The organism is Stenotrophomonas maltophilia (assembly GCF_002799155.1).
In the GTDB taxonomy this organism is placed as follows: Bacteria; Pseudomonadota; Gammaproteobacteria; order Xanthomonadales; family Xanthomonadaceae; genus Stenotrophomonas; species Stenotrophomonas maltophilia_R.
The window spans coordinates 2093123-2319570 of record NZ_NERD01000002.1 but is presented as its reverse complement, the minus strand read 5'-3'; the positions used below and the strand labels follow the sequence as shown (position 1 = coordinate 2319570).

The window sequence follows — 226448 nt, the reverse complement described above, 5'->3', positions numbered from 1 at the left end:
GGGCAGGCGGGGTAGCCGGGTGCGGGGCGGATGCCGCGGTACTGCTCGTCGATCAGGGCCTCGTTGTCCAGCGTCTCGGTGCGCTCATGGCCCCAGAATTCGGTACGCACGCGCTGGTGCAGGCGCTCGGCCAGCGCCTCGGCGAAGCGGTCGGCGAGGGCCTTCAGCAGGATCGCGTTGTAGTCGTCATGCTCGGCTTCGAAGCGCGCGACGTGCGCGTCGATGCCGATACCGGCAGTGACCGCGAACGCGCCGATCCAGTCCTGCTTGCCGCTGTCGGCGGGCGCGATGAAGTCAGCCAGGCAGAAGTCCGGGCGCTCGGCCGGCTTGTCCACCTGCTGGCGCAGGAAGTGCAGGGTGGTCTCGCCCTGCGGGTGCTTCACTCGCACGTCGTCGCCGATGCTGTTGGCCGGCCACAGGCCGAACACGGCCTTGGCCGTCAGCCACTTCTCGCCGACGATGCGGTCAAGCATCGCGCGGGCATCGCGGTACAGCTCGCTGGCCTGGGTGCCGACGATCTCATCGGTGAGGATGGCCGGGAACTTGCCGGCCAGCTCCCAGGCCTGGAAGAACGGCGTCCAGTCGATATAGTCGACCAGTTCGGCCAGCGGGTAGTCGTCGAATACGTGCAGGCCGGGTTGGTCCGGTGCCGGTGGCGTGTAGCTGTCCCAACCGCCCTGGAACTTCTGCCCGCGGGCATGTTCCAGCGTGACCAGGCGCTTGGCGTCGCCGCGGTTGCGGTGGCGTGCGCGGATCTCCGCGTAGTCCGCTTCATTGGCGGCGACGAAGGCTTCGCGCAGGTCGCGCGAGATCAGCGACTGGGCAACGCCCACCGCGCGCGAGGCATCCTTCACCCACACCGTGGGTGCCTTGTAATGGGGGTCGATCTTCAACGCGGTATGCGCGCGCGAGGTGGTTGCGCCCCCGATCAGCAGCGGCAGGTCGAAGCCCTGGCGCTCCATCTCGCGGGCGACGTGGCTCATCTCCTCCAGCGACGGGGTGATCAGTCCGGACAGGCCGATCAGGTCGGCGTTGTGCTCACGGGCGGCATCGAGGATCTTCTGCGCAGGCACCATCACGCCGAGGTCGACCACCTCGAAGTTGTTGCAGGCCAGGACGACGCCAACAATGTTCTTGCCGATGTCATGTACGTCGCCCTTCACCGTGGCCATGATGATCTTGCCGTTGCTCTTGGCGGTATCACCGCTGCGTGCCTTCTCCGCTTCGATGTACGGCAGCAGGTAGGCCACGGCCTTCTTCATCACGCGCGCGGACTTCACCACCTGCGGCAGGAACATCTTGCCCGCGCCGAACAGGTCGCCGACGATGTTCATCCCGTCCATCAGCGGGCCCTCGATCACGTCCAGCGGGCGGCTGGAGGCCTGCCTGGCCAGTTCCGTGTCTTCCTCCACCCAGGCGTCCAGGCCGTGCACCAGCGCGTGCGCCAGGCGCTGTGCCACCGGCTTGCCGCGCCAGGCCAGGTCTTCAGTCTTCGCTGCGCCCTTCCTGCCCTTGTAGCGCTCGGCGATCTCCAGCAGGCGCTCGGTGGCATCGCGGCGGCGGTTGAGGATCACGTCCTCGACGCGCTCGCGCAGCTCGGGGTCCAGTTCGTCGTAGATCGGCATGGCGCCGGCGTTGACGATGCCCATGTCCATGCCGGCGGCGATGGCGTGGTAGAGGAACACCGAGTGGATGGCCTGACGCACCGTTTCGTTGCCGCGGAACGAGAACGAAACGTTGGAGACTCCGCCGGAGACATGGCAGTGCGGCAGGGTCTGCTTGATGATGCGGGTGGCTTCGATGAAGTCCACCGCATAGTTGTCGTGCTCTTCGATGCCGGTGGCGACGGCGAAGATGTTCGGGTCGAAGATGATGTCCTGGGGCGGGAAGCCGATCTCGTCGACCAGGATGCGGTAGGCGCGGGTGCAGATCTCGACCTTGCGCGCGCAGGTGTCGGCCTGTCCGTTCTCATCGAAGGCCATCACCACCGCAGCGGCACCGTAGCGCAGCACCTTGCGCGCGTGCTCGCGGAACAGCGCCTCGCCTTCCTTCAGCGAGATCGAATTGACCACGCTCTTGCCCTGCAGGCACTTCAGGCCGGCTTCGATCACGCTCCACTTGGAGGAGTCGACCATCACCGGGATGCGGGCGATGTCCGGCTCGGACATGATCAGGTTGAGGTAGCGGGTCATCGCCGCTTCCGAATCGATCAGGCCCTCGTCCATGTTGACGTCGAGGATCTGCGCGCCGCTGGCGACCTGCTGGCGGGCCACGTCCACCGCTTCTTCGTAGCGTCCTTCCTTGATGAGCTTGCGGAACTGTGCGCTGCCGGTGACGTTGGTGCGTTCGCCAACGTTGATGAACAGCAGGTCCGGCGTGATGACCAGGGGTTCCAGGCCGGACAGGCGGGTAGGGCGGACGGGCGTCATGGCAGGCGGCGGCTCAGCGGCAATAGGGCGGAAAGTGCGGGACGGTGGCGGCGATGTTCATGCGGCCTGCTCCTGGACACCGGGCAGGGCGCGCGGCGGGAGCCCGGCCACGGCCTGGGCGATCGCACGGATGTGATCGGGGGTGGAACCGCAGCAGCCACCGACCAGGTTCAACAGGCCATCCTCGGCGAAACCACGCAGGGTGCTGGCCATGTCCTCGGGCGTCTCGTCGTACTCGCCGAAGGCATTGGGCAGGCCTGCGTTGGGATGTGCGCTGACGTAACAGTCGGCGACCTGCGAGAGGGTTTCCACGTGCGGGCGCATCGCATCGGCGCCCAACGCGCAGTTCAGGCCGATCGATAACGGACGCGCATGCGCCAGTGACGCATGGAAGGCCTCGGCGGTCTGCCCGGACAGCGTGCGTCCGGAGGCATCGGTGATGGTGCCGGAGATCATCACCGGCAGGCGTGCGCCACGCGCGTCGAAGGCTTCCTCCAGCGCATACAGCGCCGCCTTGGCATTGAGCGTGTCGAAGATGGTTTCGACCATGAGGGTGTCGGCGCCACCGTCGATCAGGCCCTCGATGGCTTCGCGATAGGTGTCGCGAAGCTCGTCGAAGCTGGTGTTGCGGAAGCCGGGATCATTGACGTCGGGGCTGATCGAGGCGGTGCGGCTGGTCGGGCCGATCACCCCGATGACGAAGCGCGGCTTGCCCGGCGTGGTTGCAGCCACGGCGTCGCAGCAGGTGCGGGCGACCGCAGCACCGGCCTTGTTCAACTCGTACACCAGGTGCTCGAGGTGGTAGTCGGCCTGGCTGACCGAGGTGGCGTTGAAGGTGTTGGTCTCGACCAGGTCCGCGCCGGCGTCCAGATAGGCAGTGTGGATGTCGGCGATGACCTGCGGCCGGGTCAGCAGCAGCAGATCGTTGTTTCCCTTCAGGTCATGGCTTTCCGGCACGGCGTGGTCGCATGCGGGGCCATGCACATGATCGTAGCCACCGGCAAAACGCTCGCCGCGATAATCGTCTTCCTGCAGACCATGGCGCTGGATCATGGTACCCATCGCACCGTCGATGATCAGGATCCGCTCGCGCAGGGCATCGAGCAGGGCGTTGGCACGATCAGGATGCAACCAGGGCAGGGCGGGCATGGCGGTCTCGGGCTCAGGGCTTGTTGGCGATCAGCGAAATCACTTCGAAGTGCGGCGGACGCTTCTCGCGGGTGACCGTCTCCAGGCTGGATACCTGCAGGCCGGCCTTGTCGACGAACTTGCGCAGTTCCTTGTCGCTGAAGCCGAGGTTGACGTGGCCGTAAGCCTCCACCGCCGCCTTGTGCTCGTGGCGGGCCAGGCTGCACAGCAGCAGGCGGCCGCCCGGGCGCAGCACGCGCGCGGCTTCGGTCACCGCCTGCGCTGGTTTGCTGGCGTAGGTCAGCGCGTGCATCAGCACCACCAGGTCGAAGCTGCCGTCCTTGAACGGCAGGGCATGCATGTCACCCTCGCGGACTTCCACATTGGGCAGCCGGCGCAGGCGCTCGCTGGCAGCGGCGACCACGCGCGCGCTGGTATCGATGCAGATGTAGCGCTTGGCGTGGGGCGCGACCAGTTCGGCCAGCACGCCGTCACCGGAGGCGATATCGAGCACGTCGCCGGTTTCCAGCAACGGCAGGGCGGTGCGCGCCAGCGCCTCCCAGGTACGGCCCGGAGAGTAGTGGCGCTCCATGTCGCCGGCCACGCTGTCGGCCCAGTTCTGGTCCGAGGCGCGGTGGGCCAGCACTGCAGCCACCCGCTCGGCATCCTGTCGCAGCAACGGGTCGTCGCTTCCGTTGCTCAAGGCATGCCACAATGCACGCTGCGCCGGGTCCAGCTGGGCCTCGTCGAAGCGGTAGTAGGCCGACACGCCGGCGCGGCGGTCGCGGACCAGGCCGGCTTCCTTCAGGCGCGCCAGGTGGGTGGACACGCGCGGCTGCGCCAGCCGGGTGATCGCCGACAGTTCGGCCACGGTCAGCTCTTCCTGCTCCAGCAGCGCCAGCAGGCGCACGCGGGTGGCATCGGCGAACACCTTCAGGCGGGTCGACCAGTCTTCCAGATCCATAAATATCTACCTATCGCGATATAGAGATATATTCGCCGAGAAGGCCTACCGCGGTCAAGTCGCCAGCGTACGGAAACAGCCGGGCCCCGGTACAATCGGGGCACCTGGGCGCGCCGTATGCAGCCCATAACTTCATGTACCCGGGAGGGTGTTGTGGATTTCAGCTTTACCGAAGAGCAGTTGATGCTGCAGGACGTGGCGCGGCGCATCGCGCAGGAAAAGATCGCCCCCAGCGCGGAGCACCATGACCGCACGGGCGAGTTCCCGCTGGACAACATCCGCCTGCTGGGCGAGAACGGCCTGATGGGCATCGAAGTGCCGACCGAATACGGCGGTGCAGGCATGGACCCGGTGGCGTACGTGCTGGCGATGGTGGAGGTCGCCGCCGCCGACGCAGCCCACTCGACCATCATGTCGGTCAACAACTCGCTGTTCTGCAACGGCATCCTCACCCATGGCAGCGAGCAGCAGAAGCAGACCTACGTGCGTGCCATCGCCGAAGGCGAGGCCATCGGCGCGTTCGCGCTGACCGAGCCGCAGTCCGGTTCGGACGCCACCGCCATGCGCTGCCGTGCGGTGAAGCAGGCCGATGGCACCTTCGTCATCAACGGCAAGAAGAGCTGGATCACCTCCGGCCCGGTGGCCAAGTACATCGTGCTGTTCGCGATGAGCGAGCCGGACAAGGGCGCGCGCGGCATCACCTCCTTCCTGATCGATACCGACAAGGCCGGCTTCGGCCGTGGCAAGACCGAGCCCAAGCTCGGCATCCGCGCTTCGGCCACCTGCGAGATCGAGTTCAACGATTACGTGGCGCAGGCCGAAGACGTGCTGGGCCAGGAAGGCGAGGGCTTCAAGATTGCCATGAGCGTTCTCGATGCCGGCCGCATCGGCATCGCCTCGCAGGCCATCGGCATCGCCCGTGCCGCCTATGAAGCGACCCTGGCGTACGTGAAGGAACGCAAGGCGTTCGGCGCGGCCATCGGCACCTTCCAGATGACCCAGGCCAAGATTGCCGACATGAAGTGCAAGCTGGATGCGGCGCTGCTGCTGACCCTGCGCGCGGCGTGGGTGAAGGGCCAGGGCAAGCGCTTCAGCAATGAAGCGGCCATTGCCAAGCTGACCGCTTCGGAAGCAGCGATGTGGATCACCCACCAGGCCGTGCAGATCCACGGTGGCATGGGCTATTCCAAGGAAATGCCGCTGGAGCGCTATTTCCGTGATGCCAAGATCACCGAGATCTACGAAGGCACCTCGGAAATCCAGCGCCTGGTGATCGCCCGCAACGAGACCGGGCTGCGCTGAGTTGCATGGCCGCGCCGCTGCAACGGCGGCGCGGCCAGTAGATCCACGGCATGCGTGGATACACGGTCCACTTGGCCGAGCGATACCCGATCTGTTCCAATGCAGGCCGTTTTTACGCGGTCTGCAAATATGATCTATCGTGGTTGGGGATTCATGACGCTGGTGACGCCGATTGCAGCCATCCTGCTGCTGGCGTACTTCTTCCCGCATGAAGGCTCCAAGGGCAACACGCCGCTGGCGCAGGTTCTGTTGGGTGCAGGCATCGGCGCAGCGGTGAACGTACTGCTGGGTCTGTTGCTCAATCGTGCGCCCCGGCAGAAGGGCGAGGTCGCACCCCATCATTTCTTCTTTGTGCCGATGCAATGGGCTGCACTGGTGATCGTGGCGGTGTGCGCAGTAGTTGCGCTGCTGCGCTGAGACGTAGCGCCTACAGCCCTGTAGGTGCCAACCTTGGTTGGCACGAATCGAAGAGCGCCAACCAAGGTTGGCATCTACCAGATGGCAAAGAAAAAAGGCCCCGGATCGCTCCGGGGCCTTTCTCGTTTCAGCTTACCACCGGATCAACGATCCGGGCGGTGGGCGGATTCCGCATCGCGCTGGCGCTCCATGAACTCCTTGGACGGCTCATCCAGCTTGTCACCCAGCATGCGGCGCACGACCACGAAGAACACCGGGATCATCAGCAGGCCCAGCAGGGTGGCGAACAGCATGCCGCCGATCACGCCGGTACCGATGGCGTGGCGGGAGTTGGCGCCGGCGCCGGTGGAGATCGCCATCGGGATCACGCCCATGATGAACGCGAACGAGGTCATCAGGATCGGGCGGAAGCGCAGGCGGGCCGCCTCGATGGTGGCATCGCGCAGGTTCTTGCCTGCTGCGCGCTGCTCCACCGCGAACTCCACGATCAGGATCGCGTTCTTCGCCGCCAGGCCGATCACGGTGATCAGGCCGATCTTGAAGAACAGATCGTTGGGCAGGCCGCGCAGCATCGACAGGCCGAGGGCACCGAGCACGCCCAGCGGCACGACCAGCAGCACCGCCACCGGGATCGACCAGCTTTCGTACAGGGCCGCCAGGCACAGGAACACCACCACGATCGACAGCACCAGCAGCAGCGTTGCGGCGTTGCCGGCCAGGATTTCCTGGTAGGACATGCCGGACCAGTCGTAGCCGAAGCCGGCCGGCAGGTCGTCGTTGACGATGCTCTCCATGGTCTGCATCGCTTCACCCGAGCTGGTGCCCGGGGCCTGCGAGCCGACGATGTTGATCGCCGAGTAGCCGTTGTAGCGGCTCAGCGACGGCGGTGCCGACACCCATTCGGACTTGACCACCGTGTTCAGCGGGATCATCGCGTTGGTGCCGTCAGCATTGGTGGTCAGGCTGGACGGGCTGTAGAAGCTCTTCAGCGACTCCTGGCCGGTGCGGTACGGGCCATCGGCCTGCATGGTCACGCGCTTGATGCGGCCTTCGTAGAAGAAGTCGTTGACGTACACCGGGGCGAGCATCAGCTGGATGGTGCTGTAAACGTCCGACACCGACATGCCCATCGACTGCGCCTGCACGCGGTCCACGTGCAGCTGCAGCTGCGGGGCGTTTTCCAGCCCGTTCGGACGCACGCCGACCAGTGCCTCGGGCTTCTGCGCTGCGTTGCCGAGCAGGATGTTGCGCGCCTGGGTCAGCTGCTCGTAGCCGGCACCGCTGCGGTCCTGCAGCCACATGTCGAAGCCGCCGAACTGGCCGAGACCCTGTACGGTGGGCAGGTTGACCACGAAGATCTGCGCTTCCTTGATGCCATAGAACGCGCCGTTCATGTTCTGGATGAACTCGGGTGCGGTGAACTTGCGTTCCTCCCACGGCTTCAGGCGGATGAAGCCCATGCCCACGTTCTCGCCGGAACCGACGAAGCTGAAACCGGCCACCTGCAGCATGCCTTCATAGCCATCCTGCTTTTCCAGGATGCCACGCATCTGCGCGAACACTTCGTTGGTCTGGCCCTTGGTCGAGCCCGGCGGCAGCTGCACGATCGCCAGCGCATAGCCCTGGTCTTCTTCCGGCAGGAAGCTGCCCGGCATGCGGGTGAACAGGAAGCCGCACAGCGCGGTCAGCACCACGAACAGGATCATCCAGCGCGGCGCATGGCGCACCGCCGAGGTGATGTGGCCCACATAGGTGTGGCTGATCTTGTCGTAGTACTTGTTGAAGGTACGGTAGACGATGTTCGGGTTGTCGTTGTGCGTCGGCTTGAGGAAGGTCGCGCACAGCGCCGGGGTGAAGCCCAGTGCCAGGAACGCCGAGAACGCCATCGAGATGGCGATGGTCAGCGCGAACTGCTTGTAGATCTCACCGGCGGCACCACCCTGCAGGGCGGACGGGATGAACACCGCGGCCAGCACGACGGTGATCGCCACCACCGCGCCGGTGATCTGGGTCATCGCCTTCTGCGTGGCCGGCTTCGGCGCCAGCCCTTCCTCGGTCATGATGCGTTCGACGTTCTCGATCACCACGATCGCGTCATCGACCACGATGCCGATCGCCAGCACCATCGCGAACAGGGTCAGCTGGTTGATCGTGAAGCCGATCATCCACATGCCCAGGAAGGTACCGAGCAGGGCCACCGGGATGACCAGGGTCGGGATCAGGGTAGCGCGGAAGTTCTGCAGGAAGATCAGCATCACCAGGAACACCAGCAACACGGCCTCGAACAGGGTCTTGACCACTTCCTGGATGGAGATCTTGACGAAGGTCGTGCTGTCGTACGGCGAGAACCAGGTCACGCCGGCCGGGAAGCTGGGCTGCAGCTCGTCCATCTTGGCGCGCACCGCATCAGCCACGTTCAGGGCGTTGGCGCCCGGCAGCAGCTGGATGGCGAAGGCGCCGGTCGGCTTGCCGTTGTACTGCGTGTCGAAGCCGTAATTGTTGGCGCCGAACGCAACGCGTGCGATGTCCTTCAGCAGCACGCGCGAGCCGTCAGCGTTGGCGCGCAGGATGATGTTCTCGAATTCCTGCGGCGAGCTGAAGCGGCCTTCGGCCGAGACCGTGGCGGTGAAGTGCTGGCCTTCCGGCGACGGGTCCGAACCCAGCGCACCGGCGGCGAACTGCACGTTCTGCGCGCGTACCGCGGCCAGTACCTGGCTGGCCGACAGGCCGTAGCCCTGCATCTTTTCCGGGTTCAGCCAGATGTTCATGGCGTACTCGGAACCGAACTGCTGGGTGCTGCCGACGCCGGGGATACGCGAGACCTGGTCGAGCACCCGCGAGCCGACGATGTCGTTCAGGGCGTCACGGTTGATGGCCGGCGTATCGGACTGCAGCGCGATCACCATCAGGAAGCCGGCGTTGGCCTTGGCCACCACCACGCCCTGCTGGGTCACTTCCGAAGGCAGTCGTGGCGTGGCCAGCGAGACCTTGTTCTGCACCTGCACCTGGGCGATGTCCGGATCGGTACCGGTCTCGAAGGTCAGGGTGATCTGCGCGCGGCCGTTGGAGGCGGACGAGGAGCTGAAGTACAGCAGGTGATCGATGCCGGTCAGCTGCTGCTCGATCACCTGGGTGACCGATTTCTCAGTGGTGTCCGCACTGGCGCCCGGGTAGGTCGCCGAGACGGTGACCTGCGGCGGGGCGATGTTGGGATAGGACTCCACGCCCAGGTTGAGGATCGCGATCACGCCGCTGAGCGAGATCAGGATCGCAACCACCCAGGCGAAGACTGGATGTTCGATGAAAAATTTAGGCATGACGGAAGGTTCCCGTTACTGCTTGTTCGAATCGGTGGCGGCCGGCTTGGCCGCATCGGCCTGCTCGGGCTTGGCCGCGTCGGCCGGTGCCTTGCCTGCGGCCGGTGCTGCGCCCGCCGGAGCGGCGCCGCCTGCGGCAGGCTTGCCGTTGGCGTCCTGCCCCGGGGTCCACGGCTTGGCCACCGCCGGTGCACCTTCCTTGACCTTCTGTACGCCGGCCACGATCACCTTGTCGCCGGCGGCCAGGCCGTCGCTGACCAGCCAGTTGCCGTTCTGCGCGCCATCGGTCTTCACGTTCTTGCGCGCGACCTTGCCGTCGGCGCCGACCACCATCACGTAGCCGCCGGTGGTGTCGCGCAGCAGGGCCTGCTGCGGTACCAGGAAGGCATTGTTGCGTTCGCCCAGGTTGGCCTGGAAGCTGACGAAGGCGCCCGGCAGCAGGATCTGCTGCGGGTTCGGCAGCAACGCACGCAACGACACCGCACCGGTGGCCGGGTCGACCGTGGTCGAGGAGAAGTCCAGGGTGCCCGGCTCGCTGTAGGTGCTGCCATCGGCCAGCTTGACGTTGACCGTGGCCTTGCCGTCGCCCGACAGCGCCAGCGCGCCCTTGGCCTGCTGCGCGCGCAGCTGGGTCAGTTCATCCACGCTCAGCGAGAAGTTCACGTACAGCGGGTCGAGCTGGTCGACGGTGGTCAGCAGGGTCACATCGCCCTGGCCGACCAGCGCACCTTCGGTGACCTGCTGCTTGTTGGCCACGCCGCTGATCGGTGCGGTCACTTCGGTGTAGCCCAGGCTGATGCGCGAAGAGGTCACCGCCGCTTCGGCCTGCTTGACCGCGGCCAGCGCGGTGCGCTCGGCCGATTCGGCGTTGTCCAGGTCGGCCTTGGAGACGAACTGCTGCGGCGCCAGCGAACGTGCGCGGTCGGCGGCGACCTTGGCGTTGGCGTAGCTCGCGCGGGCCGAGGCCAGCTGCGCTTCGGAGGCATTGAGCGAGGCACGCAACGGCGCCGGGTCGATCAGGAACAGGGTCTGGCCCTGCTTGACCTGCGAGCCTTCCTGGTAGACGCGCTTGAGCAGCACGCCGGGCACGCGTGCGCGGACGTCGGCGCTGCGGAACGGCGACAGGCGGCCGACCAGCTCGCGCTGCAGCGGCAAGGTCTGCGGCTTGGCGTCGATCACGCCTACCTCCGGCGGCGGGGGCGTCTGCTGTTCCGGCTTCTTGCAGGCAGCCAGAGCGACAGCAACGGCGCACGTCAAGGCAAGGGTGCGGAGTGGGGCGGTCATCAGGAGGAACTCCGGGGTTGGTTTGTAGACGGGGCCGGCGACGGCCGTGGCGCGAACGCGCGCAGGAAGCTGTCGACGGAGAACTCTGCCCAGCGCCGACGCAAGAGCGCGTCATCACGATGGGGGGTATGGAAGCGCTGTTTGTCGAAATCCTGACCGGCGATCATGCTCAGCAGCAGTTCGGCCATGAAGTGCGGGTCGTCATGCCGGAGCTGGCCTCGCATGCAAACGGTTTCAATCCATTCAGCAAGATGAAGCGTCAGCGCGCCGGCACCGTGCCGGTACAGCGTACGCGCCTCTTCGGGAAACTGGGCCGCCTCGGCCGCAATCAGCCGGCAGGCCTGTCCTACGTGCGCTTGGTTGAAATGCTCCAGGAAGTCGGTGGCGAACTGGAGCAGGCTGGCACGCAGGTCGTCACCGCGGAGTGCACGCAGCATGGCCCCGGTGGCGTGGCCGACGTGGCGCTGCATCACCCGGCGCAGCAGTTCCTGCTTGCTGCCGTAGCGCGAGTACAGGGTCTGCTTGGAGCAGCCGGCATGCTGGGCCACCGCGTCCATGCTCATCTGCATGCCCTGCTGGGCCAGCAGTTCGCGCACGGCATCGAACACGCGCTCATCGCGCGCGTCGAGGGCAACGGGGAGGTAGGCCGGGTTCACGCGGTGGACTATACCGTCCAGTTCAGGATTGTGGAATCGCATCTGCGTCGCCGCGTGTGTCTTCCGGTAACACGTTTTGCCGATCCTGTCGGCAGTGCTGAAACAGGCGCCAGCTCCATACCGGAGCGAACTGAATAGGCGTCTAAACCGCAGCAAACCCGAATCTGGTTATTCCGTCCTGCAGCAAGGCCTTTTCGTGCGGTAGGGCTACAATTTCATTTTCCCAACTGAGCAAGCGCATCGCTCTGCCATGAAACCGCAAAAAACCGCCGCCAAGACCGTGAAAAACAAGACCAAACCAGCAGAGTCGGAGGTCGCAGTGACCGCTGGTTTCTCCCTGGAGCCGGTGTACACGGCATTGCGCAAGCGTTACCCCGCGGCCGCACAGGCCGAAGCAGTGGCCTTCGCCACTGACTTCTACAAGCGCATGGAGTCGGACGAGTTCCCGCACCACAGCGCTGAAGAGTGGGCCGCTCTCGCGGCTGAGACGCTGGAATTCGCCCGCGCCCGCAAGGCCGGCAAGGCCAACGTCCGCGTGTTCAATCCGACCGCGAAGGCCAACGGTTGGGAATCGCCGCACACCGTGCTGCAGGTCGTCAACGACGACATGCCGTTCCTGGTTGACACTGTCACCATGTCGCTGGCCGAGCAGGGCGTGGGTGTCCACGTGCTGGGCCACCCGGTGCTGCGCTTCACCCGCGACAAGGCCGGCAAGCTGGTCAAGGTCGGCGAAGGTGATGCCGAGTCGGTGATGCTGCTGGAAATCGACCGCCAGCCGGCTGAAGCCATGGCCGCCATCGAGCAGGCCATCAACAAGGCGCTGGATGAAGTGCGCGCGATCGTGCGCGACTGGCAGCCGATGAAGGACAAGGCGCTGGCGCTGGCCGACGACCTGGGCAGCCGCCAGCTGCCGGTCGACGACGCGTCGCGCAAGGAAGCACAGGAATTCCTGCGCTGGGCCGCCGACAACCACTTCACCTTCTTCGGCTACCGCGAGTACCGCGTCGAGAAGCAGGGCAAGGAAGAAGTGCTCGCGCCGCTGAACGACACCGGCCTGGGCCTGATGCGCGGCAAGGACAAGTCCGCCGCCCGCCCGGTCAAGACCCTGGCCGCGCAGGGCCTGAACACCACGTCCGGTCTGAAGGACGCGCTGATCCTGACCAAGACCAATGCCCGCTCGCGCGTGCACCGCGCCGGCTACATGGACTACATCGGCGTGCTGGAATTCGACGCCAAGGGCAAGATCATCGGCGAGCAGCGCTTCCTCGGCCTGTTCACGTCCAGTGCCTACAACCGTCGCCCGTGGGAAATCCCGCTGGTGCGCCAGCGCCACGAGCACGTGATGAAGCAGTCGGGACTGGCCCCGGCCAGCCACAGCGGCAAGGCCCTGCGCCACATCCTGGAAACCCTGCCGCGCGAAGAACTGTTCCAGTCCAGCGAGGACGAACTGTTCCGCACCGCGATGGGCGTGCTGGGCCTGCAGGAGCGCGTGCGCAGCCGCCTGTTCCTGCGCCGTGACAAGTACAGCCGTTTCATCTCCGCGCTGGTCTACCTGCCGCGCGAACGCTTCAACACCGACGTGCGCCTGCGCATCGAAGCGATGTTGAAGGACGCGCTGCATGGGGAGTACGTCGACAGCTCGGTGGTGCTGGGCGAATCGCCGCTGGCCCAGGTGCACCTGATCGTGCGTCCGAAGCCGGGTGAAATGCTCGACGTCGATACCGCCGAACTGGAGCAGAAGCTGGCCCAGGTGCTGCGCAACTGGCAGGACGACCTGCGCGAAGCGCTGGTGACCCGCCATGGCGAGACCGAAGGCCTGCGCATCGCCGCCCGTATCGGCAAGGCACTGCCGGCCGGTTACATCGAAGACAACAGCACCGCGGTTGCCGCCAACGATGTCAGCCAGCTCGACGCCCTGACCGGCCCGGACGACCTGCGCCTGAGCCTGCAGGCCGTGCCGCGCGAAAGCGGCGATGGCCTGCGCCTGAAGCTGTATCGCCAGCTGGACGACATTCCGCTGTCGGACGCGCTGCCGATGATGGAAAACATGGGCCTGCGCGTGATCGCCGAGCGTCCGTACCGCCTGTCGGTCGATAACGCCCCGGTGTACGTGCAGGACTTCGAGGTCGAGTCGACCGCCGGCGCGATCGATGCCGCCAGCGTCGATGAAGCCTTCGGCGAGACCTTTGCACGCGTCTGGCACGGCGATGCCGAAAACGATGGTTTCAACCGCCTGGTGCTGGCTGCCGGCCTGCACTGGCGCCAGGTCGCCATGCTGCGTGGCTACTGCAAGTACCTGCTGCAGACCGGCGTGCCGTTCTCGCAGGCTTACGTGGAAGGCACCTTCGCGCGCTACCCGTTGCTGGCCCGCCTGCTGGTCGAGCTGTTCGAAGCCCGCTTCGATCCGGCCACCGGCCACGAAAGCAAGGACGACATCGCGGCCGGCCAGGCCCAGCTGAAGGCCCACTTCGATGTGCTGGCTGCTGGCGACGATGCCACCCTGAAGGTGCTCAAGACCGTGGTCGATGCCCGCAAGGGTGACCGCAACGCACAGATGCAGGCCGCGCGCGATGCGCTGCTGAAGCTGATGGACCGCGTGTCGAGCCTGGACGAGGACCGCATCCTGCGTTCGTTCATGGGCGTGATCGACGCGACCCTGCGTACCAGCTACTACCAGACCGATGCCAACGGCCAGCACGGCCATGTCATCAGCTTCAAGTTCGATTCGGCGCTGGTGCCGGACCTGCCGAAGCCGCGTCCGTACCGCGAAATCTTCGTCTACGGCCCGCGCGTGGAAGGTACCCACCTGCGCTTCGGCGCGGTCGCCCGTGGCGGCCTGCGCTGGTCGGACCGTCGCGAAGACTTCCGTACCGAAGTGCTGGGCCTGGTCAAGGCACAGATGGTCAAGAACACCGTGATCGTGCCGGTCGGCGCGAAGGGCGGCTTCTTCGCCAAGACCCCGCCGGTGAACGGCGACCGCGACGCGATCTTCGCCAACGGCGTGGCCTGCTACAAGCTGTTCATCCAGGGCCTGCTGGACATCACCGACAACATCGTCAACAACAAGATCGTGCCGCCGGTGGATGTCGTGCGCCACGACATGGACGATCCGTACCTGGTGGTGGCCGCCGACAAGGGCACCGCGACCTTCTCCGACATCGCCAACGGCCTGGCCATCGCCCACGGCTTCTGGATGGGCGATGCGTTCGCCTCCGGTGGTTCGGTCGGTTACGACCACAAGGGCATGGGCATCACCGCACGCGGTGCGTGGGAGTCGGTCAAGCGCCACTTCCGTGCGCTCGGCCGCGACAGCCAGAGCCAGGACTTCACCGCGGTCGGCGTCGGCGACATGTCCGGCGACGTGTTCGGCAACGGCATGCTGCTGTCGCGCCACATCCGCCTGGTCGCTGCGTTCGACCACCGGCACATCTTCCTGGACCCGAACCCGGATGCGGCCACCACGTTCGTTGAACGTGAGCGCCTGTTCACCGTGCCGCGTTCGAGCTGGGCGGACTACGATGCCAAGCTGATCAGCAAGGGCGGCGGCGTGTACCCGCGCAGCCTGAAGTCGATCGAGATCACCCCGCAGGTGCGCGAAGCGCTGGGCCTGGACGAAAACGTCAAGGCGCTGTCGCCGAACGATCTGATGAGCGCGATCCTGAAGGCGCCGGTCGACCTGCTGTGGAACGGCGGCATCGGTACCTACGTGAAGGCCGCCAGCGAGCAGCACAGCGATGTCGGCGACCGCGCCAACAACGCGCTGCGCGTGAACGGTGGCGAGCTGCGCTGCAAGGTGGTGGGCGAGGGCGGCAACCTGGGCATGACCCAGCTGGGCCGTATCGAAGCCGCGCAGGCTGGCGTGCTGCTCAATACCGACTTCATCGACAACTCGGCCGGTGTTGATACTTCCGACCATGAAGTCAACATCAAGATCCTGCTCAACGATGTGGTGCGGGCCAAGAAGCTGACCGTCGAGCAGCGCAACAAGCTGCTGGCCTCGATGACCGATGAAGTCGCCGAGCTGGTGCTCAACGACAACTACCGCCAGAACCAGGCGCTGAGCCTGATGGAGCGGATGGCGGTCAAGCGCCTGGGCTCCAAGCAGCACTTCATCCGTACCCTGGAACAGCAGGGCCTGCTCGATCGCCAGATCGAGTTCCTGCCGTCCGATGCCGAGCTGTCGCAGCGCAAGGCACGCGGCCAGGGCCTGACCCGTCCGGAACTGTCGGTGCTGCTGTCGTACTCCAAGCTGGTGGCGTTCGCCCAGCTGCTGGATTCGGACATCCCCGAAGATCCGTACCTGTCCAAGGAACTGCAGCGTTACTTCCCGACCCCGCTGCAGAAGAAGTACGCCGACGCAATGGAGCGTCACCGCCTGAAGCGCGAAATCATCGCCACGGCCGTGACCAACCAGACCATCAACCGCATGGGCGCCACCTTCCTGATGCGCATGCAGGAAGACACCGGTCGTTCCATCGCCGAGGTCGCCAAGGCCTACACCATCAGCCGTGAAACGCTGGATGCACGCGCGCTGTGGGCGCAGATCGATGCGCTCGACGGCAAGGTGCCGGAGTCGGTGCAGATCGACGCACTGGAAGTGATCTGGAAGCTGCAGCGTTCGTTCGTGCGCTGGCTGCTGTCGCGCCCGGGTGCGATGCCGGGCATCACCGAAGCGGTCAACCGCTACCAGGGTCCGTTCAACGACATCCGCGTTGCTTCGGGCGTGCTGCCGGATTCGCAGCGTCCGACCTACGAAGCCCTGGTGGCCGAGTGGAAGGAAAAGGGCCTGCCGTCCGCGCTGGCGCAGCAGCTTGCCGAACTGCACTTCCTGGAGCCGGCGTTCGACATCATCGAACTGGCCCGTACCCGCAAGCTGAAGCCGGTGGACGTGTCCAAGGTCCACTTCCGCCTGGGCGATGCCCTGCAGCTGCCGTGGCTGTTCGAGCAGGTCGACGCGCTGGAGGTCAACGGCCGCTGGCACGCCGTGGCACGGGGCGTGCTGCGTGACGAGCTGGCCGCCAACCACCGCAACCTGGCCGGCCAGGTGCTGGGCACCAAGGGCAGCAGTGCTGAAGCGAAGGTGGCGGCCTGGATGGGTCGCGACGACAACAGCCTGCGCTTCACCCTGGCGATGCTGGCCGAACTGGCCGAGCAGAAGACCCTGGACTACCCGACCGTTTCGGTCGCGGTCCAGCGCCTGGGCCAGCTGGCCGCGCATGGTGCGTAAGCGCATTCGCGCTGACGCCCCACGGTTTGCTCTGCAAACCGTGGGCCCCATGCCAACCATGCTCCCAGACCCCCGCGCCGTTGGCGCGCCCCCCTGACTCAGGGGGGCTCTTGATCTGCAGCAGTTGGAGGAACGGCCCCGCGAAAGCGGGGCCGTTCTGTTTCTGCCTGTTTTTCTGCGATCACTGACCCGACGCCGGTCATCCGCCCTGCGGGGTCCAATGCCCGGCGCTCGGTTATGCTCTCCCTCATGCCTTCCCCCCGGATCCACCGATGAGCGACACCCCCCGCATCGCCTTCCTGGCCAGCGCCACCGAACCTGCACAGATGGCCCGCGCCGCGATGGTCTCGCGTTATGGCGATCACGCGCCGGAGCAGGCGGACGTGCTGTGTCCGCTGGGCGGCGACGGCTTCATGCTGCAGACCCTGCATCGGCACGGGCACCTGGGAAAGCCGGTGTTCGGCATGAAGCTGGGCACCGTCGGCTTCCTGATGAACCAGTACCGTGGCGACGACGACGTGCAGGCCCGCATTGCCCGTGCCGAACCGGCCAACCTGCGCCCGTTGGAGATGGTCGCGTTGACCGAGTCGGGCACCAGTACCGGTTCGCTGGCCTACAACGATGTGTCGCTGCTGCGCCAGACCCGGCAGGCAGCGCATATCGGCATCGACCTCAACGGCCAGGAACGCGTGGCCGAGCTGATCGGTGACGGCGTGCTGGTGGCCACCCCGGCCGGCAGCACCGCCTACAACTATTCCGCGCACGGTCCGGTACTGCCGCTGGGCTCGCACACCATCGCGCTGACGCCGTTGGCTCCGTACCGGCCGCGTCGTTGGCGCGGGGCGATCCTCAAGGCCGACACCGAGGTGCGCTTCCGCGTGCTTGACCCCTACAAGCGCCCGGTCAGCGTCACTGCGGATTCGCACGAGACCCGTGACGTGGTCGAGGTGACCATCCGCGAGTCGAAGGACCGCCGCGTGACCCTGCTGTTCGACCCGGAGCACAACCTGGAAGACCGGATCCTGAGCGAACAGTTCGTTTTTTGAGGACAATGGGCGGCCGGCCCCGCCGACCGCTTGAAGGACCCCCACCGATGGGCGACAACTCCCCCCGTTTGCTGACCGTCGCGGTGACCTCGCGCGCCCTGTTCGACCTCGAGGAAAGCCATGCGCTGTTCGAGAGTGATGGCGTGGCGGCCTATGCCGAATTCCAGCGCCAGCACGAGGACGACATCCTCGGCCCCGGCGTGGCCTTCCCGGTGGTGCGCAAGCTGCTGGCGCTGAACCAGGGCGCCAGCCCGGAGAACCCACGGGTCGAGGTGATCCTGCTGTCGCGCAACTCGGCCGATACCGGCCTGCGCATCTTCAACTCCATCCAGCACTACGGCCTGGGCATCATCCGTGCGACGTTCACCGCCGGCGAGCCGACCTGGCCGTACGTGAAGCCGTTCGGTACCGACCTGTTCCTGTCGGCCAACCCCGAATCGGTGCGCAGCGCGCTGCGCCATGGGATCGCGGCGGCGACCATCCTGCCCAAGCCGCCCGGCGAGACCGCTGCGGCAGCGGCCGACCAGATCGATATCGGTCGCCCGGCCGGCCAGTTGCGCATCGCCTTCGATGGTGACGCGGTGATCTTCGGTGACGAGAGTGAGCGCATTTCGCGCGAGCAGGGCGTGGAGGCGTTTGGCCGCCACGAGCGCGAGCGCGCCCGCGAGCCGCTCAGCGGCGGGCCATTCCGGGGTTTCCTGTCGGCCCTGCACACGCTGCAGGAAGTGTTTCCGGCCGGCGAGAGTGCGCCGATCCGCACCGCACTGGTCACCGCGCGCTCGGCACCGGCGCATGAACGGGTGATCCGCACCCTGCGCGAGTGGGGCGTGCGCCTGGACGAGGCGCTGTTCCTCGGTGGCCGCCACAAGGGGCCGTTCCTGCAGGCGTTCGGCGCCGACATCTTCTTCGATGATTCGCAGCACAACATCGACAGTGCCCGCGAGCATGTGGCCGCTGGCCACGTACCGCATGGTGTCGCCAACGAGAGCTGAGGCCATGACGGGCAGGTGCCAACCGTCGGTTGGCCCTGCCATGCATCGGTGCCCACCGAGGTGGGCCTCTACGGGTCACTGCGCGACCGACATCCCCAGCTGCAGGTCCACCACCTTCCAGCGCAGGCCCTGCGGTTCAAGCACCACCTTCAGCGGCGGCTGGCCAGGGCCGCGATCGACATCGATCACGAAGCGGTCCAGTGCCTCGAAATGGTGCTCGGCATGCTTCAGCGGCCGCGCCGGTTCGGTCGCGCCGAAGGCATCGCCGCCCTGCAGTTCATTGCGGCCACGCTTCCACAGCACGTGGCCCTGCAGCATCGCGCCGATCCCGGTCGGGGTCACCATGGTCTCCACTGCGGCACCGCCAAGCTGGTCGCCCAGCCCATAGAGCAGGGCACCGAATGGACTGGCCGCCACCTCGGGGCCGGCCTGGCGCACCAGGTAGTCATTGAGCTGCGCGCGCAGGCTGCTGCGCACGCGCGGGAAGTCGACATAACGCTCCAGGCGGGCGGTGTCGCGCTGCTCGATGGCCTTGGACAGGCCATTGACGGTCATGTAGGGGCCGCCGAACCACCAGGCCGCCACGGCCAGGACCAGCAGCACAATGAGTGCGGTGAGTTTCTTCATGCCGACCAGACTGCCGCAATGGCGGCAGTTCCGGGTGAAGACTCAATGACTGGGCGAACCACGGCCGTCACCGAAGGCATCGACCAGCTGTTGCCGTTCGGCCGGGGTCAGTGCTTCCAGCCGCGTCGCCAGCACCTCGTCGAGGCTGCGGGTGCGGGTGGTACCGAGGATGCCGCTGGCCACGCCGGGATGGCCCAGCGCATAGGCGAAGGCGGTCTGGACCGGGCGTTGGCTGTGGATCGCGCCCATGGCGCGCCGCATCTGGCGGGCACTGCGCATCAGCTGGCGGCTGCTGGGTTTCAGCCAGGCGCGCGCCAGGTACCAGCCATCGGCCAGCCGTGGCAGGCGCGGACGGGCGGGCAGCAGGTGGCCCTGCGCCAGCACGGTGCCGGCCAGCACGCCAATGCCCACCGCCTGCAGCTGGTCGATCAGCGGTTCGCGGTCCTGCTGCAGGGCGTTGTAGTCCAGAAGCACCACATCGAACGCGTCGGGATGGGCGATCATCCAGCGCAGGGTCGATGCCGAGTGGGTGTTGATGCCGGTGTGGCAGACCAGGCCGCGTTCGCGCAGGCGTTGCAGCGCGGCCAGCAGGTCATCGTTGATGTCGTGTTCGCTGGCGCCATGCAGCTGGTAGAGGTCCAGATGATCCAGGCCGAGGTTGCGCAGCGACGCCTCGCAGCTGGCGGTGATGGCCGCGGGCGAGAAGTTGCGTTGCTCGGCACCGCTGATGCCGGCCTGGCCGGTGAGCGTGCCGCCTTTGCTGGAGACCACCAGCGCGTCGCGCGGGTACTGCTTCAGCAACGGACGCAGGATGCGGCCCAGGCGCGGTTCGGCATGGAAGCCGGAGTAGTTGTGGCCGGTATCGAGCAGGTTCACGCCATGGGCGAGCGCATGCTCGACCACGGCAGCCGCCTCAGGCTCCGGGAAGCGGCGATGACCCCAGAAGCCGGAGCAGCCCAGGCCGATCGGTGAAACGGCCAGGCCGGTGCGGCCGAGCACGCGCCGCTGGCGGGCCAGCGGAAGATCCGGCGACATCAGAACTCCAGATCCAGCGCAGCGCACAGGTAGTCGACGAACGGACCGAGCGCGGCCAGGTCCTTGCCCAGCGTGGACAGCAGGCGCGGGCCGGTCATGGTGGCGTCGTCCAGCGAGCGCCACATCACCCAGTTGCGGTGCTTGAGGTCGTCGATGAACTCGAAGTCGGCCGGGAAGCCGCGGGGTGGCCGCACCAGCTTTTCGCTCTCCTCGAAATCGAAGCGCTTGCGCAGGGCCGGCGCATGCGCGGCGGCCTTCCAGCTGCCCGGGTTGTCGAGGATGAAGTGGCGCACGCGACGCTGGGTTTCCGGCTCCGGATGCCACAGGCCGGCACCGACGAAGCTCTCGCCGGGCTGCAGGTGCACGTAGAACGAAGGCGCGGCCACTTCGCGGCGGCGCTCATGGAACAGGCGCGCGCCCTGCCAGGTCTTGTACGGTGACTTGTCGTTGGAGAAGCGCGCGTCGCGATGGATGCGGAACAGCGAGCCGCCGACGCCGCGCGTATCGGCGCGGAAATGGTCGCTGACCTCGGCCAGTGCCGGTTGCAGGTCGCCCAGCAGGCGCAGGAACGGCTGCCGCACGTGGTCTTCATACTGCTGGCGGTGGTCGTTGAACCAGGCCTTGTCGTTGTGCCGCGCCAGGCTGCGCAGGAACTTGAAACTGGCGTCCGAGAAGTAGGTGCTCACAGCGTCTCCTGCAGGTGCTGGCCCCAGTCGCGCAGCGATTGCAGCAGGGCCTGGCGCCGGGCGTCGTCGGGCGCTTCGGCGGCCAGTGCATCGAGCTGCTGCTGGTACTGGGGCAGGTTGAGTTCGCCCAGCCCGCCGTCTCCCAGCAGGCGCTGGCGGCGGTACTCCTGCCAGCGCTGGCGTTCGGACGGTGCGAGGCTGTCGGGGTGGTTGCGCGCGCGGTAGCGGAACAGCAGTTCCGGCAGGCGCGGGTCGCGGAAGCGGCCTTCCAGCGCGGCCAGCTGCTCCGGCGCGGTGGTGCGTGCCAGCGCAAGCAGCGGCTTGTCGCCATTGCCGAGGAAGCCGTCGTACAGCGAGGCATCGACGTCGGCCACGGTGGCGGCGCGGGGCTGGTTGTAGACCTGTCGCGCCTTCTCGGCCAGCTGTGGGGCGAACGCGCGCAGGCGTTCCACCTTGGCCTCGATCGCGGCCACGTCCAGGCCGAGGCGCGCGTGGTCATCGGCGCGCAGGTGGTTCCAGGCGATCAGCGCCGGCACCTTGTTCAGGTGCACTTCCTTCAGCGGCACCCGCGCCACGCCTTCGGGCAGCTCGCTGGCGCGCATGTACAGGCGCTGTGCGATCACCTCGGCCGGCAGTTCCAGCAGGTCGTCGATCCCGCCTTCCAGGTCGAACACGATCACCCGGTTGTTGATGGTCGGGTGCACGGCCAGCGGCAGTACCGGTGCCGCGCACAGGCGGCTGGCCGGGTAGCGCATGGAAATGTGCAGCACCGGCTTCATCGCGGCCACGTCCAGCAGGCCGCCGACGAAGCGTTTGTCACGCAGCTTCAGCGCGTAGTCCCACAGGCGTGGCTGCGACTGCTTGAACAGGCGTGCCATGCCGATGGTGGCGCGTACGTCGGACAGCGCTTCGTGCGCATCGCCTTCGCGCACGTTGTTGGCCTCGGCCAGGTGCTCGAGCTTGAACGAGGTGGCGCCATCCTCGCGCAGCGGCCACTGGATGCCGTCCGGGCGCATCGCGCGCATCAGCCGCAGCATGTCCAGCAGGTCCCAGCGCGAATTGCCGTTGCGCCACTCGCGTTCGTACGGGTCGTGGAAGTTGCGGAACAGCCCATAGCGGACGAATTCATCGTCGAAGCGCAGCGTGTTGTAACCCAGCGCGCAGGTACCGGGGCGCGACAGCTGCTCGTTGATGCGATCGAAGGCCTCGGCCTCGCTGATGCCCTCGGCCAGGGCCTGCTGCGGGGTGATGCCGGTGACCAGGGTGGCCATCGGCGAGGGCAGCAGGTCATCGGCCGGGCGCACGAAGAAGCTGACCGGGGTGTCGATCTCGTTCAGGTCGGCGTCGGTACGGATCGCGGCGTATTGCGAGATGCGCGTGCGTCGTGGGTCCTGGCCGAACGTTTCCAGGTCGTAGAACAGGAAGCTGTCGGCCATCAGTGCGCGCCCTCCAGGACCGGCAGCTGCGCGTGGATCTGCGCTTCCAGGGCGGTCCAGTCGATGTTGTCCAGTGAATCGTGGCCGGCGGTGGCGGCCACCAGCATGTCGCGCTGCAGCTCGGTGCGGCACAGCGCCTCGGCGTAGGGCGTGTGCAGGAAGGTGACCATCGTGTAATGCGGTACGAAACGGGTCGGCCAGCGTCGCTGCAGTTCCTGCTCCAGCTCGCGCTGCAGCAGGAACGCGGGATCGGCGACGCGGTCGCGCATCTCCAGGTAGTTCTCCAGCGCCATCTGCTGGATGGCACGTGCATTCGGCTTGCGCTCGGCTTCGAACGCGGCGAACGCGCCTTCCAGATCATCTGCTTCCGTCAGGTGGCGTGCCAGCGCAACGCAGTCCTCGAACGCGCAGTTCATGCCCTGGCCGTGGAACGGCACCATGGCGTGCGCGGCATCGCCGATCAGCACGGCGCGGCCGTGCTGATGCCAGCGCTCCAGGGTGAGCGTGCCGAGCAGGCCCGGCGGATGCTGTTCCCAGTCCGCGCGCAGGTTCGGGATCAACGGCAGGGTGTCGGCGAACTCGCGTGCGAACAGCGCTTCGGCCTGCGCGCCGGTGTTGACCGTGGCGAAGCTGGGATCGCCCTGGTTGGGCAGGAACAGGGTGACGGTGAAGGTGCCTTCGTGGTTGGGCAGGGCGATGCACATGTAGTGGCCGCGCGGCCAGATGTGCAGCGCGTTGCGCTCGATGCGGAAGCTGCCGTCGGCGGCCGGCGGGATCTCCAGCTCCTTGTAGGAGTGGTCGAGGAAGGCGATGTCCTCCCCCAGCGGCGCACGGCGGTTCATCGCCGCGCGCAGTGCCGAGCCGGCACCGTCTGCCCCGATCAGGGTGTCGAAGCGGATGTCGTGCGGGCTGTCGTCGCGGTCATCGATGAAACGTGCGTAGCCGGCATCGAAATCAACGGTGTGCAGGCGGCGATGGAAGTGCACGGTGGCGCCGGCCTGTTCGGCCAGCTCCAGCAGCGTGGTGTTCAGGTCGCTGCGGTGGATCGACCAGATCACTTCGCTGTCGTCGCGGCCATAGCGCTGCAGCTGCGGTTCACCGTCGCGCGGGTGCACCATGCGGCCGCGCATCATCACCGCCCGCGCCATCACTTCGTCCTCCACGCCCGCCTGGCGCAGCGCATTGCGCCCGCGCTCGGCCAACGCCAGGTTGATCGAGCGGCCGCTCTCGTAGTCGGCCACGCGCGGATCGCCGCGGCGTTCGTACAGGGTGATGCGCCAGCCTTGCCGTGACAGCAGGATGGCCAGCAGGGACCCGGCCAGGCCGGCGCCGATAATGCTCAACGAGCGGGAAGCATGTGCGATCAACGAACTGTCCAGCAGTAGGGGAGGGGCCGGCCTAAAGGCCGGCCCAGGCTTCCACTTCCTCGACGAAGTGGTGCACGTCCAGGTAGCGGTTGTAGAGCGGCGTGGGCGAGATGCGGATCACGTCGGGCTCGCGCCAGTCGCCCAGCACGCCGATGCCGCGCAGGTGCTCGAACAGTGCGCGGCCACGCTCGCGGCCATCGATCACGCGCAGCGACAACTGGCAGCCGCGGCGCTGCGGGTCGGCCGGGGTGATGATGTCCAGCACCTGCGGAAGGCGCGCGCGCACCAGCGCTTCGAGCATGCCGGTCAACGCCAGCGATTTGCCGCGCAGCGCTTCCATGCCGGCACGCTCGAACAGGTCCAGCGAGGCACGCAGCGGTGCCAGGCCGAGAATCGGCGGATTGCTCAGCTGCCAACCTTCGGCGCCGATGGCCGGCGTGAACTGCGGCGCCATCTGGAAGCGGGTGGCTTCCTCATGGCCCCACCAGCCGGCGAAGCGCGGCAGGCTGGTGTCGCGGTGGTGGCGCTCGTGCACGAAGGCGCCAGCGACTGCACCCGGGCCGCTGTTGAGGTACTTGTAATGGCACCACACGGCGAAATCCGGGGCCACGTCATGCAGGCGCAACGGCAGGTTGCCGACCGAGTGCGCCAGGTCGAAGCCGATGCGTGCGCCCTGCAGGCGTGCGGCGCGGGTGATCGCATCCAGATCGAAGGCCTGGCCGGTGCGGTACTGCACGCCGGGCCACAGCACCAGCGCCAGGCGCGGGCCGTGTTCGGTGATGGCGCGTTCGATGGCGTTCAGCGAGATCGTGCCGTTGGCTTCGTCCGGCTGCACTTCCACCAGGCACTCGGCCGGGTCGAAGCCATGGAAGCGGATCTGGGCTTCCACCGCGTGGCGATCGGTCGGGAACGCGCCGGCTTCCATCAGGATCACCGGGCGCTGCGTGGTCGGCCGGTAGAAGCTGACCATCATCAGGTGCAGGTTCACGCTCAGCGTGTTCATCGCCACCACTTCGCTGGGCAGCGCGCCGACCACGCGTGCCAGCTGCGCGCTTACCAGGCGGTGGTAGGACAGCCACTGCGTCGGGCCGGTGAAGTGGCCTTCCACGGCCAGTTCGCCCCACTGCTTCATCACTTCCTGCACGGCGGCCTGCGCGCCGCGCGGCTGCAGGCCCAGCGAGTTGCCGACGAAGTAGGTCTGCTCGCCGCCACCGTGGCGCGGAATCAGGAATTCATTGCGCAGCGGGCGCAGCGGATCGGCGGCGTCCAGGGCGATGGCGTGGGTGCGGCTGAGCAGGTCGGACATGGTCGGGCAACAGGCTGCAACGGGACCGCCAGTGTAGCGCCTGGGGCATGGCCCGGTAGCCGCCACCAGCCCAACACCAGCACTGCATGATCCGGTGGTCACCAACCTTGGTTGGCGCACGTGCGAGCAGGCGCCCACCCAGGTGGGCGACGACCGTTCGATGGTTCAGCCCACCGCGGGCGCCGGCAGCGGGTCCACGTGCCCGCACTGGCTGCAGGTACGCAGTTCCAGGCTGGCGTGGTAGCGCGCGAATACCTTGGGCAGGTCGGTTTCGATGTTCTGCAGCGGGAAGAACTCTTCGTGCAGCTTGTGGTTGCAGCGCTCGCAGTGCCAGATCACGCCGTCCATCTCATGCGGCAGGCGCTTGCGCTCGACCACCAGGCCGATACCACCGGGCGGGCGCCGCGGCGAGTGCGGCACCTTCGCCGGCAACAGGAAGATCTCACCGGCGCGGATCGGAATGTCGCGCACCGCGCCGTCTTCCTGCACCTTCAGCACCATCTCGCCTTCGAGCTGGTAGAACCACTCCGGGCCTTCGTCGTAGTGGTAGTCGGTACGCGAGTTTGGCCCGCCGACCACCATCACGATGAAATCGCCGTTGTCGATCATCTTGTTGCCCACCGGCGGCTTCAGCAGGTGGCGGTTCTCTTCGATCCAGGCGTGCAGGTTGATCGGCGAAGCGAGCATGGTGGTCATCCGTGGGGGATCAGTCGCGCTTGCCCTTGCGCGGGACGTAGGACAGGGCCTTTTCATAGGCCGGCTGCAGCTCTTCCTGCGAACCGACGTCGATGCCCATCTCGCGCACGCGTCCGTCCTTCAGGCTGTAGACCCAGCCGTGCACCATCAGCTTCTGGCCGCGGGCCCAGGCGTCCTGCACGATGGTCGAGCGGCACAGGTTGGCCACCTGCTCGATCACGTTCAGTTCGCACAGGCGCGCGTGCTTGAGCTCATTGGTCTCGATCGCATCGAGGATGCCGGTGTGCTTCTGCATCACGTCACCGACGTGGCGCAACCAGTTGTCGGCCAGGCCAACGCGGGTGTTGTGCAGGCAGGCATGCACGCCGCCGCAGCCATAGTGGCCAACGATCAGAATGTGCTTGACCTTCAGCTGGTCCACCGCGTACTGCACCACGCTCAGGCAGTTCAGGTCGGTGTGGGCGACCACGTTGGCAACGTTGCGGTGCACGAACACTTCGCCCGGGGCCATGCCGATGATCTGGTTGGCCGGCACGCGCGAATCGGAACAGCCGATCCACAGGTACTCGGGGTGCTGCTGCTTGGCGAGCTGGTGGAAGAACTCGGGGTCTTCCTTCTCGATCCGGTCGGCCCAGTCGCGGTTGTTCTGCAGCAGCTTGTGGATGTCTTTCATGTTCGGGTCCCTGGCGTCGGGTGGGGGCTCGCCGCAGCCGTCCGGCTGCGTCGTCGCGGGAATCTGTGGTGTTCAGTCGCCCTGCAGGGCGGCCGGGTCGCGGTGCCAGCGCATCCACTGCGCCAGTTCCTGGGAGGAGGGCGTGGCCAGCGCTTCCAGTGCGGCGATCACCGCCTGCTGGTTGGCTTCCGGGTGGTTCTGGCTGAGTTTCAGCTTCAGCTGCACCTGTTCGACCTGGAAGCGGAAACCGACGATGGCGCGCAGCTCCGGACCATGTTCGGCGCGCGAAGCATCGAACTTCCAGGCCTGGCCTACGCTGGCTTCGAATCGGTCGCTGATCGCGCCGACCAGTTCGGCCAGTGCATCGGTATCGTCGAAGGTCTGCAGCTGGCCACGCAGCTCGGCAGTGGCGTAGTTCCAGGTCGGCACCCGCGCGGCGGGCTCCTTGTCCGGATACCAGCTGGCCGAGACGTAACCGTGGGGGCCGTCGACCAGCACCTTGGCCGCGCCGCTGTGGCGCGACTGCGGATTGGCGCGGGCCCAGTGCCCGCGCAGCTCGATACGCTCGCCATCACGCCGGTACAGCACCGGCATCCGGGTCAGCTCCGGCAGGCCATCGTCGCCGGCGGTGAGCACGGTGACGAATGGATCGCGCGCCAGCAGGCGGTCCAGCCAGCGCAGGTCGGTCTCGGCGAAGGCGCGTGGGGTGAACATGCGAGGGTCAGGCGCGCCCGCCCAGCGACTGGATCATGCGGCCGCGCAGGCCCTCGTCACTGTCGGCCTGCGGCGGCTGTACTTCGTGCAGGCTGAAACCGCGCACCAGCGCGTCTTCCTCGTCCAGGCCGTCGTACTCGACGAACTCGGCGTCGAACAGCTGCGAACGGGCGGTGTCTTCGCTGTCATAGCTCAGCGTGTTGCCGTCGCTGTCGAGCACCTCGGCGGTGCCGGCCGGGCGCACGCGCAGGCGCGCCCAGATCAGGGTGTTGCCGAGGCTGGCCAGCCACCAGCTGTCGCGCGAGGCGGAGATGTCATTCATGGAGGTATTACCAGAGCGAGGCCAGCCAGAGCAGGGCGGCCATGCCCAGTCCGGCCAGCAGGGTCAGCAGCGATACCCAGGCCGGCGTCGCCAGCCCGGACAGTGAGCGGTCCGGCTGCTGGCGATAGTCACGGCGCAGCAGCCAGGCCAGGGCATCGGGCTTTAGGAAGGCGCCGCTGCCGAAGCGCTCGGCGAGCGCCGGATGGCGGTCGCGCACGTGCACCAGGGTCAGCGGCCAGAAGATCACGAAGGCACTGAACCCGGCCACTGCAACGCCGACGAAACAGAGGGCGAAGAACAGGGTCATGGGAGCGGTACCTCCGTGGTCGTGTGGGGCTTAGAAGTCCGCGCTGCCCGGGGCGCGCGGGTAGGGGATCGCATCGCGGATGTTGGAGAGCCCGCAGACGTACACCACCAGGCGTTCGAAGCCGAGGCCGAAGCCGGCGTGCGGCACCGAACCATAGCGGCGGAAGTCGCGATACCAGCTGTAGTGCTCACGGTCCAGGCCGAACTGGGCCATGCGCGCGTCCAGCACGTCCAGGCGCTCTTCGCGCTGGCTGCCACCGATGATCTCGCCGATGCCCGGGGCCAGCACGTCCATCGCGGCGACGGTCCTGCCGTCGTCGTTCAGGCGCATATAGAACGCCTTGATGTGCTCCGGATAGTTGGTCACCACCACCGGGCGGCCGACGTGTTCCTCGGTCAGCCAGCGCTCGTGCTCGGTCTGCAGGTCCAGGCCCCATTCGACCGGGAAGTCGAACTTCTTGCCGGACTTCTGCAGCAGGCTGACTGCATCGGTGTAGTCGATGCGCTCGAACGGCGCGTTGATGAAGTCTTCCAGCTTGGTGATCGCGTTCTTGTCCACGCGCTCGGCGATGAAGGCCAGGTCGTCGCCGCGCTCGTTCAGCACCGCGCGGAACAGGTACTTCAGGAACTCTTCGGCCAGGCGCGCATCTTCGGCCAGGTCGGCGAAGGCGATTTCCGGCTCGATCATCCAGAACTCCGCCAGGTGGCGGGTGGTGTGGCTGTTCTCGGCGCGGAAGGTCGGGCCGAAGGTGTAGACCTTGCTCAGCGCCAGGCAGTAGGCCTCGACGTTCAGCTGGCCGGACACGGTCAGGAAGGTTTCCTTGCCGAAGAAGTCGCGGCTGAAATCGATCGCGCCCTTCTCGTCACGCGGCAGGTTCACCATGTCCAGGGTGGACACACGGAACATCTGGCCGGCGCCTTCGGCGTCGGAGGTGGTGATGATCGGGGTGCTGATCCAGTTGAAGCCGTTCTCGTGGAAGAAGCGGTGCACCGCCTGGGCCAGGCAGTTGCGGATGCGGGTGACCGCGCCGAACAGGTTGGTGCGCGGGCGCAGGTGCGCCACTTCGCGCAGGAACTCCGGCGACATCGGCTTGGGCTGGATCGGGTAGGTCAGCGGGTCTTCGACCCAGCCGACCACGTCCAGTGCGCTGGCCTGGATCTCGAACGACTGGCCCTTGCCCTGCGACTTCACCAGCGTGCCGGTGGCGATGACCGAGCAGCCGCTGGTCAGGCGCTTGATCTCGTCGAAGTTGGCCAGGTTGTCATTGGCCACTACCTGGATCGGGGCGAAGCAGGAGCCGTCGCTCACATTCACGAAGGCCAGATTCGCTGAACCGCGCACCGTGCGCACCCATCCGCGTACCGTGACTTCGCCGCCTTCCGGGATCTTCCCGGCAAGCGCATGTTCAACGCTGACCACCGTCATGACTTGAATCCTCTGCTGATCGACTCGATCTGTGAACACGGGAGTTTACCGGTTGCAGCGTTCTGCTTGCGAGGCATTTTTCGTGGCAACGGCTCCTTATAATGTCCCCGTACCTCTGGAGTAGCCCCATGGCCGTCAGCCTGACCCCCATTGCCTTTGAGCGCGTGCAGCGCTTCGTCGCCCAGACCCCCGGCGCGCTGGGCCTGCGTTTCGGCGTGACCAAGACCGGCTGCTCCGGTTGGGGCCACGTCACCGACCTGGCCCGCGACGAGCGCGAGGGCGATACCGTGTTCGACCAGGACGGCGTGAAGATCTACGTCGACGCCAAGAGCCTGGCGCTGGTGGACGGCACCGTGATCGACTTCGGCAAGCACGGCCTGAGCGAGACGTTCACGTTCAGCAACCCGAACGCCACTGCCGAATGTGGCTGCGGCGAAAGCTTCACCACCGACGCCGACAAGGCCTGAGGGCCGGCTGCCGGGCATGGCCCGTGCTGGCGGAGTCTGATGTGGTAGGTGCCGTCCTTGGCCGGCACGCGGGGCATGATCCGGCGCTATCGCCGCTCGCGCCAAGCGTTCCGTCCCAGCAGTACCAGTCCCAGAATCACGCTCGCTGTCGTCCATAGGCCCGACAGGCCGATCGTCTCCCGCAGCAGGTGCAGCAGCATTGCTACCAGCAGGCTCATGCAGCCCAGGATTTCAAGGATGCCGAGCGGGCCGTTGCCCACGTGGATCAGGCGTCCATCGTCGCGGTTGCTCCAGCGCCGGAGGCGCGAAAGGCGGTTCATGGGCGGAATGTAGCCCGGAAGGGAAGTGCGGATGCAACGACCGCTCTTGCCGACGAGGGTTGGCTGCCCGTTCCAGTGCGCGGAATGCGGCCGGCAACGCCATCACGTCGACCTGGGGTGACGCCGGGCGGAGCCGTGAGTTCTGCCGGGGGCTCCGGTGGTGACCGTTCCTGGTCGGCCCAGGGGGAGGGCATGGGAGCGGCGCCCCCGGTTCAGGTTGCCCCATGGGGCCGGCCGGTTGCCCGGCCACCCCATCTGCGCCATAATGCGCGGCTTCCTGCCTCCCTGGCGGGAATCCTTGCCCCACCGCGGTCTCAACGGCGGGGGGCTGTCCGGCCGCAAGGCCACATCCGAAAGGTAGAAAAAACATGAGTCGTCATTACGAAATCGTGTTCATGGTCCACCCGGACCAGAGCGAGCAGGTCCCGGCCATGATCGAGCGCTACAAGTCGCTGGTCGAGAACGGCAACGGCACCATCCACCGCCTGGAAGACTGGGGCCGCCGCCAGCTGGCGTACCCGATCCAGAACCTGGTGAAGGCGCACTACGTGCTGCTGAACATCGAAGCCGACCAGGCCGTGCTGAACGAACTGACCGAAAGCTTCCGCTTCAACGACGCCGTGCTGCGCAACCTGGTCATCAAGCGTGACGAGGCTGACACCGAGCAGTCGCTGATCATGAAGAGCAAGGACGAGAAGGGTGACAAGCCGGAGCGCGGTGAGCGCCGTCGTCGTGACGACGAAGAAGGCGAGTCCACCACCACCGCTGACAACGAAGCCGGCGACGACGCCGCTTCCGCCGCCTAAGGAGCCTTCCCATGTCCAAGTTCTTCCGTCGCCGCAAGTTCTGCAAGTTCACGGCTGAAGGTGTGAAGGAGATCGACTACAAGGATCTCAACACCCTGCGCCAGTACCTGACCGAGAACGGCAAGATCGTGCCGAGCCGCGTCACCGGTACCAAGTCGAAGTACCAGCGTCAGCTGGCGACCGCCGTCAAGCGCGCTCGCTTCCTGGCCCTGATCCCGTACACCGACAACCACGACGTCTGATGCCCGGCGGGGCGGCCCGGTGCCGCCCCTGCCGTGCCAGCTATTCGGACAGCCTTTGTTGCGGGGCATCGCCTCGCTAACGAATAACTCATCTGGAGCAATACCATGCAGCTGATCCTCCTGCAGAAAGTCACCAACCTCGGCAACCTGGGCGACCTGGTCGACGTGAAGCCGGGCTACGGCCGTAACTTCCTCGTGCCGCAGGGCAAGGCCGTGCCGGCCACCGAGAGCAACAAGGCCGAGTTCGAAGCCAAGCGCGCTGAATACGAAGCCAAGGCCCAGGCCATCCACGCCGATGCAGACGCCCGCAAGGCCAAGCTGGACGGCGCGAGCGTGACCATCCCGGCCAACGCTTCGACCGAAGGCAAGCTGTACGGCTCGGTCGGCGCCCGCGAAATCGCCGATGCCTTCACCGCCGCCGGCCTGCCGGTCAGCAAGAGCGAAGTCATCCTGGGCGAAGGCGCCTTCCGCAACATCGGCGAGTACGACGTGCTGATCCACCTGCACGCCGACGTCGAGACCACCGTCAAGGTCGTCGTCGTCGCCGAAGCCTGATCCCTCGCCGCAAGGCCTGGAATCACCGCAGAACGGGCGCCCGCAAGGGTGCCCGTTTTGTTTTGCGGCCCGGGTTTCGTGGCGTTGAGCCATGCCCGACCGAGGGGCACGGCCGGGCAATGTTCCACGCCCATTCGTAGAACACGGCCACATCGGTATACTCAGGGCGTCACACCCGTTCCACGGCCAGCGATCCCAGCAGGATCAATGACTTGGAGGGTAAACGCAGGCCGCTCGACGGCCCCAGTCCGGAACCCCTATGCGTCTTTCCACGATCAAGCTGTCCGGCTTCAAGTCGTTCGTCGATCCGACCACCCTGCACCTGCCGACCAACATGACCGGCGTGGTGGGGCCCAATGGCTGCGGCAAGTCGAACATCATCGACGCCGTGCGCTGGGTCATGGGCGAGAGTTCGGCCAGCCGCCTGCGCGGCGACTCGCTGACCGACGTGATCTTCTCCGGTTCCAACGCCCGCAAGCCGGTCTCGCAGGCCACCGTCGAGCTGATCTTCGACAACTCCGACCATACGATCTCCGGCGAGTACGCCTCGTTCAACGAAATCTCGGTCAAGCGCACGGTCAGCCGCGACGGCACCAGCAACTATTACCTCAACGGCACCAAGTGCCGCCGCCGCGACATCACCGACCTGTTCCTCGGCACCGGCCTGGGTCCGCGCAGCTACTCGATCATCGAGCAGGGCATGATCAGCCAGATCATCGAGGCGCGCCCGGAAGACCTGCGCGTGTACCTGGAAGAGGCGGCCGGCATCTCCAAGTACAAGGAGCGCCGCAAGGAGACCGAGACCCGCATCCGCCACACCCGCGAGAACCTGGACCGGCTGGGCGACCTGCGCGACGAGATCAGCAAGCAGCTCGAACACCTCAAGCGCCAGGCCAAGCAGGCCGAGCAGTACCAGGCGTTGCAGGAAGAACGCCGGGTCAAGGATGCCGAATGGAAGGCCCTGGAGTTCCGCGGGTTGGACGGGCGCCTGTCCAAGCTGCGCGAAGGGCTGTCGCAGGAAGAGACCAAGCTGCAGCAGCTGATTGCCGATCAGCGCGACGCCGAGGCCCGCATCGAGACCTCGCGCGCGCGTCGCGAGGAGGCTGCCGATGCGCTCAATACCGCGCAGGCCGCGGTCTACCAGGTCGGCAGCACGCTGGCGCGCCTGGAACAGCAGATCCAGCACCAGCGCGAGCTGTCGCAGCGCCTGCACAAGGCGCGCGATGAAACCCGCCAGGCGCTGGCTGACCTGGGCCAGCACATCAGCGGCGACGAGGCCAGGCTGAGGGTGCTGCGGGAAGCGGTCGAGGCGGCCACCCCGCAGCTGGAAGCGCTGCAGGAAGAGAACGAGATCAAGCAGGAAAGCCTGCGCGAGGCCGAGGACCGGCTGGCCAGCTGGCAGCAGCGCTGGGAACAGCACACCTCGCAGAGTTCGGAGGCCTCGCGCGCCGGCGACGTCGAGCGCACGCGCGTGGACTACCTGGACAAGCAGATCCTCGATGCCGACCGCCGTCGCGAGGCTCTGGCTGCCGAGCGCGCCGGGCTGGACGTGGACGCGCTGGAAGAAGCCTTCGAGCAGCTGCACCTGCAGCACGACACGCAGAAGGCAGCGCTGGATGAATTGAGCGAAGACGTGGAGCTGCGCAAGCAGGGCGTGGCGGCGGTGCAGGAGCAGCAGCGCAATGGCCAGAACGAGCTGGCCGAACTGCGCAAGCAGGCCAATGGCCTGCGCGGTCGCCTGGCCTCGCTGGAAACCCTGCAGCAGGCTGCACTCGGCCAGGAGCAGGGCGCGGCCGTGGCGTGGCTGAAGGCACGCGGGCTGGATTCGGCGGCGCGTGTCGGCGAACGCCTGGACGTTGATGCCGGTTGGGAAAACGCGGTGGAAAGCGCGCTCGGCCAATTGATCGAAGGCGTGCTGGTCGATGACCCGGCCAGCCTGGTCGATGCCCTTGGCGAACTCGGCGACGGCCACATTGCGCTGGTCGCCAACGCCGGGGCTGAGTTCAAGGTTGCACCCACCTCGCTGGCCGCGCGCGTGCGTGGCCCGGCGGCGATCCGTCGCCTGCTGGCCCACCTGCATGGCGCCAAGGATCTGTCCGAGGCGAAGGCCCTCCAGGCCAGCCTCCCGGAGGGGGATTCGATCATCACCCAGGGCGGCGAGCGCCTGGGCCAGGGCTGGCTGCGCGTGTCGCGCTCCGGTGCGGCCCAGCAGGGCGCGCTGCTGCGCGAACGTGAGATCAATGAGCTGCGCGAGCAGATCGAGCAACTGCAGGATCGCGAGGCCGAGCTGGAAGAGCAGCTGTCCGGGTTCCGCGAACAGCTGCAGGCGGCCGAACAGCAGCGCGAAGACGCGCAGCGTGCGCTGTACCAGGCCCACCGTGCGGTGTCCGAACTCGCTGGCCAGTTGCAGGGCCAGCAGGGCAAGGTGGAGGCCGCACGCACGCGCATCGACCGCATCGAGGGCGAACTGAAGCAGCTGCAGGAAACGCTCGAGGCCAACAACGAGCAGGCGCGTGAGGCGCGCTCGCGGTTGGAGAATGCGGTCAGCAGCATGGGCGACCTGGAATCGACCCGGCAGCGGCTGGAGGGCGAGCGCCGCCAGCTGACCGAGGCACGCGACCTGGCCCGCGACGCCGCACGCGCGGTGCGTGAGCGCTCGCATTCGCTGGCGCTGACCCTGGAATCGCAGCGTGCGCAGCTGGCCTCGCTGAGCCAGGCACTGGAGCGCATGGATACCCAGCGCGGGCAGTTGGATTCGCGGCTGGAGGAGCTGCATTCACAGCTGGACGAAGGGGATTCGCCGGTCGAATCGCTGCAGGCCGAGCACCAGAATGCGCTGGAGGAGCGCGTGCGGGCTGATCGCGTGCTGACCGAAGCGCGCACGTTGCTGGACGGCATCGACGCCGAGCTGCGCAATTACGAACAGACCCGCCACCAGCGCGACGAACAGGCGCTGGCCCAACGCGAACGCATTTCGCAGCGCAAGCTGGACCAGCAGGCGCTGGTGCTCAGCGCGGACACCCTGCAGGGCGCGGTGGAGAAGGCCGGGTTCGTGCTGCAGGACGTGCTCAACGCACTGCCCGAGGACGCCCGCCTGGGTGACTGGGAGCAGGCCGTGCACCAGATCGATGGCCGCATGCGCCGGCTGGAGCCGGTCAACCTGGCCGCCATCCACGAGTACGGCGAGGCCTCGCAGCGTTCGGACTACCTGGATTCGCAGCACGTGGACCTGACCACCGCGCTGGAGACCCTGGAAGACGCCATCCGCAAGATCGACCGTGAGACCCGCGGCCGCTTCAAGGACACCTTCGACCGCGTCAACGCCGGCGTGCAGGCGCTGTACCCGCGCTTGTTCGGCGGCGGCCACGCCTATCTGGAACTGACCGGCGAAGACCTGCTCGACACCGGCGTGACCATCATGGCGCGCCCGCCGGGCAAGCGCGTGTCCAGCATCTCGCTGCTGTCCGGCGGCGAGAAGGCGATGACCGCAGTGGCACTGGTGTTCGCGATTTTCCAGCTGAACCCCGCGCCGTTCTGCCTGCTGGACGAGGTGGACGCGCCGCTGGACGAAGCCAACGTCGGCCGCCTGGCCAACATGGTCAAGGAAATGAGCGAGAAGGTGCAGTTCCTGTTCGTCAGCCACAACAAGGCGACGATGGAGGCCGCGCACCAGCTGTCGGGCGTCACCATGCGCGAGCCGGGTGTCAGCCGCCTGGTCAGCGTGGACCTGGAAGAAGCCGCGCGATTGGCGGGCGCGGCCTGACGTGCCATCCTAGTTACCTGAATGAACTAGCCGGAGAACCTATCGAATGTCCGACACGGCACTGTTGCGCATCGGCATCCTGGCCGCCGGCCTGCTGTTGATCGCCGCGATCTTCCTGTTTGGCCGTCCGAAAAAGAAGCCCCAGGGGCGCCGCGTGGAAGGCGCGGAACCGACCAGCGGCGAGCGCCGCGAACCGGTACTGGGCGAAGACGGCGTCGCCGTGGCCGATGGCCGCGTCGAACCGGGCATGGGCACGGAAGGCGAGCAGGCCGAACTCGGTCTGGGCGAAACCGACCCGGGCGCCAGCGATCTCGGCAAGCGCGCCACCCAGGATTTCGACAAGATTGTCTCGCTGTTCGTGGCCGCCCGGGCCGGCGAACAGCTGCGTGGCGAAGACATCGTGGTGGCGGCCGAGAAGACCGGCCTGGTGTTCGGCCACATGAACGTGTTCCACCGCCTGGTGGAAGGTCACCCCGAGCGCGGCCCGATCTTCTCGATGGCCAGCATCATGAAGCCGGGCAGCTTCGACATGGCCAACATCCGCGCCATGGAGACCCCGGCCATCGCCTTCTTCCTGACCCTGCCGGCACCGCTGACCGCGCTGGACGCCTGGGAGAAGATGCTGCCGACCGTGCAGCGCATGGCCGAACTGCTCGACGGCGTGGTGCTGGATGACAGCCGCAATGCCCTGGGCCGCCAGCGCATCGCGCACATCCGTGACGAGCTGCGCGCCTATGACCGCCAGCACCAGGCGCCGCCGCTGACCAAGACCCCGCGCTGGTAAGCGCCATGGTGTGCCGACCAACGGTCGGCACCCACCCCGACCAACGGTTGGCACCCACCCCGACCAACGGTTGGCACCCACAACAGTAGGTCCACGCCATGCGTGGATGGGGCGAACCAAGGTTCGCCCCCACCAACAGGGTCAGGCCGGTACGCCGGCCACCTTGGCGAACGCGCGGCGGAACGCGGCCATCTCGTCCTCGGTGCCGACGGTTACGCGCACGCGCTGTGGCCAGATCGGCCAGCTGCGTCCGATCACTACACCGTTCTCCGCCATCGCCTTGGCGAACGCGCTGCCGTCGCGTTGCACGTCGACCACGAAGCAGTTCGCTTCCGACGGCACGCAGCTGAAACCACGCTTGCCGAGCCATGCGATGGTTGCCTGCCGCACCTTGGCATTCTGCAGGCGGCGCTGCGGAATCAACTGCGGATCGCGCAGGCTGGCCAGTGCAGCGGCCAGTGCCGGCACCGGCAGCGGGTTGTCGCCCAGGCTCGCCAGTTCGCGCAGACGGTCGGGATGGGCGGCCGCCACGCCCAGGCGCAGGCCGGCCATGCCGTAGAGCTTGGAGAACGTACGCAGCACGATCAGATCGTCGCGCTGCGTCACCTGCGTGATCAGGCTGGGCTGTTCGCTGTACTGCAGGTAGGCCTCGTCGACCAGCACGCGGGTGGAGGCGGGCTTGTGGGCCAGCAGCCAGGCAAGCTCATCCGGTGGGCTGATCGAGCCGGTCGGGTTGTTCGGGTTGCACACATACAGCAACCCGGTCGGGCGCCGGTGCGCGGCAGCGACCATCGCGCGCAGGTCATGCGCGCCGTCGCCGCGCAGTGGCACTTTCTGCACGTGCGCAGCGTGCGCGGCGGCGACCTCGCCGAGCGTCTCGAAGGTCGGGTCGGCCACCACCAGCCCCGCCTGCGGGCCGGTCCACAGCGTGGCGGCACGGTTCAGCGGTTCACTGGAACCAGGGTAGAGGCGTACATGGTCGGCCGGAATGCCGGCCTGCTCGATGAAGGCGTCGCGCACCCTGCCCGCCAGCTCGAAGCGGTAACGGCCACAGCTTGCGATGCTGTCGCGCGCTGCCTGTTGGGCTGCGGGCGAGGGGCCATATGGGCATTCGTTGAAGTTCAGCAGTACTGCGCCTTCGGCAGGGGCGGGGGCCGCGGCTGTCGCGGGCTGGGCATGGCCGAGCCGCGGCAGCCCGCTGCCGGCGACGGCGAGGCCGGCACCGGCCAGTTGCAGGAAGCGTCGACGGGAGGCAGGCAGGGTCACGGGCAGTATTCCGAAGGGCGAACGTCGCACGCTAGCGCCGGTGGAGGTGGGCGGCAAGCCCGCCTTCTGTGGAGTCGAGCATGGCTCGACGCTATGAACGCAGCGGCGTTACAGGGCCTGACGGCCGGGCGCGGTAGAATCCCCGGCCATCCCAGAACCACCGGATCCCGATGAGCCCCAGCCCCGCCGAACGCGCCGACGAACTCCGCCGGCAGATCGCCCAGGCCAACCGCGCCTACCACGAGCTGGATGCGCCGGAGATCCCCGACGTCGACTACGACCGGATGGTGCGCGAGCTGGAAACGCTGGAGCGCGAGCACCCGGAACTGGCCCGTGCCGACAGCCCGACTCAGCAGGTCGGTGCACGTCCGTCCGGCCGCTTCCCCGAGGTGCGCCACGCGGTGCCGATGCTGTCGCTGTCCAATGCCTTCAGCGATGAGGAAGTGGCCGATTTCGTGCGCCGCATCGATGAGCGCCTGGGTCGTCGCAGCCTGCGGTTCTCGGCCGAACCGAAAATGGATGGCCTGGCGATCAGCCTGCGCTACGAGGACGGTCATTTCGTACTCGGCGCGACCCGTGGTGATGGCAGCACCGGCGAGGACGTGACCGCCAACCTGCGTGAGATCAACGATGTTCCCAAGCGCCTGCACGGCAAGGACTGGCCGGACGTGCTGGAGGTGCGTGGCGAGGTCTACATGGCCCGCGCCGACTTCGAGGCCTACAACGAACGCGCGCGCCGGCAGGGGGGCAAGGTGCTGGCCAACCCGCGCAACGCGGCCGCCGGTTCGCTGCGCCAGCTTGATCCAAAGATCAGTGCGCAGCGCAGGCTGAGTTTCTTCGCCTACGGCACCGGCGAAGTGCAGGGCGGCGAGCTGCCGGACACCCATTCGGGCACGCTGGCCCAGCTCGGTGCCTGGGGCTTCCCGGTCAGTGAGCTGTGCAAGGTGGTGGAAGGCACCGGCGGCCTGCTCGGCTACTACCGTGACATCGGCGAGCGCCGCGATGGCCTGCCGTTCGACATCGATGGCGTGGTCTACAAGCTGGATGACCGCGCCGGCCAGCAGGCCATGGGCTTTGTTTCGCGTGCGCCGCGCTGGGCCATCGCGCACAAGTTCCCGGCACAGGAACAGAGCACCACGGTGGAAGCGATCGAGATCCAGATCGGCCGCACCGGTGCCGCCACGCCGGTCGCCCGCCTGGCGCCGGTGGCCGTGGCTGGCGTGATCGTGTCCAACGCCACCCTGCACAACGCTGACCAGATCGCGCGTCTGGATGTGCGCGTCGGTGACAGCGTGATCGTGCGGCGTGCTGGTGACGTGATTCCGGAAGTGGTCAGCGTCATCCTCGACCGCCGTCCGCAAGGCACGGCGCCCTGGCAGATGCCGATGCAGTGCCCGGTGTGCGGCTCGGAAATCGTGCGCGAGGAAGGTGCCGCCGCGTGGCGCTGTTCGGGCGAACTGTCCTGCCCGGCGCAGCGCAAGGAGGCCATTGCCCATTTCGCTTCGCGTCGTGCGATGGATATCGACGGCCTCGGCGACAGGTACATCGAAACGCTGGTCGACGCCGGCATCGTCAGGAGCGTGGCCGACCTGTACCGGCTCAACCGCGACCAGCTGCTGCACCTGAAACTGGTGCTGGATGCCGAGGACCCTTCCGCACTGGCCGCCGCGTTGAAGCTGCACCTGCCGGCAGAGGGGAGCGGCGCGGTGCTCAATGCGGTGCTCAAGCTGGATGGCAACGATCCGGCGTGGCGCGCGCAGGCGCTGGCGCAGCCGGCCGGCTTCGAATGGAACACGAAGAAGATCGCCACCAAGTGGGCTGACAACCTGATCGCGGCCATCGACGCCAGTCGCGCTGCCACGCTGGAGCGCCTGCTGTTCGCGCTTGGCATCGAGCACGTGGGCGAGAGCACGGCCAAGGCGCTGGCGCAGTGGTTCGGTGACCTGGAGCTGATCCGCCACCTGCCGTGGCCGCTGTTCAAGCGCGTGCCGGACATCGGTGGCGAAGTGGCGCGCTCGCTCGGCCACTTCTTCGAACAGCAGGGCAACCAGCAGGCCATCGATGATCTGCTGCAGGTCGGCCAGGTGCGCATCAGCGACGTGCATGCGCCCAGTGCCAAGCTGCGCGAGGGGCTGGATCTGGCACAGCTGCTGGTTGAATCGGAGATCCCTGGCATCACCCGCCTGCGTGCGGAGAAGCTGGTGGCGGCGTTGCCGGGCGCTCAGGCGGTGCTGGATGCCGAACATGGCCAGTTCGTCAACGCGGGCCTGCCGGACGACACCGCGCGCGGTCTGGCCGAGTGGCTGGATGCCGAAGGTCATGGCGCGATGCTGCTGGCGGCCGAGAAGGCGATGCAGCAGATCCTGGCCAAGGCGCCGGCGATGGCCGAGATCGTGGCTGGCCCGCTGGATGGGCAGACCGTGGTGCTGACCGGCACCCTGGCCCAGCTGACCCGCGATGCAGCCAAGGAGCGCCTGGAAGCACTGGGTGCCAAGGTCTCCGGCAGCGTGTCGAAGAAGACCAGCTTCGTGGTGGCCGGTACCGAGGCCGGTTCCAAGCTGGACAAGGCGCAATCGCTGGGCGTGCCGGTATGGGACGAAGACCGCCTGCTGGCCTATCTCGCCCAGCACGAATGATGACCCCGCCGGGTGCCTCGCGCCCGGCATGAAGCACAAAGGAATACCGATGCAGACCGCCCCGCTGGATTTCCGCCTGGCCACCCGTGCCGACGAAGAACTGTTGATCGAGCTGATGCGTGAGTTCTACGCCGAAGACAGGATCGACTTCGATGACGCGCGCGTGCGTCGCGGCGTGGACGCGCTGCTGGCCGATCCGCGCAACGGCGAAGTGCTGCTGTGGCTGGACGAGGCGGGCGAGGTGGTTGGCTACGCAGTGATCGCGATGGGCTTCAGCCTGGAGCAGGGCGGCCACTTCATGCTGCTGGACGAGCTGTACCTGAGCCATCGCGCGCGCGGCCGCGGCCGCGGCAAGCAGGCGCTGGCCATCTGCGAACAGCGCGCTCGTGGGCGTGGCGTCAGCCGCCTGCGCCTGGAAGTGAACCACCACAACGAACTGGCCCGGCGCCTGTACCTGGCCAGCGGCTACATCGACGATACCCGCGATCTGCTGACCCTGCCGCTGGACCATCCGCGCCCGGAGGGCATCCTGTGAGCGAGGCCCTGCTGCACGCGCTGCGGCAGCGAGCCGCGCTCAATGCGCTGGTGCGCCGCTTCTTCGCCGAGCGCAATGTGCTGGAGGTGGAAACGCCGATCCTGTCGGTGGCGGGCAACACCGAGCCGAACATCGACAGCTTCCATACCGATTTCACTGGCCACGTCGACGCGGGCGGGCGCCGCCGCTGGTTGCGCACCTCGCCGGAGTATCCGCTCAAGCGACTGCTTGCTGCCGGTGTTGGCGATTGCTACGAACTGGGCCGCGTGTTCCGCAACGGCGAGGCTGGTGGTCGCCACAACCCGGAATTCACCATGCTGGAGTGGTACCGGGTCGGCTGGGACCATCATCGGTTGGTAGGGGAAACCGCCGAGCTGGTCGGACAGGCACTGGCCCTGGTCGGGCGCAGTGCGACGCTGCGTGTGCTCGGTTACCGCGAGCTGTTCCAGCAGTACGTGGGCGTGGATCCGTTCGAGGCCGACCAGGCCGCGCTGCGTGCCGCGCTCGGTGACGTGCATGTCGATCCCGTCGGGCTGACCCGCGACGATTGGCTGGATCTGCTGATGACCCATCATATCCAGCCGCATTTCGATGACGCGGTCATGACCGTGGTCCACGATTGGCCCGCCAGCCAAGCCGCGTTGGCACGCATCCGTGCCGGCACGCCGCCGCTGGCGGAGCGTTTCGAGTTGTATCTGGGCGCGGTGGAACTGGCCAACGGCTATCACGAACTGAACGACGCGCACGAACAGCGCATGCGATTCCAGCGTGATCTGCAGCGCCGCCACGAGCGCGGCCAGGTGCAGCCGGCCGTGGACGAGGCATTGTTGTCGGCGTTGCCATCGATGCCTGCCTGTGCCGGCGTGGCGGTGGGTATTGATCGGCTGTTGATGGCGATGAACCGCACGCCGCGGATCGCCGACGTGCTGGCCTACGACTTTGCCCGCGCGTGAGCGTGGCGCGCACGTTCCTGAACATTGAAGACTGAACGGATTGCCGCATTTCCGTGCTTGCTTCGGCAAGCAGGATGATGCTCTTATCACGGCAGATGCGGGACACTGGCATCGGAATTCGTCCACTCCTGTTGGGGAAGGCATTGGTCAAGTGGTTTGCGGTCGTGGCGGCACCGGTCTACTCCATCGCGCTGTGGGGGGCTTGGCTGCCGTCGCCGGCGTCGGCCCAGCAGGTGGGCTACGACGACGAAGTGGTGACCTGCGAATCACGCGACATGGGCTGGGTGCACTGCGATATCGAGGTCGCCAACGGCGTCGATCTGGTGCGCCAGCTGTCCAGCAACAGCTGCATCCGTGGCAGTGAGTGGGGAACCGACCGCAGCGGCGTGTGGGTCACCCTGGGCTGTCGTGCCGAGTTCCGTGCCCGGCGCGCAGCGGGCACGGCGCTGCCGGCAGACACCTCTGGAAAGCGCCTGGTGCGCCGCGTGGTGCGCTGTGAATCCAATGGCCGTCCGCAGAGTTGCCCGGTACGGCTCGATGGCGCGCCGGTGCGCCTGCTGCGCCAGTTGTCCGTGCTGCCGTGCCGCGAAGGGCAGGGCTGGGGCTACAAGCGCAATGAAGTCTGGACCAGCCGTGGCTGCCAGGGCGATTTCGAAGTGGCCGATGATGACGGCCGCTTCGTTGACGTGCCACGCCGCCTCACCTGCGAATCGAAGTCGAAGAAGCGGCGTTTCTGCGGTGCCAGCATCTCGGTTGGCGCCGTGGTCTCCGAGCAGCTGTCCAGCACGCCCTGCGAGGAAGGCAGCACCTGGGGCTGGAGTCGCAACGGGATCTGGGTGGACGGCGGCTGCCGCGCCGAATTCTCGGTGAATTGAGCCCGGGCAGGCTCCAACCCTGCGGGGCCTGGCCCTACAATGGGCCCATGAACACTGCCTCTGACATCGACTACGCCCGTTACGACCACATCCGCCCGATCCTGTGGACCGGCGATGCCCTGCAACTGCTGGACCAGCGCAAGCTGCCGTTCGTGGTCGAGCACGTGGTCTGCCATGACAGCGACGAAGTTGCCGGCGCGATCCACGCGTTGACCGTGCGTGGCGCGCCGGCGATCGGCATTGCCGCCGCCTGGGGCGTCGTGCTGGCCGCGCGCGAGGTGCAGGCCGCCGATGGTGCGCACGCGCTACAGCAGCTGGAACCGGCCCTGCAGCGCCTCAACGCATCGCGCCCGACTGCGGTCAACCTGGCCTGGGCGCTGGCACGCATGCGCCGTTGCCTGAGCGCCGCCGGTGCCGACTGGAAGGCTCTGCTGGAGTCGGAAGCGCAGGCCATCGCCGAGGAAGACCTGGCCGCCAACCGCCACATGGGCGCGCTGGGCGCGGGCCTGATCGAGGCCGGCAGCGGCGTGCTGACCCACTGCAATACCGGCTCGCTGGCCACTGCGGGCTTCGGTACCGCGCTGGGCGTGATCCGCGCCGGCATGGCCCAGCACCGCGTCGCCCGCGTGTTCGCCGGCGAGACCCGGCCGTGGCTGCAGGGTGCACGCCTGACCGTGTGGGAGCTGCAGCAGGATGGCATCGATGCCACCCTCATCGCCGATTCGGCCGCCTCGCACCTGATGAAGACCGGCGCCGTGCAGTGGGTGATCGTGGGCGCGGACCGCATCTGCGCCAATGGCGATACCGCCAACAAGATCGGCACCTACCAGCTGGCCATCGCCGCGCGCCACCACGGTGTCAGGTTCATGGTGGTGGCGCCGTCCTCGACCGTGGATATGGAAACCGTCGATGGCAGCCAGATCGAGATCGAGCAGCGTGACCCGGGTGAGCTGTACGGTGTGGGCGGTACCCGTACCGTCGCCGAGGGCATTGCTGCCTGGAACCCGGTGTTCGACGTCACCCCGGGCGAGCTGATCGACGCGATCGTGACCGAGCGGGGGGTCATCCTGAACCCGACCGCCGAGAACATGCGCGCCGCCTTCGGCGGTTGAGGCAGGCTGGGTCGCGGATGCCTGCGGAGCCGAGCCCATGCTCGGCCCAGCCGGGAATCCGCCGCAACCCAGCCTGGGCCTGGCCCGACTGGCGCGGTATAGCCCCCTAAGTTCCTGATTTGTGCCGGTAAAATCCCCGTAAAGGGAGGCGGGAAACAGCCTGTTGTGGTAGTATTCGCAGGTTGAATCGAGGTTCCGGCACGACCCCCTCCCGCAGAGGGCTGCGCCGGACTGGACCGCTACCAGACAACGGAACCCGAATGGCAGAAACCGCCAAGGAAATCATCCAGGTCAACCTGGAAGACGAGATGCGCAAGAGCTACCTCGATTACGCCATGAGCGTGATCGTGGGCCGTGCGCTGCCGGATGCGCGCGATGGCCTCAAGCCGGTGCATCGCCGCGTGCTGTACGCGATGAACGAGCTCAACGCGCACAGCAACAAGCCCTATTTCAAGTCGGCGCGTATCGTCGGTGACGTCATCGGTAAGTACCACCCGCATGGCGATCAGTCGGTGTACGACACGCTGGTGCGCCTGGCACAGCCGTTCTCGCTGCGCTACATGCTGGTCGACGGCCAGGGCAACTTCGGTTCGATCGACGGCGACTCCGCCGCAGCGATGCGATACACCGAGGCGCGCATGTCGCGCCTGGCGCATGAGCTGATGGCCGACATCGACAAGGAAACCGTCGATTTCCAGCCCAACTACGATGAAAAGGAACTGGAGCCGACGGTCATGCCGACCCGGTTCCCGAACCTGCTGGTCAATGGTTCGGCCGGTATCGCGGTGGGCATGGCGACCAACATCCCGCCGCACAACCTGAGTGAATCGATCAATGCCTGCATCGCGCTGATCGACAACCCGGACATCGATGTCGACGGCCTGATGGAATACATCCCCGGCCCGGACTTCCCGACTGCCGGCATCATCAATGGCACCGCCGGCATCGTCGCCGGCTACCGCACCGGCCGTGGCCGCGTGCGCATCCGTGCCAAGGCCGATATCGAAGTGGCCGACAACGGCCGCGAATCGATCATCGTCACTGAAATTCCTTACCAGGTGAACAAGGCGCGTCTGATCGAGAAGATCGCCGAGCTGGTCAAGGAAAAGAAGATCGAGGGCATCAGCGAGCTGCGCGATGAGTCCGACAAGGACGGCATGCGCATCTACATCGAGATCAAGCGCGGTGAATCTGCCGAGGTTGTGCTGAACAACCTGTACCAGCAGACGCAGATGGAATCGGTGTTCGGCATCAACATGGTGGCGCTGGTCGATGGCCGCCCGCAGTTGATGAACCTCAAGCAGATGCTCGAGGCCTTCGTCCGCCACCGTCGCGAAGTGGTCACCCGCCGCACCGTGTTCGAGCTGCGCAAGGCGCGCGCCCGTGCACACGTGCTGGAAGGCCTGACCGTTGCGCTGGCCAACATCGACGAGATGATCGAACTGATCAAGACCTCGCCGAACCCGAACGAAGCCCGCGAGCGCATGCTGGCGCGCGTGTGGGAGCCGGGCCTGGTGGGGGCGATGCTGGGTGCCGCCGGTGCCGAAGCCTCGCGTCCGGAAGACCTGCCCAAGGGCGTGGGCCTGATCGAGGGCGGCTACCAGCTGACCGAGATCCAGGCCACCCAGATCCTGGAGATGCGCCTGCACCGCCTGACCGGGCTGGAGCAGGACCGCCTGACCGACGAGTACAAGCAGCTGCTGGAAGTGATCGCCGGGCTGATCCACATCCTGGAAGATCCCGACCGCCTGCTGCAGGTGATCCGCGAGGAGCTGGTCAACGTCAAGGCCGAGTTCGGCGACGAGCGTCGTACCGAAATCCGCCACAGCGAAGAAGACCTGGACATCCTCGACCTGATCGCCCCGGAAGACGTGGTGGTCACCGTGTCGCATGCCGGTTACGTGAAGCGGCAGCCGGTAAGCGTGTACCGCGCACAGCGCCGCGGTGGCCGTGGCCGCAGTGCGGCGGCGACCAAGGAAGAGGATTTCATCGAACAGCTGTGGCTGGTCAACACGCACGACACGCTGCTGACCTTCACCAGCTCGGGCAAGGTGTTCTGGCTGCCGGTCTACCAGCTGCCCGAAGCCGGTTCCAACGCCCGCGGCCGTCCGATCATCAACTGGATCCCGCTGGAACCCGGCGAACGCGTGCAGGCCGTGCTGCCGGTGCGTGAGTACGCCGATGGCCAGTTCGTGTTCTTCGCCACGAAGAACGGTACGGTCAAGAAGACTCCGCTGAGCGAGTTCGCCTTCCGTCTGGCGCGCGGCAAGATCGCGATCAATCTGGACGAGGGCGATGCCCTGGTCGGCGTCGGCCTGACCGATGGCGAGCGTGACATCCTGCTGTTCGCCTCCAACGGCAAGACCGTGCGCTTCGGTGAAGACAAGGTCCGCTCGATGGGCCGTACCGCCACCGGCGTGCGCGGCATCAAGATGCCGGCCGGCGAGGAAGTGGTCAGCCTGATCGTGGCCGAGAGTGCCGGTGGCATCGAGGATGAGAACGAGGACGACAACGGTGTCGATGAAGCCGTCGCCACTGGCGATGCGGTGATCGACGGTGCTGATGACGCCAGCGTGCAGTACATCCTCACCGCCACCGAGAACGGCTACGGCAAGCGCACCCCGCTGCCGGACTACCCGCGCAAGGGCCGTGGTACACAGGGCGTGATCGGCATCCAGACCACCGAGCGCAACGGCAAGCTGGTTGCTGCGGTGCTGATGGGTTCCAGCGACGAAGTCCTGCTGATCTCCGATGGTGGCACCCTGGTGCGTACGCGCGGCTCGGAAATCAGCCGCGTCGGCCGCAACACCCAGGGCGTGACCCTGATCCGCCTGTCCAAGGACGAGAAGCTGCAGGCGGTGGAGCGCATGGACGCCTCGATCGACGAGGACGAGGACGAGGTGGCAGCCGCCGCCCCGGCCGAAACCCCCGCACCAAGCGAGGACGCGCCGCAGGCGTAAGCCCGCGTCGTCTCGCCACCTCAACAACGCCGGCTTCGTGCCGGCGTTGTTGTATCCGGCGCTCACCGCACGCGCACTTCACAGCGACGGTGGGATAACAGGCATGCTGCCCCGGAGATCGACGATGTCCGCCACGCCGCAGTCCGCCGCCCCCGTTGTGTACCGCCATCCCCTGGTGACCGTGCTGTCGCTGCTGCTGGCCGTGCTTGGCCTGGTCATCGGCGGGCTCGGCGCGTGGCTGCTCAGCCTGGGTGGTTCGGCGTACTACGCCATTGCCGGCCTTGGAATGCTGGCCAGCGGCATCCTGTTGTTCGGCAACCGCCGCAGTGGCGCGCTGCTGTACGCGCTGGTGTTCATCGGAACGCTGCTGTGGACCTGGTGGGAGTCGGGCAGTGACTACTGGCGGTGGGTGCCGCGGCTGGGCCTGCTGACCGCACTGGGCATCGTGCTGGCGCTGTTGGCGCCGACCCTGCGTGATCCCGTTCCCAAACGGCTGTCGCGTGCGGTGGCCGCTATGCTGATGCTGGTATTCGTGGCCGCGTTCGGCCTGGCGTTTGCGCCGCATGGCGAGGTGGATGGGCACCAGCCGTTCCCGGAAGGCGCGGTCAGCGCCGGCCTGGAACCCACCCGTGATACCACCGGCCTGCAGCCGGCCGACCAACCTGCCAACAGTGATTGGCCGGCCTGGGGCCGCAGCAACGCCGCCACCCGTTACTCGCCGCTGCAGCAGATCACCCCGGCCAACGTCGGCACGCTGCAGCTGGCCTGGCAGTTCCGCACCGGTGACCTGCCGAAGAAGCGCTGGGGCGCGGAAACCACGCCGCTGAAGATCGGCGACCGCCTGTACCTGTGCACCGCGCGCAACCGCCTGATCGCGCTGGATGCAGCCAGCGGCAAGGAACTGTGGCGGTTCGATCCGAAGGTGAAGGACGCCTCGATCCCGTACACCGCCGCCTGCCGTGGGGTGAGCTACTACGAGCAGCCCCGCACACCGGTCCTTGCCGATGCAACGCTGGCCGATGCCGCAGCCGATCTGGCCTTGCCCGAACCGTCGCCCAGCGTCACCCGCGGTGCCGCGCCGGGTAGCCGTCCGGCGTGCTGGGCGCGCATCATCGAAGGCACGCTGGACGGGCGCATCATCGCGGTGGATGCGGACAGCGGCCGCCCGTGCGCCAACTTCGGCAACAACGGCCAGGTCGATATCACCCTGGGCATGGGCGAGGTGCCGCCGGGCTATGTGTCGATCACCTCGCCGCCGGCCATCGTGCGCGGGGTGATCGTCACCGGCCACCAGGTGCTGGATGGGCAGCGCCGCGATGCGCCGTCGGGCGTGATCCAGGCCTACGACGCGATCACTGGAAAGCTGCGCTGGGCGTGGGACATGGACCAGCCCGAGCGCAGCGGCCTGCCGCCCCGCGAGCAGACGTATACGCGCGGCACGCCCAACATGTGGACCACGGCCACCGGTGATGAGGCGTTGGGCCTGGTCTACCTGCCGCTGGGTAATTCCGCGGGTGACTACTGGAGTGGCTCACGCACGGAAAACCAGAACCGCTACTCGACCTCGCTGGTGGCGATCGACGTAGCCACTGGCAAGCCGGCCTGGCACTTCCAGGCCGTGCGCAAGGATGTGTGGGATTACGACCTGGGTTCGCAGGCCAGCCTGATCGACTACCCGACGGCGGCGGGCAGGGTACCGGCGATCCTGCTGCCGACCAAGCAGGGCGACCTCTACATCCTCGACCGCCGCAATGGCCAGCTGCTGACAGCTGCCGAAGAGCGCAAGGTACCGGTGGGTGGCGTCGAACCCGAGCAGCGTTCACCCACCCAGCTGTTCTCGCTGTACCACACGCTGCGTCGCGAGCATGACCTGACCGAGCGTGACATGTGGGGCATCACCCCGATCGACCAGCTGGTCTGCCGCATCCAGTTCCGCAAGGCCTATTACGAAGGCTTCTACACGCCGCCGAGCAGTGACCGCCATTCCATCGAGTACCCCGGTTACAACGGTGGCTCGGACTGGGGCAGCGTGTCGATCGATACACGCCGCGGCGTGATCGTGGCCAACTACAACGACATGCCGAACTACAACCGGCTGGTCCCACGCGCGGAGGCCGACCGGCTGGGCTGGCTGCCGCGCGAGAAGATCCGGTTCGACAAGGGCGGTGCCGAGGGCGCGGGCGACCCGCAGGTGGGCACGCCGTATGCCATCGATGTCAATGCCGGCTGGCGGTTGCCGTTCACCGGCCTGCTGTGCAAGCAGCCGCCCTATGGCGGCATCCGTGCCATCGACCTGCGCACCGGCAAGCTGCTATGGGATCGCCCATTCGGCAGTGCGCGCGGCAATGGGCCGTTCGGCATCCGTTCCGGCCTGCCGATCGAGATCGGCACACCGAACAATGGCGGCTCGGTGATCACTGCCAGTGGCCTGGTGTTCATCGCCGCGGCCACCGATGACCTGCTGCGCGCCATCGATCTGAAGACCGGCAAGGAGCTGTGGCACACCCGGCTGCCGGCCGGTGGCCAGGCCACTCCGATGATCTACGAACAGGGCGGGCGCCAGTACGTGGTGATCATGGCCGGCGGCCACCATTTCATGGAAACCCCGAACGGCGATTACGTGATGGCCTTCGCCCTGCCGAAATAGCGGCTGCTCGCCTGAACACGGCCATGGGGCTGGGACCGCTGTCGCTGATCGCGGGCGATGCGCGCTATCTGAGCCCCGCCCATGCGCCCTGCATGGCGGCCGCGGGCAACGCGCTGGACGCCCAGCGTGGTTGTGCCGACGCTGAATTCAAGGTGCACGACGATGCGCTCAACGCCGCCTATAGTGCGGCGCGCTCCACGCTGACGGCCAGCGACCAGCGGGTGCTGCGCGATCTGCAGCGGCAATGGCTGCGCCAGCGCGACAACCGATGTCCGGAAGGTGGCACGGCCGTTGCCCAGCTGGATGCCCAGCAGTGCCGCACGCTGGTCTCGCCTGCATTGCTGCAGCAGGCCACCACGGCGCAGAACCACAAGGGCTGGTATGGATTCGGCTTCCTGGTGCAGGGCGAGGGCAGGGAACACCAGTATGGCCACGAAGGCGGTGCGCCCGGCTCCAACAGCGCCATCGTGGTGCTGCCCGCACAGGGCTATGTGATCGTTGGGCTGGCCAATGTCGATCCGGATGCGATCGGCAACGTGGTCAACTACATCGCGCGTAGAGTGCCACTGTGACCGCGGCAGGTGACGGTCATTCCGGTACCCGCACCATCTTCGTCATCAAGTGTTCCACCACACCCGCCGGATCGGCCGTGCGGCCCACATGCGTGCTCGACATCTGCACGATCGAACTGCGCTTGGCGGTGAGGAAGTGGAACCGTGCGCGTGCGGGCAGCTGCGCGATCGGCCCAGCGCCAGCGTCGCCGCGGCAGATCGCCACGATCGCATCCAGCCACGGCTGCAATGCCCCCTGATCAAGCGCCGGGGCAAACGCGTGCAGGCGCGCAGGATCGATCTCGATGGCCGCCTCCAGATGACGCGCTCCAGGACAGGAGACGATCACCCCGACGTTGATGAATTCCTCCCGTTCCACCCGCGGTACCACGCGGATGACCGCGTAGTCATACGTGTGCAGCGTGGGCACGGAGGGCCTCCTGCACGAACACCGCACGCACTTCCAGGCGATGCTTGAGATAGTCGATGTAGCCTTGGCGGTAGGCCTGCGGGCTGTCGAATGCCGGCTCGTTGACCAGCCAGCTGTCCGGCACCAGGCCGACGATGCGCTCGATCTCGGCATCGGTGAGGCGCGCGGCCAGCTCGGCATCCACTTCGGCGATGCGGTTGGCGAACGACAGAAGCACGTGGTCGCGGATCAGTACAAAGGGTTTTTCGCAGGCGTCGCCGGCATTGGCCCAGTCGTGATGGAAGTACATGGCCGCACCGTGGTCGATCAGGTACAGCTTGCGGTGCCACACCATCAGGTTGGGGTTGCGGGTGGTGCGGTCGACATTGCTGGTGAACGCATCGAACCAGACGATGCGCGAGGCCAGCTCGGCATCCACCGGCATCGCCGCCGGGTCGTAATTGATCGCGCCGGGCAGGTAGTCCAGGCCCAGGTTCAGGCCCTCGCTGGCGCGGATCAGCTCCTGGATCTCCGGGTCGGGCTCGGTGCGGGCGAACTCGCGGTCCAGTTCCACGAACAGGATTTCCGGAATCGGCAGGCCCAGCGTGCGCGCCATCTCACCGGCGACCAGCTCGGCGATCAGCGCCTTCGGGCCTTGCCCGGCGCCACGGAACTTCAGCACGGCCATGCCGTCGTCGTCGGTCTCGACCACAGCCGGCAGGGAGCCCCCCTCCCGTAAGGGGGTGATGTAGCGGAGGGCGTGTACGGTGCGCATGGCGCATTCTAGCGTGGTGCTGGGGGGCGCGCCCGGCAACGCCGCGGCGGTGCACTGGTTGAGCCCGGCGATTGTCTGGACGTCCTGCACGGGCCGCTGCGGTGGGCGAGGGCGCGCGCAGCGAGGACGGATCCTCCTGCGCGCTCTTCACCACGAAGATGTCCTGCGCCGCGCCCGCACCCTCTGTCTGGTGGCTGAGCCGGATGAAGCGAAGGTCAAGTGCACCTGATCCATGCGAAAGCGACAGGAAAGACGAATTGGGGCTTGGTCTTCACTTCGCCCTTCCGTTGCCGGTGGCAGCATCGCCTTCAATGGAGCATTCCACCCGCGTGTAACTTTCAACGGGAGGCTGTCATGCCGCTAGAGCGCAGCTGTCACGCATCATCCTGCACGCCATGCACCGCGTGGAGTTGAGCCTGGCCTGATACGGTCATAATGCCGGCAGGGATGGCCGCCCAACGCACGACATGCCTCACCCATCATGGCGGAGCCGGCCTGGATTGCCGGCGCTGCGATTCCGCTGGATACCTGCTTTCAATGCGCCCCTTGCGATGCCGCCGATGACTGCCGCGCGGAAGGTGCCTTGTCCACGATGATCCTGCAGGCTTTGGAGGTGTACCGATGAGCGACGAACTCACTCCCATGCTGCCGCCCCTGGACGATGCCAAGGTCGAGGAAATGATCGGCAAGGTGGTACTGGTCGGCGTAACGCGCTATGGCGGTGACGGCCAGGTGCAGGGACTCGAGCAGTACGCCGGCACGGTGCTGCGCATCAGTGCCGTTGAGGGCGTGGTGCTGGCCGACGAGAATGATGGCCACGAACGCTACCTGCCGCCGATGCTCGATCAGTACCTGCCGGCCGAGCCCGGTGAGTACCGCATGCGCAACAGCGGCATGATCGTGGTCGACCCGGACTATCTGGCCACCTGGGACCTGCACGCCCGGCAGTAGTGCCAGGCCATGCCTGGCGATGGCCGCCCGCACTCCACTTTGCCCCATCCGGCCACTGGCCCTTCCGGCCCATTCTCCTCACCCCCTGCGGTGCTAGATTCGGGGCCATGCCCGAGTCCGGGCATCCATTCACACCCAGGGGATAAGGATGCTGATCCGTCGAACCTCTCTGGCGGCGGCTGTTGCCGTTGCCACCGTCGGCCTGCTGGCCGCCGGCCCGGCCTTCGCTGATTACGCGAAGCCGCCGGAACACCTGCTCAAGGTGCTGAAGGCACCGCCGCCGCCGGTACCGAACGTGGCGCCGGGTGGCCAACGCCTGCTGCTGACTACCGCGCAGACCTATCCGTCGATCAGCCGCGTCGCCCAGCCGTACCTGAAGCTGGCCGGTGTGCGCCTGGAGCCGAAGAACCGCAGTCGCCATGACACTCCCGGAGGCTACGGCATTCCGGCCTGCGTGGCCGACTTCACCCTGGTCGACATCGGCAGTGGCAAGGAAACCAAGGTGGACCTGCCGCAGGGCTGCGCGACCGGGGCGCTGTGGTCGGCCGATGGCAGTCACTTCGCCTTCCAGAACGCGGTCGATACCAGCGTGCAGCTGTGGGTGGGCAATGCTGCCACCGGCCAGGTGCAGCAGGTGCCGAATGTGCAGCTGAACCCGATCTTCGGCAACACCGTGCAGTGGCTGGGTGGAAGCCAGAATCTGCTGGTGAAGCTGGTTCCGGCCAATCAGGGCCCGGCACCGTCCAATGGTGGCGTGCCGACCGGTCCGGATGCGCAGGAGTCGCTGGGCAGCAGCGGGGAAAGCAGCACCTATGAAGCCCGCGACACGCTGACCAGCGTGCATGACGAAAAGCTGTTCGCCTACTATGGTGCCTCGCAGCTGGCTGTGGTCGACACTGCCGCGGGCAGCGTGCGCCCGGTGGGGCAGCCGGCGCTGTTCAACGAGGTCAGCGCAGCGCCCGATGGCGTGCATGTGCTGACCGAGTCGATCAAGGCACCGTACTCGCATGCGGTGACCTACCAGCGCTTCGCCAATGATGTGGCGGTGCTGGACATCAGCAATGGCCGCAGCACGCCGATCGCCAGCCTGCCGCTGGCCGACCGCGTGCCGGTGCACGGCGTACCGGAAGGCCCGCGCGGTTTCGACTGGCGTGCCACCGATCCGGCCACCCTGGTCTATGCCGAAGCGCTGGACAAGGGCGACTGGAAGGTCAACGTGCCGCATCGCGATCGCGTGCTGATGCTGAAGGCACCGTTCAACGGCAAGCCGACCGAAATCACCCGCACCGCACAGCGCTTCGAAGGCTTTGCGTGGACCGCCGATCCGGCCGTGGCCTTCCAGTACGAGAACGACGAGAACCGCCACTGGATGCAGACCCGCATCGTTGATGTGGAGCATCCGAAGAAGGAAGGCCGCCTGCTGTGGGACATGTCCAGCGATGAGCTGTACGGCAACCCCGGCAACCTGGTCTTTACCCGCCTGGCGAATGGCGCGCAGGTCGTGCGCCAGGACGGCAACCACGTGTTCCTCAGCGGCCGTGGTGCCTCGCCGCAGGGCGACCGTCCGTTCCTTGATCGCCTGGACCTGGGCACGCTGAAGAGCGAGCGCCTGTTCCGCAGCAGTGCTGATGCCTACGAACAGTTCCTCGGTTTCAGCAGCACGCCGGGCCGCTACCTGACCTGGCACCAGTCGGTGATCGATCCGCCGAACGCCTTCATCCGCCAGCAGGGTGAGGCGGTGGCCGATGCGAAGGCCGGCGAGGCGGAGTTCGCTTCCATCGCGACCGCGCTGACCAGGTTGGCCGACCCGACCCCGGAGGTACGCCAGATCAAGAAGCAGCTGGTGACCTACAAGCGTGCCGACGGCGTGGACCTGTCGTTCACCCTGTACACGCCGCCGGGCTACAAGGAAGGGCAGCGCGTGCCGGCGATCCTGTACGCGTACCCGGCCGACTTCGCCAACGCCGCGCAGGCCGGCCAGGTGTCCGGCTCGCAGCAGACCTTCACCCGCCTGCAGCCGTACCGTCTGATGCTGCTGGCCGGCTACGCGATCATCGACAACGCTTCGTTCCCGATCGTGGGCGACCCGAAGAACGCCTACGACACCTACCTGGAGCAGCTGGAAGCCGACGCCAAGGCGGCGGTGGACAAGGCCGTGGACATGGGCGTGGTCGACCGCAACCGCATCGGCGTGACCGGCCACAGCCACGGCGGCCTGATGACCGCCAACCTGATCGCGCACACCAACCTGTTCAAGGCTGGCGTAGCTACCAGCGGTTCCTACAACAAGACCTTCACTCCGTTCGGCTTCCAGAACGAGCGTCGCTCGGTGTGGCAGGCGCAGGATGTGTACCTGAAGGCCTCGCCGTTCTTCTATGCCGACAAGATCAAGCTGCCGCTGCTGCTGGTCCACGGCGAGGATGACGCCAACCCGGGCACCGAGCCGTTCCAGTCGCGAAAGTTGTACCAGGCGATCCGCGGCAATGGCGGTACCACCCGCCTGGTGATGCTGCCGAACGAACCGCACTGGTACACCGCGCTGGAATCGAACGAGCAGCTGGTGTCGGAAATGCTGAACTGGTTCGACACCTACGTGAAGAACGCCAGGTGACGAACGGCAAGGCCGCCTCTGGGCGGCCTTGCTGCATCGGAAGAGGGGAACCGTGCGCGACGAATTCGTCGCGCATTGACAGAGAGGCAGCATCCAGGAACGGCATGCGGAATGGGCAGCGATGGATCGTCATGAACGGCCGCGCGCAGAGGGCGCTGGTGATGCTCCTGTCGCTGGCAGGTTGCCTGTTCCGCCCGGCCTGCATTGCGTGGCGGTCCATGATGCGGCAGCGGCGGGGCCGGGGCTGCTAAGCTGCGCACGGGAACAGTCCAGGAGACATCGATGCATCGCAACGGGATGCGCGCCATCACTTTCATCATCGCGACGCTGCTGGCCGGGATGACACACGGAGTGGAAGCGCAGGCCCTGCGGGCGGATGACCGCAGCTACTTTGGCAGCGCCACTGCTGAACGTGCGGCATGGCAGAACCTCGAGCGCAGGACCGATGCCCTCAAGGCCCTGCATGCGCCAGCAGAAGCGCGTTTCCAGCAGGCCGAGCATCTGTATGGCGAGTGTCTCCGGCACCATGGTTACCTGCATCTGCAGGCAGCACGCAATGCCGATGATGCGCGGCTGGCCAATACCCAAGGCGAAGTGGCCAGCCTGTGTGGACGTATCGCGGCGATTGCCAAGCAGGCATTGCGTGATGCCCCTGCGCACGCTGCCTGGATCGAGCCGCATGCCGACCTGCGTGAGCGGGCGTTGCGGGAGGACATGCAACCGGCCAATGCAGCGCTGGTTGATGCGGTCGACGCGCTAGCCGACCCGGCGCTGGACAGCTTCGGGCGCCTGCACCGGCAGCTGCTGCAATCGGCGTCCTTTGCGCGCTTCGAGCATGAAGGCCGGACGCTCGACAGCCGGACCGACGCGCGTACCCTTTCCCGCCTGCCGGACCGTCCGCTGCGCGAGGCGGCATGGCGTGCCTACTGGCAGGGGATGGCGTCGCGGCGCGGCGAAATGGCAACGGTGCTGCTGGGTCTGGTGCGCCTCAATGAGCGTGCGTCGGAACTGCAAGGTGATGGAACTGCACCTGGCCGCAGTTACCGGCACATGGGCCTGGACCAGGCCGCCATCGACGCGACACTGGCGGCGGTAGCGCGCCACGCGCCGCTGCGGCGGAACTATCAGCAGATGCAGTTGGCCCATCTTGAGCGCATGGGCCTGGCCTCTCCACAGATATGGGACATGGACCTGCCTGATGCCGGCTATATCCCTCCGCCGCTTGACCTGACGCAGTTGCGGGATGCTGCGGCTGCATCAATGCAGGTGCTGGGGCCGGATTACGTGACAGGACTGCGAGCGTTGCTTGATCCTTCAGGCGGGCGCATGGATCTGGGCGGATCGGCAGGGCGGCGCGCGATGGATGCGTTTTCGATCAGTGCCCCGGGGATGCCTTCGCTGCTGTTCGTTGGCCATCGCCAGGGAGACCTCGAAGGGGACGTCCAGATCGCCCACGAAGCCGGTCATGCCATGCACGGCCAGTGGATGCAGCGCGGCGGCGCATCATCATTCCAGCGCAACGGCAACAAGTGGTTGACCGAGTCGTTTGCCATCTACAACGAACTGAAGTTCCGCGATCAGCTCTATCGGCAGGCGAGTGATCCACGGGCCAGGGCGTATTACCTGAAATCGTTGCTCGATGACATCATCCTGCAGCTGTTCATTTCCTCGGAAGAGGCCGATCTGGAACAGTCCATCTACCGGGAAGTGGTGGCCGATGGGGTCGGCAATGCGGATGCGCTTGACGCCCTGACGATGAAGGTTCTGGGCCGGTATGGGGGGGCATGGGAGCAACGTCCCGAGCTGCGCAATACCTGGATATCGAAACGGCTCATGTACGAAGATCCGCTCTATCTGGCCAATTATCTGTATGCCGGACTGATCGCGGTGCAGCTCTTTGTACAGGACCAGCAGGATCCGGAGGGCTTCAGGCAGCGCTACCTGGCGGTCCTGGGTGAGGGGTTCGACCGCGCACCGCAACAGCAGGTCGAGCAGTTGCTGAATGCGAAGCCCGACTGGCCACGCCTGGTCGAGGCGGACCTGGGTGTTTTCCAGCAGTACCTTGCGCAACTGCAGGAACTCCACGCGGAAATCGAGCGCCAGCGCAGTCGCTGAACAGGCGGCGCACGGATGGATTCACGGGAGGCGACGCAACTGCGTTGACTCGCTCCAGATCATGTCTGACACTCGGCGTTCCTGCCCGTCCCTGGACTACATGGGCAGATCAGGGAGCTTGGCCAGCCGATGGATGTCAGCACGATCTCTTCACGAATCAAGTTGGCCCGTACCAACTGCGGTTTGTCGCAGACCGACATGGCACGCCTCTTGGGCGTGAACCGCGCCACCGTCGCGCATTGGGAGCGCGAGGAGGGATTCACGCCGACGCTCGATCACCTGCATAAGATGAGCGATGCCCTTGGCGTCACGCTGGCCTGGCTGGCCCAGGGCGAAACCCCTTCCGCCGAGCCCGTGGTGCGCGGCTCCAGGGCAAGGCTGGAAGAGAAGATGATCGAGCTCTCCAAGCACCTGCCGGTATCGTTTCTTGCCAGCGTTGTCGCGCTGATGGAAAACGCAGAAACCTATCTTTGATCCTGCACCGGCAGCCTCGTGCTGCCAGGCGGTCACGCCCATCGGTGAGCCCGCAATTTCCTCGGTGCTGTGCAGCGCACAGCAGAGTGTTTGCTCCCCTTCTCCGACACTGGCATTAATCGATCGCGGTCCGACGTTCGTGCACGACGGACGGAGCGCGACTCGTAGTTGCCTGAAAGTCCATCATTCTGGAGAAAGGTTAGTTATGAGCAATCGCATCAAAACCACCGCACTGTCCTCGCTCACCCTGATCATTGCCGGCGCTGCCGGCACCGCAGGTGCTGCGGCACTCCCGGCACCGGCGGAGCAGGGACTGGAGTCGGCCACCTCGATCAATGCCGACCTGGACGCGCTGCGCATGTCCGAGTTCGTCGAACTGCAGGCCATCGCGCTCGCCGGGGGCCATCACTCCGATTCCATCGGTTCCCACCACCATCACGATGCCGTGCCCGAGGAGCAGGCCCAGGGCCTTTCCAACGCACGTTTCGACGTCTGAGTCAGTCAAAGGGAGCAACATCATGAAGGACAACCGCAACATGCCCAAGGCGTTGTCGGCCCTGACGCTGCTGGTGATCGGAAGCGCTTCAGCCGGTGCCGTGATGGCAAGCGAGGCTCCGGTGGCATCCAGTGTCCTGGACCAGGCCACGGCCATCGTGAGCCTGGATGACTTGGCCATGGCCGAGTTCCAGGCCAACGCGCGTGCCAACAACCTGGAAGCGCTGGCCACCGGCCACCACGACGATTCGATTGGTTCGCACCATCATCACGATATCGCCAAGGAACCGGAGTTGAACGTGGAAGCCACGCGCTTCAACGTCTGACCCGGCGGCCTGCGGGGGGCCGTGTCCCCCGCAACTCTTTGATGCGGGATGCAGGGAGAGCAACGATGAATGCGCAGCTGAAACCGTTGGAAGCCGATGTGGCACGCCCGGCGTGCTTGATGGAGATCACCCGCACAAGTGCCCAGATGGATGCCGTGATGGAAGGCATCATGTGGGCCCGCCTGCGACGCATGCGGACGCGCCTGCAGGAAGCACTGGGGAATGCCGAGCATGGCGTCATCGCTCGCTCGATCCATGCAATCTATGAAATGCTGCCGGCCGACCGCCAGGCGCGTGTGCTGCTGAGCTCCGAGTTCTGCGAGAACTACATGGCGCTTGACGCCGCTCGCAAGCAACGGCCGGAAGCCGGCGCCGACGCAATGGCATGGGATGCCGAAACCGCACGCAATCTGTCTGCCATCCACGATCTGGTACAGAGGGAAAAGGCGTTGCTGGACCTGGCCACAGGCACCCCCTCGCGCTACCTGCTTGAGAGCCGCGACTGGGTGGTCGACAGCCCGGTGGGTGACCAGTTCGCCCGCAAGGACGAGCAGGGGCGCTGGATCCTGGACGCGCCTCCGATGCTGGGTGATTGCGTTGCCGTCGACCTGCACAGCAAGGTCGCCAGGCACCATGAACCGCGTTCCGGCGTGCTCAGCCAGCCGTGCCTTGCGTTGGATGAGGCGGAACAGACGGCCGTCCTCGACAAGCTGTCGCGCGCGCTGGCAGGCATTGATCGCGCCGAACCGCTGTATGGCCTGGTGATCCGCAACTTCGTCCGCCGCATCGTTGTCCGGAAATCCGAGGAATCAACGCCCGATGTCGCACGCCGTTTCGGGTCGGAGCATGTACCGCGCCAGCCTGGTTCCCTGCGCCTGCTCAATATCCACCACCCCGAGCTGAGCGTGGAGGCCTGCATGGAGAGCATCATGCACGAGAGCACCCATAATTTCCTTGCAGCGTGGGAGTTGGCCAATGGCTTCTTTGTCGCCAATGACTATCAGCACCGGGTGGTGTCGCCGTGGTCGGGCAATCCGATCCCCAACTCCTCGTACATCCACGCGGTCTTCGTGTACTACATCTGCCATCGGTTGCTGAAGAGCCATCTTGCGGTGGCCGACAACATCGATGCCGCTGCCCGTGCGCACGTGCACCGTCGCCTTGCGGTGTGTGCTGCCGGATTCCTCATCGAGCAGGATCTCAGCAGCCGGCTGATGAGTACCCAGCCACTGAATGCCGACATCGGGACGATGATGGACGAGATGCAGGCGGACATGAAGCGGGAATATGGCTATGGGAGGCAGCAATGAACGCCAGGACCATCGTGTTGTACACCGATCACGCTGATCCGGTCGCGCGCCGGGCGGCGCGGTCCGGGGCCGATTTGCTGCACCTTGATGACCTGTTGCCACGGGTGCGTGCCGGCAGCTGGCCTGCAGTTCTGGATTTCGAGCCCAGCGCGGAAATGCGCGAGCGGTTCATCGGTGCGAGGGTGGTCAACCGGGTGTTCTCGCTGGCCAACACCCGCATGGACGGATTCCTGAGGGACAACGGAATCGACGCTCGCTGGCTGCACATCCGGCTGCATTCCTTGCTCGATTCCGCGGCCAGCGTCTGCCACGACACCGGCGTGCGTGGCGTCTCGCGCACACTGATGCCGCTGAATGTACAGTGGTTCGAGCTCAAGCGGGTACTTGCCGATATCCAGACGCCCGACTTCGTCTATTCGATCGGTTATGAGGCGCCGGACCTGCGCGGTCTGGTTGATCCTCTGCAGAAGTCGGTATGGTCGCTGTTCGACTGGAAGCAGGAGCGCAACCTGCTGCCGGAAGAGAAACGGCGTCACCAGTTCTTCGTTTCGCGGCCACAAGGTGTACCGCTGGTGGCGTACTTCTGCGGTGAATCGGCGCATGGCGTCCACTTCCCCAGGGGCGAAACGGTGCCGTTCGATCTCGAGCGGGTGCGCGCCATCAACCAGGCCGCGCGTCGTGCCTTCCGTTCTGAAACCGGAGAGCTGCTGCTCTTCGCCGAGGGCGGGCAGCTGCGCTTCCACGCATTCTCGCCCTATCTGCTTTCAGTGGCGGAGGAACCCGCAATGGTGGACATGCTGGACAAATGGTTGGCCGCTGATGATTCCAGCTGTGGGAGCAACGATGCCCGACATGCACTCGTGCATTGAGCGCCTGGCCGAGATCCGCGAGCGCATGGGCTGGCTGTACGGCAGCGAGGATCTCTGCGTGCTGCTGTACAGCCTGGTCAAGCGTGCGCGTCCACAGAGAGTGGTCGAACTTGGTACGGGGTTCGGCGTATCCACTGCCTGGATCGCCGCAGCACTGAAAGAGAACGAGACCGGTGCCCTGCACAGCTATGACAATGGATCACACTATGCCAGCGATCCCGCACGGCGTTTCCTGGCCGAGCTGCAGGGGCCGTTGCGCACGATCGTCGAACCGGGGCAGGACTATCCTTCGTTCCTGCACGCGCTGCTGACCTGGGCGGGCGTGGCCGACTTCGCCCACGTGCACGTCGAGGACATCGACTTCGCCGCCATCGCGGCTACTCCCGCTCTGCACGGCGGCATCGACATGCTGTTCTCGGACTTCAATCATTCGCCGGACAGCATCCAGGCCCTTCTGGGCCACTTCCTGCCCCGCCTGTCACCCACCGCATCGGTATTCATCGACAGCGCCTCGACGCAGCGCCTGAGTTACCTGACGCTGGAGCGGATCGTCGACGATCTCAACGGCAACAAGATCCCGTTGGGGCTGGCGCGCTGCTGGGCGCCGCAGGAGACCGCTGCGGCGATTGATCGGGTGCAGCGCTCGCGGTTCCGCCTGATGCACCTCATCGAGGCGCGGGCACGTGCGCAGAACAGCACTGCGTGGTTGAGCATCGAGCCGGTGGATGTCGTTCCGACCGCCGCCGAGTTCTTCCATTGAGGCGCCGAGGATGATGATGCTGACGTATTACCTGGGGCTGGCGCGAACCCGCTTGCTGGAGACCAAAGGCATGACGCTGGCTCTGGTGCTGGCGTTGGGGCTGGGCATCGGTGCCAGCGTGACCATGCTCACTGTCGTCCGCGCCATGTCCTGGGACCCGCTGCCCGGGCGCAGCGGTCAGCTGTTCCACCCCTTCCTGGATCCGCTGCCGGCGGGGTACCAGCTCAAGGGGGGGCTGGATCCGCGGGTGGCCATGACCTGGCCCGATGCCCGCGAACTGCTGCGCAATGCACCTGCGCATCGGCAGGCCGTACTGGCTGCGGGCCGGCTGCTGGTGGATCCGCAGCCGGGCGCACCGACGGCCTTCTTCGTTGATGGCCAGTACACCAATGCGGACGCAGCGGCGATGTTCGGCATGGAGCTGCTGCAGGGCAGCTGGTGGTCTGCGGACGATGATCTGCAGCGCTCCCGGGTCGTGGTGGTCAGTCACACGCTGGCGCAGCGGCTCGGTCATGGACGTTCCCTGGTCGGGCGGACCCTGCAGCTGGATGGCCAGCCGTTCAGAGTGGTCGGAGTGATCGCTGACTGGATGCCGCTGCCGCGCTTCCATACCGACCTGCAGCAAGAACCCTTCAAGGGACGCGACGATGTCTTCATTCCGCTGCAGACCGCGGTAGAACTACAGCTTCGGGTTGCCAACAGCATGTACGGCTGGTCAGGCAGCACGCCGGCGAACCGCATGGTCGACGCGAGCACGGCGTGGGTCCAGCTCTGGGCCGAGATCCCGGATCAGGCCGGCCAGCAGGCGTACCTGCACTTCCTGCAACGCTACGTACAGGACCAGCACGCACGTGGGCGCTTCGACCGGCAGACGCCCCCGCACCTGGACGGCCTGCGCAGCTATCTGGTCCAGCGCCGGATCATTCCGGACGAAGTACGGCTGCAGCTGGCGTTGTGCCTGGCCTTCCTGGTCGTCTGCCTGGTCAACATGGGAGCGCTGATCTTCGCCCGTTTTGTCCGCCGGACGCACGAGATCGCTGTCCGCCGTGCGCTGGGGGCCCGCCGCAGGGACATCATCCTGCAGTTGTGCACCGAAGCGCTGATGATCGGGTTGCTGGGAGGAGGGGTGGGCCTGCTGGTCGCGCAGGCCGGGCTGTTCCTGGTGCGGATGCAGCCGGAAGACTATGCCAGCCTCGCTGTCATCGACCCGGCGATGGTGATCGCCACGCCCGTGCTGGCATGCATCGCCAGCCTGTTCGCCGCCGTCCTGCCCGCGCTGCGCGCGGCCTCCACCCGTGTCGCCATGCAGATCAAGGCCGCTGAATGAGCGTTTCACAGATTCCGTTGATTGCCCGTGCGATGAAGAAGAACCGGCTGGTGGCCGGCATCCTGCTGCTGCAGGTGATCATCGCCACCGCCTGCGTCACCAATATCGCCTTCCTGCTTGCGCAGCGCGTGGAGACGCTCGCCTACGACACCGGCCTGCAGGAGCAGGGGCTTGGCATCATCGAAACCGAGTTCGTCGGCAGCGCGGCGGCCAATCCAGCCGCCGCGGTCAAGGCAGACATGCAGGCATTGCGCAACGTGGCCGGGGTGAAGGCCGTGGTGGCGGCCGAGTCACTGCCGTTGAGCCAGCACAACTGGACCGTCGGCTTCACCAATGCCCCGGTGCAGGGCCAGGACACGTCCGGCATCGTAGAGGCCGAGCCCGCAGTCTATGGCATGTCTGCCGGTGCGGTGGAAGCGCTGGGCATGCGCCTTGTCGCAGGCCGTGATTTCTCCGCCGCATCATTCGTGCAGACCGAGTCCGCGCAGGACTACGCCGGCCTCTACAAAGCCAGTGAAGCCATCGTCTCCGCCGCGCTCGCACGTCACCTGTTCGGCTCGGCCAGTGCGGTCGGGCGGGATCTGTATACGGACGGCATCCATCCACTGCGCATCGTCGGGGTCGTCGAGACCCTGTCCAGGCCGGTGCTGCGGACCGATGGAGACAACGACATGAGCCTGCTGCTGCCGTTGATTCCTGATGGCACCCGGGTGATGTATGCGCTGCGTAGCGAGCCGGGCGTACTTCCCACCGTGCTCGACTCTGCCAGCAACGCGTTGGCCGGGCGCGAAGCCAATCGCATGCTGTCTCGCGTCCAGCGCTTCAGCGAGCTGCGGGCCGAGTACTTCCGGCGTGACCGCACCATGGCGATCATTTTCCTGTGCGCTGGCGTCTCGCTGCTGATCGTGACCGGTACTGGCGTTTACGGGTTGGCCAGCTTCTGGGTCCGCAAGCGCTATCCCCAGATCGGGATACGACGGGCATTGGGTGCGCGCAGGCGTGATGTGGTCAGCTTCTTCATGATCGAGAACCTGATGCTGACACTCGTCGGTGCACTGGCTGGGAGCGCGCTGGCATTGGCATTGAATATCTGGGTTGCGCGCTACTACGAGATACCCCGCATCGATCCTGGCTTTCTCGCGCTGGGGGTCGGGCTGGTGTTCGCGCTGGGACAGCTTGCCGCCTGGGTGCCGGCACGTCGGGCGGCGCGCGAGGCGCCGGTCGCGGTTCTCAACAGCACCTGATTGATCCGCAGGGTGACCCCGTGTCATGTGCTGTTGCGATTACGTAACCGTGTGTGATGCCGCAGCCATGGCGCGCGGAAGCTGCGATACGCTGCAGGTCTGTTGCTGTCCGCCATGGGTTTCACCAATGAAGTCCAAACTTGTTGCCGCAGTGTTGGCGCTGGGGATGACGCCGAGCCTGCATGCCCAGTCACTCCCGTCGGAACTGGCGCAGCTTGGCATCGTTGCCGGCATGCCCTATGCCAAGGCCAAGCGCCTGCTGGATGCGGCAGGGTGGCAGGCGCGCCCGGTACAGGGCACGCCTGAGTCGCTCGAGGGCTTTCCGGAAGTCGGATGCCAGAAGGGGGGAACCCGCTGCACGACAACCTTCGAAAAGGGCGGGCAGCAGGTCGCGGTGCGGCTGGGCACTACCCTGGCAGGGCAGCCGTTCGTGCAGGGTGCTGACTGAGCCTCCACCTTCACGCCAGCGGCAGGCGGTCCTGCGCGTGCGACAGCCGGTCGTGCAGCTCGCGCACATGCTCGGCCTTGGCATGCACACGGGTGGTGTCGCCAAAGCTGCGCAGGTAGGTACAGGCGGCAAAGCCAGCGCTCTTCTTTTCGTAGTCGGCAATCCAGGCCAGGCGATCCGGATTGCTGGCCTGCTCGGCCGACCATGCCGCCGCTGGCGGGCGGATGCGATATCGCAGGCCAACACGCCAGGGTTTGGGGGTCAGCCGGGCACGGAAGCAATGTTGCAGCCGGCACATGCGCGCATACAACGGATCGGTGCCCAGCGCCTTGAAGAAGTCCTGCGGCAGCTCGTCCTCGGGTGAGAACGTGGCATGCATCACCAGCACGCGCAGCCCCGCCGGGGTGCGGTAGGCGCGAAGATGCCAATCAGGATGCTGTTCACTGAACGTGTCCACGCGCTTCAACGCAAGCCCTTCAGCACCGCCGGCCGCGGCCAGGCGCTGCTTCCGCCGCATCAGCAGGGCCGTGTTGACCAGCAGCACTGCCGCCACGCCCAGTACCAGGCCCACCAGCCAATGCCAGAGCAGGGTGCCGATGATGGCACCGGCAAGCAGTACGACCGCAGCGACGATGGCCGGTATCACGCACCCGGCTGGTGGCTGTGCATGGTCGATATCGGCGAACAGCACGTCGGGGCTGTTGAGGCACAGCGCGCCATAGCTGTTGCGGGTGATGATGACATCGCCGTCGCGCTGCACGATCTGCTCGCGGATCGGCACGCCCTCCACGCCGTAGTTGCTGCGCACTTCGCGGCGCGGCAGTACCTGCCCGGCGATGATGGCGTTGAGGGCTTCATGGGCACGTGCGTCGGCGTGGGCCTGGGCTTGGGCAGGGCCTTCGTCGGACCAGCCGAAGCGGCGCACCACCACCGGCCGGCCACGAAAGCGGGACTGCAGGCGGGCTTCAGCCCAGTACGCGGGAACGATCATCATCGTACGGTGCTCCATCATCCATGGCCGGTGCCAGAGTGAGTCTGGCACAGCCCCGAAGGGGCCGCATGTACCCGCTGCGGTGGCCGGGGCGGAGTGGTAGATTGCGCGCTTCGCATGCACTCCACCAAGGACGGAGCGATGTCCAGTTTCCTGCGTTGCCTGCTTGCCCTGGCCTGTGCCGGGGTGGTCGGCGTGGCGTCGGCGGGTACCCCGCCCGGGCCGCAGATCCTTACCACCGATGCCAGCCGTTTCTACGCGCTCTACGACAGCACCGGCGGCAAGCCCAGTGTCGCCCAGCTGGCCGGTTACCTGGCCGAAGGCAGTACGGGCCTGGGTGAACTGGCGAAGGCACGCCGGGTCACGCCCGAGCGTATTGCCGAGGCCATTGCCAGCCAGCCCGAGGTGTATGCAAAGGGCCGCAGTTGCCTTGCGGAGCTGCCGGCGGTGAAGCAGCGCCTGGTGCAGGTGTTTAGTAACCTGCAGGCTATTTATCCGCAGGCCACGTTTCCGCCGGTGACCATCGCGGTCGGCCGTGGCCGTCCGGTCGGGTTGACCTCGAAAAGTGGGGTGATCATCGGCCTGGAAGCGCTGTGCGCAGCGGATTTCATGAATCCCAATGTGCAGGACCGCTTCGTGCACGTGATCGCGCACGAGTACGTGCACATCCAGCAGACCGGCCTGACCGACTTCGAGCCGGGCGACCCGCATGCAACGGTGCTGCGTGTTTCACTGGGCGAAGGCATCGCTGAGTTCATTGCCGAGCTGATTTCCGGCAACGTCGGCAACGGTCGCCACGCCACCTGGACGCGCGGCCGGGAGGTCCATATTGAAAGCGCCTTTGCGCTGGACGTGGACAGCACCGACCTGTCGCCGTGGCTGTACAACTACAAGCCCGGTTCACAGGAACCCTATGACCTCGGCTACTGGGTCGGCTACCGCATCGCCAAGGCCTATTACCTGCAGGCCAAGGACAAGCGCGATGCGGTGCGTGCGCTGATCCAGCAGGACAATCCGAAGGCGATCCTCGCCGCCAGTGGTTGGACGCCAGGCATGTGGATGCCTGCGAAAGTCACGGGTGTGGCGGCGCGTACGGCTGTGCGCTGAGCACAGGGCATGGCGTTAGACTGCGGAAGATGATTTCAGGAGTATCCGCATGCGTGGACCTGTTGAGCTTGCCACTGCCACCGTCGTGACGCTGGGCCTCGCGATGGCTTCTCCGCTGGGCGCCGCCGAAGCCGTCGCAGTCAATCCGCTGCTGCAGACGCCCATCGACCAGCTGCGCCCCGACGAGGTTCGTTTCATGCAGCAGCGCCTGGCCGATTGGCCGGAGCTGCAACGCTATCGTGACGCCAACGCGCGACTGCCTGCGGCGGTGCCGGGTCAGCCACGCGTGGTCTTCTTCGGCGACTCGATCACCGAAGGCTGGGGCAGGGAAGGCAGTGCCGGTTTCTTCCCGGGCAAGGGCTGGCTCAACCGCGGTATCAGTGGCCAGACCACGGCGCAGATGCTGGTGCGTTTCCCGCAGGACGTGCTGGCACTGAAGCCACAGGTGGCGGTGATCCTGGCCGGCACCAACGACATCGCCGGCAACACCGGCCCGTCCACGCAGGCGATGATCGAAGACAACCTGCACGCAATGGTGGACCTGGCCCGCGCACACGGCATCCGTGTGGTGCTGGCATCGGTGCTGCCGGTCAGCGATTACCCGTGGCTGCCGGGCACGGCACCTGCGCCCAAGGTGCGTGCATTGAACACGGCGTTGAAGCGCTATGCCGATGTGCAGCAACTGGTCTATCTGGACTACTACACGCCCATGGCCAATGCCGCCGGTGGGCTGGATCCGCAGTTGGCCGTCGACGGCGTGCATCCCACGGCGAAGGGCTATGCGGTGATGGCGCCGTTGGCTGAAGCGGCGGTCAAGCGCGCGCTGCAGCAGAAGTAGCACCGGCGGGCAGGCTCGCCAACAGCCACTCGCAGAAGCTGATCACCAACGGGTCTTCCGCGCTGTCCTCATGCACCAGCCAGCTCCAGCGCGGGCCGCGCACGCGTGCATCATCCAGGGCTTGCAGCAGGCCTTGATCGCACGCACGCGCGCTCAGCAGTTCGCTGACCAGCGCGATGCCCAGCCCTTGGCATGCGGCATCCAGCAGTTGCCCGGGCTCGGAGAAATTCATGCCCTCGCGGCGCTGGCCGACATCGGCACCGCCCTGTACCTGCCACTGGCTCCAGTCCATTTCGCGTTCCCCATGCAGGGTCAGGCGCTCGTGCACGGGCGTGGCCAGCAGCCTGGGGTGGCAAGCGGGATAGAGACGGTCCTGCAGCAGCACGCGATGCTGGCACTGCGCCTGCGAGTCGAGGTCATCACGTACCGCCACGTCAAGCGTCTGCGTGGTCATGTCCGGGGCTTCCTCACTGGTCAGCAGCCAAAGGTCGGCATCGGGATGCAGCCGGCGGAAGCTGGCCAGGCGTGGCACCAGCCAGTGGCGGGCAAAGGCCGGGCTGGTGTTGACGATCAGTTGATTCGGCTTGCGGTACTGGTCGAGCCGACGGATGCCGCTGGCCAGCTGCCGCAGCAGGGACTGGGTGGTTTCCAGCAGGTCGATGCCGGCATCGGTGAGGGTGACGCTGCGGCCCTGCCGGAAGAACAACGGCTGCTGCAGCGACGCTTCCAGGCCCCGGATCTGCTGGCTGATGGCCGACTGGGTCAGGTGCAGTTCCTCCGCCGCACGGTGGAAACTGCCGAGCCGGGCGGCGGCCTCGAAACCCCGCAGGGCGTTCAGCGGTGGCCAGTGCTTGAGCATTTCAGATAAGTAAAACTGTTCAATTGGTGGCTGAATCTATCGTTTGTTCTTATGTATCGGCAAGCGCAGCATAGCGCCCATCCCACACCGGCCCTGGAGCCTGTCATGACCAACCGACGTCACTTCCTCACCCAGCTGGCGGGCGCCGCCGGTCTTGGCGGCCTTGCTGCTCTTGGCCTGGCCGGCCTGCCGGGGCGCGTGACTGCCGCGGAACCGGGTGCAGGCATCTGGCGCATGCCCGATGAACATGGGCCGCAGGAACGCGTCTTCCTGGCCTTCGCCGCGCAGCCGCGGGTGTGGGGTGCGCGGGCCGATGCGGTGAACACCGCCGTGGCACGGCTGGCCCGCACCATCGCCCGCCACCAGCCGGTCAGCGTGCTGTGCCGCCCGGCGCAGTTGAAGCAGGCGCAGGACGGCTGCGGCCGCGACAACATCGAGTTCCTGGAAGTGCCCTTGGACGACATCTGGGTGCGCGACTACGGTGGCTGCTTCGTCACCAATGGCAAAGGTGGCCTCGGCCTGGTCGACTTCAACTTCAACGGTTGGGGCGTCAAGCAGAGCGCGCGCAACGATGGCGCGGTGGCACCGTGGCTGGCACAGGTGACCGGTGCCACGCTGCTGGAAAGCGATCTGGTGGGCGAGGGTGGCGGCATCGAAGTCGATGGCCACGGCACGGCCATCCTTACCGAAAGCTGCTGGGTCAATCGCAATCGCAATCCGGACTGGTCGCGCGCGGATATCGAGGCCGAGCTGAAACACCACCTCGGCCTGCGCAAGGTGATCTGGCTGCCCGGTATCGCCGGCAAGGACATCACCGATGCGCACGTGGACTTCTATGCGCGTTTCGTGCGGCCGGGCGTGGTGATCGCCAACCTGGACAACGACCCGGCGTCCTACGATTACGATCTGACCCGCGAGCATCTGGACATTCTGCGCGGGGCCACCGATGCCGATGGCCGTCGCCTGCAGGTGCACACGCTGCCGCCGCCCTTGGACGGGCGCGACAACGTGCATACCCGCGACAACGATGATCTGGCGATGGGCTACATCAACTACCTGCCGATCAACGGCGCCGTGGTCGCGCCGCAGTTCGGAGACGATGCAGCCGATGGCTATTGCCGCGAGCTGCTGGAGGATCTGTATCCGGGCCGGGCGATCGAGCAGGTGGACATCGATGCGATTGCCGGCGGTGGTGGCGGCATCCATTGCGTGACCAAGAACATGCCCAAGGTCTAGCCCGTCACGGTACAGTGGCGCGTAAGCCGGCCACGCAGCGTGGCCGCCAGGGACGATGGAGCGAGTGATGCGGAAGGGAATCCAGGGCTGGCTGCGCCGAGGCGGCGCAACGATGGCATTGCTGCTGGCCGCCGCGCCGGCGTTCAGTGCAGGCACGGCGGCGCCTTCGCCGCTGACGCGTGAACCGGTGGGCGGCGTTTCGTTGGCCGAATGGACCGCACGGTGGTGGCGGTGGGCCGACGGCCAGGGCGGCGCGCCCTATCTCGACCCGGATGGCCGTGTGTGCGATCTGGGCCAGGAGGGTCCGGTCTGGAACCTGGCCGGCACCAACGGCCGTTTCCGGCCACATCGCGAATGCGTGGTGCCGGCCGGCAAGTACCTGTTGCTGCCGATCATCAACATGGCGCACTACCAGATGGATGAGCGTGTGTCCTGCAAGGAGCTGCAGGCAGGGGCCGCGGTCAACAACGATTACCTGATCAGCGCGGTAGTGCTGCTGGACGGCCAGCCATTGGGCGACATGCGCAGGCATCGGGTCCGCAGCGAAGGCTGCTTCCGCATGGATGCCGAGGACGAACGCTCGCGGCTGGCTGCTGCGGATGGTTATTGGGTGATGATCAAGCCGTTGCCGCCAGGCCGGCATACCCTCAGCGTGGGCGCCAACTACGGTGTACCGGATGGGGGCGCGTACAGCCGCATGCGGCAGTCCTTCGAATACGTGCTGCACGTGGGTGGGCGCACCCAGGTCGTATCGCGCGGACAGCCCATGATGCCGGTGGCGGCTCCCTGAGGCTCAGGCATCGTCCTGCTTCAACGCCGCATCGGCCGCCAGCAGCGCCTCGGCGGCTGCACTGAGCGGCGGCGACGGCGGGGCGACCACGCCGATCGCTTCCATCATCGTGGGCATGCCGAGGAACTGGCGCGCGCGGCGATCGTAGATGCCGGTGACCAGCAGCGCGCGCGTGGCAATCTTCTGCTCGGCACCGATCAGCACGCGCTGCTCCATGATGCCGCGCGAACCGACCCAGCCGACCAGCCGCGTTTCCAGGGTGAAGCGCTGGAACGGCTTGAGTTCGCGGCGGAACTGGATGGTGCCGGCGCCGACGATCGGTGCCCATTTCTCGCGCAGCGCCACCCGGCCCAGGCCCATGCGCAGGATCAGGTCCAGCCGGCCCAGGTCGAAAATGTTCCAGTAGCGGCCGTTGGTCATGTGCAGGTTGCTGTCCAGGTCATTGGGCAGTACCCGGAACTGCAGCCGCGAGACCCCGAACGGGGCCTCCAGCCTGGGCCGGAACAGACTGCACAGCAGCAGGTGGAGCAGGCGGAACCAGAGATTCATGGCTATGACGACTGTTATAGAACGGTCGGTACGCTAATCTATGACGACTGTCCTGGCAAGGAACCTGCCGTGAGCCCGCGCCCCTCTGATGCGCCTCAACGCGTGATTGATGCTGCGGCACAGATGCTGGCGCGCGTGGGTCTCAATGCCACCAGCATCCGTGAAGTGACCAAGCTGGCCGAGGCGCCGCTAGGGTCCACCTACCACCACTTTCCCGGCGGCAAGCAGGAGCTGCTGGCGCGTGCCACCCACATGGCCGGCGACAAGGTCGAGGCGCTGCTGGTGGAGCTGCTGAAGGATGGGGCGGTGAAGGGCCTGCAGCAGTTCCTGGCGATGTGGCGCGAGCGCCTGCTGCGCTCCGGTTTTCGCGCCGGCTGCCCGGTGCTGGCCGCTGCCGTGGAGGAGCCGGTTGAGGCGACGCCCAGCCAGGCCCGCGCGGCGGCTGCGGAAGTGTTCGCGCGCTGGCAGGGCCACCTGGCGGCGGCGTTCGTCGCCGATGGCCACGAGCCGGCCGCTGCGGGCGGGCTGGCCAGCCTGGTGATTGCCAGCGTGGAAGGTGCGGTGGCGATGTGCCGCGCGCTGCAGGACATCGCCCCGTTCGACCACGTGGCCGCGCAGTTGCTGAAAGCCGCTGCGCCGCCTTGATCCGGCGGCACGGTCGCGGGAGACTCGGCGCAGGCCCTGACTGGACGCCGCCATGGACGAATCGCACTGCCGCCATCTGATCGAGCACTACCTGCTGGCCTACAACCGCTTCGACATCGATGCCATGCTGGCGGTGCTGGCGCACAACGTGCGCTTCGAGAATCACAGTGATGGCCAGCTGACGATGGTCACCGAAGGCATCGATGCCTTCGGCGAACTGGCACGGCAATCGGCGCCGTTGTTCCGTGAGCGCGAACAGCGGTTGCTCGAGCTGACCTTCAAGGACGACGTAGCGCTGGCCAGCATCGGCTGGCGTGGCGTGTTCGCGCAGGACATGCCCGATGGCCCCGGTGCGGGCACGGAACTGGCACTGCAGGGACGTAGCGAGTTCGCATTTGAGGGCGGTCGCATCGTGCGGATCATCGACCGCAGCTGAGCAACGGCCGCCCAGGTCCGCCGGCTGGACAGCGGACCTGCCCGCGGTAGAATCCGCGCACCACCGCCTACGCGTGCCCGGCAAGGATGTCCGCATGCAACATCAGGTCCTCGAACTCCCATGCTGCACGATCCGCGGCACCCGGTGGCGCCGATGAAACGCACCCGTTTCTTTTCACGCAGTCCATTGAAGCTGCCGGTCAACCGCGGCAGCGAAGTCGTGCGCGCGCGGCAGCACCTGCAGCAGCGCGGCTGGCCGCGCCTGCAGATGGCGCTGATCGTGGCCCTGACCGGTGCGGCTGGTTTTCTTGCTTCGCATCTGCTGCGGCTGGCCGGTATCGACGCAATGCTGCTTCGCTATCCGATGGCCGTGCTGCTGGCCTATGGCGTGTTCCTGCTGCTGATGTGGATCTGGATGCGCTGGCGTTGGGACAACGTGCTGGATGGGCTGTCGCCGGATGTGGGTGGTGGCAGCCCCTCGCCACGCGGAAGTGCCGTGGAATCACCGTGGAGCGGCGTCGGCGGCCGTTCCGGCGGTGGTGGTGCATCGGCATCGTGGAACGAGTCGGCGCCGGCCGGTGGCGGCGATGCCGGTGAGCTGCCGTTGACCGGGCTGGCCGAAGATGAAGCGGGCTTGCCGTTGCTGGCGATCCTCGGCCTCGTCGCGCTGGTGGCGACCGTCCTGCTGGCCAGCGTGTGGGTGGTGTGGTCGGCGCCGGTGCTGATGGCTGAACTGCTGGTGGACGCGGCGATCGCCGGAGGCCTGTACCGGCGCATGCAGGGCATGCAGCAGCAAGGGTGGTGGCGGGTATGCGTGTCGCATACGGTCTGGCCGCTGCTCGGGTTGCTGCTGTTCTTCGCGATGCTGGGCTGGCTCGCGCAGGAACTCGCGCCCGGTGCGAGCCATCTGCTGCAGGTCATCCCGGCGCTGTAGTTGGGGGCGTCCTTGAAATGGCCAGCCCGGACCGTTTTCAGCAGCAGTGGACAGTGGGCTATGATCGCGGTCGCCCGGAATTGGTGTCCTGGCGGTTTCGCCTATTCGAAGCTTGTCGTACTGGGTAGGGAACAGGGACGCCGGTTATCCGAACGCCCGTCCAAACACACAACCGTTGACGAGGAAGAGCGCATGGATGTCGCCGCACGCAGGAACAGGACGTTGTTTCGTTGGATCATGGTGACGCTGCTGGCAGCGTTGTTGCCGTTTGCAGCACTGGCACAGCCCGCAGCCGCGCAGGCTGAGGGCGCCGAAGCTGCCACCGCCGCGGAAGAGGCGCAATGCCGCGCCTGTACCTATGAGCGCATTGGACCCAAGGTCGATATCGGCCTGGTGGCACTGGTGTCGCTGCTGGTGGTCGGCCTGCTGATCGCCGCATCGCGGGAATGGGGCACCACCTCGCAGCGCTGGACCTGCCGCACGCTGGCCCTGCTGCTGGTGGGTATCGGCGCGGCGTTGCTGTGGTGGGCCGGCAGCATCCTCTACCTGGGTTACAACCCCTGGCAGGAAATGGCCGCACCCGTTGATGGCTCGCTCACCTCCACACTGCTCACTACCTCGCCGAAGTGGCTGGCGGCACTGGTGCTGATCGGCTTTGCGCCTTCCATCTGGAAGCGCAGCGAGCGCCTGCCGGCCTGGCGTATCGGCTGACCCTGGAACGGCGGCGCCGGATCACACCCGGCGCCGACTGCGGCCATCAATCAAAGCGCCAGCGCACACCTGCGTAGACGCCACGACCTTCGCCCGGCGTCGAGCGGGCGACATCCCTGCCGGCATCGTCGTAGCCCGGCGTAACCGTGGCGGCATAGTGGCGATTGCCGATGTTGCGCATCTCCGCCCAGGCCTGCCAGCGGCCACCGGGTGCGTCGTAGCCGATGCGGCTGCCGAAGATCACGTGGCTGTCGGCCCAATAGCTGTTGGCGTAGTCCACGGCGATGCGCGAGGCGTATTCGGTATTCAGCGCGGCGTACAGGCCGGACGCGTGATCGAAGCGCAACTCGGCCTGGTAGGCGTGGCGCGGCAGTCCGGGCAGGCGGTTGCTGCCGAAGCGCGCATCATGGCGGTAGCGGAAGTCGCTGAACGTATACGCCTGGCGCAGCGACAGGCGGCCCGGCGCAGCCTGCCATAAGGTGCTGTCCAACCCGGCTTCGATGCCGCGGTGAACGGTGGGGCTGGCGTTGTTCTCGGCGATGAACAGGTTCGGCACCGGCTGCAGTTCGACGCTCAGCAGTTCGTGGTTCACGTGTGCGTAGTAGCCGGTCAGTTCCCAGCGACCCAGCGCCGCGTCACCGCGCGCACCCAGTTCCAGCGTGGTGGCCGTCTGGTTCTGCATCGGCACCGGCGCGCGCTGGCGGCCAGTGGACGGGCCATTGCCCGGCCCGAAGTACTGGTTGGAGCCCCAGATCATCGACCACGGGTGCGGCGCCTCCACCGAACGGCTGAGGTTGCCGAACCACTGGGTCTGGGCGCTGTGCTGCCAGGTGAAGCCCAATCGAGGTGCGTAGTCCCAGTCGCGGTCGCGCAGGCGGCCGCCGCTGCTCGGCCAGGTCACCTGCACATCGCGACGGGTGTTGATCAGTGCCAGCCCGGTCTGCATGCGCAGGCGGTCATTGAAGGTGAGGGTATTGCCGACGTGCAGCGTGCTGTCGGTGCCGTGGTGGCGGAAATCACGCGTGCGCGTACCGGCGGCATAGCCGTTGCTGGCAAAGCGTAGCGACTCGCGCACATCGGCGTCCAGGTCGTGGGTGATACGCAGGCCGACCGTGGTTTCGCTGTCCAGACCGAACAGCCGGTGGCGGCGGCGGTAGTCCAGCGTGGCGTTGAGGTTGGCGTAGTCCAGCTGCTGCCGGTACAGGCTCTCGTTCAAGTCCATCGGGTACGTGTGGTAGACCAGCCCCGCCTGCAGCGAGGAACCCTCATCGATCTGCAGCGTGGTGACGTTGCCCACCCAGGTGCTGCCCGGCTGAGGGCGACGCGCATCGATGGCCAGGTTGGCCGCATTCGCGGCATGCGGGTCGTTGCGGATCTGGTCGCGGGTCAGGCGACCGGGCGTTTCGTGATTCGTTTCGCGGTAACGTACGAAGAAGCGCGTCTGCAGGTCGGGCGTGATCTGCCAGCCGATGTTGGCCATCGCGCCCTTGCCATCGCCGCGCGCATGGCGCTGATAGCCATCGAACTCGGTATCGGTGTAGGCCAGGAAGTAATCGACGTCGCCACTGACGCCGCCCCAGCTGATGCCACGCTTCTGGTAGCCACGGCTGCCGGCTTCGTAGTGCAGCTGCACCCCGCCCGAATCACGGCCGCTGCGGCTGACGTAGTCGATGGCACCGCCCAGCGCCAATGCGCCACGCTCGAAACCGTTGGCGCCGCGCAGTACTTCCACACGGGACAGCCACAGTGGTTCCAGCAGCTCGTACGGGGTGCCGCCCGGGCCGGTGAGCGGCAGGCCGTCGATCGACACTGCAATACCCGAGGCATGCGCGCCCGGGCCACGGTTGATGCCCGAGCCCCGGATCGAGACCTTGGTACCTTCGTTGCCCGGCGACTGCGCGCTGATGCCCGGCTGGTAGGCCAGTACATCGGCACTGCTGGACAAGCGGCTGTCGGCCTTGGCCACGTCGATGACGTTGCTGGCGCCGGGTACGCGCTTCAGCGCCTCGCGCGCCTGGGCGCTGGCATCGGCGGCAGCAGTGACCCGCACCGCATCAAGGGTGGTTGCCTGCGGCGCGGCAGCGGCGGTGGTGGAGAGGCCAAAGGAAACGGCCAGGAACAACAGCGGAGGGGTGGGGCGGTACGGCGAGAGCGACATGCGGAAATGCTGTAAACCACGAAAGTGGCGCGCAAGTTAACAGGTCAGCAGCCCCGCGTCACCCACCTCCCGCGTATGGTCCGCTGCGGCGCTCTGTAGTGTCGAGCCATGCTCGACTGCTTGTCTGCCCGGAGTCGAGCATGGCTCGACACTACAGAGCCGTCTTCGCCAGCGCCTTGGCCTTCGCATACAGCCGGTCAGCCGTTTCCTTCTCACCCAGCGCGGCATGACACTCCGCCAGGCTGTCCCACGCATTTGCCGAATCCGGATACAGCTCGGTGTTGAGCGTGAACACCTTCACCGCCTTGCGTGCACCAAGACTTTCGCGGATCGCGTACCCATCGGCATTGATCGCGCGTTCCAGTTCACTGGCAGCAACTTTGTTGCTGTCGCGCAGCCAGCGATGCACAGCTTCGGCCGCGCCAGCGCTGTCATCCAGCGCATACGCGATCAATCGCTCGGACAACACCGCATGCGGGAATTCTTCGGGCGCGGCCACCGCCATCGTGCTTTCCACCAGCGTGCTCGACCACACGTTGCGGGCGCTGCCGTTGGTCAGGTACACGAACACCCAGTAGCCGTTGGCCAGCGTGCCCTTGTAGGCCAGTCGCGCACGCACGCGGGTGCCGCCATCGTGGCCGACCTGGGTGTAGCCGTCGCTGCGGGTGGTGTCCCAGCCCGTGGAGAAGAAGTTGCTGCCGCCGCCGCTCAGCTTCTGCCGCTGCCAGAGCGTTTCCAGCGTGGACGTGCGCAGCAGCTTGCCGGTCGCCAGTGCCTGCAGGAACCGGTTCATGTCGCCCACGGTGGTCTGCAGGTCGGCGTGGCCCCAACCGTAGTCCGGCCAGGGGTCTTCGTCTACTGGCTGCAGCTGGCCGTCCTTGCCGATGTACGGCACCGCTGCGCGCTGCGCCGGCACGCTGGCTGCTCCCCATGAAGTGCGGGTCATCTTCAGCGGCTGCAGGATGCGTTCGCGCGCGATGGCCGGGTAGGGCTTGCGGTAGTGCGCTTCCAGCAGCGCCGTCAGTACCAGGTAGTTGGCCTGCGTGTACTGCACGCGGCTGCCGGTGGCGAACTGCATCGGTGCCGCCGCAGCCACCTTCAGCGCAGCTGCAAGGTCGGGTGCCACACCGATGTAGCCCTTGCTCACCCAACGGTTGTCCACCCGGTCGTAGTACTCGCCGATACCCGAGCTGTGGTTGATGAAATCGCGTACGTGGATTCCCTGCCATGCGGATGGCAGGTCCGGCACATAACGGCTGGCCGGCGCGTCCAGATCCACCTTGCCCTGGTCGACCAGCTGCATCACCAGCGTGCTGGTCAGCAGCTTTGCCATCGACTGCGCGGCGAAGATGGTATCGCCAGTGGCAGGCGCATGGGCAGCGGGATCGCGTTCGCCGCTGGCCCCCTGGTAGAGCACCTGGCCGTTGTGTGCGACCAGTACGGCCTGGCCGGCGATGCCGTAGCGCTCGCGGTTGCTCTGCAGCTGGGCGTCGAGCCGGGAAGAGAGGCCGGTAGGGACGTCACGCGCCGAGGCGGGCAGGGCGATGGCCAGGGCACAGAGCAATGCAGCAGCAAGGGTGCGGTACATCGCGGTGTCCCATCAGCGGTGATGGCGCATGTTGGTCACGGCGGAAGAGCGGGTCAAGGGCACCGTTGCCGTATCGGGGAGAGCCGGCCAGCGGCCGGCACTACCACATGTTTCCGGTAGTGCCGGCCGCTGGCCGGCAACCCTGCGATCAGCCGAGAATGCCCGGCAGATCCAGTCCCTTTTCCTTCGCGCAATCAATCGCGATCTCATAGCCTGCATCGGCGTGGCGCATCACGCCGGTGGCCGGGTCGTTCCACAGCACGCGACCAATCCGCTTGGCCGCCGCCTCGGTACCGTCGCAGACGATCACCATGCCGGCATGCTGCGAGAAGCCCATGCCCACGCCGCCACCGTGGTGCAGTGATACCCAGGTCGCGCCGCTGGCGGTGTTGAGCAGGGCGTTCAGCAGCGGCCAGTCGGAGACCGCATCGGAACCATCGGCCATCGCTTCGGTTTCGCGGTTCGGCGACGCCACGCTGCCGCTGTCCAGGTGGTCACGGCCGATCACCACCGGCGCCTTCAGTTCGCCGTTGGCGACCATTTCGTTGAAGGCCAGGCCGAGGCGATCGCGGTCACCCAGGCCGACCCAGCAGATGCGTGCCGGCAGGCCCTGGAACTTGATCTTCTCGGCGGCCATGTCCAGCCAGCGGTGCAGGTGCGGATTGTCCGGAATCAGTTCCTTCACCTTGGCGTCGGTCTTGGCGATGTCTTCCGGGTCGCCGCTCAGCGCCGCCCAGCGGAAGGGACCGATGCCTCGGCAGAACAGCGGGCGGATGTAGGCCGGCACGAAACCGGGGAAGTCGAACGCGTTCTCCACGCCTTCCTCCAGCGCCATCTGCCGCAGGTTGTTGCCGTAGTCCACGGTCGGCACGCCCACTGCGTGGAAGCCGAGCATGGCGCGGATGTGGTTGGCCATCGACGCGCGCGCAGCCTTCTCCACGTCCTTCGGCGCACTCACGCGCTTCTCGTCCCACTGCTCGACCGTCCAGCCCTGCGGCAGGTAGCCGTTCACCGGATCGTGCGCGGAGGTCTGGTCGGTCAGCAGGTCCGGCTTCACGCCGCGCTTGAGCAGTTCGGCCAGCACGTCGGCAACGTTGCCGAGCAGGCCCACCGACTTCGGCGTACCGGCCTTGCACGATTCATCGATCAGGCGCAGCGCTTCGTCCAGGTTGTCGGTCCAGGTATCCAGGTAGCCGGTGCGCAGGCGCATGTCGATGCTGCTCTTGCGGCACTCGACGGCCAGGCAGGAGGCGCCGGCCATCACGGCAGCCAGCGGCTGCGCGCCGCCCATGCCGCCGAGGCCACCGGTGAACAGCCACTTGCCGGTCAGATCGCCACCGAAATGCTGGCGTCCCATCTCCACGAAGGTCTCGTAGGTGCCCTGCACGATGCCCTGTGCGCCGATGTAGATCCAGCTGCCGGCGGTCATCTGGCCGTACATGGCCAGGCCCTTCCTATCCAGCTCGTTGAAGTGGTCCCAGTTGGCCCAGCGCGGCACCAGGTTGGAATTGGCGATCAGCACGCGCGGCGCATCGGCATGGGTGCGGAACACGCCCACCGGCTTGCCCGATTGCACCAGCAGGGTCTGGTCGTCGTCCAGGCGCTTGAGCGTCTCGACGATCGCATCGAAGCTCTCCCAGTCGCGCGCGGCGCGGCCGATGCCGCCGTACACCACCAGTTCCTGCGGGCGCTCGGCCACGTCGGGGTGCAGGTTGTTCATCAGCATTCGCAGCGGCGCTTCGGTCAGCCAGCTCTTGGCATTGAGCGTGGTGCCGGTCGGCGCGGCAATGGTGCGGGACGGGTCGTTGCGGGTCATGCGGCGCTCCGGTTCGTAGCGAATTCAAGGCAGGCATTGAGCACCTGCGCCAGGGTGTGGCGCAGCGGTGCGGCGTGGTCGGGGTCGAGCGGGGTGGGCCAGCTGTGTTCGTCCACCTGGTCCGGCAGGGGTTCGTGCATGTAGCCACGGCAGGCCAGCTCCATCTGCAGGCTGTGCACGCCGCCGGCGACGTTGCTGTAGTGGCGGGTGATCCAGCCGCCCTTGAAGCGGCCGTTGCGCACCTGGCTCATGCCACTGATCTTCAGCAGGTTCTCCACCACATCGCTCAACGCGTTGTCGCAGGAGGTATCCGGCGCACCGGACGGGCCGGCGGTGCCGAGATTGAACTGCGGCAGTTCACCGTCGAACAGGTGCGGGATATGCGAGCGGATCGAGTGCGCGTCATACACCACGACAGTGCCGAACTTCGCACGCAGGCGCGTGATCTGCGCAGCCAGCGCGTCGTGGTAAGGCAGGAAATACGTGTCGCGGCGGCGCGCGATTTCCGCGTCGTCGGGTTCGCGTCCGGCGTGGTACAGCGGCTGGTTGTCGAAGGTGGTCAGCGGGCACAGGCCGGTGGTGTTCTGGCCCGGGTACAGCGACACACCGCTGGGATCGCGGTTGAGATCGATCACCGAGCGCGAGATCGCCGAGCGTACCGTGGTCGCGCCCATGCCTCGCACGAAATCGTACAGTTCGTGCACCCACCAGTCGGCGTCGCGCCGGGCCAGCCATGGCGAGTGGTAGTCGCCGATCAGGTCGTGCGGCAGCTCGCTGCCGGTATGCGGGAAGCTGACGATCAACGGGGCATCGCCTTCGTGCACCGTCAGCCAGTCGGGATGGGCGTTCATGCCTGTGGCTCCACAGTCGGCAACAGTTCGGCCAGGCCCTGCGCCAGCGCGCCGCTGCGCACCAGGTTGGTGGCGGTCACCATGTCCGGATGGAAATAGCGATCCTCTTCCAGCGTCGGCACCTGCGCACGCAGGGTGGCGCGCACGGATTCCAGCGCGGCACTGGAGCGCAGCGGGGCGTGGAAGTCGCAGCCCTGCGCAGCGGCCAGCAGTTCGATGCCGATCACGTTGGCCGCGTTCTCGGCCATCTGCATCAGGCGGCGCGCACCATGCGCGGCCATCGACACATGGTCTTCCTGGTTGGCCGAGGTCGGGATCGAATCAACACTGGCCGGGTAGGCGCGCTGCTTGTTTTCCGCGACCAGCGCCGCGGCGGTCACCTGCGGAATCATGAAGCCGGAATTCAGGCCCGGGCGCGGGGTCAGGAACGCCGGCAGGCCGGACAGCGCCGGGTCGACCAGCATCGCCAGGCGGCGCTCGCTGATCGAGCCGATCTCGCACACCGCCATCGCCAGCATGTCGGCGGCGAAGGCGACCGGCTCGGCGTGGAAGTTGCCGCCGGACAGTGCTTCGCCGGTATCGGTGAACACCAGCGGATTGTCGGACACGCCGTTGGCTTCGATTTCCAGGGTGGTAGCGGCCTGGCGCAGGATGTCCAGTGCCGCGCCCATCACCTGCGGCTGGCAGCGCAGGCAGTACGGGTCCTGCACGCGCACGTCGTTGTCGCGGTGCGATTCGCGGATGTCCGAGCCCTGCATCAGCGTGCGTAGGGTGGCCGCAGTGGCGATCTGCCCGCGCTGGCCGCGGATCTCATGGATGCGCGGGTCGAACGGTGTGTCAGAACCCTTGGCCGCTTCCACTGACAGCGCGCCGGTGACCAGCGCAGCCTGGAACACGGTCTCGATCTCGAACAGGCCGGCCAGCGCATAGGCGGTGGAGAACTGGGTGCCGTTGAGCAGTGCCAGGCCTTCCTTCGCGCCCAGGTCGATCGGCTGCAAACCGGCGCGTCCCAGTGCGTCGGTTGCCGGAAGGCGTTCGTCACCGATGAACGCTTCGCCCACGCCCAGCATCACGCTGGCCAGGTGCGAGAGCGGCGCCAGGTCGCCCGAGGCACCCACAGACCCCTGCGCGGGCACCACCGGCAGCACGCCCTTGACCAGCATCGCTTCCAGCAGCAGCAGCGTTTCCTCGCGGATGCCTGAAGCCCCTTGGGCGAGGCTGACCAGCTTCAGCGCCATCATCAGGCGCACCACGCTGGCCGGCATCGGCTCGCCCACGCCGGCCGCATGCGAAAGCACGATGTTCCGCTGCAGGGTGGCCAGGTCTTCGCGCTCGATGCGCACGCTGGCCAGCTTGCCGAAGCCGGTGTTGATGCCATACACCGGTGCGCCCTTGGCGACGATGGCGGCGACGGCCGCCGCACTGGCGCGCACCACCGGCAGCGCGGCCGGGTCCAGTGCAAGCGGCGCACCGCGATAGACCTGCCGCCACTGGGCAAGAGTGACATGGCCGGGGCGAAGAACCAGGGTGTTGCTCATGTGTTGCTCCAGGAGGCAGGCAGGTCGGGCTGTCCGCGCACCACGCGCGCGTGCAGCGGGTTGAATCCAATGCGATAGACCAGGTCGGCGGGGGCGTCGATGTCCCAGATCGCCAGGTCGCAGTCCATGCCCACGGCCAGGCGGCCGATGCGCTCGCCATGGCCCAGTGCGCGCGCTGCTTCACGGGTGAAGCCGGCGATGCACTCGTCCACGGTCAGGCGGAACAGGGTGGCGCCCATGTTCATCGCCAGAAGCGGGCTGGTCAGTGGCGAGGTGCCGGGGTTGCTGTCGGTGGCCAGCGCCAGCGGCACGCCGGCCGCACGCAGCGCGGCGATCGGTGGCAGGGTGGTATCGCGGGTGAAATAGAACGCGCCGGGCAGCAGCACGGCGACGGTGCCAGCGGCGGCCATCGCGGCGATGCCGGCATCGTCCAGGTGTTCGATATGGTCGGCCGACAGTGCACCGAAGCTGGCCGCCAGTTCGGCGCCATGCTGGTTGCTCAGCTGCTCGGCGTGGATCTTCACCGCCAGCCCGTTGGCGCGTGCCGCTTCGAAAACCTGCCGCGCCTGCGCCGCCGAGAAGGCGATGTTCTCGCAGAACACATCCACCGCTTCGGCCAGACCTTCGGTGGCGATGGCCGGAATCATCACGTTGCACACCTCGTCGGTGTATTCCTGTGCTTCGCGGCCCGGCGGAATCGCGTGTGCGCCGAGGAAGGTGGTCACCACGTTGACCCGGCATTCCTCGCCCAGCGCACGCGCCACCTGCAGCTGCTTGCGTTCGTCGGGCAGGGTCAGGCCGTAGCCGGACTTGATCTCGAGGGTGGTCACGCCCTCGGCGCGCATCGCCAGCAGGCGTGGCCGGCTTTCCAGGGCCAGCTGTTCGGGCGTGGCGGCACGGGTGGCGCGCACGGTAGAGACGATGCCGCCGCCGGCACGGGCGATCTCGGCATAGCTGACGCCCTGCAGGCGCTGCTCGAATTCGTTGGCGCGGTTGCCGGCGTAGACCAGGTGGGTATGGCAGTCGATCAGGCCCGGCGAGATCCAGCGGCCTTCGCCGTCGATGCGGGTGGTCGGCTGCAGGTGGGCATCGCTGCCGGCCGCGCCAACATGAACGATGCGGCCGTCGGCGCAGGCCAGTACGCCATCGCGGATGACACCCAGCCCCTCGCCATCGAGGGTGATCAGGTGGACGTTGGACCAGAGGGTATCGACGTGCATGGCATCCACAACGCGGCTGTGCTTATATGTCTATACAATATAGGCGTCCATTTCGGGTTGTCCAGCCATGTCCGATTCGCGTTCCCCGCACAGTTTCCATGCCGCCCACGCCCTGCTGGCCGAAGGTTGGGCCCGCGATGTCCGCCTGCAGGTGCAGGACGGTCGCATCACGGCAATCAGCACGGGGCAGGGCGCGCAGGCGGGCGACACCCGCGTCGGCATCCTGGTGCCGGGCCTGCCCAACCTGCACAGCCATGCCTTCCAGCGTGGCATGGCTGGGCTGACCGAGATCGGCGGCGGCGACGGTGACAGCTTCTGGAGCTGGCGCGAGCTGATGTATCGCTTCCTGGCCCATCTGCGCCCGGACGCGGTGCAGGCCATCGCGGCCCAGGCTTACATGGAAATGCTGGAAAGCGGCTTTACCCGCGTCGGCGAATTCCACTACCTGCACCACGATGCTGACGGCCGGCCGTATGCCAACCGTGCCGAGATGAGCGCACGGATTGCGGCGGCGGCCGACCAGACCGGCATCGGCCTGACCCTGCTGCCGGTGTTCTATGCGCACGCCGATTTCGGCGGGGCGGCCCCGAACCCTGCGCAGCGGCGGCTGATCCACGACGTGGACGGCTTCGCGCAGCTGCTGGACACCGCCAAGCTGTCATTGGCCACGCTGCCCGACGCGGTGCTCGGCATCGCACCGCACAGCCTGCGTGCAGTCACCGGCGAGGAATTGAGTGCGTTGCTGCCGCTGACCGACGGCCCGGTGCACATCCACATCGCCGAACAGGTGCGCGAGGTGGAGGCCTGCCTGGCATGGAGCGGCCAGCGCCCGGTGCAGTGGCTGTACAACCATGCGCCGGTGGATGCGCGCTGGTGCCTGGTGCATGCCACCCACATCACCGATGACGAGCGTGCGGCCATTGTGGCCAGCCAGGCCGTGGCCGGCCTGTGCCCGATCACCGAGGCCAACCTGGGCGACGGCCTGTTCCCGATGCAGGCATTCGCGCGCGAAGGTGGTCGCTTCGGTGTCGGCTCCGATTCCAATGTATTGATCGACGCGGCTGAAGAACTGCGCCTGCTCGAATACGGACAGCGGCTGACTCTGCGCGGGCGCAATGTGCTGGCCCCGGACGCCACCCGCAGCACTGGCCGCTTCCTGTTCGAGGGCGCACTGCACGGTGGTGCGCAGGCCTTGGGCGTGGCCCCGGGACTGCAGGTCGGCGCCAGTGCCGATCTGGTCGAGCTGGACGCCGCGCACCCGGCACTGCAGGCGCGACAGGATGACGCATGGCTTGACAGCTGGGTGTTCGCCGCACGTAATGGCGCGCTGCGATCGGTCTGGCGCCATGGCCGCCAATGCGTGGCCGAGGGCCGCCACCTGCAGCACGAGGCGATCACCACCGCCTTCGCCGCCGCGCTGCGCGGCGTGCTGGGCTGATCGCCTCCCGCCACCGAGACTCCATTACGTGAAGGCCAGCAAGTCCGCCACGCTCAACCAGCGTATCCGCAGCGATCTGGAAAGCCGCATCCTCAGCGGAGAGTGGGCGCCGGGCTTCCGCATTCCGTACGAGCACGAGCTGATGGAGCAGTACGGCTGCTCGCGGATGACGGTGAACAAGGTGCTGACCGCACTGGCCGAGAGCGGCATGATCGAGCGCCGCCGCCGCGCCGGTTCGTTCGTGGCGCGGCAGCCCCCGCACCTGGAGCAGGTGGCGCTGGAGATTCCGGATATCGCGATGGAAGTCGGCTCACGCGGCCATCAGTACGCCTATCGACTGCTGCAACGCGACCTGCGCCTGGCCGATGCCGGCAATGCCGGCGAAGTGGAGCTGGCGGGCCGGGAGACGCTGCTGGCGATGCGTTGCCTGCACCTGGCCGATGGCCGTCCGTTGGCGCTGGAGCACCGCCTGATCAGCCCGGTGGGCGTGCCCGAGGTGCTGGAGGTCGATTTCAGTACCACCGCGCCGGGCAGCTGGTTGCTGCAGAACGTTTCGTGGACCCGCGCCCAGCACCGCATCAGCGCCTGGGGCGCCGACACCGCCACCGCCAAGCTGCTGGACGTGAAGCAGGGCACCGCCTGCCTGGTGATCGAGCGCCTGACCTGGCGTGGCGAACAGCCGATCACCCGCGTGCGCCAGGTATTCCTTGGCGACGCCTGGGACCTGGTCGCGCGCTTCGCGCCGGGGGCGCGTTAAGAGCCGTATCCACGCCTGGCGTGGATCCACTGAAGTCTCGCCGGGACTACGCGATGGGTGTGAACCCCTGGTAGATCCACGCCATGGGTGGTTGCTGCCTCATCAATACGTAGCGCACTGCCGCCAGCGCACGGGTTCATCCACGCCGGGGCGGGCGTTGAGCTGGATGCGCACGTTGCGCAGGGCGGGGTAATGCAGCACTTCCTCGCAGACCCGCGGCCACACCGCTTCCAGTTCGCCGGTGCGGTTGATCGCCAGGGTCTGGCGGGTCAGCCAGACGCCGCTGGCGATGCCGGGCTTGCCGGCCAGTGCGCGGGCCAGATCGGCCTGGAAGCGCTCCAGCGTGGCGGCATCCGGGTTGGGATTGCTGCGCGCGTCCACCGCCGGGGCGACGGCAGCCGCGGGAGCGGGGGCGGGCGCGGGTACTGCTTCGATCGGGGCAGGTTCAGCCGCAGGTGCGGCCGAAGGCGTTGCCACCGCCGGCGCCGTAGCACCGGGCGCGGTTTTTTCCACGTGCAGGCCCTGCAGGCCCAAGCCGACCAGCAGCCCCAGCGTTGCCGAACCCAGTGCCGCAATGGCAATCCGGCGCAGTGCCTCATGTCGGGCGCTGGCACGCACACGTGCCTCGATATCGCCAGGCAGGTAGGGTTGCAGCAGCGGCCACAGGCGCGGGCCGTCCAGCACTTCAACGGCCTGCTTCTCGGCGGCGCCACGGCCGTCGCGCTCGATACGGCCTTCGGTCAGCAGCACGCCGCCCTTGGCCCCGGCCAGGCGCGCGGCCGCGCCCAGCTCGTTCACTGCGGCGGTGCCGATGCGGTAGGCCAGGCCATGCTTGCACGACACCAGCCATTGATTGGGGCCATCGCTGAGCAGGAAGTCGCTGCTCGGCTCGCGGGCATCTTCGGCCGGATCGATAAGCTCGCGCAGGCCGCGCTGTTCGCGCAGCATGCGCTTGACCAGTACCGAGAATTCGCGCCAGTGCATGCCGGCCAGGGCCTGCAGGCCGAGTTGCATCTCCTTCCGCCGCCGCTTGATCCACCACAGATAGACAACGGCCAGGGAACAGGTAAGCAGGGCCGACAGCAGGGCCAGGATCCAAGGGAGCATGCAGGAGTAGGGCGGAAGGGGCGAAAGCGGAGAACGACAGTGTAAAGGTCGCGGTGCCCGGCTGGGTCAGGATGTTCCTGACAGGAAGCGTGATGGAGCGCGCAGATCGGCGCACGGCGGGCACGAAAAACCCGCCAATCCTGAAGCCGTGAGGGGAGGGAACAAACGGCAGCCGAAGCGATTGGCGGGTTGCTCGCGATTGTCAATCAATTTTTATTGCATTGCAACAATTGCGCTCAGGGCACGCTGTCCGGCGATTGATGGCTGCCCGGAGCGGGGGCGTCGGTGCCGGACGCGGCGCGGTTTTCCAGCTTGGCCAGGCGCGCGTGCAGGGCATCGATGCGGGCCTCGAGCGCGGTCACTTCGTCGGCAGTGGGGACATGCAGGCGCTTGAGCACGCCCTGCACCTGGTCATCAAAGGCCTTCTCGACCTTGTTCCACGTGCCGGAAGCCTTCTCGCGGGCCTCGTCCAGCGACGTTTCGACGTTGTCGCGCCAGCCCGGGCCCTGTTCGCCGCTGCGCTCACGGCGGCGGGCTTCCCAGGCTTCACCTTCCTTCACCAGGCCATCGAAGAAGCGGCTGCCCTCGGCCTGGGCACGGCCCAGCGCACCCAGCCCGGCCAGCCAGACCTGCTGTGCCGAGTCACTGAGCTTGCGCGAGAAGCGCTCGGCCTGGTCACCGAAAGAGGCGTCGTCGTTGCGGCGGTCGTCGTTTTCGTAGTGGTTCATCGCACTTCCCGTGGGAGTTGGGCCTGCCCCGAGAGTAGCGCGCGTTGGCGTTGCACGGCCGTGACGGCCGCCGCCGGGGTTCAGCCCAGCTTTTCCTTCAGCACGCGCTGGATCTCGCCTTCGACCATGCCCTTCATCGCCGACAGCAGGAAACCCAGCTTGGCGGTCACGCGCACGGCGCCCGGCTGCAGTTCGATCGCACCGTCCACGCCGCTGCCGGAAAAGTTCAGGACGTCGGCGGTCCAGGACGACTTCAGGCCGAAGCGCTCGGACAGCTTGGCAGCGACCTGCTCGATCGCGGCGCGCGCCTGTGCGTCGGGCAGGGCGTGGGCGTGGCGGACATCGATGGTGGACATGCAGGCTCCTGGCGCAGGGCGGGGATGATCAAAGAGGGCAAGCATTGTGCGCATCGCGGGCCTTCGCGCCAAGCACTCATCGTGGGTTCTTCTTCGTTGGCGGCCAACCTGCTAGGCTGCGCCGCGTGCAGAACCTGCTTGTTCACTTCAGTCAACAACAACAGCCCGACCAGCTCCTGCGGCCCGGGGTGCAGCGCATCGTGCGCCAGGCCAACGGCAGCGTGCGGCTCGGTGATGCCGGCCACGGCGCACTGCTGCTGGCCCAATTCTGCATGGACGATCGCGGCCTCTGGCTGCAGGTTGGCAATGGCATCCGCGGCATCCACGTCAACGGTCGCCCCGTGCGCCGGATGGCCCTGCTGCGCGCGGGCGACGCGGTGTACGTGGATGGCGTGGAAATGGTGCTGCAGGGCGAAGTCGAGAGCCTGCTGCAGGCGCCTGCGCCGAAAACCGAAGACGGCAGCGACGAGCAGCAACGACTGCTGCGCGGTGTTGGCGGCCTGCACCATGGCCGTAGCTTCACCCTGTCGCGGGCCCGCCTGATCGGCCGCGGCAACGAAGCCGACATCGCCATTGATGACCCGGCCTTCGCCGAACAGCATGCCCGGGTGGAAGTGCACGGCGAGCGCGTGCTGCTGCGCGACCTGGGCAGTGCCGACGGTACCCGGGTCAACGGCGTGGCCGTGCGCCACTGCTGGCTGCAGGCCGGCGACCAGGTGGTGTTCGATGGCCAGCACCGGTTCGTGCTGGAAGTGCCGCATGATCCGCGCCGGCGGCCGCTGCCGGTCGAGGACGATGCAAGCCACGAGGTCGAGCAGGCAACGGTGCTGCCGGCCGCGCCGCGCAGGGTCCGGCGCTGGCCGTGGCTGCTGGTCAGTGCGCTGCTGCTGGCCGCGCTGCTCAGCCTGCTGCTCTGGTTCGGCGCGCGCTGATCTGAACCGGCCGGGCATGGCCCGCGCGCTACCGGGACGGCGTTCATTTCCCCGCTCTTGGTGGGTGCCGACCTTGGTCGGCACGCTGCTTCGGCGGGCTTGACGCCTGACGGCGTACGTAGACCAAGCTTGGCGACTACCGGCCGCATTGCTGCGGCCGATGGATTCCAATGAAACCAAATTTCCCTTGCGCCACAAGGCCGCAAGGCTGGTGCACTGCGGCATACTAGGGGTCTTGCCCCACAGGTGTGACATGACGCGCGCGTTCAACTTCAGTGCCGGCCCTGCGACCTTGCCGGAATCGGTCCTGCGCCAGGCGCAGGCGGAAATGCTGGACTGGCACGGTACCGGTGCCTCGATCGTGGAAATGAGCCATCGCGGCGCGGAATTCATGTCCGTGGCCGCCGAGGCCGAGGCTGACCTGCGCCGCCTGCTCGATATCCCCGAAGACTATGCGGTGCTGTTCCTGTCCGGTGGTGCCACCACCCAGCAGGCGCTGATCCCGCTCAACTTCGCCGCCCCCGGCCAGCGTGCCGACTACGTGGTCAGTGGCCACTGGGGCAGGACCGCGGTCAAGCAGGCCGGTGTCTACGTCGACGTCAACATCGCGGCCAGCAGCGAGGCCGATGGCTACCGCACGCTGCCGCCGCGCGCAGGCTGGCAGCTCTCGCCCGATGCCGCCTACGTGCACATCACCGCCAACGAGACCATCCACGGCGTCGAGTTCCGTGATGTGCCCGACACCGGCAACGTCCCGCTGATCGCCGACTTCAGCTCGTCCATCGCCAGCGAACCGCTGGACGTGCGCCGCTACGGCGTGATCTACGCCGGCGCGCAGAAGAACCTGGGCCCGGTCGGCATCGCGGTGATGATCATCCGCCGCGACCTGCTCGAGCGCAGCGGCCAGCCGCGTGCGGACATCTTCGATTACCGCTCGCACGTCGCCCGCGATTCGATGCTCAACACCCCGCCGACCTGGAACTGGTACTTGGCCGGCCTGGTGTTCAAGTGGATGCTGGCCGAAGGCGGCGTGGCCGAGTTCGCCCGGCGCAACGCCGCCAAGGCCGCGCTGGTGTACGGCGCCATCGATGGTTCCGGCGGCTTCTACCGCAACGAGGTCGCACACGCGGCACGTTCGCGGATGAACATCCCGTTCTTCCTGCCCGATGCCGAGCTTGATGCCCGTTTCGTCACCGAAGCCAAGGCCGCCGGCCTGCTTGCGCTGAAGGGGCACAAGGTGGTCGGGGGCATCCGTGCCTCGCTGTACAACGCCATGCCGCTGGCCGGGGCCGAGGCGCTGGTCACCTTCATGGCCGATTTCCAGCAGCGTCACGGCTGAGCAATGAACGGCGCGCACCGTCGGGTGCGGGCCCCGCAACAAGGAATTCCGATGGCAAGCAGCAAATCCAGCAAGAAGGCGCCGAAGAAGGCCGTACCGGCCAAGGACAGCGCGCCCAGCAAGGCGAAGGGCACGGCCAAGGCCGCCTCGAACCCGGCCCCCACCCTGGCGCCACTGGCGCTGGCCGATGTGCGCTCGAAGATCGACCAGATCGACCGCGACATCCAGAGCCTGATCGCCGAACGCGCACGTTTCGCCCACCAGGTCGGCAAGGCCAAGGGCAAGCTCGCCGCTGCCGTCGATTACTACCGCCCCGAGCGCGAAGCGCAGGTGCTGCGCATGGTGGTGGACCGCAACGAAGGCCCGCTCAGCGATGAGCTGCTGGTGCACGTCTACCGCGAGATCATGTCGGCCTGCCTGGCCCAGCAGGAGCCGCTGAAGATCGGCTACCTCGGCCCGGAAGGTACCTTCAGCCAGCAGGCGGTGCTCAAGCACTTCGGCCGCTCTGCGCTGGGGCTGCCGATGGCCAGCATCGAGGAAGTGTTCCAGGAAGTGGAAGCGGGCAATGCCGACTTCGGCGTGGTGCCGGTGGAGAATTCGGGGCAGGGCACCATCCAGATCACCCTGGACATGTTCCTGACCTCCAACCTGAAGATCTGCGGTGAAGTGGAACTGCGCGTGCAGCAGTACCTGATGTCGCGCAGCGGCCGCATCGAAGACATCGAGCGCATCTACGCGCATCCGCAGTCGTTCATGCAGACCTCGGCATGGTTGCGCGCCAACCTGCCGAGGGCCGAGAAGATTCCGGTGTCGAGCAACGCCGAAGGTGCGCGTCGTGCGCGCAACGCCGACGACGCAGCGGCCATCGGTGGCGAGAGTGCCGGCCATGTGTACGGCCTGAAGAAGGTGGTCACCAAGCCGATCCAGAACGATGCCGACAACACCACCCGCTTCCTGGTGGTGGGCCGCAACATCTTCCCGACCTCCGGCCACGACCGCACGTCGGTGCTGGTGTTCATCCATGACAAGCCCGGTGCGCTGTTCGACGTGCTCAGCCCGTTCGCCCGCCACGGCATCAGCATGAACCGCATCGAGTCGCGGCCGTCGCACCACGGCAAGTGGGAATACGGCTTCTTCATCGACCTGGCCGGCCACATCGACGACGCGCCGATGCAGGCTGCGCTGGCCGAACTGGAAGCGCACTCGGCGCAGATCAAGGTGCTGGGCTCCTATCCGGTGGCCGTGCCCTGAGTGCTGCCGCGGCGGCCACGGCCGCCGCTCCCTGATGCATCGCCGGCGCTGCCGGCGTTTACGGAACGATCGAACGATGAGCAACGCGCAACACTGGATCGCCCGCAAGGGCCAGCCGCTGCAGGGCAGCCTGACCATTCCCGGCGACAAGTCGGTCTCGCACCGCTCGGTGATGTTCGCCGCGCTGGCCGATGGCACCTCGCATATCGAAGGTTTCCTGGAAGGCGAAGACACCCGCGCCACTGCACGCATCTTCAGCCAGCTGGGTGTGCGCATCGAAACCCCCAGCCCGTCGCAGCGCATCGTGCACGGCGTCGGTATCGATGGGCTGCAGGCCCCGGATGCGCCGCTGGACTGCGGCAACGCCGGTACCGGCATGCGCCTGCTGGCCGGCCTGCTGGCAGGCCAGGCGTTCGACTGCACGCTGATCGGCGATGAGTCGCTGTCCGGCCGCCCCATGCGCCGTGTCACCGGCCCGTTGTCGCAGATGGGCGCGAAGATCGATACCCAGGATGACGGCACGCCGCCGCTGCACGTGCATGGCGGGCAATCGCTGCACGGCATCGACTTCGCCTCGCCGGTGGCCAGTGCGCAGATCAAGTCGGCGGTGCTGCTGGCCGGCCTGTATGCGCAGGGCGAAACCAGCGTGGTGGAACCGCACCCGACCCGCGACTACACCGAGCGCATGCTCTCTGCATTCGGGGTAGAGATCGAATTCTCGCCCGGCAAGGCCCGCCTGCGTGGCGGCCAGCGCCTGCGCGCCACGGATATCGTGGTACCGGCCGACTTCTCTTCGGCCGCGTTCTATCTGGTTGCCGCCAGCATCATTCCCGGCTCCGAACTGCGACTGAAGCAGGTCGGCCTGAATCCGCGTCGCACCGGTTTGCTGCACGCGCTGCGCCTGATGGGTGCGGACATCACCGAAGAGAACCCGGCCGAGCAGGGCGGTGAACCGGTGGCCGATCTGGTGGTGCGCTACGCCCCGTTGAAGGGTGCGCGCATTCCGGAAACACTGGTGCCTGACATGATCGACGAATTCCCGGCGCTGTTCGTGGCTGCCGCCGCCGCGGAAGGCCAGACCGTGGTGAGTGGTGCCGCCGAACTGCGGGTGAAGGAATCCGACCGCCTCGCAGCGATGGCCACCGGGCTGCGCGCGCTGGGCATGCAGGTGGACGAAACCGAAGACGGCGCCACCCTGCACGGCGGTGTGCGCCTGGGCAGCGGCACCATTGAAAGCCACGGCGACCATCGCATCGCCATGGCGTTCGCCATTGCCGGCCAGATCAGTGATGGCGAAGTGCGCATCAACGACATCGCCAACGTCGCCACGTCCTTCCCGGACTTCGATGGCCTGGCCCGCAGCGCCGGCTTCAACCTGGCCTGAAAGGCCACGCCCGGCGGATGACGCAACCCGGTGGGTGCCGACCTTTGTTGGCACGCTCAGATCACCTGGCAGGTGCCAACCCTGGTTGGCACGCGTCTGCGCATAAAAGGACGGAGGCCGAAGCCTCCGTCTAAGCATCACGAACCCCTCGTCCGCGATCAACGCTGTTCGGTACGGAAATCCACCGGAACCCGCACCACACTGGCCACCGCACGGCCATCACGCATCGCCGGCTGGAACTTCCAGTTCTGCACGGCACTCAGCACAGCACGATCCAGGTCACGGCTGCGTTCACCGCTGCGCGAGACAATCGCGGCATTGGTCACCTGGCCACGGGTATCGACATTGAGGCTGGCGATCACGCTGCCCTGCACGCCATTGCGCAGCGCTGCAGGGGGGTAGGCCGGCTTGCTGTTGCCTGCCAGCGGGCGCGCCTCGCGATTGCGCACTGCGGGAGCAGTTTTGGGCTGGCTGCTGGCCGGTGCAGTCTGGCGGGCAGCAGGTGCCTGCGCGCCGGCGACCGGCGCCTGCTCAGGGGCAGGGAGCATGCGCTCGCCAACCGGTGCCGGTGCCACGTCTTCCTGGCTCGAGTGACGCAGCCAGAGCAGCGCGGCGGCAAACATCGCCACGATCAGCGCGATCCACATCCAGGGCGACGTGGGCTTGTGCTGTTCGCTGGCTTGCTGCTGCTGCAACTGCGGCGAATGAAGGTCTTCGTGGGTGGTGGCAGTCATCGCAAACTCCTTCCGTCAATGGACGACGGGGAGAGTGTTGCGCGGGCCAGCGGCGGGAAGTGTCAGCGTTGCGTCAACGCGACCGGCAGGGTTCAGTTTTCCTGCCGGGCAACGTTCAGTTACTGGGTCTTGAAGTCGAACGGCACTTCAATGCTGCCGGGCACGGCCTGGCCGTTGCTCTGCGCCGGAGTGAAGCGCCAGCGGCGCACGGCGTCGGTGGCGGCACGGTCGAGCTCGCGTGAGCCGCTGCGCTGGATCACGGTGGCATTGTTCGGGTAGCCGGTGGCATCCACGTCCACGCGGACCACCACGCTGCCGGTCTCGCCGGCGCGCAGCGCGGCAGCCGGGTAGGCCGGCGGCGGCGACTGGCCGGCAATCGGCATCGGCTGGCTGTTGCCGGTGGCGGCCGGCGCAGGGGGCGGCGCCGCCGGGGCCGGTTCAGCGATGGGTGCCGGCGGTGGCGGGGCGGTTTCGACCAGCTTCGGGGCTTCGTCCTCTGCCGGGGCCGGCTTGGCATCGGGCATGTCGCTGGAGCCTGCGGCTGCAGCCAGCGGTTCCGGCAGCGGTTCCACCTGCGCGGTCTCCTGCGGCGTCTGCGCGGCCGGGTCGGCACGGAAGAACTCCTTGTCGCGGCCGGTCAACCAGACCACCACGAACAGCAGCATGCCCACGCCGAAGGCGATGCCGGCGATCTTCAGGGCGTTGCGCGGGATATGCACAGTGAACGACTTGGCGGACGACGAGCGGGGTGCAGACATGGACCGGACCAGTACGGAATAGCCTGATTCTGCCACGGCGGGAATGAACCGGGCGGCAGAAAACCGTATAACAGGCGATAATCCCGTTCCTGATACCCACCACGACACCTGCCATGCTTGATCCAGCCCTGCTCCGCCACCAGCCCGCCGACCTCGCCGAACGCCTGCGCACCAGCCGCGGCTTCGAGCTCGACGTGTCTGCCCTGGAGTCCCTGGAGGCTGATCGCAAGCGCATCCAGGTGCGGACCCAGGAGCTGCAGAGCCTGCGCAACAGCCGTTCCAAGGCCATCGGCCAGGCCAAGGCCAAGGGCGAGGACGTTTCGGCCATCATGGCCGAGGTCGCTGCCTTTGCCGACGAGCTGAAGGCTTCGGAAGTGGCGCTGGACGAGCTGCGCGAGAAGATCGAAGCGATCTCGATGGGCATTCCCAACCTTCCGGCCGATGACGTGCCGGCCGGTGCCGACGAGAACGACAATGTCGAGCAGGCGCGCTGGGGAACCCCGCGCCAGTTCGACTTCAAGGTGCTCGACCACGTTGAACTGGGCGCCCGCAACGGCTGGCTGGACGGCGAGACCGCGGCCAAGCTGTCCGGTTCGCGCTTCACCGTCCTGCGCGGCCCGATCGCGCGCCTGCACCGCGCCCTGGCCCAGTTCATGGTCGACCTGCACACCGGCGAGCACGGCTACGAGGAAACCAACGTACCGCTGCTGGTCAACGCCGACTCGCTGCGCGGTACCAGCCAGCTGCCGAAGTTCGAGGACGACCTGTTCAAGACCGCCGTGGGCGACTCCACGCGTTACCTGATCCCGACCTCGGAAGTGCCGCTGACCAACATCGTGCGCGATGAGATCGTCGACGCCGAGCGCCTGCCGCTGCGCATGACCGCCCACTCGATGTGCTTCCGTGCCGAGGCCGGCAGCGGTGGCCGCGACGTGCGCGGCATGATCCGCCAGCACCAGTTCGAGAAGGTCGAGCTGGTCTCGATCAGCCGCCCGGAAGACAGCGATGCCGAACACCAGCGCATGACCCGCTGTGCCGAAGTGGTGCTGGAGAAGCTGGGCTTGCCGTACCGCAAGGTGCTGCTGTGCACCGGCGACATGGGCTTCTCGGCCATCAAGACCTACGACCTGGAAGTCTGGCTGCCGTCGCAGGAAACCTACCGCGAGATCTCCTCGTGCTCGAACTGTGGTGACTTCCAGGCCCGCCGCATGCAGGCCCGCTGGCGCAACCCGGCCACTGGCAAGCCGGAGCTGGCGCACACGCTGAATGGCTCGGGCGTGGCCGTTGGCCGCGCGATGATCGCGGTGATGGAGAACTACCAGAACGCCGACGGCAGCATCACCGTGCCGGAGGCCCTGCGCCCGTACATGGGTGGCCTGGAAACCATCGCCTGATTCCCTGATCGGTGGGTGCCATGCTCGCATGGCACCGAATCCACGCATGGCGTGGATCTACAATGCGGGCGACATCCACGCCATGCGTGGATGAACCACCGCGATCACTCCACAGCGCGCAGCTTCTCCAACGGCACCCATCCCGGTTCGCCCGTTCCCGGCACGCACCATGCCCAGCCATTGAGCGTGCGCACCCCGCGCAGCAGCTGCCCTGGATCCACATCCAGCTCCCGCGCGCAGTAATCCTCCGTGGCAAACGCGCCACCCTGCGCATCGCGGCCGATCACCGGTGCCGGCACGAAACCGGGCTGCTGCCCCTCGGCTTCGCACAGAAACCAGGCGTCCCAGCCCTCCGGGCCTTCATAACGTTCGCCCACCACCAGCGCCTGGCCGCGGCGCAGGGTGATCGGACGCGGAAATTCGCTGCGGTGCGCAGCCGTCACGATGTAGTCCATGGCCCCAGCGTAGCGCGCCCATGAAAAAACGGCCCCGCAGAGCGGGGCCGCCAGGGTGGGCCGGGATGGGGGAGGGGATCCCGGCCCGCGTTCAGCGCCCAGACGAGGAGAGAGGGGCGCCGAACGCTGGAACGCGTTACGCGGCGACAGCTTCGGCCGCTTCGTGCGAAGGCAGTGCCGCCAGCGCGCCGGCAATGGCGTCTTCACGGTGCTGCGGCGAGTAGGCGATGCCTTCGGCGCGCACGAACTCGACTTCGTTGATGCCCATGAAGGCGAACACCTGGCGCAGGAACGGTTCCTGGAAGTCGGCCGGCGAGTCGGTGTAGATGCCGCCGCGGCTGCTGGCGATGATCACCCGCTTGCCACCGGCCAGGCCCACCGGGCCGTTCTCGGTGTACTTGAAGGTGCGGCCGGCCACGGCCACGCGGTCGATCCAGGCCTTCAGCGTAGAGGGGATGCTGAAGTTGTACATCGGCGCGCCGATCACCACGATGTCAGCCTCCAGGAACTGCTGCATCACCTGTTCAGCATCGGTCGCCTCGGCGGCGTCGGTCTTGGCCAGCGAGCTGCTGCGCAGATGCGGTACCGGATTGGCGTCAAGATCGCGATAATCGACCTGCAGGCCGTCGATCTGGCTGGTGAAGCGGGCGACCACGGCGGCCGACAGCTGGCGCGAGACGGAATTGTCGCCAAGCACGCTGGCGTCGAGATGCAGAAGCTTCATGGCAGTCACCTATGTTCTGGGAGGAAGGGGCGGGGTGCCCCGCCGACGGAGAGAACGATAGGTTGTTGCAAAGGCGGGATAAAGGTGGTTGAATGCCACGTATTGTTCTAGATATGGAACTCGGGCATGCATGACCTGAATGATCTGTACTACTTCGCGATGGTGGTCGACCACGGTGGATTCGCCGCCGCCGAGCGCGCCTTGGGCATCCCCAAGTCGCGACTGAGCCGCCGCATCAGCCAGCTGGAAACCGACCTGGGCGTGCGCCTGCTGCAGCGCTCCACGCGCCGTTTCGCGGTCACCGACGTTGGCACCAGCGTGCACCGCCATGCGCAGACGATGCTGGCCGAGGCCCAGGCCGCACGCGAAGTCGTGGACCGCCTCAGCGCGGAACCGCGCGGCGTGGTGCGCGCCAGCGTGCCGGTGTCGCTCGCGCAGATGCAGCTGCCCAAGCTGCTGCCCAAGTTCCTGGAGCAGTACCCGAAGGTGCGGCTGCAGCTGAACATCAGCAACCGCCGCGTGGACATCATCAACGAAGGCTACGACGTGGCCCTGCGCGTGCGTTCGCGCCTGGACGACGACGGCAGCCTGGTGATGCGCAGCTTCGGCCAGGTGCAGGAACTGCTGGTGGCCAGTCCGAAGTACCTCGATCGCGCCGGCCGCCCCAAGGATCCGGAAGAACTGACCCAGCACGTCACCCTCAGCATCAGCGAAGACGAAGCACGCCAGCGCTGGGAGCTGCATGGCCCGGAAGGCGAAGTGCGCCGGGTCGACCTGCAGCCGCGCGTGGCCGGCTTCGACTTCCCGCTGCTGCAGAGCATGGTGAAGGACGGCTTCGGCATCACCATGCTGCCGGAAACCGTGTGCGCCGACGCCGTGCGCAACGGCGAGCTGGAAGTGGTGCTGCCGGACTGGTCACTGCCGCAGGGCGTGTGCCATGCCGTGTTCGCCTCGCGCCGTGGCCTGTTGCCGGCGGTGCGCGTGTTCATCGACTTCCTGGCCGAGCATCTGCCGCCGCAGCTGGAGGCCTCGCGCTTGGATTGCGGTGGCGCCTGTGAAAAGGCCAAGGAGCGGATCAAGGCCAGCGCGCTGGGTGCGCTGGCAGTAGACGCCGGCTGAGAGAACTGAACGGTAGCGCCGGGCCATGCCCGGCGTTGCTGTATTCCGGCGCCGATCAGTTCCGTCCGAACAGCCGGTCCCAGAAACCGCGGCGTCGCGGCGCGGCCGGTGGTGGCTCGGCTGCAACGACGGGTGCTTCCAGCACTGCCATCAGCTCCGCGCTGCGTGGCTTCTTCAGGAAGCGCGCGTAGTCCAGATAGCTGGTGACCTTGCTCATGTGCAGGCGCTCTGGCATCGCCGGCAATGCGCCGCCCTGCAACAGCACCCGCAATGCCTGCGGACGATCCAGGCGGATCGCCTCGAACAGCGCAGTGCCCCCACAGCCCGGTTCGATCTGGTTGGCGCGCTGCGGTGCATCCTTCAGCAGGGCTCTCAGTGCGTCTACGTCGTCTCGCTCCACGGCAGCCACCAGCCGCGCCAGGGCCTCGGCTTCCGCAGGTGGCAGGCTGTCGCGATAGGCCTGGTCGGCGATCTCGCGCTCGTCGCGCCCATCACCGCCCTGGATGCACAGGAAATCGGTGACCAGGGCGACCGGAATGCCGGACGTATCCAGCGCCCAATAACTGGGATAGACACCGTCGCCCCAGCCGCTGGTGAACACCACCAGGCCGTGCGGCGAGTCCTCCCCCCAAGGACGGTACTCGGCGCCTTCATCCAGGCCATCGTGGTCGACCAGTGCCTCCGACCATTCACTCTCTTCGTCGCCATCGGCTTGTTCGATCAGGGCCAGCAGCGCCTGCTGGGTGTCGGTGTCCATGAAGCAACCGATGCCAGCGTCGACCGGGTAGCCGATGAAGCTGTCCTCATCCAGTCCGGTCAGGTCCTGCGTGGTCCAGCGCGCCATCTGCCAATGCAGGGCGGACGCGGTGAGCGACTGGCGCGGCTTGAACCAGACCACGGCCAGCGCCGGGCGGCCGCTGTGCACAATGATCTCGACCGGGTGCCGGCCCAGCGGGGCGGTGTAGTCGGCCAGCGCAGGCGCCTCGGCCTGCACCAGCGGATCGCAGACCACCAGCTGCCCGCTGCTGACCGGCAGGTGCCCGGCGAAGGTGCGATGCAGGGCCACTGCGGCCAGCTGGGTGTCGTCCAGCAGGCAGGTGCGCAGGTTGGCCAGATCGAGATGGGCCATGGCGGCTCCGATTGCGGTGGAGGCCCCACCGTGCCGGATGCGGAGGGCAGGGGCAAGATGGTCTTGGGCAAATGCCCTTCACGTGCGAGAATACGCCGCTGCCCGGGCGACCGGGACCCGATTGGAGAGATGGCCGAGCGGTTTAAGGCACCGGTCTTGAAAACCGGCGAAGGGTCAAACCTTCCGTGGGTTCGAATCCCACTCTCTCCGCCATACCGCGAACGCCCCGGAAGGGGCGTTTTACGTTTCTGACAGGCCGTGGCCCCCTGAACACTTGAGCTGTTGGCCTGCACCTGAGCTCACGTGTTCATTCACGACGCCCATCCTTCGGTTTGTTATGGCACAACGGATAGCTGGAGCACGACCGGAAGGCCCCGTGCGGCCCATTCCTCTCCACGAACACGCCCAACTTGCACACCGGGCAGCGCTCGTCGTGGATGGCCGCCCCTGAAATCGCGGTCACTTCCACTGCTCCGTCCTTCACCAGCTCATCCAGGAACGGCGAGTGCTTGCCCCGCAGGGTGAACATCGCCACCGAACGTCGTGCACGCGTCAGCGCGACATAGAACAACCGCCGTTCTTCGCTCAGCGGACAGGTATCCCCATCCGGCATTGCCAGCGAAAGCACCGGGTCATCCGCGCGCAGGCTCGGGAAGCTGCGGTTGATCATGCCAGGCAGGATCACGTAGTCCGCCTCGCGCCCCTTCGATCGATGTGCGGTCAGGAACTCGACGTCCATCGTGCTGCCGAAGGCCGTCTTCCAATCAGAAGGCACTGCACCGCGATCCGCGCGATACCGCCCCAGAATGAATACAGTCACGCGCCCGTTGCGGCCCTGTGGAACGGCCCCGGACAGCAGCTGCTGATGCAGCTTGGCGAGGTACTGGCGAACCCCATCCTGCACCTCCTCGCGCCGGTTCATCTGGAACGCCTGCAGTACCGGGCCCATTTCCGGTGCAGCAGAGCGAACTGCTTTGGCGATCTGCGCGGGGTTGCGGCTGATGAAGCGGCTGGACACATCGCACAGTGCCTGCGGGCAACGGAACGTCTGCTCCAGTTTCAGCACCTGGCCATGCCCTATCCATTCGCGGAATCCGGTCATCACCGAAACGTCGGCACCGGCGAAGCGATTGATCGACTGCCAGTCATCGCCCACCGCGAACAGATGGCGGCCTGGTTGGCTGACCAATGCACGGCACAGGCGCGCACGGGCGCGCGATGCATCCTGGAACTCGTCGGCCATCACCAGTTCGTAGGGCGATTCATAGTGGCCCTGTTCCAGCAGCCCGGCCGCCATGTTGAGCATGTCCTCGAAGTCGATGCTGCGCTCGTCAGCCAGTGCATTGTCCCAGGCCTGGAAAACCGGCCCGGCGATTTCCAGGAAGCGCCGGTAGCGTTCCTTGAACTGATCCTCGGGCATCTGCCGCAGGCGCGCCGCCATATCGTCCAGCGTCAGGCAGTTGCTCTTGGCATGGGCAATGAAGGTGCGCATCAGGCCGATCAGGTCCGCGTCCGGCATCGGCTTGGCGCCCTGGTCAGGCAGCTCGCGATCCGGGTTCGGGTCGAGCTCGACATCAGACGCGCCGAGCCGGTCGGCTAGATCCTGCAGGGCCTGTCCACTGCGCAGGCCAAACGACGTCGTCTCGACCAGGGCGGTGCCGCGCGCCACATGCTGCTGGCGCTTCCAGTGCATCCCTTCGCTGTAGTTGGCAAAGTGCTTAGGCGGCTGGCCATCGGCATCCAGCGCAAAGTGCTCGTGATACAACTGGGCGTCCGGATAGTAGAAGTCCGGACGATACTGGCGGTGGGTGTCTGTCGCGGTATCGAACTCGTAGCGCCGCTCGTAGTCGTAGGCCACGCCGTTGTAGAACAGCCAGTCGGCGATGATGCACTCTTCCAGGCTCTTCACCCGCTCACCCTGCAGGGTACGCATGTAGGGCGTGCCATCGCGGTCGTACCCATCGGCCATCATGTCAGCACCGAACGGCGGAAGATCGCGCCCGAATACCAGGCGGAACATGTCCCACTGGGTGCGGAAATGGGTCGAGCGGTCCTTCAGGTCGTCTACCAGCTCGGCCAGCTTGTTGAAGCCCAGCGTCGCGTCGACGGCCCATTCCGGGATATCGGGCTTGCGACCTGTCGCTTTGGCAATGATGGCCAGGCCGAGGGCGTGGAAGGTCCGGGCTTCAACCACGGTGTCGCCCATGCCGAGCCGGTCGAAGCATTGCTGCGCACGCGCTTCCAGCTCCTTCGCGGCGTCCTTGTTGAAGGCAAGCATCACGATCCGTTCGGGTTCGACAAAGCCGCGATCGATGGCATAAGCGGCCTTGGCGACCATCGTGGAGGTCTTGCCCGAGCCGGCCGCGGCCACGACCTGTACCCGGTTGTCGAAGCAGATGACGGCGCGGGCCTGTTCTTCGGTCAGGGGCTTGCTCTCGACCCGGTCCAGGAAGTCCTTGGCCAGCACCCGCTCACGCGCTGCCATGGTCGCGTTGGCTTCGGCCCAGGCGGCCGGCCAATCCAGCTGCCAGTCGTGCAGGGCGTCCAGCGCAGCACGATGGCTATGCGAATGCAGGTCGCCATGCACGCTTTCATCAAGGAACAGTTGCTCAAGCTCCGGCGACTGCAGCGGCAGGGAGGAGCGCTCGGCCAGCAGCGCCTGCTGCTGCTCGTGGGTGATCCAGCGGCGGCCGGTACTGCCGCGGTCAATGAGGGCGTCCGCGGCGCTCAACCACGCTTGGATCCGCTCCAGGATCGTGTCAAACAAGGCCTTGCGCCCTCGCGTGCTGCGCGCAAAGCGCACCTGCTGCAGCGCTGCCGCAAGCCGGGACGCCTGCGCGTTGGCAAGCCCATCCACCGACAGCCGCGCGGCGCCTTCTGTCTGCAGCTCGACCCGCGACCAGAAAAACCCTGGAATGACCTGCACGCTGTGATCATCATCCACGCGCAGCCGGTGCCGCTGGCCTGCGATGTCCAGGTCGATGCATTCGCCCTCCAGCCGCAGCCACCAGTGTGGAGAGCGAGTCACACGTTGGCCCCAGATCGAGGGGCGCCATTCCATAGACATCCAGGTACTGCCTTGCAAGCGTCAACTGGGCATGTAGAGCCCCTAAGCCCGCATGATAAGGGGCCTTGACGTTGCGTGTGGCCTTCTCAATTGCCTGGCGCATGCATCATGGCGCGTCTGGATCCCGGAGCAGGCCATGGAAATCGACTGGGACCGCATGGGAACGTTGAAGCACGCCAGCGGCGGCTACGATATCCGGACAGATCCATTGAGGATCCTGGTGACCACTGCGGAGCAAGGGCACGAGGGCGAAGTCTCCGACATGCTGATTGTGATGGACGACGGCACCGTCATCCCGGCAGTTGCCGGATCACTCGTAGGCACGGTCCCGCTTTGCAGGGGGGACTTCAACCGCGTCGCCACGCCGGATCAGCTCATCCAGATCCACCGCCGATGCCGCCAGTGCATCCTGTGCGTCGAAATCCCACCTATCCTTGTAGTCCCGTGCCAGCAGGTCGCAGACCGCCTTTGCGCGCTGGTAGGCCTCGTCTTTTCCCTCGGCCTGCTGCAACTCATCGCGATGGATCTGGCACAGCATGAGCTGGTGCGCGTCCTCGGCGCGCTGGCGCTCCCAGTCGATATCGGGCAGGCCCGAAAGTGCGGCAGCAAGCGCGAATGCGGTCATTGGCATGGCGGGTGTCCAGCAGCGGTGGGAGCCTGAGCGTATGCGACCGGCGGTGGCCAAAGGCCAGTGTCGCGCCGCGTGTTTCACGGCAGGTTCACCATTCGCTGCAGCATGGAGGGCGCGTTGCAGCCCTCCATCCACACGCATCAATCGAGCGCAGTTGCGGTCACCCGCTCAGGCATTGACATCCACAACGATGCGGCCGCGTACCTGGCCGGGGATGATCTTCCGGTACACGTCCAACACGTCGGCAAGCCCGATCAGCTGCACCGTGCTTTCCAGCTTCTGCGGGTCCAGGTCGGTAGCGAGGCGATCCCACGCGCGCTGGCGAACGTCCTGCGGTGCATTTACCGAATCCACGCCCGCAAGGGTGACGTTGCGCAGGATGAAGGGCAGCACCGAGCCGTGCAGCGCGTCGCTCTGCGCCAGGCCGCATGCGGCCACGGCACCGCGGTACTTCGTTTCGGCGATGGCATTGACCAGCGTTGGGCCGCCGGCCACATCCACCACGCCGGCCCATCGCTCGGCACTCACCGGTCGCTCGCGCGGCTCCGAAAGCTGCGCACGATCGATGATCTCGGCCGCACCCAGGTTGTGCAGATACTCGGCGTGCTCCGGTCGCCCGGTGGCGGCCACCACGCGATAGCCCAGCTTTGAAAGGATCGCCACCGCGATCGAGCCGACACCGCCGTTGGCGCCGGTCACCAGCACATCGCCCCTGTCGGGCGTCACACCGGCATGTTCCAGGGCCAGTACGCACAGCATGGCGGTATAGCCCGCGGTGCCGATGGCCATGGCGTCGCGGGTGCTCAGGTTGCCGGGAATCCGGTTGAGCCATTCGCCGCGCACACGGGCGCGCTGTGCCAGGCCGCCGTGGTGGCCCATGCTCAGGTCCCAGCCATTGAGCACAACGCGGTCGCCTGGCTTGAAGTCGGTCCTGCTGGATTCCAGCACCACGCCTGCCAGATCGATGCCGGGAATGAGCGGGAACGTCCGGATGACCGGACTCTTGCCGGTGAGGGCAAGCGCATCCTTGTAGTTGAGCGTGGAGTACTCGACCTGCACCAGGACGTCACCGTCCATCAGGTCGGCTTCATCGAAATCGACCAGTTCGGTCGAAACCTGGTTGTTCGTCTTGCGGGCGAGCAGTGCTTTGAACGTCATGGAGGGGCTCACATTCACCGGATGAGGCCATGCTAGGCTCGCGCCTCTATCGCAACAAGAACGATGATTTTCCGTAGGTACTATGGTTTTCCGGAGTATGCATGCGTAGCAAGCGTTGGGATGGCAAGAGCGGTTGCGCCGTGGAAGTCACGCTGTCAGTAATCGGCGGCGTGTGGAAGCCGATCATTCTTTTTCATCTGATGACCGGCAAGCGGCGTTTCATGGAACTGACGCGGCGGGTGCCCAACGCCACCCAGTCCATGCTGACCAGCCAACTGCGTGAGCTGGAAGCCGACGGCGTGGTGATCCGCCACGTGTACCCGGAAGTGCCGCCGAAAGTGGAGTACGAGCTGTCCGAGTTCGGGCGCACGCTGGTGCCGGTGCTTCTGGCCATGCGCGAGTGGGGTGAAACCTACCGCGGCTATCAGAGTACCCAGGGCGATAGCTGACGGCTGAGCGGCGTTGCACATGCCGCATGCCGGTTTAGCGAACGCTCACGGCCACCGATGGGTCTTTGGTGGCGGCAGCACGCGTGTCGTATACGGCTGGATAGGGCGTCCGGAAAGTGCGCGTCGACCGGAGTCGTTTGTTGGCGAAGCGCGCCAGTCAATGGACAACTCGACATCCACTGACGCAACCAACGTTGCAACGTGATCGCTCGGGATTTCCCTGCTTTCCACCGCCGGTTCGGGGCGGTAACCATGGCCGCGCCAAGGCATTCGCCGTGGCCGGGATTGGCGTCCCGAACGTACATGATGCGCGGCGTCGCGGTTGCAGCCAGAGTTGCAACCGTGACCATGCATCGCCTGCCAGTTCATGGCGGACGGTGCGTGGGGATCTCTCGATCCGCCGGCTTCTTGCATCATGTATCCGGCACGCCAACCCGCACCGTCCGCCACCTTGCATCTGCAGGTGGCCACACGACGATCCTGCCTGCTGCCCCTCCGCAGCCGTGGTCGAGGGCCTGTTCAACGCCTGCCAGGCATTGTCGCTGCAGGTGGAGCGCTGCCTGGTTCCGTGAAGGGCTGCGATGCGGTTCCTGTTCCGTTGACGCCCGGTTGCCTATAGTGGCGCCGGAACCCTGCAATGGAATGCCCATGCACGTGATGTCCCTTGGCCGTTGCCTGACGCTCGCACTTGCCGTCGTAGTGAGTGCCGGCGCGTGCGCACGGCCGCCGTCCACCGAACACGAAAGGAATCCCGCCATGTCCGGCGCAACCCAGACCGGTCGCACGATCAACGGCCATACCTATACCGATGCCCCCGTAGACGTGAAGCTGGGGCCGAACACCTTCCGCATTCCGGCCAACTACCTGGACAGCCAGATCGCACCGTGGCCGGGCGAGGGCGTGACGCTGGTCATCGAGTGGCCGGGCATGACGCCGACACCGCCGGGTGCCCGGGCGAATCCGCGTACGAATGATTTCCGCAAGGAGATTGCTGTCCGTATCAACTATATCGATCGCATTCCAATTGAGACTTCGCTTTCAAGGCTTTCCTCAAATGAAGCCATCACGGAGGAGGGCTCTGTGGAAAGGGAGGATCCCAGGGACCGTCTCGATCAACGCGTCGCACAGCCGGAGACCTTGGGCCTGACGCCCTATGCAATCGATGAAGGGAAGATGGTGTTGTACGCGAAGAAGTATGAGGCCCGGTATGGGAAGCCGCCTGTCCGCAATCCTGCCTACGAGAGAGACTGGTACATCGCACGCCAGGCCGACGGCCGGATCAGCTCGTTCATCAAATGTGACGGCGAGGAATTCCGACGCGACGGCGTGCGGCTGGAGGGAAGCGAGGTGATCAGTGAGCCAGGAGAAGTGGCAGCCGGTTGCGTTCATTATTTCGTGGACATCGACAACAAGCTGTCCGTCAGCCTGGACTACAAGAGAGCGTTTCTGAAGGACTGGAAGCGTATGGAAGAGGCTGTCAGGGATGTCATCGCGCGCACGCGGTCACAGTGATCGGTGAATCAAGGAAGAGAAGGGACAGGGTATGAGTGGATTGACCGAACGCGATCTCAGAGTGCTTGGCAGCTATGCCAGAGACGGCAACCGCGAGCTTTACTGGAACTACCTGTCACAACTGCCGGGAGCCGATGGCTACGGGACGCTGGCACTGGGTGTCGTTCGCAACGATAGCCTGCCAGGCCGCGTTGCAAACAGCTACGCACAGAACTATGCGAAGACCCAGCAGGATGAGGGATCGCGTTTCTCAAATGCACGGTTGAGCGAGCGGCGGTGGGAGTCCTTTGGGCAGACCCTGCTCGAAAGAGATCTTGAATTGCGGCAGCAGTGGATGAACGAGCGCCGCCCAGACCTGGCACTGAATCTCCCCGGCAAGGATGTGATGCTGGCCCACGACCGGGCATTTGAACGGCATGAGCTTGATCCCAACTGCTGGACGCCGCGCGTGCTGCTGGAGGCGGCCGAGCAGAAGAGCGGCCCGGAGAAGCTGGAGCAGATCTGGACCAACATGCTCAACAATGACTACGCCGGGGGCCCGCGCGTAGGCAACACCAGCGTCGATGCCATCAGCCAGATGGGATGGGCGAAGGGCGGGCAATACCTGACCCGGTTGAGCGTGCTGGAAGCCACCCAGGCACTGGAGGGCCGCTCGGCGGTCGATCCAAACGTCATCGGTGGCACCAGCTACTACGCGATGTACTTCGAAGCCGACAGGAAGTGGGCCAGCGTCAGTGCGGGCGGCGGCCACCTGTCGCTGCGCGAGATCACCGATCCCGCACGCATCGCCGAACTCAACGACGCCCGCGAGGTTCGTCTGGAGCGGCAGGAGAAGCGCACCCAGTTCCACCCGGACGACCCGTACCGGACCATTACCCGCAGCCCGCTTACCGCAGCGGTGGACGCTGTGCCGGATCCCGCACAGGCACCGACCCGTCTGGCCGACATTGGTCCCGGCCATCGTGAGTACGCATTGATGCAGCAGGTGCGCGAAGGCGTGGCCGCGATCGATGCCAGTGCTGGGCGTACCCATGATGAGAACAGCGAGCGCCTCGTGGCGAGCGTCATGGCATTGGCGCGCCACAACCAGCTCGAGCGTGCCGACCATGTGCTGCTGAGCGCCCAGACCGCCGATCACCCGGCCGGCCGCAACGTATTTGTGGTGCAGGGCGAGTTGAATGATCCGGCGCATCTGCGCGCCTCCATGCCCACGGACCGGGCGGTGCAGACACCGGTCGAGCAGTCACTGCAGCAGATCGAGGCCGCCGGCCTGGACCGCCAACAGGCGGCTGTGCAACGCCAGCAGTACATTGACGTGCAGGCTTGCGAGAGCCCTGCGATGCGGATGGGTTGAAATCACAGTGCCGGGCCGCCAATGCCAGCCCCGGGAGGGGGCCGGCACACATCATGGTGAGGTGTGACTTACGGGACGGTGCAGCCGCTGTTCCGCAGGCAGCGGGCAAACGGCGGGTAGCAGAAATCATCACTCTTGCCTGTGGCGAGGCAGGCTTGGTATGCGGTGTAGCACGGGGTACACCGGGACTCCGCGGCGGCGCTGCCGATTCCCAGGGTCAATGCAGCAGCCGCAATAGCAACAGACAGCTTGAATCCAATCTTCATGCTTCACTCCGTTGATAGCCCTCCTTGGGCAGCACGGAGGCTATCGTGGGAAGAGGGTGCATTCAACCCCCGTCGCGCCCGTATGGGCATCTATCTTCAGCGCGCCGCCCTGGATTTACTTTGTTGGCGCGTCTGCGGTCTGCGCGGCCACCATGGCCTGCTGCATTTCCTTCAGCGACAGAAAACCATCGCCATCGGTGTCCAGGCCCGCAAAGTACTTCGCAATCTCCGGCACCACACTGGCTTCTTCCTTACTGTGGCAGGGATAGGTGTAGCAGTCGGCGCCGCGATAGGTATCGCTGCGGCGGTCATAGTTGCCGTAGCGGCGAATGCAGTAGTCGGCGCGTTCGCGGGTCTCGCGTTCGCGCTTTGCGGCAGCGGCAATGACACCGGCCACCATTGCTGCGCCCACCACGCCCACCACCACACCGGTAGTCTTGGCCTCGTGGCGGCGCTCGCGTTCCCGGCGCTCCCACGCGTCACGATCGTGGTCTCGGTAGTCTCGGCTCCACTGCGGGTTGTAGTGGTCGCCGCGTTGCGCATGGGCGTCGCCGGAGTAGGGCAACAGCAGCATCAGTTGTGCAGCCGCTGCCAGCAGCAGTGCGGTTCTTCCTGGTTTCAGAAACATCGTCCAGCTCCTGTGCGGACATTGTAGGTAGCTCCAGTAGAGCCTGTGGACATTGCGCGAACCTGCCGTCACTGCAGGTAACTTCACGGGCTATCGAACCAGTGCCTCGACCGGGTCCAGCTGCGCGGCGCGGCGCGCTGGCAGGAAGCCAAAGCCAATGCCAATCAAGCTGGAACAGGCGAAGGCAGCCAGAATCGAGTTGGCGGAGAACACCAGGCTGAAACCCACGTTGGCCAGCTCCAATTCAGCGCCCAGTGCCAGGGCCACGTCGATGCCGAGCATGCCGCCGAGCAGGCACACCAGTACCGATTCGATCAGGAACTGCTGCAGGATGTCGCTGCGCCGCGCGCCCACCGCCATGCGCACGCCAATCTCGCGTGTTCGCTCGGTCACCGATACCAGCATGATGTTCATCACTCCGATTCCGCCCACCACCAGCGCGATGGCGGCGATGGAGCTGATCATCATGGTCAGGATCCGCTGGTCTGTTCGATGGACTGGCGGATCTGCCCGTTGTTGCTCATGTAGAAATCGGTGCTGCCGTGGCGGCGTGCCAGCAATCGTCCGATGGCGTGCTCGGCCGCCTCCATGCTGATAGCGTCGGAGACGCGCACGGTGATGCTGGAAACGTGGCTCTGCCCCAGCATGCTGCCATGGTGGTGGTGTAGGGCAACCACACCCGCAGCAACGAGGCGTCGCCGACCACGCCGGCATCCTTCTTCACCACGCCCACCACGCGAACTGGCACGTTGCCCAGCAGCAGGGTCTGGCCGATGGGGTTGTCCGCCGCAGCGAAGAAGCGGGCACGGGCATTGGCATCGATCACCACCACCTGCGGGTAGCCGGCTATGGCGGCAGGGCCGAAGAAGTCACTTTGCCCAGCTTCAGGCCATGCACGCGGAAGTACTGCTCGCTGACGCCTTGCACCTGCACGCTGGCCGAGCGGTTGCCGCGCAGCGCGGTGCCCGTGGTGGCCACACCGGGCGTAGCGCTGTCCACAAACGGCTGTCCGGCCAGGGCCACGCTGTCGCCGGGGGTGAGCGTTTCCACCCGTGCCGAATGCAGGTCGCCAAAGCCGGATCCGGGGTAGATCTCGATGGTGTTGGTGCCCAGCGAGGAAATGTTGGACAGGATGGCCTGGCGCGCGCCGGTACCCAGCGCGACTACGGAGACCACCGACGCAATGCCGAACCTCCACCCAGATGGCCACCCGCTCGATGCTGGTATCCTGCTCGCACTGACGTGGGCAGGGGAGGTGGGTTGCCACCTCCCCCTCGGTGCTCAATACAACGATGCCCCTCGAAAGGGGCATTGCTGTGGAGTTACGGTGCTGTCTTCGCTTGGCGCGGATCGGCAATGATGCGCGAGGGCGATCCATACAGCACCAGGACCCGCATGCCGGTGATGAACACCGGATCGGGGCCCTGCACAACCGTCATCAGGTTGCCGTTCTCCGTCTGCACCACGTATTCCAGGCCCTTGGCCTGCGAGAGTGCGCGTTCGGAGGCCGCACCGGCAATCGCGCCGACCACGAGGCCGCCAATGGCACCAATGGCCGCTGCCTGGTCGCTGCCACCGATGGTGGAGCCGGCCACACCGCCAGCCGCAGCGCCGGCAACTGCACCGCCGCCCTGTGAGCCGTCAATACTGACCGCACGGACGCTGATGACCGTACCGCCGACAGTTCGATTGACCTGTCCCACTGAACCGATGGAATAACTGTCCGTACGCACGTTCGGCGCGCAGGCCGTCAGCATCGCAGCAACGGATGCAGCCACCAGCAGCCGCTTCATGGCGCTTCCTGCTTGTTCGGGAACATCGGCTTGGTAATGTCCACGGTTTCCAGCGCCTGCAGGAACTGGGCGATGTTGTTCTGTGCCGAGCGGCTGATCGATTCGCGGGCACGGACCATGCCTGCGAAGGCATAGTTGAACGGAACCTCGCCGGATGCGCTGACATCCTGGGTGTAGACGATGCTGCCGGTTGCACGATCGATCAGCTCGTAGCGGGCGATCGTCTTGGTGGTCATCGATGCACCGAAGCTGGGAATGTCGATCGCCAGGATCTTCACCGACAGGCTCAACTTCACCGGTGCGTCGTCGCGGAACACCGCCATCCTGTTGAGCGCTTCGGTCAGCGCGTTCTGCCACATCTGCGGTACTTCGTGCTGGGCCTCCGCGGGGATCTTGCCCTTGGCTTCATCCGGACGTGCCAGCGTGACCGTCAGCGACTTCAGTTCGCCATCAATCTTTTTGCTGCTGACCCCGACGTTCGGGACTGAGAAATTGAGTGGCGGATTAGTGGTGCAACCCGCCAGCGACACGGCGATGATCGCCGCGAGCAGAAACTTCTTCATCCATTCTCCCCTGTGGCTACGTTGAAACATCCATGGTGAATCGTGCGTCCGTCGGCAACGTCTATGCTGCACCGCAGCGGTCGCATGTGGGCGTGGCTGACTGGGCGCAAGGATACCTGAATTGGGGTGGTCTGCCGTCCGGGCAGGCGACCCGCTGGCAGGAGATGCAGGCGACGTAGGTGGCTCCGATCAAAAGCTGTAGGCCGCCTGCACATACACCCGCCGCGGCTCGCCCGGGAAATGCCCATTGCGTTCGATGAAGCCGCTGGCCGCATACACCTTGTCGAACAGGTTCTTGACGTTGGCCTGGAACTGCCACTGCTTCCACGTGGTCCTCCAGCTCATGTCGAACACCGTGTAAGCCTTGACCGCCTGCCCATCCAGGCTGACACGCTCGCCCACATGGTCGGCGCCGAAGCCAATGGCCGAGTTGATCGATGGCAGGTCGTAGCGCGTCCACAGGCCGAGCTTGTTGCGTGGCGCGTTTGCGAAGCGGTCGCCGGAGGCATTGGTGATGCCGTTCGGTCCGGCATCCTTCACCCGTGCGTCGTTGTAGGCGTAGGTCAGGTTCACCACCCAACGCTCGGTCACGTCGGCCAACAGGTCCACTTCCATGCCCGTGCTGCGTACCAGGCCCAGTGCAGCGAGTTGGTTTACCCCGCCGATCACCTCGCCGGTAGCCTGCACGATGTTGCTGCGGTCGATGCGGTAGGCCGCCATGTTCAAGGTCACGCGGTCGGCCAGCAGGGATTTCATGCCGACTTCCCACTGCCTGCTGCGCTCGGCATCGAACGGCCCGCCGGCTGCGCGGTTCTGGTTGGCGGCACTCTGCGGCACGAAACCACTGGCGACGTTGGCATACAGGTTCAGGCCGTCGCGCACGGTAAAGGTGCTGCCCAGGCGCCAGCTGAGATCGTTGCCATCCACGCTGCTGCCACCCATGCGGTCCTCATCCTTGAAGCCGTCCCAGCGCAGTCCGGCCAGCACGTGCCAGCGCGTGCCCAGTGCCAGCTCATCCTGCAGATAGCCGCCGTAGCGCTTGCTGCGGGTGGCGGTGCTGCGCCAGGGCAGAGTCGCCAGGTTGTAGTCGTGCCAGGTGCTTGCGCCGTAGACCGGGTTGAACAGATCGATGCCGCGCACTGGGCCGGCGCCGCGTGCCAGGTCGGCGCTGTTGGCGGTCTGCGCGGTGAAGTCAGCGTCGAGCTGATACACGTCGGCACCGAACAGCATCTTGTGTTCGATACGGCCGGTGTTGATACGCCATATGGCATTGCCGCTGGCGGTGAAGGCCTCGTTGTCACGGATCTGGTTGCGCAGCTGGCGCGTCATCCACTCGGCCACGCCGTCGCGATCACGATCAATCAGCCCCATCGGCTCGTGGTACATCTGGTGCTCGGTGTTGCTGAACCAGCGCGCGGCAATGTCCACGTCGAGGTTGTCGCGCGGTGCGAAGCGATACTGCGCCAGTGCGACCTTGGCGCGCATGTCGAGGAAGTCACTGGCCTCGTTGTGGTTCCAGCGGCGGTCGGTCAGGAAGCTGCCGGCATCGTTCACCGGCACGCCGCGCAGGCGGTTGCCGCCCAGGTTCTGGGAGATGTCGGTGAACTGCAGCACCAGCTCGCCGGTCTGGCCAACGTCGAAGGCCAGCGAGGCATCGCCGATCACGCTTTCGCTGTCGGCATTCCAGCGCACGCCCTGCTCGCTGTCGGCATACAGGCCGGCGCGATAGCGAATACTGCCGTTGGCATTCAAGGGGCCGGTGCCTTCGATCGATCCGGCGCGGAAGTCCTTGTCGCCTGCCTGCAGTTCGATGCGGCGTTCGGCGCGCGCCTTGGGCTTGCGCGTTACATAGTTGATGACACCGCCTGCATCACCACCGCCGTACAGCGCACCGGCCGGACCCTTCAGCACCTCCACGCGTTCGATGTTGAACAGTTGCGGCACCGAGAAGCCTGCATAGGGATCGCCGCGCAGGCCGTCGTAGAGCACGTTCTCCTGGCGGAAACCGCGCAGGGTGACGCCGGCATAGCTGAAGAAGCTGACGCCGCTGATGCTGCGGTACAGATCGGTGACCTGGCGCGCAGCCTGGTCGTCGATCAGCTCGCGCGGCACGACCTGGATCGACTGCGGTACCAGTTCCAGCGGGGTATCGGTGCGGGTGCCGACGACCGCATCGTTGGCGCGGTACAGGGTCTGCGCGCGGCCGCGGACTTCGACCTTGTCCAGCTCCTTCGGGGCGTCAGCGGAGGCCTCGGAGGCCAGTGCATGCGTAGCCAGGGAAAGGGGCAACGCCAGGCAGAGTGCGTGCTTCAGCGGGTTTGGAAGGGGCATGAGAGGTCCGGGTCGATTGCAAATGAGAAAGATTAGCATTTGCAACACTTCGAAACCTATCCCTCGAATGCGCTATGGACGCAGGCCCGGGTCGGTATACGGGGTACCAGCCAAGGCCACCAGCACACCGGTACCGCCCCGCACGATCAGCTGCAGCATCGCCTGGCGCGGATCCTCGCCGGCCTGCTGGCTAGCCAGTCCTTTCTCATAGGCCGCCACCATCGACGCCAGCAGCATCGCCGCGCCCAGGCGTGCCTCGGCGTCATGCGTCGGCCGGCCGGCGGCGTCGGCCATCAGCTGCGCCAGGTCGTCGGCCAGCTGTGCCTGCAGCCGTCGCGCGTGCGCCACCAGCACCGGACTGTCGGCCACGGTGGCCCAGAAGGCCGCTGCACCGGAGTTGATCCGCAACAGGGGATGGCCATTGTCGAGCAGCTCCCTCACCAGCGACTGGAAGGCGGCCAGCGGGGTCATGCCACGGCGCGCCGCCATGCCTTCGCGAAGCAGGGTCCGGGCCTCCTCATCGCGGTCGAATACCAAGTCTTCCTTGCTGGCGAAGTAATTGAAGACCGTCTTGCGCGACACCCCGGCCGCATCAGCGATCTCGGACATGGACACCGACTCGAAGCCACGACGGATGATCAGCTCGGTGGCGACGTCCGAAATCGCTTGTCGGGTCTCGGCCTTGCGTTGTTCACGACGGCCAGGAGGCGGGGTCATGGGCGGCTCGGTTGTAAAAACATACACCGAGTGTAACATTTGGCCCGCCAGGGCGCCGACCCGGCGCTCACAGGGAATTCCCATGTTGTACGACGTCGTCATCGCCGGGGCCGGCCCGGTCGGCCTGTTCCTGTCCTGTGAGCTGGCCCAGGCCGGCTGTTCGGTCCTGTTGCTGGAGCAGGCAGCGTCGCCCGAGACAGCCTTGAAACGCCTGCCCTTTGGCTTGCGCGGCTTGAACGCGCCCACCTTGGAGGCCCTGGATCGACGCGGCCTGCTGGATGCGGTCGCCGCCAGTCAGGTACTGAAGCCGGGCAACGGCGCACCGCCGCCCGGCACCGCCCATTGGCTGGCGCAACCGCGGCCGCTGGGCGGCCACTTCGCCGGCATTCCCTTTGCGCTGGACAACGTGGACAGTGCGCGCTGGCGCCACCGCCCGCCGACGCCGGTGCCCACCCAGATGGCGGTCGAACTGCAGTCGCTGGAGGCGGTGCTGGCCGAGCGTGCGGTGTCACTGGGTGTACAGATCGAGCGTGGCTGCACGGTGCAGGCGGTGCACGCACGCGAAGCACAGATGGAGGTCCAGACCGGTCGCGGGCTGATGCGGGGGCGCTGGCTGGTCGGTTGCGATGGCGCCCGCAGCACGGTACGCAAGCATTCGGGGTTCGTGTTCGCAGGGACGGCGCCGGAGTTCACCGGGCACACGCTGCAGGTCGAACTGGCGGACCCGTCGGTGCTCGTCCCGGGGCGTCAGTTCACCGAACACGGCATGTGCAATTTCAATCCGCCGGGCATGCTGGCGCTGGCCGATTTCGACGGTGGCGCCGGCCATCGCACGCCGCTGGACCGGCACACCGCCCAGGCGCTACTGCGGCGTGTGTCCGGGCGAGAGGCAACGATCACGGCGTTGCATCTGGCCACCACATGGACCGATGCCGCGCGCCAGGCCACGGCCTATCGCAGCGGCCGCGTGCTGTTGGCCGGTGATGCCGCGCACATGCATTCACCGTTGGGCGGGCAGGGGCTGAACCTCGGCATCGGCGATGCGATGAACCTGGGATGGAAGCTGGCCGCGGTGGTGCGAGGTGATGCCGCAGAGTCGCTGTTGGACAGCTATCAGGCTGAGCGCCATCCGATCGGCGCCCGGGTGCTCGACTGGTCACGTGCGCAGGTGGCGTTGATGCGGCCAGGCCCCGGGTCGCGCGCGCTGGCGGCGGTCATCGCCGACCTGGCCGCGACCCGCGACGGTGCCACCTATCTCGCCGAGCGGCTGTGGGGTGTAGCACCGCCACCGGTGCTCGACGGCAGCCATCCGTGGGTTGGCCGAAGCGCGCCGGACGTCCAACTGGCTGATGACCGTCGCATGGGAGAGCTGTTGCGTGCGGGGAAGGGCGTGCTGCTGGGGATCGACGCCGACGTTTCGCTCGGCCCGGCTATCGATCGCTGGCAGCAGTCGGTTCCCTGCGTGATGTCCCTGGCGCGCGATGCGATGGGACTGGGTGCGTTGCTGGTCCGCCCTGACGGTATTGTGGCCTGGGCCTGCGATGCTGGCGGCGACACGTCGGGGATCGAGTCTTCGCTGGAACGCTGGTTCGGTTCGCAGCGTTGACCGCCCGCTAGGGCGACGCCACCACGGCCTGCGCGCAGCGCCCGGCTTCGGTCATCACCGAGGCCAGCTGCTTCAATGAGTAAGGCTTGCGCAGCAGGGTGAAGCCATGGCCAGGATCCCGGGCCAGCAGCTCGCTGTAGCCGCTGGTAAGGATCACTGGAAGCCCAGGCAGGCGGCTGCGGATGGTACGGGCCAGATCCAGGCCGTTCATGCCAGGCATCACTACGTCGCTGAACACTACATCGAAGCGGGAGGCATCCCGTTCGAGCTCCGCCAGGGCCTCGTCCGCATTGTGCGCAAGTACCACGTTGTAATCGAGCTCGCGCAGGGCGCCGACGGCAAATTCGGCCACATCGACGTTGTCTTCCACAACCAGCACGCAGACACCATGACCATGCTGCAGCCCCGGTAGCGTCGCCGGCCGTTCCGTCATTTCTCTCGCCTGCGCCAGCGGCAGGTACAGGGTGAAGCGGGTACCAGCACCCGCCTGGCTCTGCACGTCCACCTCGCCTTCTGACTGCTTGACGAAGCCGAACACCTGGCTGAGGCCGAGGCCGGTTCCGGCGCCGACGCTCTTGGTGGTGAAGAAGGGCTCGAAGATGCGGTCGACGACGGCGGGGTCAATGCCTGCTCCGGTGTCGGTCACGCTGATCGCGGCGAAGTCGCCCTTCATCGGTGCGGCGAAGCGCACCGAAGGCACGGCGGTTACCTGCTCCACCTCGATGGTCACCCTGCCTTGTCCCTCGATCGCATCGCGCGCATTGACCGCGATGTTGATCAATGCAGTGTCCAGCTGGGTCCGGTCCAGCAGCACCGGCAGCGGCGTGCCGGGCAACGTCAACGACACCTGGATGCGTGCACCCAGTACCGTGGTGATGATGTCCGAAAGCGCGTGCACGCTCTCGCAGAGATCGAAGACCTCCGGCGACAGGCTCTGGCGACGCGAGAACGCAAGCAGTTGCGCGGTCAGCTTGGTGGCGCGGTCCGAGGCTGTGGCAATGGCCTGGATGTAGCGGCGCCGGGTGTCGTCTGACGGCCACGTGTGCAGGAGCATGTCCACCGAACCGGTGATGACCTGCAGCAGGTTGTTGAAGTCGTGGGCCACACCGCCGGTGAGCTGGCCGATCGCCTCCAGCTTCTGCGACTGGCGCAGCTGCTCGCGGGCGCGCACCAGTTCCAGATGTGCCTCTCGCGCCTGCTCGGTGATCGCCGCGACCTGGCGGCTGTGCAAGTCGCGCTCGATCACCCGTTCGGTCTGCTCGCTGACCACGCACAGGATACCGGCGACACTGCCGCAGCCGACGCGCAGCGGTGAATAGGAAAACGTCCAGAATGTTTCGCGCAGCGTGCCGTCGCGATCCATCATCAATGGCAGGTTCTTGAAGCTGCGGCTGGTGCCGGCGAAAGCATCGTTGACGGCCTGCACCACGTCCGGCCATACGTCCGCCCAGACATCCTCCAGGCGGTTGCCCATCGCGCCGTGCAGCTTTTCCCCCAGCATCGGCAGGTAGGCATCATTGAAGAAGAACGCCTTGTCTTCCTTGCCCCAGGCAAGCCACAGGGGTTCCGGCGAATCCAGGATCATCGCCAGCAAGGTGCGAAGTTCGGCGGGGGCGCTTGCGGCAGTGGCCGAGCGGGCCCAGTCACTGTCCTGCAGCAGTCGGTAGGCGAGCTGATCAGGTGCAGAGACTGGCAGGGGAAAAGGATGCATGGCCGCCATTGGCGCAGGGAGGTGGCGCAGCATAGCCGAGCGCATGTCATGACGCCCTGCACACCGCCGGCATGAAAGGCCTCGCCACTTCGCCGTCGACGTGGCAGGGATGCACCCTTTGTTCCGCAGGTTGCCGCTATCGCGGCGCCGCGCGAAGGGAGGCGAAGCTGGCCTGATCGGCGGGTCTAGCCCTCACGACCTGCCTGCGCGGTGAGCGCATCCCGGCCAGCCTCGGTGAGATCGATATCCCCGTCTTCCGCCTGTACCGCCCATCCGGCGGTCACCGCCCACGTTGCGGCATCGCCGCGCACCGGCTCTGCAGCGGCGATTGCCTGGAGTATTTTCCGCTGTTCCGCAGTCATTCCCACGTGGCGGCCCTCAGATACCCAGCAACGACGCCGGTTGCCAGTCCGACAGGCGGGCGTGGCTGACCGGTTGATGGCAGCCGCACCCGTCACAACGGAACAACGCCCCGCCCGGAAGTTGCACCAGGTTGTCTTCGCTGGCAGAGCTGGTCGACGAGCAATGCCGGCAGGTGACCGTGAGCGCAGTGATGCGCTGCACGCTGCCTGATAGATCGAACACGGCCTCGAACGCGCGAATGACAGGGTGGGCAGTGTCCGGCATCTGAGTCTCGACAGGGTGGGGAGACCTCATCGTTGCGCGCCGGCTGTGATGGAGCAGTCAGCCGGATGCATGGGCGCGATCAAGACAGGCGCGGCAACCGGGTGTGCACCTTCGTCGGGGATTCTTCGTCTTTCCGCTAAGGTCCAGCGGCTTGTCACTGCCCTTGCGCTCGCTCGACCACACTTCCATGCCCTTGTTGCAGCGGCTCTCGCGGGCAGCGACCTCGGGCGGCAGGTCCGTCAGGTGCGGCGATTCCTGTCAGGCTTGACGCATGTTGCTGTCGTCATAGGTGGCGCAGGCGCTGAGCGATGCGAGGGCGATGGCAATGAGGGTCGCGCGGAGCGGGGGCTGCAGGTTCATGAGGGCCTCGGGTGATGCCGGGATGGCCATGGAATTCAAATCCGTGACATCGGCCATGCGCAATCGGACCAATCGTACTTGTTATTCTATAACAGATGCGCAATAGTCCGGCCCCTGCCGGCGTCAGGCGATGCAGATCATCAGCACCGTGCACAGCACCAGCATCAGCACGAACACGCGTCGGCTCAGTGCCAGGCAGGCCAGATAGGCTGCGAGCGCCCACGCTGCCAGCAGCGCGCAGGCTATCACCCATAGCCCGATACCCATCATCGAACCCGTCGCCAACGCAGACAGTGCGATGGCCTTGAACAGCGCCGCGCCCAATACGCTGCCCAGCATGCCGGCCTGCAAGGCGATGGCATCATGGCGGGCAGATGCGCGATGGGGGTGCATTGCGGGTCCGGTACGGGCCGAGAGCGCGGCGTCGGCTGCACTGTGCCCAAATGCACATCCACGAAATGTGTTCATCGCGCGCGAAGACCGCGATGAAGCCGTTCAGTCGAACTCACCCCCGGCCGATTCCAGGCGCTGCCGGTACGCTGCGCGATGCTGGTACAGGCGCTGGCATTCGGCCGACCTGTGGATGCGGCTGCCGGGTTCGTTGGCCACCGAGTCGCACATCCGCGCGATGTGGTTGTTCTCCGCCAGTTCGGTGACGAAGAACACGGCGGTGATGCCGGTGCCAAGCAGTAGGACATACAGCAGGCGGCTGAGCCAGCGCGACAGTTTCCGCTCGAAGTGCTGCTGGATGGTCAGGTCGAAGCGGATGATGCTGAGCACGATCCAGACGATGGCAACCAGGAAGCAGAGCGTGGGCAGCAGGCCGCGCCAGAGGCCTGCCTCGTATACCGACTCGCTGTAATGGACCGCGGCCCCGGCGCCTGCGATGGCGATGGCCAGCGCCCAGTTGCGGCCCAGCGATAGCAGGTCATCGAGCAGCTTTTCGCGGTTCCTGGTTGGTCCTGCTGCCACGAGGGTTCCTTCCGCCTGTTGCGACCGACGACGGGCTGCCGCCGATCATGCAGATGGTGGAGCATCGCGTCAGCGATGAGAAGCCTGTCCGCTCAGTATCCGCCTGCGCGTGCACCGATCCAGCGCCGGTAGCGGCGGGTCCGGCATTTGCCGGCGGCTTGGGCCAACAGCAGCGCCCACATCGGTGAGACACCCGGCGCGGTGGGGCGGCGCTGGCTCAACCGCCCCAGCTGGTACTTCACCGCTGCCATATGCGCGCTGGCGGCCAACGGCTTGCTGCGCCAGTCGATGGTGCGCAGGGTCGGCACCGGATCGCGTCCCTGCTGCCAGCGTTGCGGCAGATCCGGCTCGATCGCCAGCGCGGTGGCGATGCCGACCATGGCTACACCGCTGTCCAGCACCTGCTCGGCCACGGCGCGACGGCGGATGCCGCCGGTGACCATCAGTGGCATCGTCGCCACCGTGGCGATCTCACGCGCGAACTCCAGGAAGTAGGCCTCGCGTGCCAGGCTGCGTTCGTCACGTGCGGCACCGGTCATGGCCGGTGCTTCGTAGCTGCCGCCGGACAGCTCGACCAGGTCCACGCCGAGCGGCGCCAGCATTTCCACCACGGCGCGCGCATCCTCGGGCGAGAAGCCGCCGCGCTGGAAATCGGCGGAGTTCAGCTTCACGGCCACCGCGAACGTGGGCGACACGGTGGCGCGCACGCCCTGCACTATCTCCAGCAGCAGGCGCGCACGGTTGTGCAGGCTGCCACCCCAGCGGTCGTCGCGGCGGTTCGACAGGGGCGACAGGAACTGGCTGAGCAGGTAGCCGTGCGCGGCATGGATCTGCACGCCACTGAACCCGGCGCGCTCGGCCAGCTCGGCGCTGCGGATGAAGCGGGCGGTCACCTCTTCAATGTCCGCCTCGGTCATCGCCCGCGGCGGTGCGAACTGCCTGGACAGTGCGCCCATCTCCAGGGCGACGGCTGACGGCGCGAGTGCGGGTTGGCCGAGTGCGGCCGGCATCTGCCGCCCGGGATGGTTGATCTGCATCCACATCTGCGCGCCCCGCGAACGTACTGTCTCGGCCCAGGCGATGAAGCGATCAAGGTGGCGGTCGTCTTCCAGTACCACGCCGCCGGGACCGGTCATGGCGCGGCCATCGATCATCACGTTGCCGGTGATGATCAGCCCCGCGCCGCCGTCGGCCCAACGCTGGTACAGCTGCAGCAATGCAGCGGAAGGCGCATGGTCGGCGTCGGCCATGTTCTCCTCCATCGCCGCCTTGGCGATGCGATTGCGGATGACGGCACCGGAGGGCAGTGCCAGGGGCGAGAACAGCGACATCGGACAGCTCCAGGACAGGGGAATGGCGCTACGCTAACCTTCAAGTTTGATTGAAGGTCAACGGCTTCCCATGTCGAGGATTCAGACAGATGAAGATCGGTGAGCTGGCCCGCCTCACGGGCCTCGCGGCGTCGCGCATTCGTTTCTATGAAGACGCGGGGCTGCTGGTGGTGCAGCGCCAGGCCAATGGCTACCGCGATTATCCGGAACAGGCGGTGCTGCTGCTGGAGCTGATCACGGGTGCGCAGCGTGCAGGCTTCAGCCTGGAAGAGATCCGTGCCCTGCTGCCACCGGACATGGGCCAGTGGCAGCATGATGCGTTGATCACGATGCTGCAGAAGAAGGTGGCTGACATCGAGGCGTTGCAGCTGCGGTTGGCAGAGAGCCGGGCGCACCTGCTGGCCCTGATCGAGGACATCCAGGCGCGGCCGGACGGCATCGACTGTGCAGCCAATTCGCGGCGGGTGCTGGACCGCGTGAAGCGCGGTGAGCTGGCGCGGCCGACCCTGGCGGCCGGCGATACAGCGCTGCTGCGACCGGATCGCCACCGCCGCAGGGGCAGCGACTGACGATCCGGCGCGATGTTCAGTGGCTGCCGGCGACGGCGGTCTTGCGCTTCTTGTCCAGCATCACCGCCACGCACCACAGCAGCAGGCCGCCGATCGCGGTAGCCGCACCGACATAGCCGGTGCTGGCCGGGCTGAAGCCGGCGCTGATTGCCATGCCGCCCAGCCACGGGCCGAGCGCATTGGCGGTATTGAACGCGGCGTGGTTGGAGGCCGCCGCCAGCGTCTGCGCTTCACCGGCCACGTCCATCAGGCGGGTCTGCAGCACCGCCGCCAGCGCGCCCATGGTGCCGACGGTGACGATCATCGGGCCGATGGTCCACACCGACTGCGCGGCCAGTGGATACAGCAGCAGCATCACAATCGACCACAGCAGCACCACGGCGGCGGCCTTGAAGTGGAACTTGTCCACCAGCCAGCCGCCAGCGATGTTGCCGATGATCGCGCCGATGCCGAACACGCCCACTGCCAGCGGCATCCACGATTCGGCCACGCCGGTGACCTGCACCAGGGTCGGTGCCAGGTAGGTGAACACACAAAACATGCCAGCGAAGCCGACCGCACCGATCGCCAGCGCCAGCCACACCTGGGTGGTGTTGAAGGCGCGCAGCTCGCGCATCGGCGAGGTGCGCACTTCGTCCGGGTCCGGCAGCAGGAAGCGCGCGATCATTGCCACGGTGGCGATGGCCAGCACGCTGACCAGGGCAAAGGCGGTGCGCCAGCTCAGCTGCTGGCCCAGCCAAGTGGTCAACGGGTTGCCGACCAGGATCGCGATCGACAGGCCCAGCAGCACCCGCGACATCGCCTGGCCGCGCTGGCCGGCAGGGCTGATCGCCGCGGCCACCAGCATCGCAACGCCGAAGTAGGCGCCATGCGGCAGGCCGGCGACGAAGCGCGCCACCAGCATCGTGGCATAGTTCGGCGCCAGCGCGCTGGCCAGGTTGCCGACCGCGTAGAAGCCCATCAGCGCCAGCAGCAGCTTGCGGCGCGGGAAGCTGGCACCTACGAAGGCGAGGATCGGAGCGCCGACCACTACGCCGATTGCGTAGGCGCTGATCAGGTGCCCGACCTGGGTTTCGGAGATCGACAGGCCGCGGCTGATCTCCAGCATCAGGCCCATGCTGGCGAACTCGCTGGTGCCGATGGCGAAGCCGCCCAGTGAAAGGGCGAGGATGATCAGGGTGCGCTGACGGGGCGTCAGCCGCGCAGCCAGGGAAGAGTTGGGGCTCATGCGGGCGCGATGGAGGCGGGGAGCCAGCCATTGTACTGCTGCACCGCAACAGGAGCAGCCACGCCGGGGGTAAATCAGTGTTTGATCGGTGGTGATGCCGGTTCCGCTGCGGGATGGTCCGCCAATCCGTGCCGCTGGTGTGCATGCGCAGATGACATGCCTGTGGGCATGATGGTGGTGCAGGACACTGTAGCGTTGCTCAAACAAGGAGGCGGATCGATGCAGGAGTTCAAGCACGTGCTGGAGTCGCGCGGGCGCTATCAGCTGGTAGCGGTGTCCTACGCGCCGGTGTACGCTCCGGGCGATGTGGTCGGCCATGCGGTCGTCGCCGACGATGGGGATCGTCTGACCGACCTGATATCTCTGGCCGAAGCGCGCCAACGCTTGTTGCAACTGGTGCGTGAGGAGGGCGAGGAGCCCGGGCTGGAGAACGAGAACCACCTGCGGAAGAAGGCGTCGCGCTGGCGCCACCGCTAGGCCGTCGCGCCGCGTGCGCATCATGGAGGATTCGGGTGTTGCCCAGTAAGAAGTATCCGCTCATCGCCATCATCACGCTGGCGACCCTGCTGCTTGGTTTCGTGTTTTCCGGTTACCTGACCCTGCTGTTCCTGGGGCTGGACACCCAGCTGTTCACCTGGAATACGTACTACCAGTACTTCCACGCCATCGGCCAGCCGCAGGTTGCGCCCTTCGTGGGCAAGATCAAATGGGCCGGCTACGTGGGCTTTGGCCTGCCGCTGCTGGTGCTGCTGGTGACTGGCCTGGTGCTGCTGCTGAAGAAGGACAAGCGCTCACTGCACGGCGACGCGCGCTTTGCCACCGGGGCCGACCTGGCCAAGCACGGCATGTTCAAGAAGACCGGCCAGAGCATCGTGGTCGGCAGCCATGGCGGCAAGCTGGTGCGCCTGGATGGCCAGCAGTTCGTGATCCTGGCCGCGCCGACCCGCTCAGGCAAGGGCGTGGGCGTGGTCATCCCGAACCTGCTGGAGTACGGCGAATCGCTGGTGGTGCTGGACATCAAGCAGGAGAACTTCGACCTGACCAGCGGCTGGCGCGCCAGCCAGGGCCAGGAGATCTACCTGTTCAATCCCTTCGCCGAGGATCGGCGCACGCACCGCTGGAACCCGCTCAGCTACGTCTCCGACGATCCGGCCTTCCGTGTCTCGGACCTGATGAGCATCGCCGCGATGCTATATCCGGACGGGGCCGAGGACCAGAAATTCTGGGTCAGCCAGGCACGCAACGCGTTCATGGCCTTCACCCTGTACCTGTTCGAGAATTGGGACGACGAGCGCAGCAGCGGTTTCCCGGGCGGCTCGGGCACGCCCACGCTGGGCGCGGTGTACCGGTTGTCCTCCGGTGACGGCACCGACCTGAAGAAGTACCTCAAGACCCTGTCGGAGCGGCCGTTCCTCAGTGCCAACGCCCGCTCGGCGTTCGCCAACATGCTGTCCCAGGCCGACGAGACCTTCGCCTCGATCCTGGGCACCTTCAAGGAACCGCTCAATCCCTGGATCAATCCGGTGCTGGACAAGGCGACCAGCTGCAACGACTTCCTGCTGACCGACGTCCGCAAGAAGAAGATGACCATCTACATCGGCATCCAGCCGAACAAGCTGGCCGAGAGCCGGCTGATCATCAACCTGTTCTTCAGCCAGCTGATCAACCTCAACACCAAGGAACTGCCCAAGTCCAACCCGGACCTGAAGTACCAGTGCCTGCTGCTGATGGACGAATTCACCTCGATCGGCAAAGTGGAGATCATCGCCTCGGCGGTTTCCTACATGGCCGGCTACAACATCCGCCTGCTGCCGATCATCCAGAGCATGTCCCAGCTTGATGCCACCTACGGCCGGGAAGTCTCGCGCACGATCATCACCAACCACGCGCTGCAGATCCTCTACGCGCCGCGTGAACAGCAGGATGCCAACGATTACTCGGACATGCTGGGCTACACCACGGTGCGCAGGAAGAACGTCACCCACGCCCGCGAGAAGACCCACAACTTCACCGAGGAACGGCGCGCGCTGATGCTGCCGCAGGAGTTGAAAGCGATGGGGCCGGACATGGAGGTGTTCCTGTATGAGGGCATACCGCATCCGGTGAAATGCGACAAGATCCGCTACTACAAGGACCGCTACTTCACCTCCAGGCTGCTGCCGAAGGTGGACGTTCCAATGCTTAATGTCTAATTCACGTCGCTAAATTTGTGAAATTGATTCACATTTAAGAATGTGAATTAGTGACGGAGGTCAATAATTTGGCATCTGTTCATGGATTTTCAGACTTGTCTGACATGGAATTGACGCGTGGTTGTGCGACCCTGTGTCTGCCATCCAGAAATGTGTGCTGGATGTCAAAGTTGTAGCAGTAGGGTGGCCAGGAGTTTGTGCCATGGAAACAAGGATGGTTTCGACGTTGGTGAGGTATGCGGGTGCGCGGTCGGCAACGTCCGGCGGCCCTGCGACCTGGTTGGCAGCCTTTGGGGCTGCAGGGGAGCCGGAGCGGGTGTGCTGCACGCAGCAGCGCTTCCCTCCGATTCCGGCGTGCGCGATGCAGCGCCGGACGACCAGGGGACCAATGCTCGGGACTGCTTTTTCGTACGTCAAAGTGAAGCCCGTATGAATCAGGCGTTTATCGCGAAAATATCCATCGCCGCAGTGGCGGCGCTGATGGTGGCCGGTTGTGCCACCAAGTCCGCTCCCGATTTCGGAGGCCGCTGGAAGCCGGTCAACCGCTTCGCTGCGGCAACGACCGAGATCCCGCTGTACTCCAGCTACGTCTACCAGGCTTCGCCGATGGATGGCACGCTCAAAGCCATGCTCGAGCGCTGGGCCAAGGATTCTGGACGCACCTTGGACTACCGCCTCAGCTCGGACTTCACGCTGTTCGGCGCGGTCTCGAACATCGACACCACCAATGCACAGCAGGCCGTGATCGATCTGACCGCAGCCTATGCAGCGCAGGGCATCTCCGTCTCCATCGTTGGCAACCAGATCGTTGTGCAGAGCGCAGGCTCGACGCCGACCGCGTCGGCGCAGGGCGCTGATTCCAGCAGCGGCACCTGAGTCCACCTCGAAATCATCGAACGTGCCGCTCCCCGCGCCTGTCGCAGGGGTGCCACGCCCATTGATGTTTCAGCAGTACGGAAGAATCCATGTTCCGCAAGAAGGATCCCGGCAATAGTCCCAAGGTCGAGCAGTCGGTCGCCAAGGCGGTCAGCTACGAGATCACCGTGGCCGACATGGCGCGCCGCAGCGAGCGGCGCGCATGGTGGGTCGCCACAGGCTCGTTGCTGATGTCGCTCGCCCTGGCGGGCGGCTACTACTACATGCTGCCGCTGAAGGAGAAGGTGCCGTTCCTGGTGATGGCCGATGCCTACACCGGCACCGCGACCGTCGCGCGCCTGAGTGGCACCTTCCAGGGCGAGACGATCACCACCAACGAAGCGATCAATCGCAGCAACGTCGCCCAGTACGTGCTCGCGCGCGAATCGTACGACTCGGCGGTGATGGGCCTGCGCGACTGGGAACTGGTGTTCGTGATGTCCACCGATCCGGTAGCGCAGTCCATGCGGGTCCGCTATGCCGGCAACAACCCGCAGAACCCGTTCGTGATGTACGGTCGCGAGCGCGCCATCCGGGTCAAGATCCTCAGCATCACGCCACTGGGGGCCGAGCCGAACGGCAGCTTCCGCGGCGCTTCGGTGCGCATACAGCGCAGCCTGCTGGACAAGCGCACCGGCGTCTCTACCTACCTGGACAACCAGCTGGTGACGATGCGCTTCAGCTACAACCAGAACCTGGCGCTGTCCGAGCAGGATCGCATCCTCAACCCGCTGGCGTTCCAGGTCACCGAGTACCGCGTCGACAACGATTACTCGCGTGGCGTGCCGGTGCCGGATGACGGCGCCATGCAGGCACAGGCGCAGCAGGCTGCACAGGCCGCGCAGGCCGCGCAGCAGGCGCAGGGCGTCTACGATCCCAACAACCCGGCCGCGGCCACGATGATCGATCCGGCCACCGGCCAGCCGGTCGCGGTTCCGGCCAACGGCCAGGTGCCGGGCCAGCCGATGCCGGGCCAGCCCGTACAGGGTCAACCCATGCCGGGTCAGCCGGTGCAGGGGCAAGCAATGCCGGGGCAGGCCATGCCCGGACAGCCGGCCATGAGGCCGGCGCAGAACAATTCCACCGGAACTGCTGATGGAGCAAGCAACCGATGAGTAGTCGAAATATCAGGGGAAGCGCGCTGGCGCTGCTGTCGATGTTGTCGTTGCTGTTCCCAGCGGCGGCGATGGCGCAGGCGGTTGACCACTACGAGTACGAGAAGGACCGCATCTATCCGGTTCGCACCGGCCTGGGCCTGACCACCCAGATCGAGTTGAGCCCGAACGAGAAGATCCTCGACTACAGCACCGGCTTCAGCAGCGGCTGGGAACTGACCCGTCGCGAGAACGTGTTCTACCTCAAGCCGAAGAACGTCGACGTCGACACCAACATGATGGTGCGCACCGAGACCCATTCCTACATCTTCGAGCTGAAGGTGGTGGCCACCGACTGGCGCCAGCTGGAACAGGCCCGTCGTGCCGGTGTGCAGTACAAGATCGCCTTCGTCTATCCGAACGACACCGTGTTCGGCGTCGCCCAGGAAGCGGTCGAGGAAGAGGCCAAGCCGTTGCTGAGCTCGGAACTGGCCAAGGACCGCCAGTACAACTTCAACTACTCCTATTCGACCAGCAAGGCGAAGAAGATGGGGTGGCTGATCCCGGTCAATGCCTATGACGATGGTCGTTTCACCTACCTGAAACTACCGAATTCGCCGGAGTACAAGACCGGCATCTTCCCGGCGGTGTTTGGTCGTGAAACAGAATACGGTGAAGACTTCGTGGTCAACACCACGGTTGAAGGCAATACGCTGATCGTGCACGGGACACACCCGTACCTGGTCATCCGCCACGGCGACTTCGTCGTCGGCCTGCGAAGGAACGTGAAGAAATGAGCCAGCAGAACACTCCCGGAAACGACCCGAACAACGGACGCGACGAGAGCCAGAGCCCGTACGGCGCACAGGGTGCTTCGGACGCGCAGTCGAACCCGTACTTCGGCACGACCCAGGCCGAGCCTGCGCCGGATCTGGATGCGGCCGCGCCGCAGCTGCGCTCGGCCGAAGAGCAGCGGCTGAACCGAAAGGCGCTGCTGTTCCTGGGCGGCATCGTGGTGCTGCTGGTGGCCATGGGTTTCCTGCTGTTCCGCAAGGGCCAGGATGACAAGGACGCTGTGCAGAAGGTGCCGGACGTTGCGCGCGTGTCTACGCCGACTCTGCCGGACGCCGTGCAGACGAGTCCGGTGCCCTCCCAGGCCATGCAACCGGTTGATCCGATTCCGATGACGCCGCCGCTACCACCGCCGCCGCTGGATTCCACCCCGCTGTTCGTTCCCCAGTCCGATTCGGCGCGCGAGATGGACCGTGGCCCGACTTTGCTGGACCGCCGCATCGGCTCCGGGAGCGGGGTGGGTGGTGGTGATGGACAGGATGGCAACGGGGGCAATGGCGGCCGCGGCATGGATGAGTACACCCGTGCCATGCTGGCCCAGCTGCCCAACAATCAGGCGGCGCCGGCAAAGGTTCGCCGCGGCCCGGACGTCGAGGATGTCTCCAGCGCCACCTATATCCAGAGCCCCGACGCGCTGCTGGTGCGTGGCACCTACCTGCGTTGCGTGTTGGAAACCCGAATCATCACCGATCTCGCCGGCTATACCTCGTGCCTGCTGACCGAGCCGGTGTACTCGATCAACGGTCGCAACCTGCTGCTGCCGAAGGGCTCCAAGATCTATGGCGCCTACGGCGGCGGTCCGATGGGCAAGCGCGTGGAAGTGATCTGGGATCGCATCACCACTCCGAATGGCATCGACGTTGCGATGTCCAGCCCGGGCGTGGATCAGCTGGGCGGTGCCGGTCATCCGGGCCAGTACAGCGCGCACTGGGGCAGCCGTATCGCCTCGGCGCTGATGATCAGCCTGATTTCCGACGCCTTCAAGTACGCGGCCGCCGAACACGGTCCGGAGACGACCACCATCGCCAACAACGGCATGACGGTGCAGTCGCCTTATGAGAGTGCTACCGCACGCACGATGGAGCGCCTGGCCAACGAAGCACTCAGCAGCAACCGTCGTCCGCCGACCGTCACCATCAACCAGGGCACGATCGTGAACGTCTACGTTGCCAAGGACGTCGACTTCACCAACGTGCTGCACCCCCGCCGGTAACCCAACGAACGATCATGGACGCCGAAGTGTCACCCCTCGCCCTCGTCTCCAGCGATTTCCTGCGCTATCAGTACGAAGTGCTGGGCATCGCCGAGTACATGACATCCCCGGAAGTGACGGAAATCTGCATCAACCGTCCCGGTGAGCTGTACCTGGAAACGCGGGCCGGGTGGCAGCGGGTGGACGTGCCGAGCCTGACCTTCGAGCGGGCCCGGCAGTTCTGCACGGCGGTGGTGAACGAGAGCAACACCGGCCAGCGCATCACCGATGCCGATCCGGTCGTGTCGCTCACGTTCCCCACCGGCCAGCGTGCGCAGTTCGTGATTCCGCCGGCATGTGATGCAGGGAAGGTGTCGATCACCATCCGTCTGCCGTCCAAGCACACCAAGTCGCTCAGCCAGTATCACGAAGACGGCTTCTTCAATCAGATCCTGGAAAGCGATGGCAGCATCAGCGAGCAGGATCGCGAGCTGCTGGAGCTGCGCCATTCGCGCGAGTACGCCGAGTTCTTCCGGCGTGCGGTGATGTACCGCAAGAACATCGTGGTATCCGGTGCGACCGGTAGCGGCAAGACCACCTTCATGAAGGCCTTGGTCAACCATATCCCGGACAACGAGCGCCTGGTCACCATCGAGGACGCGCGCGAGCTGTTCCTGACCCAGCCCAACGTCGTGCACCTGTTGTATTCCAAAGGCGGGCAGAGCACCAGCAATGTGACGGCCAAGAGCTGCATGGAGGCCTGCCTGCGCATGAAGCCCGAACGCATCATCCTCGCCGAGCTGCGCGGTGACGAGGCGTTCTACTTCATCCGCAACTGCGCGTCCGGTCATCCGGGTTCGATCACCAGCTGCCATGCGGGCAGCCCGGAGCAGACCTGGGACCAGCTGGCATTGATGGTGAAGGCCTCGACCGAAGGTTCGGGCCTTGAATTCAACGTGATCAAGCGACTGTTGATGATGACCATCGACATCGTCGTGCATATCAAGGCGCATGCCGGCTCGCGCTACATCACCGGCATCGACTTCAATCCTGGGCGTGCCCAGGGGCAGGAGGGCTGAAGGATGCTGCCAGGACTGGAAATGATGGCGTGCCCGGAGATGGCCGTATCGATGGATGTGATGCAGCACGTCATCAACGTCGAATCGTCGCGCAATCCCTACGCCATCGGCGTGGTCGGCGGCGCACTGGTGCGCCAGCCCAAGGCCTTGGATGAAGCACTGGCGACGGTGCGCATGCTGGAAGAGAAGGGCTACAACTTCTCGATCGGGCTGGCTCAGGTCAATCGCTACAACCTGGGCAAGTACGGCCTGGATTCCTACGAGAAGGCCTTCCAGCAGTGCCCGAACCTGCAGGCAGGTTCGCGCATCCTCGCCGAGTGCTACAAGCGCTCCGGTGGTGACTGGGGCAAGTCGTTCAGCTGCTACTACTCGGGCAATTTCGAGACCGGCTTCCGTCATGGCTACGTGCAGAAGATCTACGACTCGATCCGCCGCGGGCAGCAGGTCGCCAGTAATGGTGTCGCACCGATCGACGTGGTCAGTCGGGGGGAGCGCCGCGCGGTGAAGGTCGAGCATCACCCGCAGCTGGCTTCGCCGGCGCAGGCGCGCATCGTTGCTCAATCCAATGGCCCCGTGTACGTGCCGTCGGAAGATCCCGCACGCGCCTATGTCGTGTACCCGTCCACCGGTGCAATGGCGCGGGGCAGCCTGCTGAACATCGCCGACCAGGCGCTGTCCAAGGTAGTGCTGGGCTCGGTGGAGCGGATGATGCAGCCACAGGCGCAGCCCACCCAAGGGGCCGCCTATCCGCAGCAACAGGCCGGTGGCATGCCGCAGCAGCTGCCTCAGCAGAGTCCGGCGCAGGCAATGGCCATGCCGCAGCAGTTGCCGGGCGCTGCCGGCGCCGGCAACGAGGGGCCCGTGATGCTGCGGCCCTGGAGCGAGCGCAACCAGCCTGTGGCCGGTGGCGAAAATTCATTCAACGCACCGGTGCAGGCTGCGCCGGTGCAGCAGATTCCCGCAGGGGATGCGGCCTTCGTGTTCTGACGAAGTCGTGGTGCGGCCAGTCCCCCGGCTGGTCGATTCAGTTGTGTTAGTCCATCAACAAGGAAATCAATCCATGAAGCGATCCAATCTCGACCTCGTCCAGGCCCAGCGCACGCTGAAGACCCTGCTGATGGCCACGATCTTCGTTGGCGCACTGTTCGCCCCGCAGGTGTTCGCCACCAGCACCGACTTCGGCGGCACCGACAAGAAGGTCTGCGGTTTCTTCTCCAACATCAACGGCCTGCTGAACATGGCCTCGATCGCCGTGGTGACCATTGCGGTGATCTTCGCCGGCTACCAGATCGCCTTCGCGCACAAGCGCATCGGTGACGTCGCGCCGATCCTGATCGGTGGCGTGCTGATCGGTGCCGCTGGCCAGATCGCGCGCATGCTGCTGGGCGAAGGCAGCGATGGCAAGTGCGGTGCTGGCACCAGCACCACCTACTACCTGATCAACAACGCGATCCAGTACTACAGTGCATAAGAACGTCGTGTTCCGCGGCTGCACGCGCCCAGCGATGTTCCTGGGCGTCCCCTACCTGCCATTTTTCATGGTGGCCGGTGGGTTGTTGCTGCTCAGCATGTACACGAACTTCTGGTTCCTGCTCACCATTCCGGTGGCGGTCTTCATCATGCGGCACATGGCCAAGCGTGACGAAATGATCTTCCGGCTGCTGGGCCTGCGCCTGATGTTCAAGCTGAAGGTGCGCAACGTGCAGGAACACGATGGCATGTGGGTGTTCAACCCCAACCATTACCGCGACAAGCCGGCCCGAATGGATTGAGGTCCGGATCCGGCCTGGCGGGCGTCCGCGCCCGCCGGGTCTCTTGAAACTCCTTGGCAGTACCTCTTTGGAAGCAGTCGTATGTTCAGCCCTGACACCTCCATCAGCGAGTTCATTCCGTTGTCGTCGCATGTTGCCCCGAACGTGGTCAAGACCACGGGCGGCGACTACCTGCTGACCTGGCATCTGGAAGGGCTGCCGTTCGTGGGTCGTGAGGAGTGGGAGCTCGAGCATCGCCACAACACGTTCAACCGCCTGCTGCAGACGCTGCGTGCACCGGACTTCGTGAACGTGGCGTTCTGGGTGCACGACATCCGTCGCCGTCGCACGCTGAAGGGCAAGAGCAACTACAAGCAGCGCTTCAACCAGGACGTGTCCGACCAGTACATGGGCATGCTGTCCTCGCAGCGCATCATGCAGAACGAGCTGTACCTGACCATGATCTACCGCCCCGTGGTGGCGGGTAAGCGCTTCGTAGAGAAGTCGGCGAACGTGGACAAGCTGCGCGCCGAGCAGGAGCAGGCGGTCGAAAAGCTGATGGAGCTGGCCGGCAACGTCGAGGCCGTCATCCGCGACTACGCGCCGTACCGCTTGGGAATGTACGAGGCCAAGAACGGCGTGGTGTTCTCGGAAACGCTGGAGCTGTTCGGTTACCTGATCAATCGCATCGACGAGCCGGTGCCGGTGCTGTCGGCACCGATCAAGGACTACCTGCCTGTCAGCCGCCATATGTTCTCGGCCAAGACCGGCGATTTCGCGATCAATACCCCCAATGGTGCCAACCACTTCGGCGCCATTCTGAACATCAAGGAGTATGCCGAGGGCACTTACCCGGGCATCCTCAATGGCCTGAAGTACCTGGACTACGAATACGTCATCACCCATTCGTTCAGCCCGATGGGGCGCCAGGACGCGCTGAAGGTGCTCGACCGCACCAAGGGCATGATGATCTCCTCCGGCGACAAGGCGGTCAGCCAGATCGTCGAGCTCGACCAGGCCATGGATCAGCTGTCGTCGGGCAACTTCGTGCTGGGTGAATACCACTTCATCATGGCGGTCTACGGCGACACGCAGGCCAAGCTTTCGCAGAATGTCGCCTCGACCCGTGCCGAGCTGTCCAACGCCGGTTTCGTGTCGACCAAGGAAGACCTGGCGGTTACCTCGTCCTTCTATTCGCAGCTGCCGGGCAACTGGCGCTATCGCACCCGCCTGGCCAATGTCAGCTCGCTGAATTTCCTGGGCCTGTCGCCGCTGCACAATTTCGCGACCGGCAAGCAGCACAACAACCCGTGGGGCGACTGCGTCACCACGCTGCAGACCACCAATGGCCAGCCGTACTACTTCAATTTCCACGCGACCCACCCGTCGGAAAACTCGCTGGGTGAGAAGGCGATCGCCAACACCATGGTGATCGGCAAGTCCGGTACCGGTAAGACCGCGCTGATCAACTTCCTGCTCAGCCAGGTGCAGAAGTACGAGCCGTCGCCGACCATCTTCTTCTTCGACAAGGATCGCGGCGCGGAGATCTTCGTGCGTGCCTGCGGAGGCAACTACCTGGCCCTGGAGAACGGCGCGCCGACCGGCTTCAACCCGTTCCAGTGCGAGAACAACGAAGCCAACGTGCAGTTCCTGGCCGACCTGATCAAGGTCCTGGCCGGCAAGCGTGAGTACAGCGCGCGCGAGGAAGAAGATATCTATCGCGCGGTGGAAAGCATGCTTGATACGCCGATGCACCTGCGCAGCATGACCAACTTCCAGAAGAGCCTGCCCAACATGGGTGACGATGGCCTCTACGCGCGCATGCGTCGCTGGACCTCGGGTAACTCGCTGGGCTGGGTGTTCGACAATCCCGTGGATACCGTTGACCTGAGCAAGGCCAACATCATCGGTTTCGACTACACCGATATCATCGACAACCCTGAAGTGCGCGTGCCGGTCATCAACTACCTGCTGCACCGCCTGGAGTCGCTGATCGATGGTCGTCCGCTGATCTACGTGATGGACGAATTCTGGAAGATCCTGGACGGCGAGGGCGGTCTGAAGGAGTTCGCGAAGAACAAGCAGAAGACCATCCGTAAGCAGAATGGTCTGGGCATCTTCGCTACGCAGAGCCCGGAGGATGCGCTGAAGAGCGATATCTCCGCCGCACTGATCGAGCAGACTGCCACGTTGATCCTGCTGCCGAACCCGAACGCCAGCAAGAGCGACTACATGGACGGCCTGAAACTGACCGAGGCCGAGTTCAGGGTGGTTACAGCCCTGGACGAGCGCTCGCGCTGCTTCCTGGTCAAGCAGGGTCATGCCTCCAGCGTCTGCCAGCTCAACCTGCGTGGTATGGACGACATCCTGTCGGTGATTTCCGCATCTACCGACAATATCGAGGTGATGCACCGGGTACTGCTGGAGGCTGCGCGCACGGAAGGCGTCTCCCAGGCTGACCTCACCCCCGAGCAGTGGTTGAGCGAGTTCTACAGGAAACGAAAGGGCTCGGGCAAGGCGGCTGTCGAAGCGCGCGACACTGTTACCTGATCCGCAAGACGGCCTGCCCGAAGACTACGAGTTCCGATCAATGGAGACTGATATGAACAATACCAAGCAAACTTCCTTGCCCCGCCGCCGCGCGCCCCGTCTTGCAGCGATGACCGTGGCAGCCATGATGGCGCTCGGCACCGGCAATGTCAGCGCCTGGATTCCCGTGCAGGAGACCGGTGCCAGCCTCATCCAGCACCTGCTCAATCAGATCAATACCTACAAGACCGAGGCGACTGCCTACGCGGCCAAAGCGCAGGACGCGGCCGAGTACGTCGAGCAGAACACCCGCTGGATCCGCACGCTGGAGCAGTATCGCCAGGCGCTGATCCAGGTGCAGGCGGCGGTGAACAGCTTCGGCATGCCCGACAGCGCGCCGCTGGTGCCGGTGGCGCCGAACTATCTGGTTGCCGAAACCTGTGGCAAGGCGCTGGACTTCAACCTGGAGTCCGCCTTCAAGGTGTTCGTGTTCAATCCGCAGGCGGATGTGAAGGAGCAGCAGATGCAGATCTGCGTCAACATCCGGATGATGCAGAACCGCAAGTACAACGACGCGATCGATTTCCTGACCCAGACCGTTCCGCGCATCAACAACTCCTTGACCCGCATCCTCAAGATCCGCCTGACCAACAACGATCAGGGCACCGTGCAGGGTGCCGACAGCGAATCGCTCCGCACCGCCAATGACATTGCCGCACTTGCCCAGAGCTGGGAAGCACGGATGAAATCCTATGATGCCTATATCGAGGTCATGGAGGCCAACCAGAAGGTGGTGGCGCAGGCCGCATTGAAGGGGGACCCGACCAAGCAGCTGATCAGCGACATGGTCAAGACCACCGCACTGAAGGCCGCGCTCAGCGTCAAGTGATTGCAGGCCGCTAATACGTAGACATGCGCTGCAAAGCAATGCGGCATTTCATGCAGTAACGGAATTACCAAGGGATTGTGGAAATGACGATCAGGTGGCTGGCTAACTTTGATTTCTCAGGCGGATTGCAGGATCTGCTGGGCTACGCGGTGCGTGTCCAGTCGATCGGCGATTTCGTCTTCTTCAAGCTGATCATGGATTACCTGCGCGACAGGATCAGTGACTACGGCATCGACCTGATGGGGCGCATGATGTCCTGGGTCGGTGGCATTGCCCTGGTGCTGATGACGCTGTGGGTACTGATCCAGGGCTTCCGGATCGTCACCGGCCGCAGCCGCGACTCCATGATGGTGCTGGTGACCAACATGGCGCGCGCGGCGTTGATTGTGAGCGTTGCCACCAGCATGGCGATGTTCGGCAGCAACCTGCAGAAATTCCTCAACGAGGACGTCAAAGGCCTGATCACCCACGTGGTGACCGGCAAGGACCAGCAGCCGGAAGACCAGATCGACAAGAGCCTGGCGTGGATGCAGGTGGCGCTGTCGAGCATTGATGGCATCAAGATCCTGAATGATCCAGGGTTGCAGGCGGACAAGACGCGGGCGCTGTGGTTCATCGGCATGGGCACGGGCGGTCCGGCCGTCACCGCTGGTGCGATGTTGCTGCTCTACGAGGTCGCGCTGGCGCTGTTCATCGGCCTGGGTCCTTTGTTCATTCTGTGTCTGCTGTTCGACCAGACCAAGCAGCTGTTCCAGCGATGGCTGTTCTACGGCATCGGCACGATGTTCTCGATGGCGGTACTGGCAGCGATGGTATCGATCGCGCTGGACATGGTGATCCGTGTCTCGACCGCGTTCTGGTCCACCGCCCTGGTCAACAAGTTCCTGCTCGAAGGCGCCTCCAGCGACGGCATGACCAGCCAGGCGATGCAGCAGGGCGGCATGGGATTGATCCTGACGACCTTGATTCTGACTGCGCCCCCAATGGCGGCCATGTTCTTCCAGGGGACATTGGGTGGTTTCGCGCCATACTCCCAGATCGGTGGATCGGCAGCGGGCCAGCCGGGTCCACAGGGCCAGCCGCCGGGTTCGTATACGCCGGCAGCGCCTTCGAATAATGACGTGCGGCAGACCGAGGTTCATTCAGGAAGTATGGTGAGGAACTCGATGCCTCCGAGCTCGACCGGCGAAGCAAGAACTGCCCCGAGTACGATAGGTGCTGCCAGATCTAATGATTAGTGCTATTAGTGACATCCGTTGAAGGTGCGTAGCCATGCCAAAAAAATCAGTTGGAAAGTTGATTTCCAAATTACTCGTTCTTTCGGCACTTTTTCTTGTTGCTGAATCCTCTGTGGCAGAAGGGCGATGCCCGCCTGGCCAGTACCCGATAGGTGACAGTCGGGCACCGGGATGTGCGCCAATTCCTGCGGGTAGCAGCGGAGACACTGGACCCAGAGCGACGGGCCGGTGGATCAAGACTTGGGGCGCCATCGCAATGTCCAATTCTGGGGCATCAGGTGTTTCGGTCGGGAAGGTAAAGAAGAGGGAGGCTGAAAAGGCAGCAATGGTTGAGTGCGAAGCGACCGGCGCACGTGATTGCGACATCGCCTTTACGTACAAGCACCAGTGTGCGGCGGCCGCGACTGCGAGCTCGGGCACTCAAGGTACGAACTTTGGGAGCGGAGAGACTGTTGATGTTGCCAAGAAGGTCGCTACTGAACTCTGTCAGTCTCGAGGGGGACGGGGTTGTGGTGTCGTGTATTCGGCATGCACAGAACCAAAGTTCGAGGCTTTCTAGATAATTTTTTTGCAGCCGCACCGCGACAGTAGGCGCGTTGAAGGGGGATTCTCGGCATCTTGATCGGATGCGATCTGCCTTCAAGCTTGAGAAGAGGATTTCATGAGGGCTATTTTTATTTTGTTGTTGTGCCTAGTGCCATTCTTGACTTTTGCCGAGGGCTGATGTCCTCCTGGCCAGTATCCAATAGGGGACAGCCGCGCTCCAGGCTGCGCTCCAATCCCTGCTGGTGGTGGCGGAGCTGCGGAAGGGCCGCGTGCCACCGGTCGTTGGATAAAGACGTGGGGAGCGATTGCAACTTCTTCTACCGGCGCCTCGGGAACAGTCACTGGTGAGGTTAAGAAATCAGACGCCGCGAAGAATGCAGTTTCTGAATGTGCTAGCTCAGGGGCGCGTGATTGCCGAGTTTCGTTTACCTATAAGAATCAGTGCGCTGCGGCGGCTGTTCCTAGCTCTGGAACCCCTGGAACTAGCTTTGGCAGTGCAGCTACGGAAGAGCTTGCCAAAGGCGTAGCTACTAAATTGTGCGATTCCCGCGGCGGACGTGGCTGTGATGTTGTTTACTCAGCCTGCACAGAGCCAAAATTCGAAGCGTTTTAACGCATCGATAGCTGGCATCCCGATGGTGGCGCTGGCTGCAGCGCCCATAATGGCGATCTTCTTCCTGACTTGCAGCGATGATCTCAATCTCGCTGTACATAGTGTCTCGGCAGCGCTCTGATCGACTGCGTCGGTCACAAGTTCCTGCTCGACGGTGCCTCCAGCGACGGCATGACCAGCCAGGCGATGCAGCAGGGGGGGCATGGGATTGATCCTCATGACCCTGACAGCGCCTCCCCAATGGCGGCGATGTTCTTCCAGGGGACCTTGGGTGGTTTCGCGCCATACTCCCAGATCGGTGGATCGGCAGTGGGCCAGCCGGGTCCACAGGGCCAGCCGCCGGGTTCGTATACGCCGCCGGCTCCCAAATCGAATGATCATGGTGGTAGCGGTAGTTCCGGCGCTGACTACAGTCGAATGGGGGGCGTGAACAGTGGGGCCTCAGGTGTAAGTCAAGATACTGGGCAGCGAGGTGTCGCAGTCACGGCAAAGGATTCAAGATGAGAAACGGCTACAGATCAGGTATTCAATCGACCGCCCCGATTTTCCGCGCCGTGATAGTCGTTTGTACTATGGCTGCTCTATCGGTTGTTGCCGGACCAGTGCTGGCAGAGGGTAGGTGCCCGCCCGGTCAGTACCCAATCGGAGATGACAGAGCGCCTGGCTGTGCGCCAATTCCAGCGGGAGGGGGGGGGCGGCGTGCAAGGTTGTTTACAGCGGTTGCACGGAGCCGTATTTCAAGGCGTACTGATCCTTCCGTAGCCTCACTCTTGATGGATGCTGATGCCGCGATGTGTGCGGTGCTGCGTTGATCGTCACCGTTGCCACCAGCATGGCGATGTTCGGCAGCAACCTGCAGAAATTCCTCAACGAGGACGTCAAAGGCCTGATCACGCCGGGTCGCTATTACACGCCGGATAAACCTTCAACGAGCGGTGGCAGTCAATCGGCTGGATCGACTTCAGTTGGGAGCAATGTCGTAGTCACTGGCAGCAACTCCACAGCTGGGTCAGGCAATTCTGATACTGGCCGTAAAGGCTTAGCTTCGAACTAGAGGCCGGAGATGAAGTCAATTCGTGTCTATTCAGGTGCAGTAATCCTGCTGGGTCTGGGAATCATTGCGTGCCAATTGCCACAGACGGCCAACGCAGAAGGTAGGTGTCCTCCTGGTCAGTATCCAATTGGTGGTCAGGGAGTCGGCGGCTGTGCTCCCATCCCAGGTGGTACCACTGGAGCAGGCCAAGCGTCGCCTGTTGCGACAGGGCGTTGGATCAAGACTTGGGGGGGCCATCGCTTTAGCGAAGGGGGGCGATGTCGGCGTGGCTCTCGGTAAGCGAAAGAAGAGGGATGCGGCTTCGGAGTCCCTTGCTAATTGCGCACAGCGGGGGGCTACGGATTGCAGGGTGGTATTGGAGTTCAATAATCAATGTGCAGCATTCGTATCCCCCAGTGATGCAAGATTTGGTGGCTCCACGTTTGCGCGTGCGGCATCTGTTGATGCTGCGAGTAAGATGGCTGTGGATGCGTGCTTAAAGCAGGGGAGCGATGGCTGTAAAGTGATTTATTCTGGATGCACCGAGCCTGAGTTTGAGAACTTCTGAGGTTGCGCTTATGAGTTTCTGGCTGAAAACGTAGAAATGCCTGATTAGCCGGAAAAGACAAGGCGCCGGATGAGCAGATCGACAAGAGCTTGGCTTGGATGCAGGTGGCGCTGTCGAGCATTGATGGCATCAAGATCCTGAATGATCCGGGGTTGCAGGCGGACAAGACCCGGGCGCTGTGGTTCATCGGCATGGGCACGGGTGGTCCGGCCGTCACCGCTGGTGCGATGTTGCTGCTCTACGAGGTCGCGCTGGCGCTGTTCATCGGCCTGGGTCCCTTGTTCATTCTGTGTCTGCTGTTCGACCAGACCAAGCAGCTGTTCCAGCGATGGATGTTCTATGGCATCGGCACGATGTTCTCGATGGCGGTACTGGCAGCAATGGTATCGATCGCGCTGGACATGGTGATCCGTGCCTCGACCGCGTTCTGGTCCACCGCCTTGGTCAACAAGTTCCTGCTCGAAGGCGCCTCCAGCGACGGCATGACCAGCCAGGCGATGCAGCAGGGCGGCATGGGCCTGATCCTCACGACCCTGATCCTGACCGCTCCCCCAATGGCGGCGATGTTCTTCCAGGGAACCTTGGGCAGCTTCATGGCATATTCGAAGATAGGTGGCAGCCCGGTGGCGCAGGCACCGGGGCCCAGCGGGCAGCCGCCGGGTAGTTACTACACGCCTCCGGCTCCAGAGAAGGGCGGGACGCATAGTGCCACTACCGAGCAGATTGTTGGTTCGCGAGTGACTGGCGGTAGTTCATCGCCGGGTTCGGCGGTCGTGGACTCAGGGCGTCTTGGTCTTGCAAAGAACAACAGCTGACGGGAAGTTTGAGGGTCTAACGATATGGTTTCGATATTTGGCCGCCGATGTGCGCTTATCTTCGGCGCTGCAGCTTGCATGCTGTTTTTTGGCTTCGCGCCCGTTGCTGGTGCTGAAGGGCGTTGCCCGCCAGGCCAGTATCCAATCGGAGGTCAGGGTGTTGGTGGGTGTGCGCCGATCCCGGGAGGGGACGCGGGATCGGGTCAGACGGGCCCTATCCAAACAGGACGCTGGAATAAGACTTGGGGCGCGATTGCCATGGCTTCCAATGGTGACGTCGGTGTGTCAGTCGGAAAAGTGAGAAAGGCTGACGCCTCAAATGAGGCCTTGGCCAATTGTAGTCAGCACGGGGCATCGGATTGCAAGGTTACTCAGACTTACAAGAATCAATGCGTCGCCCTGGTCTCTCCCCGAACTAGTGCATTCGGCGGTTCCACGTTTGGACGCGCTGAATCTGTCTCTGCCGCGACTTCATTGGCGATGGGGCTTTGCACTAGGCGCGGTAGTGAAGGCTGTAAGGTGATCTACTCGGCATGCAGCGAACCGGAATTCGAGTCGTTCTGAGTGGTAGGCAATGAGGCGCCGCAGCTTGAAATGGCTGGAAGAGTTAAGGTTTTGCCTGCTCTCATGCTTAGCTTGCCAACTCAATTTCCTGCAATCATTGCAGCCATCTTTGTTTGGTATGAGGCGTAAGAGGGCTGCTGAAAATTCGTGCTTTCTTTCTTCTGAATACTGTGGCCAATCAAGCTAGATGATGGTGCTGGGGCCCGCAGCTAGCCATATGAACGTGGTGAGTGGCTGCCCCGCGTAAGAGGCGATGACACGTATTTCGGATCCATTCTGTACGAATGAGCCGATGAGCGAGTTCCCGCTTATGGCCGCGTCCATCGGTAGCATGACCAATCGACGATCTGGCAGGGCGGCATAGGCCCGATCTTAACGACGCGTATTCCGACTGCTCCCCCAATGGCAGCCATGTTCTTCCAGGGCACCTTGGGTAGATTCATGGCATATTCCCAGATAGGTGGCAGTCCGGCTGGTTTCTCTGCTTATCGCTCCCTCGTTCGCGTGGGCGGAAGGGCGCTGCCCTCCTGGTCAGTACCCCATTGGCGATGATCGGCAGGGGGGGCGTGGATGTGCGCCGATTCCTGGCGGTCAGAGTCAAGGGAGTGCTCAGCCAAGTGCTCCTGTACCTACCGGGAAATGGGAGACTCGTTGGGGAGCGATTGCTCAGGATACCTCTCCTGCCCAAGGTGCAATGCTCGCTATCGGCGTTTCGGAGTCTAGGGCTTCGAAGCGAGAGGCGGCTTCGGTCACAATCTCGCATTGTGCTAAAGCTGGGGGCGCAAGTTGTAAAATCTTAATGAGTACCACACTCAATGTGTTGCACTCGCTGGGCCAGAAGTAAGTGAGTTCAGGATGAAGGGTGGGGCAACATATTCGTCGAGAGCTCCATCGGAGAGCGAGGCAAAATTATATTTTCTGCGTGAATGCCAAGCACGTGCTAATGCTTCGCGCTGTGAATTGATCTATTCAGCATGTAGCATGTCTGAGTTCAGGTATTCCGCTGATGTGAATGCCGGGATTGGTTGGGCTTGGTTGCATGCTGAAGTTCTGCTTGTGTTTTTTTAGGGGTGGCCTGCTGAAAAGCGGGCCATTTCTATTCTCCGCTCCTGCGTAAGATGTCGGCTTTGCACTATGGGTGGGCATTGGTCGAGGCGACGCGCCAGACCGTGTCATAAGGCTCCATTCGCGATGCCGTAGGTCTTCGCGCCATTCGAAGGAACGAATCATGCAGAATCCAGGCCGTGTTGCCTCACTGATTGGCGGACTGCTGTTCGCCTCGTCGACCCATGCGGCTGATAGCTGGGTCATCTTCACCGGTGGCGAAACGCCGAACCGCGAGGCGTGGGTGGTCGATGCGCAAACGCTCGCTGACCGCTCGGATCTGGTCGGTTTTCTGCAGCGTGCCACGCCGGCAGAGCAGAACGCGTACCTGAAGCAGTTGCGCCGCAGGAAGGCACCGAAACCCGGTGAGCCCGTTGCTGGTCCGGAACCGGTGTACGAGATCTAGGTCAATACCGTCTACGAGAACGCGACGAAACCGAATCGCCTGATCAGGAAGTACTGGGTGAACTGCTCACAGAACACCGTGGCCATCAGGACGAGTCTGATCCAGTGGCGCGACCGACCGATGGAGAACGTCCCACCGGAAAGATTCGAACCGCGAGCCGAGGCGATTGCTCCCTGGCAGGTGCAACTGGTGCGGTTTGCCTGTCTCGTGGGGCCTGATCCCAAGGCCAAGGTGCCGGCGGAAATGCTGAAGCACGGCTTCCTTTCCGTCGGTGACGTCGGGCAATCACCTGTAGATGTCATCTGGGGTGACCTGTGGAAGGACGGCAAGCGCCCAGCATTCACCTATCGGCCGACCGACGCTGAAAATGGACCGCACTGTGCGTAGCCTTGAAGCGACTGTGGCGCGCGCCCAGAATGAAACCAGCAGGGCTTTGGATGAGTCGCGTCGCGCTGCCAACCGCGTGGGTCGCAACAATCTCATGGACATGTGGATCGGCAAGACAGAGCAGGAATTCGTGCGGACGTGGGGCCCGCCGGATCGTGTGGAGAATGGGGCCGATGGTTCGCGCACGCTGTATCTGCATCGTGGCGAGCGTGTGCGGGGGTTGAACGCTTACGGGCATGTCGTCAGTGACGTGAACAATCGATGCGATATATCGGTGCTCACGATGGACGGCTACGTTCGTGACTACGCCACGCAGGAAGCCACCTGCGCGCAGCACTTGCGCTGATCGCGATTGCTGGCCACGACGCGGGGCGACAAAGCGTGTGCAGGCTTTCCCTGCAACATCGCCCCTGCCGGACCAGGCCGTGGGCGGGGCGCGGCGCATCCTCCACGGCGCCATCCACTGCGGATCTGTTTGTCAGATAAGCCACCATTCACGTTAGCCGCGCTTTTTCTGTGATCAAGTGCGCTTTTCATCCCAAGCCCCCTTCGACGAGCGCTGCCTCCTCGAAGTAAGCTGCGTGCGCGTCAAAATCCCGACGCGCCGGTGCCATCGAACGCAGGAGCTTTTCCGTCCATGAGGACTGTGTCCCCCCGCGGTGCGGGTGACGCTTGCCACCATCGCGGTTGCCGTGGGCTCGGGGCTATCATCCGCCATGGCGGCCGCAGGGCACGTGCGAGGCATCGCCCCGTTTCCGGCCTCCGCTCGGGAACTGGCAAGACGGGATTGAAGGAGTTGCAGGGGATGGAGAAGGGGAGTGGCACGCACATGGACAATGCCCTGGCGTTCGTTCCGTCCGGCGCGAACCTGCTGGAAGCCGTGCGCGGCGATCTGACCGGCAATGGTTTCCAGGACCAGCTCCTGGTGATCGACCAACCTCCTCCGGAGGGCTTGTTGCCCGGCCAGCACGGACCGAACCGGGTCCTGCTGTTGCTGCTGGGCGATGCCACGGGCCGCTGGCAGCTGGCGGCACGCAACGACAAGCTGGTGCCGTGCTCAACGCGCGGTGGCATCGCCGGCGATCCCTTCGCGTACGTGACCATCGAGGACGGCGCGTTCAGCGTGATCACCAATGGTGGCAGCCGTGAGCGCTGGAGCAGTGTCTACACCTTCCGCTATGCACCCGCCGAGCAGGCCTGCTGGGTGCATGGCGTGCAGCGCAGGGTGGTCGACACCGAGACCGAAGCCACCCACACGCGTGACTTTTCGGCGGCCGAGCTTGGCCGGGTGCGGTTCGAGGATTTCGATCCGTCCGTCGTCGCCGACGTGAGCTTGCCCTGAGTGCCATGCCTGTAAGGAGGCGGGAGTACCCAACGATGATCGAGCAGGAGTTTCACCGTGTCGCAGGATAGAGAGTCGCAGCTGTTGCGGCAGGCCACGGAGGCCGGCATGACCTCGTCCCGGGAACTGGCCAACTTCATGGCGCAGGCCGGGCACGAGTCCCGTGGCCTGAGCCGGCTCAATGAGAGTTTCAACTTCACCCGGGGTATCTCGCAGATCCCGGTGGAAGCGGCGTGGCGCAATGGCAATGGCGCGCTTGAGAGCGCCCGACAGGAAGCGCTGCGTGGGCGGCCGGAGAACCTGGCCGAACTGATGTATGGCGGCCGCATGGGCAACGATGCGCCCGGTGATGCGCTGAAGTATCACGGCCGTGGCTACCTGCCGCTGGTCGGCAAGGAGAATTACGAGCGTGCCGGCAAGGCGCTGGATCTGGACCTGGTGAATCAGCCGGAACTGGCCGCGCAGCCCGAGCACGCAGGCCGTATTGCCGTGTGGCAATGGCAGACGCGGGTGCCGGAAGCGGCGCGCGAGGATGTGCGGGAAGCCACGCGTGCCCTGAATGGCGCGCTCAACGGCATCGAAGCCCGCCAGCAGCGTTTTGACGTGTGGCAGCAGAAGCTGACCCCCGATGTGATGGCGCGCCTGGAACGTGGCGAAGTGGGGGCGCCAGCCCAGCAGGCAACCGAACGCGACATGTCGCAACCGGGCGAGCCGGGATACACACTGTTCTCGGGCGCGCGCCAGCACCTGCAGCAGATGGGGCCTCAGAGCGGGCTGCGCACTGGGCAGGAACTGGACAATGCCGCCGGCGCGTTGGCGCTGAGCGCGCAGAAGGCCGGGATGTCGCGTATCGATCATCTGCTGGCCGGCAATGACGGTCGCACGCTGTTTGCTGTACAGGGTGCGCTGGGCGATCCGGCCATGCTGCGCGCATCGGTCGATCGCGAACAGGCGGCGCAGCAGCCGCTGGCGCAGAGCAGCCAGCAGTTGGCCGCCAGCGTTGCGCAGCAGGACCCGGCGGCTGCGCTCGCCCGCGAGCAGGAGCAGCGTTCTCGATCCTTGTAGCACTTGATGCCGGCGGGCAGGGTGCCCGCAGGCACTTTACGCACGACGCGTGGCGCCCTGTGGCGCCGACATGGAAACCCACTCGTAAGGACACCTCATGCGAATCGTTCCCTCGAATGCCCGGCACGCCGCTACCCGCTGCAATGCATCCGTGCGCTGGCTGCTGTCACTTGGACTTGCCGCAGCGTCGGCACAGGCTCAGGAGGCAGCGGCACCTGTCGTGGAGACGCCCCCCGCTGCCGAGGCGACCGTTGACGCGACTGCAGAGGCGGCACCCGTTGCAGCGCCTGCGGCGACCGACGCCGTTGTCGCGGCGCCGGCTTCCGATGTACCCGCTGCCGCGCCATCCCCTGCAACAGCCGTGGTGGACGCGCAGCCGGAGCCCGCTGCAAATCCGACGCCCCCGCCCGTGACGGCCGCAGCGACGGCCCCTGTAGCTGCACCGCCTGCCGCCGTCGAGCCAGCCGCCCCTGCGGTAGCGCCCGCACCTCCCGCCTTGGCCATCGTGCCGTTGCCGCCCGAGCAGGCGACCGAGCGGGCACTTGGTGCCCGCTGCCCGGTGGATCTGGCCGGGCGGCTGGCGACCCAGGGCGACCTGCTGATCGGCGCCTGCCAGGGCACGATGCCGGCGCATCTGGCTGCGATGCTGGTCGCGCTGCCCGAGCAGGACATCCACCTGCCGCGCAGCTGGCGCGAGCGAGAGGTACAGCAGAAGGCCTGGTTCAAGGCCGTGCCGGGCTACGGCCAACGCCCGGACTTCATCGTGCGGATGGGCGACATCTGGGTGCGCTCGCTGGAAGGGCGCGACGCCGACATCAGGTTCTACCTGGTCTCAGCGCCGTTCACCTGCAGCGACCGGGTCGCCAACCGCGATGAGTACGGCGCGGAGCCGGTACGTGTGCCAGCGGGTGACTGCCGCGAGGCCTATGTGGCCCAGCGCGTGTACCAGGTGCGCGGGGACGCCGCGCCGAGGGATGTGACCACCGATGCCATGCCGGCCATGCCCCACGTGACCGAGGCCGATCGTGCGCGCCAGTTGTCGCGCGAGGGCCGGATCAGCCTGGACCACAGCAAGTTGCAGTACGGCCCCGCCATGCGCTGGTTCGTGCAGTACCCGGAGACGGCGCAGAAGAGCGGTCCGCGCGCCTACAGTGACTGGAGCCGCGAGCACATCGCGTTCGTGGTCTGGACCGGTGATCGCTTCGAGCTGCGCGAGAAGGTGGCGCGTGCGCAGTGGCCCTGTGATCCGGTGGCACCGGGCGATCGCGCCTGTGGTGGATTCCCGGATTCCGGGCCGGATCTGTTCGTGACCGCCAATGGGTCTGGAGCGGTCGCAGCCTCCAGCCCCTGAGGCGCGGTGTTGAGCTGGAGCGGGAGCCGGAATGACCGGCTCCCGTGCTGTCCGTCAGGCCTGCAGGCTGCGGGTCTGATTCTGCTGCTGCTCCAGCTGTTGGTCGCGTTCCAGCGCAAGACGCTGGCCTGCGGCCTGCTGGTCGATGCGCTGGCTGCTCTGTTCCAGCGGTGTATTCATCGCCACGGCGGTATCCACTGACACGCGAAGGTGGGCGGGGTCACCGCCCTGGCCCTGTACCGCAAAACTGCGCGAGGCATCGGCATTCATCACCACGTCGTCGATGCGCTTGCCGCCTGCTGCATGCATTTCGGCAGCCAGGCTGCCTGCCAGCTGTGTGCTCATCACGTCCGGCACGCGTCCGACGCGCACGTCCTGCGCGTGCACGCCGCGGATCGCATCGTTGAACAAGGGATTGCCAAGATGGTTGGCATCGTCCATGCGCAGCATGCTGGTGTGATGGCCGTTCTTCTCCGCTTCGCGGCGTGCCGGCTCACCGGGCTGCAGCGGGCCACGGATATGGTCGTACAGATCGACGGCGCCGCCCGGAATGCCGCGTGCCGCCCGGGTGACACCACGACGCAGTGATTCGACGTCGTCGCGGTACTCCTCGATCATCTTGGCGTTGTCTTTTGCCAGCTTCTGCGTTTCCGGGTGTTGCAGCACCGAGCCGTCACCGAGGAAGTTGCCCAGCTTGTGCGCGCCGAACGAGCTTCCCGCCGCGACGAGCGGGCTGTCCGGGATCAGGGCGCGCATCGGGTGATTGCTGAAGCCGTTTGCGGCGAGTGTCTTGATCTCATCCGGCTTGGCATAGATGCGCACCTGGCCGAAGTGCGGCGAGGCCGAGCTGACCGGATCGGAGGCCATGACGTGGTTGATCATGGTGTTGCCGCCTTCTGGGATGCGGTAGCTGAGGCTGACCGCGCCATAGGCGTTGAAGGTCTCGCCCTTGACGTTGAAGTGGTGCGAGGTGATCTGGGCCAGGGCGCCGCCGAGGGAGTGGCCGGTGACGGTGACCTGGGGGGCGGGTACACCGTTCAAGCGCGATTGAAGCGCGACGCCTTCAAGCGTCCTCTGTGTCAAGGCAATCGCGTCGGGCGCCTGCACGTTGGTGCGCGCAACCACCATGCCGCCATCGGTCAGAATCGCATCGCGAGCTATCTGCTCGGTGCCACGATGCGCAATGACGATCTCTTTGCTGTCTACGCGCTGATAGACGGTACCTTGATAGCCGTTGAGACGATTGTTGACATGCTCAAGCATCTTGTATTCATGGCCGTTTAACGTGACCTTCTCTTCCTGGCCGGGTTCACGTCGGCCGACGGCCCTATCCTTGTAGGCGTCATCAGATAACGCTGCGTAGTCCTGGGAGGTGATGGTCACGGCGCCACCTCACTTGCGGAGAGGGTGATCGTAAACAGCTTGTCCTGAAGATCAGGGGCGTAATTGCTGCGATCGGGCTCGCCGCTGGCGGGGAAATTCGGAACGCGATCTGCCTTCGGATAGACCAGATCCGGATAGTAGAGCGTATGCGCGCCACCTTCGGTCAGCGGCTTGGCGTCAACGAAGGTGAGGAAGCGGGTCTCTTCTTCAGCGCCCGTTGCCTTCAGCATTGCCCCGGCACCGGTGAACTCCCACTTGCACACGCCACGACCGTAGTAGTCTTCATCCAGCATGCGGTCCACATACAGCATGCCCCGGTACTCACCATCAGCGACCTTGCGCAGCTCCACTGGCTCCTGGCTGGTAATGCGAGCAGCCGTGCCGGTGGCTGGCTCGATGTGGCCGCACTGGTCTTCGTTAGTGACGTCGTACTGAGCCACGCCCTTGACCAGAGCGAAGTCGCCGGGTGCGTCCTTCAGGCGCAGCACCAGTTCATAGGCCTTGCGCGGGCTGGGGTTGAGCTTTGCGAGCCCGCGCCCTCCCTGGGCGACATCGGCTTCGGCAGCGGCACGTTCCTGGTTCATGGCGGTCTCCGGGTGGCAGGCGGTCAACAGAAGCAGAGCAAGGCACGGAATCATCTTGTGGCGCAATGTCGGCCTCCTTGGGGGTAGGGGGGGTGGAACTGGCAGCTCATGGCATGAGCTTCTGCACAGTGGTGGTGGTAGAGAACAGCGCGTCTCGCAGCTCTTCTTTGTAGGCTGAAGGATCTTCCTTGCCACTTGCAGGATAGTTGGCAGCAAGTTCGGCGCGAGGATAGGCAGCCTTCGGATAGTAGAGAGTCAACGGCGATTCGGCGTTCATGCGTTCCTTTCTGAAATACGTCAGGAATCGCGTATCCGCCTCTCCGTTCGTGGCGCGCAACATCGCACCAACACCCGTCAGCGACCAATGGCAGACGCCACGCCCGTAGTAGTCCTCGTCCTGCATACGGTCGAGGTAGAATGTGCCGCGGTATTCGTTCTCGCCGATCTTGCGCAGGATGACGGGCTCTTGGCTGGTGATGCGGCCCGCAGTGCCTGTTGCAGGCACGATCCGTCCACAGTCTGCGTAGTTGCTGGCGTCGTACTGGGCCACGCCCTCAACAATCGCGAACGGGCCCGGCGCGTCCTTCAGTGTCAGCACCAGCTCATAGGCCTGCTTCGGTGCCGGGTTGAGCTTGGCCAGACCGCGTCCACCCGCGGCGACATCACGCTCGGCATCGGCGTACGGCGAGCACGCCGCCAGCGGGAGGAGGGCGAGCACTGCCAGCAACGGCCGTCCCCTGTGTGCGCGGTGTTCTACACCCATGGCCCGATCCTGCATCGTGCGTCCGTGTCCATATATCCTTCCTGGGTGGCAGGTTTCTCGATTATGGAACGTGCCGGGAGGGCTGTGCCACCCCTCGAGACGGATTTTTGACGCATCCAGGGCGCTCCGCGCCGGCAGATCGCTTACCGCACAGGGCGTCCGATCGCCGCGTTGGCTCTGCTGCCGGACGCAGGTTCGTAACTGAATCCGTGACGGAAATCGATCATTCACATGTCCATCACTTCATCAAAGGTGTTGTCCTTGAACTGCACGATCCGCCCCGAAACCCGCGAAGACCACGCCGGCATCCATGCACTCACCGAGGCGGCCTTCCGTGAAGCCCCGCACAGCAGCCATACCGAGCAGTTCATCGTCGACGCGCTGCGTGCACGCGGAGAGCTGAGCATTTCGATGGTCGCCGAGCGCCAAGGGCAGGTGGTGGGCCACATTGCGCTGTCGCCGGTAACGATCAGCGATGGCAGCACCGGCTGGTTTGGCCTGGGGCCAATCTCGGTGCTGCCCGGATGGCAGGGACAGGGCATTGGCGCGGCGCTGATGCACGCGGCGCTCGACGCATTGCGTGGGCAGGACGCGCGCGGCTGCGTATTGCTGGGGGAGCCGGCGTATTACGGGCGGTTCGGATTCCGCGCCGAGCCGGGCCTGGTACTACCGGGTGTTCCGCCGGAGTACTTCCAGGCGCTGTGCCTGCGGCCGCCGATGGCGCAGGGCGAGGTGAGCTATTCCACGGCCTTTGAAGCCACCGCCTGAGAGTGCGGGAGGTCAGGGCGCACGCCAGACGGTGGGCTCGGGTTGCGGCTTGGGAATGCGGTAGCCGCCGATGTGTTCAAGCAGTTCATTGGTGCGGCGCTGCTCGGCCAACAGCTCTCGCAGCAGATTGCGCACCGCGAAGATCGCGAACGGCACCAGGATCCATATCAGGCTGATTCCCAGCGCAAACAGGGTCAGCAGGGCTCTGCCACCTTCCATGTAGGGCACTCCTCTTCGAAAGCAACCACGCTAGCACGCAGTTGCTGTCGAGGGATGTCAGCCGTTGTACCGTAGATGGATCAGGGGATACGGACGGCCCTGCGAATCAAGCGGTGAGCGGCCGGTTTCGACGAAGCCCATGCGGACGTAGAAGCCAACGGCCTGTGCGTTCTGTTCGTTGACGTCGGTACTCAGCTGCGGATGCAGGGCCAGTGCGTGCTGCAACAGCTGCCGGCCGATACCGGTACCGCGCACGTCCGGATCGATGAACAGCGCTTCCATGTGCGTGCCGTCGATCAGCATGAAGCCTACGGGCCGATCCTGCGCATCGACGGCAACGGTCATCGGCGCCTGCGGCAGGAAGCCAGCCACTTCGGCTTCGATGGCCTGGCGGTCATCGGTACTGAGGAAGTCGTGGGTGGCGTCGACGGCGCGACGCCAGAGGTCGACGAGGGCGGTGCCGTCGCTGGCGCGCGAGGGGCGCAGGGTGGTCATGGGGTCACCAAGGTGCTTGACAGGAACGCGCAGTATGAAGTGTCCCGACCGCGCCTGCAGAAGCGGATTCATCCGGTGTGGCGATGGCGGATGAACGGGCTGTAGGCTGTGGCCTCCGCGCGCAGCACCACGCCATCCTCGAAGTCCTCGCTGTCGTTGAAAAGCACGATCGGCCACTGCGTCCACTGAGCGAGCCGTTCCCGGTAGTTGCGTGCAGCCATGGCGAGCGCCTCGTCGTGCGCCTGCGCGCGCTCCGGTGCAAGCCCTGAACGCACGCCGTGCACCACATGCGGTTCCATCACCTCGAAGCCTACGTAGCGCAGGCTGTACATCAACGGCCACAGCAACAACCGGGTATCTCCCTCGCGGCCGTCGGCTGCGCAGGCCTGCGCCGATGATCCGGTGGTGACGCTCAGCAACGCGCGCTTGCCCCGCATCACGCCGTGCTCGTGGCGCTGGCGGCTGTTGTACATCGGCCCGTAGACCAGCACGCGGTCCAGCCAACCCTTGAGGATGGCCGGTGCCGCGAACCACCACAGCGGGAACTGCAGGATCAGCAGGTCGGTGGCCTGCAGCAGCTGCAGATGGCGCTGCACCTCGGCGGGCAACTGGTCGTGTTCGGCGCTGTAGCGTTGTTCGCGCTGGGCATCGAAGCGCTCGGGCTGCAGGCGCCGTGGATGGTGCCAGGCCGCTTCCAGCGGATCGAAGCCCTCTGCATACAGGTCGACCATGTCCACCTGCAGATGGTCGTGCCGCAGCTGCTCGGCGGCCTGCGTGGCCAGATGGGCGTTGAACGAGCGGGGTTCCGGATGGGCAAGCAGGATCAGGGCGCGCATGGGGCGAGGCGTTGGCGGAGTGTGCGACCATCCTCGCGATGCCGGGGTGCCCCGGCAATTACGCACCTTGAGGTAACCATGGCCTATCCGGGCGATGTCTATGCCGCCGATTGCTCGGCACGCGATGCGCTTGCGCTGATCTCCGGCAAGTGGGTGATGCTGCTGTTGCCAGCGTTGGCGCAGGGCCCGCAACGCAACGGCGCACTGCTGCGGAAGATCGAAGGGATCTCGCAGAAAGTGTTGACCCAGACCCTGCGGCAGCTGGAGCGCAACGGCCTGGTCGAGCGTTGCGATCTGGGCAGCAAGCCGCTGCATGTCGAGTACCGGTTGACCGAGGTTGCGCGCAGTCTGGTGGACACCCTGAACGCGCTGGACCGTTGGGCCGAGCACAACTTCCCGGCACTGGACGCTGCCCGCGAACGCTTCGACGCGCGCTAGCGGAACCTGCACGGCCGTAGGCGTACAATGCGGCCCCGGCGGCCATCCTGGCCCTGTATATACGCGAGAACCGCCATGACCGATGCCCTGGGTGTGCCGGTGCACGACGCCGATGAACATTGGATGCGCCATGCGCTGGCGCTGGCCGAGCGTGCGCAGCGCGAGTTCGATGAAATTCCGGTGGGAGCGGTGCTGGTCGGCGCTGATGGCCAGCTGCTGGGTGAGGGCTGGAACCTCAACATCGCTTCGCACGACCCCAGCGCGCATGCCGAGATCGTGGCAATGCGTGCCGGTGGCAAGCTGCTGGCCAACCACCGGCTGCTGGGCAGTACCCTGTACGTGACCCTGGAACCGTGCGCGATGTGCGCGATGGCGATCGTGCATGCACGCGTTGCCCGTCTGGTCTACGGCGCCAGCGACCCCAAGACCGGGGCCTGCGGCAGCGTGTTCGACCTGCTCGGCGATGCTCGCCACAACCACCGCGTCGAGATTCACGGCGGGGTGCTGGCCAAGGAGGCCAGCATGCGCCTGACCAACTATTTCCGTGCCAAGCGTGGCAAGCCGCCGCTGCTGCTGGAAGACCATGCAGGCAAGGCCTGAGGGGCGAACGGGTATGATGGGCGCCTCTTTTCATCATCGGTGGGCCGCGCGCCTGCCCAGCAACGAGGCGACACATGGCGGACAACGGCGCGGCCAACGAGCGACTGATCTGGATCGACCTGGAAATGACCGGGTTGGATACCGACAACGATTCGATCATCGAGATCGCCACCGTGGTCACCGATGCCCAGCTCAATGTGCTGGCGGAAGGGCCGGAATTCGCCATCCACCACCCGCTGGAAACGCTGGAAGCGATGGATGAGTGGAACCGCAACCAGCACCGCCGTTCGGGCCTGTGGCAGCGCGTGGTGGACAGCACCACCACCCTGGGCCAGGCCGAGGCGCAGACGGTGAACTTCCTGGCGCAGTGGATCCCGGCTGGCCTGTCGCCGATGTGCGGTAACTCCATCTGCCAGGACCGCCGCTTCCTGCATCGCCAGATGCCGCGCCTGGAGAAGTACTTCCACTATCGCAACCTGGACGTGTCCACGGTGAAGGAGCTGGCCAAGCGCTGGGCGCCGAACGTGGCCGCCGGTGTTGGCAAGAACAGCAACCACACCGCGCTGAGCGACGTGCACGATTCGATCGCCGAGCTGCGCCACTACCGCCAGTTCATGGGCGCGCTGTCCGGGCTTTCGACACCCTGACCGGTCGTGCCGGCCGCTGGCTGGCAATTCCAGGGCTTTCGTGAGGTCCAACAGGTTGCCGGCCAGCGGCCGGCACTACGCTTCGTTCAACTCCCTGGCGCTAAGATCGGCGCCATGAACGAGCCCATCCTGCTGCCCCGCGACATTGCCCACGACGCCCGCGACTGGTCCGACCTGCAGCGGGCGGTGACCCTGCTGGAAGCCCCGACCCTGACCGCACGCATGGCCAACCTGGTCGGCACGCCGCTGGAATTCGCGGTGAAGGCGCTGCCCAGTTCGGTCTCCAACCGCATCCATGGCGCGGTGCAGGCGGCGCTGTCCAAGTCGGCGCAGGCGGCGCTGTGGAGCATGGACAACACGCCCGGCAAAGGGGCTTCCACGCGCTGGCACAAGGTGGCGGCAGCCACCTCGGGTGCGGTGGGCGGGGCCTTCGGTTTCGCGGCACTATTCATCGAGCTGCCGGTGTCGACCACCATCATGATGCGCGCGGTGGCCGATGTGGCCCGCAGCGAGGGCTTCGACCTGTCCGAGTTCAGCACCCGCCAGGCCTGCCTGGAGGTGTTCGCGCTAGGGGGTAACTCACCGCGCGATGATGCCAGCGAGACCGGCTATTACCTGGCCCGTGGCTTTACCACCGATGTGATGCGCCATCTGTCGGCCGAACTGGCCGGGCGGGTGGTGACCGGCCGCGACCTGACCCTGGGCGTGGCACCGAAGGAGGCTGGCAAGCTGCTGGCGAAGATGGTGGAAAAGGTGGCGGCGCGCTTCGGCGTGGTGGTCACCGAGAAGTTCGCGGCACAAGCGGTGCCGATCGTCGGCGCGGCTGCCGGTGCGACACTCAATACCATGTTCACCGATTACTACCAGGACATGGCGCGCGGCCACTTCATCGTGCGCCGGCTGGAGTTGAAGTACGGGGAAGATGTGGTGCGCAGCTGCTATGACCGCGTGGCACACGGCGCGGTGAAGATCGAGCCGACTCTGTAACCGGCTTTGGGGTCAGAGCCCTTTGCGTTGCAAAGGGATCCGACCCCGGTTGCGCGTGGGGTCGGATCCTCTTCCGCAGGCAGGGGCTCTGACCCCTGGTCACGCCATCCTTGCCTCGGGGGAACAATTGTTTTGCCAGCGCATGCCTGTTGCGTGGCAGCCGGCATCCCCATCCTTTGCGGCACTCCCCCCCGCAAGAGATTGCCGCCATGATGTTCACTCCTCATCGCCTGGGTGCACTGACGCTGCCCAACCGCGTCGTAATGCCGCCGATGACCCGCTCGCGCTCCTCGGCCGGTAATGTGCCCACTGCCGAAATGGCCGCCTACTACGCGCAGCGCGCCAGTGCCGGCCTGATCGTCAGCGAAGGTACCCAGATCAGCCCGCAGGGCCAGGGCTATGCCTGGACCCCGGGCATCCACAGCCCGGAACAGGTGCAGGGCTGGCGCCGGGTGACCGATGCTGTGCACGCTGCCGGCGGTCGCATCTACGCCCAGCTGTGGCACGTGGGCCGGGTCTCGCATGTGGCCCTGCAGCCCGGTGGTGCCGCGCCGGTGTCGTCGTCGGCGTTGCTGGCCGAAGGCGTGAAGGTGTTTGTCGACCCGACCGGCGCAGGCCCGGAAGCGGGCGTGGGTGAGATGATCCAGCACTCGATGCCGCGTGCGCTGACCGAAGGCGAGATTCCGGGCGTCGTCGCCGACTACGCCCAGGCTGCACGCAATGCGCTGGAGGCCGGCTTCGACGGCGTAGAACTACATGGCGCCAACGGTTACCTGATCAACCAGTTCATCGACTCGCAGGCCAACCAGCGCACCGACGCCTATGGCGGCTCACTGCAGAACCGTCTGCGCTTCCTGCGCGAGGTTGTGCAGGCGGTGATCGCGGTGGCCGGCGGTGATCGCGTGGGCGTGCGTCTGGCGCCGTTGACGACGCTGCAGGGCGCGGTCGACGATACGCCGCAGGCGACCTATCTGGCGGCTGCCCACCTTCTGGGTGAGCTGGGTGTGGGCTATCTGCACATTGCCGAAGCCGACTGGGACGATGCGCCGCTGATGCCGGTGGCGTTCAAGCAGGCGCTGCGCATGGTCTACCCGGGTACCCTGATCTACGCCGGCAAGTACACCGCCGAGCGCGCCGAGCAGGCACTGGCCGAAGGCTGGGCCGACCTGATCGGCTTCGGCCGCCCGTTCATCGCCAACCCGGATCTGCCTGAGCGCCTGCGTCTGGGGGCGGAATTGAACCTGCCGGATCGGGCGACGTTCTTTGGCGGTGGCGCGGTCGGATTCATCGATTACCCGACGCTGGAAGAGAGCGTCGCGGCCTGATCCGGGACGAGTGGGTGCCGACCGATGGTCGGCACTCCCGATCAGGGCTTGTCGCGTACCAGGGCATCGGCCTCGACCACGCCGCCATCCTTGCCGTGCAGGTACAGGTGCATGTCCTGCTGCGGATACGGAATGTTGATGCCGGCCTTGTCGAAGCCCAGCTTGAGCTGCTCCAGCAGCGTGACCTTGGTGCCGAACCAGTCGGCCGACTTCACGTAGCAGCGGATGCCAAGATTGATCGCGTGCGCCCCCAGCTCGTAGACGACCACGTCCGGTGCTGGTGCCTGCAGCACGCGCGGGTCGGCCTTCATCAGCGCCAGCGCCGTGTCGCGTGCCAGCTGGATGTTGTCTTCGTAACCGATGCCGATCACCAGTTCGACGCGGCGGGTCGGCTCGGCGGTGAGGTTGATGATCGGTGCGGCGGTGATCAGCGTGTTGGGAATGGTGGTGTGCTGGTTGTCGGCACCGGTGATGACGGTCTGGAAGATGCGCACTTCGCGCACCGTGCCGGTCTGGCCGGCCACGGTCACCACGTCGCCCACGCGGAACGGGCGCAGCGTCACCAGCATCACGCCCGACGCGATGTTGGACAGCGAATCCTTCAGGGCAAGGCCAACTGCCAGGCCAGCGGTACCGAGCACGGCCAGCAGCGGGGTGATCTGCACACCCAGCGTGCCGATCGCCAGCACCACTACGATCACCAGCGACGCGGCGTACACCACGTTGCGCAGGAAACTGCCCAGCATCGGGTCCACGCCCATGCGCGCGGTGGCGCGCGGCATTGCGTTGGACAGGCGTCGCGCCAGCCACATGCCGACCAGCAGCACCACGATCGCGGCCAGCAACGGCACACCGTAAGTTTCCAGCAGGCGCTCCCAGTCGAGCGAATGGAACCAGGGCGTTGCGGTGGGGGCGGGTGCTGCGGCGGCGATCATGCGGAAATCCTTTGCTGCGGGGGAAGTCTGCGCGGGGCAGGGCGTACGTGGACGCCAGAAACAGCAAGCCCCGCAGAGGCGGGGCTTGCGTGCAGCAGCAGTATGGGCCGACGCCGATGAACACGGCGTCAGCCTGTGGCCATCACGGCATCAGCCGTTGGCCTTCAGCTTGGCCAGGCGCAGCCAGGTATCGACCACGGTGTCCGGATTCAGCGACACCGACTCGATGCCTTCCTCCATCAGCCATTCGGCCAGATCCGGGTGATCGGACGGGCCCTGGCCGCAGATGCCGACGTACTTGCCCTTCGCACGTGCTGCCTTGATCGCCATCGACAGCAGCTTCTTCACTGCCGGGTTACGCTCGTCGAACAGGTGCGCGACGATCGACGAGTCGCGGTCCAGGCCCAGGCTCAGCTGGGTCAGGTCGTTGGAGCCGATCGAGAAGCCGTCGAAGATCTCCAGGAATTCATCGGCGAGCAGTGCGTTGGACGGCACTTCGCACATCATGATGATCTTCAGACCGTTCTCGCCCTGCTTCAGGCCGTTCTGTTCCAGCACCTCGATGACCTTGCGGCCTTCTTCCAGGGTGCGCACGAACGGGATCATGACCCACAGGTTGTCCAGGCCCATTTCGTTGCGCACGCGCAGCACGGCCTTGCACTCCAGCGCGAAGGCGGCCGAGAAGCTCGGGTCGACGTAACGGCTGGCGCCGCGGAAGCCGATCATCGGGTTCTCTTCGTGCGGCTCGTAGTTGCTGCCGCCGATAAGGTTGGCGTACTCGTTGGACTTGAAGTCCGACAGGCGCACGATCACGGCGTTCGGGGCGACCGAGGCGGTGAGGGTGGCGATGCCTTCGGCCAGGCGGTCCACGTAGAAGCTGACCGGATCACCATAGCCGGCGATCTTCTCGTCGATCTTCTTCTTCGTCGCTGCGTCCTGGCGGTCGTACTCCAGCAGCGCGTTCGGGTGGATGCCGATGTGGCTGGCAATGATCATTTCCAGGCGGGCCAGGCCGATGCCGGCGTTCGGCAGCTGGCCGAAGTCGAAGGCACGTTCCGGGTTGGCCACGTTCATCATGATCTTCAGCGGTGCCGGCGGCATGTTGCCCAGATCGGTGGTGGTGCGCTCGAAGCCGAGCTTGCCTTCGTAGATGAAGCCGGTATCGCCTTCAGCGCAGCTGACGGTGACCAGCTGGCCATCTTCGATCACCTTGGTGGCATTGCCCGAACCGACCACGGCCGGCACGCCCAGCTCGCGCGCGATGATCGCGGCGTGGCAGGTACGGCCGCCACGGTTGGTGACGATGGCCGAAGCGCGCTTCATCACCGGCTCCCAATCGGGATCGGTCATGTCGGCGATCAGCACGTCGCCCGGCTGCACGCGGTTCATGTCGTCCAGCGTCTTCACCACGCGGGCCACGCCCGAGCCGATCTTGGCACCAACGGCGCGGCCTTCGGCCAGCACGTTGCCGCCCTTTTCGGTCAGCGCGAAGCGCTCGATCTGGGTGGCGTGGCTGCGCGACTTCACCGTCTCCGGGCGCGCCTGCACGATGAACAGCTTGCCGCTGACACCGTCCTTGGCCCACTCGATGTCCATCGGGCGGCCGTAGTGCTTTTCGATGACCAGCGCCTGCTTGGACAGTTCCTGCACGTCCTCGTCGCTGATCGAGAAGGTGTTGCGCAGTTCGACCGGGGTGTCCTCGATCCTGACGCGCTCACCCGGAACATCCGAATACACCATGCGGATGGCCTTGCTGCCGAGCGAGCGGCGCAGGATCGCCGGCTTGCCGGCCTGCAGGGTGGGCTTGTAGACGTAGTACTCGTCCGGGTTGACCGCGCCCTGCACGACCATTTCGCCCAGGCCGAACGAAGAGGTGACGAACACGACGTCGCGGAAGCCGGATTCGGTGTCCAAGGTGAACAGCACGCCGGAGGAGCCGACGCCCGAACGCACCATCAGCTGCACGCCGGCGGACAGGAACACGTCTTCATGCTTGAAGCCGTGGTGCACGCGGTAGGCGATGGCGCGGTCGTTGTACAGCGAGGCGAACACTTCCTTGACCTTGTGCACGACGTCGTCGGCACCGGTGACGTTGAGGAAGGTTTCCTGCTGGCCGGCGAAAGACGCATCCGGCAGATCCTCGGCGGTGGCCGAGGAACGCACGGCCACGGCCACGTCGCCGCCGCCATTGTCGGCGCTCAGCTTGGCGTAGGCGCTGCGGATGTCCTGGTCCAGCTGCGGCTGCAGCGGCGCATCGATCACCCAGGTGCGGATTTCCTTGCCGGCGGCGGTCAGCGCGTTGACGTCCTCGACGTCCAGCGTGGCCAGCTTGTCGAAGATGCGCTTGGACAGATCGTTGTGCGCGATGAAGTCCTTGAAGGCTTCAGCGGTGGTGGCATAACCGCCCGGCACCGAAACGCCCAGACCGGCGAGGTTGCCGATCATCTCGCCCAGCGACGAATTCTTGCCGCCTACGCGGGCCAGATCGGCCAGACGCAGTTCGTGCAACCACAGGATGTTCTCGTTCAAGCGCGATGCTCCGTTTGGCCATCGCCCGAGGCGGGCTGAATGGCCGCGTCCGTAGGAAGAAGCCGATATGATGCCGGGCAGACCACCGTCGGCACAAGCTTGTGCTGGCGGCCTTTTTAAGCTTCGTAGGGGGTAAAAGCGCGCATGTCGACCATCCGTCCGGTGTTCTACGTTTCCGATGGAACCGGTATCACCGCTGAAACCATTGGGCATAGCCTGCTGACCCAGTTCTCCGGGTTCAGCTTCATTACCGACCGCATGTCGTTTGTCGACGACCCCGAAAAGGCGCGTGAAGCCTGTGCCCGGATCCAGGCGGCAGGGGAGCGGTACCAGGTCCGGCCAATCGTGGTGAACTCCTGCGTGGACCAGAGCCTGAGCCTGATCCTGGCCGACAGCGGGGCGCTGATGCTGGATGTGTTCGCGCCGTTCATCGAGCCGCTGGAGCGTGAACTGGCCAGCCCGCGCCTGGCCCGGGTCGGCCAGGCCCACGGCATGGTCGATTTCGACACCTACCACCGCCGCATCAACGCGATGAACTTCGCCCTGACCCATGACGACGGCATCGCGGTGAACTACGACGATGCCGACGTGATCCTGGTGGCGGTGTCGCGCGCCGGCAAGACGCCCACCTGCATCTACCTGGCCCTGCATTACGGGGTACGCGCGGCCAACTACCCGCTGACCGACGAAGACCTGGAAAGCGACCGCCTGCCGCCGCGCCTGCGCAACTACCGGCGCAAGCTGTTCGGCCTGACCATCGACCCCGACCGCCTGCAGCAGATCCGCCAGGAGCGCCGTCCGAACTCGCGCTACGCCAACCTGGACACCTGCAAGCGCGAGGTGGCCGCGGCCGAGACCATGTTCCGCATGGAGCGGATCCCGACCCTGAGCACTACGCATACCTCGATCGAGGAGATTTCCAGCAAGGTGCTGGCCACGCTGGGGCTGCAGCGCGAGCTGTATTGATCCGTCGCCGCGACCCACGGGCGTGGCCTACCTGTGTGGCGGGCATTACGCCTCCTCCGCGGTGGGTATCGGCCGTTGGTCGACACCGAGTCCCTTTGGTCAGGGCGATCCCGCCCCCACGTTGAAGCACCAACGTGTAGGATCGACCCATGGCCCAAGCCTCGCCCCGCACCGAACGCATTCCCCGCCTGAGCCGGTTGAGCTGGCTCATGGGCCTGTACGCGGAAAACTACCGCCACCTGGTGCGCCTGTTCGAACCGGCCGGACTGGTGGCGGGCAGCTACATTTCCTCGATCGGCGACGGCCTGGACGTACGCCTGGACGTGATCGAGTGCCACCGCTACACGGTGGAACTGCGCCTGACCTACGACCTGGCCGACCCGGTCACCGGTGAACCGGATCCGTCGGCCTACGTGCGCCTGTATCGTGATGCGCGCCAGGCGGAGACCACGCACTGCTACGTCGGTCGCCGCTGGCAGGACACCATGGGCCTGTACCCCCCGCCGGCGGAGCTGATCAGCCACCGCATGCGGATGAACACCTTCCTCGGCAAATGGCTGGAATACCTGGCCGAACGCGGCCACGGCGTCGCCACCCTGCGCCGCGATCCCGATGGCGCCGCTGCGCCTGCCGAACGCCGCCTGTCGCTGGTGCGCTGATCGGCCATAATCCACGGCTGACCTGCCGCTGGATGCTGCCCCATGCCGTACACCCCGATCGTCGCCACCCTGGGCTATGTGCTGTCGCCTGATCGTCGCCAGGTGCTGATGATCCACCGCAATACCCGCCCTGGTGACCACCACCTGGGCAAGTACAACGGACTGGGCGGCAAGATCGAAGCGGACGAGGACGTGGCGGCCAGCATGCGCCGCGAGATCGCCGAGGAGGCCGGCATCCACTGCACCGACATGCACCTGCGCGGCACCATCAGCTGGCCGGGCTTCGGCAAGCATGGCGAGGACTGGCTGGGCTTCGTCTTCGTCATCGACGGATTCGAGGGCACCCCGCATGGCGGCAACCACGAGGGCACGCTGGAGTGGGTGGACCTGGACAAGCTGGACACGCTGCCGATGTGGGAGGGCGACCGCAACTTCCTGCCGCTGGTGTTCGACGCCGACCCGCGCCCGTTCCACGGCGTGATGCCGTACAAGGACGGTCGCATGGTCAGCTGGTCCTACAGCCGGCTGTGACCCGACGAATCGGTGGATGCCGACCTTTCGGGTGGGTGCCAACCTTGGTTGGCACGCTCTTCTGGCTGGTTAATACCCGGGCAATATTGACTCTCGCAAATTACCCGGGCAATATTCCCGCATCGCCTCCGATGCCATTGCCATGCCTGCGTCCCGACTTCCTCCCTTCAGCTGTTTCGACGGCCATCGCCTGGTCGCTTCCGGTACCCCGGAAGTTGCTGCGCTGGCGTTGAAACAGCTACGTGCCGATAACGCCACCGGTCCGCTGCTGGTGTTCGACAACGCCAGCGGCCGAACCCGCGATTTCGACACGCGCGGCAGCGACGCAGAACTGCTGGCGCGGGTGGCCGAGTCGCTTCCCGCCGTGGAGGCGGAGGCGGATGTCACTGCCGAAGGGGCGCCCGCAACCCCGCGTGGCCGCGGCCGCCCCAAGCTGGGCGTGGTCGCCCGCGAAGTGACGCTGTTGCCGCGCCATTGGGCGTGGCTGGCCGAACAGCCGGGTGGGGCCTCGGTGGTGCTGCGCAGGCTGGTGGAAGCGGCCAGCCGTGCCGGTGCTGACGAGGACCGGCAGCGCCGTCATAGCGAGCGTGCCTATCACTTCCTGCAGGCCATCGCCGGTGACCTGCCGGGCTTCGAGGAGGCCATCCGCGTGCTGTTCGCGCACGATCGCGCGGGCCTGGAGGCGGCACTGCATTCCTGGCCCTTGGACGTGCGTGAGCACGCCCTGCGCCTGGCCTTCGAAGACGCTGGCGGCTGAGCCATCGCGCCGTTGCTGAGCGACGGCGTCATCTGATTGCGGGCCGCGGCCCGCTTCCCCTGTGCTTGCTTTGCTGGCGGAAACGCCGGGCAGGGCGGCGCCTTGCCCAGAGAATCCCATGAGCCCCGCCGTACATCCGATATCCCCGGCGGCACCCCCGCTGTGGCGCGCTTACCTGACGCTGCTGCTGCCGATGCTGCTGACCAATGCGCTGCAGCTGGCCGCAGGCACGCTGGACAACATCTATCTTGGCCACCTGCTTGGCACACAGGCGGTGGCTGCAGCCGCCGCGTTCTTCCCGGTCTTCTTCCTGTTGCTGGCCCTGGTGATGGGCCTGGCCACGGGCGCAATGGTGTTGATCGGCCAAGCCTGGGGTGCGGGCCGCCCGCAGCAGGCACGCGCGGTGGCTGGCAGCGCGGTGGCGCTGATCCTGCTGTTATCGGTGCTGGTGATGGCCCTGGGCGGCGGTTTCGCGCCACAGCTGCTGGCGGCGCTGGGCACGCCGGCAGCGGTCCTCAGTGAGTCCATTGTCTATGCACGCGTGCTGCTGTTGGCGGCCCCCGCGTTCTTCCTGCTATGGCTGGCCACCGCCGTGAGCCGTGCAGTGGGCGATGCGACGTCGCCGTTGCATGCGCTGCTGCTGGCCACGGCGGTCGGCCTGCTGTGCACGCCGCTGCTGATCCTGGGCGGGGCGGGCGCGCCGCAGCTGGGTTCGGCCAGTGCGGCCGTATCCGCGGCGTTCGCGTCGCTGCTGGCACTGGTCTGGTTGCTGTGGCGTTGGGAACGGCTGGGACATCCGTTGGCGCCGGGCCGTGACCTGCTGCGCGCCATCCGTTTCGATGGCGCGATCATCCGCGCGATGCTCCGCATTGGCGTGCCGTCTTCGTTGCAGATGCTCAGCCTGGCCATTGCCGAGATCGTGTTGCTGGGCTGGATCAACCGCTACGGATACACGGCCACGGCCGCCTACGGTGCGGTCAACCAGTTGATGAGCTGGGTGCAGCTGCCGGCGATGTCACTGGGGATCACCGCCACCATCCTCGCGGCGCATGCGATGGGCGCGGGGCGTACGGAACGGCTGTTCTCCATCGCCCGCACCGGCGTGCTGCTTGGACTGGCGATACTGAGCGCGGTGGTGCTGCTGGTGATGGCGCTGGCACCCTGGCTGACTGGGCTGATCCTGGTGGCGACCGAAGCGCGCGAACTGGCCACGCTGCAGTTGCGCACAGTGGCGTGGGGCGTGCTGGCGATGGGAGGCAGCACCGTGCTGGTCGGGGTGATGCGTGGCAGCGGAACGGTTTTGCTGCCCGCGTTGCTGGGCATGGCGGCAGTACTGCTGCTGGAGCTGCCGCTGGCGATGTGCTTGCAGGCGCGGCATGGGCTGGCGGGCGTGTGGTGGGCGTGGCCGCTGGGGTTGCTGGCGATGCTGGTGATGCAGGTGTTCTGTTTCGCGCGTTGGCGGCGACGGGTGCAAGGCGGGTAATGCCGGCCGCTGGCCGGCAACCCGGAACGGTCGGGGCAGCCGGCCAGCGGCCGGCTCTACCACTTCAGCGCCGCTGTGCCAGCAGCAGGTGAAAGTGTTTTTCGCGGGTCTGGCCGTCATTGCCGCTCGCGGTTTCGCGGTGGCTGCGCCAAGCCGAGACGCGGAAGCCGGATACCCGCAGGGCCAGCTCCACCGCGTCCAGCTCATGCAGCTGGAAGTCGGCAGCGAACGGCAGGCTGCGCATGAAGGCAGCATCGCCGAAGGCCAGGCACAGGCGGCCGCCCCGGTGCAGTACCCGCGCCAGTTCGTCCAGCACCGGTGCCAGGTTCGGCCAGAAGTACAGGGTATTGACTGCCAGCGCCGCATCCATCGAGGCATCGCTGACTGGCAGGAGGTGGGCATCGCCATGGCGCATCGCGGCACGGTCGGCCAGCCCGCCGGCGGCCAGGCGCTGATTGCCGGCCTCGACCATGGCAAAGGACAGTTCGATCCCCAGATACTGGCTGTCGGCGGCCTGCAGAAGCTCGGGTGCGAAGGCGGCGTTGCCCGGACCGATCTCCAGGATGCGTTCGCCAGCCGACACCGCCAGCAGGCTGATCGCCGCGCGGTTGAGCGCGCCGTTGCTGCGATTCATTGAATCGGCCACCGCCAGTGCGGCGTCGCCGTGGGGCTGCCGCAGCTGCGCGGCCAGGGAGGAGGCATCCAGCATCGTCATCGTCGTCCGTCGGTGGGTTTCGGACGTGGCGGCGGCGGGCCCGCCGGTGACCATAGCGCCGACTCTGCGGCTTGGGAAGTAGGGAAACCCCGCGGAAGGGTGATGAGGAAATGTCCACCGTCGCAGTCGGTGAGATCTGGTTGTCCACAGGGGGTGTGGATTACGCGTGGGCAACTTTGTGGATAAGCCGCGACAGGCGCCACCCCCCTAGGCTGTCAAGATGGGTGGCGAAAAATTCACCGCCGGTGAGGATGGGTGAGGGAGCGGTGAAGGGTGGATCCTGTCGGCGCTGTCGCCAGCGGCGGCGCTCGCGGTAATCTGTGGGCCTTGATGCTCCGTGAGACCCCATGAAACGTCACTTCTCGATGCTGCGCGAATTCCAGCTGGCCGACTGGTTCACCCTGGCCAATGCTTTCTGCGGCACCGGTGCGGTGTTCGCCGCGATGCGCTTCCTGCAGGACGGCGAGCGCGGGTACCTGCTGTTCGGCATGGCGCTGATCCCGCTGGCCTTCATCTTCGACGCCCTGGACGGGCACATCGCGCGCTGGCGCAAGTCCAGCTCCACCCTGGGCCGCGAGCTCGACTCGCTGTCCGACGTGATCTCCTTCGGCGTGGCGCCGGCAGCGCTGGCGTACGCTTGTGGCATGCAGGGCGGCTGGGATTGGCTGGTGCTGAGCTACTTCGTCTGCTGTGGTGTCAGCCGCCTGGCGCGCTACAACGTCACCGCCGAGGCGCTGGCCGGCGACGAGGGCAAGGTCAAGTATTTCGAGGGCACCCCGATCCCGACCAGCCTGGTGCTGGTGATCGTGCTGGCGATCGCCGCCGGCACCGATGCCATCGGCCAGAACATCTGGTTTGGCCAGTGGCAGATCGGCCCGTGGCAGCTGCATCCGATGGTGTTGTTGTTCGCCCTGTCCGGGTCGCTGATGATCAGCAAGACCCTGCGTATCCCCAAGCCATGAGCCAGCCCTGCGGAGGCCTGCGATGACCAGCTCGGCCCACGATGCCGGCAGCAGCGATTTCGAAACCCTGGCCCGGCAGTACTTCGGCGCTTGGGGCGATGCCCTGCGCCATGCGAACACGCCCGGTGCGCCGGCTGGCGATGACCCGGGCAGCTGGAAACGGCTGTTCGACTGGTGGGGCCAGCTGCTGCCCGAACAGGGGCCGGGCGCGCCGGAAGATGCCGTGCGCCGGTTCCGCGAACAGGCGGGCAGCTGGTACGGCACCATGCAGGAAGTCGCTGCACGGTTTGCCGGCCGCGACGCCAGCAGTGCCGAGGTGGCCCAGGCGTGGCGTGAGGCGGTGCAGGGGCAGGGTGACGGCATGCTGCAATGGATGCTGCAGGGCGCCCGCGGCAGCACCCACGCCGGCGCCGCGGTACCGGAATTCGCGGCTTGGCTGCAGCAGTTCCAGCTGCAGGCCGGCCCGTGGTTGCAGAGCCCGGCATTCGGCCCCGGCCGCGAGCACCAGGCGCGCTGGCAGGCCCTGCTGCGTGCGCAGGAGGAATACCAGCAGCATTCGCGCGCGTACGTCGATCAGATCAAGCAGGCGCTGGACGAGGCCTTCGCGCTGTTCGAGCAACGCCTGGCCGAGCACGAGCAGCCGGGCAGCCAGTTGACCAGCGCCCGCGCGATGTTCGACCTGTGGATCGAAGCAGCCGAGGAGGCTTACGCCAAGGTCGCCATGTCCGAGCCGTTCCAGCAGGTGTATGCCTCGCTGGGCAACGCGCAGATGCGCCTGCGCGCCGGCCTGCAGCGCGAGGTGGAACAGATGAGTGAACGGATCGGCCTGCCGACCCGCAGCGAGATGGACGCCGCACACCGCCGCATCGCCGAGCTGGAGCGCAGCCTGCGCCGCCTGCAGGCGCAGGTGGTGGCCATGGCCGGTACGGGCAAAGTCGATCCGGTGGCACAGCCCGCACCGGCGAAGGTGAAGCCGGCCGCGCGCAGGGCCACGAAGAAGACGGCGCCGGCAAAGCCTGCAAAACAGGCCGCAACGAAGAAGACACCTGCGAAAAAAGCGTCTGCGAAGAAGGCCGCGCCTCGCACTTCCACTCGGGCGCGTGACCGATGAAGGGGCCGCTGGGCTTCAACGCCGATGACCTGATGCAGGAAACCCTGGCCATGCAGCGCAAGCTGATGGAAGGGCTGAAGCTGCTGCCGCAGGTGGAAGACGTGGACTATGGCGTGACCGCCCGCGAGGAAGTCTGGCGCGACGGCAAGGTCGTGTTGTACCGCTTCGTCGGCGAGCAGGCACCGGCCCGGCGCACGCCGCTGCTGATCGTCTACGCACTGGTCAACCGGCCGTATATGGTCGACCTGCAGGCCGACCGTTCGCTGGTGCAGAAGCTGCTGGCGCTGGGCCAGGATGTCTACGTGCTGGACTGGGGTTACCCGGACCGTTCCGAACGCTTCCAGACCCTGGAGGACTACCTGCTGCGTTACATCGATGGCGCAGTGGACGCGCTGCGCGCGCGCAGTGGCGGCCTGGTCGACCTGCTTGGCATCTGCCAGGGGGGGGTGTTTGCCCTGTGCTACGCCGCACTGCGCCGGCAGAAGCTGGGCAAGCTGATCACCATGGTCACCCCGGTCGATTTCCAGACCGCCGACAACATGCTCTCGCACTGGGCGCGGCAGGTGGACGTGGACCTGCTGGTCGACACGCTGGGCAACATCCCGGCTGACCTGATGAATGCCAGCTACCTGATGCTCAAGCCATTCCGCCTGAACGTGCAGAAGTACGTGGGCCTGCTCGACATCCTCGATGACAAGGCGGCGCTGGAGGATTTCCTGCGGATGGAGAAGTGGATCTTCGATTCGCCGGACCTGGCGGGCGAGGCGTTCCGTGACTTCATCAAGCAGTTCTACCAAGGCAACGGGTTGGTGAACGGCACGGTGCGGATCGGCGAGGAAGCTGTGGATCTGTCGCAGGTGACGCTGCCGGTGCTGAACATCTACGCCGAGCAGGACCATCTGGTGCCGCCGGATGCCTCGCGCGCGATGCGCGGGCGCCTGGGCACCGAGGACTACACCGAGTCCAGTTTCCGTGGCGGGCATATTGGTATCTATGTGTCTGGTCGTGCCCAGCGGGAAGTGCCGGCGACGATCAATGACTGGCTGAAGGCGCGTGACGCGTGAAGCCCGCTTCGATTTCTGTAGCGTCGAGCCATGCTCGACTGCATGGAGAATGATGATGTCGCAAAGGATTTCGAAGCTGCTTGCCGCACTGCTGTTGGCAGCGCCTGTGGCCCACGCCGCGCCCAGTGCGGATGCACGGCGGGAGATCGCCCAGCTGATCTCCAGCCTGGACGGCTCCCAGTGCCGGTTCCAGCGCAATGGCAGCTGGTATGAAGGCGGCGATGCGCGCGCGCATCTGCAGCGCAAGTACGACTACCTGCTGAAGAAGGACATGGTGGACAGCGCCGAGCAGTTCATCGAGCGCGCCGCCAGCCAGAGCAGCATGAGCGGCAAGCCTTACCGCATCCAGTGCCCGGGGCAGCCTGAACAGACCGCAGCGGCCTGGTTCGGTGCCCGCCTGCAGGCACTGCGTCACCGCACGCCGTAGACATGGGGGCGGTGTAGAGTCGCGGCGTGCTCGACTGATTCTGCCCGCAAGCCGAGGAGGCACCGCCATGAACATGACGCCCAAGACGCTGTCGCGTTCATTGAACGACCGCATGATCGCCGGCGTGATGGGCGGCATTGCCCATCGCTTCGGCTGGAACGTCACCCTCCTGCGGGTGGTCTACGTGCTGCTGTCGCTGGCCTCGGCCGCCTTCCCCGGCATTCTGGTCTACCTGATCCTGTGGCTGCTGATTCCGAACGAGGCGGATTGAACACCGCCGCTCGACCCTGGCGGCTCTGGCTGCGCGCGCTGCAGACGCTGGGCGCAGCATGGACGCTGCCCAACACACTGATCGGCGTGATCGGCGGCTTGGCCGGCATGCTCGGCGGCGCGACGCTGCGATGGAGTGGGCGGGATTGTGCGCTGGTGTTCGACCGCTGGCCGTGGGGGCCGGGTGGGGCGATAACACTGGGCAATGTGATCCTGCATACCGGCCACGATCTTGGCATTTCCTGCCGCACCTATGCGCATCAGGCGGGGTGGGGCGTGGAACCGTTGATCCGGCTGGACGACCACGAGCGCGCGCACGTGTACCAGTACATGGTGCTGGGGCCACTGTACCTGCCGGTGTACCTGCTGTGTGGCGGAGTGAGTGCGCGCAATCCGTTCGAGCGCGCGGCGGATCATTTCGCCCGGTTCGGGCGTGGCTGGTGGCCGTAGTTTCCAGCCAACGGCGCAGCCCCTCGTGGCGTGGCCGCGGAATGCGTTTCATGCGATTGGGCCGGGCGGGATGGGTTCGCGGGACACGCCGTGAACCCGTCCCTGGGGGCTCGATGGCGCCATCCATGGCGCCAACGGTCCCGCGAACCCATCCCGCCCGACCTCTGACAGTTTCCGTGCGCGTCCAGCCACAGAGAAGAAAAAGAACGGCAAAAGCGGGTCGCGCGCTGCGCTTGCTCGTGTAGAGCCGAGCCTGCGGTCGGTTTCGCGGACTGGCCTGAAAGCAGCCGAGCTTGGGCTCGGCTCTACAAAAAAAGCGGTCAGCCAGGCTGCCTTTGCTTTTGATCTTCTTTTTTCTTCTCCGTGGGTGGCAGGCCACCGAAATCTGTCAGCGGCCGGGAGGGTGGGTAGGGCGGGGTGTCCGCGGCATGGATGCCGCGGCCAAGCCCCCAGGGATGGGTTCACGGCGTCCCCGGCCTACCCACCCTGCCGGCCAGCCCACAGGAACCCGGCTTTCCGCGACCAACCAAACCACCCACGAGGGGCAGCGCCGCCGGCGGGAATCCCCTGCGGGTTCGTTAGACGGAGGTTAAAGATCCGTAAGCATTCTGCTGCGATCCCGCAGTCATCTGCATGCAACCGATCGTCATTAGCCTTCGTGACGTTCCAGTCAGGTTCGACGCGGTAAGCTCTCCCCCCGATGAGCTCGCAGCATCGCTCATCGAGTGCAGTACGCAGTAGCAATTTGGAGGAATACATCACATGGCAATCGTTCTTTATGTCGGTGGTAGCAAGGATGGCGAGAAGGGCGTGGTGCCCTACGGCTTCAGCAAATCCCGCGCTGACACCGCGCTGGGGCCGGAGTTCTACACGGAGCGGTTCATGGAACTGCAGGGTGTCGGCAAGGTCCGCCTGATGGCCCTGGAAAGCATGCGCGACGACATCGTCATGCAGCGCGCCGCCCGCCACTACCGCTGACCTTCGCAACACGCGGCAGGGCGCGCCCACCATCGTGCGCCCGCGCCGGCATCCCAGCCCAGGGCCAGTCCGAGCCCTCTCTTCGCCAGGATGCCGGCGTCCAATCCGGCCTGGCCGCTGAACCTCGTCCCCTGTCAATGCCTTGTCCGGCTCCGTCGTGGATTGCCAGAATGGGGTCTTCCCGTAATGCGGCACAGACCTGAAGCAATGCACGACGCCAAGAACGCCCAGAGCGCGCTCGCCCAGCAGATCGCCCAGACCATCGCCGACGAGATCGGTGCCCAGACCGCCCAGGTACGCGCCGCCGTCGGCCTGCTCGACGAGGGCGCCAGCGTTCCGTTCATCGCGCGCTACCGCAAGGAAGTGACCGGAGGCCTGGACGACACCCAGCTGCGCAACCTGGAAGTGCGCCTGACCTACCTGCGCGAACTGGAAGACCGCCGCGCGGCAGTGCTGGCCAGCATTGGCGAGCAGGGCAAGCTCAGCGACGAACTGCGCAACGACATCCTGGCGGCCGATACCAAGAGCCGGCTGGAAGACCTGTACCTGCCGTACAAGCCCAAGCGCCGCACCCGCGCCCAGATCGCCCGTGAGGCGGGCCTGGAGCCGCTGGCCGACGGCTTGCTGGCCGATCCGACGCAGGACCCGCAGATCTTCGCCGCCGGTTTCGTCGATGCCGACAAGGGTGTGGCCGACACCAAGGCCGCGCTGGAGGGAGCGCGCGCAATCCTGATGGAGCGCTGGGGCGAAGATGCCGCGCTGGTCGGTGAGCTGCGCACCTGGCTGGGCGAGACTGGCGTGATCCGCGCGCGCGTGGCGGAGGGCAAGGAAGCCGAAGGTGCCAAGTACCGCGATTATTTCGAGCATGCAGAGGCGCTGGCAAAGATTCCGTCGCACCGGTTGCTGGCACTGTTCCGTGCGCGCCGCGAGGAGATCCTGTTCCTGGAGCTGGACCCGGGCAGCGATGCCGAGGCCGGCCACCAGTACGCCGAAGGGCGCGTGGCGCGCAAGGCCGGCATCGCCGACCACGGTCGTGCCGCTGACCGCTGGCTGCTGGATGCCTGCCGCCTGACCTGGCGCGCCAAGCTGCATACCCATCTGCTGCTGGACCTGTTCAACCAGGCCCGCGAGAAGGCCGAAGCCGAGGCCATTGCGGTGTTCGGCGACAACCTGAAGGACCTGCTGCTGGCCGCGCCGGCCGGCGCGAAGACCGTACTCGGCCTGGATCCGGGCATCCGTACTGGCTGCAAGATTGCTGTGGTTGACGCCACTGGCAAGCTGGTCGCCACCGACACGATCTATCCGCACGAACCGCGCCGGCAGTGGGAGCAGTCGCTGCAGACGATCAAGCAGCTGTGCGCCAAGCACAACGTGGAACTGATCGCGATCGGTAACGGCACCGCCAGCCGCGAAACCGACAAGCTGGCCGGCGAAGCGATCAAGGCCGCCGCCAATCCGAAGCTGCAGAAGGTGGTGGTCAGCGAGGCCGGTGCGTCGGTGTACTCGGCGTCCGAGTTCGCGGCCAAGGAGTTCCCGGACCTGGACGTGTCGCTGCGTGGCGCGGTGTCGATTGCACGCCGCCTGCAGGATCCGTTGGCCGAACTGGTGAAGATCGAGCCCAAGGCGATCGGCGTTGGCCAGTACCAGCACGACGTGGACCAGTACCGCCTGGCACGGGCGCTGGATGCGCGCGTGGAGGACTGCGTGAACGCGGTCGGCGTATACGTGAACACCGCGTCGGCTGCGCTGCTGTCGCGGGTGTCCGGCCTGTCGGCCACGGTGGCCGAGAACATCGTGCGCCATCGCGACGACAACGGCCCGTTCAAGCGTCGCAAGGACCTGTTGAAGGTCGCGCGCCTGGGCGAAAAGACCTTCGAGCAGTGCGCCGGCTTCCTGCGTATCGCCGATGGTGACCAGCCGCTGGACGCCTCGGCGGTGCACCCGGAAGCCTATCCGGTGGTTGAACGCATCGTCGCCAGCACCTCGCGCCCGATCAAGGCACTGATCGGTGATGGCAGCTTCCTGCGTGGCCTGAAGGCCGAGCAGTTCACCGATGCCACCTTCGGCGTGCCGACCGTGCGCGACATCCTGAAGGAACTGGAGAAGCCGGGCCGCGACCCGCGCCCGGAGTTCAAGGCGGCGCGTTTCGCCGAGGGCGTGGAGGACATCAAGGACCTGCGCGAGGGCATGGTGCTGGAAGGTGTGGTCAGCAACGTGGCTGCGTTTGGTGCCTTTGTCGATATCGGCGTGCACCAGGACGGCCTGATCCACATTTCGGCGCTTTCCGATACCTTCGTGAAGGACCCGCGCGACGTGGTCAAGGCCGGTGACATCGTCAAGGTGAAGGTGCTGGAGGTGGATGTGGCGCGCAAGCGCATCGCCCTGACCCGGCGCCTGGACGATACCCCGGGCCAGGCCACCAGCCGCCCGGGCCAGCGTGATGAGCGCGGCCAGGGCCAAGGACCGCGCCGTGACGCTGGCGGCCAGAACCGTGGTCCGAACCGCGGCCAGGGCGCTGGCGGCCGTCCGGCCCAGTCTGCGCCGCCGGCCAACAATGCCCTGGCCGAGGCCTTTGCACGGGCCAAGCGCAGCTGAGGATCGTGCCCCCCGTCACGCTTGATTCGTGGCGGGGGACTTGTCGGTTTTCCCCGTGATTGCGCACACTTGCGCCTGAGGGGGGCGTTTGGCCTCCCCGCTGTCGCTGGGGAGGGCCATGACGCCAGCACGACCCGCCGTCATCGTTGCAGGCCGCAGCGCTCCGCTGCGGCCGGCGCCTGCCCGTGCCGGCAGGGGACCGGATTGATGCCGGGCCAGGGCACCCACGGCAATGGACTGCTGGAGCGCCGCCTGCAGGAGTTGGCGGAAGAGCGTCGCCGCTTGGCGATGATCATCGACGGTACCGCTGCGGGAACCTGGGAGTGGAACGTGCAGACCGGCGAGATGCGGGTCAATGCGCGCTGGGCCGAGATTGTCGGTTACCGCCTGGAAGAGCTGGAACCGATCTGCCAGAAGACGTTCCTGAAGCTGGTGCATCCCGATGACATCGCGCTGTCCGATGCGGCGCTGGATGAGCATTTCGAAGGACGCAGCGACAACTACGCCTGCCTGCTGCGCATGCGCCACAAGAACGGCCAGTGGATCTGGATCCAGGACCGCGGGCGGGTCTTCGAGTGGGACAGGCAGGGCAAGCCGTTGTGGATGGCCGGCGCGCATGCCGATGTCACCGAGCTGCAGCAGGCGAGGCAGGACGCGGCCGAGACCCGGCAACGCCTGCAGGCCGTGGTCGATGCGTCCGACGAGGTAGCGGTGATCGCCACCGATACCGATGGCACCATCACCTTGTTCAACACGGGGGCGGAGCGTCTGCTGGGCTACAGCGCGGCGGAGGTGGTCGGCCAACGGCGGCTCGATGCCTTCCACGATCCGGATGAGCTGAAGGCATGGATGCGACCGCTGGCCGATGTCCATGGCAATCTTCCTGACGTGTTCGAAGCGCTCAGTGCACGCGCCGACGGACAGACCTATTCGCGGCAGTGGATGTTGCTGCGCAAGGACGGCCAGCCACGGCAGGTGCGCCTGTCGATCAGCCGCATGGATGGCGCCGAAGGCGCGCGCATCGGCTATGTCGGCATGGCCATCGACATTACCGAAATCCTGCAGGCGCGCGCGGAGGCGCGGCTTTCGGCGGAGAAGTTCGCCGGGGCGTTCACGTCTGCCGCGCTGGGCATGGCCCTGGTCTCGCTGGAGGGGCGCTGGCTGGATGTCAACGACGCACTGTGCCGGATCCTGGGTTACCCGCGCGAAGAGCTGCTGCAGGTCGATTTCCAGCGCCTGACCCATCCCGATGACCTGCAGGCCGACCTGGCCCTGGTGCGGGACCTGCTGGACGGACGGCGCAGCCATTACCACCTGGAAAAGCGCTATCTCGACCGCGACGGCCGCATCATATGGGCCCGGCTGTCGGTGTCGCTGGTGCGCAACGAGCATGGCGAACCGCTGCATTTCGTGTCGCAGATCCAGGACATCACCGCCCAGCGCAGCAGCGAGCAGCGCCTGTTCGAGAGTGAACAACGCAGCCGCATCACCCTGGATGCGGTGGCTGACCTGGTGCTCAGCGTCAGCCTTGATGGCCGCATCGACTACGCCAACGCGGCCGCCGTGCGTACCCTGGCCGGGGATGGCGCGTTGTCGCTGGCCGGACACAAGGTGCAGGACGTGCTGGCGTTGACCACCGAGTACGCGCCCGGTTCGGTATTGGATGTGTCAGTGCTGCTGGACCCGGAGAGCAATGCGGTGGACCTGCACGCCGACCTGCTGCTGCGGCTGGGCACGGCAACGGTACCGGTGGACCTGACCCGCGCCTGGCTGCGCGATGATGAAGGCCATGTGCGCGGTGCAGTCTGGGTGCTGCGCGACGACACCCAGCAGCGCGCGCGCCAGCGCGAAGCCCGGCACCTGGCCGAGATCGATCCGTTGACCGAGCTGAGCAACCGCCGCGGCTTCGAGGTGCACCTGCAGCAGGCGATCACCCGCGTCGAGCGCACCGGCCAGGCAGCCTCGCTGATGTACATCGATCTGGACCGCTTCAAGCCGGTCAACGATACCTGGGGCCATCTGGCCGGCGATGCCGTGCTATGGGCGGTGGCCAGCGTGCTGCGCCATGGCGTGCGCGATTCGGACGTGGTGGCGCGGCTGGGGGGGGACGAATTCGCGGTGATCCTGTCCGGTTGTACGCCACGTCGTGCGGCCCGTATCGGTGGTGAACTGCTGCACACGCTGGCCTCCCTGTCGATTCCGTGGGACCAGGACCGGCTGCGGGTCGGTGCCAGCATTGGTATCGCGCCGTTGGCCAGCGGCATGAGCGTGGACCAGGCGGTGGCTGCGGCTGATGCCCAGTGCTACCGGGCCAAGGCGATGGGCCGCAACAACGTGCAGGTACAGGGCGAGCTGTCCGAATGTCCGGGTGACGACGGCGAACCGGGCTGAACCGGTCCGCACCACCGGGAGCCAGCGCGGTGCCGATGGGGGCACTGGGCGGTGGATCGGAGCGGTGACATCGGCCCATGCCCGGCGGGGCACTCCGGCCCGTCTCAGTCCGTGAGAGGGCAGGGCGGAACAATCGCCCCTCCCCCGGACAAGAGATCTGACGATGATGGCCTGGAATCGAAACGTCGTTGCCGCCTATGCGCCCGCCATGGTTGGCTGGTGCCTGGCGCTGGCCAGCTGGCTGCGCCTGGAACAACTGCGCGACGACTTGCATGCGAAGGCGTTGCTGCCAGTGCTGCAGGGCGGCGCGGTGACGTTGCTGGTGCTGACGCTGGCCTGCACGTTGGCAGCAAGCGCGGTGCTGTGGCGTTCCCGCCGGCCGCCGCGCCAGCCCACCGCTGGATGATCTACAGCGCAGCGGGCTTCATCAGTACGAACCGGCAGGGCGCGCGTTGGAAGGCATTGATCTGCGGCACCAGACGCTGGAAGTGCTCGCTGGCGCAGTGGGCGTCGAGGGCGCCGTGGTCGGGCCACAGCTCGATGAAGACGAAGTGCCCAGGATCCTTCTCGTCAACGAACAGCTCATAGCTGATGCACAGTGGCTCGCGCTGCGTGCAGGCGACCAGTTCCCGGTACAGCGGCAGGACGCGGTCCAGGGCTTCGGGGTAAATGAAGTCTTCGGCGATCACCTTCAGCATGTGCTAGTCCGTGCAGGGGAGGCATCCGATGATAGTGCCGGCGCCCGGCCGGCACTTCACCGTCAACGCAATACATTGTCCGAATTCACCAGACGCACATCGTGCATCTGGTTGAGGTAAGCCTCGTAGTAGCCCTTGTGCGAGACGCCGACGATGGCCAGCATGCGGCGGCCCGGATGCAGGCCCAGCACATCGCGGATGTTGGCGACCATGCGCAGGTTGCGCGTTTCCCAGTAGCCCACATACATCCTGCCGAAGGCTTTTGGCGAGGGCTCGACGAGCGTCGCGCCGAAATCGCTCTGGTAAGCGGTCATCGCTACCGTGGGACTGTTGTACGCCCTGTACAGCGCCATGACACCCCCGGGCTTGTCCAGATCGGCCAACAAGCGTTTATCCGCGTCCTTGCGTGCCTGGGTATGGGCGTTGTTCCAGGCACCGGTGATGGCCGCGCTCGCCGCCGCTTCATCCTCGGCGGGTGTGGGGGAATCGGCCGTGTGGTCGTCCACGGCCCACAGGCGCTCATGCCCGAGGCGGGCGGCGACTTCGGCGGCGATCAGATGGGTTTCATTGCGGCGAACCAGGCCCTTGTCGAGGATCTCGACCAGCGCCGGAGCCAATCCATCACCGTCCTTGCGCTCGGACGCAGGCAGGCGCAGCCACTGCACCTGCGCTGAGCCGCGTTCGCCTGCTGCCAGGAACAGCGCGGCGAGCCGACGACGTTGTGCGGGCGTCGGGTTGTTCGGCCAGGTTGCGAGCAGGCGCTCGGCCTGGGTGTTCGCCGCAGGCACGTCCAGTCCCGTCGCAACCTGCGCAGCGGTGGTGTCGAAGCAGTAGGTGGCCACGCTCTCCGCATAGCGGGCCGGATAACGGCGCATGAAATCGCACTGGAGGCCGGACAGGTCTTCGGTAGCGATCAGCTCGGGTTTCCAGGCGACCAGTCGCTGCAGCAATGGCTCAAGCGAGGCCGGCTGGAAGGACGTGGGAAGGCCGGACAAATGGGTGGTGCCCAGTACCAGCACTTCGTTCGGGCGCCCGGCTGGGGGGCCCTTCAACCGGTCTGGGTGGAAGGCCGGTCGATAGGCCGTGTCGGTGGCCAGCGCGCTGTTGCTGCACATGGCCAGGAAGAGAAGGGTGGCAATGCGAGGGAACATGCGATCTCCATGTCGATGAGCGTCCTGCGGGACCTTCATGCTGTTCGCTTTTTTCTGCTGGGAAATCCCGCATTGGTCATGTAAACCTTTCTGCCTTGAGCTGCATCCTTCTGCTGAGCGATGCTGTATTCAGTGCTCAGGCATTGCTGCATTCCGCTACCCGGTGGCGGAGGAGGGCCTGAGTCCCTTGGTGGGCAGGTTGTGGCACATGAGCGGAACGTGAAGTACACGGCAATCGTCGACCGCATTCCGTCTGCAATGTACGGAGTTGCGACGGACGTCGCGGAATCCCGCTAAAGCGGCCGACCGCATCGCCGATACTCCCTCTGGATCCCGCTCCAGCCACCCGCCGCAGGACCCCAGACTGCCCCGATGGGCGGTCTGCGCAGTGTGTTCCGCCGCTCCCCAATGCTGATCGGACCCGCACCAGACGTTCTTGCCAGCTGCTCGAGGGGTGCCTGCGGGCACCTGCAGTCCCAAGCAACCGAAGTTGCCGCCGGGCATCCCGCCCGTCGGATCGCAACCGCTTACCGGACACCGAGGATCAGACAATGCTCATTCCAGGCTTCACGGCGGACGCGCAGGCGCCGGCCGAGCTGCATACCCGTTGGTCGCCGTGGCGCGCGCTGCTGGGTGCCCTTGCCCCGCAGCAGCGGACCGGCACCGAGTCGATGGCAACCGACCGCGCCGAACTTGAAGCCCAGGTCGCGGCGCTGCATCGCGTGCAGGCAGTCATCGAGTTCGCCCTCGATGGCACCATCCTGCAGGCCAACGACAACTTCCTGCAGGCGATGGGCTACCGGCTGGAGGATATCCAGGGAAAGCACCATTCCCTGTTCGTCGATCCCGAGCAGGCGCGCAGCGCCGAATACCGTGACTTCTGGGCGCGGCTGGGACGTGGCGAATATGACGCTGGCCAGTACCGGCGTTTCGGCAAGAACCAGCGCGAGATCTGGATCCAGGCCTCGTACAACCCGGTGCTGGACCGTCAGGGGCGTCCGTACAAGGTAGTCAAGTTCGCCACTGACATCACCGCGCAGAAGCTGCAGGCGGCCGACTCGGCCGGCCAGCTGGCTGCCATCGACAAGTCGCAGGCCGTGATCGAGTTCAGCATGGATGGCCGCATCCTGTCGGCCAACGACAATTTCCTGGTCGCCACGGGTTACAGCCTGGACGAAGTGCGCGGGCAGCACCATTCGTTGTTTGTCGAGCCCGAGCATCGCGGCAGCATCGAGTATCGGCAGTTCTGGGAAAAGCTCGGCCGTGGCGAATACGATGCCGGCCAGTACCGGCGCCTTGGCAAGGGCGGGCGCGAGGTCTGGATCCAAGCGTCCTACAACCCGATCCTGGACCTCAACGGAAAGCCGTTCAAGGTCGTCAAGTACGCCACCGACATCACCGCGCAGGTGCATGAGAACCAGGCCATGCAGCGGGCCGTGGCGCAGACCCGCGAGGTGGTGGCTGCCGCCAAGCAGGGTGATCTGACCCAGCGCGTGGCCACCGCCGACAAGCGCGGGCCGATCGCCGAGCTGTGCGAAGGCGTGAATTCGCTGGTCGAGGCGATGGCCGCGATCATCGGCCAGATCAAGTTCGCCGCCGACACCATCGCGGTCGGTGCAACCGAGATCGCGCAGGGCAACAGCGATCTGTCGCAGCGCACCGAGCAGCAGGCAGTGTCGCTGGAGGAGACCGCGGTGTCGATGAAGGGCCTGGCCGAGACCGTGCAGCGCACCGCGACCAACGCACGGCAGGCCAGCCAGCTGGCCGGAGGCGCCGCTGATGTCGCCGCGCGCGGCGGCAACGTGGTGCACGAAGTGGTCGAGACCATGGCGGTGATCAACGCGTCCTCGCGGCGCATCGTCGACATCATCGGCGTGATCGACGGCATCGCCTTCCAGACCAACATCCTTGCGTTGAACGCGGCGGTGGAGGCGGCGCGAGCAGGTGAACACGGGCGTGGCTTCGCCGTGGTTGCTACCGAGATCCGCGAACTGTCGCAGCGTTCGGCCAGCGCAGCCAAGGAGATCAAGCAGCTGATCGATGCATCGGTTGCCAATGTGGGCGCCGGCACGGCGCAGGTTGAGAGCGCCGGCCGTACCATGGACGAGATCGTGGTCAACGTGCGCCGGGTCAGTGACCTGATGTCCGAGATCAGCACGGCAGCACAGCAGCAGAGCGACGACATCCAGCAGATGAACCATGCCGTCGACCTGATCGACCAGGGCACGCAGCAGAACGCCGCGCTGGTAGAGGAAGCCTCCGCCGCGGCGCGCAGCATGGAAGAACAGTCGGCGCAGCTGCTGCAGACCGTGGCCAGCTTCCGCGTGCAGGGCGGGGCTGGGCACATGCATGGTGCGGCGGTGCTGCGCGCGGTCTAGGCCAAGCGGTCGGAGGGCTGTTTCCCGGTCTCGAGGCCCGAGGCAGCCTGCACGCAGTTGCGGCCGGCATGCTTGGCGCGGTACAGGGCCTGGTCGGCGCGGTCGACCAGGCCGCGCGGGTCGGCCTGCTCATGTGCGGCCTGCCAGGCCACGCCGATGCTGATGGTCACGTAAGCCTCGGCGGCGGGCAGCGCGGCGGCTTCCACGGCGGCGCGCAGGCGCTCGCCCAGGTCCAGGGCGTGGGCTGCGTCGGGCGTGGGCAGGGCAGCGATGAATTCCTCGCCGCCATAGCGGGCCAGCAGGTCATCACCGCGTTGCAGGCAGCCCTCGAGGATCGCGGCGACCGCCTGCAGGCGGCGATCACCTTCCGGGTGCCCGTAGGTGTCATTGAGTCGCTTGAAGTGGTCGATGTCGATCATCAGCACCGCCAGCCCCATGCCCTGGCGGCGAGCGCGACCGCGCGCGCTGACGAGCGATTCATCGAAGTTGCGGCGGTTGCCCAGGCCGGTCAGCGGATCGCGCCGGGCCAGCAGCGCCAGTTCGTCGCGCTCGCGCTGGATCTGGGCTTGGGTCAGCACGCTGCGTAGCGCGTAGCCGAGCAGGGCACCGATGAAACCGACCGAGGCCAGGGTCGGCTGCAGGCGTGCGACCAGCAGCGCCACCATCATCAGCAGCAACGGCAGCATCAGTGGCGCGCTGGCATCGATGATGCGGCGAAGGTTGCGCGGCACAGCCACTGCTGGTGGGCGGTGCAGGCTGCCGGCCAGCACGGCCAACAGCACGAACAGCCCGCTGATCAGCAGGTCCCCCCAGCCACCATCGGGTACCTGCGGCTGCCAGGTACTGATGTAGAACGCCAACAGGAAGTAGCCCAGCGCGTAGATCGTCAACGTGCGGAAGAAGTCACGGCGGTCGGCATTGTCCTCGGCCAGGAAGCGGATCAGTGCGAAGCAGAACACCAGGCTGTTCTGCACGCTGCTCATGGTGTTCAGGCACTGCGTCCACAGGGCGGTATTGAAGTGCGCCATCGCCCGCGTGTGTCCGTAGTACAACAGCCACAGCAACCCGATGATCAGCAGGTCCACCGCGCGGATGTAGCGGTTGCCACCGCCTGGGCTGGCGGCCACGTAGGTCAGGGGAATCCGGTAGAACACGTACAGGACCAGTGAAGGTACGGTCATCTGCGCAGGATCGAGGCCGGTCACATTGCGGTACAGCAGGGCCAGCAGGGCCAGCGAGAACAAGCCGACCGCAGCGCCCAGCGTCCGCCATTTGCAGGCCGCCTGATGGCTGTCACGTGCACGCCGCACGCAGGCCAGTGCGGCCAGCAGTGGGGCGGTGATCAGCATCAGGTAGGAGCCGATCGGGTCCTGCGGGCCGACAAAGGTAATGACGAGCGCGTGCGTGACCAGGAAAAACAGTGCCGCACGCAACGTCATGCATTCCCCCGCCCCCAGCTCCGGCTGGGATCACGATAGGCAGAAGTAGGTGAGGCTGGCAAGAAAAGTGTGAGCTACGTCTATTTTAAACCTTGCCGTAGATCGCAGTTGTGTGTCATCGAGGTGACTCAGAGCCTTCCACCTGGGCATACATCCAGAAGTCACGGGGCTGTACCCGAACCCGCCGGTAAGCGCGCAGCAGGCCTTCGCGCTGCATGCCGAGGCGTTCCAGCACGGCGATCGAGCGGGCGTTGCTGTCCAAGACGGTCGCCTGGATACGGACCAGGGCGTGTGCGGCACGGCCCCATTCGAGCACCGCGCGTGCTGCGTGCGTGGCCAGTCCCTGACCCTGCCAGCGCGGATCGAGATCATAGGCGAGTTCGCCGCGGCCATGCGACAGGTCGATTCCGTTCAGGCCAACGGTGCCGATCAGCTGGTCGTCGGCGTTCACCAGCGCCCAGCGCTGGTCCGTTGCCGTGGGCAGGTAACTGGCGATCTGGCGTCGCAGTGCCATTTCGGAAACGTCGCCCCAGCTGGTGTGCCCGGTCACGCCCGGCAGCGAGAGATAGCGGGACCAGGCGGCAGCATCATCCACGTGCAGTGGACGCAACCGTGCGGGCAGGGTTGCAGGGAGCGTGGGCAGGGCGGGCGTTGGCATCGTCGCCAGTGTCGGCGCCCCGGCCCTGAAAATGCAAAAGGCCAGGTCGGGGACCTGGCCTTTGATGCAGTGGTGCCGGTGAAAGGACTCGAACCTTCATGGGGTTACCCCCGGCTGATTTTGAGTCAGCTGCGTATACCATTCCGCCACACCGGCAGGCAGCGTGCGAGTGTAACCGAGGTCGGCGGGAGATGCATAGTAGGAGGGCCTATCAGGGCGGTTCCTGTCGGCATTGGCTCCTTGGTAGCTATACTCCCAGTGTGCAATTGCCTCCAGGAGGGGGTAGCTGATGACAGTGTTGCAGGACCTGAGGGTGCTGGTGGTCGAGAACGACGAAATGAGTGCGGCCCTGCTGCAGATGCAGCTGGTGCATGCCGGTGCGACCGTGGTCGGGCTCGCAGCGAGCGTGTCCGAAGCCCTGCAGCTGCTCGAGCAGAGCACCCCGGACGTGGCCCTGCTGGACTACCGGCTGGCCCGCAACGAGACCAGTGAGCCGGTGGCCGCAGCGCTTTCGGCACGTGGCATTCCGTTCGTGCTGGCCACCGGAATGCTGGCCGAGCAGCTGCCGGCGCCGATGTTGGAGGGTCTGTTGCTGGTCAAGCCGTACCTGTCAGCCGATCTGTCGCGGGCGCTGGCGCGTGCGGTTGGCCGCTCCAGCGTCCAGGCCTGAGCCGCTCGCCGTGCACCGGCGGGGGTATGCTGCTGGGGCCTGAATGCTCAGGCCTACAAGGAGAGTGGCATGCAGAAGTGGATCAAGCGCATGGTTGCTGCGGGTGTCCTTTCGATGGCGGTCTTCGGTGGTACGGCGTCTGCCACATGGTGCGGCCAGCCCTGTTTCCAGCTCTACAAGAGCTGCATCGCGCGCGGCGGTGAAGTTGAGCAATGCCTGCAGGAACAGGCCTTCTGCGAAGAGGCGATGTGCGGCGGCAACCCCTGAACCAGGAACCCCGCCCAGGCGGGGTTTTTCAATTGCGCCTGGCGCTCAGCCCGCTTCCTCGTACACGTAACGGATCTCCTCGCGGTCATCGAGGATCTGGTACTGGCGTGCCAGGTCATCCGGGTCGGGATTGAGCCAGGCGTCGAGGTGTTCCCTGCGGATCGGTACCACGCCGCGGTCATGCCCGGCCGCGGCGACGTCGCTGGAAGGTGCGTCGGTGATCGTGGCAAACGACAGCAGGCGGCCTTCCGGTCCTTCCCATTCCGCCCAGAGGCACGCCAGCAGCAGGTCGCGGGGCGGATCGGGACGGAATTCGAGCACCACGTCCTGTTCCTTTTCGTCGGCACCGAGGGTGCGGCCGGCGATGGCGTGGCGTGGCACGTGCTCGTAGAACGCCTGCACCACTACCACGCCGTGGCGCAGTCCGAACGCACCCCGCCAGTAACCCTCCAGGCTGTCGCGCCGCGCATTGTAGGTGCCGGGGTACAGCACGTCGTTGCGCGCCGGCTTGTCCGGCAGCCGGCACTGGTAGCGCATCGGCTTGATCACGCGCTGGCCGTTCTCGCTGACCATCACCGGCGCGTAGGTGCCAGGGAAGATGCGGTTGTCGCGCGGCAGCAACTGCACCCGATGCAGGTCCTCCAGTCGGGCCTGCGCGCGCTCGATGCGGTTGCCGGCCACGCGCAGGTCATGGCGTGCCTTCTGCGTGGGCCGGGTGGCCAGCGTGGCATGGGCGATATCGCGTCGTTCGCGTTGCCGGGCCAGTTCGGCCTCCAGTGCCTGCCGCTCCTGCGCATGCCATTGCTGGATCTTCGTCACGATGTCCCGTCCCTGTTCGGTACGCGCGCCGGCGAATCCGTCATCCATCGCCTTCGGGGTCTTCGGCCGCTTCTTGCCCGGATCGTGTGCGTACAGTTCGGCGAACTCTTCCAGCGACAGGATGGCGCCGAACTCGCGTACCAGCTTGGCGTAGTCAGCGCGGATAAGGGCGGAATAGCACATGGGACTGTGGAGGGCCTGGGTCGCAGCAGCTGCGACGTGGATGCGGCAGGATAGCCCGACCTACAGGGAGATACTGCATGAATGATTCCATCGCCTGCCAGTTCCGCGAAGCCGTGCCCACGGTCGAGGACTACTGCCAGCTGCGTGTACTGGCCGGCCTCAGCGCCAAGACCCGGGAAGCAGCTGCGCGCGCACTGCCCAACACGCTGTTTGGTGTCTGTGCGTACCAGGGCAGTGAGCTGGTGGCGATGGGGCGCATCGTCGGCGATGGCGGTTGCCATCTGCAGGTCTGCGATATCGCGGTGCTGCCGCGGCTGCAGGGGCAGGGACTGGGCAAGGAGGTGATGCGGCGCCTGGATGGCTGGATGCAGGCCAACCTGCCGCCATCGGCGTACGTCAGCCTGCTGGCCGATGGCGAGGCGCATCGGTTGTACGCCCAGTTTGGTTTCGCACCCACGGCACCAGCATCGATCGGGATGTATCGGCGGTTCTGAGCCGTAATCGGGGTGAAGCCATCCACGATGGCGTGGATCTACCGCGTCGCCGACCATTCCATCCACGCATGGCGTGGATAGGGCCTTCCCAGGAATCGCGGGCAAAGAAAAACCCCGGCCGAAGCCGGGGTTTCCAAGAATTGGCGTCCCCACGGGGATTCGAACCCCGGTCGCCACCGTGAAAGGGTGATGTCCTAGGCCTCTAGACGATGGGGACGCACGAAAACTTCAAGTTGTAGAACCTTCGACGGCCTAATGTCGAAGTGGTGGAGCCAAGCGGGATCGAACCGCTGACCTCCTGCATGCCATGCAGGCGCTCTCCCAGCTGAGCTATGGCCCCAATGAAACTCCGGATGATCTGCCGGGAGCAGAGTCCGTTTTGAAACTGGCGTCCCCACGGGGATTCGAACCCCGGTCGCCACCGTGAAAGGGTGATGTCCTAGGCCTCTAGACGATGGGGACGCACGAAAACTTCAAGTTGTAGAACCTTCGACGGCCTAATGTCGAAAGTGGTGGAGCCAAGCGGGATCGAACCGCTGACCTCCTGCATGCCATGCAGGCGCTCTCCCAGCTGAGCTATGGCCCCGTGTTACCGAGCCGCCTATCATACCTGCGTGTTCACGTTTGTGGAAGCTTTTTCAGAACTTTTTTCGTTCCGGTTCAACCGCTGCCACCAAGGCAGGGGACCCGCAACGCCACAACCTGAATGCCGGTAGGCGGTGAACAAAAAAGACCCGGTTATCGGCCGGGTCCTCGTTGTTCGTGATGAGTGGCGTCCCCACGGGGATTCGAACCCCGGTCGCCACCGTGAAAGGGTGATGTCCTAGGCCTCTAGACGATGGGGACGCAATTCTCATCAATGTTCTTTAGCGACCTTTCGACGGCCTAATGCCGAAAGATTGGTGGAGCCAAGCGGGATCGAACCGCTGACCTCCTGCATGCCATGCAGGCGCTCTCCCAGCTGAGCTATGGCCCCACGTCGCTGAGGAGCGAAATAATAGCCTTGCCCCAGGGGGTTGGCAAGCATTTGTTGCACTTTTCTTCACGCGCGTTGCGAGGCGGATGGTGGTCGTCCGTACTCAGGGGGCGTCGTCGGTCAGTGCCGCCAGGATGGGGCATTGATCCAGTGTGCCGTGGCCGGGGCAGGCGTCGACCAGCTGCGAAAGCGCGGTGTGCATGCGCTGCAGTTCGGCCATGCGCTGCGCGATGTCCCTCAGTCGGGCCTGCGCCGTGTCACGTACGCTGCCCATGTCCTGCGGGTGGCGGTCACTGAGCGCCAGCAGTTCGGCGATTTCTTCCAGGCTGAAACCCAGCGTTTTGGCACGGCGGATGAAGCGCAGCCTGCGCAGGTCCTGCTCGCCGAAGATGCGGTAGCCCCCGGCCGAGCGTGCCGCCGTGGGCAGCAACTGCTGGCGCTCGTAGTAGCGCACCGTATCGATCGGTACGCCGGCCTGGCGCGCCAGTTGACCAATGTTCATGGGGGATTCCTGCGGATGCCGCCGGCCATTGTGAAGCCTTGAGTCTGGTCCAGGGTCAAGGCCCCGCCGATGAGGGCGCATTCAGCGCACTTTGCAACTTTCTTCATAGCCCCACCCTCGAGGCAGTTCCTACCCTGCGCCTGAACCGGCCGCTGGATGGCCTGCAACGAACCGAGGAGATGGTCTGTGGAAGGATTCAGAAACGAAGGATTCGTCGAGGTCGCGGTGGTCGAGTACCCGGGAGGCGACCCATCGGCCGCCTCCGTGCTGACTGAAATGGCACATGTGGCCAACCGACTTGCCCAGCAACAGCGCCGTCCGTTCAAGCGTGTCCTGGTGACCCGCTGGATCGTGCCGGCCAGCCAGACCGGCGTGCACCGCATCGCCGGCGCGGAGATGCTCGAGGCAGACATTCCCGCTGTAATCGCCGTGCCTGGCCAGATCAGCCAAGGCGTCTGCCTGCGTGCCGATGAGGTCCTGCTGGATTGGCTGCGCGCGCACTACGACGGTGGCAGTCTGCTGGCGGCGGCCAGCGACGGTGTCAGCATGCTCGCGCGTGCCGGTCTGCTGGCCGGGCGCACGGTCAGTGGGCCGGACCTCGGGCGCCATCCGGGCCTGCAGGGGCAAGCAGCCAGCTGGGTACCCAGTGAGCGCGCGCTGGTCGATGATGGCGACCTGCTGACGGTGGCCGGTTCCCAGGCGTGGCGTTTCCTCGGCCTGCGACTGCTGTATCGGCTGTATGGCCAGGGGGTGGCGAGTTCCGTGGCGCAGCAGCTGGGAATCACGGTGCCGGCAGCCATCCAGCAGGATCTGGAGCGCTTCAGTGCAAACTTCGCTCACGGTGATCGTGATGTGCTGAAGGCGCAGCGCTGGCTGCATACCACGGCTGCGCGCGGCGCCACGCTCGGTGCGATCTGTGAGGTTTCCGGACTGGAGCCGCGGACCCTGCAGCGGCGCTTCCTGAAGGCCACGGGGCTGCGTCCTATCGAGTATTGCCAGCGGTTGCGTATCGCCAAGGCGCAGACGCTGCTGCAGCAGGGGGCGGGCATCGATGAAGTGGCCTGGGGCGTGGGCTACGCCGACCAGAGCGCCTTCCGCCGCCTGTTCCTGCGCATCGTCGGAATGACGCCGGCCAACTATCGTCGGCTGGTCAACAACAAGCGGCGCGAGCGGCCGCTGTTGTCATCGGTGGCGGGCAGCCTGCGCGGGCTGCAACCGGTGCCTGGCATGCAGATGCCGCGCAGCGCGGCCTGATGCCTGCGGCGGGCGTCGCGCTTGCAACCTGGGCGCGACGCCTCGACCATGCAGGCAACGGATGTTGGAACAGGTGGGCTGATGTCGAGTGTTGGGCCGGTGCCGATGCCGGTGGTGTTGATCCTGATGTGCGTGCTGCTGGCCATGGCCGTGGCACATCTGTGGCCGCGTCGGAAGGACGGGATGGCAGTGCCTTCCGCGGCAAGCATGGTCCTGGACATGTTGCTGATCGGCCTGCTATGCGGACGCATCAGCTTCGTGGCCTTGAACTTCGCGCTCTATCGTGAGGCCCCCTGGAGCATCCTGCAGATCGCCGATGGTGGGTATCACCTCACGGTCGCGCTGGTTGCAGGCCTGGCATGGGGTGTCTGGCGGCTGAGGCCATGGCATGCATTGCGTGCGCCGGTGCTGGCGGGGGCGCTGGCGGGCGTGGTGCTCTGGGCGGCGGGCAGCCACCTGCTGGCGGCATGGCAGGCACAGCGGATGCCGCTGCCGGCGGTGAACGTGGCCGATCTGCAGGGGCGCGTGATCGACCTGCAGCAGTTCCGGGGCAAACCGGTGGTACTGAATCTCTGGGCCAGCTGGTGTGGCCCCTGCCGACGCGAAATGCCGGTGCTGGCATCCGCACAGCAGACGCATACCGAGGTGCAGTTCGTGTTCCTCAACCAGGGCGAAACCCTGGATGAGGTCCAGGGTTTCCTCGCCAGCGAACGACTGGTGCTGGGCAACCTGTTGCTGGACGATGACGCTGCCGCTTCAACCGTGCTGGGCGTGCAGGCCTATCCTTCCACGCTCTTCTTCGATGCCGACGGGCGCCTGCGTGAACTGCACCTGGGCGAACTGACTGCGGCCGGTCTTGAACACAAACTGCGCCGGCTGCGGTAGCCTGCCCGGGCATCTCACTACGGAGTTCCCATGTTGTCCACTTCCCTGCGCATCGCTCCGGCGGTGCTGTTGCTGCCGGTCATGCTGGCATTGGCCGCCTGCAGCCAGGCCCAGACCCCACCGGGCAAGACGGCGGCAGCACCGGTTGCGAGTGCTCCGACGTCCGCGGCCAAAGGTGACCGTCCTGCGGTGCTGAAAGGCATCGAGAAGCACGGCTTCGAAGTCGTTGCCGAGTTCGATGCACCGGGCGGCCTGCGTGGCTTCGCTGGCGTGGTGGGCGGGCAGCAGCCGGCCGCAGCCTACGTCACCGCCGACGGCAAGCACGTGCTGGTAGGCAGCCTGTTCGATGCCGAAGGCAATGATGTGGCCGCCGAGGCGGTGGAAAAGCTGGTCGCTGCACCGATGTCGGCCAAGATGTGGACCAAGCTGGAAGCCAGTGCATGGGTGCGTGACGGCAAGGCCGATGCGCCGCGCGTGGTCTATACCTTCAGCGATGCCAACTGCCCCTACTGTCACAAGTTCTGGGAAGCAGCACGGCCGTGGGTCGACGCCGGCAAGGTGCAGTTGCGTCACATCATGGTCGGCGTCATCCGCGAGGACAGCCCGGCCAAGGCGGCGGCCATCCTCGCTGCCCGTGACCCGAGCGCGGCGCTGCTGCAGAACGAGCACGATTTTGATCGTGGTGGCATCAAGGCGCTGCCGAACATCAGTCGCGAGATCGCTGGCAAGCTCGACGCCAACCAGGTGCTGATGATCGAGATGGGCTTCCAGGGCACGCCGGGCATCCTGTTCCAGGACGCGCAGGGCCAGGTGCAGCGTCGCGCCGGCTTGCCGCAGGGCGCTGACCTGCAGACGGTGCTGGGCCCGCGCTGAGTCGCGCCTCTCATCTTGAATGACCCACGGGCCCGCATGGCAGCATGCGGGCCTGTTGCTTTCCGTGATCAGGATCGATGTGCGGCCTGCGCATCATCTGTTCGTCGTCACGTCTGAATAGTGACTGACATCAAGCCTCGCGCCTTGATTCCAATCAAGGCCAAAAACGACAGGCGGATTAGCCTGTGACGCATGGAATACAGCGTCAATGCGCGATGGATGCCGCGCTCGCCAGGCCCTGATCGGGGTCGGTCGGCTCAGCCATTCACGACACTCTCACCCTATGCTTGTTACCCAGACCGCTGCGGTCGCCACCTCTCTGGCAGTGCGGCCTTGATGGCGTCGACATCGGTACAGGCAGGGCAGTGTCACGGTCCTGTTGCCTGTCATGCGCAGGCTGTCCGTTGTCGTCGACGCAGTATCCGCATTTCCAGCAACGGCGGCGCGAGGCCGGGGTGGCACATGCGTGCGTCCCGTCAGCGCGAATCAAGTGTTCGTCCAGGGAGGATGCAATGCGCGTGGCGGTACTGAGTCTGGCCTGCTTGACCGCACTGGCGATCACGCCAGCGTATGCGCAGCAGGATGGTCAGGAAGATGCGCAGGCGTTGCGAAAGGAGATCGCTGCCATGCGCCAGGCGCTGGAAGGGATGCAGCAGCGCCTGGATCGGCTGGAGCAGCGTGAGGGGGCCGTAGCGGCCAGGGCGCAGGTGCCGCCGCCGATGGCTGCAGCCGCCAGCAGCGCCAACCTGCTGCATCCCACCCAGGTGCCGGGCGTGGCGCAGCCGGTGCTGCCGCAGCGCGAATCAGTGGCCGACCCGTCCACCGCTGCGTCGCGACCGGACAGTGCGGCCGGCCCGACCGATCCGGACCTGAAGGGCTTCTTCGCCATTCCTGGCACTGACACGATGATCCGCATCGGCGGCTACGCCAAGCTGGATGCCATCGCCGATTCGCGTGCAGCCGGCGACGAGGACCAGTTCATTCCTTCATCGATGCCGGTGGGCGGTCGCCATCGTGACGTCTCCAATTTCAACATCCATGCCAAGCAGACCCGCTTCAGCTTCGAGGCGCGACGTCCGACCACGCACGGCAACCTGCGCTTCTACCTGGAGAATGACTTCTTCGGTAGCAGTGACGGCTACGAATTCCGCCTGCGCCATGCCTATGGCCAGCTCGGCAATACCTATGCCGGCTACGGCTATTCCAGCTTCATGGACCCGGACAGCCTGCCCGATACGCTGGATTTCGCAGGGCCCGGCGGTGCCGGATACCTGCTGGTGGCGGGCATCCACCACAGCTTCGCAATAGGCAAGGGCAACACCCTGACTGTCGCTGCCGAAGATCCGAAGACCGAACTTGCTGGTGCCACCGATGAGCGGGGCGCGGTAAACCGGTTGCCTGATGTGACGGTGAGCGCGCGCATGGAGCGTGACTGGGGCCACCTGCAACTCGGCGCAGTGGCACGAAGCCTGGCCTATGACGGCGATGGCGAGCGCGACCGGCGTGTGGCCGGCGGTCTGCAGGTGAGTGGATCGGCGTCCGTGGGTGAGCGCGATCTGCTGCTGTTCGGTGCCCTGGGTGGGCGTGGTCTCAGCCGCTACACCGCCGACCTGACCGGCTCCGGGCTGGATGCGGTAGTCGGTACCGATGGCCGCCTCGATGCGCTGGATCTGCACGGCGGCTTCGTCGGCTACACCCACTACTGGTCCGGGCTGTGGCGTTCGAACCTGATCTTCGGCCAGCTGACCCTGGAGCGGAATGCCGCACTGGCGGCCGACGCATTCCGGCAGAGCCGCTACGGCGTCTTCAACCTGATCTGGAGCCCGGCGCCTTCGTGGACGATGGGCATGGAGCTGCTGTACGGCCGCCTTGAACAGCAGGGCGGTGCGCGCGGCGACACGGTCCGGGTGCAGGGCAGCCTGCAATACAACTTCATCAAATAGGCGCCAGCGGTCGTACGCCAGCGTAACCCGTCCCCACGCCCGGCTGCACCGGGCTCATGCCAGTACTGGAGATTGTCATGGCAGAAGCAAAGAAAATCGGGGTGGTCGGAGCCACCTTCCTCGTCGCCGGCAACATGATGGGCTCAGGCGTGTTCCTGCTGCCTTCCAGCCTGGCCAAGATCGGTACCGCCTCGATCTGGGGCTGGCTGATCACTACCGCGGGTGCGCTGCTGCTGGCCTTCGTGTTCGCCAAGCTGGGCAAGCTGGCACCGAAGGCGGGTGGCCCCTACGCCTACGCGCGTGACTGGTTCGGACCCTACATGGGCTTCCAGACCAATACCATCTACTGGTTCGCCAACTGGATCGGCAACGTCGCCATCCCGATCGCGGCGGTGGGCTACTTCAGCTATTTCTTCCCGATCCTGTCCGAGCCACTGGTGCGCTGTATCGCGGTGCTGGTGCTGGTGTGGGCACTGAGCTTCGCCAACATGATCGGGCCGGCGTTCGTCAGCCGGGTGCAGACGGTCACCACCAGCTTTGCGCTGGTGCCGATCCTGGGCATCGCCATCTTCGGCTGGTTCTTCTTCGATGCCGACATCTTCAAGGGCGCCTACAACGTGTCGGGCGAGTCCAACTTCGGCGCGATCTCCAGCGCTGCAGCACTGACCCTGTGGGCCTTCATCGGTGTCGAGTCGGCCTCGGTGACGGCTGGCGTGGTGGAGAACCCGGAAAAGAACGTGGCCCGCGCCACGCTGGCCGGTGTGTTCCTGGCCGCCATCGCCTACATCGCCAGTTCTTCGGTGATCATGGGCATGGTGCCGAACTCGGAACTGCAGGTGTCCGACGCGCCCTTCGCGCTGGCCGCGGCCAAGGCGGTCGGTGGCTGGGGCGGTGCGCTGGTCAGCCTGTGCGCCTTCATCGGTGCCGCCGGTTCGCTGGGCGGCTGGATCCTGCTGACCGCACAGAGTGCCAAGGCGGCCTCCGATGATGGCCTGTTCCCGAGCGTCTTCAGCAAGACCAACAAGGACGACGTACCGGTCAAGGGCGTGCTGATCGTGGCGGTGCTGATGACCCTGGCGGTGCTGGTCACCTCCACCTCGGAAACAGCGTCGGCCCAGTTCGACGTGATCACGTCGGCGGCCGTGGTGCTGACCCTGCTGCCCTACATCTACTCGTGCGTGGCGTGCTACTTCGTGGTCGAGCGGTCGCACACCCTGGTCCACACCGGTGCGTTCTGGACCCTGACCAGCCTGACCGTCGTGTACTGCCTGTGGGCGATCTACGGCTCGTCGGGAACCATCGTGCAGTACGCCTTCCTGTTCGTGCTGTTCATCACCGTGTTCTATCCCTTCTTCAGCGAGGAGCGCCGCCAGCAGCGGCAGCGCGCCCGCGAGGCCTCGGCCATCAGCGCCGGCGCCCAGCGTTCCTGAGTTCGACAAGGAGAATCAACGTGTACTTCAAGTCCCTGGACTATCCGGTCATTGTCATCGACAACGACTACGAATCGCCGCGCATCGGCGGCATCCTGATCCGCGCCCTGGTGGAAGAGCTGCGCGGCAACGGCCAGCGCGTGCTGTGCGGACTGAACCTGGATGATGCCCGTGCTGGTGCCCGCACCTACGTGGCGGCCTCGGCAGTGCTGATCTCGATCGATGGCAGCGAAGAAGTGGATGGCGAGTTCCAGCGCCTGACTGCCTTCCTGCGCGAGCAGAGCGCACGCCGCGCCAACCTGCCGGTGTTCCTGTACGGCGAGCGCCGCACCATCGAGAAGGTGCCGAGCAAGCTGCTCAAGTACATCCATGGCTTCATCTTCCTGTTCGAGGACACCAAGAGCTTCATCTCGCGGCAGGTGATGCGCGCGGCCGAAGACTACATGAAGAACCTGTTGCCACCGTTCTTCAAGGCGCTGATCCATCATGCGGCCGAGTCCAACTACTCCTGGCACACGCCCGGCCATGCCGGCGGCGTGGCGTTCACCAAATCGCCGGTCGGCCGCGCATTCCACCAGTTCTACGGCGAGAATACCCTGCGCAGCGACCTGTCGATCTCGGTGCCGGAGCTGGGCTCGCTGCTCGATCACACCGGCCCGATCAAGGACGCCGAGAACGAAGCCGCGCGCAACTTCGGTGCCGACCACACCTTCTTCGTCACCAACGGCACCTCCACCGCCAACAAGATCGTCTGGCATGGCACGGTGGCGCGTGGCGACGTGGTGTTCGTCGATCGAAACTGCCACAAGTCGCTGCTGCACGCGCTGATCATGACTGGTGCGGTGCCGGTGTACTTCACCCCCAGCCGCAACGCGCACGGCATCATCGGCCCGATCAGCCTGGATCAGTTCACGCCGGAGTCGCTGCAGCAGCGCATCGCCGCCAATCCGCTGGCCAGCCAGGCCTACAGGGCCGGTTCCAAGCCGCGCATCGCGGTGGTGACCAATTCGACCTACGACGGCCTGTGCTACAACGCCGAGAAGATTGCCGATGAGATCGGCAGCGCGGTCGACTTCCTGCATTTCGACGAAGCCTGGTACGCCTACGCCGCGTTCCATCCGTTCTACGAGAACCACTACGGCATGGCCAAGGGCAAGCCGCGTGAGCAGGATGCGATCATCTTCACCACGCATTCGACCCACAAGCTGCTGGCGGCGTTCTCGCAGGCATCGATGATCCACGTACGCAATTCGGCGCAGCGCAACCTGGATGCCGAGCGCTTCAACGAGTCGTTCATGATGCATACCTCGACCAGCCCGCACTACGGGGTGATCGCGGCCTGTGACGTTGCCTCGAAGATGATGGAGGGCGATGCCGGCCGTTCGCTGGTACAGGAAATGCACGACGAGGCCATCGCCTTCCGCCGCGCGATGCTGCACGTGCGCGATGATCTCGGCCGGGACGACTGGTGGTTCAGCGTGTGGCAGCCCACCAAGCTCGAGCGCAGCCTGGACAAGGGCGATACGCCAGCACCGCTGGTGGCCAAGCGCGAGGAGTGGTACCTGCAGCCGGATGCGCACTGGCACGGCTTCGAGAACCTGGTTGATGACTATGTGCTGATCGACCCGGTCAAGGTGACCCTGCTGACCCCGGGCCTGGCGATGGACGGCAGCATGGGCAAGCTGGGCATCCCGGCGGCAGTGCTGAGCAAGTTCCTGTGGGGCCGCGGCATCACCGTGGAAAAGACCAACCTGTACTCGGTGCTGTTCCTGTTCTCGATGGGCATCACCAAGGGCAAGTGGAGCACCCTGGTCACCGAGCTGATGGCGTTCAAGGAGCTCTACGATCGCAATGCGCCGCTGAGCCAGGCACTGCCGACGCTGGCCGCCGATTATCCGAATGCCTACGCCGGCTGGGGCCTGCGTGACCTGTGCGACGCGCTGCATGCGTTCAACCAGGAATTTGCCGTGGCCAAGGTGATGCGCGAGATGTACGTGGATCTGCCGACCCCGGTGATGACCCCGGCCGATGCCTACAACCACCTGGTGAAGGGCGAGATCGAGCGGGTCGACATCGAGCTGCTCAGTGGTCGCGTCGCTGCGACCATGCTGGTGCCGTACCCGCCGGGCATCCCGACCATCATGCCGGGCGAGCGCTTCGGCGACAGCGACGAGCCGATCATCCAGTCGCTGCGCATCGCCCGTGAGCAGAACGCCCGCTTCCCGGGCTTCGAATCGGACGTGCACGGGCTCATCATCGAGCAGGAGGGGGATGCGGTTTCGTACAAGGTGGAGGTGCTGAAGGCCTGACCCGCAACGGTCGGCGCTTCGGCGAACGATGGATACCGCGCGCGAGCAACGCATCCTGAAGTTCTCGATCGGGGTCACCCTGGCGGTGAGCGCGGCCGGCTTCGGCGGTGGCCTGCTGGTGGGATCACAGGCCATCCTGTTCGACGGCGTGTACAGCCTGGTCGACGTCGCCCTGACCCTGGTGTCGTTGTCGGTGCTGCGGCTGGTGGCGCGGGAACAGAGCCCGCGCTTCCAGTACGGCTACTGGCACCTGGAGCCGATGGTCGAGGCACTGGGCGGTGTGATCCTGTCGCTGGCCTGCGTGTATGCGCTGGCCAACGCCGTGATCGGCCTGACCACGGGCGGGCACGAGGTGAAGTTCGGGCCAGCGCTGTGGTGGGCGGCGCTGCTGAGTGCCAGCAACCTGGCGATGGCGGCGTTCGTCGCGCAGCAGGCGCGGCATCTGCGCTCCGCTCTTTTGTGGTTGGATGTGCGCGGCTGGCTGCTGGGTGGGTTGATGAGCCTGGCGGTGGTGCTGGCCTTCGTGTTGGCGCTGGTCCTGCACGGCGGTGAGTGGCACCACTGGGTGCCGTACCTGGATTCGATCGTGCTGGCGCTGATCAGCCTTGCGGTGCTGCCGGTGCCGGCGCGCAGCGCGTGGAAGGCCATGCGCGAAGTGCTGCAGGTGGCACCGGATGATCTGGACCGGCGCGTGCAGCAGGTGATGCAGGCGTTCGTGGCCGAGCGTGGCTATGCCGGTTTCACCAGCCATGTGGCGAAGATGGGGCGGATGCGCTTCATCGAGATCCATGTGCTGGCTGACCCGACCACGCTGCTGGGGTCGGTGGGCGAAGTCGATGCGATGCGCGATGAGATCGCGGTGCGGCTGGATGCCCGCGGCAATACGTTCTGGTTGACCATCGATTTCACGGCGGATCCGGCGTGGACGTGATCGTTGCGCGTGGCGAACCGATCTGTTGCACGGGCGCTGTTTGACCTCAACCCGAGTTTAGGTTGCAGACTGCCTCGCATCCCCCACGAGGCATGCGGCATGAACCTGCTGACCACCCCGGACCTCGGCCATGGCCTGCTGGAACTGTTCAATCCTCCCGGGCTATACGACCCTTCGGCCAACGGGTACTCGCACGTGGCCGTCGTTCGCCTGCCGGCGCGGGTGATCCATATCGCCGGGCAGGGCGGTGAGGATGCCGATGGCCATCTCTCCCCCGGTTTCGAGGAACAGGTCGAGCAGGCACTGGACAACCTGCAGATTGCGTTGCGCTCGGCGCAGGCCAGCCTGGCTGATGTCGCACGGTTGCGCATCCTGGTGGTCGACCACGACGAGGACCGGCTGGGCATCATCGCCCGGCAGGTGCGGCAGCGTTGGCCGAACCGTGCTGCACCGACCTGCACACTGATCCCTGTGCCACGGCTGGCGCTGGACGGCATGCTGTTCGAGATCGAGGCGGAGGCTTACGCGGCCTAGCGCAGGTAGTACTCGACCGGCACCACCAGTTCCTGCGGTGCCTTCAGTTCATCGGGAATGGGCGGCAGCGGCTGCGCACGACGGAATGTCTGCAGCGCGGCGGCGTCGAGCATCGGCTGGCCACTGGACTGCTCCAACCGCAGCGCCAGCAGCCGACCTTCGCGGTCGATGCTGGCCCTGACCCAGGCCGTACCCTGCTGCCGGCGTGAACGTGCGGCGGCGGGGTAGTAGCGGTAACGCTCCAGCCGCGCCATCAGGCGGGCTTCCCACTGGTCGCTGGCGGCGCCGGCCTGGAAGTCTGCCGGTGGTGCGTCGGGAGCGGGCGGCGCGGCCGTGATCGATGCCGGTGCGGGACTTGCATCGGTCACGGCCGCAGGCGTGGCGACCGGCAGCGGTTGCCGGCCAGTGCCACCGTGTTCGCTGGCGGCGAGGTCGCCTTCGCGCGCAGCGGTGGGCGGGGGCGGCGACGGTGACCGGGTGGGTTGCGATGCGCGCGCCTGCTGCGCCTGGCTCGGGGTGTCTGCCTGGCGTTCTTCCACTGGCTGGGGCGGTGTCGCCGGCGCCAGCAGGCGCAGGCTGATGCGCACGTCCTGCTCAGGCGGCGGCAGCAGCGGCGGCGCGGCCACCCAGTGCACCAACAGCAGCAGGGGCAACAGGTGCAGGCCGATGCTGATGGCGACCGCCTGCCAGTGTTGGCCGCGCTCACTCATCGTCCAGCACCCATAGCAGGTCGGCGTCGGCCGCCTCGACGGTTTCACCCGGCGAGGCCAGTGCGATCACCAGCGCCGGTGTGTCCGCTGGCAGGTAGCCCGGCACGCCGGTACCGCGCAGTACATGCCAGCGACCGGCCACCAGCAGCGCGGGTGCAGGTGCCTCGGTCATTACCTGTGCCATGCGCCTGTCGCGGGCCTGTTGCACGGCCAGCATCCCTTCCAGCATCGGTGCTGCGTCCGCGTGCTGGGCCAGCACCACGGCCGACAGGCGTTGGCGGGCAGCGGCCACCGGGAACCGCACTGCATCAGCGGACGCAAGGTGCGCGTTGACCTCGGCGCGCGCGAGATTCCCGCCGAACAGGGGGATGCCAGCGGCGGTGGCGTCCTGCACCAGCCCGCCATAGGCGGTCCATGGCCATCGTGTATCCCAGCCCAGCAGCTCCTGCAGGCGCGCACCGTCGGCATGGTTGCCCTTGGCCAGCCAGCGCCGTACCCGCTGCAGGCGCGGCTGGCGTTCGCTGGCGATCATCTCCAGCACCAGCGCGCCTTGTGGACGCTGCTGCTGCAGAGACTGCAGCAGCCAGCGCTGGGCGGCGTGGTCACCGGCCAGGTCGTGGCGTTCGCCCAACAGCAGCCGCGGGGCGTTCGCTGCGCGCTTCACGAACGCCGCTTCGTCCAGGCTCTGGCCGCTGGCGAGGTCGAGCACCTTGCCGGGCATCGGCTGCGCGCTGGCCATCGACGCCAGCGCAAGCAGGCACAGCGGCCACCAGCGCCGGCTAGAACGCCACATTGACGCCCATCGAGACGGTGCGGCCACGGCCGTTGCCGCGGTCCAGGATCGGGCTGAAGATGCTGTCGATCGAGGCATTGTTGTCATAGGCCTTGTTCTGCAGGTTTTCGATGTTCAGCCACAGGGTGGTGTTGGCCTGGGGCTTGAAGCTGGCGTAGAAGTCCAGCAGCACGCCGGTGCCGCCGGTCTTGCGGGTCTGGAAGAAGTCGTAGCCTTCCTCGGTCGGGCCGGAGTACTCGGCGCGCAGGCCGGCCTGTACGCGCTGCTGCCACCAGCGGCCGCCCACGTCCAACGTCCAGTAGCGGTCGGGCAGGGCGGTGATGTCTTCAAGGTTGACGAACTCGATGGGCGGCGCGCTGGTGCGCGAGCGGGTCCAGCTCAGCGTGGCGTGGTAGTGCTCGCTGGCGTAGTGCGCTTCCAGCTCGATACCGCGCATGCGCACCACGCCCGGGTGGTTCATCCAGCGCGTGGTGGTGCTGAAGTCGTCCACGTCCAGCGCATCGGTCCAGGCAGTGAGCTGCGGATCGCTATCGATCGGCACCACGAATGGCTCCACTTCCGGCGGATGCACGATCAGCAGGTATTGCGGCTTGATGTAGTCGCGGATGCGGTTGTCGAAGCGGGTGACGCGCAGCTGGGCCAGGTCGCCGTCAACCAGCAGCGAGTCGGTGCTGAGGTTGGCGCCGAACTGCAGGTTTCGCGAGCGCTCACGGCGCAGGTACGGGTTGGCGCCCACGCCGTCGGCATCGCTCATGCCTTCCAGCGGGATTTTCTCGAAGAACATCTCCTGCACGCGCGGCGGCCGCGATGTGCGCGAGACTTCGGCGAACAGCTGCAGCCAGCCGGTGGCCTGCCACGAAACCGCCAGGCTGGGGCTGAGCGCGTGCTGGGTGCGGCGCACGTCGATGCCGCCGCCGTTGATCTCTGCGCACTGGCCGGGGACATCCGAGCACACCGGGACGTGGCCACGGATGCCATAGCGATCCTGGCGCAGGCCTGCGGTCAGCGCGTAGACGTCGTACTGCAGTTCCAGCGTACTGAACACACTGTCCAGCTGGCTGCGGCCCTGGGGGTTGGCGCCGCGCAGAACCGGGGTATCGGCCACGTAGATGTCCGACTGGTGCTTGATGCCGGTGTTCCAGCGCGCCTGCAGCGCGCCGATGTCGAAGCGGCTGGTGTTGTCGAGGGTCCAGCTGCTCAGGCTGCTGTGGGTGCGGCGGCCGATGTAGCTGGAGTCCTCCACCGGCGGATAGAACAGCCGGGTCTTGTTGCTGGCGAAGGTCGCGCGCAGGTCGATCCACGGCGTGTAGGGCGTGTAGTGGTAACTCGCGCGCTGGTTACGCGCGGAAATCTGCCACGGGTAGTTGTGGTAGAAGTCGTTTTCGTATCGCATGTGGCTCAGGTCGAGCCGATGCTGGTCACTGGGCTGCAGGCGTGCTTTCAACAGCCAGCTGCTGGGCTGCTGGCTGCCGGGGTCGGCCTTGTTCTTCTGCCCGCGTGCGGTGGCGTACTCGCTGCTGCGACTGCTGCTGGCGGCGGCCAGCAGGCCGAACTGGCGGTCACCACCGTCCTCGCTGTGGCGCCAGGCACCGGCGAAGGTGCGGCCACTGCCGTAGCCGTTGTTGCCATGGCGATAGCCCGCACGCAGACCCCAGTCGCGGCCTTCGCCGAGCAGGTCGTCGATGTCCAGCGTACGGAAGTTGGCACTGCCGGCCAGCGTGCCGGCGCCATCACCGCCGGCCACCGCGCCGCGCTGCACGTCCACGCCGGCCAGCAGGAAGGGATCGACATAGGCGAACGGGCCGCCCGAGCCATGCCCGGCATTGTTGCGGAAGGTCTGGGTGACACCGTCGATCATGGTGTTGACCCGGCCAGCGCCGGTCATGCCGCGGATGTTGACCTGCAGGCCGGGCTGGCTGCGCGAATGGAAACTGTGGGTGCCGGGCATCGAACGCAGCAGGCTGTTGCCGTCCTGGCGTTCGGCCATTGCCACGCGCTCGCTGCCGACCGCCGGCGCGAAGCCATCGCGCGTGGCTGGCACATACTGACTGGCGCCCGCACCGGGAGAATGACCGTTCGCGGTATCACCCTGCACGCGCAGAGGGCCGGTTCGACGGCTGCCATCGGCGGGTTCGGCCGGCGCCGGTTCCAGCGTGGCGCGGCGTGGGTCGATGAAGCGGGGGCGCAGGCCGCTGCCCGCCAGCAGGCGCGACAGGGCCTGAGCATCGTCGAACTGTCCGCGCAGCGCCGGCGCTGTCTGGCCGCCCGGCAGAGCCGCGCCGATCACCAGGTCGACACCGGTCAACCGGCTGTAGGCGTCCAGTGCGCTGGCCAGCGGTTGTGCAGGAAGATCGAAGTGGCGGGTGGCGGCCTGCGCATGAGCGCTGGCGGACAACAGCGGAAGCGGACTGGCGCAGGCCAGTGACAGGGCGAGGACAAGGGGGCGGTGAAACAGCATCGGGGGCTCCAGGGGCTGACGCAGCGCGTCGTCATCCTGGGTAGACGCAGCGGCAGGGCCGATGTCAGGGTGCATCGCGATGTCCCCTGCGTGGTGGCAGCCAGACCTGCACGCCCGCGCCGAGGCGGAGCACGCGCACATGCAGCTGCGTGGCCAGCTGGTCCCGGCTGCGCGCCGCACCGTCAGCGCTGCCGAGCAGGGTGACCGGCTGCTGGCGGAGGTGTGCGCCGATGATCCAGGTATGGCCGCCATGCCAGCGATCCAGGTCCTGGGTGACCTCGGCCAAGGGCGTGGAGACCCAATGCAGGCGACGTTCGCGCCAGGCCAGCGCGCTCTGGCTGGGAGCCAGGCCGACGGTCGCTGCCTGTCCATCGAAGCGCAGCTGCTGCCCTTCGATGGCCTGTTCACTGCGGCTGCCGCTGTCCACGCGGACGCGATGCTCGGTGACGGTGACCACGCTGTCGTTGTCCTGCACGGCAAGGTCGAAGGCGGTGCCGAGCGCGGTGACCGTGCCGTGCGCCGTATGCACCTGGAACGGATGCTGCGCATCGGCGGCTACCTTGAACCAGGCCTGGCCATGCTGCAGCTGCAGCTGGCGGCGCTGTGCATCGATGCGGACATGGACTTCGCTGCCGGGCGAGAGCAGCACGTGCGAGCCATCCGGCAGGACTTCTTCGCGGATCTCGCCCGACGCCGTGCGCATTACCTGGGCGGCTGGTGGCGCGGCCTGGCGGGTATACAGGCCCAAGGCACAGAGCAGCAGCACGGCAGTGCCGGCATCGCGCAATCGTCGGCGCTGCCGCTTGCGCTGGTGCCGCTGCAGGCTGGGCGTCGCATCACCGGCCTGCCAGAGCGCCTGCAGGTGCTGGTACTGCGCGGCGTGGCGGTAGTCAGCGTGGTACCACTGGTTGAAGGCGCGCTCGTCGCGGCCGCCGTCGTGGCCGTCCAGCCACCAACGCGCAGCCTCGCGCGCGATCGCATCCTGGCTCATGCGCCGGGTACCTGCTGCAGCGCTACCAGCGCACGCAGCAGATGGCCGTGCGCGGTCTGCCGGCTGATGCCGAGCTGGCGGCCGATCTCGGCCAGCGCCATCTGCTCCACCCGGGCCAGCAGGAACACCTGGCGCGAGCGCGGTGGCAGCGCGGCGATGATCGCGTCGAGATGGCGCAGCTGTTCGGCATCCAGCAGGCGCTGCTCCGGCAGCGGTGCAGGATCGGCGAGGGCGTGCAGTTGCGCGTCATCCAGCGCTTCCTCACGACGGCGCTGGCGTTGCCGGTAGTGATCAGCGATCAGATTGTGGGCGACGCGGTACAGGTAGGCGCGGCCGTTGCTCAGCAGGCCGCTGGCGGCGACCTTGACGACGCGTAGCCAGGTTTCCTGGACGACGTCATCGGCGTCGCTGCGTTGCGGGAGTTTACGGCGGACATGGGCGTGCAGCGGCCGGTAATGGGCCGCACACAGCTGCGCGACATCCGTCGGTTCGACAGGCGTGGACACGGGGCGGGCGACAACTGGGAAAGGGAACAGCCCGCGGCGGCAAGGGCAGCGGCTGCACCTTACAGCAAAAGAGAATCATTTGCATCTATAGATGGGCATGGCACACCTGCGCGGACGCGGGATCAGCGCGGGCGATAGTCGCAGTGGATCTGCAGGGCTTCGGTGGGGTTGTGGTGCAGCTCGAAGCCGCAGTGCTGCAGGCCGTGCTTCACCCGCGCGATCGCTTCTGCATGGCGGGCGACGCGACGATCCTGCCAGCGCGGCGGGGTGAACACGCCCAGCGGCAGCAGCCGCAGTCGCTTGCCGCGCAGTACCAGTGAGACATCGATATGACGGCCATCGATATCGTGGCCGTTGGCGCCGAAAATGGCATCGACTTCATCGTGCCGTTGCGGATAGCAGGTGCGGAAGAGGGTGATACCGAGCCGCCGCACCAGGCGCCGGAAGCCGCCGAGGCGGCTGTGGCGGGGCTCGAAGCCCCGGGTGAGCAGCAGGCGCAGTTCGGCAGGCAGCAGTGCCTGTGCCTCGAGCAGGCGTTGCAGCACCTCTGCGTCGATCTGGATATGGCGGGAGGGCCAGCGCGGGGCGACATGCAACCCGTGGTGGCTGCCGCGGTGCAGGGTCAGCATGCGTGAAGCTTCGCATGTGGGGAAACAGCCGGGGTAGTGCCGGCCAGCGGCCGGCACTACCATCGTCGGGTCAGAGGTCGCGGTACTGGATCTGCGACGCCAGTACGCGCAGGCCGTCGGCATTGCTGGACAGGATGCGTTCTTCGCCAACCCCCTTCTGTCGCGTCAACCGGAAGCCCTGGTCGGCGGGCAGCTGCGCGGCGATGGCATCCATGCGCTGCAGCGCATCGGGGCCGCTGCAGTCGAAGTGGCCCCAGTAGGCGCCATCGCGGTGGATCTGCAATCGGTAGTTCATCGCGGTGCCTCCGGCAGGTCCTGCAGCCACTGGTCGAACATCGCAGTGGCTGCCGCGGCCAGTGGTGCGCCATAGCGACGCGCCTGTGTGCGCAGGTCGTTCGGATCGATGCCGGCCTGGGCCAGTTCCAGGGTGTGGCCGATCAGCCAGCGCTCGAACTGGCGCGCGTCCAGTTCCGGATGGCATTGCAGGGCCAGCGCATGGCGGCCGATGGCGAAGGCCTGGTGACGGCAGGCAGGTGTGCTGGCCAGGCGGCGTGCGCCGGCTGGAAGCTCGAACGCCTCACCATGCCAATGCAGCACGGGAATGCCTTGCAGGGCCTGCAGCGGTGAACGCTGGCCCTCATCGGTCAGCAGCAACGGCGCGAAGCCGATCTCCTTGCCTCCACTGGCGGCGACGCCGGCACCAAGCGCACGGGCCATCAACTGTGCACCCAGGCAGATGCCCAGGGTCGGCTGTTGCTGCAGCAGCCTGCGCTGCAGCAGGGCGATGCTGTCGATGACGAAGGGATAGGCCTCTGTGTCATTGACACTGATCGGACCGCCCAGCACCACCAGCAGGTCGGCTGTTCCGGCGGCGTCGAGCGCGTCGATACCGGCCTGCAGCACCTGCAGCTGCCAGCCTTGTGCCAGCAGCAGCGGCTGCAGGGTGCCGAGGTCTTCGAAGGCGACGTGTTGCAGAACGACCGCACGCTTCATGCCGGGGCTCCGCTGCCAGGCCAGTAGAAGCTGTCCGGGGTGGCGCGGGCACCGAAGATGGCCTGGCCGACGCGGACCACGGTGGTGCCTTCCTCGATGGCCACTTCGAAATCACCGGACATGCCCATCGACAGCTGCGACAGGTCGAGGCCGGGCGGGGCGGTGCGCTGCAGCTGGTCGCGCAGTTCGCGCAGGCGCACGAAGCAGGCGCGCACGCGCTCGACGTCGGGGGTGAAGATGGCCAGGGTCATCAGGCCGCGCACGTGCAGGCGATCGAAAGCCGGCAGCTGCTGCACGAAGGTCTCGACCGCGTCGGGCTCCAGTCCGTACTTGCTGGGTTCGGCCGAGGTGTTGACCTGCACGAACACATCCAGCGTGCGGTCTTCCAGTTGCAGGCGCTGCTGCAGGGCCTCGGCCACGCGCAGGCTGTCCAGCGCCTGGAACTCGCTGGCGAAACGTGCCACGTAGCGCGCCTTGTTGGTCTGCAGATGCCCGATCACCGACCAGCGCACGCCCAGGTCGGCCATCGTCCCGGCCTTGCGCTGCGCCTCCTGCACCTTGTTCTCGCCCAGTTCGTGGCAACCGGCAGCCACCGCCATGCGGATACGGGCGTCATCAACGGTCTTGCTGACCGGCAGCAGGCGAACGCTGGCCGGGTCCCGGCCGACGCGGGCGCAGGCATCGGCGATGCGTTGGCGCACCGTGACCAGGTTCGCGGCGATCTGTTCAACGGACTGGGCGACGGGCCAGTCGGCAGCGGCAAGGGGCATGCGGGCACCTCCAATGCAGGGTGGCCAGGGTGGGATACACTGGCACAGGACAAGATATATTTTGGCATAGGACAAAATGAAAATCACCGGGCATAGCGCCGAGTCGATCTTCGACAGCATCCGCGACGGCATCGGCAAGGGCCGCCTGCTGGCTGGCAGCGTGCTGCCGCCGGTGCGTGAGCTGGCAGGGCAGCTGGGGGTGAACCGCAATACGGTGGCCGCTGCCTACAAGCGCCTGGATGCGGCGGGCCTGGCCAGCACGGCGGGTCGCCGCGGCACAGTGGTGCGTGGCCTGCCGCCGACGCTGGCACGCGAGGGCAGTACACCAGGGCTGGCCCTGCACGACCTCGCCGGTGGCAACCCGGACCCGCGCCTGCTACCCAATCTGCGCGTGGCGCCGGCGGCGCCGCGCCTGTACGGCGTGGGCACGGTCGACCCGAAGTTGCAGGTGCTGGCACGGGCCTCGCTGGATGCGGACTGCCCCGAGGGTTATGCGCTGGAGCTGACCCATGGCGCGGTCGATGGCATCGAACGCCTGCTGGCGGCATGGCTGCTGCCGGGGGATCGAATCGCGGTAGAGGATCCGTGCTTCCTCGGCAGCCTGAACGTGCTCAACGCGGTGGGCCACGCGCCGTTGCCGGTGACGGTGGACGCGCATGGCATGCAGGTCGATTCGCTGCGGGCGGCGTTGGAGGCCGGCGCACGCGCGGTGCTGCTGACCCCGCGGGCACACAACCCGACCGGGGCCAGCCTGGATGCGAAGCGGGCACGGGCGTTGCGCCAGCTGCTGGCGGCCTACCCGCAGGTAGCGGTGCTGATCGACGATCACTACGCGCTGCTTTCGCAGCAGGCCTACCACTCGGTACTGCCGCTGGATGGCCGGCGCTGGGCGCTGCTGCGTTCGTTGTCCAAACCGCTCGGTCCGGATCTGCGGCTGGCCTGGCTGGCCTGTGATGAAGAGACCGCGTCGCGGTTGCGGCTGCGGTTGGCGTCCGGCACGGGCTGGGTCAGTCACCTGCTGCAGGATGCAGCGACCTCGGTGCTGGGGTCGGCAACGCTGCGGGCGAAGATCGCCTCGGCGGGCGAGCGTTACCAGCAGCGGCTGCAGTCGCTGCAGGAACTGCTGCACGCACGTGGCATGCCGACGCCGCAGCCGATGGAAGGATTGAACCTGTGGCTGCCGCTGCCGGCCGACAGCCATCCGCAGGTGCTGGCGCTGGCTGCACGCGGATGGCATGTGCGTGCTGGCGAAGTGTTCGCGGTGGCGGCGCCGGGGCATGGCCTGCGCATCACCTGCGCGGCGCTGGGATCGGTGCAGTTGCGGCAGCTGGCCGATGACCTGGCGGCGGTGTGCGGTCTGTAGAAAAAGGCAGATCAGGGCGCGGCGTTGGCGCCCGGGCGCACGTAGTAGGACTGGCCGCTGTCATCGACGAACATCAGTTCCGGCTTGCCCTGCCAGGAGGTGAGCATGGCGCCGGTGTTGTTCTGGTGCTTGACCATCAGGCTGGCGCCGCGGTCCGGGTTGGCCACCACCTTGAACACTTCCGTGGTGCCATTGGCATCGTCCAGGGTCAGCACGGCTTCACCGCCACGATCGCTGGTGCCATAGCCCCCGCGTTCGGAGCCATCCGGGCCCAGCAGGATCAGGCCGGACAGGGCCGTGGCGCGCGGCCCCTGGGTACGGCCCCGGCTGAGTGGGTCGGGAACCGGCGCGCCGAGGATCACCCGTGGTTGGCCGTTGCCATCGTGGATGATCAGCCCGCGCGCTTCGATGATGCGCTGCGACGATTGGCTGCGATGCAGGTTCCAGGCAGTCCAGCCGGAAACCAGCAGGGCGAGTATGGAGACCACCAGCGTGGTCAGCAGCAGTGCACGGGGCATCGTGTCGTCCTTCCTTGGATGCAGCGACGATAGCGGATGCGGGGGACTGATGACCAGTTCGCTGTGTGACGCTGTGTATCGTCAATGGAAATCGCGGCTGTGGCTGCGCAGCCCCTGCAGCAGTTCATCCAGGCAATGCATGCGCTGCACGATGACATGCTGCACGCCATCGACGCGCTCCAGGCGGCCATCGACCTGCATCAGCTGGGTATCGACCAGCACGCGGTGCTGGCGATCGGCCAGGTGCCGCCAGACCACGGCGTTGACCATGCCGGTCTCGTCTTCGAGGGTGAGGAAGGTGACGCCGCTGGCGGTCTGCGGGCGCTGGCGCATGCGTACCAGGCCGGCGATGCGCACGCGGCGGCCATGGCCGTGGCCCGCCAGTTGTGCGGCATCCAGGCAGCCGCGGCTGCGCAGCTGCGCGCGCAGGAATGAGATGGGATGGCGGCCGAGAGTAGTGCCCGTGCTGCGGTAGTCGGCCTGCATGTCCTCCCACGCACTGGGCAGGGGCAGTGGCACGCGGGCTTCAGCAGTGGCGCGGGCCTGGTCGAACAGCGGCAGACGATTCTCCACGCCGGAGATGTCCCATCGCGCACGATGGCGATGGCCACTGAGCCCACGCAGCGCACCGGCATCGGCCAGCAGGCCCTGCTGGCGGCGATCCAGGGCGGTGCGCTGGCACAGGTCGCCGACATCATCGAACGGGCGCCGCGCACGTTCGCGCATGATGGCCTGCACAGCCGCTTCACTACAGCCGTCGACCAGGCGCAGGCCGAGCCGGATCGCGGCCGCGCCCTTGCTGAAATCCAGGGTGCAGTCCCAGTCGCTGTAGCGCACGTCCACGGGCAGCACGCCGATGCCATGCCGGCGCGCATCCTGCAGCAGCTGGTCGGGGCTGTAGAAACCCAGCGGCTGGCTGTTGATCAGGCTGGCGGTGAACGCGGCCGGATGGTGGCACTTCAGCCAGCAGCTGGCATAGGTCAGCAGGGCGAAGCTGGCGGCGTGGCTCTCCGGGAAACCGTAATCACCGAATCCCTTGATCTGCTCGAACAGGTGCTCGCCGTATTCCAGGCTGAAGCCGTTTTTCAACATGCCCGTCAGCAGCTTTTCGCGATGCGGTTCCAAGCCGCCACGACGCTTCCACGCCGCCATCGAGCGGCGCAGTGCATCGGCCTGGCCAGGCGTGTAACCGGCGGCTTCCACTGCCAGCTGCATCACCTGTTCCTGGAACAGCGGCACGCCCAGCGTGCGTGCGAACACACGTTCCAGCCGTGCTGGATAGAGCGGATTGTCCGGATCGTTCAACGCGTCCGGTCCCTGTTCGCGCAGGATCCGCCGCCGCTCAAGGTAAGGATGGACCATGTCGCCCTGGATCGGGCCGGGGCGCACGATCGCCACCTCGATCACCAGGTCGTAGAACTCGCGTGGCTGCAGGCGTGGCAGCATCGCCATCTGCGCGCGCGACTCGATCTGGAACACGCCGATGGTGTCGGCGGCGCAGATCATGTCGTAGGTTGGGCCGTCTTCATCGGGAATCGCATCCATGCGTCCTTCGTGCAGGCCATGCTGCTGCAGCATCGCCAGGCACTTGCGGATGGCGGTGAGCATGCCCAGCGCCAGGCAGTCGACCTTCATCAGGCCGGTGGCATCCAGGTCATCCTTGTCCCACTGGATGACGGTGCGGCCGGCCATCGCCGCGTTCTCCACCGGTACCAGGGTCGACAGCGGGTGCTCGGAGATCACGAAGCCGCCGGGGTGCTGCGACAGGTGGCGCGGGAAGTCGATCAGCTCAGCGGTCAACGCCAGCAGGCGCCGCATCAAGGGCGTGTCCGGATCGAAACCGCGCTCGCGCAGGGTTTCCGGAAGTGGAATGTTGCCGCCCCAGTGGTCCATCGCCGCGCCCAGTTCGTTGACCTGGTCCATCGGCAGGCCAAGTGCACGGGCCACGTCGCGGATCGCGCTGCGGCCACGGTAGCTGATCGCCACCGCGGTCAACGCAGCGCGCTCGCGGCCATAGCGCTTGAACACGTACTGCAGCACTTCCTCGCGGCGCTCGTGCTCGAAGTCGATGTCGATATCCGGTGGTTCGTTGCGCTCGGCGGAGATGAAGCGCTCGAACAGCAGGTTGCTGCGCGCCGGGTCGATCTCGGTCACGCCCAGCACGAAGCACACCGCCGAGTTGGCCGCCGAGCCGCGGCCCTGGCAGAGGATGCCCTGGCTGCGTGCGAAGCGCACGATGTCCTGCACGGTGAGGAAGTACGAGGCGTAGTTCTTCTGCTTGATCAGCGCCAGTTCGTGTTCGATCTGCGCGCGTTGCGCCGGTTCGATGCCACCTTTCCAGCGCCAGGGGATGCCACGTTCGACCAGTACGCGCAGCCAGCTGTCCGGGTCGTGGCCCTGCGGCACCAGCTCTCGCGGATAGGTGTACTGCAGCTGCTCCAGCGTGAAGCGGCAACGCTCGGCGATGCGCAGGGTCTCGGCCAGCAGTTCGGGCGGATACAGCTGGGCCAGTGCGGTACGCGGGCGCAGGTGGCGCTCGCCATTGGGGAACAGGCGCCAGCCGGCTTCGGCCACGCTGCAGCGGTGGCGGATCGCGGTCAGGGTGTCCTGCAGGGCGCGGCGGCGGCGTACGTGCATGTGCACATCACCACTGGCAACCAGCGGCAGGCGGTGGCGCTCGCCGAAGGCCTGCAGCTGCTGCAGGCGGCGCGCGTCGTCGTGCTCGTGGTGCAGCTCCACCGCCAGCCACAGGCGATCGTTGAAGCCGGCACGCAGCAGTTCCAGGTCAGTAGCGGCCGGTTGCCGGTCCAGCCACAGGCACAGCAGGCCGTCGGGCAGGCCGAGCAGGTCCTCGCGCAGGCAGCGGTACTCGCCCTTGGCCGCGCGTCGCCGGCAGGTGGTGATCAACTGGCACAACCCGGCGTAGGCGGCCTGGTCAGTGCACAGCAGGGCCAGCTTCGGCCCGTCCTCGACCTGGAATTCGGCGCCGACGATCAGCGCCACGGCATGCGCCTTGGCGGCCTGCCAGGCACGCACGATGCCGGCCAGCGAGCATTCGTCGGTGATCGCCAACGCGCGGTAGCCCTGGCCAGCGGCGCGCGCGAACAGTTCTTCGGCGATCGAGGCGCCACGCTGGAAACTGAAGGCCGACAGGCAGTGCAGTTCGGCGTAGCCGGGCAGTTCGTTGTGCATGACGGCTCAGCCGAACCAGCCGTGCAGCATCCACGGCGCATGCGGGTCGTTGCGCTCACGGAAAGCCCAGCCGCGCTGGCCATGCGTGGTTTCCACCACGTAGTAATCGCGACGCGCATCGGCCTGGTCCCACCAGCCCGATTCGATCCGCTCCGGCCCGGTGACGATGCGCAGCCGCGGATCACGCAGCGGTTGCGGAGTGTCCAGCAACCAGCCGGGGCGCAGCGGCCAGTACGACGGAGGCTTGGCCGGCGGCTGGGTGCCACTGGCGCGCTCGGGGCGATGGTCGGCCTGTACCGCCAGCGGTTGCACGGCGTCATCGCCGAGCCGCGCGCGCAGGCGCTCGCGCAGCTGGTTCCAGGGCATCGCCTGCGCCGGCCGGGTATCGAACAGGTCACGCGCGGCGGGAACGAACGGTGGCAGCTGCTCGGCCTGCAGGCGCAGTGCGCGGCTGCCGGCGGGCAAGGCGAAGGCTTCCATGCGGTTGCGCGCGATCTCGAACAGCAATGCGGGATCACGCTCGGGTGCCAGCAGGCCGATGGTCAGCACGCTGGCCGGCAGCAGGTCATGCTCGAAATGCAGGTCGAAGCGCTGCACGCCGCCATCGCGCGAACACAGGAAAGCGGCCAGGTCCAGCAGCAGGCGGCGCAACGGGAACAGCAGGGCCTGGCTGGATTCGATCTCGTATTCGAATTCGATGCGTGCATCGAAACGGTCCGGTGGCTGGTAGTAACGCAGTGGTGCGGCAGGCAGGCCGCGCAGCGCATCCAGCTGCTGCAGCACCTCCGGTGAAAAGCGCCGGGCCAGGCTGTCGCGAGGGAGTTCGAGCACTGCGCCCAACGTGCGCAGGCCGGAACGGCCGAGCACGGTCACCGCTTCGCTGGGCAGGCCGCAGCGCGGCAACGGCAGCTGTGCCAGCGCCGCCGGCAGCTGCTGCGCATCGATGCCAAGGCCATCATGGACGTTGGCCAGCACGCGCGCGGCATGCGCGGTGGGTGCGGCCACCAGGCGGTGGCGGAAACCGAGTTCATGCAGCTCGTTGCGCAACCGCTGCTCGATCGTCAGCCAGTCACCGAACAGGGCGCGGCTGGCACCGATCTCCATGACCAGTGCGTGCGGGAAATCGAGGCTGACCTGCGAACTGTAGGCATAGGCCCAGCTGGCCAGCAGTTGCCGGGTGTGCTGTTCGGCGTTGGGATCGTAATCGTGCAGGTGCAGATCCTGCACCAGCACCTGCGCGGCCGACAGCAGCATGCCCGGGCGCAGCCCCGCTGCGCGTGCGGACGGGCTGACCGCTCGCAGCACGCGACGCTGCGCCGGCCCCTGCAGCAGCACCAGCGGCCGCTGCGGGTCCGGCTGCAGGCGCAGCACGCTGTCCAACGCCAGCTGCGGCAACAACAGGCAGGCCCAGTGCATGGCGCGGCCTCAGTGGGCGATGGCCAGCGGTAATGGCTGCGCCGGCGGCAGGCCGCCACGGCACTTCAGCACCCGCACCTGGCCGTGGTCGAGCTGCAGGCGCAGGCTGGCCGGAGAGGGATTGCGCGCCGCCTGCGCTTCGCGGAACACGAAACCCAGGCATTGGCCGCTGTCGGCAGCCACCTGCAGCCGGCGCAGGGTGCGGTCGTCGGCTTGATGCGGCCAGCACAGCACCGCCGCGCAGGCCGCAGAGCGCAGGCATTGTTCGGCGGCCCACAGCGCCTGCTTCGGCGCGGCGTGGATGATCTGCAGCTGGGCCAGGTCCAGCCCGGCCGCCGCCCAGGCCGGGGCATGCGGGCGGTAGGGTGGGGCGACCAGCACGATCGGGCGGTCGCGCTGGCTCAGCTTCGCCAGCGCCGGCCAGACCAGGGCCAGCTCGCCCACGCCGGGCGCGGCCTGCAGCACCTCGCACAGCCCGCTGGCCGGCCAGCCACCGCCGGGCAGGCGCGCATCCAGTGCCGGGTGCCCGCTGGCCAGATGATCACTGGCCGGCCCCTGCCGGGCCGGGCCGCGCCACAACTGGCGGCCGTCCAGCAGCCGGTCGAGGGCGACGACGGCGCCCATCAGCCGGTCCTCCAAGAGAGGTGCCGGGCAGGCTGGAAGCGGCAGGAACGGGCGGAAACGGCAGGCATGGAGCGAGTATCGGCGGGCCGGTATCAGGGGCTGAGACCGCACATGCTACTCGCGTTGTGAGTAGAATTACTAATGAAATTGGCAGGTCAGGTTTCAGGTTGCTGAAGGGGTAAAGCATCCACGCATGGCGTGGATCTACTGGACAGAGCCTCGGTAGATCCACGCCATGCGTGGATGGGGGAAACGGTGCCGACCAGGGTCGGCACCCACAGGCCCCGGTTACGGGCGGACCGGCAACGCGATCGGGCGCAGTGGCGCGGCATCGCCGCCGCGGATCTTCAGCGGGCCGCCGATGAAGGCGAACTCGTAGACCTTGTCGCGGGCCAGTTCGTCCAGCGCCACCAGCTCGATGATCGGTGCGCCCTGCTGGGCCAGCAGGTAGGTGTGCAGCGGCACGTAGTCGTCGGAAACCTCCGAGGGGAAGGTCTCGAAGCTGAGGTTGTCGGCGCCGACGATCATCGCGCCGCTGTCCTCGACCAGGAAGCGCGCCGCATCCAGGCCCATGCCCGGCGGGTTGGCCATGTAGGCCTTGGGCTGTTCGAACAGGCGCATGCGGCCGGTGCGGATCAGCACGATGTCACCCTGCTGCAGTTTCACCTGCTGGCGTGCCAGTGCATCCTTCAAGTCCTGGCGGGTGACGCGGTAGCTGTCCGGCAGCATGTCCACGCCCTTGGCGCCTGCCACGTCGATCATCACGCCACGCGCGATCAGCGGCGGGAACTTTTCGATGCCGGTGACGTTCCAGCCGCGATCGCCGAGGTGCTTGTCGGCCTCGAAGCCGTTCCAGATCTTTCCATGGATGCCGAAGTGGTTCAGCGCATCGATATGGGTGCCGGTGTGGCTGTACATCGAGAAGGCGGTGCCGGTGTAGCTGCGGGTGAGGTTCATGGTTTCACCCACGCCCATCGGATCATCCATCACCGTGCCGCGCGGGGTGTGGGTCATCCAGAACTGGTAGTGCGGGTCGCCGGCGTCCTGCCAGCTGGGCATGCCGACGTAGTACTCGGTGGCCAGGTCATAGGCCCTGCCGCCGCTGACCCGCGACAGGATGTCCGCGCGCGAGGCCTCGGTGATCAGGTTGAGGCGGCCGATCTCGTCCTTCGGCCCCCAGGGGCTGGTGCCGACCTGCTGGCCGGAGGGAACGCGTTCGTGTGCGGACACGGTGGTGGAAGCGGCGGTGCCGGCCAGCAGCAGGGCCAGCGCGGTGGCCAGGGTACGTGGGGCCATGGGGAATCTCCTTGCAGGGTGGGGGACGGTGCGGCTCAGGCCGCGACCAGGTGCGCCAGGGCTTGGCGCAGTTGTGGCAGCGGCAGGGTCTGCAGGCGCAGGCCGTTGCCGCCGATCACGGTGGGAATGGAACGGATGCCGAGGGCGGCGGCTTCGGCACGATCGGCCTGCACGCGCTGGCGCACTGCGTCGCTGCGCATGTGGTCAGCGAAGGCACCACGCGGGTGCCCCAGCGATTCGGCGATATCCAGCAGCACTTCGGCATCGCCGATGTTGCGGTGCTGGTGCAGGTGCGCCCACTGCACGGCATCGAACATCGCGCCATGGGCATCATTGCCGCCGAGCATGCCGGCGGCCTGGCAGGCCAGTGCGCCGAGCCAGCCGGACGGATACTCGAAGTCCTGTGCGCGCATGCCTTCGATATCGATGCGTGCGCTGTCTTCATGCGCGGCGCAGTCGGTCCAGTGGCGCAGGATGATCGCTTTGGCGCGCTCCATCGAGCCGAACACCTCGATCATCTGTGCGCGCGAGTCCTGCAGCACGAAGCTGCGGTGGCGCACCTGGATGCCGAGTTCGGCCGAGACCTGCTGCAGGCGCGGGGCCAGCACGAAGCACCAGCCGCAGACCACGTCGTGGAAGAAATCGACCACCGGCGCTGCGGTGGCGGGGGAGGGAACGGAAGACATCTGCCTGCCATCGGTGAGAGGGGAGGCGGCAGGTTAGGCAGCGCGGCGTGGTTGAAACAGCACGCCGCGGGCAGCTCAGTTTTCGCTGGCGGTTACGAATCCAGGCCGGCGCAGCCGGGCAGCTCGGCGTGCAGGAAATCGATGAAGGCACGCACCTTGGGCTGCAGGTGGCGCGAGGTGGGGTAGACCGCATGCACGAAGCGCGGCGGATAGCGGTGGCCGGGCAGCACCTGCTGCAGTTCGCCACGGGCCAGTGCCGGTGCCGCCAGGAACGAGGGCAGGGCGCCGATGCCCATGCCGGCCACCAGCAGGTCGCGCAGCAGCAGACTGTTGTTGACGGTGACGCGTGCCGGCAGGGTGATGGTCACCTGCCCATCCGGGCCGAGCAGCGGCCAGCTGCCGGGCGAGTCGGACAGGCTGTAGGCCAGCACGCTGTGCGCCTGCAGATCGTCCACCGCCTGTGGTGCCGGATGCTGCTGCAGGTAGGACGGGGCCGCGCACAGCACCTGCTGCAGCGAGGCCAGCCGGCGCGCCACCAGTCGTGAGTCATCCAGTTCGGCACGCAGCCGCAGCGACACATCGAAACCTTCGCCGACTGCATCAAGCAGGCGGTCTTCCATCACCAGGTCCAGCGACAGCTGCGGGTGCTGCTGCAGGAAACGTGGCAGCAGCGGCGACAGCGTGCTCAGCGCGAACGACTGCGGTGCATTGACACGCAGGCGCCCGGCCACCTCGCCGCGCTGTTCGGCGATGCCACGTTCCAATGCATCCAGCTCGTCGAGCAGGCGGCAGCATTCACGGTAATAAGCGTGGCCGGTCTCGGTCAGGCTCATGCGCCGCGTGGTCCGCTGCAGCAGCACCACGCCCAGGTGTGTTTCCAGCGTGCGCAACTGCTTGCTGAGCCCGGCGGGCGACATGCCCAGGTCTTCGGCGGCGCGGGCCAGCCCGCCGCGTTCGACGATGCGGCGGAAGGCACGCATCAGGTTGAAGGAATCCATGCCGGTCCCGGGCGCGATGAGGGCGCCATTGTAGATCCACGCCATGCATGGATGTGGAAACGCGGTGCCAACCACGATGGGTCTCCAGCAGGAGCGCGCCGGGTTGCGCCGTTTGTTCAAGCCCGCAACCGTCGCGCCGCGCCAGCATGCAGGCCCCTCACGTTCCGGGTTGCCCATGAAACACTGGATGCTCCGCCTGTATGCCCCGTTGTTCCTGCTCGGTTTCGTTGCCGCCGCCGTCGTGTGGGTCGGCCACCTCCGCGGCGATCCGCTATGGCTGCTGGTCTTGCTGGCGGTCGCCATCGCGGTTTCGTTCGCTGCCGAACATGCCTGGCCGTATGACCCCGCGTTCAACCACGACCAGGGCGACAGCCTGCGTGACACCCTGCATGGGCTGGTCAACGAAAGCCTGAACCTGCTGTCGATCGCCGCGGTGCCGCTGCTGGCAGCGCTCATTCCGTGGCAGCTGTGGCCCCTGCAGTGGCCGTTCACGCTGCAGGTACTGCTGGCCATCGTCTGCGCCGACCTTGGCATCACCCTGGTGCACTACGCCAGCCATCGCATCGGCTGGCTGTGGCGGTTGCACGCGGTGCATCACAGCGTCACCCGCATGTACGGCTTCAACGGCCTGATGAAACACCCGTTGCACCAGGCGGCCGAAGCCGTCGGTGGCGTGCTGCCGCTGCTGGTGTTGGGCCTGCCGATGCCGGTGGCCGCGGTGCTGGCGTTCGCCATTGCCATCCAGCTGCTGCTGCAGCATTCCAACGTGGACATGCGCCCGGGTATGCTGGGCCGAGTGATGGCCTGGGCGCCGCTGCACCGCTTCCACCACATGCGCTACGGAACCGCCGGCGACGTCAACTTCGGCCTGTTCCTGACTGTCTGGGACCACCTGCTGGGGACCGCCTTCGATGCGCCCGGCTATCGGCTGCAGCAACGCGACCTCGGCATCGGCAGCCAACCGGACTATCCGCGCGATTATCCCGGGCAGCTGCTGGCGCCGTTCCGCGAACTGCCGCATGGCGAGGTGCCGGCGTTGCCGGACGGGTTACGCAGGCGCGGATGATCGGCGGTGTCAGGCCGCATGCAACTGCAGGCCCTGCAGCTGTGCGGCACCGATGCCGAACATGCGGCGCAGGCTGCGTGACAGATGGGCCAGGTCAGCGAATCCGGCGGCATGCGCACTGACGGTCAGGGTGTGCCCGCGCAGATGATGCGTGAGCGCGCTGCGCAGCCGCTGCCACAGCACCCAGCCACGCAGGGTCACCGCCAGATCGGACTGGAAGCGCCGGTGCAACTGACTGGCCGACAGATGCGCCGCCTCGGCGATATCGGCGGCGGGTACCGGGCCAGGCAGGTGCTGTGTGATACGGGCCAGTGCTGCCTGCACGCGGCGATCCAGCGGCTGTGCGCGGCTCAGTCGTGGCAGCCAGTCATGCAGTTCCACTGCGTTGCCCGGCAGTGCATGCAGGTGCTGCTGGATCTGGGGAGGATCGGCATGGGCCGGTTCAAGGAACACCATGCAGCCTGCTTGCGGCGCCGACAGGATTGCATGCGGCTGGAACGACGGCAGCCACAGCCGCTGGCCCTGCTGCTGCACGCCATCGATCTCGACCTGCCAGGGCGCGCCGTCGCTCAGCAACAGTTGATGGGCGTAGTGCGCGTGCGTATCGCTGCCACGGGCGTGGCCCTGCAGCACGGCCACGTGAGCATCCAGCAGCAGCGTGCCATTCCGGGGCAGGGCGGGAGAGGACATGGAGGAATTGTAGATCCACGCTATGCGTGGATCGAAATGAATCTGGGGTCAGATCCGTTTTCCTTGGGAAAACGGATCTGACCCCAAGCGATGAAATCGAATATTTCGAGATCCGAGACATATGAGCCGAGCATGGGTTCGGCGCTACAGCAGGCCGTGCGGGGAATTGTCGAAGGCGGGGTGGGTCCGGTTGCGGGGGCGTGAGCGCCATGGATGGCGCGATCGAGGCTACATGGACGTACTTGCGCCGTCCCCCGCAACCGGATCCACCCCGCCTGCCTGCAGAAACCCAGTTTTTGCTGTTGCTGTTGCATTGGCTGTCGCCTCTGCGGGTGCCGGGCGCAGCCCGGCCGTGCGTACCCTCACCGCCCGTGCGGGTCGGGCCGGTGATGCACGTACTCGACCACGGTGCCATCGGGATGCACCGCATTGAACGCCGCCCCGGTCGGTACCACCTGCAGCGGGAAGATGATCTCGGCGCCCGCAGCGACCAGCTTGTCGTGATAGGGCCGAACGTCATCGACCAGCAGCGTCCCCGTGGTCGAGGTGAACGGCGCCAGCGCTTCATCGCAACCTTCGATCAGCAGGAATGCACCGACCATCGCCAGGCGCAGGCCGGCATCGGGAAACGGAAAACCCGCATCGGCCACCACGCCCTGCAGCTGCTCGTAGAAGGCCACGCTGCGCTCCAGTTCGCCAGGAGCAACGAATACCCGGATCAGCACGCGTGGGCTGCGTTGACTGGAGGTATCACAGCGGTCGCGCCAGAGATGGTCGAAGTCGCGGTGCATGTTCATGGGCGGAGGGCAGGGCCGGTGATGCCCCATTATCGGCAGCCCCGTGCGGCCTGCTGATGACTGCCGGTGATGGCCTGATAACCGGCGACTAGGTTGCCCCTGTGACTTAGGTCCTGTTGACAGGTGTGAATGCCCTCGCACAATCTTCACATGATTGGGTCGCCCTGCGCGGCCCGGGCAGGCAGGTTGTCACGCCGGGAGGAGGGTCCCGCGCGCAGACCGGCCCGTCCTTCGGCCTGCGGGACGTTGCCTGGCAACCCCTGCGCGGCATGAACGCTGCACCCTTCGGCGGCACTTTCCCTGGACCGATTGCCTTGGCAACGGAATTACGCCTGCCGATGAAAACGTTTACAAAACCGCTTGCACTGTCCCTGGCCCTGTCTGCCGCACTTGCCACCCCGGCCTGGGCTGATCCTGCGGCGTTCACCGTGCTGACCCTGGAACAGGCGCCGACCGCCGCGGCGATGCCGGCCCTCGCGGCCCAACTGAAGACGCTGCAGGTGGACGCGGTCAGCGTGCGCCAGGTACAGCGTGGCATCGGCCAGGTCGATCCGCTGCAGGTGCTGGCCGATGGCCTGGGCTACGAGTACCGCTTCATTGCCGCCGGCAAGGACGATGGCCAGACCCAGCGCGGCCAGGCCGTGCTGACCCGGTTGCCGATCGCTGCCGAATCCGGTCCGGACCAGCCCGGCCTGAACTACCTGCGCCTGGACGACGGTCGCCACACCGTGGCGGTCTATACCGATGCCGGCGCAGGCGCCGCGCAGCTGCCGGCGCTGGTTACCCGTTCGCGGCTGGGCGCACCGGCGGTGCTGCTTGGCGCGGTGGCCGGTGAATCGGCCAAGGCCGCAGGCTTCGATCCGGCGCATGTCGCGCTGGAGGCCGATGCCAGTTACTTCAGCGATGGTTTCCAGGCCGCCAGCAGCGCACCGTTCAAGGTGGAAGGCAGCACCCTGCGTGCCACGCTGCTGACCTTGGCCTACGCCGCCGACAAGCACGGTGACAGGCCGTGGATGGACACCACCCTCAACGCCGATGCGCGCGCTGCGCTGCTGCTGAAGGCGATGACCGAGGATGAAAAGTTCCAGATGCTGCACAGCTACTTCGGGCTGGGCAAGGATGGTGGCCCGCTGCCGGAAGGTGCGGTCGGTTCGGCCGGTTTCGTGCCGGGCGTGGCGCGGCTGGGCATTCCGTCGCAGCAGTCGGCCGATGCCGGCGTCGGCGTGACCAATCCGGGCGGCATCCGCCCGGGCGATTTCGCCACGGCAATGCCGTCGGGTCCGTCCACCGCTTCCACCTGGAACCGTGCGGTCGCCTTTGCCGGTGGCGCAACCATGGGCCGCGAGGCGTGGCAGCAGCGCTTCAACATCCTGCTGTCGGGCAGCGTCAACCTGCAGCGAGACCCGCGCAACGGCCGCAATTTCGAGTACGCCGGTGAAGACCCGCTGCTGGCCGGTTCGATGGTTGGCGCAGTGATCCAGGGCGTGCAGAGCCAGCACGTGATCTCCTCGATGAAGCACTTCGCGCTGAACGACATGGAGACCCGCCGCAACTTCCACGACGTACGCATCGGCGAACAGGCCATGCACGAGTCGGACCTGCTGGCCTTCGAGATCGCGCTTGACGCCGGCCGACCGGGCGTGGCGATGTGCTCGTACAACAAGATCAACGGCACCTATGGCTGCGAGAACGGCTACCTGATGAACCAGGTGCTGAAGCAGGAATGGAAGTTCCCCGGCTTCGTGATGTCCGACTGGGGCGGCGTGCACAGTGGCTCGAAGGCGGCGCTGGCCGGCCTGGACCAGCAGTCGGCCGGCGAAGTGTTCGACGCGGCGGTGTTCTTCGACGAACCGCTGCGCCTGGCCGTGCATGGCGGCGTGGTGCCGCAGGCGCGCCTGAACGACATGGTGGCGCGCATCCTGCGCACGATGTTCCTGCACGGCAATTTCGACAACCCGCCGCAGCACCAGAAGGTCGACGCCGAGGCCGGTTTCGCCGTTGCCCAGCGCACGGTGGAAGAAGGCAGCGTGCTGCTGCGCAATGAAGGCAACCTGCTGCCGCTGGCCGACAGCGTGAAGCGCATCGTCATCATCGGCGGCCACGCCGACAAGGGCGTGATCGGTGGCGGTGGTTCGTCGATGGTGGGCGTGACCGCCAAGGGCACCAACGCGGTGCCAGGCGTGCTGCCGACCACCTGGCCGGGCCCGGTGATCTTCCACCCGTCCTCGCCGCTGGAATCGCTGCGTGCGGCGCGTCCGGATGCAACCATCGAGTATGTGGACGGTACCAACGCCGCCGCTGCGGCCAAGGCTGCCGCACAGGCGGATGTGGCCATCGTGTTCGCCACCCAGTGGGCGGCCGAATCGGTGGACCTGCCGGACATGCAGTTGCCGGACAACCAGGACGCCCTGATCTCGGCCGTGGCCAAGGCCAACCCGAAGACCGTGCTGGTGCTGGAAACCAACGGCCCGGTGCGCACGCCGTGGCTGGCGCAGGTGCCGGCGATGCTGCAGGCCTGGTACCCGGGCATCCGCGGTGGCGAAGGCATTGCCGCGCTGCTGACCGGCCAGGCCAATCCGTCCGGCCGCCTGCCGGTGACCTGGGTGGTGGACGAATCGCAGCTGCCGCGCCCGCACATCGATGGCCTCGGCTTCAAGCCGGCCAAGCCGTTCGGTGATGTATTCGATTTCGATATCGAAGGCGCCAACGTCGGCTACAAGTGGATGGCGGCCAAGGGCCTGGCCCCGACCTTCGCCTTCGGCCATGGCCTGTCCTACACCTCGTTCGCCTATGAAAACCTGAAGGTGAGCGTGGAAGGCTCGCGCCTGGTCGCCAGCGTCGACATCCGCAACACCGGCAAGCGCGCCGGTGCCGACGTCGCCCAGCTGTACCTGAAACTGCCGGCCGGCAGCACCACGCCGATCCGCCTGATCGGCTACGACAAGGTGACCCTGCAGCCGGGCGAACAGCGCCGCATCCGCATCGAAGCCGAGCCGAAGACCCTGGCCCACTACGATGCGCAGGCCCGCCAGTGGAAGATCGACGGTGGCACCTACCAGGTGCAGCTGTCGCGCAACGCCGCCGAACCACTGCAGACAGTGGACGTGCAGCTGGTGGAGCAGGTGCTGCGCTGATGCCTGAAGGCATGGCCCCGCAAGGGGCCGTGCAAAAAAAGGGGACGGAGGGGATTAAGTCGTTTATGCATAAACGACTTAATCCCCTCCGTCCCCTTTTCAGGTGACGAACCACCCGCGCAGGAAATCGATCAGCTGCCGCACCTTCGGTGAAGGCTGCGTGCTGTGCGGGTAGACCGCGTACACGCTCTGTTGTGGGAAGCGGTGCTGGCGCAGCACCGGGCGCAGGCGATCCTGGGCCAGGTCGTCCTCGATCAGCCAGCGTGGCAGCACGGTGACCCCGGCGCCGGCCACGGCAAAGGCGCGCAGGCTGCTGGCGCCATCCACGCGCACCACTGCATTGCCCGGGTTGGTGGCAAACAGCGCGTCGCTGCCGTCAGGTGCAATCACCGGCACATCGGCAAGGCGCGGGTAGCCCAGGCGGGGCAGGGTGCCCAGCTGCACGGGATCATCGGCAGCATCGGCAGAGGGCAGGCGTGCCAGCAGGGACGGAGCCGCCACCGCGCACAGTGGATGCCGTTCCAGTTCACTGGCATGCAGGCCCGAATCGGGCAGACGGCCGAGGCGGATCGCCAGGTCGAAACGTTCGGGAATCAGGTCGGCCGGCGCCGGTGAGGTCGACAGGTGCAGCTGCAGGGCCGGATGCCGCGCACGGAAGGCTTCCAGTGCGGGAATCAGGCGCAGCTGCGCGTACTCCGGGGTGGTGGTGAGGCGCAACACACCCTGCAGTTGGTGCTGGTCGCGGCGTGCGGCATCGATCGCCGCCTGTGCGGCATCCAGCGCCTGCACGCAGTGCTGCAGGAACTGCTCGCCAGCGTCGGTCAGGGCCAGGTGGCGGGTACTGCGCAGCAGCAGGGTCACACCCAGCTCCTGCTCCAGCCGCTTCAGGTTGAAGCTGACCACCGCACGGCTCAGGCCGAGGCGATCGGCCGCGGCGGTCAGGCTGCCGGCCTCGACCACGGCACGGAAGATATCGAAGCGATCGAGGCTGACCATGGTGGTCCATTGTCAAAAAAGATTTGACAGTGTTGCAGCTGTCGTCGTGTTTTTCCAACAAAGCCCGCACGGCATGCTGGCCGCTTCCCCGCTGGAGCGCCGCCGATGCCGTCCCCCCGCCTGCGCCACGAGGCGATCTTCCTGCTGGTGTTCGCCCTGGATCTGGTCAACATGTTCATCGCCACGGTGGCCTATCCGGCCTTGGCGGCGGAACTGCGCGCCGACGTCGGCACCCTGGCCTGGGTGGGCACGGCCTACATGCTGGGCCTGAGCGTGGTGATTCCGCTGGCGCCCTGGCTGGCCGCGCGCTGTGGTGAGCGCCGTCTGCTGCTGGTGGCGCTGCTGCTGTTCGCGAGCGCCGCTGCACTGGCGGGCGCTGCACCGGGCATCGGCTGGCTGCTGGGTTGGCGGCTGCTGCAGGGCCTGGCCGGTGGCCTGCTGATTCCGGTGGCACAGGCGGCAGCGTACCGGCACTGCACGCCCGACCAGCGTGGCGCGCTGACCCGCCGCATCCTGCTGGTGGCGCTGCTGGTGCCGGCACTGGCGCCCGCGCTCGGTGGGCTGCTGGTGCAGTGGTTGTCCTGGCGCGGTGTGCTCTGGGCCAGCCTGCCGCTGGCGGTGGTGGCGATTGGGCTGGTACTGGCGTGGACGCCGGCCGACGGCGCGCGTAGTGCGCCACGCCTGCAGTCCTATGCGCTGTCCACCGCGATGCTGGCGCTGGGCGCGCTGCTGTTGGCGCTTACCTGGCTGGGCGAACCCGGCCATCGGTCAGCCGGTGTCGTACTGCTGTTGATTGCACTGCTGTTGGCGGCGGCCCACCTGCGGCATGCACGCCGGCAGGCGCAGCCCCTGCTGCGCTGGTCGCTGCTATCCCATCGCGGGCTGCGCCTGGCGATGCTGGTCTATCTGGCCGTACCCGGTGTGTTCATCGGCAGCCAGCTGGTCAGCACGCTGCAGCTGCACCAGGCCGGTTACAGCGCTGCACGCATCGGCGCGTTGATGCTGCCGTGGGCGCTGGCCTCGGCCATTGCGATCACAGCCAGCAAGCGCCTGCTGGTCCGCTTCGGTGCGGCCACGGTACTGCGCGCCGGCATGCTCCTGCAGGCCAGCGGCCTGCTGCTGATGGCGCTGCTGCCGCAGCCGGCGTTCGCGTTGGCCGGGCTGTTGTTCGCACTGATGGGCGCCGGCGGCAGCCTGTGCAGCAGCACCGCGCAGACGCTGGCCTTCCATGGGGTCGAGGGCGACGCATTGGGCGATGCCAGCGCACTCTGGAATCTCAACCGCCAACTCAGCTTCTGCCTGGGCACCGCGGCCATCGCGCTGCTGCTGGCATTGGTCATGCAATGGCTGCCGGCCCACGCCACCCGCGTAGCGCTGGGGCTGGCCGCCGTACTGACCCTGCTGCCTCTGGCGCTGTTGCGCCGGCCGCAACAGCTTTCCTTTCCGCAACCCGAGAATGCCTGATGAATACCACCGCAGAACATGAAGTCCACCACCTGCACGACAAGCTGCAGGCCTGGTTCCGTGCCGACGTCGGCACCGACGCGCTGGAGGACCTGATGGCGCATTTCTGCGCGGACTTCAGCATGGTCGGCATCGCCGGTCGCAGGCTGGACCGGAATGCCGTGCAGGCGCTGTTCGCGGGCAGCCATGGCACGCGTCCAGGGCTGCAGATTTCCATCGAAGCCGTGCAGGCGGTGGAAGCGCCTTCACCTCTGGCGGTACTGCGCTATCGCGAAGGGCATGCGATCGATGGCGGCGCACCCGCATGGCGGGAGTCGCTGGCGGTACTGAGGCAGGAGCAGGGGCGCTGGTGCTGGCTGGCGTTGCATGAGGTGGCGGCAGCCTGACCGATAGTGCCGGCGAGCGCAGCGGCACCGGAGGCACATGTGCCATCAGTCCTGCCTGCATCCACCGCAGAATGCAAAGCCTGCACACACTTCACGGCACAGGGCAGGAGTAGGCTTGAGGCTTTCCTGCCGGGAGGGGTCTCCATGCGTGTGCGTGCCGTTGCTGTAGCCATCGCCCTTTGCCTGTCCAGCACCGTGCTGGCTGCCGATACCCCGCCGATGACCCCGGACATCAGCGGCAAGCCCTTCGTTGCCCCCGATGTCGGCCGCGACTACGACAAGCGCGTGGTGATGGTGCCGATGCGTGATGGCACCAAGCTGTATACGGTGATTGTGGTGCCCAAGGGCGCCCACAACGCGCCGATCCTGCTGACCCGCACGCCCTACGATGCCGCTGGCCGCGCCAACCGCAGTGATTCGCCACGCATGCGCGACCTGCTGCCGCAGGGCGACGAGGTTTTCGTCGACGGTGGCTACATCCGTGTGTTCCAGGATATCCGTGGCAAGTACGGCTCCGAAGGCGATTACGTGATGACCCGGCCCTTGCGCGGGCCGCTCAACAACACCAAAGTCGACCATTCCACCGATGCCTGGGACACCATCGACTGGCTGGTGAAGAACGTGCCGGAGAGCAACGGCAAGGTCGGTATGCTCGGCTCGTCGTACGAGGGGTTCACCGTGGTGATGGCGCTGACCGACCCACACCCGGCGCTGAAGGTGGCCGCGCCGCAGAGCCCGATGGTCGATGGCTGGATGGGCGACGACTGGCTCAATTACGGTGCGTTCCGCCAAGTCAACTTCAACTACTTCGCGATGCAGACCGAGAAGCGCGGCAAGGGCACGCCGCTGCCCAGCCTCGGCTACGACGACTACAGCACCTTCCTGCGCATCGGTTCGGCCGGCGACTACGCGCGCTTCACCGGCGTGGACCAGCTGACCTGGTGGAAGAAGCTGGTCGAGCACCCGGCCTATGACGGCTTCTGGCAGGGCCAGGCGCTGGACGCGGTGATGGCAAAGACACCGTTGAAGGTGCCGACCATGTGGCTGCAGGGCCTGTGGGACCAGGAAGACATGTGGGGTGCCAACCATGCCTACCAGGCGATGGAAGGGCGCGACAGCGGCAACAACCGCAACTACCTGGTGATGGGCCCGTGGCGGCACAGCCAGGTGAACTACAGCGGCAGCGAGCTGGGTGCGCTGAAGTTCGATGGCGATACCGCGCTGCAGTTCCGTCGCGATGTGCTCAAGCCGTTCTTCGACCAGTACCTGGTGGACGGTGCGCCGAAGGCGGACACGCCGCCGGTGCTGATCTACAACACCGGTGAGAACCACTGGGATCGCCTCAAGGGCTGGCCGCGCAGTTGCGACAAGGGCTGTGCCGCCAGCAGCAAGCCGCTGTACCTGCGGGCCGGCGGCAAGCTGGCGTTCCAGGCGCCGGCGGCGGGCGAGGGTGATTTCGAGGAATATGTGTCCGACCCGGCCAAGCCGGTGCCGTTCGTGCCGCGCCCGGTCCGCTTCGGCGACCGCGACATGTGGACCACCTGGCTGGTCAAGGACCAGCGCTTCGTCGATGGCCGCCCGGACGTGCTGACCTTCATCACCGAACCGCTGACCGCGCCGCTGCGCATCGGCGGCGCACCGGTGGTGCATCTGCAGGCGTCGACCAGTGGCACCGACAGCGACTGGGTGGTGAAGCTGATCGACGTGTATCCGGACCAGGAAGCGTCGACGCCGGAAATGGGTGGCTATGAATTGCCGGTGTCGCTGGCGATCTTCCGTGGCCGCTATCGCGAGAGCTTCAGCGATCCGAAACCGCTGGCTGCCAACGAAGTGCTGCCGTACCGCTTCGACCTGCCCAATGCCAACCACACCTTCCAGAAGGGGCACCGGGTGATGGTGCAGGTGCAGTCCAGCCTGTTCCCGCTGTACGACCGCAATCCGCAGACCTACGTGCCGAACGTCTACCTGGCCAAGCCGGGTGACTACCAGAAGGCCACCCAGCGGGTCTGGCACAGCGCGGCACAGGCCAGCTACATCGATCTGCCGGTGTACTGAGGCGGAGCGGGTGGTGGTGCCGGCCGCTGGCCGGCATCCGCATCGGTATGAAGCGTGTCGACCAAGGTCGGCACCTACCACAACAGGGGCTTTCAGCCGACCTTCGAAGGACCGGTGCGCCAGCGGCTGGGGACCAGGCCGAAGCGCTTGCGGAACGCGGCTGCGAAATTGCTGGGATGGCGGTAACCGCTGGCGGCGGCGGCCTGTTCAACCGTCCAGCCATCCTCGCGCAGGCCCTGTTCGGCATGGCGCATGCGCTGCTCGTGCAGGTAGTCGAATACGGAGCTTCCATACTGCTGGGCAAAATGGCGGCGCAATGAGCTGGGACTCATGCAGGCCAGCTGGGCCAGCTCGACCAGGCTGTGCGCATGGCTGGGGTCGTCATGCAGGTAGCTGCGCACCCGTTCCAGGCGCTCGCGCTGGCCGGCGCGCAGCGCGCGCACCTGGTCGGTCTGCAGATCTTCGGCCTGCAGGCCGAGGGCCAGCAACTGCAGCGCGACGCCTTCGCGCCACAAGGCGTCGATGCCGTCCTGCCATGGGCTGTCGAACAACTGGCCCAGCACCGGCAGCATGGCGTGGGGAATGGCCCAGTGGCGGCATTCCAGGTGCGTGCCAAGCGCGTTTTCCAGCTGTGGCATCTGGAAGACATCCGCCTCGATTCCACTTGGCACGATCACGCTGACCCCGCGCAGGCGGGTTTCGCCGGGATGCGCGCCGGTCATCTCGATCTGGTCGCGATGATGGGCGGTCATCGCGGTGCCGGCGCGCAACGTGAATCCTCCGCGCCGCGGGACGCGCACGTCGACCTGGCCCTGCAGCATCACGCGGATGGCGAGCCCGGGACGCTGCTGCGCGGTGGCCACATAGGGGAACCGGTTATGCACGTCGGAGGCGATCAGGCTCATGCCACCGCGCATGAACTGCTCGTTGACTTCGCCGCAGCCGGCCCACTGGTCGTCGCGCAGGTGTTCCGGATCGGCGCGGTAGTCGAAGCCGTGGCGGTGGCCGAAGCGGCGGTAATCGGCAAAGGTGAAGTATCGGGACATCGCTCGGCATGTACAGGAGGGAGGCGCTGGCGGCCATGGGCCCATGCGCTGCCGTGTAACGGGCAGCTTGGGAGGCCGGTAACGCGCCAGGTGGGAAGGAATGTGTCGAAGAAACTGGAAACGTTTCCCATTGTCGCTGCGAATCATTCGCATGGCATTTGAATACGGTCAAACCGATTGGTCATTACGGCCAAGTTGACGGGGGTGCGGAACATACGCCAGCGTTTTGGCGATATATCCGTACGGAATTCCATACATAAACTTAGGTTGAGGTTTCATTGCTGGAACGATCCTCCGCGGACAGGCTGTGGGCCAGCTCGTCACAGCGGCCGGCGTAAGGTGATTGATTGGCGGCCGCGCGCCGCATCGATACCCCACCGATGGAGAATGCAGATGATTGATTACCAGTTGACCGGCAAGACCGCGATCGTGACCGGCGGCGTGTCGGGCATCGGCCTGGCCGTGGCGCAGACGCTGGCCGCGTCCGGTGCCCGTATTTCGGTCTGGGACCTCAAGCAGGATGCGGTGGATGCCACCGTGGCGCAGTTGCACAGCACCGGTGCACAGGCCATCGGCATCGCGCTGGACGTGACCGACGACGTGGCGGTGGAGGCAGCGGTGCAGCGCACGGTGAAAGAACTGGGCGGTGTGCATATCGCGGTCAACAACGCTGGTATCAGTGGCCCGGCGGCCAGCAGCGGTGACTATCCAATCGAGGGTTGGCAGCGCGTGATCGATGTCAACCTGACCAGCGTGTTCCTGTGCCAACGTGCGCAGATCCAGACGATGAAGGCGGCCGGAACAGGCGGCAGCATCATCAACATGGCCTCGATCCTGGGCCAGGTGGGCTATGCCGGTTCCACTGCGTACGTGGCGGCCAAGCACGGCGTGGTCGGGCTGACCCAGACCGCTGCCTGGGAACATGCTGCAGATGGCATCCGGGTCAACGCAGTGGGCCCGGGCTTCATCAGCACGCCACTGCTGGAGAAAATGGACCCGAAGGTGCGCGCGACGCTGGAAGGGCGGCATGCGCTGAAGCGGCTGGGCACGGCCGAGGAAGTGGCGGCATTGGTGGCCTGGCTGGCGAGCGACGACGCCTCTTTCGCGACCGGCACCTACTACGCGATCGATGGTGGTTATCTGGCGCAGTGATGCGCTGATTGCCGATGGCGCCGGGCATGGCCCGGCGCTACCGGGTGAACGGACCGTGGTGCCACCTTCACCCCCGTCCCACGCCGTGCACGCAACGCTCCGGGAAAATCCCGGAGCCTGCCCATGGAACTCACCCAGGATGTCTCGATCCTGCTGCGCGTAGCCGCAGCGATGTTGTTTGGCGGCGTGCTCGGGGTCGAGCGCGAAATGGGCAAGCATGCTGCCGGCCTGCGCACGCACATGCTGATTGCCGGTGCCGCCGCACTGATCGTCGGCCTCGGCGACTCGGTGGCCGAACATTTCCAGCAGGAGCGCTACCGCGACCTGCTGCAGGTTGACCCGGTACGCCTGATCGAAGCGGTGGTGGCCTGCGTGGGCTTCGTGGCCGCCGGGACCATCCTGCGCGGTTCACGCGAGGACCAGGTCAGCGGATTGACCACCGCAAGCTCGCTGATCATGGCGGCGGCCATCGGCATCGCCGTGGGTATCGGCAAATACATGATTGCGATCGGGGTGAGCGTGCTGTGCGTGCTGGTGCTGGCAGTGATGCGGCGGCTGGAGAAGCGGATCTCGTAGGAAGTGCGGAGTTGCCGGGCAGCGACCGGCACTACCACTGCCATGCATAATGGTCGGACCAATATGGCAACTAGCCCTATGGTCTAATAGGCGCTTCGCCGGAGCGGCGGTTAAATCCGCTCCACGTGGTTCGATGATTCCGATTATTGGTACGACCAATAAGTATCGACCACGGCGACCCACCGCCTGCGGTGGAGCACATCCCGCCCCAGTCGAGAGCCTTCATGCAGCCCTGGCAACACCTGTACGACCCCGCCGGCAACCTGTGGTTGTCCAGCCTGATCGCGCTGTTGCCGATCGCGTTCTTCTTCGTTGCCCTGGCCGTGCTGCGCATGAAGGGCTGGCTCGCCGGCACGATCACCGTGGCCATCGCGCTGGGCGTGGCCCTGCTGTTCTACCGCATGCCGTTGAGCCAGGCGCTGGGCGCGGCCGGTTTCGGCTTCGTCTACGGCCTGTGGCCGATCGCCTGGATCATCATCGGCGCGGTGTTCCTCTACAAAGTCTCGGTCAAGACCGGGCAGTTCGACATCATCCGCGCATCGATCCTGTCGGTCACCGAAGACCAGCGCCTGCAGATGCTGATGGTTGGTTTCGCCTTCGGTGCCTTCCTGGAGGGCGCGGCCGGTTTCGGTGCGCCGGTGGCGATTACCGCGGCACTGCTGGTCGGGTTGGGCTTCAAGCCGCTGTATGCCGCCGGCCTGTGCCTGATCGTCAACACCGCGCCGGTGGCGTTCGGTGCGATGGGCATTCCGATCATCGTGGCCGGGCAGGTTACCGGCCTGGACGCGTTCGAGATCGGCCAGATGGCCGGCCGCCAGCTGCCGTTCCTGACCCTCATCGTGCTGTTCTGGATCATGGCGATCATGGATGGCTGGCGCGGCATCAAGGAAACCTGGCCGGCGGTGCTGGTGGCCGGCGGCTCCTTCGCCATCGCGCAGTACCTGACCTCCAACTTCATCGGTCCGGAGCTGCCGGACATCACCGCGTCGCTGGCGTCGCTGGTCTGCCTGACCCTGTTCCTGCGCCGCTGGAAGCCGGTGCGGATCTTCCGCTTCGACACCGAAACCAGCGCCGAGGCGGCGGCACAGGCACTGGAGGCACCGCGCTACAGCGTCGGCCAGATCGCCAAGGCATGGTCGCCGTTCCTGATCCTTACCGCGATGGTCACGCTGTGGAGCATCCAGCCGTTCAAGTCGCTGTTCGCGGCAGGTGGCCCGCTGGAAAGCTGGGTGCTGAAGCTCCCGGTGCCGGGCCTGGACCAGAGGGTGCAGAAGATGCCGCCGATCGTGGACGCGCCGCTCAGCTACGAGGCGATCTACACGTTCGACTGGTTCTCGGCCACCGGTACCTCGATCATCCTCGCCGCGGTGATCGCCATCATCGCGCTGCGCATGCCGGCCCGTTCGGCGTTGCAGACCTTCGGCGAAACCGTGCGTGAGCTGCGCATGCCGATCTATTCGATCGGCATGGTGCTCGCCTTTGCCTTCATCGCCAATTATTCAGGCCTGTCGGCCACGCTGGCGCTGGCACTGGCGCACACCGGCGACGCGTTCCCGTTCTTCTCGCCGTTCCTGGGCTGGCTGGGCGTGTTCCTGACCGGCTCGGACACCTCGTCCAACGCCTTGTTCTCGGCGCTGCAGGCCACCACCGCGCAGCAGATCGGGGTGTCCGACGTGCTGCTGGTGGCGGCCAATACCACCGGTGGCGTTACTGGCAAGATGATCTCACCGCAGTCGATCGCCATTGCCTGCGCCGCGGTCGGCCTGGCCGGCAAGGAATCGGACCTGTTCCGCTTCACCGTCAAGCACAGCCTGATCTTCACCACGATGGTCGGCCTGATCACGCTGGCGCAGGCCTACTGGCTGACCTGGATGATTCCCTGAGTCATGCACGGTCAGCCGACCATCCGTTGCGCGCTTCGGGCCACAATGGCGCCATGAGCACGCAACGTATTTCGGACAAGGTGGCCGCGCAGCTGCGCGGCCTGGTGCAGGAACAGCGGCTGCAGCCGGGTGACCGGCTGCCGGCCGAGCGCACCCTGGCGGTGCAGCTGGGGGTCTCGCGCACGGCGCTGCGCGAGGCCATCGCGCAGCTGTCCAGCCAGGGGCTGCTGACTGCACGGGTCGGTGGCGGCACCTACGTGGCCGAACCCGCGGCACGCGCGCGGCAGGCGCTGGATGAACCGCTGGCGCCCTACCTGCCGCTGTTCCAGGGCGACCCGGAATACCGCTTCGACGTGCTGGAGATCCGTCACGCGCTGGAAGGTGCCACCGCCTGGCATGCGGCGCTGCGCGCCACCGATGAGGATCGCACGCGTATCGCCCAGGCCTTCCAGACCATGATGGACGCGCACGGCAAGGACGATCCCACCGGCGAGGCCGAGGCCGACGCTGCCTTCCACCTGTCCATCGCCGAGGCCTCGCACAACCTGGTGCTGCTGCAGGTGATGCGCGGCCTGTTCGACCTGCTGCAGACCAACATCTCGCAGAGCCGCGAAAAGCTCTACACCTCGGCGAGGACCTTCTCGCCGCTGTCCGACCAGCACCGCGAGATGATGGACGCGGTGCTGGCCGGCGACCCCGAACGCGCACGCGCCGCCGCGCACGCCCACCTCGAGTTCGTGCATACCACGCTGCGCACCCTCGATGACAACGAAGCCCGGCGTGCGCG

At 66.1% G+C, this 226448-nt stretch carries 207 protein-coding genes, 8 tRNA genes and 5 pseudogenes (2 of these 220 running past the window's edge); 122 read left to right on the top strand and 98 right to left on the bottom strand.

Annotation, left to right across the window (positions count from 1 at the left end):
- The 3 genes in view from metH to B9Y82_RS11365 are tightly spaced (at most 57 nt apart) and all read right to left on the bottom strand, a layout consistent with a single transcriptional unit that may run on beyond the window.
- Positions 1 to 2429, bottom strand: partial view of a methionine synthase gene (gene metH / locus B9Y82_RS11375; RefSeq protein WP_100473308.1) — the 5' portion only. It extends 256 nt beyond the left edge of the window; 2429 of the gene's 2685 nt are visible here — the first part of the coding sequence; the start codon lies at positions 2427 to 2429; the stop codon falls past the left edge of the window.
- 57 nt (positions 2430 to 2486) lie between these two features.
- Complete coding sequence (locus tag B9Y82_RS11370) at positions 2487 to 3578, bottom strand: homocysteine S-methyltransferase family protein (protein WP_100473307.1); 1092 nt, start codon at positions 3576 to 3578, stop codon at positions 2487 to 2489.
- Between the two features lie 13 nt (positions 3579 to 3591).
- Positions 3592 to 4521, bottom strand: a complete 930-nt coding sequence (locus B9Y82_RS11365; protein WP_014037755.1) for an ArsR/SmtB family transcription factor — start codon at positions 4519 to 4521, stop codon at positions 3592 to 3594.
- A 153-nt stretch (positions 4522 to 4674) separates the two neighbouring features.
- On the opposite strand from B9Y82_RS11365, the gene B9Y82_RS11360 reads away from it, so the two are divergent.
- Both B9Y82_RS11360 and B9Y82_RS11355 read left to right on the top strand, forming a co-directional pair.
- On the top strand, positions 4675 to 5823 hold the full coding sequence (locus tag B9Y82_RS11360; protein ID WP_100473306.1) for an acyl-CoA dehydrogenase family protein: 1149 nt from the start codon (positions 4675 to 4677) through the stop codon (positions 5821 to 5823).
- Positions 5824 to 5952: 129 nt separating this feature from the next.
- On the top strand, positions 5953 to 6240 hold the full coding sequence (locus B9Y82_RS11355; RefSeq protein ID WP_100473305.1) for a hypothetical protein: 288 nt from the start codon (positions 5953 to 5955) through the stop codon (positions 6238 to 6240).
- Positions 6241 to 6383: 143 nt separating this feature from the next.
- Here the strand turns inward: B9Y82_RS11355 and B9Y82_RS11350 are convergent, their stop codons facing one another.
- From B9Y82_RS11350 to B9Y82_RS11340, 3 genes are read right to left on the bottom strand one after another with little or no spacing between them, the layout of a single operon-like run.
- Positions 6384 to 9557, bottom strand: coding sequence for a multidrug efflux RND transporter permease subunit (locus B9Y82_RS11350; protein ID WP_100473304.1), 3174 nt, complete (start codon positions 9555 to 9557; stop codon positions 6384 to 6386).
- 15 nt (positions 9558 to 9572) lie between these two features.
- Entirely contained in the window at positions 9573 to 10841 is a 1269-nt protein-coding gene (locus tag B9Y82_RS11345) for an efflux RND transporter periplasmic adaptor subunit (RefSeq protein ID WP_100473303.1), read from the bottom strand.
- Entirely contained in the window at positions 10841 to 11497 is a 657-nt protein-coding gene (locus tag B9Y82_RS11340) for a TetR/AcrR family transcriptional regulator (RefSeq protein ID WP_100473302.1), read from the bottom strand. The genes B9Y82_RS11345 and B9Y82_RS11340 overlap by 1 nt, the downstream gene beginning before the upstream one ends.
- A 250-nt stretch (positions 11498 to 11747) precedes the next feature.
- On the opposite strand from B9Y82_RS11340, the gene B9Y82_RS11335 reads away from it, so the two are divergent.
- From B9Y82_RS11335 to B9Y82_RS11325, 3 genes are all read left to right on the top strand, one after another.
- The gene (locus B9Y82_RS11335; RefSeq protein ID WP_100473301.1) at positions 11748 to 16724 is read left to right on the top strand and encodes an NAD-glutamate dehydrogenase; all 4977 of its coding nucleotides are present in this window, start codon (positions 11748 to 11750) and stop codon (positions 16722 to 16724) included.
- Positions 16725 to 16996: 272 nt separating this feature from the next.
- Positions 16997 to 17770 (top strand): NAD kinase, encoded by a 774-nt coding sequence (locus tag B9Y82_RS11330; protein WP_032962058.1) that lies wholly within the window; start codon positions 16997 to 16999, stop codon positions 17768 to 17770.
- 47 nt (positions 17771 to 17817) lie between these two features.
- Positions 17818 to 18762 carry a 5'-nucleotidase gene (locus tag B9Y82_RS11325; RefSeq protein WP_100473300.1) on the top strand — a complete coding sequence of 315 codons (945 nt, stop codon included), beginning with the start codon at positions 17818 to 17820 and terminating at the stop codon, positions 18760 to 18762.
- 75 nt (positions 18763 to 18837) lie between these two features.
- Here the strand turns inward: B9Y82_RS11325 and B9Y82_RS11320 are convergent, their stop codons facing one another.
- The 12 genes from B9Y82_RS11320 to asnS all read right to left on the bottom strand — a co-directional run bounded on the left by B9Y82_RS11320 (position 18838) and on the right by asnS (position 29356).
- Entirely contained in the window at positions 18838 to 19389 is a 552-nt protein-coding gene (locus tag B9Y82_RS11320) for a DUF2939 domain-containing protein (protein ID WP_100473299.1), read from the bottom strand.
- 42 nt (positions 19390 to 19431) lie between these two features.
- Positions 19432 to 20424, bottom strand: a complete 993-nt coding sequence (locus B9Y82_RS11315; protein ID WP_100473298.1) for an aldo/keto reductase — start codon at positions 20422 to 20424, stop codon at positions 19432 to 19434.
- Positions 20424 to 21110 carry a DUF2461 domain-containing protein gene (locus B9Y82_RS11310; RefSeq protein ID WP_032127674.1) on the bottom strand — a complete coding sequence of 229 codons (687 nt, stop codon included), beginning with the start codon at positions 21108 to 21110 and terminating at the stop codon, positions 20424 to 20426. Before B9Y82_RS11310 ends, B9Y82_RS11315 begins: the two co-directional genes overlap by 1 nt.
- Positions 21107 to 22546 carry an exodeoxyribonuclease I gene (gene sbcB / locus B9Y82_RS11305; RefSeq protein ID WP_100473297.1) on the bottom strand — a complete coding sequence of 480 codons (1440 nt, stop codon included), beginning with the start codon at positions 22544 to 22546 and terminating at the stop codon, positions 21107 to 21109. The genes B9Y82_RS11310 and sbcB overlap by 4 nt, the downstream gene beginning before the upstream one ends.
- Complete coding sequence (locus B9Y82_RS11300) at positions 22546 to 23913, bottom strand: FAD-dependent oxidoreductase (protein ID WP_100473296.1); 1368 nt, start codon at positions 23911 to 23913, stop codon at positions 22546 to 22548. The genes sbcB and B9Y82_RS11300 overlap by 1 nt, the downstream gene beginning before the upstream one ends.
- A gap of 31 nt (positions 23914 to 23944) precedes the next feature.
- On the bottom strand, positions 23945 to 25219 hold the full coding sequence (kynU, locus tag B9Y82_RS11295; RefSeq protein ID WP_100473295.1) for a kynureninase: 1275 nt from the start codon (positions 25217 to 25219) through the stop codon (positions 23945 to 23947).
- Between the two features lie 165 nt (positions 25220 to 25384).
- A complete protein-coding gene (locus tag B9Y82_RS11290) occupies positions 25385 to 25906 on the bottom strand; it encodes a 3-hydroxyanthranilate 3,4-dioxygenase (protein WP_049442510.1) in 522 nt (173 codons plus the stop codon).
- Positions 25907 to 25925: 19 nt separating this feature from the next.
- A complete protein-coding gene (gene can, locus B9Y82_RS11285) occupies positions 25926 to 26588 on the bottom strand; it encodes a carbonate dehydratase (RefSeq protein WP_100473294.1) in 663 nt (220 codons plus the stop codon).
- Positions 26589 to 26660: 72 nt separating this feature from the next.
- Positions 26661 to 27302 (bottom strand): FMN-binding negative transcriptional regulator, encoded by a 642-nt coding sequence (locus B9Y82_RS11280; protein WP_100473293.1) that lies wholly within the window; start codon positions 27300 to 27302, stop codon positions 26661 to 26663.
- 7 nt (positions 27303 to 27309) lie between these two features.
- Complete coding sequence (locus B9Y82_RS11275) at positions 27310 to 27624, bottom strand: hypothetical protein (RefSeq protein WP_014037738.1); 315 nt, start codon at positions 27622 to 27624, stop codon at positions 27310 to 27312.
- A gap of 7 nt (positions 27625 to 27631) precedes the next feature.
- Entirely contained in the window at positions 27632 to 27931 is a 300-nt protein-coding gene (locus tag B9Y82_RS11270; RefSeq protein ID WP_005417403.1) for a hypothetical protein, read from the bottom strand.
- 30 nt (positions 27932 to 27961) lie between these two features.
- Positions 27962 to 29356: an asparagine--tRNA ligase gene (asnS, locus tag B9Y82_RS11265; RefSeq protein ID WP_100473292.1), complete on the bottom strand. Its 1395-nt coding sequence runs from the start codon at positions 29354 to 29356 to the stop codon at positions 27962 to 27964.
- A 128-nt stretch (positions 29357 to 29484) separates the two neighbouring features.
- Between asnS and B9Y82_RS11260 the strand changes: the two genes are divergently transcribed.
- Entirely contained in the window at positions 29485 to 29823 is a 339-nt protein-coding gene (locus B9Y82_RS11260) for a HesB/IscA family protein (protein WP_006452998.1), read from the top strand.
- A gap of 86 nt (positions 29824 to 29909) precedes the next feature.
- Here the strand turns inward: B9Y82_RS11260 and B9Y82_RS11255 are convergent, their stop codons facing one another.
- Entirely contained in the window at positions 29910 to 30143 is a 234-nt protein-coding gene (locus B9Y82_RS11255) for a hypothetical protein (RefSeq protein ID WP_100473291.1), read from the bottom strand.
- Positions 30144 to 30511: 368 nt separating this feature from the next.
- Between B9Y82_RS11255 and rpsF the strand changes: the two genes are divergently transcribed.
- From rpsF to zipA, 5 genes are all read left to right on the top strand, one after another.
- A complete protein-coding gene (gene rpsF, locus B9Y82_RS11250; RefSeq protein WP_049445625.1) occupies positions 30512 to 30949 on the top strand; it encodes a 30S ribosomal protein S6 in 438 nt (145 codons plus the stop codon).
- A gap of 11 nt (positions 30950 to 30960) precedes the next feature.
- Complete coding sequence (rpsR, locus tag B9Y82_RS11245) at positions 30961 to 31191, top strand: 30S ribosomal protein S18 (RefSeq protein ID WP_002804494.1); 231 nt, start codon at positions 30961 to 30963, stop codon at positions 31189 to 31191.
- A 105-nt stretch (positions 31192 to 31296) separates the two neighbouring features.
- Positions 31297 to 31746, top strand: coding sequence for a 50S ribosomal protein L9 (gene rplI / locus B9Y82_RS11240; RefSeq protein ID WP_014647660.1), 450 nt, complete (start codon positions 31297 to 31299; stop codon positions 31744 to 31746).
- Between the two features lie 259 nt (positions 31747 to 32005).
- Entirely contained in the window at positions 32006 to 35509 is a 3504-nt protein-coding gene (gene smc, locus B9Y82_RS11235; protein WP_100473290.1) for a chromosome segregation protein SMC, read from the top strand.
- Positions 35510 to 35555: 46 nt separating this feature from the next.
- Positions 35556 to 36293, top strand: coding sequence for a cell division protein ZipA (gene zipA / locus B9Y82_RS11230; RefSeq protein ID WP_006376490.1), 738 nt, complete (start codon positions 35556 to 35558; stop codon positions 36291 to 36293).
- 141 nt (positions 36294 to 36434) lie between these two features.
- Here zipA and B9Y82_RS11225 read toward each other — a convergent pair whose 3' ends face one another.
- Positions 36435 to 37559, bottom strand: coding sequence for a pyridoxal phosphate-dependent aminotransferase (locus B9Y82_RS11225; RefSeq protein ID WP_100473289.1), 1125 nt, complete (start codon positions 37557 to 37559; stop codon positions 36435 to 36437).
- A gap of 164 nt (positions 37560 to 37723) precedes the next feature.
- Between B9Y82_RS11225 and ligA the strand changes: the two genes are divergently transcribed.
- From ligA to B9Y82_RS21060, 8 genes are all read left to right on the top strand, one after another.
- Complete coding sequence (ligA, locus tag B9Y82_RS11220; RefSeq protein WP_202908152.1) at positions 37724 to 40195, top strand: NAD-dependent DNA ligase LigA; 2472 nt, start codon at positions 37724 to 37726, stop codon at positions 40193 to 40195.
- A 49-nt stretch (positions 40196 to 40244) separates the two neighbouring features.
- Positions 40245 to 40730, top strand: a complete 486-nt coding sequence (locus B9Y82_RS11215) for a GNAT family N-acetyltransferase (RefSeq protein ID WP_014037728.1) — start codon at positions 40245 to 40247, stop codon at positions 40728 to 40730.
- The gene (gene epmA, locus B9Y82_RS11210; protein WP_100473287.1) at positions 40727 to 41683 is read left to right on the top strand and encodes an EF-P lysine aminoacylase EpmA; all 957 of its coding nucleotides are present in this window, start codon (positions 40727 to 40729) and stop codon (positions 41681 to 41683) included. The genes B9Y82_RS11215 and epmA overlap by 4 nt, the downstream gene beginning before the upstream one ends.
- A gap of 143 nt (positions 41684 to 41826) precedes the next feature.
- Positions 41827 to 42558 carry a DUF3011 domain-containing protein gene (locus B9Y82_RS11205; protein ID WP_100473286.1) on the top strand — a complete coding sequence of 244 codons (732 nt, stop codon included), beginning with the start codon at positions 41827 to 41829 and terminating at the stop codon, positions 42556 to 42558.
- Between the two features lie 47 nt (positions 42559 to 42605).
- A complete protein-coding gene (gene mtnA / locus B9Y82_RS11200; RefSeq protein WP_100473285.1) occupies positions 42606 to 43670 on the top strand; it encodes an S-methyl-5-thioribose-1-phosphate isomerase in 1065 nt (354 codons plus the stop codon).
- Between the two features lie 260 nt (positions 43671 to 43930).
- The gene (gene gyrA, locus B9Y82_RS11195) at positions 43931 to 46630 is read left to right on the top strand and encodes a DNA gyrase subunit A (RefSeq protein ID WP_100473284.1); all 2700 of its coding nucleotides are present in this window, start codon (positions 43931 to 43933) and stop codon (positions 46628 to 46630) included.
- Positions 46631 to 46754: 124 nt separating this feature from the next.
- Complete coding sequence (locus tag B9Y82_RS11190; protein ID WP_100473283.1) at positions 46755 to 49277, top strand: membrane-bound PQQ-dependent dehydrogenase, glucose/quinate/shikimate family; 2523 nt, start codon at positions 46755 to 46757, stop codon at positions 49275 to 49277.
- 23 nt (positions 49278 to 49300) lie between these two features.
- Positions 49301 to 49849 (top strand): lysozyme inhibitor LprI family protein, encoded by a 549-nt coding sequence (locus B9Y82_RS21060; protein ID WP_238381600.1) that lies wholly within the window; start codon positions 49301 to 49303, stop codon positions 49847 to 49849.
- Between the two features lie 16 nt (positions 49850 to 49865).
- Here B9Y82_RS21060 and B9Y82_RS11175 read toward each other — a convergent pair whose 3' ends face one another.
- Both B9Y82_RS11175 and B9Y82_RS11170 read right to left on the bottom strand, forming a co-directional pair.
- A complete protein-coding gene (locus tag B9Y82_RS11175) occupies positions 49866 to 50258 on the bottom strand; it encodes a DUF3037 domain-containing protein (protein WP_100473282.1) in 393 nt (130 codons plus the stop codon).
- Positions 50236 to 51012, bottom strand: coding sequence for a HipA family kinase (locus tag B9Y82_RS11170; protein WP_100473281.1), 777 nt, complete (start codon positions 51010 to 51012; stop codon positions 50236 to 50238). The genes B9Y82_RS11175 and B9Y82_RS11170 overlap by 23 nt, the downstream gene beginning before the upstream one ends.
- 621 nt (positions 51013 to 51633) lie before the next feature.
- Here B9Y82_RS11170 and B9Y82_RS11165 point away from each other — a divergent pair.
- The 12 genes from B9Y82_RS11165 to B9Y82_RS11115 all read left to right on the top strand — a co-directional run bounded on the left by B9Y82_RS11165 (position 51634) and on the right by B9Y82_RS11115 (position 63942).
- Positions 51634 to 51963 (top strand): hypothetical protein, encoded by a 330-nt coding sequence (locus tag B9Y82_RS11165; protein ID WP_100473280.1) that lies wholly within the window; start codon positions 51634 to 51636, stop codon positions 51961 to 51963.
- Between the two features lie 148 nt (positions 51964 to 52111).
- Positions 52112 to 54574, top strand: coding sequence for a S9 family peptidase (locus tag B9Y82_RS11160; protein WP_100473279.1), 2463 nt, complete (start codon positions 52112 to 52114; stop codon positions 54572 to 54574).
- A 282-nt stretch (positions 54575 to 54856) separates the two neighbouring features.
- Positions 54857 to 56689 (top strand): M3 family metallopeptidase, encoded by a 1833-nt coding sequence (locus tag B9Y82_RS11155; protein ID WP_100473278.1) that lies wholly within the window; start codon positions 54857 to 54859, stop codon positions 56687 to 56689.
- Positions 56690 to 56818: 129 nt separating this feature from the next.
- The gene (locus B9Y82_RS11150; protein WP_100473277.1) at positions 56819 to 57163 is read left to right on the top strand and encodes a helix-turn-helix transcriptional regulator; all 345 of its coding nucleotides are present in this window, start codon (positions 56819 to 56821) and stop codon (positions 57161 to 57163) included.
- A 205-nt stretch (positions 57164 to 57368) separates the two neighbouring features.
- Complete coding sequence (locus B9Y82_RS11145; RefSeq protein ID WP_100473276.1) at positions 57369 to 57659, top strand: hypothetical protein; 291 nt, start codon at positions 57369 to 57371, stop codon at positions 57657 to 57659.
- A gap of 22 nt (positions 57660 to 57681) precedes the next feature.
- Positions 57682 to 57984, top strand: a complete 303-nt coding sequence (locus B9Y82_RS11140) for a hypothetical protein (protein WP_100473275.1) — start codon at positions 57682 to 57684, stop codon at positions 57982 to 57984.
- A 65-nt stretch (positions 57985 to 58049) separates the two neighbouring features.
- Positions 58050 to 59294, top strand: a complete 1245-nt coding sequence (locus B9Y82_RS11135; RefSeq protein WP_100473274.1) for a hypothetical protein — start codon at positions 58050 to 58052, stop codon at positions 59292 to 59294.
- Complete coding sequence (locus B9Y82_RS20645) at positions 59291 to 60163, top strand: hypothetical protein (protein WP_157804633.1); 873 nt, start codon at positions 59291 to 59293, stop codon at positions 60161 to 60163. The genes B9Y82_RS11135 and B9Y82_RS20645 overlap by 4 nt, the downstream gene beginning before the upstream one ends.
- Entirely contained in the window at positions 60147 to 60923 is a 777-nt protein-coding gene (locus B9Y82_RS20640; RefSeq protein ID WP_157804631.1) for a class I SAM-dependent methyltransferase, read from the top strand. Before B9Y82_RS20645 ends, B9Y82_RS20640 begins: the two co-directional genes overlap by 17 nt.
- A 70-nt stretch (positions 60924 to 60993) precedes the next feature.
- Positions 60994 to 62250: an ABC transporter permease gene (locus tag B9Y82_RS11125; protein ID WP_238381599.1), complete on the top strand. Its 1257-nt coding sequence runs from the start codon at positions 60994 to 60996 to the stop codon at positions 62248 to 62250.
- 32 nt (positions 62251 to 62282) lie between these two features.
- Positions 62283 to 63494, top strand: coding sequence for an ABC transporter permease (locus B9Y82_RS11120; RefSeq protein WP_238381598.1), 1212 nt, complete (start codon positions 62283 to 62285; stop codon positions 63492 to 63494).
- A 127-nt stretch (positions 63495 to 63621) separates the two neighbouring features.
- Positions 63622 to 63942 (top strand): hypothetical protein, encoded by a 321-nt coding sequence (locus B9Y82_RS11115; protein ID WP_100473271.1) that lies wholly within the window; start codon positions 63622 to 63624, stop codon positions 63940 to 63942.
- A gap of 10 nt (positions 63943 to 63952) precedes the next feature.
- Here B9Y82_RS11115 and B9Y82_RS11110 read toward each other — a convergent pair whose 3' ends face one another.
- Positions 63953 to 64936, bottom strand: a complete 984-nt coding sequence (locus B9Y82_RS11110) for a hypothetical protein (RefSeq protein WP_100473270.1) — start codon at positions 64934 to 64936, stop codon at positions 63953 to 63955.
- 138 nt (positions 64937 to 65074) lie between these two features.
- On the opposite strand from B9Y82_RS11110, the gene B9Y82_RS11105 reads away from it, so the two are divergent.
- Both B9Y82_RS11105 and B9Y82_RS11100 read left to right on the top strand, forming a co-directional pair.
- Positions 65075 to 66040 carry a DUF2268 domain-containing putative Zn-dependent protease gene (locus B9Y82_RS11105; RefSeq protein ID WP_100473269.1) on the top strand — a complete coding sequence of 322 codons (966 nt, stop codon included), beginning with the start codon at positions 65075 to 65077 and terminating at the stop codon, positions 66038 to 66040.
- Between the two features lie 49 nt (positions 66041 to 66089).
- Positions 66090 to 66878 carry an SGNH/GDSL hydrolase family protein gene (locus B9Y82_RS11100; protein ID WP_100473268.1) on the top strand — a complete coding sequence of 263 codons (789 nt, stop codon included), beginning with the start codon at positions 66090 to 66092 and terminating at the stop codon, positions 66876 to 66878.
- On the opposite strand, the gene B9Y82_RS11095 is transcribed toward B9Y82_RS11100, so the two are convergent.
- Positions 66853 to 67737: a LysR family transcriptional regulator gene (locus B9Y82_RS11095; RefSeq protein ID WP_100473267.1), complete on the bottom strand. Its 885-nt coding sequence runs from the start codon at positions 67735 to 67737 to the stop codon at positions 66853 to 66855. The two genes, B9Y82_RS11100 and B9Y82_RS11095, sit on opposite strands and share 26 nt — an antisense overlap.
- A 105-nt stretch (positions 67738 to 67842) precedes the next feature.
- On the opposite strand from B9Y82_RS11095, the gene B9Y82_RS11090 reads away from it, so the two are divergent.
- Entirely contained in the window at positions 67843 to 68973 is a 1131-nt protein-coding gene (locus tag B9Y82_RS11090) for an agmatine deiminase family protein (RefSeq protein WP_100473266.1), read from the top strand.
- 67 nt (positions 68974 to 69040) lie between these two features.
- Complete coding sequence (locus B9Y82_RS11085) at positions 69041 to 69763, top strand: hypothetical protein (RefSeq protein WP_238381596.1); 723 nt, start codon at positions 69041 to 69043, stop codon at positions 69761 to 69763.
- Between the two features lie 3 nt (positions 69764 to 69766).
- On the opposite strand, the gene B9Y82_RS11080 is transcribed toward B9Y82_RS11085, so the two are convergent.
- Complete coding sequence (locus B9Y82_RS11080) at positions 69767 to 70312, bottom strand: thioesterase family protein (protein WP_100473265.1); 546 nt, start codon at positions 70310 to 70312, stop codon at positions 69767 to 69769.
- Positions 70313 to 70381: 69 nt separating this feature from the next.
- On the opposite strand from B9Y82_RS11080, the gene B9Y82_RS11075 reads away from it, so the two are divergent.
- The 4 genes from B9Y82_RS11075 to B9Y82_RS11060 all read left to right on the top strand — a co-directional run bounded on the left by B9Y82_RS11075 (position 70382) and on the right by B9Y82_RS11060 (position 73037).
- Positions 70382 to 70957 carry a TetR/AcrR family transcriptional regulator gene (locus tag B9Y82_RS11075; RefSeq protein ID WP_100473264.1) on the top strand — a complete coding sequence of 192 codons (576 nt, stop codon included), beginning with the start codon at positions 70382 to 70384 and terminating at the stop codon, positions 70955 to 70957.
- 52 nt (positions 70958 to 71009) lie between these two features.
- A complete protein-coding gene (locus B9Y82_RS11070; RefSeq protein ID WP_100473263.1) occupies positions 71010 to 71393 on the top strand; it encodes a nuclear transport factor 2 family protein in 384 nt (127 codons plus the stop codon).
- A gap of 153 nt (positions 71394 to 71546) precedes the next feature.
- Positions 71547 to 72326, top strand: a complete 780-nt coding sequence (locus B9Y82_RS11065; protein ID WP_100475215.1) for a hypothetical protein — start codon at positions 71547 to 71549, stop codon at positions 72324 to 72326.
- Between the two features lie 192 nt (positions 72327 to 72518).
- Entirely contained in the window at positions 72519 to 73037 is a 519-nt protein-coding gene (locus B9Y82_RS11060; protein ID WP_100473262.1) for a hypothetical protein, read from the top strand.
- 46 nt (positions 73038 to 73083) lie between these two features.
- Here B9Y82_RS11060 and B9Y82_RS11055 read toward each other — a convergent pair whose 3' ends face one another.
- From B9Y82_RS11055 to hutI, 6 genes are all read right to left on the bottom strand, one after another.
- A complete protein-coding gene (locus B9Y82_RS11055) occupies positions 73084 to 75195 on the bottom strand; it encodes a TonB-dependent receptor family protein (protein ID WP_100473261.1) in 2112 nt (703 codons plus the stop codon).
- A 151-nt stretch (positions 75196 to 75346) separates the two neighbouring features.
- Positions 75347 to 76783, bottom strand: a complete 1437-nt coding sequence (locus B9Y82_RS11050) for a serine hydrolase domain-containing protein (RefSeq protein ID WP_100473260.1) — start codon at positions 76781 to 76783, stop codon at positions 75347 to 75349.
- A 148-nt stretch (positions 76784 to 76931) separates the two neighbouring features.
- Positions 76932 to 78599: a urocanate hydratase gene (gene hutU, locus B9Y82_RS11045; protein ID WP_100473259.1), complete on the bottom strand. Its 1668-nt coding sequence runs from the start codon at positions 78597 to 78599 to the stop codon at positions 76932 to 76934.
- A complete protein-coding gene (hutG, locus tag B9Y82_RS11040; RefSeq protein ID WP_100473258.1) occupies positions 78596 to 79450 on the bottom strand; it encodes an N-formylglutamate deformylase in 855 nt (284 codons plus the stop codon). Before hutG ends, hutU begins: the two co-directional genes overlap by 4 nt.
- On the bottom strand, positions 79447 to 80988 hold the full coding sequence (hutH, locus tag B9Y82_RS11035) for a histidine ammonia-lyase (RefSeq protein WP_100473257.1): 1542 nt from the start codon (positions 80986 to 80988) through the stop codon (positions 79447 to 79449). The genes hutG and hutH overlap by 4 nt, the downstream gene beginning before the upstream one ends.
- A complete protein-coding gene (hutI, locus tag B9Y82_RS11030; RefSeq protein WP_100475214.1) occupies positions 80985 to 82208 on the bottom strand; it encodes an imidazolonepropionase in 1224 nt (407 codons plus the stop codon). Before hutI ends, hutH begins: the two co-directional genes overlap by 4 nt.
- A 67-nt stretch (positions 82209 to 82275) precedes the next feature.
- Here hutI and B9Y82_RS11025 point away from each other — a divergent pair, with 67 nt between their 5' ends.
- Both B9Y82_RS11025 and hutC read left to right on the top strand, forming a co-directional pair.
- Positions 82276 to 83646, top strand: a complete 1371-nt coding sequence (locus B9Y82_RS11025) for a formimidoylglutamate deiminase (protein ID WP_100473256.1) — start codon at positions 82276 to 82278, stop codon at positions 83644 to 83646.
- A 28-nt stretch (positions 83647 to 83674) separates the two neighbouring features.
- Positions 83675 to 84403: a histidine utilization repressor gene (gene hutC / locus B9Y82_RS11020; protein ID WP_100473255.1), complete on the top strand. Its 729-nt coding sequence runs from the start codon at positions 83675 to 83677 to the stop codon at positions 84401 to 84403.
- Between the two features lie 102 nt (positions 84404 to 84505).
- On the opposite strand, the gene B9Y82_RS11015 is transcribed toward hutC, so the two are convergent.
- From B9Y82_RS11015 to B9Y82_RS11005, 3 genes are all read right to left on the bottom strand, one after another.
- On the bottom strand, positions 84506 to 85510 hold the full coding sequence (locus B9Y82_RS11015; RefSeq protein WP_100473254.1) for a restriction endonuclease: 1005 nt from the start codon (positions 85508 to 85510) through the stop codon (positions 84506 to 84508).
- 236 nt (positions 85511 to 85746) lie between these two features.
- Positions 85747 to 86238 carry a phasin family protein gene (locus tag B9Y82_RS11010; protein WP_100473253.1) on the bottom strand — a complete coding sequence of 164 codons (492 nt, stop codon included), beginning with the start codon at positions 86236 to 86238 and terminating at the stop codon, positions 85747 to 85749.
- 80 nt (positions 86239 to 86318) lie between these two features.
- On the bottom strand, positions 86319 to 86594 hold the full coding sequence (locus tag B9Y82_RS11005; protein WP_005417302.1) for a polyhydroxyalkanoic acid system family protein: 276 nt from the start codon (positions 86592 to 86594) through the stop codon (positions 86319 to 86321).
- Between the two features lie 125 nt (positions 86595 to 86719).
- Here B9Y82_RS11005 and B9Y82_RS11000 point away from each other — a divergent pair, with 125 nt between their 5' ends.
- From B9Y82_RS11000 to aroA, 4 genes are all read left to right on the top strand, one after another.
- Positions 86720 to 87526 carry an FHA domain-containing protein gene (locus B9Y82_RS11000; RefSeq protein ID WP_100473252.1) on the top strand — a complete coding sequence of 269 codons (807 nt, stop codon included), beginning with the start codon at positions 86720 to 86722 and terminating at the stop codon, positions 87524 to 87526.
- A gap of 253 nt (positions 87527 to 87779) precedes the next feature.
- Positions 87780 to 88865 carry a 3-phosphoserine/phosphohydroxythreonine transaminase gene (gene serC, locus B9Y82_RS10995; protein WP_100473251.1) on the top strand — a complete coding sequence of 362 codons (1086 nt, stop codon included), beginning with the start codon at positions 87780 to 87782 and terminating at the stop codon, positions 88863 to 88865.
- Between the two features lie 51 nt (positions 88866 to 88916).
- On the top strand, positions 88917 to 90116 hold the full coding sequence (gene pheA, locus B9Y82_RS10990; protein WP_100473250.1) for a prephenate dehydratase: 1200 nt from the start codon (positions 88917 to 88919) through the stop codon (positions 90114 to 90116).
- A 76-nt stretch (positions 90117 to 90192) separates the two neighbouring features.
- Entirely contained in the window at positions 90193 to 91500 is a 1308-nt protein-coding gene (aroA, locus tag B9Y82_RS10985; RefSeq protein WP_100473249.1) for a 3-phosphoshikimate 1-carboxyvinyltransferase, read from the top strand.
- 158 nt (positions 91501 to 91658) lie between these two features.
- Here aroA and B9Y82_RS10980 read toward each other — a convergent pair whose 3' ends face one another.
- Positions 91659 to 92234: an energy transducer TonB gene (locus tag B9Y82_RS10980; RefSeq protein ID WP_100473248.1), complete on the bottom strand. Its 576-nt coding sequence runs from the start codon at positions 92232 to 92234 to the stop codon at positions 91659 to 91661.
- A 119-nt stretch (positions 92235 to 92353) separates the two neighbouring features.
- The gene (locus B9Y82_RS10975) at positions 92354 to 92992 is read right to left on the bottom strand and encodes an energy transducer TonB (RefSeq protein ID WP_100473247.1); all 639 of its coding nucleotides are present in this window, start codon (positions 92990 to 92992) and stop codon (positions 92354 to 92356) included.
- Positions 92993 to 93105: 113 nt separating this feature from the next.
- On the opposite strand from B9Y82_RS10975, the gene serS reads away from it, so the two are divergent.
- Entirely contained in the window at positions 93106 to 94386 is a 1281-nt protein-coding gene (gene serS / locus B9Y82_RS10970) for a serine--tRNA ligase (RefSeq protein ID WP_006452392.1), read from the top strand.
- A gap of 104 nt (positions 94387 to 94490) precedes the next feature.
- Here serS and B9Y82_RS10965 read toward each other — a convergent pair whose 3' ends face one another.
- Both B9Y82_RS10965 and B9Y82_RS10960 read right to left on the bottom strand, forming a co-directional pair.
- Positions 94491 to 94841 carry a ligand-binding protein SH3 gene (locus tag B9Y82_RS10965; protein WP_100473246.1) on the bottom strand — a complete coding sequence of 117 codons (351 nt, stop codon included), beginning with the start codon at positions 94839 to 94841 and terminating at the stop codon, positions 94491 to 94493.
- A gap of 136 nt (positions 94842 to 94977) precedes the next feature.
- Positions 94978 to 95565 (bottom strand): FMN-dependent NADH-azoreductase, encoded by a 588-nt coding sequence (locus tag B9Y82_RS10960; protein ID WP_100473245.1) that lies wholly within the window; start codon positions 95563 to 95565, stop codon positions 94978 to 94980.
- A gap of 126 nt (positions 95566 to 95691) precedes the next feature.
- Here B9Y82_RS10960 and B9Y82_RS10955 point away from each other — a divergent pair, with 126 nt between their 5' ends.
- Positions 95692 to 96684 (top strand): LysR family transcriptional regulator, encoded by a 993-nt coding sequence (locus B9Y82_RS10955; protein WP_005410175.1) that lies wholly within the window; start codon positions 95692 to 95694, stop codon positions 96682 to 96684.
- 55 nt (positions 96685 to 96739) lie between these two features.
- Here B9Y82_RS10955 and B9Y82_RS10950 read toward each other — a convergent pair whose 3' ends face one another.
- Complete coding sequence (locus tag B9Y82_RS10950; RefSeq protein ID WP_100473244.1) at positions 96740 to 97813, bottom strand: DUF4241 domain-containing protein; 1074 nt, start codon at positions 97811 to 97813, stop codon at positions 96740 to 96742.
- Positions 97814 to 97936: 123 nt separating this feature from the next.
- On the opposite strand from B9Y82_RS10950, the gene B9Y82_RS10945 reads away from it, so the two are divergent.
- A tRNA-Ser gene (locus tag B9Y82_RS10945) sits at positions 97937 to 98026 on the top strand.
- Positions 98027 to 98120: 94 nt separating this feature from the next.
- Here B9Y82_RS10945 and B9Y82_RS10940 read toward each other — a convergent pair.
- The 3 genes from B9Y82_RS10940 to B9Y82_RS10930 all read right to left on the bottom strand — a co-directional run bounded on the left by B9Y82_RS10940 (position 98121) and on the right by B9Y82_RS10930 (position 102669).
- A complete protein-coding gene (locus tag B9Y82_RS10940; protein WP_100473243.1) occupies positions 98121 to 100874 on the bottom strand; it encodes a UvrD-helicase domain-containing protein in 2754 nt (917 codons plus the stop codon).
- A gap of 316 nt (positions 100875 to 101190) precedes the next feature.
- Entirely contained in the window at positions 101191 to 101511 is a 321-nt protein-coding gene (locus B9Y82_RS10935) for a hypothetical protein (RefSeq protein WP_100473242.1), read from the bottom strand.
- A gap of 168 nt (positions 101512 to 101679) precedes the next feature.
- Positions 101680 to 102669 (bottom strand): MDR family oxidoreductase, encoded by a 990-nt coding sequence (locus B9Y82_RS10930; protein WP_100473241.1) that lies wholly within the window; start codon positions 102667 to 102669, stop codon positions 101680 to 101682.
- Positions 102670 to 102770: 101 nt separating this feature from the next.
- On the opposite strand from B9Y82_RS10930, the gene B9Y82_RS10925 reads away from it, so the two are divergent.
- The 3 genes from B9Y82_RS10925 (at position 102771) to B9Y82_RS10910 (ending at position 105984) form a co-directional block, all read left to right on the top strand.
- Positions 102771 to 103118, top strand: coding sequence for a winged helix-turn-helix transcriptional regulator (locus B9Y82_RS10925; RefSeq protein ID WP_014037677.1), 348 nt, complete (start codon positions 102771 to 102773; stop codon positions 103116 to 103118).
- A gap of 648 nt (positions 103119 to 103766) precedes the next feature.
- Complete coding sequence (locus B9Y82_RS10915; protein WP_100473239.1) at positions 103767 to 104630, top strand: Smlt3025 familytype IV secretion system inhibitor; 864 nt, start codon at positions 103767 to 103769, stop codon at positions 104628 to 104630.
- Positions 104631 to 104661: 31 nt separating this feature from the next.
- Positions 104662 to 105984 (top strand): Smlt3024 family type IV secretion system effector, encoded by a 1323-nt coding sequence (locus B9Y82_RS10910; protein ID WP_100473238.1) that lies wholly within the window; start codon positions 104662 to 104664, stop codon positions 105982 to 105984.
- A 381-nt stretch (positions 105985 to 106365) separates the two neighbouring features.
- On the opposite strand, the gene B9Y82_RS10895 is transcribed toward B9Y82_RS10910, so the two are convergent.
- From B9Y82_RS10895 to B9Y82_RS10870, 6 genes and pseudogenes are all read right to left on the bottom strand, one after another.
- Positions 106366 to 106878, bottom strand: coding sequence for an EF-hand domain-containing protein (locus B9Y82_RS10895; RefSeq protein ID WP_238381594.1), 513 nt, complete (start codon positions 106876 to 106878; stop codon positions 106366 to 106368).
- Positions 106879 to 106968: 90 nt separating this feature from the next.
- Positions 106969 to 108066 (bottom strand): annotated as a pseudogene (locus B9Y82_RS10890) (ABC transporter permease); the annotation flags it as partial.
- A gap of 134 nt (positions 108067 to 108200) precedes the next feature.
- Complete coding sequence (locus B9Y82_RS10885; RefSeq protein WP_100473236.1) at positions 108201 to 108671, bottom strand: hypothetical protein; 471 nt, start codon at positions 108669 to 108671, stop codon at positions 108201 to 108203.
- Positions 108668 to 109234, bottom strand: coding sequence for a UDP-N-acetylglucosamine acyltransferase (locus B9Y82_RS10880; protein WP_100473235.1), 567 nt, complete (start codon positions 109232 to 109234; stop codon positions 108668 to 108670). The genes B9Y82_RS10885 and B9Y82_RS10880 overlap by 4 nt, the downstream gene beginning before the upstream one ends.
- Before the next feature lie 189 nt (positions 109235 to 109423).
- Entirely contained in the window at positions 109424 to 111565 is a 2142-nt protein-coding gene (locus tag B9Y82_RS10875) for a TonB-dependent siderophore receptor (RefSeq protein WP_100473234.1), read from the bottom strand.
- A gap of 72 nt (positions 111566 to 111637) precedes the next feature.
- Positions 111638 to 112282 (bottom strand): TetR/AcrR family transcriptional regulator, encoded by a 645-nt coding sequence (locus tag B9Y82_RS10870; RefSeq protein WP_100473233.1) that lies wholly within the window; start codon positions 112280 to 112282, stop codon positions 111638 to 111640.
- A gap of 82 nt (positions 112283 to 112364) precedes the next feature.
- On the opposite strand from B9Y82_RS10870, the gene B9Y82_RS10865 reads away from it, so the two are divergent.
- Positions 112365 to 113888: an FAD-dependent monooxygenase gene (locus B9Y82_RS10865; RefSeq protein ID WP_100473232.1), complete on the top strand. Its 1524-nt coding sequence runs from the start codon at positions 112365 to 112367 to the stop codon at positions 113886 to 113888.
- 7 nt (positions 113889 to 113895) lie between these two features.
- Here B9Y82_RS10865 and B9Y82_RS10860 read toward each other — a convergent pair whose 3' ends face one another.
- The 6 genes and pseudogenes from B9Y82_RS10860 to B9Y82_RS10835 form a co-directional block, all read right to left on the bottom strand.
- Positions 113896 to 115599 (bottom strand): hybrid sensor histidine kinase/response regulator, encoded by a 1704-nt coding sequence (locus B9Y82_RS10860; RefSeq protein WP_100475213.1) that lies wholly within the window; start codon positions 115597 to 115599, stop codon positions 113896 to 113898.
- Between the two features lie 378 nt (positions 115600 to 115977).
- On the bottom strand, positions 115978 to 116226 hold the full coding sequence (locus tag B9Y82_RS10855; RefSeq protein WP_014647589.1) for a hypothetical protein: 249 nt from the start codon (positions 116224 to 116226) through the stop codon (positions 115978 to 115980).
- A gap of 120 nt (positions 116227 to 116346) precedes the next feature.
- A pseudogene (locus B9Y82_RS21020) lies at positions 116347 to 116586 on the bottom strand (hypothetical protein); the annotation flags it as partial.
- Between the two features lie 123 nt (positions 116587 to 116709).
- Positions 116710 to 116979: a hypothetical protein gene (locus tag B9Y82_RS10845; protein WP_100473231.1), complete on the bottom strand. Its 270-nt coding sequence runs from the start codon at positions 116977 to 116979 to the stop codon at positions 116710 to 116712.
- Between the two features lie 102 nt (positions 116980 to 117081).
- Positions 117082 to 117558: a hypothetical protein gene (locus B9Y82_RS10840; RefSeq protein WP_100473230.1), complete on the bottom strand. Its 477-nt coding sequence runs from the start codon at positions 117556 to 117558 to the stop codon at positions 117082 to 117084.
- Positions 117559 to 117650: 92 nt separating this feature from the next.
- Positions 117651 to 118889, bottom strand: coding sequence for an NADH:flavin oxidoreductase/NADH oxidase family protein (locus tag B9Y82_RS10835; protein ID WP_100473229.1), 1239 nt, complete (start codon positions 118887 to 118889; stop codon positions 117651 to 117653).
- A gap of 89 nt (positions 118890 to 118978) precedes the next feature.
- On the opposite strand from B9Y82_RS10835, the gene B9Y82_RS10830 reads away from it, so the two are divergent.
- A complete protein-coding gene (locus tag B9Y82_RS10830) occupies positions 118979 to 119458 on the top strand; it encodes a MerR family transcriptional regulator (RefSeq protein WP_100473228.1) in 480 nt (159 codons plus the stop codon).
- A gap of 16 nt (positions 119459 to 119474) precedes the next feature.
- On the opposite strand, the gene B9Y82_RS10825 is transcribed toward B9Y82_RS10830, so the two are convergent.
- The gene (locus B9Y82_RS10825; RefSeq protein WP_100473227.1) at positions 119475 to 120686 is read right to left on the bottom strand and encodes an MFS transporter; all 1212 of its coding nucleotides are present in this window, start codon (positions 120684 to 120686) and stop codon (positions 119475 to 119477) included.
- Positions 120687 to 120905: 219 nt separating this feature from the next.
- Here B9Y82_RS10825 and B9Y82_RS10820 point away from each other — a divergent pair, with 219 nt between their 5' ends.
- The 15 genes and pseudogenes from B9Y82_RS10820 (at position 120906) to B9Y82_RS20880 (ending at position 135576) form a co-directional block, all read left to right on the top strand.
- Positions 120906 to 121163 (top strand): hypothetical protein, encoded by a 258-nt coding sequence (locus B9Y82_RS10820; protein ID WP_014037656.1) that lies wholly within the window; start codon positions 120906 to 120908, stop codon positions 121161 to 121163.
- Between the two features lie 35 nt (positions 121164 to 121198).
- Positions 121199 to 122878 carry a type IV secretory system conjugative DNA transfer family protein gene (locus B9Y82_RS10815; RefSeq protein WP_100473226.1) on the top strand — a complete coding sequence of 560 codons (1680 nt, stop codon included), beginning with the start codon at positions 121199 to 121201 and terminating at the stop codon, positions 122876 to 122878.
- 429 nt (positions 122879 to 123307) lie between these two features.
- Positions 123308 to 123754: a hypothetical protein gene (locus tag B9Y82_RS10810; RefSeq protein WP_100473225.1), complete on the top strand. Its 447-nt coding sequence runs from the start codon at positions 123308 to 123310 to the stop codon at positions 123752 to 123754.
- 89 nt (positions 123755 to 123843) lie between these two features.
- Positions 123844 to 124908 (top strand): virB8 family protein, encoded by a 1065-nt coding sequence (locus tag B9Y82_RS10805; protein ID WP_100473224.1) that lies wholly within the window; start codon positions 123844 to 123846, stop codon positions 124906 to 124908.
- Positions 124905 to 125684: a TrbG/VirB9 family P-type conjugative transfer protein gene (locus B9Y82_RS10800; protein ID WP_100473223.1), complete on the top strand. Its 780-nt coding sequence runs from the start codon at positions 124905 to 124907 to the stop codon at positions 125682 to 125684. Before B9Y82_RS10805 ends, B9Y82_RS10800 begins: the two co-directional genes overlap by 4 nt.
- Positions 125681 to 126952 carry a TrbI/VirB10 family protein gene (locus B9Y82_RS10795; RefSeq protein WP_100473222.1) on the top strand — a complete coding sequence of 424 codons (1272 nt, stop codon included), beginning with the start codon at positions 125681 to 125683 and terminating at the stop codon, positions 126950 to 126952. Before B9Y82_RS10800 ends, B9Y82_RS10795 begins: the two co-directional genes overlap by 4 nt.
- Positions 126953 to 126966: 14 nt before the next feature.
- Positions 126967 to 128010, top strand: a complete 1044-nt coding sequence (gene virB11 / locus B9Y82_RS10790) for a P-type DNA transfer ATPase VirB11 (protein ID WP_100473221.1) — start codon at positions 126967 to 126969, stop codon at positions 128008 to 128010.
- A 3-nt stretch (positions 128011 to 128013) separates the two neighbouring features.
- Positions 128014 to 128491: pseudogene (locus B9Y82_RS21015) on the top strand (lytic transglycosylase domain-containing protein); the annotation flags it as partial.
- Between the two features lie 579 nt (positions 128492 to 129070).
- Positions 129071 to 129481, top strand: a complete 411-nt coding sequence (locus tag B9Y82_RS10780; protein ID WP_100473219.1) for a TrbC/VirB2 family protein — start codon at positions 129071 to 129073, stop codon at positions 129479 to 129481.
- Positions 129474 to 129782, top strand: a complete 309-nt coding sequence (locus tag B9Y82_RS10775; protein WP_100049996.1) for a type IV secretion system protein VirB3 — start codon at positions 129474 to 129476, stop codon at positions 129780 to 129782. Before B9Y82_RS10780 ends, B9Y82_RS10775 begins: the two co-directional genes overlap by 8 nt.
- An 81-nt stretch (positions 129783 to 129863) precedes the next feature.
- Positions 129864 to 132311: a VirB4 family type IV secretion/conjugal transfer ATPase gene (locus B9Y82_RS10770; protein ID WP_100473218.1), complete on the top strand. Its 2448-nt coding sequence runs from the start codon at positions 129864 to 129866 to the stop codon at positions 132309 to 132311.
- 76 nt (positions 132312 to 132387) lie between these two features.
- Entirely contained in the window at positions 132388 to 133179 is a 792-nt protein-coding gene (locus tag B9Y82_RS10765; protein WP_157804630.1) for a hypothetical protein, read from the top strand.
- Positions 133180 to 133262: 83 nt separating this feature from the next.
- Complete coding sequence (locus tag B9Y82_RS10760) at positions 133263 to 134417, top strand: type IV secretion system protein (RefSeq protein WP_238381661.1); 1155 nt, start codon at positions 133263 to 133265, stop codon at positions 134415 to 134417.
- A gap of 34 nt (positions 134418 to 134451) precedes the next feature.
- Entirely contained in the window at positions 134452 to 134976 is a 525-nt protein-coding gene (locus tag B9Y82_RS20975) for a DUF4189 domain-containing protein (protein ID WP_100473216.1), read from the top strand.
- A 186-nt stretch (positions 134977 to 135162) separates the two neighbouring features.
- A complete protein-coding gene (locus tag B9Y82_RS20880) occupies positions 135163 to 135576 on the top strand; it encodes a DUF4189 domain-containing protein (RefSeq protein ID WP_343124748.1) in 414 nt (137 codons plus the stop codon).
- Here the strand turns inward: B9Y82_RS20880 and B9Y82_RS20635 are convergent.
- Positions 135541 to 135780, bottom strand: a complete 240-nt coding sequence (locus B9Y82_RS20635) for a hypothetical protein (RefSeq protein WP_157804629.1) — start codon at positions 135778 to 135780, stop codon at positions 135541 to 135543. The genes B9Y82_RS20880 and B9Y82_RS20635 overlap by 36 nt on opposite strands.
- 980 nt (positions 135781 to 136760) lie before the next feature.
- On the opposite strand from B9Y82_RS20635, the gene B9Y82_RS20875 reads away from it, so the two are divergent.
- The 11 genes and pseudogenes from B9Y82_RS20875 (at position 136761) to B9Y82_RS10690 (ending at position 144211) form a co-directional block, all read left to right on the top strand.
- Positions 136761 to 137177, top strand: coding sequence for a DUF4189 domain-containing protein (locus B9Y82_RS20875; protein WP_343124730.1), 417 nt, complete (start codon positions 136761 to 136763; stop codon positions 137175 to 137177).
- A 44-nt stretch (positions 137178 to 137221) separates the two neighbouring features.
- Positions 137222 to 137992 (top strand): annotated as a pseudogene (locus tag B9Y82_RS10730) (type IV secretion system protein); the annotation flags it as partial.
- A 24-nt stretch (positions 137993 to 138016) separates the two neighbouring features.
- Positions 138017 to 138556 carry a DUF4189 domain-containing protein gene (locus B9Y82_RS20970; protein WP_315973622.1) on the top strand — a complete coding sequence of 180 codons (540 nt, stop codon included), beginning with the start codon at positions 138017 to 138019 and terminating at the stop codon, positions 138554 to 138556.
- A 348-nt stretch (positions 138557 to 138904) separates the two neighbouring features.
- Positions 138905 to 139024, top strand: a pseudogene (locus B9Y82_RS21055) (type IV secretion system protein); the annotation flags it as partial.
- A complete protein-coding gene (locus B9Y82_RS21050) occupies positions 139017 to 139400 on the top strand; it encodes a DUF4189 domain-containing protein (protein WP_157804627.1) in 384 nt (127 codons plus the stop codon). The pseudogene B9Y82_RS21055 and the gene B9Y82_RS21050, both read left to right, overlap by 8 nt.
- 384 nt (positions 139401 to 139784) lie before the next feature.
- Positions 139785 to 140066 carry a hypothetical protein gene (locus B9Y82_RS10715; protein ID WP_100473213.1) on the top strand — a complete coding sequence of 94 codons (282 nt, stop codon included), beginning with the start codon at positions 139785 to 139787 and terminating at the stop codon, positions 140064 to 140066.
- 57 nt (positions 140067 to 140123) lie between these two features.
- A complete protein-coding gene (locus B9Y82_RS20620; protein WP_157804625.1) occupies positions 140124 to 140453 on the top strand; it encodes a hypothetical protein in 330 nt (109 codons plus the stop codon).
- Entirely contained in the window at positions 140434 to 140799 is a 366-nt protein-coding gene (locus B9Y82_RS10705; RefSeq protein WP_157804623.1) for a hypothetical protein, read from the top strand. The genes B9Y82_RS20620 and B9Y82_RS10705 overlap by 20 nt, the downstream gene beginning before the upstream one ends.
- Before the next feature lie 459 nt (positions 140800 to 141258).
- Positions 141259 to 141795, top strand: coding sequence for a hypothetical protein (locus tag B9Y82_RS10700; RefSeq protein WP_100473210.1), 537 nt, complete (start codon positions 141259 to 141261; stop codon positions 141793 to 141795).
- Positions 141796 to 141852: 57 nt separating this feature from the next.
- Positions 141853 to 142860, top strand: coding sequence for an XVIPCD domain-containing protein (locus B9Y82_RS10695; RefSeq protein WP_100473209.1), 1008 nt, complete (start codon positions 141853 to 141855; stop codon positions 142858 to 142860).
- A 97-nt stretch (positions 142861 to 142957) separates the two neighbouring features.
- Positions 142958 to 144211 (top strand): hypothetical protein, encoded by a 1254-nt coding sequence (locus B9Y82_RS10690; RefSeq protein WP_428993174.1) that lies wholly within the window; start codon positions 142958 to 142960, stop codon positions 144209 to 144211.
- 54 nt (positions 144212 to 144265) lie between these two features.
- Here B9Y82_RS10690 and B9Y82_RS10685 read toward each other — a convergent pair whose 3' ends face one another.
- The 3 genes from B9Y82_RS10685 to B9Y82_RS10675 are packed head-to-tail and all read right to left on the bottom strand — an operon-like array spanning position 144266 to position 146941.
- A complete protein-coding gene (locus B9Y82_RS10685) occupies positions 144266 to 145594 on the bottom strand; it encodes an XVIPCD domain-containing protein (protein ID WP_100473207.1) in 1329 nt (442 codons plus the stop codon).
- Positions 145591 to 146244 carry a hypothetical protein gene (locus B9Y82_RS10680; protein ID WP_100473206.1) on the bottom strand — a complete coding sequence of 218 codons (654 nt, stop codon included), beginning with the start codon at positions 146242 to 146244 and terminating at the stop codon, positions 145591 to 145593. Before B9Y82_RS10680 ends, B9Y82_RS10685 begins: the two co-directional genes overlap by 4 nt.
- Positions 146245 to 146284: 40 nt before the next feature.
- On the bottom strand, positions 146285 to 146941 hold the full coding sequence (locus B9Y82_RS10675) for a hypothetical protein (protein ID WP_238381589.1): 657 nt from the start codon (positions 146939 to 146941) through the stop codon (positions 146285 to 146287).
- A gap of 261 nt (positions 146942 to 147202) precedes the next feature.
- On the opposite strand from B9Y82_RS10675, the gene B9Y82_RS10670 reads away from it, so the two are divergent.
- The gene (locus B9Y82_RS10670) at positions 147203 to 147709 is read left to right on the top strand and encodes a GNAT family N-acetyltransferase (protein ID WP_100473204.1); all 507 of its coding nucleotides are present in this window, start codon (positions 147203 to 147205) and stop codon (positions 147707 to 147709) included.
- Positions 147710 to 147721: 12 nt separating this feature from the next.
- Here B9Y82_RS10670 and B9Y82_RS10665 read toward each other — a convergent pair whose 3' ends face one another.
- From B9Y82_RS10665 to B9Y82_RS10655, 3 genes are all read right to left on the bottom strand, one after another.
- Positions 147722 to 147928 (bottom strand): hypothetical protein, encoded by a 207-nt coding sequence (locus tag B9Y82_RS10665; RefSeq protein WP_087922941.1) that lies wholly within the window; start codon positions 147926 to 147928, stop codon positions 147722 to 147724.
- Between the two features lie 57 nt (positions 147929 to 147985).
- The gene (locus B9Y82_RS10660) at positions 147986 to 148423 is read right to left on the bottom strand and encodes an acetyltransferase (protein ID WP_100473203.1); all 438 of its coding nucleotides are present in this window, start codon (positions 148421 to 148423) and stop codon (positions 147986 to 147988) included.
- Between the two features lie 68 nt (positions 148424 to 148491).
- Positions 148492 to 149259, bottom strand: a complete 768-nt coding sequence (locus B9Y82_RS10655) for an NAD(P)H-dependent oxidoreductase (protein ID WP_100473202.1) — start codon at positions 149257 to 149259, stop codon at positions 148492 to 148494.
- A 78-nt stretch (positions 149260 to 149337) separates the two neighbouring features.
- On the opposite strand from B9Y82_RS10655, the gene B9Y82_RS10650 reads away from it, so the two are divergent.
- The 5 genes from B9Y82_RS10650 (at position 149338) to B9Y82_RS10630 (ending at position 153256) form a co-directional block, all read left to right on the top strand.
- Positions 149338 to 149697 (top strand): winged helix-turn-helix transcriptional regulator, encoded by a 360-nt coding sequence (locus B9Y82_RS10650; protein ID WP_100473201.1) that lies wholly within the window; start codon positions 149338 to 149340, stop codon positions 149695 to 149697.
- Positions 149698 to 149772: 75 nt separating this feature from the next.
- Complete coding sequence (gene tadA / locus B9Y82_RS10645) at positions 149773 to 150297, top strand: tRNA adenosine(34) deaminase TadA (protein WP_100473200.1); 525 nt, start codon at positions 149773 to 149775, stop codon at positions 150295 to 150297.
- Positions 150298 to 150371: 74 nt separating this feature from the next.
- Positions 150372 to 150944: an oligoribonuclease gene (gene orn, locus B9Y82_RS10640; protein ID WP_100473199.1), complete on the top strand. Its 573-nt coding sequence runs from the start codon at positions 150372 to 150374 to the stop codon at positions 150942 to 150944.
- Positions 150945 to 151058: 114 nt separating this feature from the next.
- Positions 151059 to 151931, top strand: coding sequence for an EcsC family protein (locus B9Y82_RS10635; protein ID WP_100473198.1), 873 nt, complete (start codon positions 151059 to 151061; stop codon positions 151929 to 151931).
- A 209-nt stretch (positions 151932 to 152140) separates the two neighbouring features.
- Positions 152141 to 153256, top strand: a complete 1116-nt coding sequence (locus B9Y82_RS10630) for an alkene reductase (protein ID WP_100473197.1) — start codon at positions 152141 to 152143, stop codon at positions 153254 to 153256.
- A 41-nt stretch (positions 153257 to 153297) separates the two neighbouring features.
- On the opposite strand, the gene B9Y82_RS10625 is transcribed toward B9Y82_RS10630, so the two are convergent.
- The gene (locus tag B9Y82_RS10625; protein ID WP_049422444.1) at positions 153298 to 154191 is read right to left on the bottom strand and encodes a mechanosensitive ion channel family protein; all 894 of its coding nucleotides are present in this window, start codon (positions 154189 to 154191) and stop codon (positions 153298 to 153300) included.
- 150 nt (positions 154192 to 154341) lie between these two features.
- Positions 154342 to 156720 carry a phosphoenolpyruvate synthase gene (gene ppsA / locus B9Y82_RS10620; RefSeq protein WP_100473196.1) on the bottom strand — a complete coding sequence of 793 codons (2379 nt, stop codon included), beginning with the start codon at positions 156718 to 156720 and terminating at the stop codon, positions 154342 to 154344.
- Between the two features lie 144 nt (positions 156721 to 156864).
- Here ppsA and ppsR point away from each other — a divergent pair, with 144 nt between their 5' ends.
- From ppsR to B9Y82_RS10595, 5 genes are all read left to right on the top strand, one after another.
- Positions 156865 to 157686, top strand: coding sequence for a posphoenolpyruvate synthetase regulatory kinase/phosphorylase PpsR (gene ppsR / locus B9Y82_RS10615; protein ID WP_005417170.1), 822 nt, complete (start codon positions 156865 to 156867; stop codon positions 157684 to 157686).
- 149 nt (positions 157687 to 157835) lie between these two features.
- The gene (locus B9Y82_RS10610) at positions 157836 to 158345 is read left to right on the top strand and encodes a DUF1249 domain-containing protein (protein WP_100473195.1); all 510 of its coding nucleotides are present in this window, start codon (positions 157836 to 157838) and stop codon (positions 158343 to 158345) included.
- A 42-nt stretch (positions 158346 to 158387) separates the two neighbouring features.
- A complete protein-coding gene (locus B9Y82_RS10605; protein ID WP_075677609.1) occupies positions 158388 to 158876 on the top strand; it encodes an NUDIX hydrolase in 489 nt (162 codons plus the stop codon).
- A 142-nt stretch (positions 158877 to 159018) separates the two neighbouring features.
- Entirely contained in the window at positions 159019 to 159633 is a 615-nt protein-coding gene (locus tag B9Y82_RS10600; protein ID WP_100473194.1) for a DUF2239 family protein, read from the top strand.
- Positions 159634 to 159751: 118 nt separating this feature from the next.
- On the top strand, positions 159752 to 161116 hold the full coding sequence (locus B9Y82_RS10595; RefSeq protein ID WP_100473193.1) for an MATE family efflux transporter: 1365 nt from the start codon (positions 159752 to 159754) through the stop codon (positions 161114 to 161116).
- A gap of 64 nt (positions 161117 to 161180) precedes the next feature.
- On the opposite strand, the gene B9Y82_RS10590 is transcribed toward B9Y82_RS10595, so the two are convergent.
- Positions 161181 to 161831 carry a class I SAM-dependent methyltransferase gene (locus B9Y82_RS10590; protein ID WP_100473192.1) on the bottom strand — a complete coding sequence of 217 codons (651 nt, stop codon included), beginning with the start codon at positions 161829 to 161831 and terminating at the stop codon, positions 161181 to 161183.
- 347 nt (positions 161832 to 162178) lie between these two features.
- Here B9Y82_RS10590 and B9Y82_RS10585 point away from each other — a divergent pair, with 347 nt between their 5' ends.
- The 10 genes from B9Y82_RS10585 (at position 162179) to B9Y82_RS10540 (ending at position 172485) form a co-directional block, all read left to right on the top strand.
- The gene (locus B9Y82_RS10585) at positions 162179 to 162793 is read left to right on the top strand and encodes a CDP-alcohol phosphatidyltransferase family protein (RefSeq protein WP_100473191.1); all 615 of its coding nucleotides are present in this window, start codon (positions 162179 to 162181) and stop codon (positions 162791 to 162793) included.
- Positions 162794 to 162815: 22 nt separating this feature from the next.
- Positions 162816 to 163904, top strand: coding sequence for a class III poly(R)-hydroxyalkanoic acid synthase subunit PhaE (gene phaE / locus B9Y82_RS10580; protein ID WP_100473190.1), 1089 nt, complete (start codon positions 162816 to 162818; stop codon positions 163902 to 163904).
- Positions 163901 to 164968, top strand: a complete 1068-nt coding sequence (phaC, locus tag B9Y82_RS10575) for a class III poly(R)-hydroxyalkanoic acid synthase subunit PhaC (RefSeq protein WP_100473189.1) — start codon at positions 163901 to 163903, stop codon at positions 164966 to 164968. Before phaE ends, phaC begins: the two co-directional genes overlap by 4 nt.
- 52 nt (positions 164969 to 165020) lie before the next feature.
- Positions 165021 to 165395 (top strand): YfeK family protein, encoded by a 375-nt coding sequence (locus B9Y82_RS10570; protein ID WP_100475212.1) that lies wholly within the window; start codon positions 165021 to 165023, stop codon positions 165393 to 165395.
- A gap of 73 nt (positions 165396 to 165468) precedes the next feature.
- The gene (locus B9Y82_RS10565) at positions 165469 to 165666 is read left to right on the top strand and encodes a PspC domain-containing protein (protein ID WP_202908150.1); all 198 of its coding nucleotides are present in this window, start codon (positions 165469 to 165471) and stop codon (positions 165664 to 165666) included.
- Positions 165663 to 166115, top strand: a complete 453-nt coding sequence (locus B9Y82_RS10560; protein WP_100473187.1) for a hypothetical protein — start codon at positions 165663 to 165665, stop codon at positions 166113 to 166115. The genes B9Y82_RS10565 and B9Y82_RS10560 overlap by 4 nt, the downstream gene beginning before the upstream one ends.
- A gap of 762 nt (positions 166116 to 166877) precedes the next feature.
- Positions 166878 to 167093 (top strand): hypothetical protein, encoded by a 216-nt coding sequence (locus tag B9Y82_RS10555; RefSeq protein ID WP_006452005.1) that lies wholly within the window; start codon positions 166878 to 166880, stop codon positions 167091 to 167093.
- A 207-nt stretch (positions 167094 to 167300) separates the two neighbouring features.
- Positions 167301 to 169688: a Tex family protein gene (locus B9Y82_RS10550; RefSeq protein WP_100473186.1), complete on the top strand. Its 2388-nt coding sequence runs from the start codon at positions 167301 to 167303 to the stop codon at positions 169686 to 169688.
- A gap of 207 nt (positions 169689 to 169895) precedes the next feature.
- A complete protein-coding gene (locus B9Y82_RS10545) occupies positions 169896 to 172079 on the top strand; it encodes a PAS domain-containing protein (RefSeq protein WP_100473185.1) in 2184 nt (727 codons plus the stop codon).
- Positions 172080 to 172245: 166 nt separating this feature from the next.
- Positions 172246 to 172485 (top strand): hypothetical protein, encoded by a 240-nt coding sequence (locus tag B9Y82_RS10540; RefSeq protein WP_238381588.1) that lies wholly within the window; start codon positions 172246 to 172248, stop codon positions 172483 to 172485.
- A gap of 1 nt (position 172486) precedes the next feature.
- Here the strand turns inward: B9Y82_RS10540 and B9Y82_RS10535 are convergent, their stop codons facing one another.
- Together B9Y82_RS10535 and B9Y82_RS10530 are read right to left on the bottom strand one after the other, a co-directional pair.
- Positions 172487 to 172777 (bottom strand): putative quinol monooxygenase, encoded by a 291-nt coding sequence (locus B9Y82_RS10535; RefSeq protein WP_100473183.1) that lies wholly within the window; start codon positions 172775 to 172777, stop codon positions 172487 to 172489.
- A gap of 62 nt (positions 172778 to 172839) precedes the next feature.
- Positions 172840 to 173928 carry a DUF5694 domain-containing protein gene (locus B9Y82_RS10530; RefSeq protein WP_100473182.1) on the bottom strand — a complete coding sequence of 363 codons (1089 nt, stop codon included), beginning with the start codon at positions 173926 to 173928 and terminating at the stop codon, positions 172840 to 172842.
- A 551-nt stretch (positions 173929 to 174479) separates the two neighbouring features.
- Here B9Y82_RS10530 and B9Y82_RS10520 point away from each other — a divergent pair.
- Complete coding sequence (locus tag B9Y82_RS10520; protein ID WP_100473181.1) at positions 174480 to 176306, top strand: methyl-accepting chemotaxis protein; 1827 nt, start codon at positions 174480 to 174482, stop codon at positions 176304 to 176306.
- Here B9Y82_RS10520 and B9Y82_RS10515 read toward each other — a convergent pair.
- From B9Y82_RS10515 to B9Y82_RS10505, 3 genes are all read right to left on the bottom strand, one after another.
- On the bottom strand, positions 176303 to 177745 hold the full coding sequence (locus tag B9Y82_RS10515; RefSeq protein ID WP_100473180.1) for a GGDEF domain-containing protein: 1443 nt from the start codon (positions 177743 to 177745) through the stop codon (positions 176303 to 176305). The two genes, B9Y82_RS10520 and B9Y82_RS10515, sit on opposite strands and share 4 nt — an antisense overlap.
- A 115-nt stretch (positions 177746 to 177860) precedes the next feature.
- Positions 177861 to 178403 carry a GNAT family N-acetyltransferase gene (locus B9Y82_RS10510; RefSeq protein ID WP_100473179.1) on the bottom strand — a complete coding sequence of 181 codons (543 nt, stop codon included), beginning with the start codon at positions 178401 to 178403 and terminating at the stop codon, positions 177861 to 177863.
- 70 nt (positions 178404 to 178473) lie between these two features.
- A tRNA-Leu gene (locus tag B9Y82_RS10505) sits at positions 178474 to 178559 on the bottom strand.
- A gap of 133 nt (positions 178560 to 178692) precedes the next feature.
- Here B9Y82_RS10505 and B9Y82_RS10500 point away from each other — a divergent pair.
- Positions 178693 to 179073: a response regulator gene (locus B9Y82_RS10500; protein WP_100473178.1), complete on the top strand. Its 381-nt coding sequence runs from the start codon at positions 178693 to 178695 to the stop codon at positions 179071 to 179073.
- A 69-nt stretch (positions 179074 to 179142) separates the two neighbouring features.
- Positions 179143 to 179340, top strand: coding sequence for a hypothetical protein (locus tag B9Y82_RS10495; RefSeq protein ID WP_100473177.1), 198 nt, complete (start codon positions 179143 to 179145; stop codon positions 179338 to 179340).
- Positions 179341 to 179385: 45 nt separating this feature from the next.
- On the opposite strand, the gene B9Y82_RS10490 is transcribed toward B9Y82_RS10495, so the two are convergent.
- A complete protein-coding gene (locus B9Y82_RS10490) occupies positions 179386 to 180342 on the bottom strand; it encodes an SOS response-associated peptidase family protein (protein ID WP_100473176.1) in 957 nt (318 codons plus the stop codon).
- A gap of 77 nt (positions 180343 to 180419) precedes the next feature.
- On the opposite strand from B9Y82_RS10490, the gene B9Y82_RS10485 reads away from it, so the two are divergent.
- The gene (locus B9Y82_RS10485) at positions 180420 to 180836 is read left to right on the top strand and encodes a GNAT family N-acetyltransferase (protein ID WP_100473175.1); all 417 of its coding nucleotides are present in this window, start codon (positions 180420 to 180422) and stop codon (positions 180834 to 180836) included.
- Between the two features lie 141 nt (positions 180837 to 180977).
- On the opposite strand, the gene B9Y82_RS10480 is transcribed toward B9Y82_RS10485, so the two are convergent.
- The 7 genes from B9Y82_RS10480 to B9Y82_RS10450 all read right to left on the bottom strand — a co-directional run bounded on the left by B9Y82_RS10480 (position 180978) and on the right by B9Y82_RS10450 (position 182314).
- A tRNA-Glu gene (locus tag B9Y82_RS10480) sits at positions 180978 to 181053 on the bottom strand.
- 47 nt (positions 181054 to 181100) lie between these two features.
- Positions 181101 to 181176, bottom strand: a tRNA-Ala gene (locus B9Y82_RS10475).
- Between the two features lie 46 nt (positions 181177 to 181222).
- A tRNA-Glu gene (locus B9Y82_RS10470) sits at positions 181223 to 181298 on the bottom strand.
- Between the two features lie 48 nt (positions 181299 to 181346).
- Positions 181347 to 181422 (bottom strand) — tRNA-Ala (locus tag B9Y82_RS10465).
- Between the two features lie 184 nt (positions 181423 to 181606).
- A tRNA-Glu gene (locus tag B9Y82_RS10460) sits at positions 181607 to 181682 on the bottom strand.
- Between the two features lie 54 nt (positions 181683 to 181736).
- Positions 181737 to 181812 (bottom strand) — tRNA-Ala (locus tag B9Y82_RS10455).
- 103 nt (positions 181813 to 181915) lie between these two features.
- A complete protein-coding gene (locus tag B9Y82_RS10450; RefSeq protein ID WP_100473174.1) occupies positions 181916 to 182314 on the bottom strand; it encodes a heavy metal-responsive transcriptional regulator in 399 nt (132 codons plus the stop codon).
- Positions 182315 to 182500: 186 nt separating this feature from the next.
- Here B9Y82_RS10450 and B9Y82_RS10445 point away from each other — a divergent pair, with 186 nt between their 5' ends.
- The 8 genes from B9Y82_RS10445 to B9Y82_RS10410 all read left to right on the top strand — a co-directional run bounded on the left by B9Y82_RS10445 (position 182501) and on the right by B9Y82_RS10410 (position 192473).
- Positions 182501 to 183568 (top strand): GlxA family transcriptional regulator, encoded by a 1068-nt coding sequence (locus tag B9Y82_RS10445; protein ID WP_100473173.1) that lies wholly within the window; start codon positions 182501 to 182503, stop codon positions 183566 to 183568.
- Between the two features lie 81 nt (positions 183569 to 183649).
- On the top strand, positions 183650 to 184453 hold the full coding sequence (locus tag B9Y82_RS10440) for a redoxin family protein (protein WP_100473172.1): 804 nt from the start codon (positions 183650 to 183652) through the stop codon (positions 184451 to 184453).
- A 30-nt stretch (positions 184454 to 184483) separates the two neighbouring features.
- On the top strand, positions 184484 to 185326 hold the full coding sequence (dsbG, locus tag B9Y82_RS10435) for a thiol:disulfide interchange protein DsbG (protein WP_100473171.1): 843 nt from the start codon (positions 184484 to 184486) through the stop codon (positions 185324 to 185326).
- 512 nt (positions 185327 to 185838) lie between these two features.
- Positions 185839 to 187269, top strand: a complete 1431-nt coding sequence (locus tag B9Y82_RS10430; RefSeq protein ID WP_100473170.1) for a DcaP family trimeric outer membrane transporter — start codon at positions 185839 to 185841, stop codon at positions 187267 to 187269.
- A 77-nt stretch (positions 187270 to 187346) separates the two neighbouring features.
- Positions 187347 to 188699 carry an arginine/agmatine antiporter gene (gene adiC / locus B9Y82_RS10425; RefSeq protein WP_100473169.1) on the top strand — a complete coding sequence of 451 codons (1353 nt, stop codon included), beginning with the start codon at positions 187347 to 187349 and terminating at the stop codon, positions 188697 to 188699.
- A 20-nt stretch (positions 188700 to 188719) separates the two neighbouring features.
- Positions 188720 to 191008, top strand: coding sequence for an Orn/Lys/Arg decarboxylase N-terminal domain-containing protein (locus B9Y82_RS10420; protein WP_100473168.1), 2289 nt, complete (start codon positions 188720 to 188722; stop codon positions 191006 to 191008).
- 28 nt (positions 191009 to 191036) lie between these two features.
- Positions 191037 to 191939, top strand: coding sequence for a cation diffusion facilitator family transporter (locus tag B9Y82_RS10415; RefSeq protein WP_100473167.1), 903 nt, complete (start codon positions 191037 to 191039; stop codon positions 191937 to 191939).
- A gap of 99 nt (positions 191940 to 192038) precedes the next feature.
- The gene (locus B9Y82_RS10410; protein ID WP_100473166.1) at positions 192039 to 192473 is read left to right on the top strand and encodes a RidA family protein; all 435 of its coding nucleotides are present in this window, start codon (positions 192039 to 192041) and stop codon (positions 192471 to 192473) included.
- Here B9Y82_RS10410 and B9Y82_RS10405 read toward each other — a convergent pair.
- The 9 genes from B9Y82_RS10405 to B9Y82_RS10365 form a co-directional block, all read right to left on the bottom strand.
- A complete protein-coding gene (locus B9Y82_RS10405) occupies positions 192470 to 193183 on the bottom strand; it encodes an energy transducer TonB family protein (RefSeq protein ID WP_100473165.1) in 714 nt (237 codons plus the stop codon). The genes B9Y82_RS10410 and B9Y82_RS10405 overlap by 4 nt on opposite strands.
- Complete coding sequence (locus tag B9Y82_RS10400; RefSeq protein ID WP_100473164.1) at positions 193176 to 193976, bottom strand: ChaN family lipoprotein; 801 nt, start codon at positions 193974 to 193976, stop codon at positions 193176 to 193178. The genes B9Y82_RS10405 and B9Y82_RS10400 overlap by 8 nt, the downstream gene beginning before the upstream one ends.
- Positions 193963 to 196434, bottom strand: a complete 2472-nt coding sequence (locus B9Y82_RS10395) for a TonB-dependent receptor (RefSeq protein ID WP_100473163.1) — start codon at positions 196432 to 196434, stop codon at positions 193963 to 193965. The genes B9Y82_RS10400 and B9Y82_RS10395 overlap by 14 nt, the downstream gene beginning before the upstream one ends.
- 64 nt (positions 196435 to 196498) lie before the next feature.
- Positions 196499 to 197425: a FecR family protein gene (locus B9Y82_RS10390; protein ID WP_100473162.1), complete on the bottom strand. Its 927-nt coding sequence runs from the start codon at positions 197423 to 197425 to the stop codon at positions 196499 to 196501.
- Positions 197422 to 197931, bottom strand: a complete 510-nt coding sequence (locus B9Y82_RS10385) for an RNA polymerase sigma factor (protein ID WP_087922901.1) — start codon at positions 197929 to 197931, stop codon at positions 197422 to 197424. The genes B9Y82_RS10390 and B9Y82_RS10385 overlap by 4 nt, the downstream gene beginning before the upstream one ends.
- 122 nt (positions 197932 to 198053) lie before the next feature.
- Complete coding sequence (locus tag B9Y82_RS10380; protein ID WP_100473161.1) at positions 198054 to 198560, bottom strand: hypothetical protein; 507 nt, start codon at positions 198558 to 198560, stop codon at positions 198054 to 198056.
- A 70-nt stretch (positions 198561 to 198630) separates the two neighbouring features.
- Positions 198631 to 198855, bottom strand: coding sequence for a hypothetical protein (locus B9Y82_RS10375; RefSeq protein WP_100473160.1), 225 nt, complete (start codon positions 198853 to 198855; stop codon positions 198631 to 198633).
- Complete coding sequence (locus B9Y82_RS10370; protein WP_100473159.1) at positions 198852 to 199553, bottom strand: glutamine amidotransferase; 702 nt, start codon at positions 199551 to 199553, stop codon at positions 198852 to 198854. The genes B9Y82_RS10375 and B9Y82_RS10370 overlap by 4 nt, the downstream gene beginning before the upstream one ends.
- Positions 199550 to 200323 carry a YggS family pyridoxal phosphate-dependent enzyme gene (locus B9Y82_RS10365; protein ID WP_100473158.1) on the bottom strand — a complete coding sequence of 258 codons (774 nt, stop codon included), beginning with the start codon at positions 200321 to 200323 and terminating at the stop codon, positions 199550 to 199552. The genes B9Y82_RS10370 and B9Y82_RS10365 overlap by 4 nt, the downstream gene beginning before the upstream one ends.
- Positions 200324 to 200399: 76 nt before the next feature.
- Here B9Y82_RS10365 and ptsJ point away from each other — a divergent pair, with 76 nt between their 5' ends.
- Positions 200400 to 201686: a transcriptional regulator PtsJ gene (gene ptsJ, locus B9Y82_RS10360; RefSeq protein WP_100473157.1), complete on the top strand. Its 1287-nt coding sequence runs from the start codon at positions 200400 to 200402 to the stop codon at positions 201684 to 201686.
- An 11-nt stretch (positions 201687 to 201697) separates the two neighbouring features.
- On the opposite strand, the gene B9Y82_RS10355 is transcribed toward ptsJ, so the two are convergent.
- The 7 genes from B9Y82_RS10355 to B9Y82_RS10325 form a co-directional block, all read right to left on the bottom strand.
- On the bottom strand, positions 201698 to 202204 hold the full coding sequence (locus B9Y82_RS10355) for a hypothetical protein (protein WP_100473155.1): 507 nt from the start codon (positions 202202 to 202204) through the stop codon (positions 201698 to 201700).
- Positions 202205 to 202285: 81 nt separating this feature from the next.
- Positions 202286 to 205396: an error-prone DNA polymerase gene (locus B9Y82_RS10350; RefSeq protein ID WP_100473152.1), complete on the bottom strand. Its 3111-nt coding sequence runs from the start codon at positions 205394 to 205396 to the stop codon at positions 202286 to 202288.
- Positions 205397 to 205402: 6 nt separating this feature from the next.
- Positions 205403 to 206812, bottom strand: a complete 1410-nt coding sequence (locus B9Y82_RS10345) for a Y-family DNA polymerase (RefSeq protein ID WP_100473149.1) — start codon at positions 206810 to 206812, stop codon at positions 205403 to 205405.
- Positions 206813 to 206821: 9 nt separating this feature from the next.
- Positions 206822 to 207436, bottom strand: coding sequence for a translesion DNA synthesis-associated protein ImuA (gene imuA / locus B9Y82_RS10340; protein WP_100473147.1), 615 nt, complete (start codon positions 207434 to 207436; stop codon positions 206822 to 206824).
- Positions 207437 to 207724: 288 nt separating this feature from the next.
- Positions 207725 to 208732 carry a cyclase family protein gene (locus B9Y82_RS10335; RefSeq protein WP_100473144.1) on the bottom strand — a complete coding sequence of 336 codons (1008 nt, stop codon included), beginning with the start codon at positions 208730 to 208732 and terminating at the stop codon, positions 207725 to 207727.
- Positions 208733 to 208767: 35 nt separating this feature from the next.
- Positions 208768 to 209418 carry a DsbA family oxidoreductase gene (locus B9Y82_RS10330; protein WP_100473141.1) on the bottom strand — a complete coding sequence of 217 codons (651 nt, stop codon included), beginning with the start codon at positions 209416 to 209418 and terminating at the stop codon, positions 208768 to 208770.
- 92 nt (positions 209419 to 209510) lie between these two features.
- Positions 209511 to 210461, bottom strand: a complete 951-nt coding sequence (locus B9Y82_RS10325) for a LysR family transcriptional regulator (RefSeq protein WP_202908124.1) — start codon at positions 210459 to 210461, stop codon at positions 209511 to 209513.
- A 142-nt stretch (positions 210462 to 210603) separates the two neighbouring features.
- Here B9Y82_RS10325 and B9Y82_RS10320 point away from each other — a divergent pair, with 142 nt between their 5' ends.
- Positions 210604 to 211482, top strand: coding sequence for a sterol desaturase family protein (locus B9Y82_RS10320; protein ID WP_238381587.1), 879 nt, complete (start codon positions 210604 to 210606; stop codon positions 211480 to 211482).
- A gap of 9 nt (positions 211483 to 211491) precedes the next feature.
- On the opposite strand, the gene B9Y82_RS10315 is transcribed toward B9Y82_RS10320, so the two are convergent.
- Complete coding sequence (locus B9Y82_RS10315) at positions 211492 to 212196, bottom strand: helix-turn-helix domain-containing protein (RefSeq protein WP_100473136.1); 705 nt, start codon at positions 212194 to 212196, stop codon at positions 211492 to 211494.
- A gap of 338 nt (positions 212197 to 212534) precedes the next feature.
- Positions 212535 to 212969, bottom strand: coding sequence for a VOC family protein (locus tag B9Y82_RS10310; protein WP_100473133.1), 435 nt, complete (start codon positions 212967 to 212969; stop codon positions 212535 to 212537).
- Positions 212970 to 213307: 338 nt separating this feature from the next.
- Between B9Y82_RS10310 and B9Y82_RS10305 the strand changes: the two genes are divergently transcribed.
- Positions 213308 to 216103 carry a beta-glucosidase family protein gene (locus tag B9Y82_RS10305; protein WP_100473131.1) on the top strand — a complete coding sequence of 932 codons (2796 nt, stop codon included), beginning with the start codon at positions 213308 to 213310 and terminating at the stop codon, positions 216101 to 216103.
- A 99-nt stretch (positions 216104 to 216202) separates the two neighbouring features.
- Here B9Y82_RS10305 and B9Y82_RS10300 read toward each other — a convergent pair whose 3' ends face one another.
- Entirely contained in the window at positions 216203 to 217099 is an 897-nt protein-coding gene (locus tag B9Y82_RS10300; RefSeq protein ID WP_100473128.1) for a LysR family transcriptional regulator, read from the bottom strand.
- A gap of 105 nt (positions 217100 to 217204) precedes the next feature.
- On the opposite strand from B9Y82_RS10300, the gene B9Y82_RS10295 reads away from it, so the two are divergent.
- The 3 genes from B9Y82_RS10295 (at position 217205) to B9Y82_RS10285 (ending at position 221004) form a co-directional block, all read left to right on the top strand.
- Entirely contained in the window at positions 217205 to 218563 is a 1359-nt protein-coding gene (locus B9Y82_RS10295) for an MFS transporter (RefSeq protein ID WP_100473125.1), read from the top strand.
- Complete coding sequence (locus B9Y82_RS10290) at positions 218563 to 218949, top strand: DUF4440 domain-containing protein (RefSeq protein WP_100473123.1); 387 nt, start codon at positions 218563 to 218565, stop codon at positions 218947 to 218949. Before B9Y82_RS10295 ends, B9Y82_RS10290 begins: the two co-directional genes overlap by 1 nt.
- A 144-nt stretch (positions 218950 to 219093) precedes the next feature.
- A complete protein-coding gene (locus tag B9Y82_RS10285; protein ID WP_100473120.1) occupies positions 219094 to 221004 on the top strand; it encodes a CocE/NonD family hydrolase in 1911 nt (636 codons plus the stop codon).
- A gap of 92 nt (positions 221005 to 221096) precedes the next feature.
- Here B9Y82_RS10285 and B9Y82_RS10280 read toward each other — a convergent pair whose 3' ends face one another.
- Positions 221097 to 222050, bottom strand: a complete 954-nt coding sequence (locus tag B9Y82_RS10280; RefSeq protein ID WP_100473117.1) for a helix-turn-helix transcriptional regulator — start codon at positions 222048 to 222050, stop codon at positions 221097 to 221099.
- Between the two features lie 393 nt (positions 222051 to 222443).
- Here B9Y82_RS10280 and B9Y82_RS10275 point away from each other — a divergent pair, with 393 nt between their 5' ends.
- From B9Y82_RS10275 to lldR, 4 genes are all read left to right on the top strand, one after another.
- Positions 222444 to 223202: an SDR family NAD(P)-dependent oxidoreductase gene (locus B9Y82_RS10275; RefSeq protein WP_100475210.1), complete on the top strand. Its 759-nt coding sequence runs from the start codon at positions 222444 to 222446 to the stop codon at positions 223200 to 223202.
- 123 nt (positions 223203 to 223325) lie between these two features.
- Positions 223326 to 223778 carry an MgtC/SapB family protein gene (locus B9Y82_RS10270; protein WP_100473111.1) on the top strand — a complete coding sequence of 151 codons (453 nt, stop codon included), beginning with the start codon at positions 223326 to 223328 and terminating at the stop codon, positions 223776 to 223778.
- A 224-nt stretch (positions 223779 to 224002) separates the two neighbouring features.
- Complete coding sequence (lldP, locus tag B9Y82_RS10265; protein ID WP_100473108.1) at positions 224003 to 225661, top strand: L-lactate permease; 1659 nt, start codon at positions 224003 to 224005, stop codon at positions 225659 to 225661.
- 53 nt (positions 225662 to 225714) lie between these two features.
- Positions 225715 to 226448 carry the 5' portion of a transcriptional regulator LldR gene (gene lldR / locus B9Y82_RS10260; protein ID WP_100473106.1) on the top strand. 31 nt of this gene lie beyond the right edge of the window, so 734 of the gene's 765 nt are visible here — the first part of the coding sequence; the start codon lies at positions 225715 to 225717; its stop codon lies beyond the right edge, outside the window.

Bases quoted from the DNA above. Each gene is read 5' to 3' on its own strand.
- B9Y82_RS11065 (WP_100475215.1), top strand. From the start codon at position 71,547: ATGAAACGCACCCGTTTCTTTTCACGCAGTCCATTGAAGCTGCCGGTC.
- B9Y82_RS10910 (WP_100473238.1), top strand. From the start codon at position 104,662: ATGAGTGGATTGACCGAACGCGATCTCAGAGTGCTTGGCAGCTATGCC.
- B9Y82_RS10330 (WP_100473141.1), bottom strand. From the start codon at position 209,418: ATGTCTTCCGTTCCCTCCCCCGCCACCGCAGCGCCGGTGGTCGATTTC.
- hutG (WP_100473258.1), bottom strand. From the start codon at position 79,450: ATGAACGCCCATCCCGACTGGCTGACGGTGCACGAAGGCGATGCCCCG.
- B9Y82_RS10825 (WP_100473227.1), bottom strand. From the start codon at position 120,686: ATGAGCCCCAACTCTTCCCTGGCTGCGCGGCTGACGCCCCGTCAGCGC.
- B9Y82_RS11055 (WP_100473261.1), bottom strand. From the start codon at position 75,195: ATGTCGCTCTCGCCGTACCGCCCCACCCCTCCGCTGTTGTTCCTGGCC.
- B9Y82_RS11025 (WP_100473256.1), top strand. From the start codon at position 82,276: ATGTCCGATTCGCGTTCCCCGCACAGTTTCCATGCCGCCCACGCCCTG.
- lldP (WP_100473108.1), top strand. From the start codon at position 224,003: ATGCAGCCCTGGCAACACCTGTACGACCCCGCCGGCAACCTGTGGTTG.
- B9Y82_RS21060 (WP_238381600.1), top strand. From the start codon at position 49,301: ATGGGGCTGGGACCGCTGTCGCTGATCGCGGGCGATGCGCGCTATCTG.
- B9Y82_RS10810 (WP_100473225.1), top strand. From the start codon at position 123,308: ATGAATCAGGCGTTTATCGCGAAAATATCCATCGCCGCAGTGGCGGCG.
- B9Y82_RS10410 (WP_100473166.1), top strand. From the start codon at position 192,039: ATGAACCTGCTGACCACCCCGGACCTCGGCCATGGCCTGCTGGAACTG.
- B9Y82_RS10875 (WP_100473234.1), bottom strand. From the start codon at position 111,565: ATGCCCCTTCCAAACCCGCTGAAGCACGCACTCTGCCTGGCGTTGCCC.
- B9Y82_RS10345 (WP_100473149.1), bottom strand. From the start codon at position 206,812: ATGCACTGGGCCTGCCTGTTGTTGCCGCAGCTGGCGTTGGACAGCGTG.
- B9Y82_RS11090 (WP_100473266.1), top strand. From the start codon at position 67,843: ATGACCAACCGACGTCACTTCCTCACCCAGCTGGCGGGCGCCGCCGGT.
- smc (WP_100473290.1), top strand. From the start codon at position 32,006: ATGCGTCTTTCCACGATCAAGCTGTCCGGCTTCAAGTCGTTCGTCGAT.
- B9Y82_RS10570 (WP_100475212.1), top strand. From the start codon at position 165,021: ATGATGTCGCAAAGGATTTCGAAGCTGCTTGCCGCACTGCTGTTGGCA.
- B9Y82_RS10555 (WP_006452005.1), top strand. From the start codon at position 166,878: ATGGCAATCGTTCTTTATGTCGGTGGTAGCAAGGATGGCGAGAAGGGC.
- B9Y82_RS10940 (WP_100473243.1), bottom strand. From the start codon at position 100,874: ATGGAATGGCGCCCCTCGATCTGGGGCCAACGTGTGACTCGCTCTCCA.
- B9Y82_RS11270 (WP_005417403.1), bottom strand. From the start codon at position 27,931: ATGACCCTGTTCTTCGCCCTCTGTTTCGTCGGCGTTGCAGTGGCCGGG.
- B9Y82_RS10690 (WP_428993174.1), top strand. From the start codon at position 142,958: ATGCGAATCGTTCCCTCGAATGCCCGGCACGCCGCTACCCGCTGCAAT.
- tadA (WP_100473200.1), top strand. From the start codon at position 149,773: ATGACCGATGCCCTGGGTGTGCCGGTGCACGACGCCGATGAACATTGG.
- B9Y82_RS10610 (WP_100473195.1), top strand. From the start codon at position 157,836: ATGGCCCAAGCCTCGCCCCGCACCGAACGCATTCCCCGCCTGAGCCGG.
- B9Y82_RS11280 (WP_100473293.1), bottom strand. From the start codon at position 27,302: ATGTTCACCCCACGCGCCTTCGCCGAGACCGACCTGCGCTGGCTGGAC.
- B9Y82_RS10780 (WP_100473219.1), top strand. From the start codon at position 129,071: ATGAAGCGATCCAATCTCGACCTCGTCCAGGCCCAGCGCACGCTGAAG.
- B9Y82_RS10515 (WP_100473180.1), bottom strand. From the start codon at position 177,745: ATGACGTTGCGTGCGGCACTGTTTTTCCTGGTCACGCACGCGCTCGTC.
- B9Y82_RS10285 (WP_100473120.1), top strand. From the start codon at position 219,094: ATGCGTGTGCGTGCCGTTGCTGTAGCCATCGCCCTTTGCCTGTCCAGC.
- B9Y82_RS10705 (WP_157804623.1), top strand. From the start codon at position 140,434: ATGGACCGCACTGTGCGTAGCCTTGAAGCGACTGTGGCGCGCGCCCAG.
- virB11 (WP_100473221.1), top strand. From the start codon at position 126,967: ATGGACGCCGAAGTGTCACCCCTCGCCCTCGTCTCCAGCGATTTCCTG.
- B9Y82_RS10830 (WP_100473228.1), top strand. From the start codon at position 118,979: ATGAAGATCGGTGAGCTGGCCCGCCTCACGGGCCTCGCGGCGTCGCGC.
- B9Y82_RS10800 (WP_100473223.1), top strand. From the start codon at position 124,905: ATGAGTAGTCGAAATATCAGGGGAAGCGCGCTGGCGCTGCTGTCGATG.
- B9Y82_RS11345 (WP_100473303.1), bottom strand. From the start codon at position 10,841: ATGACCGCCCCACTCCGCACCCTTGCCTTGACGTGCGCCGTTGCTGTC.
- B9Y82_RS11320 (WP_100473299.1), bottom strand. From the start codon at position 19,389: ATGAAGAAACTCACCGCACTCATTGTGCTGCTGGTCCTGGCCGTGGCG.
- B9Y82_RS10380 (WP_100473161.1), bottom strand. From the start codon at position 198,560: ATGCTGACCCTGCACCGCGGCAGCCACCACGGGTTGCATGTCGCCCCG.
- B9Y82_RS10535 (WP_100473183.1), bottom strand. From the start codon at position 172,777: ATGCTGAAGGTGATCGCCGAAGACTTCATTTACCCCGAAGCCCTGGAC.
- B9Y82_RS11105 (WP_100473269.1), top strand. From the start codon at position 65,075: ATGTCCAGTTTCCTGCGTTGCCTGCTTGCCCTGGCCTGTGCCGGGGTG.
- rplI (WP_014647660.1), top strand. From the start codon at position 31,297: ATGCAGCTGATCCTCCTGCAGAAAGTCACCAACCTCGGCAACCTGGGC.
- B9Y82_RS10975 (WP_100473247.1), bottom strand. From the start codon at position 92,992: ATGTCTGCACCCCGCTCGTCGTCCGCCAAGTCGTTCACTGTGCATATC.
- B9Y82_RS10625 (WP_049422444.1), bottom strand. From the start codon at position 154,191: ATGATCGCCGCCGCAGCACCCGCCCCCACCGCAACGCCCTGGTTCCAT.
- hutI (WP_100475214.1), bottom strand. From the start codon at position 82,208: ATGCACGTCGATACCCTCTGGTCCAACGTCCACCTGATCACCCTCGAT.
- B9Y82_RS11095 (WP_100473267.1), bottom strand. From the start codon at position 67,737: ATGCTCAAGCACTGGCCACCGCTGAACGCCCTGCGGGGTTTCGAGGCC.
- B9Y82_RS11330 (WP_032962058.1), top strand. From the start codon at position 16,997: ATGAGCGACACCCCCCGCATCGCCTTCCTGGCCAGCGCCACCGAACCT.
- B9Y82_RS10635 (WP_100473198.1), top strand. From the start codon at position 151,059: ATGAACGAGCCCATCCTGCTGCCCCGCGACATTGCCCACGACGCCCGC.
- B9Y82_RS20975 (WP_100473216.1), top strand. From the start codon at position 134,452: ATGCCAAAAAAATCAGTTGGAAAGTTGATTTCCAAATTACTCGTTCTT.
- B9Y82_RS10365 (WP_100473158.1), bottom strand. From the start codon at position 200,323: ATGCCCCTTGCCGCTGCCGACTGGCCCGTCGCCCAGTCCGTTGAACAG.
- B9Y82_RS10805 (WP_100473224.1), top strand. From the start codon at position 123,844: ATGTTCCGCAAGAAGGATCCCGGCAATAGTCCCAAGGTCGAGCAGTCG.
- B9Y82_RS10655 (WP_100473202.1), bottom strand. From the start codon at position 149,259: ATGCGCGCCCTGATCCTGCTTGCCCATCCGGAACCCCGCTCGTTCAAC.
- B9Y82_RS11255 (WP_100473291.1), bottom strand. From the start codon at position 30,143: ATGAACCGCCTTTCGCGCCTCCGGCGCTGGAGCAACCGCGACGATGGA.
- B9Y82_RS11365 (WP_014037755.1), bottom strand. From the start codon at position 4,521: ATGGATCTGGAAGACTGGTCGACCCGCCTGAAGGTGTTCGCCGATGCC.
- B9Y82_RS11170 (WP_100473281.1), bottom strand. From the start codon at position 51,012: ATGCGCACCGTACACGCCCTCCGCTACATCACCCCCTTACGGGAGGGG.
- B9Y82_RS10530 (WP_100473182.1), bottom strand. From the start codon at position 173,928: ATGTTCCCTCGCATTGCCACCCTTCTCTTCCTGGCCATGTGCAGCAAC.
- B9Y82_RS11070 (WP_100473263.1), top strand. From the start codon at position 71,010: ATGGACGAATCGCACTGCCGCCATCTGATCGAGCACTACCTGCTGGCC.
- sbcB (WP_100473297.1), bottom strand. From the start codon at position 22,546: ATGGCCGACAGCTTCCTGTTCTACGACCTGGAAACGTTCGGCCAGGAC.
- B9Y82_RS10305 (WP_100473131.1), top strand. From the start codon at position 213,308: ATGAAAACGTTTACAAAACCGCTTGCACTGTCCCTGGCCCTGTCTGCC.
- B9Y82_RS10430 (WP_100473170.1), top strand. From the start codon at position 185,839: ATGCGCGTGGCGGTACTGAGTCTGGCCTGCTTGACCGCACTGGCGATC.
- B9Y82_RS11115 (WP_100473271.1), top strand. From the start codon at position 63,622: ATGAAGTCCAAACTTGTTGCCGCAGTGTTGGCGCTGGGGATGACGCCG.
- hutH (WP_100473257.1), bottom strand. From the start codon at position 80,988: ATGAGCAACACCCTGGTTCTTCGCCCCGGCCATGTCACTCTTGCCCAG.
- B9Y82_RS10965 (WP_100473246.1), bottom strand. From the start codon at position 94,841: ATGGACTACATCGTGACGGCTGCGCACCGCAGCGAATTTCCGCGTCCG.
- B9Y82_RS10665 (WP_087922941.1), bottom strand. From the start codon at position 147,928: ATGGAAGGTGGCAGAGCCCTGCTGACCCTGTTTGCGCTGGGAATCAGC.
- hutU (WP_100473259.1), bottom strand. From the start codon at position 78,599: ATGACCCGCAACGACCCGTCCCGCACCATTGCCGCGCCGACCGGCACC.
- imuA (WP_100473147.1), bottom strand. From the start codon at position 207,436: ATGGGCGCCGTCGTCGCCCTCGACCGGCTGCTGGACGGCCGCCAGTTG.
- B9Y82_RS10700 (WP_100473210.1), top strand. From the start codon at position 141,259: ATGGAGAAGGGGAGTGGCACGCACATGGACAATGCCCTGGCGTTCGTT.
- B9Y82_RS11335 (WP_100473301.1), top strand. From the start codon at position 11,748: ATGAAACCGCAAAAAACCGCCGCCAAGACCGTGAAAAACAAGACCAAA.
- B9Y82_RS10590 (WP_100473192.1), bottom strand. From the start codon at position 161,831: ATGACGATGCTGGATGCCTCCTCCCTGGCCGCGCAGCTGCGGCAGCCC.
- B9Y82_RS10880 (WP_100473235.1), bottom strand. From the start codon at position 109,234: ATGAAGAAGTTTCTGCTCGCGGCGATCATCGCCGTGTCGCTGGCGGGT.
- B9Y82_RS10930 (WP_100473241.1), bottom strand. From the start codon at position 102,669: ATGACGTTCAAAGCACTGCTCGCCCGCAAGACGAACAACCAGGTTTCG.
- B9Y82_RS11145 (WP_100473276.1), top strand. From the start codon at position 57,369: ATGAGCAATCGCATCAAAACCACCGCACTGTCCTCGCTCACCCTGATC.
- B9Y82_RS10820 (WP_014037656.1), top strand. From the start codon at position 120,906: ATGCAGGAGTTCAAGCACGTGCTGGAGTCGCGCGGGCGCTATCAGCTG.
- B9Y82_RS10275 (WP_100475210.1), top strand. From the start codon at position 222,444: ATGATTGATTACCAGTTGACCGGCAAGACCGCGATCGTGACCGGCGGC.
- pheA (WP_100473250.1), top strand. From the start codon at position 88,917: ATGGCAAGCAGCAAATCCAGCAAGAAGGCGCCGAAGAAGGCCGTACCG.
- B9Y82_RS11155 (WP_100473278.1), top strand. From the start codon at position 54,857: ATGCATCGCAACGGGATGCGCGCCATCACTTTCATCATCGCGACGCTG.
- B9Y82_RS10925 (WP_014037677.1), top strand. From the start codon at position 102,771: ATGCGTAGCAAGCGTTGGGATGGCAAGAGCGGTTGCGCCGTGGAAGTC.
- B9Y82_RS10865 (WP_100473232.1), top strand. From the start codon at position 112,365: ATGTTGTACGACGTCGTCATCGCCGGGGCCGGCCCGGTCGGCCTGTTC.
- B9Y82_RS10395 (WP_100473163.1), bottom strand. From the start codon at position 196,434: ATGCTGTTTCACCGCCCCCTTGTCCTCGCCCTGTCACTGGCCTGCGCC.
- B9Y82_RS10270 (WP_100473111.1), top strand. From the start codon at position 223,326: ATGGAACTCACCCAGGATGTCTCGATCCTGCTGCGCGTAGCCGCAGCG.
- B9Y82_RS10585 (WP_100473191.1), top strand. From the start codon at position 162,179: ATGAAACGTCACTTCTCGATGCTGCGCGAATTCCAGCTGGCCGACTGG.
- asnS (WP_100473292.1), bottom strand. From the start codon at position 29,356: ATGACGGTGGTCAGCGTTGAACATGCGCTTGCCGGGAAGATCCCGGAA.
- serC (WP_100473251.1), top strand. From the start codon at position 87,780: ATGACGCGCGCGTTCAACTTCAGTGCCGGCCCTGCGACCTTGCCGGAA.
- B9Y82_RS11215 (WP_014037728.1), top strand. From the start codon at position 40,245: ATGCAGACCGCCCCGCTGGATTTCCGCCTGGCCACCCGTGCCGACGAA.
- B9Y82_RS10770 (WP_100473218.1), top strand. From the start codon at position 129,864: ATGTTCAGCCCTGACACCTCCATCAGCGAGTTCATTCCGTTGTCGTCG.
- B9Y82_RS10895 (WP_238381594.1), bottom strand. From the start codon at position 106,878: ATGTTTCTGAAACCAGGAAGAACCGCACTGCTGCTGGCAGCGGCTGCA.
- B9Y82_RS10375 (WP_100473160.1), bottom strand. From the start codon at position 198,855: ATGAACTACCGATTGCAGATCCACCGCGATGGCGCCTACTGGGGCCAC.
- B9Y82_RS11275 (WP_014037738.1), bottom strand. From the start codon at position 27,624: ATGAATGACATCTCCGCCTCGCGCGACAGCTGGTGGCTGGCCAGCCTC.
- B9Y82_RS10320 (WP_238381587.1), top strand. From the start codon at position 210,604: ATGCTCCGCCTGTATGCCCCGTTGTTCCTGCTCGGTTTCGTTGCCGCC.
- phaE (WP_100473190.1), top strand. From the start codon at position 162,816: ATGACCAGCTCGGCCCACGATGCCGGCAGCAGCGATTTCGAAACCCTG.
- B9Y82_RS11355 (WP_100473305.1), top strand. From the start codon at position 5,953: ATGATCTATCGTGGTTGGGGATTCATGACGCTGGTGACGCCGATTGCA.
- B9Y82_RS10675 (WP_238381589.1), bottom strand. From the start codon at position 146,941: ATGGGTGTAGAACACCGCGCACACAGGGGACGGCCGTTGCTGGCAGTG.
- B9Y82_RS10350 (WP_100473152.1), bottom strand. From the start codon at position 205,396: ATGCACAACGAACTGCCCGGCTACGCCGAACTGCACTGCCTGTCGGCC.
- B9Y82_RS10545 (WP_100473185.1), top strand. From the start codon at position 169,896: ATGCCGGGCCAGGGCACCCACGGCAATGGACTGCTGGAGCGCCGCCTG.
- adiC (WP_100473169.1), top strand. From the start codon at position 187,347: ATGGCAGAAGCAAAGAAAATCGGGGTGGTCGGAGCCACCTTCCTCGTC.
- B9Y82_RS11165 (WP_100473280.1), top strand. From the start codon at position 51,634: ATGAGCGACGAACTCACTCCCATGCTGCCGCCCCTGGACGATGCCAAG.
- B9Y82_RS10600 (WP_100473194.1), top strand. From the start codon at position 159,019: ATGCCTGCGTCCCGACTTCCTCCCTTCAGCTGTTTCGACGGCCATCGC.
- B9Y82_RS10950 (WP_100473244.1), bottom strand. From the start codon at position 97,813: ATGGCCCATCTCGATCTGGCCAACCTGCGCACCTGCCTGCTGGACGAC.
- B9Y82_RS11120 (WP_238381598.1), top strand. From the start codon at position 62,283: ATGAAGAAGAACCGGCTGGTGGCCGGCATCCTGCTGCTGCAGGTGATC.
- B9Y82_RS10955 (WP_005410175.1), top strand. From the start codon at position 95,692: ATGCATGACCTGAATGATCTGTACTACTTCGCGATGGTGGTCGACCAC.
- B9Y82_RS10550 (WP_100473186.1), top strand. From the start codon at position 167,301: ATGCACGACGCCAAGAACGCCCAGAGCGCGCTCGCCCAGCAGATCGCC.
- B9Y82_RS11100 (WP_100473268.1), top strand. From the start codon at position 66,090: ATGCGTGGACCTGTTGAGCTTGCCACTGCCACCGTCGTGACGCTGGGC.
- B9Y82_RS10715 (WP_100473213.1), top strand. From the start codon at position 139,785: ATGCAGAATCCAGGCCGTGTTGCCTCACTGATTGGCGGACTGCTGTTC.
- B9Y82_RS10405 (WP_100473165.1), bottom strand. From the start codon at position 193,183: ATGAGTGAGCGCGGCCAACACTGGCAGGCGGTCGCCATCAGCATCGGC.
- serS (WP_006452392.1), top strand. From the start codon at position 93,106: ATGCTTGATCCAGCCCTGCTCCGCCACCAGCCCGCCGACCTCGCCGAA.
- B9Y82_RS11190 (WP_100473283.1), top strand. From the start codon at position 46,755: ATGTCCGCCACGCCGCAGTCCGCCGCCCCCGTTGTGTACCGCCATCCC.
- rpsF (WP_049445625.1), top strand. From the start codon at position 30,512: ATGAGTCGTCATTACGAAATCGTGTTCATGGTCCACCCGGACCAGAGC.
- ppsR (WP_005417170.1), top strand. From the start codon at position 156,865: ATGTCGACCATCCGTCCGGTGTTCTACGTTTCCGATGGAACCGGTATC.
- B9Y82_RS10980 (WP_100473248.1), bottom strand. From the start codon at position 92,234: ATGACTGCCACCACCCACGAAGACCTTCATTCGCCGCAGTTGCAGCAG.
- B9Y82_RS10885 (WP_100473236.1), bottom strand. From the start codon at position 108,671: ATGAAGCGGCTGCTGGTGGCTGCATCCGTTGCTGCGATGCTGACGGCC.
- B9Y82_RS11150 (WP_100473277.1), top strand. From the start codon at position 56,819: ATGGATGTCAGCACGATCTCTTCACGAATCAAGTTGGCCCGTACCAAC.
- B9Y82_RS10390 (WP_100473162.1), bottom strand. From the start codon at position 197,425: ATGAGCCAGGATGCGATCGCGCGCGAGGCTGCGCGTTGGTGGCTGGAC.
- B9Y82_RS10845 (WP_100473231.1), bottom strand. From the start codon at position 116,979: ATGCACCCCCATCGCGCATCTGCCCGCCATGATGCCATCGCCTTGCAG.
- B9Y82_RS10595 (WP_100473193.1), top strand. From the start codon at position 159,752: ATGAGCCCCGCCGTACATCCGATATCCCCGGCGGCACCCCCGCTGTGG.
- B9Y82_RS10280 (WP_100473117.1), bottom strand. From the start codon at position 222,050: ATGTCCCGATACTTCACCTTTGCCGATTACCGCCGCTTCGGCCACCGC.
- B9Y82_RS10540 (WP_238381588.1), top strand. From the start codon at position 172,246: ATGGCCTGGAATCGAAACGTCGTTGCCGCCTATGCGCCCGCCATGGTT.
- dsbG (WP_100473171.1), top strand. From the start codon at position 184,484: ATGTTGTCCACTTCCCTGCGCATCGCTCCGGCGGTGCTGTTGCTGCCG.
- B9Y82_RS10355 (WP_100473155.1), bottom strand. From the start codon at position 202,204: ATGCCCCGTGCACTGCTGCTGACCACGCTGGTGGTCTCCATACTCGCC.
- B9Y82_RS10650 (WP_100473201.1), top strand. From the start codon at position 149,338: ATGGCCTATCCGGGCGATGTCTATGCCGCCGATTGCTCGGCACGCGAT.
- B9Y82_RS10490 (WP_100473176.1), bottom strand. From the start codon at position 180,342: ATGTGCTATTCCGCCCTTATCCGCGCTGACTACGCCAAGCTGGTACGC.
- B9Y82_RS10495 (WP_100473177.1), top strand. From the start codon at position 179,143: ATGCAGAAGTGGATCAAGCGCATGGTTGCTGCGGGTGTCCTTTCGATG.
- B9Y82_RS10870 (WP_100473233.1), bottom strand. From the start codon at position 112,282: ATGACCCCGCCTCCTGGCCGTCGTGAACAACGCAAGGCCGAGACCCGA.
- B9Y82_RS10370 (WP_100473159.1), bottom strand. From the start codon at position 199,553: ATGAAGCGTGCGGTCGTTCTGCAACACGTCGCCTTCGAAGACCTCGGC.
- B9Y82_RS10440 (WP_100473172.1), top strand. From the start codon at position 183,650: ATGTCGAGTGTTGGGCCGGTGCCGATGCCGGTGGTGTTGATCCTGATG.
- B9Y82_RS10855 (WP_014647589.1), bottom strand. From the start codon at position 116,226: ATGCCGGACACTGCCCACCCTGTCATTCGCGCGTTCGAGGCCGTGTTC.
- B9Y82_RS10630 (WP_100473197.1), top strand. From the start codon at position 152,141: ATGATGTTCACTCCTCATCGCCTGGGTGCACTGACGCTGCCCAACCGC.
- phaC (WP_100473189.1), top strand. From the start codon at position 163,901: ATGAAGGGGCCGCTGGGCTTCAACGCCGATGACCTGATGCAGGAAACC.
- kynU (WP_100473295.1), bottom strand. From the start codon at position 25,219: ATGTCCGACCTGCTCAGCCGCACCCACGCCATCGCCCTGGACGCCGCC.
- B9Y82_RS20970 (WP_315973622.1), top strand. From the start codon at position 138,017: ATGGTTTCGATATTTGGCCGCCGATGTGCGCTTATCTTCGGCGCTGCA.
- B9Y82_RS20635 (WP_157804629.1), bottom strand. From the start codon at position 135,780: ATGCCCCCCCTGCTGCATCGCCTGGCTGGTCATGCCGTCGCTGGAGGC.
- can (WP_100473294.1), bottom strand. From the start codon at position 26,588: ATGAAAGACATCCACAAGCTGCTGCAGAACAACCGCGACTGGGCCGAC.
- B9Y82_RS11160 (WP_100473279.1), top strand. From the start codon at position 52,112: ATGCTGATCCGTCGAACCTCTCTGGCGGCGGCTGTTGCCGTTGCCACC.
- B9Y82_RS11350 (WP_100473304.1), bottom strand. From the start codon at position 9,557: ATGCCTAAATTTTTCATCGAACATCCAGTCTTCGCCTGGGTGGTTGCG.
- B9Y82_RS11080 (WP_100473265.1), bottom strand. From the start codon at position 70,312: ATGAATCTCTGGTTCCGCCTGCTCCACCTGCTGCTGTGCAGTCTGTTC.
- mtnA (WP_100473285.1), top strand. From the start codon at position 42,606: ATGAACACTGCCTCTGACATCGACTACGCCCGTTACGACCACATCCGC.
- B9Y82_RS11260 (WP_006452998.1), top strand. From the start codon at position 29,485: ATGGCCGTCAGCCTGACCCCCATTGCCTTTGAGCGCGTGCAGCGCTTC.
- orn (WP_100473199.1), top strand. From the start codon at position 150,372: ATGGCGGACAACGGCGCGGCCAACGAGCGACTGATCTGGATCGACCTG.
- B9Y82_RS10960 (WP_100473245.1), bottom strand. From the start codon at position 95,565: ATGAAGCTTCTGCATCTCGACGCCAGCGTGCTTGGCGACAATTCCGTC.
- B9Y82_RS11290 (WP_049442510.1), bottom strand. From the start codon at position 25,906: ATGCTCGCTTCGCCGATCAACCTGCACGCCTGGATCGAAGAGAACCGC.
- B9Y82_RS10310 (WP_100473133.1), bottom strand. From the start codon at position 212,969: ATGAACATGCACCGCGACTTCGACCATCTCTGGCGCGACCGCTGTGAT.
- B9Y82_RS11010 (WP_100473253.1), bottom strand. From the start codon at position 86,238: ATGAACCACTACGAAAACGACGACCGCCGCAACGACGACGCCTCTTTC.
- B9Y82_RS11085 (WP_238381596.1), top strand. From the start codon at position 69,041: ATGCGGAAGGGAATCCAGGGCTGGCTGCGCCGAGGCGGCGCAACGATG.
- B9Y82_RS11015 (WP_100473254.1), bottom strand. From the start codon at position 85,510: ATGCTCCCTTGGATCCTGGCCCTGCTGTCGGCCCTGCTTACCTGTTCC.
- B9Y82_RS11125 (WP_238381599.1), top strand. From the start codon at position 60,994: ATGACGCTGGCTCTGGTGCTGGCGTTGGGGCTGGGCATCGGTGCCAGC.
- B9Y82_RS10520 (WP_100473181.1), top strand. From the start codon at position 174,480: ATGCTCATTCCAGGCTTCACGGCGGACGCGCAGGCGCCGGCCGAGCTG.
- B9Y82_RS20645 (WP_157804633.1), top strand. From the start codon at position 59,291: ATGAACGCCAGGACCATCGTGTTGTACACCGATCACGCTGATCCGGTC.
- B9Y82_RS10485 (WP_100473175.1), top strand. From the start codon at position 180,420: ATGAATGATTCCATCGCCTGCCAGTTCCGCGAAGCCGTGCCCACGGTC.
- B9Y82_RS11050 (WP_100473260.1), bottom strand. From the start codon at position 76,783: ATGTACCGCACCCTTGCTGCTGCATTGCTCTGTGCCCTGGCCATCGCC.
- B9Y82_RS10415 (WP_100473167.1), top strand. From the start codon at position 191,037: ATGGATACCGCGCGCGAGCAACGCATCCTGAAGTTCTCGATCGGGGTC.
- B9Y82_RS11370 (WP_100473307.1), bottom strand. From the start codon at position 3,578: ATGCCCGCCCTGCCCTGGTTGCATCCTGATCGTGCCAACGCCCTGCTC.
- B9Y82_RS11325 (WP_100473300.1), top strand. From the start codon at position 17,818: ATGGGCGACAACTCCCCCCGTTTGCTGACCGTCGCGGTGACCTCGCGC.
- B9Y82_RS10335 (WP_100473144.1), bottom strand. From the start codon at position 208,732: ATGGCCCCACGTACCCTGGCCACCGCGCTGGCCCTGCTGCTGGCCGGC.
- B9Y82_RS10450 (WP_100473174.1), bottom strand. From the start codon at position 182,314: ATGAACATTGGTCAACTGGCGCGCCAGGCCGGCGTACCGATCGATACG.
- B9Y82_RS11005 (WP_005417302.1), bottom strand. From the start codon at position 86,594: ATGTCCACCATCGATGTCCGCCACGCCCACGCCCTGCCCGACGCACAG.
- ptsJ (WP_100473157.1), top strand. From the start codon at position 200,400: ATGAAAATCACCGGGCATAGCGCCGAGTCGATCTTCGACAGCATCCGC.
- gyrA (WP_100473284.1), top strand. From the start codon at position 43,931: ATGGCAGAAACCGCCAAGGAAATCATCCAGGTCAACCTGGAAGACGAG.
- B9Y82_RS20640 (WP_157804631.1), top strand. From the start codon at position 60,147: ATGCACTCGTGCATTGAGCGCCTGGCCGAGATCCGCGAGCGCATGGGC.
- B9Y82_RS10835 (WP_100473229.1), bottom strand. From the start codon at position 118,889: ATGTCGCTGTTCTCGCCCCTGGCACTGCCCTCCGGTGCCGTCATCCGC.
- B9Y82_RS10795 (WP_100473222.1), top strand. From the start codon at position 125,681: ATGAGCCAGCAGAACACTCCCGGAAACGACCCGAACAACGGACGCGAC.
- B9Y82_RS10565 (WP_202908150.1), top strand. From the start codon at position 165,469: ATGACGCCCAAGACGCTGTCGCGTTCATTGAACGACCGCATGATCGCC.
- B9Y82_RS10500 (WP_100473178.1), top strand. From the start codon at position 178,693: ATGACAGTGTTGCAGGACCTGAGGGTGCTGGTGGTCGAGAACGACGAA.
- B9Y82_RS10860 (WP_100475213.1), bottom strand. From the start codon at position 115,599: ATGCATCCTTTTCCCCTGCCAGTCTCTGCACCTGATCAGCTCGCCTAC.
- B9Y82_RS10400 (WP_100473164.1), bottom strand. From the start codon at position 193,976: ATGTGGCGTTCTAGCCGGCGCTGGTGGCCGCTGTGCCTGCTTGCGCTG.
- B9Y82_RS10290 (WP_100473123.1), top strand. From the start codon at position 218,563: ATGAATACCACCGCAGAACATGAAGTCCACCACCTGCACGACAAGCTG.
- B9Y82_RS10300 (WP_100473128.1), bottom strand. From the start codon at position 217,099: ATGGTCAGCCTCGATCGCTTCGATATCTTCCGTGCCGTGGTCGAGGCC.
- B9Y82_RS10935 (WP_100473242.1), bottom strand. From the start codon at position 101,511: ATGCCAATGACCGCATTCGCGCTTGCTGCCGCACTTTCGGGCCTGCCC.
- B9Y82_RS10295 (WP_100473125.1), top strand. From the start codon at position 217,205: ATGCCGTCCCCCCGCCTGCGCCACGAGGCGATCTTCCTGCTGGTGTTC.
- B9Y82_RS11140 (WP_100473275.1), top strand. From the start codon at position 57,682: ATGAAGGACAACCGCAACATGCCCAAGGCGTTGTCGGCCCTGACGCTG.
- B9Y82_RS11315 (WP_100473298.1), bottom strand. From the start codon at position 20,424: ATGTCGCCGGATCTTCCGCTGGCCCGCCAGCGGCGCGTGCTCGGCCGC.
- B9Y82_RS10605 (WP_075677609.1), top strand. From the start codon at position 158,388: ATGCCGTACACCCCGATCGTCGCCACCCTGGGCTATGTGCTGTCGCCT.
- B9Y82_RS10325 (WP_202908124.1), bottom strand. From the start codon at position 210,461: ATGGCGTGGATCTACAATGGCGCCCTCATCGCGCCCGGGACCGGCATG.
- zipA (WP_006376490.1), top strand. From the start codon at position 35,556: ATGTCCGACACGGCACTGTTGCGCATCGGCATCCTGGCCGCCGGCCTG.
- B9Y82_RS10915 (WP_100473239.1), top strand. From the start codon at position 103,767: ATGCACGTGATGTCCCTTGGCCGTTGCCTGACGCTCGCACTTGCCGTC.
- B9Y82_RS10510 (WP_100473179.1), bottom strand. From the start codon at position 178,403: ATGCCAACGCCCGCCCTGCCCACGCTCCCTGCAACCCTGCCCGCACGG.
- B9Y82_RS10660 (WP_100473203.1), bottom strand. From the start codon at position 148,423: ATGACCACCCTGCGCCCCTCGCGCGCCAGCGACGGCACCGCCCTCGTC.
- rpsR (WP_002804494.1), top strand. From the start codon at position 30,961: ATGTCCAAGTTCTTCCGTCGCCGCAAGTTCTGCAAGTTCACGGCTGAA.
- B9Y82_RS11060 (WP_100473262.1), top strand. From the start codon at position 72,519: ATGGATGTCGCCGCACGCAGGAACAGGACGTTGTTTCGTTGGATCATG.
- B9Y82_RS11110 (WP_100473270.1), bottom strand. From the start codon at position 64,936: ATGATGATCGTTCCCGCGTACTGGGCTGAAGCCCGCCTGCAGTCCCGC.
- B9Y82_RS10760 (WP_238381661.1), top strand. From the start codon at position 133,263: ATGACGATCAGGTGGCTGGCTAACTTTGATTTCTCAGGCGGATTGCAG.
- B9Y82_RS11135 (WP_100473274.1), top strand. From the start codon at position 58,050: ATGAATGCGCAGCTGAAACCGTTGGAAGCCGATGTGGCACGCCCGGCG.
- aroA (WP_100473249.1), top strand. From the start codon at position 90,193: ATGAGCAACGCGCAACACTGGATCGCCCGCAAGGGCCAGCCGCTGCAG.